General features: G+C 36.8%; 232 protein-coding genes, 1 tRNA gene, 2 pseudogenes, 2 riboswitches and 3 other annotated features. Of the genes and pseudogenes, 56 read left to right on the plus strand and 179 right to left on the minus strand.

Annotated features, from left to right (window positions below; genetic code table 11):
- Positions 1-97: 97 nt before the first annotated feature.
- The 4 genes from efp to J4P91_RS05280 all read right to left on the minus strand — a co-directional run bounded on the left by efp (position 98) and on the right by J4P91_RS05280 (position 2,720).
- Entirely contained in the window at positions 98-655 is a 558-nt protein-coding gene (gene efp, locus J4P91_RS05265; RefSeq protein ID WP_017150871.1) for an elongation factor P, read from the minus strand.
- A 20-nt stretch (positions 656-675) separates the two neighbouring features.
- Positions 676-1,737 carry a Xaa-Pro dipeptidase gene (pepQ, locus tag J4P91_RS05270; RefSeq protein ID WP_207993163.1) on the minus strand — a complete coding sequence of 354 codons (1,062 nt, stop codon included), beginning with the start codon at positions 1,735-1,737 and terminating at the stop codon, positions 676-678.
- Positions 1,738-1,741: 4 nt separating this feature from the next.
- Positions 1,742-2,182: a type II 3-dehydroquinate dehydratase gene (gene aroQ, locus J4P91_RS05275; RefSeq protein ID WP_207993164.1), complete on the minus strand. Its 441-nt coding sequence runs from the start codon at positions 2,180-2,182 to the stop codon at positions 1,742-1,744.
- A gap of 73 nt (positions 2,183-2,255) precedes the next feature.
- Entirely contained in the window at positions 2,256-2,720 is a 465-nt protein-coding gene (locus J4P91_RS05280) for a YqhR family membrane protein (protein WP_207993165.1), read from the minus strand.
- A 243-nt stretch (positions 2,721-2,963) separates the two neighbouring features.
- On the opposite strand from J4P91_RS05280, the gene J4P91_RS05285 reads away from it, so the two are divergent.
- Positions 2,964-3,887 carry a DUF1385 domain-containing protein gene (locus tag J4P91_RS05285; protein ID WP_207993166.1) on the plus strand — a complete coding sequence of 308 codons (924 nt, stop codon included), beginning with the start codon at positions 2,964-2,966 and terminating at the stop codon, positions 3,885-3,887.
- A gap of 78 nt (positions 3,888-3,965) precedes the next feature.
- Positions 3,966-4,367 carry an SA1362 family protein gene (locus tag J4P91_RS05290; RefSeq protein ID WP_207993167.1) on the plus strand — a complete coding sequence of 134 codons (402 nt, stop codon included), beginning with the start codon at positions 3,966-3,968 and terminating at the stop codon, positions 4,365-4,367.
- A 50-nt stretch (positions 4,368-4,417) separates the two neighbouring features.
- On the opposite strand, the gene mntR is transcribed toward J4P91_RS05290, so the two are convergent.
- On the minus strand, positions 4,418-4,846 hold the full coding sequence (gene mntR / locus J4P91_RS05295; RefSeq protein WP_016116280.1) for a transcriptional regulator MntR: 429 nt from the start codon (positions 4,844-4,846) through the stop codon (positions 4,418-4,420).
- Positions 4,847-4,991: 145 nt separating this feature from the next.
- Positions 4,992-6,017, minus strand: a complete 1,026-nt coding sequence (gene splB / locus J4P91_RS05300; RefSeq protein ID WP_017150865.1) for a spore photoproduct lyase — start codon at positions 6,015-6,017, stop codon at positions 4,992-4,994.
- Positions 6,018-6,169: 152 nt separating this feature from the next.
- Between splB and J4P91_RS05305 the strand changes: the two genes are divergently transcribed.
- The 3 genes from J4P91_RS05305 (at position 6,170) to J4P91_RS05315 (ending at position 8,213) form a co-directional block, all read left to right on the plus strand.
- The gene (locus tag J4P91_RS05305) at positions 6,170-6,487 is read left to right on the plus strand and encodes a PadR family transcriptional regulator (protein WP_207993168.1); all 318 of its coding nucleotides are present in this window, start codon (positions 6,170-6,172) and stop codon (positions 6,485-6,487) included.
- 5 nt (positions 6,488-6,492) lie between these two features.
- Complete coding sequence (locus J4P91_RS05310) at positions 6,493-7,164, plus strand: DUF1129 domain-containing protein (protein WP_207993169.1); 672 nt, start codon at positions 6,493-6,495, stop codon at positions 7,162-7,164.
- A 200-nt stretch (positions 7,165-7,364) separates the two neighbouring features.
- Positions 7,365-8,213, plus strand: coding sequence for a hypothetical protein (locus J4P91_RS05315; RefSeq protein WP_207993170.1), 849 nt, complete (start codon positions 7,365-7,367; stop codon positions 8,211-8,213).
- A gap of 28 nt (positions 8,214-8,241) precedes the next feature.
- Here J4P91_RS05315 and J4P91_RS05320 read toward each other — a convergent pair whose 3' ends face one another.
- Entirely contained in the window at positions 8,242-9,078 is an 837-nt protein-coding gene (locus J4P91_RS05320; RefSeq protein ID WP_017150861.1) for a lipoate--protein ligase family protein, read from the minus strand.
- A gap of 170 nt (positions 9,079-9,248) precedes the next feature.
- Between J4P91_RS05320 and J4P91_RS05325 the strand changes: the two genes are divergently transcribed.
- Positions 9,249-9,632, plus strand: a complete 384-nt coding sequence (locus J4P91_RS05325; protein WP_017150860.1) for a rhodanese-like domain-containing protein — start codon at positions 9,249-9,251, stop codon at positions 9,630-9,632.
- 29 nt (positions 9,633-9,661) lie between these two features.
- On the opposite strand, the gene J4P91_RS05330 is transcribed toward J4P91_RS05325, so the two are convergent.
- A complete protein-coding gene (locus J4P91_RS05330) occupies positions 9,662-10,207 on the minus strand; it encodes a hypothetical protein (protein ID WP_034278349.1) in 546 nt (181 codons plus the stop codon).
- A gap of 327 nt (positions 10,208-10,534) precedes the next feature.
- Between J4P91_RS05330 and J4P91_RS05335 the strand changes: the two genes are divergently transcribed.
- The 5 genes from J4P91_RS05335 to J4P91_RS05355 all read left to right on the plus strand — a co-directional run bounded on the left by J4P91_RS05335 (position 10,535) and on the right by J4P91_RS05355 (position 13,188).
- Entirely contained in the window at positions 10,535-11,512 is a 978-nt protein-coding gene (locus J4P91_RS05335; protein ID WP_017150858.1) for a LacI family DNA-binding transcriptional regulator, read from the plus strand.
- 106 nt (positions 11,513-11,618) lie between these two features.
- Positions 11,619-12,194 (plus strand): TetR/AcrR family transcriptional regulator, encoded by a 576-nt coding sequence (locus tag J4P91_RS05340; protein WP_017150857.1) that lies wholly within the window; start codon positions 11,619-11,621, stop codon positions 12,192-12,194.
- A gap of 72 nt (positions 12,195-12,266) precedes the next feature.
- Entirely contained in the window at positions 12,267-12,599 is a 333-nt protein-coding gene (locus J4P91_RS05345; protein ID WP_207993171.1) for a DMT family transporter, read from the plus strand.
- A 1-nt stretch (position 12,600) separates the two neighbouring features.
- Complete coding sequence (locus J4P91_RS05350; protein ID WP_207993172.1) at positions 12,601-12,915, plus strand: DMT family transporter; 315 nt, start codon at positions 12,601-12,603, stop codon at positions 12,913-12,915.
- Positions 12,916-12,930: 15 nt separating this feature from the next.
- The gene (locus J4P91_RS05355; protein ID WP_207993173.1) at positions 12,931-13,188 is read left to right on the plus strand and encodes a DUF3975 family protein; all 258 of its coding nucleotides are present in this window, start codon (positions 12,931-12,933) and stop codon (positions 13,186-13,188) included.
- 16 nt (positions 13,189-13,204) lie between these two features.
- Here the strand turns inward: J4P91_RS05355 and J4P91_RS05360 are convergent, their stop codons facing one another.
- The 7 genes from J4P91_RS05360 to J4P91_RS05390 all read right to left on the minus strand — a co-directional run bounded on the left by J4P91_RS05360 (position 13,205) and on the right by J4P91_RS05390 (position 17,350).
- Positions 13,205-13,408 carry a hypothetical protein gene (locus J4P91_RS05360; protein ID WP_207993174.1) on the minus strand — a complete coding sequence of 68 codons (204 nt, stop codon included), beginning with the start codon at positions 13,406-13,408 and terminating at the stop codon, positions 13,205-13,207.
- Positions 13,409-13,819: 411 nt separating this feature from the next.
- Positions 13,820-13,999 carry a hypothetical protein gene (locus tag J4P91_RS05365; protein WP_207993175.1) on the minus strand — a complete coding sequence of 60 codons (180 nt, stop codon included), beginning with the start codon at positions 13,997-13,999 and terminating at the stop codon, positions 13,820-13,822.
- Positions 14,000-14,015: 16 nt separating this feature from the next.
- Positions 14,016-14,612, minus strand: coding sequence for an ABC-2 transporter permease (locus J4P91_RS05370; RefSeq protein WP_207993176.1), 597 nt, complete (start codon positions 14,610-14,612; stop codon positions 14,016-14,018).
- Positions 14,613-14,800: 188 nt separating this feature from the next.
- The gene (locus J4P91_RS05375; RefSeq protein WP_207993177.1) at positions 14,801-15,433 is read right to left on the minus strand and encodes an ABC-2 transporter permease; all 633 of its coding nucleotides are present in this window, start codon (positions 15,431-15,433) and stop codon (positions 14,801-14,803) included.
- Positions 15,434-15,447: 14 nt separating this feature from the next.
- Entirely contained in the window at positions 15,448-16,116 is a 669-nt protein-coding gene (locus tag J4P91_RS05380) for an ABC-2 transporter permease (protein WP_207993178.1), read from the minus strand.
- Complete coding sequence (locus tag J4P91_RS05385) at positions 16,097-16,969, minus strand: ABC transporter ATP-binding protein (protein ID WP_207993179.1); 873 nt, start codon at positions 16,967-16,969, stop codon at positions 16,097-16,099. Before J4P91_RS05385 ends, J4P91_RS05380 begins: the two co-directional genes overlap by 20 nt.
- A gap of 6 nt (positions 16,970-16,975) precedes the next feature.
- Positions 16,976-17,350 carry a GntR family transcriptional regulator gene (locus J4P91_RS05390; RefSeq protein WP_207993180.1) on the minus strand — a complete coding sequence of 125 codons (375 nt, stop codon included), beginning with the start codon at positions 17,348-17,350 and terminating at the stop codon, positions 16,976-16,978.
- Between the two features lie 1,561 nt (positions 17,351-18,911).
- Between J4P91_RS05390 and J4P91_RS05395 the strand changes: the two genes are divergently transcribed.
- The 4 genes from J4P91_RS05395 to J4P91_RS29555 all read left to right on the plus strand — a co-directional run bounded on the left by J4P91_RS05395 (position 18,912) and on the right by J4P91_RS29555 (position 21,189).
- Complete coding sequence (locus J4P91_RS05395) at positions 18,912-19,196, plus strand: hypothetical protein (protein ID WP_207993181.1); 285 nt, start codon at positions 18,912-18,914, stop codon at positions 19,194-19,196.
- A gap of 62 nt (positions 19,197-19,258) precedes the next feature.
- On the plus strand, positions 19,259-19,738 hold the full coding sequence (locus tag J4P91_RS05400) for a hypothetical protein (protein WP_207993182.1): 480 nt from the start codon (positions 19,259-19,261) through the stop codon (positions 19,736-19,738).
- 46 nt (positions 19,739-19,784) lie between these two features.
- Positions 19,785-20,240, plus strand: a complete 456-nt coding sequence (locus J4P91_RS05405; protein WP_207993183.1) for a hypothetical protein — start codon at positions 19,785-19,787, stop codon at positions 20,238-20,240.
- Positions 20,221-21,189: a dockerin type I domain-containing protein gene (locus tag J4P91_RS29555; protein WP_207993184.1), complete on the plus strand. Its 969-nt coding sequence runs from the start codon at positions 20,221-20,223 to the stop codon at positions 21,187-21,189. The genes J4P91_RS05405 and J4P91_RS29555 overlap by 20 nt, the downstream gene beginning before the upstream one ends.
- A 489-nt stretch (positions 21,190-21,678) precedes the next feature.
- On the opposite strand, the gene J4P91_RS05415 is transcribed toward J4P91_RS29555, so the two are convergent.
- The 5 genes from J4P91_RS05415 to gcvT all read right to left on the minus strand — a co-directional run bounded on the left by J4P91_RS05415 (position 21,679) and on the right by gcvT (position 26,371).
- Entirely contained in the window at positions 21,679-21,870 is a 192-nt protein-coding gene (locus J4P91_RS05415) for a hypothetical protein (RefSeq protein ID WP_017150846.1), read from the minus strand.
- Positions 21,871-21,940: 70 nt separating this feature from the next.
- On the minus strand, positions 21,941-22,165 hold the full coding sequence (locus tag J4P91_RS05420) for a DUF3929 family protein (RefSeq protein WP_026049147.1): 225 nt from the start codon (positions 22,163-22,165) through the stop codon (positions 21,941-21,943).
- Positions 22,166-22,434: 269 nt separating this feature from the next.
- Positions 22,435-23,910 carry an aminomethyl-transferring glycine dehydrogenase subunit 2 gene (gene gcvPB, locus J4P91_RS05425; protein WP_207993185.1) on the minus strand — a complete coding sequence of 492 codons (1,476 nt, stop codon included), beginning with the start codon at positions 23,908-23,910 and terminating at the stop codon, positions 22,435-22,437.
- Positions 23,907-25,250, minus strand: a complete 1,344-nt coding sequence (gene gcvPA / locus J4P91_RS05430; protein WP_207993186.1) for an aminomethyl-transferring glycine dehydrogenase subunit 1 — start codon at positions 25,248-25,250, stop codon at positions 23,907-23,909. The genes gcvPB and gcvPA overlap by 4 nt, the downstream gene beginning before the upstream one ends.
- Before the next feature lie 20 nt (positions 25,251-25,270).
- The gene (gene gcvT, locus J4P91_RS05435; RefSeq protein WP_017150842.1) at positions 25,271-26,371 is read right to left on the minus strand and encodes a glycine cleavage system aminomethyltransferase GcvT; all 1,101 of its coding nucleotides are present in this window, start codon (positions 26,369-26,371) and stop codon (positions 25,271-25,273) included.
- Positions 26,372-26,721: 350 nt separating this feature from the next.
- Between gcvT and J4P91_RS05440 the strand changes: the two genes are divergently transcribed.
- Positions 26,722-28,404, plus strand: a complete 1,683-nt coding sequence (locus J4P91_RS05440) for a DEAD/DEAH box helicase (RefSeq protein WP_017150841.1) — start codon at positions 26,722-26,724, stop codon at positions 28,402-28,404.
- On the plus strand, positions 28,391-29,203 hold the full coding sequence (locus J4P91_RS05445) for a YqhG family protein (protein ID WP_017150840.1): 813 nt from the start codon (positions 28,391-28,393) through the stop codon (positions 29,201-29,203). The genes J4P91_RS05440 and J4P91_RS05445 overlap by 14 nt, the downstream gene beginning before the upstream one ends.
- 13 nt (positions 29,204-29,216) lie before the next feature.
- Here the strand turns inward: J4P91_RS05445 and J4P91_RS05450 are convergent, their stop codons facing one another.
- On the minus strand, positions 29,217-29,363 hold the full coding sequence (locus J4P91_RS05450) for a hypothetical protein (RefSeq protein ID WP_000064866.1): 147 nt from the start codon (positions 29,361-29,363) through the stop codon (positions 29,217-29,219).
- Positions 29,364-29,454: 91 nt separating this feature from the next.
- Complete coding sequence (locus tag J4P91_RS05455) at positions 29,455-29,682, minus strand: hypothetical protein (RefSeq protein ID WP_017150839.1); 228 nt, start codon at positions 29,680-29,682, stop codon at positions 29,455-29,457.
- 85 nt (positions 29,683-29,767) lie between these two features.
- On the opposite strand from J4P91_RS05455, the gene J4P91_RS29560 reads away from it, so the two are divergent.
- A complete protein-coding gene (locus J4P91_RS29560) occupies positions 29,768-29,872 on the plus strand; it encodes a GTP pyrophosphokinase (protein WP_307802523.1) in 105 nt (34 codons plus the stop codon).
- Between the two features lie 54 nt (positions 29,873-29,926).
- Here the strand turns inward: J4P91_RS29560 and J4P91_RS05460 are convergent, their stop codons facing one another.
- Positions 29,927-30,379: a TlpA disulfide reductase family protein gene (locus J4P91_RS05460; RefSeq protein ID WP_207993187.1), complete on the minus strand. Its 453-nt coding sequence runs from the start codon at positions 30,377-30,379 to the stop codon at positions 29,927-29,929.
- A 181-nt stretch (positions 30,380-30,560) separates the two neighbouring features.
- Complete coding sequence (locus J4P91_RS05465) at positions 30,561-31,103, minus strand: peroxiredoxin (protein WP_207993188.1); 543 nt, start codon at positions 31,101-31,103, stop codon at positions 30,561-30,563.
- A 198-nt stretch (positions 31,104-31,301) separates the two neighbouring features.
- Between J4P91_RS05465 and J4P91_RS05470 the strand changes: the two genes are divergently transcribed.
- Complete coding sequence (locus J4P91_RS05470; RefSeq protein ID WP_207993189.1) at positions 31,302-31,934, plus strand: VC0807 family protein; 633 nt, start codon at positions 31,302-31,304, stop codon at positions 31,932-31,934.
- 163 nt (positions 31,935-32,097) lie between these two features.
- Here the strand turns inward: J4P91_RS05470 and J4P91_RS05475 are convergent, their stop codons facing one another.
- The 9 genes and pseudogenes from J4P91_RS05475 to comGA all read right to left on the minus strand — a co-directional run bounded on the left by J4P91_RS05475 (position 32,098) and on the right by comGA (position 36,950).
- Positions 32,098-32,298 carry a YqzE family protein gene (locus tag J4P91_RS05475; RefSeq protein ID WP_207993190.1) on the minus strand — a complete coding sequence of 67 codons (201 nt, stop codon included), beginning with the start codon at positions 32,296-32,298 and terminating at the stop codon, positions 32,098-32,100.
- Between the two features lie 39 nt (positions 32,299-32,337).
- A complete protein-coding gene (locus J4P91_RS05480; protein ID WP_207993191.1) occupies positions 32,338-32,835 on the minus strand; it encodes a shikimate kinase in 498 nt (165 codons plus the stop codon).
- A gap of 168 nt (positions 32,836-33,003) precedes the next feature.
- On the minus strand, positions 33,004-33,378 hold the full coding sequence (comGG, locus tag J4P91_RS05485; protein WP_207993192.1) for a competence type IV pilus minor pilin ComGG: 375 nt from the start codon (positions 33,376-33,378) through the stop codon (positions 33,004-33,006).
- Positions 33,375-33,836, minus strand: a complete 462-nt coding sequence (gene comGF, locus J4P91_RS05490; RefSeq protein WP_207993292.1) for a competence type IV pilus minor pilin ComGF — start codon at positions 33,834-33,836, stop codon at positions 33,375-33,377. Before comGF ends, comGG begins: the two co-directional genes overlap by 4 nt.
- Positions 33,829-34,140: a competence type IV pilus minor pilin ComGE gene (gene comGE, locus J4P91_RS28760; protein ID WP_307802524.1), complete on the minus strand. Its 312-nt coding sequence runs from the start codon at positions 34,138-34,140 to the stop codon at positions 33,829-33,831. The genes comGF and comGE overlap by 8 nt, the downstream gene beginning before the upstream one ends.
- Positions 34,121-34,564: pseudogene (comGD, locus tag J4P91_RS05500) on the minus strand (competence type IV pilus minor pilin ComGD); the annotation flags it as partial. The gene comGE and the pseudogene comGD, both read right to left, overlap by 20 nt.
- Entirely contained in the window at positions 34,561-34,866 is a 306-nt protein-coding gene (comGC, locus tag J4P91_RS05505) for a competence type IV pilus major pilin ComGC (protein ID WP_207993195.1), read from the minus strand. The gene comGC and the pseudogene comGD, both read right to left, overlap by 4 nt.
- Before the next feature lie 13 nt (positions 34,867-34,879).
- Positions 34,880-35,920: a competence type IV pilus assembly protein ComGB gene (comGB, locus tag J4P91_RS05510; RefSeq protein ID WP_026049145.1), complete on the minus strand. Its 1,041-nt coding sequence runs from the start codon at positions 35,918-35,920 to the stop codon at positions 34,880-34,882.
- A complete protein-coding gene (gene comGA / locus J4P91_RS05515; RefSeq protein ID WP_207993196.1) occupies positions 35,907-36,950 on the minus strand; it encodes a competence type IV pilus ATPase ComGA in 1,044 nt (347 codons plus the stop codon). The genes comGB and comGA overlap by 14 nt, the downstream gene beginning before the upstream one ends.
- Positions 36,951-37,155: 205 nt before the next feature.
- Between comGA and J4P91_RS05520 the strand changes: the two genes are divergently transcribed.
- The 3 genes from J4P91_RS05520 to J4P91_RS05530 all read left to right on the plus strand — a co-directional run bounded on the left by J4P91_RS05520 (position 37,156) and on the right by J4P91_RS05530 (position 39,734).
- Positions 37,156-37,851, plus strand: a complete 696-nt coding sequence (locus tag J4P91_RS05520) for a helix-turn-helix transcriptional regulator (RefSeq protein ID WP_207993197.1) — start codon at positions 37,156-37,158, stop codon at positions 37,849-37,851.
- 138 nt (positions 37,852-37,989) lie between these two features.
- The gene (locus tag J4P91_RS05525) at positions 37,990-38,232 is read left to right on the plus strand and encodes a DUF2626 domain-containing protein (RefSeq protein ID WP_000440707.1); all 243 of its coding nucleotides are present in this window, start codon (positions 37,990-37,992) and stop codon (positions 38,230-38,232) included.
- An 86-nt stretch (positions 38,233-38,318) separates the two neighbouring features.
- Positions 38,319-39,734, plus strand: coding sequence for an L-cystine transporter (locus J4P91_RS05530; RefSeq protein WP_279538557.1), 1,416 nt, complete (start codon positions 38,319-38,321; stop codon positions 39,732-39,734).
- 162 nt (positions 39,735-39,896) lie between these two features.
- Here J4P91_RS05530 and J4P91_RS05535 read toward each other — a convergent pair whose 3' ends face one another.
- Together J4P91_RS05535 and J4P91_RS05540 are read right to left on the minus strand one after the other, a co-directional pair.
- Positions 39,897-40,691 (minus strand): endonuclease/exonuclease/phosphatase family protein, encoded by a 795-nt coding sequence (locus J4P91_RS05535; protein ID WP_207993199.1) that lies wholly within the window; start codon positions 40,689-40,691, stop codon positions 39,897-39,899.
- A 528-nt stretch (positions 40,692-41,219) separates the two neighbouring features.
- A complete protein-coding gene (locus tag J4P91_RS05540) occupies positions 41,220-41,435 on the minus strand; it encodes a DUF3912 family protein (RefSeq protein ID WP_017150825.1) in 216 nt (71 codons plus the stop codon).
- A 234-nt stretch (positions 41,436-41,669) separates the two neighbouring features.
- Between J4P91_RS05540 and J4P91_RS05545 the strand changes: the two genes are divergently transcribed.
- Positions 41,670-41,981: a hypothetical protein gene (locus J4P91_RS05545; RefSeq protein WP_017150824.1), complete on the plus strand. Its 312-nt coding sequence runs from the start codon at positions 41,670-41,672 to the stop codon at positions 41,979-41,981.
- 42 nt (positions 41,982-42,023) lie between these two features.
- Here J4P91_RS05545 and J4P91_RS05550 read toward each other — a convergent pair whose 3' ends face one another.
- The 7 genes from J4P91_RS05550 to J4P91_RS05580 all read right to left on the minus strand — a co-directional run bounded on the left by J4P91_RS05550 (position 42,024) and on the right by J4P91_RS05580 (position 50,661).
- Positions 42,024-42,512, minus strand: coding sequence for a hypothetical protein (locus J4P91_RS05550; RefSeq protein WP_017150823.1), 489 nt, complete (start codon positions 42,510-42,512; stop codon positions 42,024-42,026).
- A 13-nt stretch (positions 42,513-42,525) separates the two neighbouring features.
- Positions 42,526-43,503: an HD domain-containing protein gene (locus tag J4P91_RS05555; protein WP_207993200.1), complete on the minus strand. Its 978-nt coding sequence runs from the start codon at positions 43,501-43,503 to the stop codon at positions 42,526-42,528.
- A gap of 3 nt (positions 43,504-43,506) precedes the next feature.
- Entirely contained in the window at positions 43,507-43,884 is a 378-nt protein-coding gene (locus tag J4P91_RS05560) for a nucleoside 2-deoxyribosyltransferase (RefSeq protein WP_207993201.1), read from the minus strand.
- A 114-nt stretch (positions 43,885-43,998) separates the two neighbouring features.
- Positions 43,999-44,301, minus strand: a complete 303-nt coding sequence (locus J4P91_RS05565) for a DUF3966 domain-containing protein (protein WP_243763734.1) — start codon at positions 44,299-44,301, stop codon at positions 43,999-44,001.
- Between the two features lie 49 nt (positions 44,302-44,350).
- The gene (locus tag J4P91_RS05570) at positions 44,351-45,409 is read right to left on the minus strand and encodes an undecaprenyldiphospho-muramoylpentapeptide beta-N-acetylglucosaminyltransferase (RefSeq protein WP_207993202.1); all 1,059 of its coding nucleotides are present in this window, start codon (positions 45,407-45,409) and stop codon (positions 44,351-44,353) included.
- Positions 45,410-45,427: 18 nt separating this feature from the next.
- A complete protein-coding gene (metH, locus tag J4P91_RS05575) occupies positions 45,428-48,829 on the minus strand; it encodes a methionine synthase (RefSeq protein ID WP_207993203.1) in 3,402 nt (1,133 codons plus the stop codon).
- Positions 48,829-50,661: a bifunctional homocysteine S-methyltransferase/methylenetetrahydrofolate reductase gene (locus J4P91_RS05580; protein ID WP_207993204.1), complete on the minus strand. Its 1,833-nt coding sequence runs from the start codon at positions 50,659-50,661 to the stop codon at positions 48,829-48,831. The genes metH and J4P91_RS05580 overlap by 1 nt, the downstream gene beginning before the upstream one ends.
- A gap of 70 nt (positions 50,662-50,731) precedes the next feature.
- Positions 50,732-50,842, minus strand: a riboswitch (SAM riboswitch).
- A 396-nt stretch (positions 50,843-51,238) separates the two neighbouring features.
- Positions 51,239-51,351, plus strand: a riboswitch (SAM riboswitch).
- Positions 51,352-51,421: 70 nt separating this feature from the next.
- Between J4P91_RS05580 and J4P91_RS05585 the strand changes: the two genes are divergently transcribed.
- Together J4P91_RS05585 and metC are read left to right on the plus strand one after the other, a co-directional pair.
- Positions 51,422-52,534 carry a methionine biosynthesis PLP-dependent protein gene (locus J4P91_RS05585; protein WP_207993205.1) on the plus strand — a complete coding sequence of 371 codons (1,113 nt, stop codon included), beginning with the start codon at positions 51,422-51,424 and terminating at the stop codon, positions 52,532-52,534.
- Complete coding sequence (metC, locus tag J4P91_RS05590) at positions 52,531-53,694, plus strand: cystathionine beta-lyase (RefSeq protein ID WP_207993206.1); 1,164 nt, start codon at positions 52,531-52,533, stop codon at positions 53,692-53,694. Before J4P91_RS05585 ends, metC begins: the two co-directional genes overlap by 4 nt.
- Positions 53,695-53,742: 48 nt before the next feature.
- On the opposite strand, the gene J4P91_RS28765 is transcribed toward metC, so the two are convergent.
- The gene (locus tag J4P91_RS28765) at positions 53,743-53,931 is read right to left on the minus strand and encodes a hypothetical protein (protein WP_243763729.1); all 189 of its coding nucleotides are present in this window, start codon (positions 53,929-53,931) and stop codon (positions 53,743-53,745) included.
- A gap of 42 nt (positions 53,932-53,973) precedes the next feature.
- Positions 53,974-54,588, minus strand: a complete 615-nt coding sequence (locus J4P91_RS05595; RefSeq protein WP_243763730.1) for an MBL fold metallo-hydrolase — start codon at positions 54,586-54,588, stop codon at positions 53,974-53,976.
- Between the two features lie 338 nt (positions 54,589-54,926).
- Between J4P91_RS05595 and J4P91_RS05600 the strand changes: the two genes are divergently transcribed.
- Positions 54,927-55,217, plus strand: a complete 291-nt coding sequence (locus J4P91_RS05600; protein WP_000894376.1) for an ArsR/SmtB family transcription factor — start codon at positions 54,927-54,929, stop codon at positions 55,215-55,217.
- Positions 55,218-55,366: 149 nt separating this feature from the next.
- On the opposite strand, the gene J4P91_RS05605 is transcribed toward J4P91_RS05600, so the two are convergent.
- Both J4P91_RS05605 and J4P91_RS05610 read right to left on the minus strand, forming a co-directional pair.
- A complete protein-coding gene (locus J4P91_RS05605; protein ID WP_207993207.1) occupies positions 55,367-56,479 on the minus strand; it encodes a class I SAM-dependent methyltransferase in 1,113 nt (370 codons plus the stop codon).
- An 8-nt stretch (positions 56,480-56,487) separates the two neighbouring features.
- Positions 56,488-57,117 (minus strand): MBL fold metallo-hydrolase, encoded by a 630-nt coding sequence (locus J4P91_RS05610; protein ID WP_207993208.1) that lies wholly within the window; start codon positions 57,115-57,117, stop codon positions 56,488-56,490.
- 169 nt (positions 57,118-57,286) lie between these two features.
- Between J4P91_RS05610 and J4P91_RS05615 the strand changes: the two genes are divergently transcribed.
- The gene (locus J4P91_RS05615; RefSeq protein ID WP_000524848.1) at positions 57,287-57,460 is read left to right on the plus strand and encodes a DUF2759 domain-containing protein; all 174 of its coding nucleotides are present in this window, start codon (positions 57,287-57,289) and stop codon (positions 57,458-57,460) included.
- A 133-nt stretch (positions 57,461-57,593) separates the two neighbouring features.
- Here J4P91_RS05615 and glcK read toward each other — a convergent pair whose 3' ends face one another.
- The 14 genes from glcK to J4P91_RS05685 form a co-directional block, all read right to left on the minus strand.
- Positions 57,594-58,574 carry a glucokinase gene (glcK, locus tag J4P91_RS05620; RefSeq protein WP_207993209.1) on the minus strand — a complete coding sequence of 327 codons (981 nt, stop codon included), beginning with the start codon at positions 58,572-58,574 and terminating at the stop codon, positions 57,594-57,596.
- A 20-nt stretch (positions 58,575-58,594) separates the two neighbouring features.
- Positions 58,595-58,795, minus strand: a complete 201-nt coding sequence (locus tag J4P91_RS05625; RefSeq protein ID WP_016116335.1) for a YqgQ family protein — start codon at positions 58,793-58,795, stop codon at positions 58,595-58,597.
- Positions 58,796-58,896: 101 nt separating this feature from the next.
- Positions 58,897-59,475 carry a 5-formyltetrahydrofolate cyclo-ligase gene (locus J4P91_RS05630; protein WP_207993210.1) on the minus strand — a complete coding sequence of 193 codons (579 nt, stop codon included), beginning with the start codon at positions 59,473-59,475 and terminating at the stop codon, positions 58,897-58,899.
- Positions 59,476-59,639: 164 nt separating this feature from the next.
- Positions 59,640-59,789, minus strand: coding sequence for a 50S ribosomal protein L33 (rpmG, locus tag J4P91_RS05635; protein ID WP_001265618.1), 150 nt, complete (start codon positions 59,787-59,789; stop codon positions 59,640-59,642).
- 70 nt (positions 59,790-59,859) lie between these two features.
- Entirely contained in the window at positions 59,860-62,214 is a 2,355-nt protein-coding gene (locus J4P91_RS05640; RefSeq protein WP_207993211.1) for a sugar phosphate nucleotidyltransferase, read from the minus strand.
- A gap of 414 nt (positions 62,215-62,628) precedes the next feature.
- Positions 62,629-63,285 carry a phosphate signaling complex protein PhoU gene (gene phoU, locus J4P91_RS05645; RefSeq protein ID WP_207993212.1) on the minus strand — a complete coding sequence of 219 codons (657 nt, stop codon included), beginning with the start codon at positions 63,283-63,285 and terminating at the stop codon, positions 62,629-62,631.
- Between the two features lie 325 nt (positions 63,286-63,610).
- Positions 63,611-64,426: a phosphate ABC transporter ATP-binding protein gene (gene pstB / locus J4P91_RS05650; RefSeq protein ID WP_017150807.1), complete on the minus strand. Its 816-nt coding sequence runs from the start codon at positions 64,424-64,426 to the stop codon at positions 63,611-63,613.
- A gap of 21 nt (positions 64,427-64,447) precedes the next feature.
- Complete coding sequence (pstA, locus tag J4P91_RS05655; protein ID WP_207993213.1) at positions 64,448-65,314, minus strand: phosphate ABC transporter permease PstA; 867 nt, start codon at positions 65,312-65,314, stop codon at positions 64,448-64,450.
- A gap of 1 nt (position 65,315) precedes the next feature.
- Positions 65,316-66,266 carry a phosphate ABC transporter permease subunit PstC gene (gene pstC, locus J4P91_RS05660; RefSeq protein ID WP_017150805.1) on the minus strand — a complete coding sequence of 317 codons (951 nt, stop codon included), beginning with the start codon at positions 66,264-66,266 and terminating at the stop codon, positions 65,316-65,318.
- Positions 66,267-66,293: 27 nt separating this feature from the next.
- Positions 66,294-67,211, minus strand: coding sequence for a PstS family phosphate ABC transporter substrate-binding protein (locus J4P91_RS05665; RefSeq protein ID WP_207993214.1), 918 nt, complete (start codon positions 67,209-67,211; stop codon positions 66,294-66,296).
- A gap of 315 nt (positions 67,212-67,526) precedes the next feature.
- Positions 67,527-69,629: a peptidoglycan D,D-transpeptidase FtsI family protein gene (locus J4P91_RS05670; protein WP_207993215.1), complete on the minus strand. Its 2,103-nt coding sequence runs from the start codon at positions 69,627-69,629 to the stop codon at positions 67,527-67,529.
- A gap of 109 nt (positions 69,630-69,738) precedes the next feature.
- On the minus strand, positions 69,739-71,016 hold the full coding sequence (locus tag J4P91_RS05675) for an MFS transporter (protein ID WP_207993216.1): 1,278 nt from the start codon (positions 71,014-71,016) through the stop codon (positions 69,739-69,741).
- 136 nt (positions 71,017-71,152) lie between these two features.
- Positions 71,153-71,764, minus strand: coding sequence for a superoxide dismutase [Mn] (gene sodA / locus J4P91_RS05680; protein WP_017150801.1), 612 nt, complete (start codon positions 71,762-71,764; stop codon positions 71,153-71,155).
- Positions 71,765-71,989: 225 nt separating this feature from the next.
- Positions 71,990-72,063 (minus strand) — tRNA-Ile (locus J4P91_RS05685).
- A 507-nt stretch (positions 72,064-72,570) separates the two neighbouring features.
- Here J4P91_RS05685 and J4P91_RS05690 point away from each other — a divergent pair.
- From J4P91_RS05690 to ispG, 3 genes are all read left to right on the plus strand, one after another.
- Complete coding sequence (locus tag J4P91_RS05690) at positions 72,571-73,338, plus strand: DUF1189 domain-containing protein (RefSeq protein WP_207993217.1); 768 nt, start codon at positions 72,571-72,573, stop codon at positions 73,336-73,338.
- Between the two features lie 64 nt (positions 73,339-73,402).
- Positions 73,403-73,750, plus strand: coding sequence for a hypothetical protein (locus tag J4P91_RS05695; protein ID WP_207993218.1), 348 nt, complete (start codon positions 73,403-73,405; stop codon positions 73,748-73,750).
- Between the two features lie 164 nt (positions 73,751-73,914).
- Complete coding sequence (gene ispG / locus J4P91_RS05700) at positions 73,915-75,012, plus strand: flavodoxin-dependent (E)-4-hydroxy-3-methylbut-2-enyl-diphosphate synthase (protein ID WP_161785268.1); 1,098 nt, start codon at positions 73,915-73,917, stop codon at positions 75,010-75,012.
- A 98-nt stretch (positions 75,013-75,110) separates the two neighbouring features.
- On the opposite strand, the gene J4P91_RS05705 is transcribed toward ispG, so the two are convergent.
- From J4P91_RS05705 to J4P91_RS05720, 4 genes are all read right to left on the minus strand, one after another.
- Positions 75,111-75,524, minus strand: coding sequence for a Fur family transcriptional regulator (locus J4P91_RS05705; RefSeq protein WP_071747162.1), 414 nt, complete (start codon positions 75,522-75,524; stop codon positions 75,111-75,113).
- 13 nt (positions 75,525-75,537) lie between these two features.
- Positions 75,538-76,371: a metal ABC transporter permease gene (locus tag J4P91_RS05710; RefSeq protein WP_017150796.1), complete on the minus strand. Its 834-nt coding sequence runs from the start codon at positions 76,369-76,371 to the stop codon at positions 75,538-75,540.
- Positions 76,371-77,141, minus strand: coding sequence for a metal ABC transporter ATP-binding protein (locus J4P91_RS05715; RefSeq protein WP_207993219.1), 771 nt, complete (start codon positions 77,139-77,141; stop codon positions 76,371-76,373). Before J4P91_RS05715 ends, J4P91_RS05710 begins: the two co-directional genes overlap by 1 nt.
- A 252-nt stretch (positions 77,142-77,393) precedes the next feature.
- The gene (locus tag J4P91_RS05720) at positions 77,394-78,272 is read right to left on the minus strand and encodes a YitT family protein (RefSeq protein ID WP_017150794.1); all 879 of its coding nucleotides are present in this window, start codon (positions 78,270-78,272) and stop codon (positions 77,394-77,396) included.
- Positions 78,273-78,423: 151 nt separating this feature from the next.
- On the opposite strand from J4P91_RS05720, the gene J4P91_RS05725 reads away from it, so the two are divergent.
- On the plus strand, positions 78,424-78,678 hold the full coding sequence (locus J4P91_RS05725; protein ID WP_017150793.1) for a DUF2624 domain-containing protein: 255 nt from the start codon (positions 78,424-78,426) through the stop codon (positions 78,676-78,678).
- A 20-nt stretch (positions 78,679-78,698) separates the two neighbouring features.
- On the opposite strand, the gene J4P91_RS05730 is transcribed toward J4P91_RS05725, so the two are convergent.
- The gene (locus J4P91_RS05730; RefSeq protein WP_207993220.1) at positions 78,699-79,595 is read right to left on the minus strand and encodes a deoxyribonuclease IV; all 897 of its coding nucleotides are present in this window, start codon (positions 79,593-79,595) and stop codon (positions 78,699-78,701) included.
- A gap of 348 nt (positions 79,596-79,943) precedes the next feature.
- The gene (locus J4P91_RS05735) at positions 79,944-81,254 is read right to left on the minus strand and encodes a DEAD/DEAH box helicase (RefSeq protein WP_017150791.1); all 1,311 of its coding nucleotides are present in this window, start codon (positions 81,252-81,254) and stop codon (positions 79,944-79,946) included.
- 181 nt (positions 81,255-81,435) lie between these two features.
- On the opposite strand from J4P91_RS05735, the gene vrrA reads away from it, so the two are divergent.
- Positions 81,436-82,089, plus strand: a complete 654-nt coding sequence (gene vrrA, locus J4P91_RS05740; protein WP_017150790.1) for a VrrA/YqfQ family protein — start codon at positions 81,436-81,438, stop codon at positions 82,087-82,089.
- Between the two features lie 90 nt (positions 82,090-82,179).
- Positions 82,180-83,127 (plus strand): 4-hydroxy-3-methylbut-2-enyl diphosphate reductase, encoded by a 948-nt coding sequence (locus J4P91_RS05745; RefSeq protein ID WP_207993221.1) that lies wholly within the window; start codon positions 82,180-82,182, stop codon positions 83,125-83,127.
- A gap of 372 nt (positions 83,128-83,499) precedes the next feature.
- Here the strand turns inward: J4P91_RS05745 and J4P91_RS05750 are convergent, their stop codons facing one another.
- The 33 genes from J4P91_RS05750 to gpr form a co-directional block, all read right to left on the minus strand.
- Entirely contained in the window at positions 83,500-84,621 is a 1,122-nt protein-coding gene (locus tag J4P91_RS05750) for a Nif3-like dinuclear metal center hexameric protein (protein ID WP_207993222.1), read from the minus strand.
- The gene (locus tag J4P91_RS05755) at positions 84,618-85,325 is read right to left on the minus strand and encodes a tRNA (adenine(22)-N(1))-methyltransferase (protein ID WP_017150787.1); all 708 of its coding nucleotides are present in this window, start codon (positions 85,323-85,325) and stop codon (positions 84,618-84,620) included. Before J4P91_RS05755 ends, J4P91_RS05750 begins: the two co-directional genes overlap by 4 nt.
- Before the next feature lie 163 nt (positions 85,326-85,488).
- Complete coding sequence (gene cccA, locus J4P91_RS05760; protein ID WP_017150786.1) at positions 85,489-85,845, minus strand: cytochrome c550; 357 nt, start codon at positions 85,843-85,845, stop codon at positions 85,489-85,491.
- 384 nt (positions 85,846-86,229) lie between these two features.
- The gene (gene rpoD / locus J4P91_RS05765; protein ID WP_003200669.1) at positions 86,230-87,351 is read right to left on the minus strand and encodes an RNA polymerase sigma factor RpoD; all 1,122 of its coding nucleotides are present in this window, start codon (positions 87,349-87,351) and stop codon (positions 86,230-86,232) included.
- Positions 87,352-87,410: 59 nt separating this feature from the next.
- Positions 87,411-89,207, minus strand: a complete 1,797-nt coding sequence (gene dnaG / locus J4P91_RS05770) for a DNA primase (RefSeq protein ID WP_207993223.1) — start codon at positions 89,205-89,207, stop codon at positions 87,411-87,413.
- Between the two features lie 38 nt (positions 89,208-89,245).
- On the minus strand, positions 89,246-89,704 hold the full coding sequence (locus J4P91_RS05775; protein ID WP_017150784.1) for a YaiI/YqxD family protein: 459 nt from the start codon (positions 89,702-89,704) through the stop codon (positions 89,246-89,248).
- A 404-nt stretch (positions 89,705-90,108) separates the two neighbouring features.
- Positions 90,109-90,921 (minus strand): pyruvate, water dikinase regulatory protein, encoded by an 813-nt coding sequence (locus tag J4P91_RS05780; RefSeq protein ID WP_000368932.1) that lies wholly within the window; start codon positions 90,919-90,921, stop codon positions 90,109-90,111.
- A 29-nt stretch (positions 90,922-90,950) separates the two neighbouring features.
- Positions 90,951-91,583, minus strand: a complete 633-nt coding sequence (gene ccpN, locus J4P91_RS05785) for a transcriptional regulator CcpN (RefSeq protein ID WP_026049141.1) — start codon at positions 91,581-91,583, stop codon at positions 90,951-90,953.
- Positions 91,584-91,690: 107 nt separating this feature from the next.
- Positions 91,691-92,437 (minus strand): DNA repair protein RecO, encoded by a 747-nt coding sequence (recO, locus tag J4P91_RS05790; RefSeq protein ID WP_017150782.1) that lies wholly within the window; start codon positions 92,435-92,437, stop codon positions 91,691-91,693.
- A 33-nt stretch (positions 92,438-92,470) separates the two neighbouring features.
- Positions 92,471-92,614: a YqzL family protein gene (locus J4P91_RS05795; protein ID WP_000883924.1), complete on the minus strand. Its 144-nt coding sequence runs from the start codon at positions 92,612-92,614 to the stop codon at positions 92,471-92,473.
- Positions 92,615-92,723: 109 nt separating this feature from the next.
- A complete protein-coding gene (gene era, locus J4P91_RS05800; RefSeq protein WP_017150781.1) occupies positions 92,724-93,629 on the minus strand; it encodes a GTPase Era in 906 nt (301 codons plus the stop codon).
- Complete coding sequence (locus J4P91_RS05805; protein ID WP_017150780.1) at positions 93,622-94,020, minus strand: cytidine deaminase; 399 nt, start codon at positions 94,018-94,020, stop codon at positions 93,622-93,624. Before J4P91_RS05805 ends, era begins: the two co-directional genes overlap by 8 nt.
- Positions 94,021-94,123: 103 nt before the next feature.
- Entirely contained in the window at positions 94,124-94,477 is a 354-nt protein-coding gene (locus J4P91_RS05810) for a diacylglycerol kinase family protein (protein ID WP_017150779.1), read from the minus strand.
- Entirely contained in the window at positions 94,474-94,944 is a 471-nt protein-coding gene (gene ybeY, locus J4P91_RS05815) for an rRNA maturation RNase YbeY (RefSeq protein ID WP_207993224.1), read from the minus strand. Before ybeY ends, J4P91_RS05810 begins: the two co-directional genes overlap by 4 nt.
- Positions 94,941-97,085: an HD family phosphohydrolase gene (locus tag J4P91_RS05820; protein WP_207993225.1), complete on the minus strand. Its 2,145-nt coding sequence runs from the start codon at positions 97,083-97,085 to the stop codon at positions 94,941-94,943. Before J4P91_RS05820 ends, ybeY begins: the two co-directional genes overlap by 4 nt.
- Before the next feature lie 244 nt (positions 97,086-97,329).
- A complete protein-coding gene (locus J4P91_RS05825) occupies positions 97,330-98,289 on the minus strand; it encodes a PhoH family protein (RefSeq protein WP_017150776.1) in 960 nt (319 codons plus the stop codon).
- A gap of 3 nt (positions 98,290-98,292) precedes the next feature.
- Entirely contained in the window at positions 98,293-99,492 is a 1,200-nt protein-coding gene (gene yqfD, locus J4P91_RS05830; protein ID WP_017150775.1) for a sporulation protein YqfD, read from the minus strand.
- Positions 99,493-99,625: 133 nt separating this feature from the next.
- The gene (gene yqfC, locus J4P91_RS05835; RefSeq protein ID WP_017150774.1) at positions 99,626-99,922 is read right to left on the minus strand and encodes a sporulation protein YqfC; all 297 of its coding nucleotides are present in this window, start codon (positions 99,920-99,922) and stop codon (positions 99,626-99,628) included.
- Positions 99,923-100,028: 106 nt separating this feature from the next.
- Positions 100,029-100,472 carry a GatB/YqeY domain-containing protein gene (locus tag J4P91_RS05840; RefSeq protein ID WP_017150773.1) on the minus strand — a complete coding sequence of 148 codons (444 nt, stop codon included), beginning with the start codon at positions 100,470-100,472 and terminating at the stop codon, positions 100,029-100,031.
- Between the two features lie 15 nt (positions 100,473-100,487).
- Positions 100,488-100,661 (minus strand): 30S ribosomal protein S21, encoded by a 174-nt coding sequence (gene rpsU / locus J4P91_RS05845; protein ID WP_000048061.1) that lies wholly within the window; start codon positions 100,659-100,661, stop codon positions 100,488-100,490.
- Between the two features lie 587 nt (positions 100,662-101,248).
- On the minus strand, positions 101,249-101,914 hold the full coding sequence (deoC, locus tag J4P91_RS05850; protein ID WP_017150772.1) for a deoxyribose-phosphate aldolase: 666 nt from the start codon (positions 101,912-101,914) through the stop codon (positions 101,249-101,251).
- 143 nt (positions 101,915-102,057) lie between these two features.
- On the minus strand, positions 102,058-103,410 hold the full coding sequence (mtaB, locus tag J4P91_RS05855; RefSeq protein WP_017150771.1) for a tRNA (N(6)-L-threonylcarbamoyladenosine(37)-C(2))-methylthiotransferase MtaB: 1,353 nt from the start codon (positions 103,408-103,410) through the stop codon (positions 102,058-102,060).
- A 6-nt stretch (positions 103,411-103,416) separates the two neighbouring features.
- On the minus strand, positions 103,417-104,166 hold the full coding sequence (locus J4P91_RS05860; protein ID WP_017150770.1) for a 16S rRNA (uracil(1498)-N(3))-methyltransferase: 750 nt from the start codon (positions 104,164-104,166) through the stop codon (positions 103,417-103,419).
- A 144-nt stretch (positions 104,167-104,310) separates the two neighbouring features.
- Positions 104,311-105,249 (minus strand): 50S ribosomal protein L11 methyltransferase, encoded by a 939-nt coding sequence (gene prmA, locus J4P91_RS05865; RefSeq protein WP_017150769.1) that lies wholly within the window; start codon positions 105,247-105,249, stop codon positions 104,311-104,313.
- A gap of 28 nt (positions 105,250-105,277) precedes the next feature.
- Positions 105,278-106,390 carry a chaperone protein DnaJ gene (dnaJ, locus tag J4P91_RS05870; RefSeq protein WP_017150768.1) on the minus strand — a complete coding sequence of 371 codons (1,113 nt, stop codon included), beginning with the start codon at positions 106,388-106,390 and terminating at the stop codon, positions 105,278-105,280.
- Between the two features lie 225 nt (positions 106,391-106,615).
- Positions 106,616-108,451 (minus strand): chaperone protein DnaK, encoded by a 1,836-nt coding sequence (dnaK, locus tag J4P91_RS05875; RefSeq protein WP_017150767.1) that lies wholly within the window; start codon positions 108,449-108,451, stop codon positions 106,616-106,618.
- Between the two features lie 26 nt (positions 108,452-108,477).
- Positions 108,478-109,047, minus strand: a complete 570-nt coding sequence (gene grpE, locus J4P91_RS05880; protein ID WP_207993226.1) for a nucleotide exchange factor GrpE — start codon at positions 109,045-109,047, stop codon at positions 108,478-108,480.
- A 110-nt stretch (positions 109,048-109,157) separates the two neighbouring features.
- Positions 109,158-110,189: a heat-inducible transcriptional repressor HrcA gene (gene hrcA / locus J4P91_RS05885; RefSeq protein WP_207993227.1), complete on the minus strand. Its 1,032-nt coding sequence runs from the start codon at positions 110,187-110,189 to the stop codon at positions 109,158-109,160.
- A gap of 133 nt (positions 110,190-110,322) precedes the next feature.
- Entirely contained in the window at positions 110,323-111,462 is a 1,140-nt protein-coding gene (hemW, locus tag J4P91_RS05890) for a radical SAM family heme chaperone HemW (protein ID WP_026049140.1), read from the minus strand.
- 51 nt (positions 111,463-111,513) lie between these two features.
- Positions 111,514-111,888, minus strand: a complete 375-nt coding sequence (locus J4P91_RS05895; protein ID WP_017150764.1) for a winged helix-turn-helix transcriptional regulator — start codon at positions 111,886-111,888, stop codon at positions 111,514-111,516.
- Between the two features lie 144 nt (positions 111,889-112,032).
- A complete protein-coding gene (lepA, locus tag J4P91_RS05900) occupies positions 112,033-113,856 on the minus strand; it encodes an elongation factor 4 (protein ID WP_017150763.1) in 1,824 nt (607 codons plus the stop codon).
- A 199-nt stretch (positions 113,857-114,055) separates the two neighbouring features.
- Positions 114,056-114,409: a DUF3679 domain-containing protein gene (locus tag J4P91_RS05905; RefSeq protein WP_026049139.1), complete on the minus strand. Its 354-nt coding sequence runs from the start codon at positions 114,407-114,409 to the stop codon at positions 114,056-114,058.
- A gap of 19 nt (positions 114,410-114,428) precedes the next feature.
- Positions 114,429-115,532, minus strand: coding sequence for a GPR endopeptidase (gpr, locus tag J4P91_RS05910; RefSeq protein ID WP_017150761.1), 1,104 nt, complete (start codon positions 115,530-115,532; stop codon positions 114,429-114,431).
- A gap of 181 nt (positions 115,533-115,713) precedes the next feature.
- Here gpr and rpsT point away from each other — a divergent pair, with 181 nt between their 5' ends.
- A complete protein-coding gene (gene rpsT, locus J4P91_RS05915; protein WP_017150760.1) occupies positions 115,714-115,971 on the plus strand; it encodes a 30S ribosomal protein S20 in 258 nt (85 codons plus the stop codon).
- 354 nt (positions 115,972-116,325) lie between these two features.
- On the opposite strand, the gene holA is transcribed toward rpsT, so the two are convergent.
- Positions 116,326-117,339 carry a DNA polymerase III subunit delta gene (holA, locus tag J4P91_RS05920; RefSeq protein WP_017150759.1) on the minus strand — a complete coding sequence of 338 codons (1,014 nt, stop codon included), beginning with the start codon at positions 117,337-117,339 and terminating at the stop codon, positions 116,326-116,328.
- Between the two features lie 360 nt (positions 117,340-117,699).
- On the opposite strand from holA, the gene J4P91_RS05925 reads away from it, so the two are divergent.
- Positions 117,700-117,834, plus strand: a complete 135-nt coding sequence (locus tag J4P91_RS05925; RefSeq protein WP_001001652.1) for a YqzM family protein — start codon at positions 117,700-117,702, stop codon at positions 117,832-117,834.
- Positions 117,835-117,866: 32 nt separating this feature from the next.
- On the opposite strand, the gene J4P91_RS05930 is transcribed toward J4P91_RS05925, so the two are convergent.
- The 3 genes from J4P91_RS05930 to J4P91_RS05940 all read right to left on the minus strand — a co-directional run bounded on the left by J4P91_RS05930 (position 117,867) and on the right by J4P91_RS05940 (position 121,577).
- A complete protein-coding gene (locus tag J4P91_RS05930) occupies positions 117,867-120,191 on the minus strand; it encodes a DNA internalization-related competence protein ComEC/Rec2 (protein ID WP_207993228.1) in 2,325 nt (774 codons plus the stop codon).
- A 169-nt stretch (positions 120,192-120,360) separates the two neighbouring features.
- Complete coding sequence (locus tag J4P91_RS05935) at positions 120,361-120,918, minus strand: ComE operon protein 2 (protein WP_207993229.1); 558 nt, start codon at positions 120,916-120,918, stop codon at positions 120,361-120,363.
- Between the two features lie 62 nt (positions 120,919-120,980).
- Positions 120,981-121,577 (minus strand): helix-hairpin-helix domain-containing protein, encoded by a 597-nt coding sequence (locus J4P91_RS05940; protein ID WP_207993230.1) that lies wholly within the window; start codon positions 121,575-121,577, stop codon positions 120,981-120,983.
- A gap of 82 nt (positions 121,578-121,659) precedes the next feature.
- On the opposite strand from J4P91_RS05940, the gene comER reads away from it, so the two are divergent.
- A complete protein-coding gene (gene comER, locus J4P91_RS05945; RefSeq protein ID WP_207993231.1) occupies positions 121,660-122,487 on the plus strand; it encodes a late competence protein ComER in 828 nt (275 codons plus the stop codon).
- Between the two features lie 172 nt (positions 122,488-122,659).
- Here the strand turns inward: comER and J4P91_RS05950 are convergent, their stop codons facing one another.
- The 8 genes from J4P91_RS05950 to J4P91_RS05985 all read right to left on the minus strand — a co-directional run bounded on the left by J4P91_RS05950 (position 122,660) and on the right by J4P91_RS05985 (position 127,828).
- On the minus strand, positions 122,660-123,409 hold the full coding sequence (locus tag J4P91_RS05950) for a methyltransferase domain-containing protein (RefSeq protein ID WP_017150754.1): 750 nt from the start codon (positions 123,407-123,409) through the stop codon (positions 122,660-122,662).
- Positions 123,406-123,762 carry a ribosome silencing factor gene (gene rsfS / locus J4P91_RS05955; protein ID WP_016116389.1) on the minus strand — a complete coding sequence of 119 codons (357 nt, stop codon included), beginning with the start codon at positions 123,760-123,762 and terminating at the stop codon, positions 123,406-123,408. Before rsfS ends, J4P91_RS05950 begins: the two co-directional genes overlap by 4 nt.
- The gene (gene yqeK / locus J4P91_RS05960; protein ID WP_207993232.1) at positions 123,759-124,328 is read right to left on the minus strand and encodes a bis(5'-nucleosyl)-tetraphosphatase (symmetrical) YqeK; all 570 of its coding nucleotides are present in this window, start codon (positions 124,326-124,328) and stop codon (positions 123,759-123,761) included. The genes rsfS and yqeK overlap by 4 nt, the downstream gene beginning before the upstream one ends.
- Positions 124,318-124,887, minus strand: a complete 570-nt coding sequence (locus tag J4P91_RS05965) for a nicotinate-nucleotide adenylyltransferase (RefSeq protein ID WP_207993233.1) — start codon at positions 124,885-124,887, stop codon at positions 124,318-124,320. The genes yqeK and J4P91_RS05965 overlap by 11 nt, the downstream gene beginning before the upstream one ends.
- A 174-nt stretch (positions 124,888-125,061) precedes the next feature.
- Positions 125,062-125,352 carry a ribosome assembly RNA-binding protein YhbY gene (gene yhbY / locus J4P91_RS05970; protein ID WP_017150751.1) on the minus strand — a complete coding sequence of 97 codons (291 nt, stop codon included), beginning with the start codon at positions 125,350-125,352 and terminating at the stop codon, positions 125,062-125,064.
- A 4-nt stretch (positions 125,353-125,356) separates the two neighbouring features.
- Positions 125,357-126,190, minus strand: coding sequence for a shikimate dehydrogenase (gene aroE, locus J4P91_RS05975; RefSeq protein ID WP_017150750.1), 834 nt, complete (start codon positions 126,188-126,190; stop codon positions 125,357-125,359).
- 15 nt (positions 126,191-126,205) lie between these two features.
- Complete coding sequence (gene yqeH / locus J4P91_RS05980) at positions 126,206-127,312, minus strand: ribosome biogenesis GTPase YqeH (protein WP_207993234.1); 1,107 nt, start codon at positions 127,310-127,312, stop codon at positions 126,206-126,208.
- Positions 127,313-127,315: 3 nt separating this feature from the next.
- Positions 127,316-127,828, minus strand: coding sequence for a YqeG family HAD IIIA-type phosphatase (locus J4P91_RS05985; RefSeq protein ID WP_207993235.1), 513 nt, complete (start codon positions 127,826-127,828; stop codon positions 127,316-127,318).
- Positions 127,829-128,071: 243 nt separating this feature from the next.
- Here J4P91_RS05985 and sda point away from each other — a divergent pair, with 243 nt between their 5' ends.
- Positions 128,072-128,227: a sporulation histidine kinase inhibitor Sda gene (gene sda / locus J4P91_RS05990; RefSeq protein WP_026589859.1), complete on the plus strand. Its 156-nt coding sequence runs from the start codon at positions 128,072-128,074 to the stop codon at positions 128,225-128,227.
- Positions 128,228-128,391: 164 nt separating this feature from the next.
- Here the strand turns inward: sda and J4P91_RS05995 are convergent, their stop codons facing one another.
- The 4 genes from J4P91_RS05995 to rpmG (J4P91_RS06010) form a co-directional block, all read right to left on the minus strand.
- Positions 128,392-129,174 carry a phosphatidylserine decarboxylase gene (locus tag J4P91_RS05995; protein WP_207993236.1) on the minus strand — a complete coding sequence of 261 codons (783 nt, stop codon included), beginning with the start codon at positions 129,172-129,174 and terminating at the stop codon, positions 128,392-128,394.
- 307 nt (positions 129,175-129,481) lie between these two features.
- Positions 129,482-130,195 carry an RNA polymerase sporulation sigma factor SigK gene (gene sigK / locus J4P91_RS06000; protein ID WP_207993237.1) on the minus strand — a complete coding sequence of 238 codons (714 nt, stop codon included), beginning with the start codon at positions 130,193-130,195 and terminating at the stop codon, positions 129,482-129,484.
- Between the two features lie 138 nt (positions 130,196-130,333).
- A complete protein-coding gene (locus J4P91_RS06005; protein WP_207993238.1) occupies positions 130,334-130,609 on the minus strand; it encodes a hypothetical protein in 276 nt (91 codons plus the stop codon).
- Positions 130,610-130,713: 104 nt separating this feature from the next.
- Positions 130,714-130,863 carry a 50S ribosomal protein L33 gene (gene rpmG, locus J4P91_RS06010; RefSeq protein ID WP_001265619.1) on the minus strand — a complete coding sequence of 50 codons (150 nt, stop codon included), beginning with the start codon at positions 130,861-130,863 and terminating at the stop codon, positions 130,714-130,716.
- Between the two features lie 357 nt (positions 130,864-131,220).
- On the opposite strand from rpmG (J4P91_RS06010), the gene J4P91_RS06015 reads away from it, so the two are divergent.
- Positions 131,221-131,871 (plus strand): GTP pyrophosphokinase, encoded by a 651-nt coding sequence (locus J4P91_RS06015; RefSeq protein ID WP_207993239.1) that lies wholly within the window; start codon positions 131,221-131,223, stop codon positions 131,869-131,871.
- Positions 131,872-131,900: 29 nt separating this feature from the next.
- On the opposite strand, the gene J4P91_RS06020 is transcribed toward J4P91_RS06015, so the two are convergent.
- A complete protein-coding gene (locus J4P91_RS06020) occupies positions 131,901-132,380 on the minus strand; it encodes a Cif family virulence factor (RefSeq protein ID WP_207993240.1) in 480 nt (159 codons plus the stop codon).
- Between the two features lie 60 nt (positions 132,381-132,440).
- Positions 132,441-133,826 carry an alkaline phosphatase gene (locus J4P91_RS06025; RefSeq protein ID WP_207993241.1) on the minus strand — a complete coding sequence of 462 codons (1,386 nt, stop codon included), beginning with the start codon at positions 133,824-133,826 and terminating at the stop codon, positions 132,441-132,443.
- Between the two features lie 292 nt (positions 133,827-134,118).
- On the opposite strand from J4P91_RS06025, the gene J4P91_RS06030 reads away from it, so the two are divergent.
- Together J4P91_RS06030 and J4P91_RS06035 are read left to right on the plus strand one after the other, a co-directional pair.
- Positions 134,119-134,958: a GNAT family N-acetyltransferase gene (locus J4P91_RS06030; protein WP_207993242.1), complete on the plus strand. Its 840-nt coding sequence runs from the start codon at positions 134,119-134,121 to the stop codon at positions 134,956-134,958.
- A gap of 36 nt (positions 134,959-134,994) precedes the next feature.
- Positions 134,995-135,855 (plus strand): alpha/beta fold hydrolase, encoded by an 861-nt coding sequence (locus tag J4P91_RS06035; RefSeq protein ID WP_374192017.1) that lies wholly within the window; start codon positions 134,995-134,997, stop codon positions 135,853-135,855.
- 41 nt (positions 135,856-135,896) lie between these two features.
- Here the strand turns inward: J4P91_RS06035 and J4P91_RS06040 are convergent, their stop codons facing one another.
- From J4P91_RS06040 to J4P91_RS06050, 3 genes are all read right to left on the minus strand, one after another.
- A complete protein-coding gene (locus tag J4P91_RS06040) occupies positions 135,897-136,397 on the minus strand; it encodes a DoxX family protein (RefSeq protein ID WP_207993244.1) in 501 nt (166 codons plus the stop codon).
- A gap of 265 nt (positions 136,398-136,662) precedes the next feature.
- Positions 136,663-137,196: a delta-aminolevulinic acid dehydratase gene (locus tag J4P91_RS06045; RefSeq protein ID WP_207993245.1), complete on the minus strand. Its 534-nt coding sequence runs from the start codon at positions 137,194-137,196 to the stop codon at positions 136,663-136,665.
- A gap of 13 nt (positions 137,197-137,209) precedes the next feature.
- Entirely contained in the window at positions 137,210-137,785 is a 576-nt protein-coding gene (locus J4P91_RS06050) for a histidine phosphatase family protein (protein WP_207993246.1), read from the minus strand.
- Between the two features lie 317 nt (positions 137,786-138,102).
- Between J4P91_RS06050 and J4P91_RS06055 the strand changes: the two genes are divergently transcribed.
- Complete coding sequence (locus tag J4P91_RS06055) at positions 138,103-138,225, plus strand: DUF4023 domain-containing protein (RefSeq protein WP_000071859.1); 123 nt, start codon at positions 138,103-138,105, stop codon at positions 138,223-138,225.
- Between the two features lie 100 nt (positions 138,226-138,325).
- On the opposite strand, the gene J4P91_RS06060 is transcribed toward J4P91_RS06055, so the two are convergent.
- The gene (locus J4P91_RS06060; RefSeq protein WP_207993247.1) at positions 138,326-139,564 is read right to left on the minus strand and encodes a TolB family protein; all 1,239 of its coding nucleotides are present in this window, start codon (positions 139,562-139,564) and stop codon (positions 138,326-138,328) included.
- Positions 139,565-139,693: 129 nt separating this feature from the next.
- Positions 139,694-139,921, plus strand: a binding site (T-box leader).
- Between the two features lie 52 nt (positions 139,922-139,973).
- Positions 139,974-140,201: a binding site (T-box leader), on the plus strand.
- A 162-nt stretch (positions 140,202-140,363) separates the two neighbouring features.
- Here J4P91_RS06060 and J4P91_RS06065 point away from each other — a divergent pair.
- Positions 140,364-142,118, plus strand: coding sequence for an aromatic amino acid hydroxylase (locus J4P91_RS06065; RefSeq protein WP_207993248.1), 1,755 nt, complete (start codon positions 140,364-140,366; stop codon positions 142,116-142,118).
- A complete protein-coding gene (locus J4P91_RS06070) occupies positions 142,099-142,410 on the plus strand; it encodes a 4a-hydroxytetrahydrobiopterin dehydratase (RefSeq protein ID WP_017150733.1) in 312 nt (103 codons plus the stop codon). Before J4P91_RS06065 ends, J4P91_RS06070 begins: the two co-directional genes overlap by 20 nt.
- Before the next feature lie 17 nt (positions 142,411-142,427).
- On the opposite strand, the gene J4P91_RS06075 is transcribed toward J4P91_RS06070, so the two are convergent.
- Both J4P91_RS06075 and J4P91_RS06080 read right to left on the minus strand, forming a co-directional pair.
- Positions 142,428-143,285 carry a VOC family protein gene (locus J4P91_RS06075; protein ID WP_207993249.1) on the minus strand — a complete coding sequence of 286 codons (858 nt, stop codon included), beginning with the start codon at positions 143,283-143,285 and terminating at the stop codon, positions 142,428-142,430.
- 21 nt (positions 143,286-143,306) lie between these two features.
- On the minus strand, positions 143,307-143,711 hold the full coding sequence (locus J4P91_RS06080; protein WP_207993250.1) for a DoxX family protein: 405 nt from the start codon (positions 143,709-143,711) through the stop codon (positions 143,307-143,309).
- 157 nt (positions 143,712-143,868) lie between these two features.
- Between J4P91_RS06080 and J4P91_RS06085 the strand changes: the two genes are divergently transcribed.
- Positions 143,869-144,414 carry a helix-turn-helix domain-containing protein gene (locus J4P91_RS06085; RefSeq protein ID WP_017150730.1) on the plus strand — a complete coding sequence of 182 codons (546 nt, stop codon included), beginning with the start codon at positions 143,869-143,871 and terminating at the stop codon, positions 144,412-144,414.
- Positions 144,415-144,474: 60 nt separating this feature from the next.
- On the opposite strand, the gene J4P91_RS06090 is transcribed toward J4P91_RS06085, so the two are convergent.
- Positions 144,475-144,852, minus strand: a complete 378-nt coding sequence (locus J4P91_RS06090) for a MaoC family dehydratase (protein WP_017150729.1) — start codon at positions 144,850-144,852, stop codon at positions 144,475-144,477.
- 164 nt (positions 144,853-145,016) lie between these two features.
- On the opposite strand from J4P91_RS06090, the gene J4P91_RS06095 reads away from it, so the two are divergent.
- Entirely contained in the window at positions 145,017-145,199 is a 183-nt protein-coding gene (locus J4P91_RS06095; RefSeq protein ID WP_207993251.1) for a hypothetical protein, read from the plus strand.
- Between the two features lie 79 nt (positions 145,200-145,278).
- Here J4P91_RS06095 and J4P91_RS06100 read toward each other — a convergent pair whose 3' ends face one another.
- On the minus strand, positions 145,279-145,737 hold the full coding sequence (locus J4P91_RS06100; protein WP_207993252.1) for a GNAT family N-acetyltransferase: 459 nt from the start codon (positions 145,735-145,737) through the stop codon (positions 145,279-145,281).
- A 72-nt stretch (positions 145,738-145,809) separates the two neighbouring features.
- Between J4P91_RS06100 and J4P91_RS06105 the strand changes: the two genes are divergently transcribed.
- Complete coding sequence (locus J4P91_RS06105) at positions 145,810-146,577, plus strand: CPBP family intramembrane glutamic endopeptidase (RefSeq protein WP_207993253.1); 768 nt, start codon at positions 145,810-145,812, stop codon at positions 146,575-146,577.
- Between the two features lie 11 nt (positions 146,578-146,588).
- Here J4P91_RS06105 and J4P91_RS06110 read toward each other — a convergent pair whose 3' ends face one another.
- Positions 146,589-147,095 carry a GNAT family N-acetyltransferase gene (locus J4P91_RS06110; protein WP_017150725.1) on the minus strand — a complete coding sequence of 169 codons (507 nt, stop codon included), beginning with the start codon at positions 147,093-147,095 and terminating at the stop codon, positions 146,589-146,591.
- Between the two features lie 4 nt (positions 147,096-147,099).
- Positions 147,100-148,053, minus strand: a complete 954-nt coding sequence (locus J4P91_RS06115; protein WP_051128649.1) for a LacI family DNA-binding transcriptional regulator — start codon at positions 148,051-148,053, stop codon at positions 147,100-147,102.
- A gap of 115 nt (positions 148,054-148,168) precedes the next feature.
- Here J4P91_RS06115 and J4P91_RS06120 point away from each other — a divergent pair, with 115 nt between their 5' ends.
- Complete coding sequence (locus J4P91_RS06120; protein ID WP_207993254.1) at positions 148,169-148,924, plus strand: HAD family hydrolase; 756 nt, start codon at positions 148,169-148,171, stop codon at positions 148,922-148,924.
- A gap of 279 nt (positions 148,925-149,203) precedes the next feature.
- Here J4P91_RS06120 and J4P91_RS06125 read toward each other — a convergent pair whose 3' ends face one another.
- The 6 genes from J4P91_RS06125 to J4P91_RS06150 all read right to left on the minus strand — a co-directional run bounded on the left by J4P91_RS06125 (position 149,204) and on the right by J4P91_RS06150 (position 155,918).
- Positions 149,204-149,437, minus strand: coding sequence for a YrhC family protein (locus J4P91_RS06125; RefSeq protein WP_017150722.1), 234 nt, complete (start codon positions 149,435-149,437; stop codon positions 149,204-149,206).
- A 126-nt stretch (positions 149,438-149,563) separates the two neighbouring features.
- A complete protein-coding gene (gene adhE, locus J4P91_RS06130) occupies positions 149,564-152,167 on the minus strand; it encodes a bifunctional acetaldehyde-CoA/alcohol dehydrogenase (RefSeq protein ID WP_207993255.1) in 2,604 nt (867 codons plus the stop codon).
- A gap of 259 nt (positions 152,168-152,426) precedes the next feature.
- Positions 152,427-153,560, minus strand: coding sequence for a bifunctional cystathionine gamma-lyase/homocysteine desulfhydrase (locus tag J4P91_RS06135; protein ID WP_017150720.1), 1,134 nt, complete (start codon positions 153,558-153,560; stop codon positions 152,427-152,429).
- A gap of 3 nt (positions 153,561-153,563) precedes the next feature.
- Entirely contained in the window at positions 153,564-154,487 is a 924-nt protein-coding gene (locus J4P91_RS06140; protein ID WP_017150719.1) for an O-acetylserine dependent cystathionine beta-synthase, read from the minus strand.
- An 82-nt stretch (positions 154,488-154,569) separates the two neighbouring features.
- Positions 154,570-155,265, minus strand: coding sequence for a 5'-methylthioadenosine/S-adenosylhomocysteine nucleosidase (mtnN, locus tag J4P91_RS06145; protein ID WP_017150718.1), 696 nt, complete (start codon positions 155,263-155,265; stop codon positions 154,570-154,572).
- Between the two features lie 14 nt (positions 155,266-155,279).
- Entirely contained in the window at positions 155,280-155,918 is a 639-nt protein-coding gene (locus J4P91_RS06150; RefSeq protein ID WP_207993256.1) for a class I SAM-dependent methyltransferase, read from the minus strand.
- A gap of 137 nt (positions 155,919-156,055) precedes the next feature.
- Here J4P91_RS06150 and J4P91_RS06155 point away from each other — a divergent pair, with 137 nt between their 5' ends.
- Positions 156,056-156,271, plus strand: a complete 216-nt coding sequence (locus J4P91_RS06155) for a YrzA family protein (RefSeq protein WP_017150716.1) — start codon at positions 156,056-156,058, stop codon at positions 156,269-156,271.
- Positions 156,272-156,309: 38 nt separating this feature from the next.
- On the opposite strand, the gene J4P91_RS06160 is transcribed toward J4P91_RS06155, so the two are convergent.
- The 13 genes from J4P91_RS06160 to J4P91_RS06220 form a co-directional block, all read right to left on the minus strand.
- Complete coding sequence (locus tag J4P91_RS06160) at positions 156,310-156,957, minus strand: YrrS family protein (protein WP_017150715.1); 648 nt, start codon at positions 156,955-156,957, stop codon at positions 156,310-156,312.
- Positions 156,958-157,073: 116 nt separating this feature from the next.
- Entirely contained in the window at positions 157,074-158,828 is a 1,755-nt protein-coding gene (locus tag J4P91_RS06165; RefSeq protein ID WP_207993257.1) for a peptidoglycan D,D-transpeptidase FtsI family protein, read from the minus strand.
- Between the two features lie 405 nt (positions 158,829-159,233).
- The gene (gene greA, locus J4P91_RS06170; protein WP_017150713.1) at positions 159,234-159,710 is read right to left on the minus strand and encodes a transcription elongation factor GreA; all 477 of its coding nucleotides are present in this window, start codon (positions 159,708-159,710) and stop codon (positions 159,234-159,236) included.
- 280 nt (positions 159,711-159,990) lie between these two features.
- A complete protein-coding gene (gene udk, locus J4P91_RS06175) occupies positions 159,991-160,629 on the minus strand; it encodes a uridine kinase (RefSeq protein WP_207993258.1) in 639 nt (212 codons plus the stop codon).
- A gap of 17 nt (positions 160,630-160,646) precedes the next feature.
- A complete protein-coding gene (locus tag J4P91_RS06180) occupies positions 160,647-161,927 on the minus strand; it encodes a peptidase U32 family protein (protein WP_207993259.1) in 1,281 nt (426 codons plus the stop codon).
- 18 nt (positions 161,928-161,945) lie between these two features.
- Positions 161,946-162,875, minus strand: coding sequence for a peptidase U32 family protein (locus tag J4P91_RS06185; RefSeq protein ID WP_017150710.1), 930 nt, complete (start codon positions 162,873-162,875; stop codon positions 161,946-161,948).
- A gap of 7 nt (positions 162,876-162,882) precedes the next feature.
- Positions 162,883-163,524, minus strand: coding sequence for an O-methyltransferase (locus J4P91_RS06190; protein WP_207993260.1), 642 nt, complete (start codon positions 163,522-163,524; stop codon positions 162,883-162,885).
- Between the two features lie 215 nt (positions 163,525-163,739).
- Entirely contained in the window at positions 163,740-164,810 is a 1,071-nt protein-coding gene (gene mltG, locus J4P91_RS06195) for an endolytic transglycosylase MltG (protein WP_207993261.1), read from the minus strand.
- Positions 164,811-165,184: 374 nt separating this feature from the next.
- Positions 165,185-165,469, minus strand: a complete 285-nt coding sequence (locus J4P91_RS06200) for a DUF1292 domain-containing protein (RefSeq protein ID WP_017150707.1) — start codon at positions 165,467-165,469, stop codon at positions 165,185-165,187.
- A 12-nt stretch (positions 165,470-165,481) separates the two neighbouring features.
- Positions 165,482-165,895: a Holliday junction resolvase RuvX gene (ruvX, locus tag J4P91_RS06205; RefSeq protein WP_017150706.1), complete on the minus strand. Its 414-nt coding sequence runs from the start codon at positions 165,893-165,895 to the stop codon at positions 165,482-165,484.
- A gap of 3 nt (positions 165,896-165,898) precedes the next feature.
- On the minus strand, positions 165,899-166,165 hold the full coding sequence (locus J4P91_RS06210) for an IreB family regulatory phosphoprotein (protein ID WP_017150705.1): 267 nt from the start codon (positions 166,163-166,165) through the stop codon (positions 165,899-165,901).
- A gap of 78 nt (positions 166,166-166,243) precedes the next feature.
- The gene (gene alaS / locus J4P91_RS06215) at positions 166,244-168,886 is read right to left on the minus strand and encodes an alanine--tRNA ligase (RefSeq protein WP_207993262.1); all 2,643 of its coding nucleotides are present in this window, start codon (positions 168,884-168,886) and stop codon (positions 166,244-166,246) included.
- Between the two features lie 337 nt (positions 168,887-169,223).
- Positions 169,224-170,282: an AI-2E family transporter gene (locus tag J4P91_RS06220; protein ID WP_207993263.1), complete on the minus strand. Its 1,059-nt coding sequence runs from the start codon at positions 170,280-170,282 to the stop codon at positions 169,224-169,226.
- A 184-nt stretch (positions 170,283-170,466) separates the two neighbouring features.
- Here J4P91_RS06220 and J4P91_RS06225 point away from each other — a divergent pair, with 184 nt between their 5' ends.
- Positions 170,467-170,679, plus strand: a complete 213-nt coding sequence (locus J4P91_RS06225) for a hypothetical protein (RefSeq protein ID WP_207993264.1) — start codon at positions 170,467-170,469, stop codon at positions 170,677-170,679.
- 56 nt (positions 170,680-170,735) lie between these two features.
- Here J4P91_RS06225 and J4P91_RS06230 read toward each other — a convergent pair whose 3' ends face one another.
- The 7 genes from J4P91_RS06230 to cymR form a co-directional block, all read right to left on the minus strand.
- Positions 170,736-170,864 carry a YrzQ family protein gene (locus tag J4P91_RS06230; protein ID WP_017150701.1) on the minus strand — a complete coding sequence of 43 codons (129 nt, stop codon included), beginning with the start codon at positions 170,862-170,864 and terminating at the stop codon, positions 170,736-170,738.
- 18 nt (positions 170,865-170,882) lie between these two features.
- Positions 170,883-171,071, minus strand: a complete 189-nt coding sequence (locus tag J4P91_RS06235; RefSeq protein WP_000490499.1) for a hypothetical protein — start codon at positions 171,069-171,071, stop codon at positions 170,883-170,885.
- Between the two features lie 141 nt (positions 171,072-171,212).
- Complete coding sequence (gene recD2, locus J4P91_RS06240) at positions 171,213-173,549, minus strand: SF1B family DNA helicase RecD2 (RefSeq protein ID WP_207993265.1); 2,337 nt, start codon at positions 173,547-173,549, stop codon at positions 171,213-171,215.
- 103 nt (positions 173,550-173,652) lie between these two features.
- Positions 173,653-174,312 carry a tetratricopeptide repeat protein gene (locus J4P91_RS06245; protein ID WP_207993266.1) on the minus strand — a complete coding sequence of 220 codons (660 nt, stop codon included), beginning with the start codon at positions 174,310-174,312 and terminating at the stop codon, positions 173,653-173,655.
- Positions 174,313-174,424: 112 nt separating this feature from the next.
- Entirely contained in the window at positions 174,425-175,540 is a 1,116-nt protein-coding gene (gene mnmA / locus J4P91_RS06250; protein ID WP_017150698.1) for a tRNA 2-thiouridine(34) synthase MnmA, read from the minus strand.
- Between the two features lie 16 nt (positions 175,541-175,556).
- Positions 175,557-176,702 (minus strand): cysteine desulfurase family protein, encoded by a 1,146-nt coding sequence (locus J4P91_RS06255; RefSeq protein WP_207993267.1) that lies wholly within the window; start codon positions 176,700-176,702, stop codon positions 175,557-175,559.
- Positions 176,703-176,737: 35 nt separating this feature from the next.
- The gene (gene cymR, locus J4P91_RS06260; RefSeq protein WP_000704116.1) at positions 176,738-177,154 is read right to left on the minus strand and encodes a cysteine metabolism transcriptional regulator CymR; all 417 of its coding nucleotides are present in this window, start codon (positions 177,152-177,154) and stop codon (positions 176,738-176,740) included.
- Positions 177,155-177,456: 302 nt separating this feature from the next.
- Between cymR and J4P91_RS06265 the strand changes: the two genes are divergently transcribed.
- Both J4P91_RS06265 and J4P91_RS06270 read left to right on the plus strand, forming a co-directional pair.
- Positions 177,457-178,743 carry a replication-associated recombination protein A gene (locus J4P91_RS06265; RefSeq protein WP_207993268.1) on the plus strand — a complete coding sequence of 429 codons (1,287 nt, stop codon included), beginning with the start codon at positions 177,457-177,459 and terminating at the stop codon, positions 178,741-178,743.
- A gap of 38 nt (positions 178,744-178,781) precedes the next feature.
- Positions 178,782-179,432, plus strand: a complete 651-nt coding sequence (locus J4P91_RS06270; protein ID WP_207993269.1) for an RsfA family transcriptional regulator — start codon at positions 178,782-178,784, stop codon at positions 179,430-179,432.
- A 40-nt stretch (positions 179,433-179,472) separates the two neighbouring features.
- Here J4P91_RS06270 and J4P91_RS06275 read toward each other — a convergent pair whose 3' ends face one another.
- Entirely contained in the window at positions 179,473-179,700 is a 228-nt protein-coding gene (locus J4P91_RS06275) for a putative immunity protein (protein ID WP_207993294.1), read from the minus strand.
- 102 nt (positions 179,701-179,802) lie between these two features.
- On the opposite strand from J4P91_RS06275, the gene J4P91_RS28775 reads away from it, so the two are divergent.
- Positions 179,803-179,997 carry a hypothetical protein gene (locus tag J4P91_RS28775; protein ID WP_374192015.1) on the plus strand — a complete coding sequence of 65 codons (195 nt, stop codon included), beginning with the start codon at positions 179,803-179,805 and terminating at the stop codon, positions 179,995-179,997.
- A gap of 176 nt (positions 179,998-180,173) precedes the next feature.
- Here J4P91_RS28775 and J4P91_RS06285 read toward each other — a convergent pair whose 3' ends face one another.
- The 13 genes from J4P91_RS06285 to J4P91_RS06345 all read right to left on the minus strand — a co-directional run bounded on the left by J4P91_RS06285 (position 180,174) and on the right by J4P91_RS06345 (position 196,029).
- Complete coding sequence (locus J4P91_RS06285; RefSeq protein ID WP_207993271.1) at positions 180,174-180,941, minus strand: tRNA threonylcarbamoyladenosine dehydratase; 768 nt, start codon at positions 180,939-180,941, stop codon at positions 180,174-180,176.
- 283 nt (positions 180,942-181,224) lie between these two features.
- Entirely contained in the window at positions 181,225-183,000 is a 1,776-nt protein-coding gene (gene aspS, locus J4P91_RS06290; protein WP_207993272.1) for an aspartate--tRNA ligase, read from the minus strand.
- A gap of 12 nt (positions 183,001-183,012) precedes the next feature.
- Entirely contained in the window at positions 183,013-184,284 is a 1,272-nt protein-coding gene (hisS, locus tag J4P91_RS06295) for a histidine--tRNA ligase (RefSeq protein WP_207993273.1), read from the minus strand.
- A gap of 69 nt (positions 184,285-184,353) precedes the next feature.
- Positions 184,354-184,584, minus strand: a binding site (T-box leader).
- A gap of 54 nt (positions 184,585-184,638) precedes the next feature.
- Positions 184,639-184,815 (minus strand): hypothetical protein, encoded by a 177-nt coding sequence (locus tag J4P91_RS06300; protein ID WP_003200475.1) that lies wholly within the window; start codon positions 184,813-184,815, stop codon positions 184,639-184,641.
- A gap of 90 nt (positions 184,816-184,905) precedes the next feature.
- A complete protein-coding gene (locus tag J4P91_RS06305; RefSeq protein ID WP_207993274.1) occupies positions 184,906-185,238 on the minus strand; it encodes a YrdB family protein in 333 nt (110 codons plus the stop codon).
- 63 nt (positions 185,239-185,301) lie between these two features.
- Positions 185,302-186,003, minus strand: coding sequence for an alpha/beta fold hydrolase (locus J4P91_RS06310; protein WP_207993275.1), 702 nt, complete (start codon positions 186,001-186,003; stop codon positions 185,302-185,304).
- Positions 186,004-186,143: 140 nt separating this feature from the next.
- Positions 186,144-186,584 carry a D-tyrosyl-tRNA(Tyr) deacylase gene (locus J4P91_RS06315; protein ID WP_207993276.1) on the minus strand — a complete coding sequence of 147 codons (441 nt, stop codon included), beginning with the start codon at positions 186,582-186,584 and terminating at the stop codon, positions 186,144-186,146.
- Between the two features lie 17 nt (positions 186,585-186,601).
- Complete coding sequence (gene relA / locus J4P91_RS06320) at positions 186,602-188,788, minus strand: GTP diphosphokinase (RefSeq protein WP_017150686.1); 2,187 nt, start codon at positions 188,786-188,788, stop codon at positions 186,602-186,604.
- 212 nt (positions 188,789-189,000) lie between these two features.
- Positions 189,001-189,513 carry an adenine phosphoribosyltransferase gene (locus J4P91_RS06325; RefSeq protein WP_207993277.1) on the minus strand — a complete coding sequence of 171 codons (513 nt, stop codon included), beginning with the start codon at positions 189,511-189,513 and terminating at the stop codon, positions 189,001-189,003.
- Positions 189,514-189,560: 47 nt separating this feature from the next.
- Positions 189,561-191,900 carry a single-stranded-DNA-specific exonuclease RecJ gene (gene recJ, locus J4P91_RS06330; RefSeq protein ID WP_207993278.1) on the minus strand — a complete coding sequence of 780 codons (2,340 nt, stop codon included), beginning with the start codon at positions 191,898-191,900 and terminating at the stop codon, positions 189,561-189,563.
- Between the two features lie 122 nt (positions 191,901-192,022).
- A complete protein-coding gene (locus J4P91_RS06335; RefSeq protein WP_207993279.1) occupies positions 192,023-192,916 on the minus strand; it encodes a cation diffusion facilitator family transporter in 894 nt (297 codons plus the stop codon).
- Between the two features lie 205 nt (positions 192,917-193,121).
- The gene (gene secDF / locus J4P91_RS06340) at positions 193,122-195,386 is read right to left on the minus strand and encodes a protein translocase subunit SecDF (protein WP_207993280.1); all 2,265 of its coding nucleotides are present in this window, start codon (positions 195,384-195,386) and stop codon (positions 193,122-193,124) included.
- A gap of 358 nt (positions 195,387-195,744) precedes the next feature.
- Positions 195,745-196,029, minus strand: a complete 285-nt coding sequence (locus tag J4P91_RS06345; protein ID WP_017150681.1) for a post-transcriptional regulator — start codon at positions 196,027-196,029, stop codon at positions 195,745-195,747.
- A 218-nt stretch (positions 196,030-196,247) separates the two neighbouring features.
- Between J4P91_RS06345 and spoVB the strand changes: the two genes are divergently transcribed.
- Entirely contained in the window at positions 196,248-197,807 is a 1,560-nt protein-coding gene (spoVB, locus tag J4P91_RS06350; RefSeq protein ID WP_207993281.1) for a stage V sporulation protein B, read from the plus strand.
- A gap of 40 nt (positions 197,808-197,847) precedes the next feature.
- Here spoVB and J4P91_RS06355 read toward each other — a convergent pair whose 3' ends face one another.
- Positions 197,848-198,492 carry a DUF421 domain-containing protein gene (locus J4P91_RS06355; RefSeq protein ID WP_207993282.1) on the minus strand — a complete coding sequence of 215 codons (645 nt, stop codon included), beginning with the start codon at positions 198,490-198,492 and terminating at the stop codon, positions 197,848-197,850.
- A gap of 114 nt (positions 198,493-198,606) precedes the next feature.
- Between J4P91_RS06355 and J4P91_RS06360 the strand changes: the two genes are divergently transcribed.
- Positions 198,607-198,990, plus strand: coding sequence for a TIGR04086 family membrane protein (locus J4P91_RS06360; RefSeq protein WP_207993283.1), 384 nt, complete (start codon positions 198,607-198,609; stop codon positions 198,988-198,990).
- Positions 198,991-199,023: 33 nt separating this feature from the next.
- Here the strand turns inward: J4P91_RS06360 and yajC are convergent, their stop codons facing one another.
- The 6 genes from yajC to ruvA are packed head-to-tail and all read right to left on the minus strand — an operon-like array spanning position 199,024 to position 203,358.
- Positions 199,024-199,284, minus strand: coding sequence for a preprotein translocase subunit YajC (yajC, locus tag J4P91_RS06365; RefSeq protein ID WP_017150677.1), 261 nt, complete (start codon positions 199,282-199,284; stop codon positions 199,024-199,026).
- Positions 199,285-199,311: 27 nt separating this feature from the next.
- Positions 199,312-200,451 carry a tRNA guanosine(34) transglycosylase Tgt gene (gene tgt, locus J4P91_RS06370; protein ID WP_000125373.1) on the minus strand — a complete coding sequence of 380 codons (1,140 nt, stop codon included), beginning with the start codon at positions 200,449-200,451 and terminating at the stop codon, positions 199,312-199,314.
- A 14-nt stretch (positions 200,452-200,465) separates the two neighbouring features.
- Positions 200,466-201,518 carry a tRNA preQ1(34) S-adenosylmethionine ribosyltransferase-isomerase QueA gene (gene queA / locus J4P91_RS06375; protein ID WP_207993284.1) on the minus strand — a complete coding sequence of 351 codons (1,053 nt, stop codon included), beginning with the start codon at positions 201,516-201,518 and terminating at the stop codon, positions 200,466-200,468.
- A gap of 18 nt (positions 201,519-201,536) precedes the next feature.
- Positions 201,537-201,737 carry a DUF2905 domain-containing protein gene (locus J4P91_RS06380; protein WP_017150675.1) on the minus strand — a complete coding sequence of 67 codons (201 nt, stop codon included), beginning with the start codon at positions 201,735-201,737 and terminating at the stop codon, positions 201,537-201,539.
- A complete protein-coding gene (ruvB, locus tag J4P91_RS06385) occupies positions 201,734-202,735 on the minus strand; it encodes a Holliday junction branch migration DNA helicase RuvB (protein WP_017150674.1) in 1,002 nt (333 codons plus the stop codon). The genes J4P91_RS06380 and ruvB overlap by 4 nt, the downstream gene beginning before the upstream one ends.
- Positions 202,736-202,740: 5 nt before the next feature.
- The gene (gene ruvA / locus J4P91_RS06390) at positions 202,741-203,358 is read right to left on the minus strand and encodes a Holliday junction DNA helicase RuvA (protein ID WP_207993285.1); all 618 of its coding nucleotides are present in this window, start codon (positions 203,356-203,358) and stop codon (positions 202,741-202,743) included.
- A 190-nt stretch (positions 203,359-203,548) separates the two neighbouring features.
- On the opposite strand from ruvA, the gene J4P91_RS06395 reads away from it, so the two are divergent.
- Positions 203,549-204,493, plus strand: a complete 945-nt coding sequence (locus J4P91_RS06395; RefSeq protein WP_207993286.1) for an iron-hydroxamate ABC transporter substrate-binding protein — start codon at positions 203,549-203,551, stop codon at positions 204,491-204,493.
- Between the two features lie 16 nt (positions 204,494-204,509).
- Here the strand turns inward: J4P91_RS06395 and J4P91_RS06400 are convergent, their stop codons facing one another.
- From J4P91_RS06400 to J4P91_RS06410, 3 genes are all read right to left on the minus strand, one after another.
- Positions 204,510-205,043, minus strand: coding sequence for a BofC C-terminal domain-containing protein (locus J4P91_RS06400; protein WP_207993287.1), 534 nt, complete (start codon positions 205,041-205,043; stop codon positions 204,510-204,512).
- Between the two features lie 171 nt (positions 205,044-205,214).
- A complete protein-coding gene (locus J4P91_RS06405) occupies positions 205,215-206,141 on the minus strand; it encodes a DMT family transporter (RefSeq protein WP_207993288.1) in 927 nt (308 codons plus the stop codon).
- 69 nt (positions 206,142-206,210) lie between these two features.
- Positions 206,211-206,531 (minus strand): ArsR/SmtB family transcription factor, encoded by a 321-nt coding sequence (locus J4P91_RS06410; protein WP_207993289.1) that lies wholly within the window; start codon positions 206,529-206,531, stop codon positions 206,211-206,213.
- 533 nt (positions 206,532-207,064) lie between these two features.
- On the opposite strand from J4P91_RS06410, the gene J4P91_RS06415 reads away from it, so the two are divergent.
- Positions 207,065-207,499: a branched-chain amino acid ABC transporter substrate-binding protein gene (locus tag J4P91_RS06415; protein WP_207993290.1), complete on the plus strand. Its 435-nt coding sequence runs from the start codon at positions 207,065-207,067 to the stop codon at positions 207,497-207,499.
- 70 nt (positions 207,500-207,569) lie between these two features.
- On the opposite strand, the gene J4P91_RS06420 is transcribed toward J4P91_RS06415, so the two are convergent.
- Positions 207,570-208,250, minus strand: coding sequence for a YhcN/YlaJ family sporulation lipoprotein (locus tag J4P91_RS06420; protein WP_207993291.1), 681 nt, complete (start codon positions 208,248-208,250; stop codon positions 207,570-207,572).
- Between the two features lie 141 nt (positions 208,251-208,391).
- Positions 208,392-209,404, minus strand: a pseudogene (locus J4P91_RS06425) (SafA/ExsA family spore coat assembly protein); the annotation flags it as partial.

Below are 209,404 nucleotides of genomic sequence, written 5' to 3' on the forward strand. Positions count from 1 at the left end.
ACCTCCATTTAATTCGCATTTAGTATGCGAATTAAGGAGGTGTTTTTTTCATGTCCCATTAATGGGGTTCACTTTATGATCACGAGTGCTTTTTAAACTACGCACGAGAAACGTATTTACCTTCACCTGTATTGATGATAAGCATTTCACCTTCGTTAATGAAGATTGGTACTTGTACAACAAGGCCAGTTTCTAATGTAGCTGGTTTTGTTACGTTAGAAGCTGTATCACCTTTAATACCTGGTTCTGTTTCAACAACTTTTAACTCAACAGTATTTGGAAGCTCAACACCAAGTACTTCACCTTGGTATGTCATAATAGCTACTTCCATGTTTTCTTTTAAGAATTTTAGTTCATACTCGATCTGAGCTTCACTAAGTTCGATTTGCTCATAAGTTCCATTATCCATGAATACGTGAGACTCACCGCTCGCGTATAAATATTGCATACGACGGTTTTCGATATGTGCTTTTTCTACTTTTTCACCAGCACGGAATGTTTTTTCTTGAATAGCACCTGTACGAAGGTTACGTAATTTAGAGCGAACGAACGCAGCACCTTTACCTGGCTTTACGTGTTGGAAATCTATAACTTGCCAAAGGCCGTTGTCCACCGCAATTGTTAAACCTGTACGAAAATCGTTTACTGAAATCATGCAAAAAATCCTCCTGTGTATTACAAAATAATAAGTTCTTTTGGAGACTTCGTGATTACTTCATTACCTTCACTTGTTATAATAATATCGTCCTCAATACGTACACCGCCAACACCCGGAATATAAATACCCGGTTCTACTGTCACAGCCATACCAGGCTCAAGTACCGTTTCAGAGCGGAACGCTAAACCAGGTGCCTCATGAATCTCAAGACCCACCCCATGACCAGTAGAATGCCCGAAATATTCACCGTATCCTTTTTCAGTTATGTAGTCACGTGTTAATGCATCAGCCTCACGACCAGTTAAACCAGCTTTAATGCCGTTTACACCACGAATTTGCGCTTCTAAAACGACATTGTAAATTTCTTTTAATTTATCAGATGGTTCGCCAACTGCAATCGTACGTGTAATATCAGAGCAATATCCTTTATAATAAGCACCGAAGTCTAATGTTACGAAATCTCCTTTTTCTATCACTTTTTCAGATGCCACACCATGCGGCAATGCTGAACGAAGTCCTGAAGCAACGATAATATCAAACGAAGAAGATGTTGCTCCTTGTTTTCTCATGAAAAATTCAAGTTCATTTGACACTTCAATTTCAGATACGCCTGGGCGAATGAATGATAGAATATGTTCAAAGGCAGCATCTGCAATCTGTGCAGCTTCCTTTAATATCTTAATCTCTGAATCCGTCTTAATCAAGCGTAACTTTTCTACAAGCCCAGAAGTTGGAACAAATTCCGCTTCAACGGCTTCTTTATGTGCTGTATAAGAGCTATATGTAAGCGTATCTTGCTCAAACCCAAGCTTTTGAATTCCTAATTCCTTCACTTGTTTCGCAACTTCATCAAGAATTGGTCCTGTATGTTGAACAATTTCATAACCTACAGCTTGCTTACTAGCTTGCTCCACATAGCGGAAATCTGTGATAAATAGAGCACGATCATTAGAAATAAGTACAACACCAGCTGTCCCTGTAAAGTTTGTCATATATCTACGACTATATTCATTCGTTAATAAAATACCATCAATACCAGATTCACCAAATGCACTTCTTAACTTCGTGATCTTTTCCATCAGTTTATGCCTCCCTAAGTTTCTCCAATAATGCAAATAACGCTAACTTATAACCATAAAAACCAAATCCAACAATTTGTCCCGCCGCGACTGCTGCCGTCACAGATTCATGACGAAACGATTCACGCTGATGAATGTTGGAAATATGTACTTCAATCACCGGAATCGAAATGCTCGCAATCGCATCTCGAATCGCATAGCTATAATGCGTAAATGCCCCTGGATTTAGAATGATTCCTTCATATATGTCATCAGCCTCATGAATGATGTCGATAAGAGCACCTTCATGATTCGATTGAAAACATTCTAACTCCGCTCCCAATTTCTCTGCTTCTTGCTTCATCTCTGTTTCAAGTGTCGCTAGCGTTCCTTTCCCATATACATTCACCTCTCGAACGCCAAGGCGATTTAGATTAGGACCGTTAACGAGGAGTAATCTCTTCATACTTGTAAACTCCTTAATATAAAAATGTCTATACAACATTTTAACACAGGAGCCACTTGTTTGAATAGTTCGTCTACTCTCTCCCTTCCCCCAGATTCACATTATTCGCTTCAAACGAAACAGAATATGTGATAAATACACCATATAAAATAAAAATACATATCGTTGTGACAATTGTTTCTTTCGGTAAATGAAGTGCATTCTTAATAACAGGCGCAATAGAACCAAGCCCGAAAAATAAAATAGTCCACCAAAAGAGACCATAAAGTATCCCAGGTAGTACCCCTTCGAATCTTTTGAAAAGGGCCTTATAGAGAAATGCCACTAAAACAGAAAGAAGTCCTACACAGACAACGCCTAATACATTTCCCCAAACTCCTTCTTTCCAATTCCCAAGCGCAAATGGTAAAAGCAAATAGTTCGGTCCAACTTCCGTAAATGAAAAAATATGAAGAAAATACCATATACTCCCCCAAAAAAAACCACCAAATAAACCAATCTGTACAAATTTATTTATTCCTGATTGTTCTTGCTTCACATCAACACCTCCGCTTACTAGTATGTCCGAAACTATTTTGAAGCATGTTTAAATCATGCGAAATTTGTCTATAAAAAGAATAAGAAATGTCTGGCTTCCGTAACAATTTTCCTTGTCAGCAGCTTGTGTTTGTCGATAAAATAAAGGAAACTCGGTGATTGTCAAATCTCACAATGACAGAACCAAGTGTGGCAATTGCCTCTTTTCTACATAAGAGAGAAACAAATACAGGTTGGTGTTAACATGGCAGAGGAGACAAAACAAATATACGGTGGGCAAGCGGTCATAGAAGGAGTTATGTTTGGTGGTAGAGAATATACTGTTACAGCGGTTCGTCGTAAAGATAAATCAATCGAATTTTATCGATTACCACGCGTGCGTAATACAGTATTATCTGCGCTAAAGAAAGTTCCATTTCTACGTGGTATCGCCGCTATCGTTGATGCAAGTGCTAATGGAGCAAAGCATTTAAACTTTGCTTCGGAGCGATTTGATGTTCATCCTGAAGACGATGAGCAGTTTGCAAACAAAAAAGAAGAACAATCAAAGCTAACGATGATATTAGGAGTAGCCGCAGTCGGAGTCTTATCGTTCATATTTGGCAAAATTATTTTCACAGCAGTTCCCGCACTTTTAGCGGAATTGACACGACCAATTTTCCCATCTCATACCGGGCAAATTATTGTCGAAAGCATCATTAAGCTCATCCTATTACTGAGCTATATATATATTGTGTCACTAACTCCGCTCATTAAGCGTGTATTTCAATATCACGGCGCGGAACATAAGGTCATCAACGCTTACGAAAACAATCTTCCGCTGACAGTAGCAAATGTACAAAAACAAACTCGTCTCCATTATCGTTGCGGTAGTAGTTTTATTATATTTACAGTCATTATCGGAATGTTTGTCTACTTTCTTGTTCCAACTGATCCTCTTTGGGTCAGAGTGGTAAATCGAATTTTATTAATCCCAGTTGTTCTAGGTATTTCTTTTGAAGTCTTACAATTTACAAATCGATTACGAGATATTCCGATTTTACGTGCCTTAGGGTACCCAGGGTTATGGCTTCAGCTATTAACAACAAAAGAACCAGAAGATGATCAAGTTGAAGTTGCGATTGCATCCTTTGAAGAATTATTACGTTTAGAAGAAAAACAACAATAATTTTTAAAATGGTACTCAACTCCTTCCCTTGTCGCTAATATACTAATTTTAATATATGTTATTTAGGAGGTGTTCCCTATGAACGGTCGTTCGTTTACGTTCGCTTTATTCGTGCTTATTATTGGGTTAGCAATATTTGGTCTCGTATCATCTGCAATTACAGATCCATACGGTATGGTAAAAAACATTGTCATCATGTTACTTGTTGTTGGTGTGTTTTATTTGTTATATAAAATGTTTACAAGCTCCAGCGGTTCAGCCAATTCGCAAAACTCTTATAAGCGTGCTGCGAAACAATCGAACCGAAAATACGGAAAACAAAATGTAGCACCCCTAAGCAATTCTTTATTAAAACGAAATGCTTCCGATGACAAAGTTAAAAAAGGCAATTCATCATTGTTAAAAAAGAAACGAAAACAGTCTCATTTAACCGTGATTGAAGGTAAAAAAAATAAAAAGAAAGACCGCGCTTCCTTTTAGGAAACGCGGTCTTTTTTTACAAACAAAAAAGGAAACGCATCTCGTTCCCTTTACTTTCCCTGCTCTTCATTTGCTTTTTGAACACCGCGAAGTGTTTCAATTCGAAGTTCATCTTGTTCAAAATATTGTACTAAATCACCAATGCGGTCAATAGCTTCCCAACTTAAATGATGTTCAATTCCTTCTACATCATTATAAATCTTACTTTCATCCACACCAATGATACGCATAAATTGTTCTAGTAACTCATGACGATATACAAGACGCTCCCCGATTTTTTTCCCTTTTGATGTTAATACAAGCCCTCTATATTTTTCATAAATTAGATACTCATCTTTATCTAACTTTTGTACCATTTTCGTTACAGAGGATGGATGTACACTAAGCGCTTCAGCAATATCAGATACGCGGGCATATCCCTTTTCATCAATTAACAAATAAATTTGTTCAATATAATCTTCCATACTAGGGGTAGGCATCGGTTTCCTCCATCCAATTTCATTTTGTGTTTTCCGCACTAAGCAATCAATAAAATGATACACCAGAAAGGATATCATGACAAGGGTGGAAACAAGCCAAAAGACATGAAACATAAAAAGAATCTGCATGTATATACAGATTCTTCTATGTAAAATATTGAATTTCAGCATTCGGAAAATATTCGTGAATATACCCTCGCATTGTTTCCTCTAACCTTACTGCATCATCTTTCTGATATACATATTTTCCAATGCCATATCGTCCCCATTTATATTTTCGTTTCTCTTCATCCATTTCGAGTTTCGTATTCGGATAACGTTGTTTTATTACTTTCTTCGCTGGCTTGGTAAAGCGATGTTGAATCAATTCGAATGATAAATTTGGCAGTGTTAAATCTTTTAACGCATCAGAAAGGCGTTCAAATAATTCACGATACCCCTCTTCCCAACTTTCATGCATATAAATCGGGGCAACAATAAAACCAAGTGGATAATTCGCTCCCGCTACTTTACGTGCAGCTGCAATTCGATCCTCAAATGATGAGGTACCCGGTTCAAAGTTTTTTATGACATAACGAGAATTAACACTGAAGCGAAAACGCGTTTTCCCATTATGTTTTGCATCTAATAAATGGTCAACATGGGAGTATTTAGTCACAAAACGCAGACGACCATATTCATTCTTTCCAATAAATTCAATCGTTTTCTTTAAGGCATGCGTTAAATGATCGATTCCGACGATATCCGACGTACACGCTGCTTCAAACCGTGTAATATCTGGCGCTCGTTCATCCATATATTGTTTCGCTCTCTCAAAGATTTCATCCAAATTCACATATACACGAACATATGGCTTACTACCAAGTGTTGTTTGCAGATAGCAATAATGACAATGTCCCATACAACCTGTCGCAAGCGGAATTGCGTATTCAGCTGATGGCTTAGATGTGTCAAACTTCAGTGTCCTTCTTACTCCAACAACAAGCGTCGCTTTAGCATTCCGGTATTTCTGCAAATCATTCTCTCCAGGTAAATCGCGAATTTGATTATGTGATGTTGTTTCTCGAATTTCTAGACCCATCTCTGTAAATTTCTTATACAACTCTTTTCCAAGTGGATATTGGAGTGCCTGTGGTTCAAAATAAACAAGCTTTGGCATAAATGGCTTCATACGATTACCTCCTTCATTTTAGTATGCGCAAACGCACACTAACAACGCTGTTTAAAGTTTTCCACCTCAGTAACTTGCGTAGCAAGTTACTGAATGTTATAATTCAAACAACAACTACCTTGCACAACAAGTTACTAGAAAGTGGTGAATGAATGCATAGTCAAATGCTAAAGGGTGTACTCGAAGGATGCATCTTATACATCATTTCCCAAGAAGAAGTGTATGGATATGAGCTAAGTACGAAATTAAGTAAACATGGCTTTACATTTGTAAGTGAAGGCAGCATATATCCCCTTTTGCTACGAATGCAAAAAGAAAAACTGATTGCTGGTACATTAAAAGCTTCAAGCCTTGGACCAAAGCGAAAATATTATCACGTAACGGATAAAGGGTTTGAACAGCTAGAAGAATTCAAAGAAAGCTGGGGGATGGTTTCAACGACAGTAAATAATTTATTACAGGGAGAGTGATGAGGATGAAAGCACAAGATATGGTAGAGCTCAATAATAAAAAACGCAAACTTTTAACACCTGAAAACGAAGCTGCTTATGGAGATATGCTAGTATACCTCCGTTTAACTAACGTACCCGAATCTCAATTGGAAGAACTGTTGCTAGAAATATTAGATCATCTTATCGAGGCACAAGCGGAAGAGAAAAATGCTTATGATATTTTTGGAGACAACTTACAATCTTATTGTGATGAGCTCATACTAGCTTTTCCAAAACAAACAAAATTAGAAAAAACGTCCATGATTGGTTTTGCAGTTAGTTTGTTACTTGCTATACAATTCGGGATGGATACCATTGTTTCATTTTTTATTTTACTTTTTGAAAGAACCACTCCATTGACAGGTCCACCGTTTAGTGTTCCTGGAACTACTTTTTTCATTTTAAGTATTATACTAGGCATATTTCTCATTTTATATTTGCTAAAGCGCTATTCCTTTAATCAAACAATGAATTGGAAAAGAAGAATTCTATTTGGGCTCGCATTTTCTATTCCATTTTGCTCAGCAGTATTTATAAATATTTACTTTAAAAAACAACCTTATCTTTCTTATCATTTAACAATTTGGCAAAATGCCCTAATCGCTATTTTCTTTTATATTTTATATAAACTGCTATATAAAAAAGCAAACTTTTAACAGCCTTTCAAAAGGCTGTTTTTCTTCTGTCTAATTTTACAAATTGAAAAATTTCATAAAGAAAATAAGAAAAATGCAAAATAATTAAAGTTAATTGTTGACGTAATGCTTTTATTATCGGTATCATATTTCTTCGTGAGCAATTATTTTTCGTTATACGATTTTTTTATTATTACTGAATTTTTGAGAGGGGAAATTTGATGTCACTTAAGAAGAAAACGCAAGTACGCACCGGCAAAATGGTACGTGAACTAATGTTAGCAGACGAAGATGTAAATGCTTCGCTAATTATGGTATATAGTGAGAACGGTGTAAATGCAGAAATTAAAATCGAGGGCTTAACGCCGAAATGTAACGAAGAATTATTTTTGAGCGGAAACGTAGATTGGAACAAAAGTGTGATTTATAAAATTGTCGATTTCACTGGCAATGCCGAAGTTGGTAAAGTTACATTAACAGCAATGAACAAAAACAATGTTTCATTGCAAATCGAACGCGTTATGTGGAGTAAAGAAAATAAAGAAGCTGCTGAACAGGAAGTAACACCTGTAGAAACTGCTCCAAAAAAAGAAGTAGTGGTAGAAAAGGCACCTAAAGTAGTCACAGCGGCTCCAAAACCCGTTACACGTGTTGAAGAACCTGTTGTTGTAACCCCTAAGCCTACTCCGGCACCAGCACCAAAGCCGGTGCGTTCAGAGACAGTTGTAGCAGCACCTACTCCAACACCTGTAAAAAAAGAAGTACCCACTCCAGTTGCAAAGCAAGAAACGGTTACGGCTATGCCTACCAAACCAAAACAAGCGGCTCCAGCTGAAGCAAATTCTAAACTACAAGAAAATTATGTGAAGCTTGTGAAAAAGACAATTGAAGTATGTCAGGATTACGAGCTTGGCATCGATATAGATGATTCTATTGAAAATTTAAAAGAAGAATTACAAAGCCAAGGTATTAGCGTTACTTTTGATAAAGAAATTATGGATGTTGTAAATCGCCTTCGTTCCTTACAAGAAAAAGGAATTAAAGTAGAAAAAGTACTAAATTTACTATAAAAATAAGGAGATGGCAAATGCCATCTCCTTATTTTTTATAATTCCATTCAGTACTTTCATACTTTTCTTTCGCTAATGTTTGCACTTCCTGAAGCTGTTCTTCTGTTAGTTTATACGGAACTAACTCCACATCTAAACCTTTTTCAAATCCAACTTGGAACGCTTCAATCAACTGTTCAATTGTAAATGTACGGTCTGTTAATTCATTAATTGCGACCGCTTTAGAAGAAAACATACTCTTCATACGTTCTTTCACACGTTCATTTGGAAATAAGAATAAATCATACAGTTCATCTAAGTCGATTTCTAATGGAATGGATCCATGCTGCAGAATAACACCTTTTTGACGCGTTTGAGCGCTCCCAGCAATTTTTCTACCTTCTACAACAATTTCATACCAAGATGGTGCATCAAAGCATACACCTGAACGTGGATTTTTTAAGTTCTCACGATCCGCTTCTGTTTTTGGAACCGCATAGTACGCTTCTAATCCTAGTGCCTTAAAACCTTCCAATAACCCTTGCGAAATTACGCGATACGCTTCTGTAACTGTTTTAGGCATATTCGGATGATCTTCAGAGACAATAACACTGTACGTTAATTCCTTATCGTGCAATACGCCTCTACCACCTGTTTGACGGCGAACAAATCCATATTTCTTCTCATTTACTACATCCATATTGATATCTTTTTCTACACGCTGAAAATACCCCACTGTTAATGTTGGCACTTCCCATTCATAAAAACGAATTGTTGGTGGCATTTTCTTTTCGCTTTGCCAATTTAACAAACATTCATCTAACGCCATATTAAATGCCGGTGAACATTGACCAGAGTTAATATAACACCATTTTTCTTTTCCCATCCTGCACCTCATATAACCAATTATTTTTCACAATCTCTAGTCTAACAAATTCGACAAAATTTGTGAAAGAATACGAAATTTCTTCTTCTCACCGAACGAACCTGTTGCATAAATACATATGGGCATTATAATATTGAAAGTAGGATAAGAAAAAAGGGAGCGATAGAATCGTGTCAACAAATTTAATTATTATACTAGCCGTAGTTCTAGCATTCATCGGCTACTCTGTATGGATGTTTTTCTATCAGAAAAGATTAATTAAAACACTTTCAGAAGAAGAATTTCGCGCTGGCTACCGTAAAGCACAGCTTATCGATATTCGTGAAGCAGATGAATTTAACGCTGGTCATATTTTAGGTGCTCGTAACATTCCATTATCACAAATCCGTATGCGTTACAAAGAGCTACGTAAAGACCAACCTGTCTATTTATACTGCCAAAGTGGATTCCGTACAGGACGTGCAGCTCAATATCTAAAAAAACAAGGTTACAAAGATTTCTACCAACTACAAGGTGGATTTAAATCTTGGACAGGCAAAATTAAAAAGAAATAATATTTTAAAGAACTAGCGTGACTCATCAGCTAGTTCTTTTCTTCCATGTTGTTCGCAATATACAATAAGTTTTGTTTTACTACTTCTTCATTTCTTGATTCTACATTACGGTACAGCAATTGATACTCTAATCCTTTCTCTTTCCATATGAGCGTCGCAAATTCTTCCCCCTGTTCAAACTCATCCCTATTTTTAAAATAGGCAGCTGAACCATTATCCAATTTCATTTTTTCATGAAATCGATTTTGTTCCACAATATAAGGAAAACTATAGGAAAAATTAGCAACTGTTAATTCTACATAATCTTTTCTTCCTTTTTCTTGTTGTTTATATTTTATCGTCAAGACAGCGTTCTTCTTCCCAATTGTTCTTACTTCTCCCTTTACATCACCTATAACATCGTACGGTAAATACGTCGGAGCTTTAAATGATTCCGGAAAATATTTTTTTGCATTCTTTAACGAAACAGGACCAGATACACGATCCACAGCTCCATCCGCATTTCCCACAAATTGTTTTTCTTCTTTCGTCGTTTGTTGGAATGAACATGAGCTAAGCAAAATACTAGAAAACACGAAACAAATGATTCTTTTTTTCAATTTGTTTCCGCCTTTCATACCGCTCTCTCTACGAACAAAGCGTTAATATGTTGTTCATATTCGCTTCACTTGTCCACTCTCCCTTTGAAAACTTTCCTCGTTTATCTCACATATTTTGACATGTAGTATCTTTTCAGACAAAAAAAGACTTTTCACTACTCTTACGCCCTAAAGTAAGGTTACGCGAATAGTGAAAAGCTTTGTTTATAAAATAGATTATGAAAAGCTTTTCAGGTCAAGCATTTTTAAGTAATTTTCCATTCCTGCCCATTTCCCTTTATAATTAAGTGAGAGGTGAAACATATGGCAAATATAAAACAAATTGCGAAAACTGCGGGAGTATCGATAACGACAGTTTCACGCGTATTAAACGATCATCCATATGTGAGCGATGAAAAGCGAAAACGTGTTTTAGACGCTATTGAAGAATTAAATTATGCAAAAAATATAAATGCAGTACATTTAATAAAGGGTAAGACTTTCACAATCGGTGTCATGCTTCCTTTTATCAATTTACCCTACTTCAGTACAATTATTGAAGGGATTGGAAATGAAGCGTTAACTGCGGGCTACCACATTAATCTTTGCCAAACAAACTACGATAGCAAGGAAGAACTTCGAGTTCTAGAAATGATGAAAATGAAACAGTTTGACGGCATGATCATCTGCTCCAGAACAAGCTCTTGGGAACAAATTGAACCATTTGCAAAATTTGCTCCTATTATTTCTTGTGAAAAAATGACGCATCCGCTTATCTCATCCGTGTATGTTGATCATTATGAAGGATTTCGCATTGGTACAGAATATTTACTAAGTAAAGGTCATGAGCGAATTGGCGTTTGTTTAGCAAGACAAAAAAGTGTAAATACAAAGCAGCGTGAAAAGGCTTTTTCTGATGTTTTCCATACTGTCAAAAAAAGACTTCAACCAGATTGGATGTTTTACCAATGCTACACGATGCAAGATGGTGCAAAAGTTTTACACAGCATGTTAAACATGAAAGAGCGTCCAACTGCTATTTTTGCTGCTAATGACCAAGTGGCCGCTGGTTTATTAACAGAAGCAAGGAAAAACGGAATACGTGTTCCAGAAGATTTAGCAATCCTCGGTTTTGATAACCATGAGATTTCGGAAGCATTAGAAATTACAACAATTGAGCACCCCGGACTAACAATGGGGACTCTTGCCTTTTCTTTATTTCATAAACAAATACTTAGTGAACAAATCATAGGGAACTCCGAAGAACTTCCTTTCCGTTTAATTGAACGAAAAACTGTGTAAAGAGTGCCTGCTGCATTTGGCACTCTTTTTCATCATCTGACTTATTGACTTTATTTTGATTATCTATTAAAATTAACCTAACGAACGGTAGGTAGGGGGGTAAAAAATGACCGCAAACCGCATTAAAGCTGTAGCCCTTTCTCATTTCGCACGCTACGGTTATGAAGGGACTTCATTAGCAAATATTGCACAAGAAGTCGGGATTAAAAAACCATCGATTTACGCACACTTTAAGGGAAAAGAAGAACTATATTTCATCTGCTTAGAAGCAGCCCTGCAAAAAGATTTACAAAGCTTTACAAACGATATAAAAGACTTTTCAAAATCGTCTACTGAAGCATTGCTCGTAAATCTGTTAAAAAGTTATGCAAAACGATTTGGTGAAAGTGAGGAGTCAATGTTTTGGTTACGTACTTCTTATTTTCCGCCTGATGCATTTCGCGAACAAATTATTGAAAAAGCGAATGTTCACATTGAAAATATTAGAGAGCTGTTATTTCCTGTATTCAAACAGGCAAATGAACAAGATGAACTGCATAACATTGAAATAAAAGACGCTCTAGAGGCTTATTTATGCTTACTTGATGGTCTGATGGTTGAATTATTATACGCAGGTTTAAATCGCTTTGAGACCCGCTTAAACGCCTCTTGGAAAGTATTTTGGCGCGGCCTTTCAAAATGACGGATTGCTTCCTTTGCAATGCGTCGTTTTTCGGCCCTTTACCTAACGACTGGTAGGAAGGAGAAATGATATATGGCATGGATTTATGTAATTTTAGCTGGCATTATTGAAATTTTTTGGGTAATTGGACTAAAACACGCGGAGGCACCACTCGAGTGGATTGGTGTTGCTCTTATAATCGTAATTAGTTTCGTCCTATTATTTAAAGCTTATAAAGATCTACCTGTTGGAACTGTATATGCGGTCTTTACAGGAATCGGAGCTGGTGGAATCGTTCTTACAGAAATCTTCATTTTCGGAGAACCTTTTTCCATTACAAAAATCTTATTTATCGGTTTAATCTTCTTTGGCGTTATTGGATTAAAACGAGTAACAGGTGAACAAGAAGAGAAGGAGGCTGCATAAAATGGCATGGGTATTTTTAATTATTGCTGGTATTTGTGAAATTGTTGGTGTACTGTTTATGAAAGTAGCCACTGAAAAGAAAGGGTGGACACCAAAGCTTATTTTAATCGCCAACTTTGGCGTCAGCTTCTTCTTCTTATCACTTGCAATGGACTCATTACTGATGGGAACAGCCTACGCGATTTGGACTGGAATCGGAACTGCCGGAAGTGCGCTTCTAGGTATTCTTATATTCCGCGAATCAGCTGATTGGCGTCGCCTCGCTTTCTTAAGCTGCATTTTATGTGGTGCAGTTGGCTTAAAATTAATGAGCTAACGTGAGGTGAATGTCATGTGGAAAGAAAAAGGAAAACAAATTGTGACAGGAATTATGATTGGGATTGTTATTCTATTGCAAATGAGCTTTCATATTATGGAGTGGCTATTTCATAAAGTGATTTCTATTCTTACATTCCTTCCAAACATGGCACTTGAAGTTGTATCCATCGTTTGGTCACTTATTGCATCCGTTACAATTATTATGATTTGGAGTATCGCCAAACTTTGTAGTAAATTATTCAAAACAGACAGTTCTTCAGAAAAGAAGTAACTGTCTGTTTTCATATCTAATGAGTTGTATTATTTTCCCTAAAGAAATTCGAAGTAATGAGGCTTACGATTCCAAGAATCAAAACACTTCCTCCTACGCTCTTATCCATATTCTCAAACACTCCAATATCTGAAATGACATTCAACATGACAAGTCCCCAAAACAATAAAATTAATCCAAGTCCCATGAGTATCCTTCCAGTTAACGTTTTCTTTCTCATTATGCATCCACCTCTACATTTTTTAAAACCGAACGATATCCTCGCTTCTTTTGGACATACTACATAAAGTGAAACTTTAATCAGTGGGGGTTTACTTCATCCCCCACTGATTATTAGTTGAACCAATCGGGCTTTTACAGGCAGTTTATCTCCCACCTAACTTCTTTGCTTCCGCCGAATTTTGAGGTGGAAGTATTACTGCCTGTTAATGCGGGATAAAAAGGAGCTGACGATATGCAACATTCCATACATAAACATATCCTATTATTGTTTTTCTTATTTCTTTTCTTTGTTATAGTTTTCAGTCTAATATTACACGCTCCAAAAGATATGCCAAGCACCGTTTCTGTTTATAAGTTACTTCTGTGTTATTTCTCCTATTGAAGAAGGTGTCTTGTGATGAGACACCTTTTATAATGTGTGTTTTTCTTTTTTCCTAATTATATTTCCGGATGTTACGAAAACTGTTCCAAACAATAGACATGTAAGTACTGAAATGTTTGCAGGGATGAGATGTAATGCTGTTCCGATTCCGGCACCGATGATAAGGAGCAACCCGACTGTTATAAAAAGATTACCAATGATTTTCATCATTATCCCTCCATCTCTATATGTCTCTTTGTTCATATAATTTCGTACAAACAACAATGGAGATGAATAATATACATACTGCACAAATTGATAACAATACGCTAGACTGAAATATCATTTCTTCAATGTTCACTTTAAAGAAAAATTCTCCAATTAATACTGGTACTAGTAATATAATAAATGTAATAAATCTACCTTTTCGATACCCTAATACGAAGTGAATTGGAATTGCAATACTTAAATAAATTATGACAATATCTATACTACTAATCACCATAGATTTTATAAAATCGACTCCCTTCAACCCAAGTTCTATACCAACCATCGAACTTGAAACTACAAGGCTCATTATAAGGATTAAAAATATAAACACATACTTTGATAACACAATTTGTTTTCGGCTCACTGGCAAGCTATTTAATATTTTCTCACTGCTATTTTTCTCATCGTTGTAAAATGTTGTCATCACAGCCAAAATTGGAATAATAATAATGATAGCTGTAAATACACTTCGACTATCTTTACTGATTGCATATAGTAAAAGAGGATACAGTAAATACCAAATTAAAAACTTCCATTGTACAACAAAGTCTTTTAGTATGAGTTGTCTCATAGCAATCTCCCCTTCCTATTTTACAAGTCACGTTCTTTATACAAAGTAGCGAAGACTTGATTTTCTTTGCAGTATAATATCTTTTAAAGCCAATTGTTGCATCATTTTTCACATCTCCCATTGTTACTTCACGCTATCTACATATCAGATGTTTTACGTTAAAGATGTATCTTGCTAAATCTTGTACATTAAAGTTCTTTATCTTTAAATATCGCGATAGAAAAAACCAGTGAGATAAGATAAGCTACACATGCCCCTATACTTAAAACAGTTGCGATTAATACCACATTTGAAGAGCGGAAAAACATTAACATAAGCCTTTCCTCAGCAAATACATTGCACATAAACCCTAGCAAACCTACTAAAGGAAAAAGTATAACCAGACTAAAAATAGTAACAGTTTGCTTGTTTCCTCCATATTTTATAGGCAGAACCATTATTGCATAAAGAATAGAGACAAAAATAGCTATAAAAATTGCATACCATGGAATATTTATATTTTTATCTATCAGGAATTTAGGTAATAAAAAAAAGATAAACGTGATAATTAAACCACACCCAACAAAGAGTACTGTTGAGAGATATTTAGCAATAACAATATCCTTCCTAACAAAAGGTAAACTAACTAATATCTTCTCAGTTCTATTTTTATCTTCAATTGACAAAGAAATGGATATCATTAAAAGACAAGTAGTAAAACAGACAACTGCTAACTGATATGGTTCAATATATCGTTGTAGCATTCCATAAACAGGCAATATTAGATAAACAAGAAAAATTTTCCTTTGCAAGAAAAAATCCTTTAAAATTAACTGTTGCATACATATCCCCCTTTTTATAAATCACGTGTTTCATAAATCTTAATGGTAATAAACATAGAAATGATATATATACTAGCTAATATAATTACGCCAACTATAAACACCCCAATATGTGATGGATTCATAATCCAATCAATGAATGACGCTGCCGTACGATTTTGCCTTTCATCAATAAATATTCCAATAATAACGGCTAGTGTCATCGATCCCCCCGTTAGTATTCCCTGCATTACCTTTGATTTTGTACCGTAGTAACTAGGGAACAAAGTTGCTATGAATACAAACGAAAAGACCACTCCTCTTAATACTACATACCATGGAATTTCAATATATAAATTAGGATGGTATACACCTATATTATCAATTGAAGCTATGCCTCTTATTAACCATACCGCTACCATCGTTGCTATCATCCCTACTGCAATAAATATTACACAAGAAATATACCTAGCAATGATGATATCCCTCCGTCTTACAGGTAAACTATTTAAAACAATTTCACTTTTATTTCTTTCATCCATAGCTATCAGTACCATAGCTGAAGACAGCGTGATTAATAAGCAACTTATAGGGAATACCGTTTCACCATTCGGTTCTAAAGCAAACATCATTATGGGCATAATAATGTTAACTAACCAAGTTACACGAAAAAAGAACACATCCTTATATACGAGCTGAAGCATGAGCTCTCCTCCCCTTCGCCGTATAAACAACAATATCGTCTAACGTTGGTCTCTCCAGCACAACTTCGTTCCCAAACCAATCTTCAATCGCCTGTTTATCCTTCGCCAATCCCTCAAAGCCAAATTTATTTTTACGTAAACCAATGAAGAGTTCTTTTCCTTCTGGATCTAATAAGTCGTTGCTTCCTTTTACAATTACGTGATTTTCTAATATCTCATCCTTCTCACCAGTAAAGACAATTTCTCCTTCGTTTATGAACGTAATATAATCCGCAATGCGCTCTAAGTCTGTTGTGATATGTGTCGAAAATAATACCGATATTTCTTCTTCCATCACAATTTCTTGCAATATATCCAGCAGTTCACTACGGACAACTGGATCTAAACCTGCTGTCGGTTCATCCATAATTATGAGTTCCGCATGATGTGATAGCGCAATCGCAATTGCAAATTTCATTTTCATCCCTTTTGATAACTGCTTAATCTTTTTGTTTTTTGGAACTTGTAATCGGTCCATATATGATTGATATTTTTCTTTATCCCATTTTTTATATAGTGGTGCGATAATTCGCTTCATTTGTTCACAGGTTAACTCTTCATAATAGTAATTTTCATCGTATACAAATCCGATATTTTGCTTAATTTCTTTTTCTGCTTTTTTATTGTCCTTACCAAAAATCGTAATATCCCCACTATTTTTTCTTACTAAGTTCATAATCATTTTAATAGTCGTACTTTTCCCCGCACCATTTGGCCCAACAAGTCCCATAATATATCCCCGCGGCAATGTAAAACTTATATTTTTCACTGAAAAATCTTTATAGTTTTTACAAACATTTTTTAACTCTAGCATGGCACTTTATTCCTCCTTATATAGAAGCATGATCATCTCTTGCAACTCTTCAAGTGAAAGCTGTAGAAGTTTACTTTCATTCACAACTTCCTCGACTTTACTTTCTAACAAACGCAATCTCTGTTCTCGTAAGAGTTCATTATTTTTCCTTGAGATATACGTTCCTTTCCCAGCAACCGTTTCAATATACCCTTCTTTTTCAAGCTCCTCATACGCACGCTTCGTCGTTATCACACTAATTTGTAGTTCTTTCGCTAAACTACGGATAGACGGCAATTGATCTCCACCCTTTAGATCACCAGTTAAAATTAGCTGCCGAAGCTGTTTACTAATTTGTTCATAAATAGGATCTGGTGAAGAATTTGAAATAATAATATTCATCTTTTCCTCCACTGTGTATATACTGTATATACTTTACATATACAGTATATACACATCATCCTATTTTTGGCAAGAAAAAAAGACCAACATTTTCCTGTTAGTCCTGGAGCCTCACTTCTTTAATTTTCAGATCTTCTTTTTGAATACGTTGATAAAATTCATTCTCATACACTGTCTTTATTTCTAAAGGAAAGACCTATTTTTTAACATATAAACCAATGCCCAACAGATTGGTACTCCTAAGTATAAGAGCACTAGTTTACTTTTATCAGGGGAGAATCGGATCATTTTTTGTCGAAAATCACTTAGCGTAGTTTTTCTAAAAAATGCTAGCGGTACCCCTATTAATTCTTTAAATGATTTATAGTGATTTTTCATTATAATCATCCTCCTTATTTTCTTTGTAATCTACGATGTAGAAAAAAAACGCGAGAACTTCCCACCTTTACATTTCCAAATTTCAGTTTCACCTCACACAGATCCTTTATTCTCTACTGAAAAACAACTCTCTTGGTTTTAATTAAACATAATTATAGTAATATTCAGATGACCATATTCTCATCACAAAACAACATAGAATTTTGTCGAATTCACTCATCATAATAGAAAATATATAAACATTTCATAGAAAATTTCCCAAACTCAATTTTACTGCAAGTGGTTGACTGTAATTATAATTTTCCGAATAACGATAATAATCATGATGTTAAATTTTTAGGGAGGGTGATTCGAAAAAGAAACACTAGAAAAAATGAATAATAAGAAGATATATCTATTAAACCGGCTTTATTCGTAACATTTTAAGGATTATTACCAATTATAGCTATATTTTCCGTAAATTAAGAAACGTATGAACTGCACCATTTCATACTGAAGTACTAAATAAGCAAAGTATTGTGAAAGCTTCTCTTCTATCATAAGTGGAAAATTAAGTTACGAGATTAGCAGCTAGAGGTGAGTACTTCAAAATTATCAGCGCGCGAACGAATAGTACAACAAATACATACGATAACGTGATATGTATGCCCAAATTAAGTTTCCGATATCTTTAGCACGCTTAGGATTCACGGGATTTAAAGTATAAACAAAAAGAGTTCGTAACTTCTTTTATGACCCGGCTCTATGTCCATTTTAGTTTATGTAAGCGGAACCAAAAAGAACATCATGATTTGGTAGTATATAAAGTGAAACTTTAATCAGTGGGGGTTTTCTTCATCCCCCACTGATTATTAGTTGAACGAATCGGGCTTTTACGGGCAGTTGATCCCCCACCTAACTTCCTTGCTTTCGCTGAACTTTGAGGTGAGGGTCTTACTGCCCGTTAATGCGGGATAAATCCAAATTAACTTCTCAACATTTGCACAACATCTCTATCCATTCCTTTTTTCATTCCACTTTCAGTAGTATACCGAAATGAAGGGTGGTATACGTGTTAAAGACTCTAGTTGGATTTATAAAGATTGATAGAGATTTATAAAAATAAAATAATAGGTAGGTGGATATTGAGTGTACTACATAAAAAAAACAATTTGCGGTAATCGGTCTTTCTAGCGCTCTCGTTTTGTCACAATTCTCTGGATTATTATCAAGCTCTTCCTTTTCGGAGGTTGCACACGCAGAAGAGAACGGAACAGCAGGGGAAATACTAGCTAACCTTACTCAAGAACAGCATGATGCTCTTACGAAACTACGATCATTAAATGAGACTGGTCTACATTTAACACCAGAGGTAAATGTGGAGAGTACAGACGAAATTTCTGTTATTGTTGAATTTAAACAAAAACCATATCAAGTAGCTGTATTAGAAGCAGCTGCAGAGGGAAAACAGCAAAAACATTTGATGTAAAAATAGAATTTCAAACAGATGTAAGAGGATCAAAGGACGCAAAGAAAAACGGTGTGAAGGCGATGACAAGTCATTCAATTACACTCGAGGGCGGCAGTGAAAAGAAGATCAACTTTGGCATTCTCATTCCAAAAACAGCAGAAAAGGGAATCTATGAAGGGTATGTGGTGTATACAAACAAAGACAATCCATCTGAAACGTATCAAATCCCATTCGGTATTAATTATGTAGAAGATGGATTTGAAAAGTTCACAGTGCTAACAAAGTCACTAACAACGACATCTCAGTCGGCACCAAACCCATTTTCGACTTACGGTATCTATACGTCCTTAAAGTTGAAGTCGAATGTAAAAAGGGTTGATTTCATGCTTGTAGATACCAAAACAAACAAATATGTTGGGTCTCTCGGCTTTAATTCAAACTTAAATGGAAATCCAAGAAGAGTATACTCTTCTTGGATTTGGGACGTATACACCATTTATTGGAGATCCAGACAAACCATTTTCTACCGATCCAAAATATTTAAACTCTTCATTTTCTGATAGTTCAGATTTTATACCACATGGAAATTATAAGGTAAGAGCCATTATGACGACTGAGCAAGGAAAAACTATTACAGCAGAAAATGAAGAATATCTATTTACAGATAATACGGCACCAGAATTTAAGCTTTCTCTTCCACACGGAGTGTACGAGTATGAAGCAGGTCAAAAAACGGTTCCCGTTTCAGGGTCTATTTACGAGAAGAATATTAATGATATGATGGCTGCCGGTTTCAATATTTCGCAAGCTGCGAATAAAGTTATGTATTATTACAACAAACCTAAGCCAGGCCCAACAGATATGGCTTTGAAACCAAACAGTAATATCTCTATTAATCCAGATGGAACGTTTGCAAGTGAAATACCAATGGATGAATCCATCCCGATTCTTCCTGTTCGTTTCTATAGTCATAGTGTATCAACAGCAGGGAATTATCCAAAAATGCCGACAACTTACTTTATAAAAAAAAGGTACACAATATGTGGCGGCTACACCGAATAAGCAAGATATAAAAATGGGTGAAACTGTAACTTATACATTAACAATGAATAATGCTAATAAATTGAAAGAACAAACATTTACATTTGATTATTTAGGAGAATACTTCGACATTACGGGGGTCGCTGTGAATTCAGAGTCTCAGAATAAAGTAACTGTAACCGATAAAGAATTATCAGGAAGCGGGACGCTTAAAAAACATAGCATTCAAGTATCTGCAAAAGATGCTGCTCAAGGTATTGATGGAAATATTTCGGTAGATGTAACAATGAAAGTGAAGGATAACCTATATTATGACGCTGAACTAGACTTAAAAAATCTAACATCATCGTATATCAATACTGAAAACGCAACAACCTATGTTCCAGGTCTATCTGTTGAGTCATATGTGGTCCCAACATTTTCGGAAGTGATTGTGTCATCTCTGGCTGAAGGAATTCCTAAAACAGCGGATTATACAAAAGTAGGTGCATCTGCCACTGTTACAGATAAGAACAATCAACAATATAAAGGAACAGTCGCGAATACTGGTGGCGAAGGCCATCCAATGGCAACTATTTCTAAGCTGCCGGTAACTTCTGAAGAGTTTAAGTATCACCTTCACGTACCTGGTCACTTTGAAGTCAGCAGACCATTTACCGTTTTTAAACAAGACGGAGAAACCATTCGAGGAGAACATGATGCAAAGCTTACTGCAACGTTGGTAGCTGGTGATGTTAACCGAGATCAAGTCATCGATATTATGGATGCAGTATTCATGGAAGAAAATTGGAAAACAAACAAACGCAGTGCGGACATCAACTTTGATGGTACAGTTGATATGAAAGACTTTGCGTTTATAGAAAAGAATTTCTTACTAGTAAATAAAACTGCAACGAACCCTCCAAAACCGAAAGAGAAATATAAAGGGAAGACGTTAGAAAGTATCAAAAAAGAATTAGAAGGTAAGTAATAAAAGGAAGATTAGCTTCATTACTTTAAATTGTAACCCGAATAACGGCCACTAAAAAAAGGGGCTGTTGTTCGGGTTCATTCGTTTTTTTACTATAGAATTAAAAATTGGTATACATAGTTAGGAAATATTTAATCTCCTATTCGCTTAGGAGATTTACATCAATTTCTTAAAGGAATATAGGTTTACCAAGCCAACTACAACATTAGAGTTGCTTCGTCTCTTACAAATTATATAATGAGAGCTCCGTTTTTTCTTAGAGTAGAAAAAACGGAGCTCTTTATCGCGCTATTTGCGGGCAGTAATACCCCACCTCAAGATTCTAAGGGAACTAAAGAAGATAGATGGGAGATGAACTACCCGTAAAAGCCCGATTGGTGAGGGCTAATAATCAGTTGGTGCTTAAGCCCCTCACTGATTAAAGTTTCACTTTATGTAGAAAATTGTTTACTGTGTTTTTTTCGATTTGCTGGCGTGAAACTCCATGTATTACTTCTCAAATCGCTCTAACATTTCATCTCTCATCCCAAAGCTAACAACCGCAATTCCTACATACATAAAAATAAGAAATGCCGGATGTACTGCATTGTACCAGCTGCTATCAACTATTAAATATACCGTTAATGCCACAACAAGCACAAAAGCTAAAACGAACATATAAAAGTGTCTTGTACTACCCATGATAAACTCCTCTCTTCTCACTTCACCATTCAACAGTATATTTTATCGAATAATTTGATATGACTCAAGGTTAACTTTCTTTTATATAATCGAGTTCTACCTTTACAATGTCGTCACAAGCTATTGAAATAATTGTTCCTTGTTTATCAATCGCTGTCACTTCTGCGTTATCCATTACACGATGTGCTACACGCTCTAACATTTTTCCATGATCTCGATAACAAAATTCCTTTATATCTTTAATCGTTTTACCGTTTTCTAAATGATACACCATCCTATAACACTTATAGCCCATTCCCTCACCCCAAATTGTTCGTTTTTTCACATATACTTAAAAATGAGTTACTCTCCTCATTACATCCTCTTAATTTCAATAAAATTCTAACAAAAATACACAATTTTATCAAACCGACTTTTTCAACAAAAAAGCTTAAAAATCACCTTCCTTCCCTACTGTTACATAAAATACAAAAAAATTTTACATTATTTTCATAATCTCTGCACAATTTCTCCACAAAAAAAAAAGAACCCGCGTATAACGAGTTCTTTTCATTTTACATTTACTCAAACTTGTACAGGAGTTGGCTTTTGATAACGTAAAATTGGTTTACGAGCAGCCATTGTTTCGTCTAGACGTTTAATTACCGTTGTATGTGGTGCTTCTTGTACAACTTCTGGATTTTCTTCTGCTTCTTTTGCGATTTGAATCATCTTATCGATGAAACCGTCTAATGTTTCTTTTGACTCTGTTTCTGTTGGCTCAATCATAATACATTCTTCCACATTTAACGGGAAATAAATTGTTGGTGGATGGTAGCCAAAATCAAGCAGACGTTTTGCGATATCTAGCGTACGTACACCAAGTTTCTTTTGACGACGACCTGATAATACAAATTCATGCTTACAATGTCTATCAAATGGAAGGTCATAGAACGGCGCTAATCTTCTCATCATATAGTTTGCATTTAATACAGCATATTCTGTTACTGCACGTAGACCATCTGGACCCATAGAACGAATATACGTATAAGCACGAACGTTAATACCAAAGTTTCCATAGAATGGTTTCACGCGTCCAATTGCTTGTGGACGATCGTAGTTAAAGTGATAACCATTTTCTGTTTTCTCTAAAATTGGTTTTGGTAAAAATGGGATTAAATCTGCTTTGACACCTACTGGACCAGAACCTGGGCCACCGCCGCCATGCGGACCTGTAAATGTTTTATGAAGGTTTAAATGCACAACGTCAAATCCCATATCGCCAGGGCGTGCTTGGCTTAATACTGCATTTAAGTTCGCACCATCATAATACAATTTACCGCCTGCATTATGAACGATTTCTGCCATTTCTAAAATATTTTCTTCAAATAAACCAAGTGTATTTGGATTTGTTAACATAAGCGCGGCTGTTTCTTCATTCACAACACGTTTTAAATCTTCTAAGTCAACAAGACCATTCTCATTTGATTTTACTGTAATTGTTTCAAATCCTGCTACTGTTGCAGATGCTGGGTTTGTTCCGTGCGCGGAGTCAGGAACGATAACTTTGGTACGGTTATGGTCACCGTTTGCTTCATGGTATGCACGGATTAACATTAACCCTGTCCATTCCCCATGTGCACCAGCTGCTGGTTGAAGTGTAACAGTATCCATACCAGTAATCTCGATTAAATGTTCTTGTAAGTCGTACATTAATTCCATTGCACCTTGCACTGTTTTTTCATCTTGAAGTGGATGAATGTGTGCAAAGCCTGGGAAACGTGCCACGTTTTCGTTGATTTTTGGATTGTACTTCATCGTACAAGATCCTAATGGATAGAATCCAGAATCAACGCCGTGATTACGATTTGAAAGTGCTGTGTAATGGCGCATAATATCAAGTTCAGATACTTCTGGAAGCTCAGCATCTTCAGTACGGATATAATCGCTCTCAAACACATCTTCTAATTTTACTTCTTCTACATCTAATTGGGGTAAGCTATATCCTACGCGTCCTTCTCTGCTCACTTCAAAAATAAGTGCTTGGTCTTGGTTCTTCATTGGATAGCCCCCATTTCGTTTACAAGTGTGTCAATTTCTTCTTTTGTACGAAGTTCCGTGACCGCTAGAAGCATATGATTTGTTAATTCTTTATAATCACGGCCTAAGTCGTAACCACCGATAATATTTTTTTGTACTAATGCATCATTTACTTCTTGTACTGGACGTTTGCAATCTACAACAAATTCATTGAAGAATGGTCCAGCAAATGTTACTGTGAATCCTTTTGCTTCAAATTGACGTTTTGCATATTGTGCTTTAGAAATATTTTGACGTGCCATTTCTTTCACACCTTGTCTTCCAAGTGCTGTCATTGCAACAGACGCTGCTAACGCGTTTAATGCTTGGTTTGAACAAATATTGGATGTCGCTTTATCACGACGAATGTGTTGTTCACGAGCCTGCAGTGTTAATACGAAGCCGCGTTTTCCATCTGAATCCACAGTTTGTCCGACAAGACGCCCTGGAATTTTACGCATAAATGCTTTCGTTGTTGCGAAATAACCGCAGTGTGGTCCACCAAATTGTGTTGGGATACCAAATGGTTGTGCATCACCAATCACAATATCAGCACCAAATTTACCTGGTGGTGTTAACGCACCTAATGATAACGGATTTGAAGAAACGATAAATAATGATTTTTGCTGATGAACGATTTTCTCAATATCAGCTAATTTCTCCACTTGCCCAAAGAAGTTTGGATATTGAACGATTACGCAAGCGACTGTATCATCTACTTCACTTTGTAATACATTTAAATCTGTTACACCGTCTTTATGATCAATTTCAACAACTTCAAGATGTTGACCTTTTGCATATGTTTCAAGTACTGCTCTTGATTCCGGATGAACTGCTTTAGAAACAAGAATTTTCTTTTTGCGAGTATGACCAGCTGCTAGCATTGCCGCCTCTGCTAACGCTGTACCTCCGTCATACATAGAGGAGTTTGCTACATCCATTCCTGTTAATTCACAAATCATTGTTTGAAATTCAAAAATCGCTTGTAATTCCCCTTGTGAAATTTCCGGTTGGTATGGAGTATAAGCTGTATAAAATTCTGAACGAGAAAGAACATGATCAACAATTACTGGCGCATAATGATCGTATACACCTGCTCCTAAGAAGGAAGCATAATCTTTTAAATTCGCATTTTTACGAGAAAGTTCAGACAGTTCTTTTAAAAGTTCTGGCTCTGACTTCGCTTGTTTAATCTTTAAATCCCCTTTGAAACGAACACTTTCTGGAATATCGGAAAATAATTCATCAATCGTTTGAACGCCGATCGTTTGTAACATTTCTTTTTTGTCTTCTTCTGTCATTGGAAGATAACGATGCAACATGAAATCTACCCCTCTCCCCGTTACTTTGAACGTTTGTAAAATGGTGTTGGAACGACTACTGCTTTGACGCGTTTATTACGAATCTCAATTTCTACTTCTGTATCAACTGCTGCGTATTTTACATCAACTAATGCTAAACCAATACTTTTCTTTAACGTTGGAGATTGTGTGCCACTTGTAACTTCCCCGATTTTTTCTTCGCCTACATATACAGGATAATGCGTACGAGGAATACCACGCTCAATTACTTCGATGCCGACTAATTTACGAGGTGCACCGTTTTCTTTGTATTCTTTTAGTGTTTCTTTCCCAAAGAAATCTACCTCTTTGTTTGTTTTTACTGCAAAACCAATTCCAGCTTCAATTGGTGTAATATCTTTCGATAATTCTTGCCCATAAAGTGGAAGTGTTGCTTCAAAACGAAGTGTATCACGTGCTCCTAAACCACATGGTTTTAAGCCGTCTTCTGCTCCAACTTCAAGAAGTTTCTCCCAAAGTTTTGCAGCATCTTCACTCTTGCAGTAAATTTCAAATCCGTCTTCACCCGTATAACCAGTGCGTGATACAAGGGCAGGAGTGCCATCTACAAGAACATCGTTTTTAAATTTAAAGAACTTAATTTCTTTTAAATCTTCTGACACAACTTTTTGTAAAATGCCTTCTGCTTTTGGTCCTTGAATTGCAAGCTGTGCAATTTCACTAGAAACATTGACTACTTTCGTATCGCCAATTACATGACTTGCTAACCATTCGTAATCTTTCTCGATATTCGATGCATTGATTACTAATAAGTAGTCTTCTTCGTCACGTTTGTAGATTAACAAATCATCTACAGTACCACCATTTTCGTAACACATTGCTGTATATTGTGCGCCTCCTACCTTTAAGGTAGAAACGTCATTTGTAACAACACGTTGTAAAAATGCTAAACTATCTGCACCTGTGACTTCAACTTCTCCCATGTGAGACACATCAAACAGACCCGCTGCTGTACGAACAGCCTCGTGCTCTTCTTTAATACTTGAAAATTGAACTGGTAATTCCCAACCACCAAAGTCGATTGTTTTCCCACCATACTTCGCGTAAACATCAAATAGCGGTGTACGTTGTAATGTAATCATGTTCTTTCCCCCTTATGCTGTCTATGACAAATCAATAAAAGTTGGCTTCCCGTATCTAAACATTTTTTATTCAGAAAAGATGGGATATACGGAATCTCAATGCATTTTTTTATGAAAGCGTAAATAAAAAAGTACTTTCTTGGATAAAATACGAAAGATTCCATACATTTCACACCATTATCCTAACATTTTTCGATCTATTTCATCAATATTCTAGCATAAAAAATAATTTGGAATTTTTTATTCTTATACTTGCAAAAACGACTTCACCTGAAAATGCTAGAAATTATAGTTTTTGGTGAAGGGTATAACAATAACCGTTTTAGTTTACAGAAGGTGGGAGAGTTTCAATGAATGTCGATATTTCCGTAGATCGGACATGGCAAAATAATTTTTTAAAACGAATTGATGAAGACGGCCCTTGGACAAATTGGGAACTATATGATTTAGCCTATAAAACAGAAAAATCATTGCTTGTCCCTACATTTGATGGTTTACAAGCACCGAAACACTTATCCCATTTCACGCCGCTTCCTCATCAGCTAGAAGTAGCACAAACTGTTATTGAGCAAATGAATGGAAAAGCAATACTAGCAGATGAAGTTGGGCTTGGAAAAACAATTGAAGCGGGTCTTATTTTAAAAGAATATATGGTGCGCGGTCTTGTTAAAAAAGTACTTATACTCGTTCCAGCCTCCCTTGTTTCCCAGTGGGCATATGAACTTAACACAAAGTTTTTTATCCCTGCAGTTGCCCAGAGAAAAAGCTACTCGTGGGAACAAGCTGACGTTATCGTTTCATCCATTGATACAGCAAAGCGTTCACCGCATCGTGATATCGTTTTAAACTTAGAGTATGATCTCATCATTATTGATGAGGCACATAAACTCAAAAATAATAAAACAAAAAACTATGAATTTGCGCAGCGTCTAAAAAAGAAGTTTTGTTTATTACTAACCGCAACACCTGTCCAAAACAAAATCGATGAAATCTTTAATCTTGTTTCCTTATTAAAACCAGGTCATTTAGGGAATCAATCTAACTTCGAAGAATATTATGCTTCCAAAAATCGTTCACCGGAGTCAGATGAAGATTTAAAAGCACTCATTAACAAAGTGATGGTAAGAAATCGGCGAAATGGTACGGGGATCGAATGGCCGAAAAGGCACGTCCGCACAATATTTATTGATTTTAATGAGGAAGAGCAAGCTTTATATGATGCAATTGAAAATTGGAAAGGACAAGACGCTTTTACCTCTGCCTTTTCATCATTAACTTTGAAACGAGAGGTATGTAGTAGCCGTGAAGCGGTTTATTACTCACTCAAAAAGCATGTGGAAAAAAGACAAAAAGAAAATGAGAATTATATACCAGACCCATATATCGATGTTTTAATGAATAAAATCAATCATATTCCTTTTAATTCAAAAGCAAATCAAGCACTAGAACTTATAAAAGAAATTAATGATAAAGTCGTCATCTTTACAGAATACAGAGCAACGCAAATGTATTTACAATGGTTTTTAAAACAACATGGTATTTCATCTGTTCCCTTTCGAGGTGGATTCAAACGCGGAAAAAAAGATTGGATGAAAGAACTCTTCCAAAATCACGCGCAAGTGTTAATCGCAACAGAAGCAGGCGGTGAAGGGATTAACTTACAATTTTGTAGTCATATGATTAACTATGACTTGCCTTGGAATCCGATGCGGCTTGAACAGCGGATTGGACGTATTCATAGGCTTGGTCAAAAAAATGATGTCCATATTTATAACCTAGCAACAAAACATACAGTTGAAGAACATATCTTGAAACTTCTATATGAAAAAATCAATTTATTTGAGCGAGTCATCGGTGAACTTGATGAGATTTTAACAAGAATCAATATGAAAAATATCGATGCGCATATTCAAGAGATTTTCGCAGGGTCAAAGAGCGAAGGAGAAATTCGAATTAAGATGGAAAATTTAACATCTATCATCGACTTTGCGAAGAGAAACGAAGCAGAGGTGCAAGGTTATGCAGCAACATGAAATTCATAATTACTTATGGGGTTTTTTTGAGGCAAACGACTGTGAAATTTCCCAGCGTTCCCCGCATCTACTAGATGTACAATTAACAATTGAGATGGATAAACTATTGATGAATCGCCCTTTTTATTGGCATTACCTTGAGAAAACAGGCGGCATCCCAAATCCCATGCGACTCACTCTCATTACAGATCCAGAGAATGACGAAGAGGAAGGTGAGCTTATTCACTACGGCTCTCCTCGCCTGCATCAAATCTTTCAAACAACAAAAGAACTCGGATCATACATACGTTTATTCGAAGAAGTGAATTCAGGTGGTACAACTCATACACCACTTCATCCATGGCTTGGTGTCAATGTAAAAGTATGTTATCAATGCGATCGAAAGAAAGACATGCTTCATTCCATTGGGATTCATCTTATTTCTGGAACAATGATTACAAACTTTCATGAAACATTAGCAAAAATTCGGCTCACGCCAAAAATACCAGATTTCAGTTTTACACTTACTCCAATTATTAAGCCACAAAGTGGATTACAGCGAATAGAAGATGCATTAAAAAACCTTATCGCAGCAGATGATCATACATGGGCTGAAGAAGCACGTGTACGCTGGAATCATGATTTAGCACTTCTAAATCGCTTTTACGAAGAAAGTGAAGCGCTTCCCGAAAGCTACGAAATAGAAAAGCAAGCCTTACAAGAGCAATACGAACCGCATATTACAATGCAAATTATAAATGGTGGACTCTTTTATGTAACCGCTAATCATTTTTTTCATGAGAAAAGCCCCTTCATATGAGAAGGAGCTTTTCTTATATTTTCCCATTATACTTCCGGCCATCGTTATGTTCTTGTTGCTGCTTTTCTGTCATTCGCTTTTGATATTCTCTGTCTTTTGCACTTACATGGTTTGCATCTGTTGGAAGATTCTTTTTCGAACGTCCTACGCCATTACTCATCTCTTTCACCCCTTATGTTTTTCAAATTCATTCTTATTGTCAGCTAGAGGGGCAATCCTTATACAAAAATAAGAGAAGCTTTTCGCTCCTCTTATTCCTTCACATATTTCTGAAACATATCGTGTAAGCCTTGATTTACGAGATGAGAGATCTGTTCGTCAGATTTATGCGGATAACGATCACGCAACCTGATAGATGCTTTCACCATTAAATTTTCTAATACAGAACGGCCACCTTCACCATAAATAATTTCAGCATATTCTACAAGCCTTCCATCTTCTATTGTTGCTGGATTATGATTGAAGAAAAATTTACTCATTGTCTCCACCTCTCTTTTTTGATAACGTTTACATTTATATAGATTATTTATGTTATTTATTTCACAATATTGTATGCATGTATAGATGATTAGTTTCATTATAAAACAACATGACGATAGGAATAACTTAAGTTTTCGTCAATTTTGTGAACAAACTTTTAAAAATGAAAGCGTTTTAATTATTATATAATAAAAAAGATTACCACGCTAGTGGCAATCTTTTTTATTTCTACTAAACTATGACTTACGCTTCGTTTGCTTCGTTTAGTACACGCTCAAGACGTTTACGAAGCATTGGCATACCGCTTCCACCCGCTTGGAAATGACGAAGCTTACCTTCTTTATCAAATACGTAGTAAGCAGGAACATATTTATTTTCAAATGCATCTGTAATCGCATGTTTGCTATCAACTAAAATTGGTTGAATGATGTCATGGCTTTCTGCCATTTTTTCAATTACTGCTAAGTCTAAATCTTCTTCTGAACGAGGCATATGAACCGCTACAACGTTTAAGCGATCATCATACTCATCACGTAATTCATTTACTTCTGGCATCGCTTCTTTACATAAGTAACAGCTTACAGACCAAAAGTGAATTAATGTCGGCTTATCTCCAATTAAATCTTCACTCGTTACTGCGTCATTTAAAATTTCTGTTGCACCTTCTAATGATGGCATTTGTTCACGTAATTTCATTCTATCTATTCCTCCTACGACTTATAAAGTGAAACTTTAATCAGTGGGGGTTTTCTTCATCCCCACTGATTATCAGCCCGCATCAATCGGGCTTTTACGGGCAGTTGATCTCCCACCTAACTCCTTTGCTCTTGCTGAATTTTGAGGTGGGGGTCTTACTGCCCGCAAATAGCGGGATAAATTATAGAGTTTCTTGTCCTGGTTTCCAGTTCGCTGGGCAAAGTCCGCCTGTTTGCAGTGCTTGAAGAACACGTAATACTTCGTCTACTTCACGTCCAATATTGTTATGGTGTACAACTTGGTACATTAATTCGCCTTCTGGGCTAATGATAAATAATCCACGTAGTGCGATTCCTTCGTCTTCTAATAACACGCCGTATTCGCTTGATACAACATGGTTTGTATCCGCTGCTAATGGGTAACGTAAGTCGCCTAAACCATTTTTTGTACGATCTGTGTTAATCCACGCTAAGTGTGTGTGTACTGTATCTGTAGAAACACCGATTACTTCTGCATCTAAATCTTCGAACTCATCGTAGCGATCAGATAGTGCAATGATTTCTGTTGGACAAACAAAAGTGAAGTCCATTGGATAGAAGTATAATACTGTCCATTTATCATTTTTCATGTTTTTTTCTAAACTAACATTTTTAAATTCTTTATTTGGCATTACTGCATTCATTTCGAAACGTGGTGCTTGTTTCCCTACTAAACGTTTTGTCATATCTATATTCATCCTCCTGAAGCTAATTGAGATTAATTTCTAATTTATAATGATTACAATTTGTATTATATACAAGTTATCAAATTAAAGTCAACACTAAATTAAAATTATTTTAATTTGATTTCAATTATCAATTAATTATGTACAATATTCAGAAATTATATTGTAGAATATACCTATCACTTAAGGAGGCCTACAATGAATCAAAATAAGAAAGCTATATTCGACATTGTCTTTTATCTCATCTTCCCTTTTGTCCTTTGGAAATTTGCAAAAACACATATTGATTCTTATTATGCAATGCTTATTTCCTCCGTACCGGGAATTCTTTATACACTGTACTGCTTTAAAAAAGAAAAGCAGTTCAACATTACAGGGTTCTTTATTCTGATTACTCTCATTGCTAACACGACAGTAGACTTACTATCTGGCTCTGCTGAGCGAATGCTTTGGAATGACGCATATTACCATATCGTACTTGGATGCATTGTCATCTGTACAATCTTTATTAAGAAACCCCTCATGTTATATTTCGCAGCTGATATCGCAGCCTTGCAAGGACATGACCGAGATAAGAGTCGTGCCCTTTACCGCGATAAACGCATATATCCAGCACTGCAGTATTTAACACTATTTTTCGGTCTACAATTCATTTTAAAAAGCTTTTTAAAAATCTATTTCATCTCTGTTTTTGGTGTAGAAGGATATGGTGAAATGAGAGCAATCATGACCGCTGTTGGTTGGGGAATCTCCATATGTATTGGCATAGGATTTGTATGGGTAAATAATAAAATACACGCGGTAACTGAACAGAATGAGTCTACCCAATAAGGTATAAATTATCAAAAAAATAATAAAAATCCCCCGGCGCAACATTACGCCGAGGGATTTTTTATAGGTTGATCTGTCGAATCGATGACAAGTATACACTCATCTCCAAAATTTTACTATACCACTCAGCACCATTACTAGCGGTAAATCATTCCAATTTTTATTAACTTGTTTTCTTTCTTTTCTTCTTTACATTTTGATAAAACAAAGCTGCGCTAAGCGGCATCATACCAAACCATCTGTTTAAAAACGGTGCTTTTTCAGCACGGCGTTGTTCTTTCTTCTGCTTTCGATCCTCTTTGGGAGCATTCATATATGATACAAATTGTTGCGTCACAAAACGCACATAATCATTAGTAGACATATTATCATCACCTCTACTTGATTATTATGTCCACTTTTTTTACACATTAATCTTACAGAGTAGCTCTTCTATAATCTCTCCCACACTTTTATTTGTTGTATCAATATGTATATGGGCTTCTTCATAATATGCCCGGCGCCCCGCAAATTTCTCTACAAACGCTTCTATATTTTCTTTTTGAAATAATGGACGCGTTGTATCTTCACGTAGACGTTCTGCGATAACATACGGATCACAATATAAATACACAACCGTTCCGTTCTCTTTCATCCACTGGCGATTCTCTGCGCGTTCAACGATGCCACCACCAGTTGTAATGATTAAATTACTTGTAGGTAGCGAACGCAGCATTTCACTTTCGTATTCACGGAAACTGCTTTCTCCTTCTTCTGCAAAAATATCGCGAATGACCTTCCCTCGCTTCTCTTCGATTTTCTGATCTGTATCTACAACTGGAATATGAAGTTGCTCACTTAGCAGCTTCCCAATTGTTGTTTTTCCGGCTCCCATAAATCCTGTTATGTAAATGGACTGCATTTTGTTACCTCTTTTCTGTCAATTTGGTCATTGTTTAATTATTTGTATTATAACGAAATATGGGCTGATGTGGTTTATTTTATATACTACTTGCGCAAATTAGTAAAAAAACGTTTTGTCCTTAATTTTGTATCAAGAACAAAACGTAATGGTAATGAAACTTCTTCCTCATCGCTCTTCTACCCAGTTCATAACTCTTTTATTTGTTTTATCGTACTGAAAGTTCACCTTATAGAGACGTTTTTGTTTCGTCATACACTGCAATGTAACAAATACAATTTCATTTTCAAATACATAGTTGCCACTCGCTTCACCATTTTCATATTGAAATGAAAATACATCATTTTGTTCTTTTGCCTGCAAATCTTTCTTTATAGAGGCAACTGCTTGATCAATAATCTCTTCTAACAAAAATTTTTGTTGCGTCTCCTTATATAATCTTTGATCAGATTGCAACATATTTATTTCATATATAAAGAATGAAAACAGTAAGAAAAGAAGAATTAATGTTCCTGGCATCGCAAACCCATCTTGTTTTCTCATGTTTTCAACTCAATAGGTGCGTAACGCGTTGCTACACCGTGGTACATTTTACCGCTTATATCTTGCACATGTATAGTTAATATATTAGGTGTTAAATCATAAGAAACCGAACTTACCTTTTGTAATATAATTTCCATCCCTAGCGTATTTACTTTTCTCACGATATTATTTCCTAACACTTCATACGTTACGTTAGCACCATTACTCATTTGAAAAAGGAGTAGATCTTCTTGATTCTCTAACTCGACACCTTTCCCCATTTGACTCTCCCGAAATTCTAATTGTACTTGCTCCATGAACACATCCCATTCCCAACTATTTATTTGTCTCGAATATGGTTTCTCGATAAATAAACTATGGAGGCGCGGCATAAGGAGAAAGAAAATAGATAAAAACAATAAACATAACAGCATTTCTAGTAACGTAAATCCTGCTTCTCCCTCTCTACTTTTATACATGGCGACATTGTTCCATTCTTTTTTGTTTGACATCTTCCCAAATTGCACAAACCTCTTCTCCTCGCCAATGCGTCTGATATAGAACACCATCTACTGTCTCCTCTTTTTGCTGCTTCGGTCGATTTTGATACATATATAGTGCTGCTTCCTTCTTCAACAATACATGTGCTTTATACCGAAATTGAATATTTTTTCTTTCTTGCATAATTAGGAGTGTTTGCGGAAGCAACAGTGACACAGCCATCATCAATAAACTTAACGATGCGAGCATTTCGAGCATAACCGATCCTTTTTGGCACTTCACGATACGTAAATCTCCCTCTCCCAAGTTGAAATACAATTTCATAGGTGCGCGAGCGATAAGAAAGTAGAATTGTACCACCTTGGTTTATATTTCCATTCGCATTATAGGTCATTGGATTTGGAAAAGTATTTAAATCAATCTTTATATCACGTTCATATTCCCGAATAAAAAGGGAACGTTTGTCACCAGATTCCCAAATGCTATACATATGTTTTTCAGGGCTCCATCGTAACATATGAAGATTCCGGCGGTTTATAGCTAACTGCTGCATATACAATATATCTTGTGAAAATTGTTTTAAAAACTGTTCAACTTTTTGCCTTTCATATAATGGTGCAACGTTAAAATAAGTAACAACACTCAATATCGAAATGATGGATAGAACGAGGAGCATCTCTAAAAATGTAAATCCCTTTTGTTTCACGATTTGCCAACAACGGATACTGTACCATCGTCACTTGAAATACTAATTTGCTCCCCTTTTGGACACGTTGTGGAAGTAATGTACTTGTCTTTCACTAATTCGTTGATGGTTGGTATCTTATTATGTTGTAATTGATAAGCCTGCACTTGCGCTTCGACCGATTTTACGTAAGCATCACAACCTTTTCCTTGTACAGAAGAACGCTGTGAAATAACGTTTGGAATGATTAGTAACAGTAATACGGATATGACAACCATAACCAATAACATTTCTAAAAGTGTAAATCCTTTTTCATTCATCATTTAAACTAACCCCCTAAATAGAATTCATCATTTGAAACATTGGCATAATCATCGCTAAATACATAAGGACAACAATGATTCCGATACATGTAAACAAAAGTGGTTGAATAATGACTAAAATACGGTGAATCTTTCCTTCCATTTTTTCAATCGTTAATTCGCTATAATCTCCTAATTCTGTCGCTAAATTCCCATTCGCTTGTCCATGCGCAACCACGTAAGACAGTTCACGCTCGTAGTAACTGCTTTTCATAATAATAGAATCCAACTGTTCGCCCGCAATTAATAACTCTTCAATCCGAGTCGCTTCACATTGAAAAAATGGATGATGTTTTTGTTCAATCATTAACGTTAAGGCTTCGAGTACCGATAATCCGCCTTGTAATAAGCCGCTTAATTGAACAGAGAAATAATGAGAATTTGTTAAAATAAGAAATGTTTTTATAAGGGGAATCCGAATCATAATATTCATTCTTTGAACTGGGGGAAGTTTTTGTATATAAAACACATATATACATGTTACTAAAACGGTGCAGAGAAAAAATCCTCCGATCATGTACGGAAGTATTCGAATTAAGAGCATAATATGATCGGTAAATGTGACGGAAGAGGAACGCAAGGAACTATATAATGTTTCAAATTGTGGAAGCAAAACGAAATTGAATACAGCAAGTATTCCTATTAGAAAAAGAGATAAAAATATCGGATAGCGGAGTACCTTCATCATATCTTTTTGATGTTTATCTTTTCTATACAGTAGTACACTTCCTTGTTGCAATGCAAAAGAAATATCCCCATGCCGCTGTGCATAAAATAAATAACTTAATATGTCTGGATGAAACATGAGTTGGTGAAAAGCATCGTGAATACTTCGACCATTTTTTAATTCCTCTGCAATATGTTGTAATTGAATTTGCTTTTGAGAAGATAGCTGAAATTGCAAAAACTCTAACGCTTGTAAAAGCGAATAACCCTTTTCTAACAATTCTCCAAGCCTTCTTAATAACAAGACCTGTTCATGTAATCGCCACCCTTTTCGTTCAAACATAAACATCCTCTTCTAAAAAGCCTAAAGCATACCCTTTTCTTATACATGATTGTAATGTTTCATAATGATAAGTTACACGCTCTCCATTTGCTTCACGAATAGCTTGTTTCAATTCATAGCCATATAACAACTCATAAACGCTTGCTTGCCGCACTTGCCTCATTGCTTTACATAACGGTGAACATTTCCCTTTGCAAAATGGACACTTCAATTCAACAAGGCGCTGCGCTGCCACAGCGAGCAATGATTGTTCAATTTCTTGCCGCGTAATCCCATAATCCATCAAACGCAGCACAGCTCCTCTTGCATCGTTTGTATGCAGCGTTGTCATTACTAAATGTCCTGTTAAACTTGCACGCACAGCTACTTTCGCTGTTTCTTCATCACGAATTTCACCGACTAAAATAATATCAGGATCATGGCGCAAAATCGCTTTTAAACCTGTTGTATACGTGATACCTGCTTTTTCGTTAATTTGAATTTGTAATAAACCATCCTTTCGCTTTTCGATTGGATCCTCAAGTGTAACAATTCGACGCGTTTGTCCCTTTTTAGCTACCTCTAACAAAGCGTACATTGTCGTTGTTTTTCCAGATCCTGTCGGCCCAGTAAACACGAGTAATCCATGAGAATGATGTACAAAAGAGAGAAGTGTTTTTGCAGAGCTGGGAAATAAAGAAAGCTGGGAAAGCGGTTGAACCGACGCTTGCAAGTGCAAACGAATGACGAGACTTTCTAAATACACAGTTGGCAGTGTAGAAAGACGCAAGTGCACTTCTTGTCCATCAATTTGTAAATACAATGATCCATTTTGCGGCTTACGTCTTTCCCCTATATCCATAGATGCTAAAAATTTAAAATGCGAAACAAGTCTTTCTCCAAATTCTTTTCCAATACAATGCTTCGTTACTAAATCTTTTCCAATACGCAATTGTATGACTGCATCTTCTTGTCGCGGCACGATATGTAAATCGGATGCCTGTAATGCACATGCTTCTTTCATAATTGTATTAGCAAAATGCTCAACACCATTCATAATTATCCCCTCCTCACTATGTATATACCATGGAGAGATACATAAGAAAAATCGTGACTTTCGCGTTTTCCCTTCCTCAAAAAGGAAAAATATGTTTGTGAAATTATGAACAATTTCTGAATTATTGACCAAAATTACCTATATGCAACTTTATCTGTATTATAATGTTAATATCTTGGATAAAGTGATAAAGGTGGAGATCCTCATGGAACAAGCTTTAAAAATTACAGGTGTACTATCTGATCCAACTCGTTATTATATTTATAAATATATTTCTCAAAAACATAGTTACGTAACTGTACAAGAAATCGCAGATGAATTTAATATCCATCCAAACGTAGCCCGTCTACATTTATCAAAATTAGAAGATGTTAATATGTTGAGATCTGAAACGAAGAAAACGGGAAAAGGCGGAAGACCAAGTAGATTATATGTATTATCTGAAGACTTAATTCAGCTGCAATTCCCATTTCGTGATTATCAATTATTAGCGAAAATCGCTTTTAATTCACTGCTTAGTCTCGGCGTGGCCGGTGAAAAAGCATTATATGAAACAGGCAAACAATTTGGTAAAGAAGTAATGGAACAACATATGCAGCGTTTAAATGTTAATGAAAATTCATTAACATTGGAACACAAAGTTCAAATTGCAAAAGAAGCATTATCAACTGCTGGCCTATCTCCTTCATTTGAATTAAGCACAGATGGCACACAAATTTTCTATGATGTGTACAATTGCCCATTTAAAGAAGTTGCTGTTCATCATCCTGAAGAAATTTGCAATATGCATAGCGATATGATGAAGGGAATTTTTGAAATCCTATTCCCAAACATGGAATTAACACGACATGATAACTTATTAGACGGATGTAAATCTTGCAACTACAAAGTTCATCTATAATTTCTTCATATGAAAATGTGTCAAAAAGAAGTCAATCACATGTGGCTTCTTTTCTTTTTTCGCAAATATTTACAATAGTAAGAAAAATAAACTATAATGAAGAGAGGTTTACTTTTTTTAGAAAAGGAGGGAGATTGCATGGAGCGCATGTTTCGCGTTCTCGGCTTTTGGACTGGAATTTTCTCAGTTATGTTTTACCTAGGGGATATGTACGCAACTGCACTATTATTTTTAGGACAAACAGGATTCTTCGTACTTTTAAGTTATTTAAAATTAACAGAGCGTATGTATATATACGTATTTGGGGCATATTTAACTGTTTTCTTCATTGGATTTACATACTATACAACATTTCTACTTGTCCCTGGAGCTGGGCATTAAAAAGATGGCAAATTGCCATCTTTTTTATTTTTTCTAATTACCTAGTTGACTTATAGGTTTTCTTGAAATATATTTTATATAACAGATTGGAATTAGGGGGAATCAACATGCATACACTGCTAGTCGGAATTAACATTGCGGTCATGCTTATATTAGTCGGCATATTGTATTATATGCAACGCAAGCATGTATCTTTTAATAAACGCGTATTTACTGCTTTAGGGGTCGGAATTACATTTGGTCTTATCTTACAATTTATCTATGAACCTACTTCTAAAGTTATTATTGATTCAAATAACTGGTTTAGCATAATCGGTAGTGGCTATGTAAAACTGCTACAAATGATTGTTATGCCACTAATTTTAGTTTCTATTATCTCAGCATTTACGAAGTTAAAATTAACAAAAAATCTTGGTAAAATTAGCGGACTTATTATCGGAATTTTAATTCTTACAACTGGAATTGCTGCCGCTGTTGGTATCGCTGCAAGCGCAGGGTTTGACGTTCAAGCAACTGGCTTACAACAAGGTGATGCAGAAACAGCTCGCTTAAAATTAGTGGAAGAAAAATTTAGTTCAATTGAACAAACACCCATTCCACAAAAATTATTGGAATTATTACCTACAAATCCATTTCTTGATTTAACTGGTGCACGTCCAACTTCAACAATTTCTGTTGTAATCTTTGCGGCGTTCATTGGAATTGCCTTTATCGGTGTAAAAAGAAAATATCCAGAACAAGCAGAGTTATTTAAGAAAATGCTTGATGCTGTTTATGCAATTGTAATGCGTATGGTAACGTTAATTTTACGCCTGACTCCATACGGCGTATTAGCACTTATGACAAAAACAGTCGCTGGCAGTGATGTGAATGCTATTTTAAAACTCGGTAACTTTGTTTTAGCATCTTACGTAGCACTTATCGTTATGTTTGTTATTCACTTATTATTAATTGCTCTATCCGGTTTAAACCCAATTCAATATTTAAAAAAGGTATTCCCGGTCTTAACATTTGCCTTCACTTCTCGCTCTAGTGCAGGTGCAATGCCATTAAATATTGAAGCACAAAAAGAGAAACTTGGTATTTCAGAAGGAATTGCAAACTTTGCCGCTTCCTTCGGGGTATCTATCGGTCAAAACGGTTGCGCAGGTATTTATCCAGCTATGCTGGCGATGATGGTCGCTCCAACGGTAGGAATTGATCCATTACAACCACAGTTTATTTTAACGTTAATCGCTGTTGTCGCTGTTAGCTCATTCGGTGTTGCCGGTGTAGGCGGCGGAGCAACATTCGCAGCATTAATCGTACTTTCAACAATGAACTTACCAATCGGAATTGTTGCTCTTGTTATCTCAGTTGAGCCATTAATTGATATGGGGCGTACAGCTCTTAATGTCAGTGGATCAATGACAGCAGGTCTTATTTCTAGTAAATGGCTTGGTGAATTAGATCATGAGACGTATAATCAAGAGGATGTTAAAAACGAAGAAGTTGCATCATAAGAAAAATTAAATTGAGACTTCCATTTTAAAAATGCTAAAAAACAAAGGACTCTAACATACTAGTGTTAGAGTCCTTTATTTTTTTCTACCATTAAAAAATAGCATAATATTTAAATTTTTACATTTATCTAACTTACATTACCGGCAGTTCCTTATTAGCAGTTAGTTCTTGCCTAACCCATGATTAGATAGCGTTTTTTTTGTCAGCACAAGCTCTGCAGTAATTGGTAAATGATCCGATGCAAAAGTGTCTATAACTTCCCCAGTACGAATTTTCACATCTTCAGATGTAAAAATATAATCGATGCGACGATTTGGGTTATCTACAGGAATAGTATAGTCCCCATCTTGACCAAGTACAGCAAATACATCTTTATATTGTTCCGTCATCTTCAACATTTCTGCACTTTCAGGTGTAGCATTGAAGTCTCCCACAAAGATGCTCGTTCCTTCTTTTTGCTTTGCTATATCAAGTATCTCTCTAATTTGTAGATTTCTTTGCTCGGCTCTTTTATTGTCAAGGTGTGTATTGTAAAAGTGAACGTGATTTCCTTTCACGTTAATCACAGTTTCCAAAAGACCGCGCTGCTCTGTCGGGTTTACTGGATATAAAATGTTAGTGAGCAGATGATTTTGGGAAGAAAGGATCGGATATTTGCTTAACACGGTCGTTCCATATTGCCGACGATGCTCTCCTCCTTGTAAAGGTTCATAATCAAGATTTGCAGCATATGTATACTTCATTCCTAAATAATTTGCTAACCATTTCGCTTGATCTTCAAAATTACTGCGCTCCGAAAAATGATTATCTACTTCTTGCAAGCCAATAATATCAGCATCTGATTGTTTAATAACCTCTGCAATTCTTTTCAAGTCCAAAATAGCATCTGTACCTTCTCCATGATGAATATTATAAGACATAACTTTAATGTCAGTTTTATTACCTCTTTCGAACATTAGAGGTTCTGCCGCAAGTATTTTACTGTTGTACGAGAACAGAGAAATAATGGACAGCAATAAAAGAACAGGAAAAATAAATGATTTCTTAAACAAATCTAACACCCTCTCAAAATTTTCTATTAAACTACTTTTAAAGAATAAAATACTTTTATTATAAAAATATTGGAATTTTGTAAAATCAATGTAAAAGTGCTTTTGATTTGACAACCTTGAAAAACTCATATGTAAACAAAAACAATATTACCCTTTAATGGAACCTTTTATGATGAATATGATTTTCATATGAAGTTTCCATAACACATCATTATCGTTAGAAACAAAAATAGATTTCATTTTTTATTTCTCTTTACCAAATTAATTATTTTATTATGTAAAAAGAATGAGGATACATGCTCTTATATTGAACATAGTATCCTCCAATGATTATAAGCTATTGATGCATGTCAAAACTTCTTTCTATTATTCAAAACGAACCTTTTCTCGCACAAAATAAAAATTAACGTTTCACTTCACAGCCCGTCCCTTTTACAAATAGCCATTTTGCTCGCACCATTCATGAAATTGCCGCACATCTACGCCTACTAAAACAATATCTTTTAGCTCTACATCGATGTTTTGACCGTCAATCACAATTATAAAATTTGGTTCTTCCTGCTTTTCTTTTTGCTTTATAATGCCAAGTCGATTTCGATATGGCCCATCCTTTACATATGCTTTTTGTCCTGTAATATCAAAATTCAAGATTCTCACCTCTTTTACTGCGCTCAACTTGAAAATACGTTTCCTTTCATTGCACTATTTCTCTATATATATGATGAAACAGTAAAAGAGTCCTTCCTTTATTACAATTATTTTTTGTTTGTATCATTTTTGTGAATTATACGTAAAGATTAGGAGAAAACGCATTTGGAAACGCTTTCTCGGACTTATTTCGTGTTATAATAGAAAAGCAGAACTTCGTAAAGAGGGAGAAAAATGGATATAACAATTATTACAAAAGTAATCGAAGCATTAAAATCATATGGATTTCAAGATGTAACATACTGCGAAGAAACAAAACAGTTCTTATTTCATAATCAAACCGATATCATGAGCGGCTATGCAGAAATCACATACAGCAATCAATTTGAAAAATTTAACGTGCAAATTCATCCAATTGAAACGCACCATCAAGCAGAGTTGCAAGAAGTTGAAAAGCATATTCAATCTTGTATACGAAAAGTTGAGTATTTGAATGCACTTCTTACAGGACAAAAAAAATTAACTGACAAAATTATTATTATGTAAAAAAAGAACGTGAAGCCCTCACGTTCTTTTTCATTTTTACTACTATATACCCATCTTCTCTTTCAATTGTAAACCAGTAACAGACTCTAATACATCCATTGCTTCTCCAATTGTCATATCAAAAATTGTCTTATCTTCTATATACGGAAACTGTTTAAATCGTTTTTCTAACATTTTTACTGCATCCGATGAAAATACTGCACTATCTATCCCAAATTCTGTTTCAAGCAAAACAATCCAATCTAAAATATGAAATCCTAATCCATTTACAAATGAAATGAGCTTTTCTTCAGGTTGCGCAGATAAAAATACGTAACGTTCCATTTCACCAAAAAGTTCCTCACCTAAGATTTCTGCTAATTCCTCATCATGTTCACGATTAACAATCTCTTCATACCCATAATCATCAACAAGTTCTTCTACTTCTTCTCCGTCCATACAAAGTAACTGACTACGTAGTGCATCTTTTTTAAATTCACTTTTCTGTACAACTTCTAAGAAGCTTGTTTCCCATCCTTGTTCTAATTTCATATATATAACTCCTTTATGCCTTCTTTATTTTTAAATATATATTTTTATTGAAGCTCTCTTTCGCTTTTTGATTACACAGCCTTACATGTTCAGATAAACTAGACGCCTTATATATTTTACCATTCCTATAGACAGACGGATCAATTAAGCGTTCCTTCCCACCTAGGTAACAAATATCGTACTCCTGTTCATTCTCTTCTAATAATACATTTGGGTGCAAAGTACTCAATAAATTCGTTACCTCTTCAACCTGACAATTTTTTAATTTTTGGAGCAGTGTCTCATCATCAAGAAGAAAGTCTTCAATATGTATCACATGTTTTTCTAGCGCAATTTGCAGTACATTTGTTAGTACATAATAGCTGTAGGAACCTAATGGATGTAAAAAGAAATCCAGTGTTTCTTTATAATACACCTCAGTAAACCACTCTGCTGCCTCTATGGTACTAAGGCAAATTTGTTGTTCACGAACAATTAATTGCTTTAAAAATGTAAAAACTTCTTGTTTTGAAATCATTCCATATGTATGTAAATCGCGAAGTGTATAATCTATACGATCCGCACATAAAGCTGGTAATGGTTGTTCCAACAGCATCCATTGTTCCCAGTTTTGAAGCATTTTAGAATCATACCCATACTTTTGTAAAATAAGAGGGATATCTGAGTTTTCAATGACTGTATCAAAAATATGTTCATGATAGTCTTCATCTTTTTTATGTAATACACGATCTACAACGTGTGAAAAAGCAGTATGTGACACATCGTGAAGCAATGCTGCAATTTGTTCCGCTTCACCCCCACCCAGCATTTTTACAAGAAGCATAACTCCAATTGAATGCTCATAACGAGTTACATTCCACTCTGGTTTTACAAGAAAGCTCGCTCCAACTTGATGAATTTTCTTCAACCTTTGCATAGCTTTTGTTCGCACAAGTTCTTCTAATACGCCGTCTATTTCAAAATTACCGTATATCGTATCATAAATCTGCATGATCTATGCGTCTCCTTTATTCATGACGTATGAAATAAACTCCTCCAGTTCTCCTTGAAAAATACTCACTTCTGGTAAATGGTAAAACGTTGTTTGCAGCGGGTTGTTTTTATGGTACAAATAAACTTTCTTTTCTAAAGCAATCGCCATACCAAGCTCCGTGTGACTCCCGTTTCCGCCATCTAATAAAAGTAGAAAAACATCAGCCTTTTGTATCGCCTGCTTTTCAGCCTGACCAATCTTCTGTAATTGTTCTCTATTCGTTGCTCTTTCATTTTGAGTCCAATCATATGTATGGCGCCATCCTGCTTCTTGCAATTTATTCGCTACAAATTGAACAAGATGTTTATTTTGAAAACCTGAGGCAATATAGAAATTCATATGAATTAGCTCCTTATTTATAAAAACAGCAGGGAAACTCCTTTTTTAGCGTTCACGATAATATATAGAGGAGGATCTTGCAACAGCTCGCAAAAAAGGCCCCACCTTCAAAACTTACTTTGCGTTTAAGTGGTGGGATGCCTGATGGTCCTCTTTTATTTTTTGTTTTTTATCACTTTCATCGGCTAACATTTCTAACTCGGCTGTTATTTCCGATTTTTGCAAGTTTCGTTCTTGTGAAAATTTCCTTGAAATGTAAACAATAACACTACCAACATACAAAACAAAACATATAATCAGAGCAGTATTTTCATAGAGACTCAGCTCCAACACAGTCACTCCTAATCCATTCGTATTTTCACGCTCAAAGAACTGGAATTCCCCTATTAAATCTCTGTTATTGTAACATAAATACAGCAATTCTTCGAACCTTTCATTCTACTAAAAAAGACATGATTTTTTAAAATCATGCCTCCGTAATATATTTCATAATGGTCTGTACTGCTTCTTTCCCACTATACTTTTTTAATTCTTTTTTATACTTTGCACAATTATGATTTAACTCTTGTATATGCTCCATAAGGGATGTCACTGTTACATTTTCTTCATATAAAACCGATGCATACCCTTGTCTTTCAAACGATTGTGCATTCAAAATTTGATCACCGCGGCTTGAAGCTTTCGGTAATGGAATTAAGATCATAGGCTTTTGCAATGTTAAAAATTCAAAAATTGCATTTGATCCAGCACGTGAGATGACAAAATCCGTTGCTCCTAATACATCTGGTAATTCTCCGTGTACATATTCAAATTGTCTATACCCTTCTATGCTTTGTAACTTCTCATCTAGATTTCCTTTTCCGCATAGGTGAACAACTTGATAATTTTTAAGAAGCTCTGGCAATGCTTCTCGTACTGTTTCATTGATTTTCTTCGCTCCTAGACTACCGCCCATAACCGTGATAACGGGTTTTCTAGCATGGAATCCAAGAAAGTGTAATCCTTTTTCACGATTTCCACGTAGCACTTCTTCCCTCACAGGTGAACCTGTATAAACCACCTTTTCTTTTGGCAAATGCTGCGCAGCTTCTTCAAACGTAACAAATATTTTCGAAGCAAAGCGGAGTGCAATTTTATTCGCTAGCCCTGGCGTCATATCGGACTCATGTAACAAAACTGGAACACGGTTTAGCCATCCACCAACTACTACTGGTACAGATACAAAACCACCTTTTGAAAAAATAACATCCGGTTTTAATTTTCGTATTCGCACATAAGCATCCATTACACCCTTCATAGCCAGAAAAGGATCTTTTATATTTTTCAAATCAAAATAACGGCGCAACTTTCCGCTCGCTATACCATAGTACGGAATTCCTTCGTTCTCTATAATCGTTTTTTCAATCCCTTGATAAGAACCAATATAAGAAATATCCCAGCCCTTTTCTTGCAAATGTGGAATAATTGCTAAATTTGGCGTCACATGCCCCGCCGAACCACCGCCTGTAAAGACTATTCTTTTCATACGCCTCCCCCTTCTACACTATAGTACACTAAAATATCGTGCTTCGGGGTGAGCAAATACCATCGCCGTTACAGATGCTTCCGGCTCCATCATAAATCCTTCTGTTAGTGAGATACCGATTTCCTCTGGCTGAATTAAGCGAAATAGTTTTTCTTGATCAGCAAGTTCTGGACAAGCCGGATAACCAAAAGAAACGCGAATTCCTTGATATTTTGTACGGAAGCGCTCTTCCATCGTCATCTCCGGTGAATCTGGAATTCCAAAGCGATCACGAATTAACATATGTGTTTTCTCAGCGAGTCCCTCTGCTAATTCCAGCGCTAATGATTGAATCGCATGACTGCGCAAATAATCTCCTTTCTCCTTCCACTCATCCGCAATATCACGAACACCTTGCCCCACTGTAACAGATAAAAAGGCAACATAATCCATTTCATCACCGACAGGACGCAAGTAATCCCCTAAAGTACGGTACGGTGCTTTCACTTGTCTTGGGAATGAAAAACGCTCTAATACACGTGTATGATCTTCTGGATCATAAATAATGATAGTTTGTCCATCACTTTGAGCAGGGAAAAATTGATAAACAGCTTTTGGACGCAGCCAAGATTGACCTTCTTGTAATAGTTCATCAATTAAATTGTTTAATTCATGCGCCCGCTTATCTCCTTCCTTAAGCAGTTTTTTCACATTTCCTTTTAAACCAAGATGATGTCCAATTAACATTTGTCTGTTTAAAAATGGTGCAAGATGTGAAACTGGGATATCACGAAGTACGACCCGCTTTGTTGAGTCTGGTATCATAACCTCCGCTGGCGCCAACGGTTCGATTACAGCTGGCAGTTCCGCTTTTTTCTCCTCTTGTTTCACAACAACATGAAGATGACGATTCTTTTTTTCCTGCTTCATTTTTTCTCGTTCTTCTTCTTTTTGTAGTCGATTAATAAGATCAAGTCCTGTCATCGCATCGCTTGCATATAACACGAGTCCATTATAAGAAGGTGAAATACGGTTATCTGTAAACTTTCTTGTCAATGCCGCTCCACCTACAACAATTGGAATATCAATATTTGCTGCTTGCAAATCTTCAGCAGTCGCTACCATTTGTTGCGCCGATTTTACTAATAATCCAGAAAGTCCGATAATATCTGGTTTCTTTTCTTTTACCTCTTGAACAATGCGATCAGAGCGGACATTGATTCCTAAATTGACAATATCATAGCCATTGTTAGATAAAATAATTTCTACAAGATTTTTACCAATATCATGTACATCACCTTTTACAGTTGCTAGTAATACTTTTCCTTTTTTCGCACTATCACTAGATTCCATATAAGGCTCTAAATACGCAACAGCAGATTTCATACTTTCTGCACTTTGTAATACTTCAGCAACGATAAGCTCATTGTTATTAAACAAACGACCTACTTCGTCCATTCCGGTCATAAGCGGACCGTTAATAATATCAAGCGGCTTTCTTTCTTCTGTAAGCGCGAGACTTAAATCTTCCTGTAATCCTTGCTTTGTTCCTTCTACAATATAATTTGCTAACCTTTCATCAAGCGTTAATGTTTCTTGTATGACCACTTCTTTTTTCTTCGCAACCCGGTAAAAGTTCGTAAATTCTTCTAGTGTTTCTTTCGTTGTTTCGAATAATAGTGCATCTGCAAGTTCCTTTTCCTCTTCTGGAATGGATGCATAGCGTTCTAGTTTTTCCGTATTAACAATCGCGTAATCAAGTCCAGCCTTTGTTGCATGATATAAAAAGACAGAGTTTAGCACTTCACGACCAGCCGGCGGCAAACCAAACGATATATTACTTACTCCTAAAATCGTTAAGCACTCTGGCAAAGCTTCTTTAATAAGACGAATTCCTTCTATTGTCGCTTTCGCAGAGCCGATATATTCTTCATCACCAGTTCCTACCGGAAAAACGAGTGCATCGAAAATAATATCCGATGGACGTATACCGTATTTCTTCGTTAATAATTCGTAACTTCTCTTTGCGATTTCTAATTTTCTTTCAGCGCTAACTGCCATGCCATCTTCATCAATCGTCCCAACTACAATTGCGGCACCATATTTGTGGATAAACGGTGTCACTTTCTCAAAACGCTCTTCTCCGTTTTCTAAATTAATAGAGTTAATAACACCCTTTCCTTGTATATAAGTAAGAGCTTTCGCCATTACATTTTCATCCGTTGAATCAATCATAATTGGAACCTTTAATACTTTCGTAACCTCCGCTAAAAAGTTTTCCATATCTTCCACTTCATCACGGTCAGGATCCGCCATACAAATATCAATAATATGAGCATTTTTCTTCACTTGCGCCCTTGCAATTTCAGCAGCCTCTTCAAAGTTCCCTTCTGCTACTAACCGTTTGAATTTGCGTGACCCAATCACATTCGTTCTTTCACCAACAAATAACGGTCTCATAGAATCATCATATTGCAATGCTTCTAAACCACTAATCCCATGACCTTCTCGCTCATGATTCTCACGTGGCCTGAGAGACTCAAGTGAAGCTTTTATCGCTCTTATATGATCAGGCGTCGTCCCGCAGCAACCACCAATAATATTAATCCACCCTTCTGCAGCAAACTGTTTCACCTTTTCTGCAAGTGAAGTTGGTGATTCATGATAATGTCCATCCTCGTCTGGAAGACCAGCATTTGGATAACAAGAAATATAACACTCTGAGAGATCCGATAAAGAACGGATATGTTCGCGCATAAATTCTGGTCCTGTAGCACAGTTTAAGCCGACAGATAATGGTTCCATATGCTCAACTGATAAATAAAATGCCTCGATTGTTTGCCCTGCTAAAGTCGTTCCCATTGGTTCTATCGTTCCTGAAATCATAAGCGGAACCGTATGATTCGCTTCCACAAATGCTTGCTGAATCCCTAAATACGCCGCTTTCACGTTACGCATATCTTGGCTCGTCTCTACAAGCAATACATCAACACCGCCCCGTAATAAGCCCCGTGCTTGTCTAGTATAAGCTTCAATTAGTTCTTCAAATGTTACCCCCCCTGTTACACTGATCGCTTTTGTCGTTGGCCCTATCGCACCTGCTACATATACTTCTTTACCGCTCTCTTTTACCGCTTGTTTTGCTAGAAACGCCGCTCTTTCATTTAACTCCTCATCTAAATGAGACAGCTCATAATCATGCAGTACGATATTCGTAGCACCAAACGTATTTGTTTCGATAATATCCGCACCCGCTTCAATATAAGCTTTATGGATACCTAAAATAACATCTGGCCTTGTTTTTACTAAATATTCATTACACCCCTCGTATTCTTCGCCGCCAAAATCTTCTGCAGTTAAATCCGCCTGCTGAATCATCGTTCCCATCGCGCCATCTAATATTAAAATATCATGTTGTAATCTTTCTTCTATTAGTCTCATCAGTTGATTCCCTCTTTCACTTCTTGCTTTTCTTTCACATACTTAACGAGATTTTCTGTAATTTCATATTTTAAAAATGGTGTAATGAGATAAATACCATTAAAGTATTTCATCGCGGCATCAATTAATTCTTGTGAAATATGAATTCCTTCTTCAATTGCAGACTCCTGTGTTTCATGCCCATCCATTCTCTGTCTTACTTCCTCAGGCAATGTAATGCCTGGCACCTCAAAATGAAGAAAATCAGCATTACGCTTACTTACTAAAGGCATAATTCCAATAAAAATCGGCTGTTCTAAATGCTTTGTCGCCTGGTATACTTCTTCAATTAAGGCTATATCGTAAATTGGCTGTGTTAAGAAATACTCCGCACCAGCTGCAACCTTTCTCTCCATTCGCTTCACCGCTGCTTTTAAATGTCTCACGTGAGGATTAAAAGCTCCTCCAACAGAAAACCTTGTCGCAGGACCGATGGACTTTCCTAAAATGGATCGACCATCATTCATTTCTTTAATCATTTTAATTAATTCAATAGAAGACATATCATATACAGAAGTCGCTCCTGGGAAATCTCCAACTCGAGCTGGATCACCTGTTAAAGCTAATACTTCTTCCATTCCTAAGGCTGATAAACCAAGTAGATGAGATTGCAAACCAATGACATTATGATCACGGCACGTTAAATGCGTCAGTACTGGAATATCATGCTTCGTTAATAATGCCCCCATTGCCATATTTGAAATACGTGGGGATGCTAACGAGTTATCTGCTAATGTAATAGCATCTGCTCCCGCTCTTTTTAACGCCCTTGCCCCTTCAAAAAAGCGCTGTGTATCCAATGTTTTTGGTGGATCTAGCTCAACAACAACTGTCGTTTGCTTCTTTGCTTTCTCCGCGAGCGTAATATGAGTGCGAGAACGTTTTGTTTGTGTATGAATCACTTGCGGTCTGTGCACGATTTGCTTTTCTGTAACAGGCGTTAGGTTGGCGATTCCACGTTTCATCCCTTCGATATGCGCTGGCGTTGTACCACAACACCCCCCAAGTAGCCGAATCCCCTGTTCAATAAACTTCGGTGTCATTGCTTCAAAATAAGCAGGACTCCCTTCATATACGTAGCGCCCTTCCACATAGTTTGGAAGACCTGCATTAGGATAAGCTGACAAATAACCGTTCTTTGGAATCGATATCATCTTGAAAGCTTCCGTCATATGAAGCGGTCCTAGCTGACAGTTTAAGCCGACTATATTTGCACCGTAATCTAAAAGCCGCGTTAATATTTCATTTACATCATTCCCATTTTGAGTTGTGCCAGCTTCATGAAGCGCTAGCTGCGCAATAATTGGAATATCCGTTTGCTTCCTTAGCACTTTCACTGCATGTAGTAATTCAAATTCATCATAAAAAGTTTCAAGTAATAGCCCATCCACATGTTCTTCTATTAATGCCCCAGCTTGCTCAAGCAACATAAATTCCCGTTCCATGTCAGTCGTTGTGACCGCACCGATATGTTTCATCCCACCAATTGTCCCTAAAATAGCATTCTTATCTGTCACAGCTGCTTTCGCCAATTTTACCGCCGCTCTATTAATTTGAACAACCTGATTTTCTAAGCCATATGTACGCAATTTTGCTTCATTTGCACCATACGTATTTGTTTGAATCACATCTGCACCAGCAGCTATATATTGTTTATGGATAGATATAATTAAATCTGGATCTGATAGATTTAATTCTTCAAAACTACTTTGCAAACCATGAGAATGTAATAACGTACCAACTGCTCCATCACCAATAACAATTCCTTTTGATAATAAATCTAGAATTTTCACTTATCTCCCTCTTTTCTATTAATATAAAAATCCCCTCTTCACCTTGAAGAGGGGGACATCATCAATCCTCCTCTTATCATGCAAAACAAATTGTTTTGCAGGTATTAGCACCGTTTCAAACATTTCGTTTGAAGGTTGCCGGGTTTCACAGGGCCTTTCCCTCCACCGCTCTCAATAAGAGTTTGTCTTTATATTTTTTTATGTAATTAAAAGGAAATACGTTCCCCTTTTATATAAATCCAGTTTGATTCTTCAACATATAAGTCGCTGCCACGAAGAACAAAAGGTGACCTACACTCGTTTTCTCTCTTTGTTTTAACTTCGCATGGAGCAAGAAGAGGATGTGACAGCTTCCATGCATAGACGGATGCTCTTCTCACCTAAAAAGAAAGGTTGTATGCCGTTTTTTTAATTTGTATTTATATAGCAAACTTTGTTAATTTTTTCATAAATTTAGCATGAGATAGACTAAAAGTCAATGGAATTAACAGAAAAATAAAAAATATTTAAAATAAAGTTGCAATTCAATCATTTTTTATTGTAAAGTTAAAAACATAATAAAATTTCATACAAATTATTCTTATCTAGAGAGGTAGAGGGACTGGCCCTATGACACCTCAGCAACCATTAACACGTTCGTTAATAAGGTGCTAATTCCAGCAAATTGTGAAAAGATTTGACAGATAAGGAGAAGACTATATTTACATGAAAGCCTTCTTCTTAGAAGGCTTTTTTTATTTTTATCAAGGAGGAATTTCACATGTCAACAATCGAAACAAAACTAGCTCAAATCGGCAATCGAAGCGAAACTACAACAGGAACGGTTAATCCCCCTGTTTACTTTTCAACGGCTTATCGTCATGAAGGAATTGGAAAATCAACAGGTTTTGATTATTCACGAACTGGAAATCCAACACGTGGTCTTTTAGAACACGCAATTGCCGATTTAGAAGAAGGCGAACAAGGCTACGCCTGTAGTTCTGGAATGGCAGCTGTTCTTCTTGTTCTTTCTTTATTCCGCTCTGGAGATGAACTTATCGTATCAGAAGACTTATACGGAGGAACCTATCGTTTATTTTCGGAACATGAGGAAAAATGGAATATTCGATGTAGATACGTAGATACACAATCTATAAAACAAATAGAAAAAGCTATCTCTTCTCAAACAAAAGCTATTTTTATAGAAACACCAACTAATCCATTAATGCAAGTAACAGATATTACAGCTGTAGCAGCCGTCGCAAAAAGACATGGATTACTTTTAATTGTCGATAACACTTTTTACACCCCATACATCCAACAACCGTTAACTGAAGGCGCAGATATTGTGCTTCACAGTGCGACAAAGTATTTAGGTGGTCATAATGATGTCCTAAGTGGCCTAGTCGTTGCAAAAGGCCAGGCACTTTGCGAAGAACTTGCTCACTATCATAACGCTGCTGGTGCTGTATTAAGTCCATTTGATTCATGGTTATTAATTCGCGGTATGAAAACATTGGCTCTTCGTATGAAACAACATGAAGAAAACGCAAAGAAAATCGTTTCTTATTTAAAGGGGGAGGACGGTGTAACCGATGTTTTTTATCCAGGAAGGGGCGGCATGATTTCGTTTCGCCTTCGCGATGAAAAATGGATAAATCCTTTCTTACAATCTTTATCGCTAATTACCTTTGCAGAAAGCCTTGGCGGAGTTGAAAGTTTAATGACGTATCCAGCAACACAAACACATGCAGATATCCCAGAAGAAGTGCGTACAGCACGCGGTGTATGTAATCGTCTCCTTCGTTTCTCCGTCGGCATTGAAAACGGGGAAGACTTAATTCAAGACTTAAAACAAGCAATTAAACATGTGAAAGAAGGTGTAAAAATATGAGTTATTCCTTAGATACACTCTTACTTCATAACCAATATAAACATGACCCACGAACAGGTGCTGTTAACGTTCCCATCTATAATACATCAACATTTCATCAATTTGATGTAGATACATTTGGAAAATACGACTACAGTCGATCCGGTAATCCAACGCGAGAAGCACTAGAAGATATTATTGCTTTACTAGAAGGGGGAACAAAAGGATTTGCCTTTGCATCTGGAATCGCAGCAATTTCCACTGCCTTTCTTCTTTTATCACAAGGCGATCATGTTCTTATTTCTGAAGATGTATATGGAGGGACTTATCGCATTGTAACAGAAGTTCTATCTCGTTATGGGGTTTCACACACATTTGTTGACATGACCAATTTAGAAGAAGTAAAACAAAATATTAGACCGAACACAAAAGTCTTTTACGTTGAAACACCATCCAATCCATTATTAAAGGTAACCGATATTCGCGCTGTTTGCGAATTAGCAAAATCCACCGGTGCACTTACATTTGTTGATAACACATTTTTAACACCGTTATTCCAAAAACCAATTGAACTCGGAGCGGATGTTGTACTTCATAGCGCGACAAAATTTATTGCGGGGCATAGTGATGTTACAGCTGGATTAGCGGTTGTAAAAGATGAGGAACTCGCTAAAAAACTCGGCTTCTTGCAAAATGCATTTGGCGCTATATTAGGACCACAAGATTGTTCTCTCGTTCTTCGCGGCCTGAAAACATTACACGTGCGTCTCGAACACTCAGCAACAAATGCAAATAAAATTGCACATTACTTACAAAAGCACTCAAAAATTCAGAATGTGTATTACCCTGGATTAGAATCACACCTAGGCTATGACATACAACAATCACAAGCACAATCTGCCGGTGCTGTTCTATCTTTCACGCTGCAATCTGAAGATGCGCTGCGACAGTTTTTATCTCAAGTTAAACTTCCTGTATTTGCAGTAAGTCTAGGAGCTGTGGAATCCATCCTTTCCTACCCTGCAAAAATGTCACATGCAGCATTATCACAAGAAGCACGTGATGAAAGAGATATTTCTAATTCATTGCTCCGTTTATCAGTTGGCCTTGAAAATGTAGATGATTTAATTGCCGATTTTGAAAATGCACTTTCTTATGTCGAAGAACCTGTGAATGCATAATGATAATCTTAAATAAAATATAAAAAGAACCTAATTTTTAGGTTCTTTTTATATTTCCATTTGCATCGTGTCATGCGCAAATATAATATCGAGTCCATTTTTCTGAAGATCCATTGCGATTCCACGTAGTTCGTCATGGCCAAGATTATCAACTTCTTCAATATGCGTAATAATTGTTTTCTTTGCTCTTAGTTTTTTCACAACTTCTAAAGTTTCTTCAAACGTCGCTTCTCGCATTCCCTCAATGTACGCACGTTCAAGTAACCGCTTTTTTGTTTTTCAGCTAAATTCAACCATACCCATTGGTAAGATTGCTAAATCTAAATTTCCTATTAAATGTGTCGGTGGTTCCCATTTATATAGCTCATCAGGTGCAATTAGTATTTTCTTTTCATTTTCTTCTAATAGGAATGCATAGACATATTCTTCATGTAAACGGAATGGAGTAACTTTAATATTGTTCTTAATAAAAGAATGCCCATCTTGTAAAACTTGAAGATCTATCCATCCTTGTTGATGCATAAATTGTAAATGATCCCATGAACCTAAAAATTGTTTCATATCCTTAGCCACTTGTTCCGGTAAATAAACTGTTGTTTCCCAAGCTTTCTTTGTTTCAAAAGCCATTGTTTCCCAAATTCTTCTCCCCATCGTATGATCAGGATGCCAATGTGAATAAATTCCCGCTTCCACTCTTTGAATATGAGCTCGCTCTAATTGCAGACGTATTTCCTCTGGTGTGTCAATCAACAAGCTAAGATCATGAATAAACACACTCGGTCCCATTCGGCTATATGGGACACCTTTTTCACGAGCTTCTTTACACACTTTACTATCGCTCCCCGGTCTTGGGATAGGAATAGCTCCACCTGTTCCTAAAAATTCAATCTTCATGTTATCCCTTCTTTCTATCAAAAATTTCTATTCTATATAAAAGTGCAAAAACCTTTTTCTCATTATTTTAAAAATTTTGTATATTTATTTGAAAGAACAAAAAAATCATGATAAAATCGTGTTATAAATGTATCTGTATCTTTAAACATATTGTAATTTTCATCAAAAAATATCTTGTTACAAAACGTACAAATTTTGCAAAGTTATTTACATCACGTTCTCTTTTCTTACAATTTCTTTACTTTAGAACATTTTTTCTGCAACAACTATTTTCTTTTCTTTAGATTTTTGGTATGTATAGTATGGGTATAACAGCTCGCATGGAGGTGGAAAAAAACATGTTAGAAACCTTTCAAAAGGAATTAGAACTATACGAAAATAATGCAGAATTATTGAAAGTTCTTGCTCACCCTGTTCGTTTATGTATCGTAAAAGGTTTAATCGAACGCGGTCCAAGCAATGTTTCGACAATGTACACAGGCTTAAATATGCCACAATCCACAATTTCACAGCATTTAGCGAAATTAAAAAGCGCTAAAATTGTTTCTAGTGAAAGAAAAGGATTAGAGATTTACTACAAAGTAGAAAATGAAACAATCATTCAACTTGTTCGTGTATTACTAGGTTAGGGGTAACCAAAAAGAAAAGAGCGTATTCTATATTTTTTATCTCATATCTTTAATATAAATATATATCATGAGAGAAAATATACAATACTACATATCCTAAAGTCGTATCAAAAAAACAAGACGCAGAATCATTCTGTGTCTTGTTTTTTCTATATAGGTAAATACTGCTTTACATCAAAATGTAACATTCCTTTTTTTTGCATAACAACATCAAAAGCATCGCTCATCCCTCCATGTAAAATCATAGAAAGAATCGCCCTGTTTTGTTTCTGTTTCTCAGAAAAAGGATCGGAATCTTGATGACTAGCAAGCTGTTCTAATATACCTGCCGCAAGCAAAAATTCCCTTTGTTTTGTATGCCACACTGTATGTAAATTGTTCTCTTCTCCTATTTCCTTCAATTCATCCCAATGAATATGTGTTGTTATATCCATTTCACCTGGATACTTCAGAGGGTTTCGAATGAGCCTATGGTTATAATACCCCCTTAGACTCCCTTCATGGCGCGCAGGATGCATCCACTCTGCCTTTGTATATCCATAATCCACCGTGATGAATAAGCCTTCCTTGAGCCACCTTGCAACTTCTTGCACATAGATTTCCATTGCTATTGGCACTTCAAATCGCTGCCCTTCAGAAAGCTGAATATGACGTCTCCGGAGATAACTACTTATTCTTTCTTCTATCGGTCTTAATACTTCTATAAGCTTTTCTTCATCTGTATACGTAATCCGTACTTCATACAAAATGCCATCTCGCTTCTCAAGCACTTTAACAGGAAATGCATCAAACAATTCATTTGAAAAAACAACTCCTGTAAAAGACTCACCTAACTCCTCATAGGATTTATACTGCGAAACATTTTGAAATGACTCAAGTTGACGTTTTTGTAACTTTCTATGGAAAGGACTCACTTCAATAATAGAATACTGTAAATCTGCAAAAGTCTCCGGAGATAACTGCCTCCATTCTTGTAAAACAGCATAGGCAAATCTCCCTGTTCCTCCACCAATTTCACAGATGTTTGGAGGGATTTCTCCATTTTGGGCAAGACGAATAAAAAAACGTGCGAATGTCTTTGCAAATACAGAAGAAATATTGCTACTCGTAAAAAAGTCACCATTCCTTCCAATCTTCTCACGTTCTTTCATATAGTATCCGCACTCCTCATCATATAGTGCAAGGTTCATGTATGTGCTATATGAAATCGAATAATCCTTTTCTTTCTCCATCCATTTTCTTAAAATGAACTCCATCCCCATATAGCTCCTTATTGTAAAAATGGATTATTTTCTTTTTCAAAACCAATATTTGTTTCTGGTCCATGTCCGCATAATACTGCTGTTTCATCTGGCAGTATAAATAATTTTTCTTCAATGCTTCCAATTAATTCTGCAAAACTTCCGCCTGGTAAATCTGTTCGACCAATACTCATTTGGAATAATACATCACCTGAAAATACAGCATTTGCCTCTTTACAGTAATATGAGATACTGCCTGGAGAATGTCCTGGCGTCTCAAACATTTCAAATGTAAAAGATCCAATTGTTAATGTTCCTTCTCCTTCAATAATTTCATCAGCTGGTTTCGCTGTAATGCTTCGATTCATCATAAAGATTTGTGAGCCATTTACAGTGGCATCTCCTAGCCAATCTGCTTCCACTTTATGCACATATACTGGAATACTGAAAGCATCTCGCACTGCGTCAACTGCACCAATATGATCAAAATGAGCATGCGTTAATAAAACTGCTAATGGCTTCAATTGCTCTTCTTGCAAATACGTTACAAGTTTCTCCCCTTCACTACCTGGATCAAAAATAATACATTCTTTTTGATCATTGCTTAAAATGTATGCATTTGTTTGTAATGGCCCTAATGGCATTTGTATCCATTTCATTTTTAAATCTCCTCCAGTTGTTGAACTTACTTTTATGATACAACATTTCTTTCCCTTAGGAAAAGAAACGATGCTGTCTCGACAATCATTTCTAAAACATGTACAATAAAAAAGAAGAAATATTGCAAAAACTCAAACGAAAGAATGAGAGAGCAGAGGGGGATCATATATGGGTCTTGTTATCATTTTTGCGCTAGTCACTCTGTTAGCTGTATTCGCAACTCTTAGAACGTTACGTGAAAAAAATCTACTTGCGGGCGGCTTTGCCATTGCAACCGTACTTGTTTTCGGATGGTTTACAATTATGACTGTCCTTAATAGCGGGTACCCACCTGCTACTTAATTTACTTACCGTTCTATTCTTCATCAAGATTTTGCATAAAAAGAGGAAGGGGTCTCCCTTCCTCTTCTTATTATCATGCAAGTATCAGTAGTCGCACCTTCATTTCGATTCGTCCTCACTGATTACCTTCTTTTTACTTGATAACCTCATATTTATGCTTCTTCACAAGCCAAGCTCCGCCAATTACACCTGCATCATTACCAAGTGTTGCAATCGCGAGCTTCGTGCTCTTAACAGCACGTGAAAATGCATATTGTTCAAAATAGCGCTGAATTGGTTGTAACAATGCATCACCAGCTTTTGATACACCACCGCCAATTACAATCTTTTCTGGATTTAACGTACTAGAAAGGTTTGCTACAGCTAGTCCTAAATAAGAAGCTACTTTTTCTACAACTTGCCCCGCTAAAACATCGCCTTGTCCAAGTGCTTCAAACACATCTTTAGATGTAATACCTCCCTCTTCTTCTAACATAGAGCGAAGTACACTTGGTTCATCTGAATTTTGTAATTTTTGCATAGCGACACGTACGATACCTGTTGCAGATGCTACTGTTTCCAAACATCCAGATTTCCCGCAATTACAAGGAAAGGCATTTTCTGTTACGACTGTAATATGTCCGATTTCACCAGCAGCACCGCTTACACCGTGCACGATCTCACCATTTGCAATTACACCGCCGCCAACACCAGTTCCAAGTGTCATACAAACTAAATCTTTTGCTCCTTCACCAGCACCTTTCCACATTTCGCCAAGCGCTGCTAAGTTTGCATCATTATCAACTACAACAGGTAATCCTGTTTCTACTTCTAATAAATCTTTTAATGGATAATTTTTCCACCCTAAATTAACTGCTTCATAAATCATACCAGAAGCGACATGCACAGGCCCAGGAGCACCCATACCAATACCAATTAACTTACTCTTTAATTCTCCTAGTTCCTCTAACTTTTTATCAATTGCTTTCGCTACATCTAATGTAATATGTTTACCTTGCTCACTTGTATTCGTTGGGATTTCCCACTTATGTAAAATTTCACCGTACACATTAATAAATGCTAATTTAATCGTTGTCCCGCCAAGGTCAACACCAACTAACCACTTTTCTTCCATTTTTGCTAACCTACCTTTATCTAATTCTTGCTCATCTCTTTTTGAATCTCTTGCTTCAATAAAAATAAAGCTGTTTGATAGTCTTTTGGCTCAATCAGCTGTGATTGATTTAATTCACGCAATTCATCTTGCATTAATTGTAAATCAGCGATTCGATCACCTGTGTAAATGATTGTTCCAAATTTTTTTAGCAATTGCTGAATATCATAAATTGATATCATTTCATCACCCTCTATGTCCACTTATTATGGAAATATAATAAGAAAACGTTCACATATTTTATTATAATAAACAAGAAAAAGTCTCGTCAATTTTTATTTGTCTATACAAGTCCATTTTGAACAATTGTTTCTTTTTCTGTAATAATTTTTTGTACATTTTGATCAAATGACTCTGTTGGGATATAACTCACAATTTGAAAACCAAAAGCTAATGATAGCGTTTTCCCTTCATACTGCACAAGATAACGATCATAATAACCACCACCGTATCCAATGCGTTCCCCTCGTCTTGTATATGCAACTCCAGGTACAAAAAGAAGATCAATTTCATTTGCCTCTGCTTCTACTGTTAGCGCAGGAATGGGTTCACGCAAGCTCATATATACTGTTTCTAATTGATCAAAATTTGTAATTTGACGAAAGGTCATCGTTCTTGTCTCTCTATTACACTTTGGCACAACAACTTTTTTACCTTCTCGCCATGCTTGTTCGATAATTACATATGTATTGACTTCATGTTCCATCGAAAGAGTAATCCCAATTGTTTCCGATTCTCTCCACTCTTTTTGTTCATATAAAGAAAACACGATTTGTTCTGATAAAGTTTTGTGCTGTTCTTTCGATAAAGAATTCATTTGTTCTACTATTTTCTTACGTAAACGTACCTTCTCCTCTTTCACACGCTTTTCCCCCTATAAAGTGATCTTTACTTAGTTTAAAATTATAATCGCAAAAATGAATTACGTTCTTGTGAACAGTTTATCATTTTTTTCATGTATCATCACTTTTCAATCAGGGTTATAACCATAGTAAAAAAAGAAACAGTAGGAAATATTCCTACTGCTTACTTTGTTTCACGGTGTAACGTAGACTTCTTGTCACGCTTGCAATACTTTTTAAGCTCAAGGCGCTCCGTGTTGTTACGTTTATTTTTCTTTGAGATATAGTTACGATCTCCGCATTCTGTACATGCTAGAGTAATATTCACACGCATTCTTATTTCCCTCCAGTCACTAATAACTTAAATCAGACTATACTATAATACCACTTTTAAAATAAAAATTCTACACCTTTTGATATTGTCTAATTTTTTCTATAAGAGTTTTCATATTTTCCTTTGCTATTACTGGGTTTCTCGCATGTGAATATACAAGAAATTTTGGATGTTTTGCATCAGAAACAATATAAGACCACTCTTTTTCTGTATATTTAAACTGGATTCCCTCTAATACTTCGACCTCCCTTTTTTCCATATCTTGCAATAACATTCCCATTACTTTTCCTTTCTCTTTCCACGAACAAACAACTTCATCACATAATAAGTAAAGGGGCAGCGATTGCTCTAACATCATCGACAAAGTGTTTCCTTGCCTAGCAATTAGTTCGAATAATTTCCCAATTCGATATAAAATATCTCGCTGCCACCTCATCTGAAACTTACTTTGTTCACCGTACATATAAAAAAGAAGATAGCACTCACCTAATTTTAACGATAATGGATAAACACTTCCTGTCGTCTCAAGTAATAAATCAGGTACAGCGATTTCTTCACAATTTGCACTCTGGTAAATCCTACCATTGTTATCGTATAATTCAAATTTATTTCCTTGTTCATAAAACATAAGGGCCATATGAGCTCTACTTGATTTCATTAACAATTTCACATGTTCTTTTTGCTCGTTAGCATAAATCCATGTAATCGTACAACCAAGTTTTTTTAAGAAGGATATAAGTAAGGGCTGAATCATTTCATCTCTCTTATTAATGAGAAGGTGAAATTTTTGCTTTCGTATCGTTTCGATATCTAAATGCGCTAAAACAGATTCAACATATTTTTCTAAACAAACATGTACCGTTTCATTTCGTCCCATGCCTTTATCATATACGTAATGAAATGCTTCTGACGTATACAAGTGTTCCATTTCTTTTTGCTGTTTATATGATAACCGTATGCCATCCTTACCATATAGTTGCATGACAATTCCTTCTTCTTGTTCAAAGCGAATTAAAACGCCCCCTGTACATCCGAGCTCATGAATTGCATATTGAAAAGCTGAATCGTTCATTTCTTGACATTCCATCGTATACAAGCCAACACCATGAATGGCATGTAGAAATAACTTTTTAAAAACACTAATTTCTACATCTTCATAGCCTCCGACCAATATACGCTCCCCTTTTGAAAAAAGAGAACCATATGCCATTGCAACTTTCACAACAACTTGAGGTGTCATTTCTATATTACTCCTACCTACTACCCTACTTTTTTGTAACCAGCCTGAGTTTTTTTCATTTTCAGTAATTCCTGACGAGTCAATAATAGAATGACTATCAATCACTTTACCCGGCCATAGTTTTCCACTTTGTTGTATCACTGTATTTTTTCCAATCTGGCAATGATCTGCGACCACACTTTTCTCAAATAAAGTAACATCATCTTTAATCATCGTATTTTCTCCAACGGTCGCTTCTACTAACTCACAGCGTTTTCCTACATACGTATGGGCAAGAACAATACTTTTTTGAAGGTGCGTATAATCTGATATAGTGCTGTGCTTACCAATAATTGAATACGGCTCAATTATCACCCCAGTCCCAATGGTCGCTCCTTCTCCGATGAAAGATGGCCCACGCATTTTTGTTCCCTTTTCAATAGTTACTCCTTCTCCCATCCAAACCGTCGGTAGTACTTCCGTATAAGAAATCGGTACCTGTACTTTCTTTGTAAGCAAATCAAACTGAGCCTGCCGATATTGATCTAACGTACCAATATCCAACCAGTATCCTTCCGCTTCATATCCAAAGAGCGCTTTTTTATTTTCTAACAAAGGAAATACATGCTGACTAAAATCAAAAAACTGCGCTGATGAAATATAAGAAAAAATTTCGGGATCCATAATATAAATCCCTGTATTTACAATATTTGAAATCACTTCATTCCAGCTCGGTTTTTCCATATAACGTATAATTTCACGCTCTCTATTCATAACGACTGAACCAAATGACAGTGGGTTTTCCACTTCCTTCACAAACATCGTGACCAACCTATTCTTACACTTATGAAATTCAATTCCTTTCGATAAATTAAAATCCGTCAATGCATCTCCACTAATTACAACAAATGGCTCATCTAAAAACGCTTCTGCTTGTTTAATGCTTCCTGCCGTACCAAGTGGTGGTAAATCTTCAAAATAATGTAAATTTACTCCCCATTTACTTCCATTACCAAAATATCGCCTAATAGCCGTACTCATATATTGAACTGTAATTGCAATCTCATGAATACCATACCGCTTTAGTAACTCAATATTGTATTCCATAACTGGTTTTTCAAGTAATGGTAACATCGGCTTTGAAAGATTACATGTTAACGGTCTAAGACGTCTTCCTTTTCCTCCAGCTAAAATAACCCCCTTCATATACATTCATCCTCCACTTTTATAATGTTGAACGACCTTGTATATCATATGTATGTCACTTATGTAGAAATTAACCATTTCACTGAACCTTAATGGTAAGCGCTTACTTTATAATTTAGTAAGGGAAAATCATAAAGTGAATCTTGAATCAGTCCTCACCCTTCACTGAGTATTCACCTTCACCAATCAGGCTTTTACAGGCCTCCCAAATTTTCTCGTCCCACCTAAGTCTTGAGGTAAGGATTTTACTGCCCTCAATAACAAGACAAACAAATTACACCTATATTGTTTCATTTTTCCATATCACATTATGATACATCTTATCATCATAGATAGAACAAAACAATGAGCTTTTTTTGTCATGTTTTGACTAAAAAAGCAAGTGATATTCCATCACTTGCTAGCTTTTTCCTCTTATTCATTTAATAAATAATGCTTCCCTTTTACTAAATAAAAAACATTCTCGGCAATATTGGTAATGTGATCTGCTACACGTTCAATGTAACGTGCAATAAAAGATAATTGTGTAATTTGCGTAATCGCTTCAGGATCTTCAGGGATAGAGGAAATAAACTCACGAATTGCTCTCCCGTATATTTCATCAACAGAATCATCCATCTCTGCAATTTGTTTTGCAAAAGTTAAATTTTCTTCTTGATATGCTTCTAGCGATAACTTTAACATATTCGCGGCAATCGTAAACATTTGCTCTAGGCTCTGCAAGTTGACAGATATACCTTTTTCTCCAAGCCGAATTGTTGATTTAGCAATATTTACAGCATGATCTGCAATACGTTCTAAATCTGTTGCTGTTTTAATCGAAACAAAAATTCTTCGTAAATCACTCGCAACAGGTTGCTGCTTTGTAATTAACATAAGTGCAAGGTCATTAATTTCTTCTTCTAAATTATCCATGCGGTAATCACCATCAATGACTTCTAGCGCTATCTCTACCTCTCTCTTCCGAAGCCCTTCCATAGAGCGAAAAAGAGCTTCTCTTGCCAATTCTCCAAGTTCAATTACCTTTTGCTGCAGTGTTTGTAAATCATAATGAAATTGCTCCCTTATCACGTTGTTTCCCCCTTTAGCTGTTACATATATGAAAACTCCCGCCACTTAGCTCCTTTGGATCTTGAAGTAGGGGGTTCTCATGTGTCTTCTCTAACAGATGCTTAACACGAGTGGAGTTGACACAGCTGCCTGATAGCACAACCCCTCTATTCCATTGACAAATGCCTTTGAAACTATTTTTTAGTATATTGCACAAATCGTTCAAGAATGCAGTTACTAGCAATTCAGCTCCCCCTCAGCACAGTCCCTGAGGGGGAATTTTCTTACTTGATTTTTAATAAAGTGATAAAAGCCCCTTGCAAAGAGGCCTTTACGCTCAAAAATATTAACCAAATCGTCCTGTAATATAATCTTCTGTTCGTTTATCTGTAGGAGTAGTAAATAATTTGTTTGTATCTGTATATTCAACAACCTCACCACTTAAGAAGAAAGCTGTCTTATCAGAGATACGTGCCGCTTGTTGCATATTATGCGTTACAATTACAATACTAAAATCTTTCTTTAACTCTTGAATTAATTCTTCAACTTTTAATGTAGAGATCGGATCCAATGCTGATGTCGGTTCATCCATTAAGATTACATCCGGCTCAATCGCTAAACAACGCGCGATACATAAACGCTGTTGTTGCCCACCAGACAAACCATATGCATTATCATGTAATCGATCTTTTAATTCATCCCAAATCGCCGCACCACGTAAACTTTTTTCAACAATTTCATCAAGTGTCTTCTTATCACGAATACCATGAATCTTTGGGCCATAAGCAACATTTTCATAGATAGATTTCGGAAATGGATTCGGCTTTTGGAATACCATTCCAACATGCGTACGTAATTCTTCAACAGGATATGACTTATCAAAAATATTTCGATCCCGATATTCAATCACTCCCGTTGTGCGAACAATAGGTACTAGCTCTACCATACGGTTTAACGTTTTTAAATATGTTGATTTCCCGCAACCACTTGGTCCAATAATTGCCGTTACTTCATTCTCATGAATACTCAAATTCACGTCTTTTAATGCATGATCTTCTCCATACCATAAGTTTAAATTCTTTGTATCGAATACAACTTTCTTCGCTGCTGACTCAATTTTCATTTCATTTTTCACCTGTACATTTACTACTGTTGCTACCATTTTGAATTCCCCTTTCATCCACTACTTACGATTTCGTAACCATAAGACAACTGCATTCATAATGAGCAACAATCCTAATAAAACGATCATACCGGCTGCTGCTACATGCTGAAACTCCTCTTGTGGTCTACTCATCCAATTAAAAATTTGAATCGGTAAAACTGTAAATCTATCAAGCATGTTAAATGGAATATAATTAGCAAAAGCAAGCGCCCCAATGACTAATAGCGGTGCCGCCTCCCCAATTGCCCTTGATAAAGCCAAAACACATCCCGTTAAAACTCCTGGCAAGGCAGTTGGCAATACAATCTGATACATCGTCTGCCATTTTGTAGCACCAGCGCCATACGAGGCTTCTAACAGAGAATCTGGCACCATACGAATTGCTTCTTGACTCGACACAACAACAGTCGGTAATACAAGAAGACTCATTGTAAATGCCGCTGTTACTATACTCTCCCCTAACTGAAGACCATAGACAAAAATGGTTAGACCAAGCAATCCAAACACAACAGATGGCACACCCGCTAATGTTTGAATATTTAATTCTACGATTCTTGTAAATATAGATTGCTTTGCATAATGTTCTAAATAAAGAGCTGTACCTACCCCAAATACAAAGGAAACTGGTACTACTATACTCATAAATAAAATTGTCCCTGACAATGCAGCGGCAATACCAGCTTGCTTTGGATTACGCGAAGCAAAGTTCATAAAAAAATCTATTGAAAGATAACTTGCACCTTTTTCAAAGATTTGATAAAGCAATAAAACTAGTATGCAAATAGAAAATAGCATTGTCATATAAGAAATCGATTTATATATTTGATCCTTCCAAAAACGCGACGCCATATTTTCTTTTATTTTCTTTTGATTCAGCATTCGCATCTTATATCGCCTTTCTAAAACGACGCATAATCTGCTGTGAAATCATATTCATCATGAATGTAAACATAAGTAACGTCGCACCTACAGCGTACATACTATAGTATGCAAGCGTTCCATGAGGTGCATCACCCAAGCTTACTTGCACAATATAAGCCGTTAACGTTTGAACGGAATGCGTCGGATCTATCGATACATTTGGGGTTGAACCTCCAGCAATGACAACAATCATTGTTTCACCAATTGCACGTGAAGCCGCTAATAGAATTGCAGCCATAATACCGGTAAACGCAGCTGGAAATACAACCTTTCGCACAGTTTCAAAACGAGTAGCGCCTAGCCCAAGTGAAGCTTCTTTTATACCTTTCGATACAGCTCCCATCGCATCTTCAGAAAGAGAAGCAATTGTAGGAACCATCATAATCCCTATAACAATCCCTGGACTAATCGCATTAAAAAACTGTAAATCTGGAATGATACGTTGCAGGGCTGGTGTAACAATCGTTAAAGCAAAAAAACCATATACAATTGTAGGAATGCCTGCTAGTAGTTCTAAAATGGGCTTTAACACTTTTCTAACAAAGTGTGAAGCATATTCATTTAAAAATATGGCACACCCTAGTCCAATCGGAATAGCTACTATCATAGCGATTGTTGTTACAAGTACGGTCCCACAGACAAGAGGCAATATTCCAAACTTAGGCTCTTCAAAAAATGGTAACCATTCTTTTTCAGTGAAAAAAGAATACATTGGTATTTCACGAAAAAACATAATCGTTTCATTCGCTAGCGTAACAATAATGCCGATTGTCGTTATAATAGATACGCTAGCAATTGCCTTTAATAGTAACGGAACCATTCGATTGATTCGCTGCGTTTTTTTTCTTTTGATTGTATTTCTTTCAATCAAATGTTGCACAGAAAATGTAATTTGATTTTTGTCATTTCGGGCCAAAGATGAAAACCCCTTTCCATCCTGACATTATCTTTTTATTTCTGTTAACATTCGCAGCTGTTCACTATATTTCTTTTGTGGCAACTTAACATATCCGACTTCTTCCGCAAGCTGGCCTGCATGTTGCAACATAAATGTCACATACTCTGCCACACTGCTTTTCTTTCGAATAGAAGCATGATTTACATAAGCAAATAGCGGCCTTGACAATGGCTTATAAACACCAGATTGAATGGTTTCTTTCGTTGGTCGTACACCATTTACTTTTATGGCTTTTACCTTATCCTGATTTGCCATATAGTACGCATATCCCACAAATGCAATTGCATTTTTATCATTCATTACCCCTTGCATAATGACTTGATCGTCTTCAGATAAAGAAACTGTTTTTGCAAGACGTTTATTTTGCAAGACAACACTTTGAAAATAATCATACGTACCGGAATCAACACCTGGCGCATAAAATTGCACCTTTTCATGCGGCCATTTCGGATGAATATGTGACCATCGTTTCGTTTTTCCATTTTCACTCCATAATAGACGCAATTCTTCTATCGTCATATTATCTGCCCATGTATTTTGACGATTCACAATGATTGTGAGGCCATCATAAGCAATTTCAAATGGTGTAAACTGGATGGAGTTTTTTCTCATAAAGTCTTTTTCTACTGGTTTCACCTTGCGTGAAGCATTATTAATATCTACTTCACCTTTTCCAAACCGATGAAATCCTCCTCCTGTCCCAGATATACTAATAGAAATTTTTACACGTGGGTCTTTTTTTGTGTATTCTTCCGCTATCGCTTCCATAATAGGAAAGACGGTTGAGGATCCATCAACTCTCACTTCCCTCACATCATTAGTAGCGGATGTAGTAGACACATACGAAAATATAAAGCATGTCGATATTACTAAAATCTTGATACATTTTCTTGTCCACTTCACGTGTTGCTCCTCCTAGAAGTATCCCGAAGTAACAGGATTACAAATATAAGAATACTGCCGAACTATTAATTCGGTTTTAATAATTTGTAAAAGTTTTGTAAAGTTCAACATAATGTGGAGGAATACGATGTTTCTTTCTCATTTTCACTTCTTTTCTCCAACGTAGATATATGACCGGTCATACTATGAGAGAATCCATTTTTCAACACCCTATTTTGCATATATGATATGCTCGTCCACCATTACTACACTCTATGCATAAAATACAAAAAAAGCACACTATCTTTTGAGATAGTGTGCCAAATTTACATATTTTTATTCTTTTTCCTCTTTTGCATCTTTTGGCGCTTCACCTGTTACTTCTTGTTTTTTCAAATCAAAGTAAGCGTCCATAATTTCGCGACTAATGTACCCATTAATTCCTGTTTTATCATCATGTACCCATGGAACAACAACAGAGAATGCTACCTCTGGGTTATCAAGCGGTGCATAACCTACTAACGTTAAATTATAAACTTGTACACGCTCGCCGTTTGCTTTTTTCCCACTTTCTTTGTCACCGCCATATACAGTTTGAGCCGTTCCTGTTTTTCCGGCCGCTGTATATTTTGCTCCTGTAAAGTATTTCGCACCCGTACCACCAGATTCGTTAAACACTTGTCTAAAGCCTTCTTGAATTCGTTTAATTTGATTCTCCGGCATATCAATGCGGTTTAACACTTTCGGTTCCATTGATTGAATGACTTTTCCAACTTCATCTTGTTTCGCTGTTGGCTGGCGAATCTCCTTTACAACTTGTGGTTGCATACGATAACCGCCGTTTGCAATAGTAGATACATATTGTGCAAGCTGAAGCGGTGTGTAGTTATCATACTGTCCAATTGATAAGTCTAATAAGAAACCAGGTGTATATTCTGAACCTCTCAGTCCTGCTGATTCATTTGGCAAGTCAATACCTGTTTTCACTCCAAGACCGAACTGACCAAAGTAATAACGCATATCGTCAAATGCCTTTTTCTTAATATCTAATGTGCCACCTCGAACATATGGCACTCCTGCAATATTCATCGCCGTCTTAAACATATATACGTTAGAAGACATTTTCAAAGCAGTCAGGTCATTAATGTACCCCATCGTTTTCCAAGAAGATTTGATTGGTGTACCTTTTAATTTTATCGGTTCATCCAATAATGTCGTTCCAGGCGTAATTGCTCCTGTTTGATACCCAGTTAATAATGTTGCACCTTTTACAGTTGAACCCATCGGATACGAACTTGTCATCGTTCCTAATGCAAAGTCTTGCACCTTTGTTTCTCCATTTTCTTCCACAAGTTGTTTTCCAGCCATGGATAACACTTCACCATTTTTCGGATTCATCATCACAACAAACGCACGATCTAAAAGTGGTTCTGAACCTTTGAATTTCATTAAGTTTTTCGAAAGAATTTCTTCGACGCGCTTTTGCAATTCCATATCAATTGTTAAATTTAAATCATTTCCTCGTTGTCCTTTAGACACGTTTATTGTTTCTAAAATATTACCATCTTTATCTGTAACATTTCTTACTTCTGCTTTCGTACCATGAAGTGCATCTTCATATTGCTGTTCAAGATAACTTTTTCCAACACGATCGTTACGGTTATAATCCCTAACAAGGAAATAATCGAGCCGTTCTTTCGGCAATCCTTCATCTGAGCTTGTTACCCCACCAAGTACACTGCGGAACATATCATCATAAGTATATTTACGTTCCCAATCAACTGTTGTATCGATACCCGGTAACAATGCTAAGTTCTCACTAATGATTGCATATTCTTCTGGAGTTACATCTTTTTTTACAATTTGCGGCGTCATTGCATATCCGCCGTCCATTTTACTCTTTATTGCAAGTATTTCTAAATCTTCCGCTGTTAATTGATTTATTTCTGCCTCTGTCACGCGATTACGCTGACGCTCTGCAATTTCTTTATCATCAATTTTTTTCTCTTTTAATTCAGCTCGATCTTTCTTTGTAATTTTTGCTTTCGCTTCCTCTTCATGTAAAGAAAGCCAATAATCTTTTTTATCACGTTCTGTTAATTTATCTGGAGATACTTCAATTAGCTGCGCAAGTTTTTTCGCTGTTTCTAAACGCTCCTCCGAAGTCGACCCCTTCATTCTTGTAAACGTAATCGTACGAACCGGGTTATTATCCACAACAGCTCGACCATACCTATCAAAGATTTTTCCGCGTGGAACCGGATTACTTACTGTTGCGTTTTCTTTTTTTTCAACCTCATTTTTATAATCCTCACCATGTACAATTTGTACCATTCCAAGCTTCACAATGATCGCTGAAAACATTAAAAACACACAAAAAAACAACACGTTAAGCCGAAACGGAACGTGGGTCTTCTTTTTTTTCTTCTTTTTACTCATACGAACCCCCTCTACCAACAGCTATGTAATAGGAAAGGGACACCTTGTTATAGGTGTCCTCACTGCTGTTTTACATGTCTTTTTATTCTAGCATAAAACACGGAAGAAGTTAACCTTCTCGTTCAGTATGATTTTGTGTTGTTTCAGGTGCTGGAATCCTTGTTTTATTTGGATTCTCCTCCCCATATTTGACATTTCTAACAGCAAAATAAATAAGTAAATGTCCAGCTCCGAGAATACATAATAAAACAGGTAAGCTTTTTTCTGGTGAAAAAAATGATACCGCACATAAAAAACTTAAAATGGAACATATTCTCCCGCCGTTCAGCCATAGCTCTCGTACAACGATATACTCCACACGCCACTCTCTCGCCTGCCTTGCTCTTCCAATTACATCATATGTCATAGAACCATATGGAACGAGTAAAATTGGATAGGCAATGGCGATACATGCTGCATAAATGAGTAGTTTTACATATGTAACATGAAAAATAACTAAAAATACAACGACATACAAAATAATTCCACCAAGTAAAATCGCTTTTTTTCTCCATTCCTTTTTTAATATACGCGCAACAAAATAGTAGCATATAAAGGATACAGCTGAATTGACTAAACTATACTTTCCTAGCCCAAATTCACTTCCTGATGCTAAATAGACGTATACAGAAATAACAAAAACGAACGTTCCTTCTCTCAATCCTTGAAAAAAGTGTGCTCGGGTAATCCTTCCCCAGTTTTTATCAATCTTACGTTCTTTCAAAACTTGAACAATTTCATAGCGCCCTTCACATTCTCTTTTTGATAAAAAGAAACTTATGACAACAGCAACTGCAAATAAAGTTAGGGAAAGAAAAAAGATAACCGTATAACCGGTCCACTTCTCCATACGCGAAATCGTATACCCCGCTGCTATTGGCCCAATCATTCCAGAGAAGGATGTTAGCAGGCCGAGAAAACCGTTAAAAAAATCACGTGTTTCAGGCTCAGTAATTTCAAACGTCAACAAATTAAATGCCAGCCAATAAAAACCATATCCAATTCCTAGAAGACCACCAAGTAATAAAATATAATGTGAAGCATGCGTTCCCGCGAGTAAAACAACAATAAAAAAAGTCGCTAATGTTCCTACACCGATTCGCAGTAAAATGGCACGATCTATCCGCTTTGCCAATTTTCCTGCAAAAAGAAATGTTAATGGTTGCAATACAACGCTTGCTAAATTATACAATCCAAGGTTCAAATAGTTTTGCGTTTGTTTCCATAAATAAATGTTAACAAACGTGTTGGACAAAGAAATCGCGAGCGTGTATAATCCCCCCATAACAAGTAACAATACTAAATCACGATTCACCTCGACATCGCCAATTACATGTTTCCACTTCATAGATAACTCTCCTTTACTTCATGTTCTAGTCTTCCAAAGACCGACGCAATTATGTAAAAGAAAGCATACAAAAAAGCTAGGAGAATATTCCCCTAGCTTCTTCAATATCGACTGACATAAAACGGAATAAGCGATATTATTTAGCTTCTTGGTAACGTTTTTCAGCTGCGTTCCAGTCTACAACGTTCCAGAATGCACCGATGTAGTCAGGACGACGGTTTTGGTAATGTAAGTAGTAAGCATGTTCCCAAACGTCTAAACCGATAACTGGAGTTTTACCTTCTGTTAAAGGTGAATCTTGGTTTGGAGTGCTTGTTACTTCTAGCTCACCATTGTTTACTACTAACCAAGCCCAACCAGAACCGAAGCGAGTTGCACCAGCTTTTGCGAATTCTGCTTTGAATGCATCAAAGCTACCGAATTTCGCTTCAATTGCAGCTGCAAGTTCACCTACTGGTTGTCCACCACCGTTTGGAGATAGAATTGTCCAGAAGAAAGTATGGTTCGCATGTCCGCCACCATTGTTACGTACTGCAGTACGAATTGCTTCTGGTACTTCATTTAAGTTTGCAACTAATTCTTCAACACTTTTGTCAGCTAGTTCTGCATGACCTTCTAATGCAGCATTTAAGTTTGTTACGTAAGTGTTGTGGTGTTTTGTATGATGGATGTTCATTGTTTCTTTATCAAAGTGAGGTTCTAAAGCATCATACGCATAAGGTAAATTTGGTAATTCATGTTTTGCCATTGTTACATTCCTCCCATTTTATGTATTGCCAAAATAAATTGGCATACAACTTCATTTTACCCTAATTGCCATAGGGTGAAAACAAATTAAATCACATTTTCTTGCTATCATTAACGTAGCAAAATCCCCATTTCTTTTCAAACAAAATGCTCATACATTTCGTAAAAAAAAGCTTCCTTCTACAAGGAAGCTTCTCGTCTACATGATAAACATGCGAAATGGATATGGACCCTGTAGGACTCGAACCTACGACCGGACGGTTATGAGCCGTCTGCTCTAACCAGCTGAGCTAAGGGTCCAGAATTATGTATACAGCGGTGACTGAAATTCAGATTCATCACCAAGTCTCCACAGAACATTCATAAAAGCTGCAAACTGCGAGACATATTGATTAAGAAAGGTAAGATAAATTTACCATATAAAAAAGAAAAGTGTCAATTGTATTTTTACCTTCCTCCTCTCACTAATGGTTAACTCTCACCAATTCCACTGTTACTGGCAGTTTATCTTTTTTGCTTTCCGTTATATCTTAAAACAATTTTTTACTGCAAGTGAATCATTAACAAAGATTTTTTATCCCGCATTAACGGACAGTAAGCCCCCGATTCGTGAGGGCTAATAATCAGTGGAGGATGAAGAAAACCTCTACTGATTAAAATTTCACTTTATATAGCAAGTCTTCTATACAGTCCAATTATGGAGTATTAACTTTATTTCACGCGATATAGCTTGTGGTTCTCTAGATTCTTACGTTACAATGATTTTATGCATCAACCTATCATACATATAGCAAAGGAAGTGAATATATGTCCATATTTACTCAACTAGTAAAAAGTTTGTATTCGCCAAAAGACATGGCGCTTTTTCGTTTTCAAAAAATGGGAAAAACGATTCTATATATCATGTTATTGTGTTTACTTGCGACGATCCCAAAAACTTTTACATTTGGAAACTTCGTACAAGATGTCGTATCTTCTGTACATCAATCAATTGAAAAAGATCTCCCTGATTTTAAAATTGAGAATGGCGAGCTTCATGCTGACATCAAAGAACCTATTATAAAAGAAGATGGAGATTTTATTTTCGTATTTGACCCTAATGCAACAGATACGAATGCATATACAAATAAACAAGGTGTATTCGTCTTAAAAGATAAAGTCGTATCTATTAATAACAATCAAACACAAAGTCAAGCTTACAGTGACTTCGGCAATGGGACATTTGAGAAAAAAGATATCCAAGGCATTGTATCAGCCGTTGATAATATCTATCCATTCCTCATGTTTGGTGTTGGAATAGCCATTTACTTGTTCCAATTATTTATTTCATTCCTAGGCACAACCATTTTAGCCTTTGTCGGTTCAGCAATGGTTGGTCAACGAAAGGTATCTTACAAACAAGTTTGGACATTAACAGCTTACAGCTATACAATTCCAACCATTTTCTTTATGATTATGAATTTATTAAACATAATTGTGCCAGGAACATTTCTTCTGTACACTGCCATCATTTTAATTGTTCTGTACTTAACAATTAAAGAAATACCAAAACCGAAAGAAAAACACGAACTATAAAAAATGCCATTTTGGCATTTTTTTTTTGGACAAGCATATATTTCCTAACAAAGGAGTGAGAAATATGAAGAGACTTAGTGCATTCTTACTTGTGCTTGTTCTCGGTTACGTGTTTTATTACGATATAAAAATTGGTACTTTACCAATGTTAAGTTCATACAAAAAAACAACAGCTGCCCAAACTGTAAAAAAAGAAAATGTTGAGACAAAAGCAAAAAAAGAAACAGATGCACAGTATAAAGCGATTGAAGTAAAAACAGGAGACACTGTTTTATCCATTACAGAAGCGATTAACAAGAAAAAAGTTCCTTCTATTGAAACGGTAATCGATGATTTTAAACAATTAAATAAAAATACATCTTCTACAAAAATTCAAATCGGAAAATCTTACAAATTCCCGTTATATCAATGAACCATCACTTAATCCTTGTCAATTACATAAAGGCGCTGATACAATAGTAAAAGTGAAACCGAGCATATAGGTTTCTATTGCTTCATATCACATATACTATATTTGATATGAAGGGCAAAATAAGAAACTTCTTTTATAAGGAGAGCGATCTATTCGTGAATGAAATGACTCATCGTACAAAAACACGTCCTGTTAAAGTCGGTAATTTAACAATTGGCGGTAATAATGAATTAATTATACAAAGTATGACAACAACAAAAACGCATGATGTAGAAGCAACTGTTGCTGAAATCAAACGTTTAGAAGAAGCAGGTTGTCAAATTGTCCGCGTTGCTGTTCCAGACGAACGCGCAGCAAATGCTATTGCTGATATTAAAAAACAAATTAACATCCCACTTGTTGCCGATATTCACTTTGATTATCGTCTTGCTTTAAAAGCAATTGAAGGCGGCATTGATAAAGTACGTATCAACCCAGGAAACATCGGGCGCCGTCATAAAGTAGAAGCGGTTGTAAATGCTGCAAAAGAACGCGGTATTCCAATTCGTATTGGTGTAAATGCTGGTTCATTAGAACGTCATATTTTAGAAAAATATGGATACCCTACTGCAGATGGTATGGTTGAAAGTGCACTGCATCATATTAAAATTTTAGAGGACTTAGATTTCCATGATATTATCGTATCAATGAAAGCCTCTGATGTTAACTTAGCAATTGAAGCTTATGAAAAAGCAGCTCGTGCTTTTGATTACCCATTACACTTAGGTATTACAGAATCCGGAACACTATTTGCCGGAACTGTAAAAAGTGCTGCCGGTCTTGGAGCAATCTTAAGTAAAGGTATCGGAAATACACTTCGTATTTCATTAAGTGCTGATCCAGTGGAAGAAGTAAAAGTTGCTCGCGAATTGTTAAAATCATTCGGTCTTGCATCGAACGCTGCGACGCTTATTTCTTGTCCAACATGCGGTCGTATTGAAATTGACCTTATCAGTATTGCAAATGAAGTAGAAGAATACATCTCTACACTGAAAGTACCAATTAAAGTTGCTGTACTTGGCTGCGCTGTAAACGGCCCTGGTGAAGCTCGCGAAGCTGATATCGGTATTGCTGGCGCACGCGGAGAAGGTTTATTATTCCGTAAAGGAAAAGTCGTTCGTAAAGTACCGGAAGAAACAATGGTAGAAGAACTCAAGAAAGAAATTGATGTAATTGCCGCTGAAATGGCTGCAAATCAAGAAAAAGAAAAACAAGAGCAATAATAAAAACGGCTGTCTGGATGTTACCAGGTAGCCGTTTTTATTATATGTTTGTAAGAAAACTAAAATAAAAGCTCGTCAGTTTCGTAACTGACGAGCTCTTACTTTGCACACTTCGGGCAACGCCCATATATTTCAAACTTATGCCCCGTTACCTCATATCCTTTAAAATCTTTATTCATAAAATCCATTGGACAGGAAGTAATTTCTTTTGTACCACCACAATCCAAGCAAATGAAATGATGATGATGTTCCATAATAGAACATGTAAACCGGAAATGTTTTTCTCCATTTAGTTCTGTTTGTTCTAAAACACCAATTTCAGCAAATACCGTTAAATTACGATAGATGGTATCAAAACTTAGCCCTGGGTAATCATCCTTCATATGCTCTAAAACATCTTTTGCAGTTAAATAACGATTATGAGCCGCAAATAAACGTAACATTTCTTCCCTTTTTCCAGTGTGTTTATAGCCTTTTTCTTTCATAAGGCGTAAAGCTTCTGTCAGATTCATAACTATCCCTACTTTATGCAGTTTTTTTCTTCTTCCATAAGATTGCACCGATTAAAATAAGAACCGCTAGCATAACAATTGTACCACCTGGAGCTAAATCAAGCTGATAAGAAGCGAACAGCCCACCTATCACGGAAATTTCACCAAATAAAATGGAAAAGAAAATTGTTTGTTTAAAACCTTTTGCGATGCGGATACTTGCTGCAACTGGTAACGTCATTAAAGATGATACAAGAAGAACCCCAACAACACGCATTGATACCGCAATAACAAGCGCAACTAAAATAATAAAAATAAAGTGAATCCATTTTGCACGAAGTCCTGTTGATACAGCATATTCCTCGTCAAATGATAATAAAAATAACTCTTTATATAATAAAATGATCGTTGCAATAACTACGATTGCTACAATACCAATAAGAATTAAATCTGTGTTCGTTACAGCGCTCACACTACCAAATAAATAACTAAATAAATCCGTATTAAATCCATTGGCAAGCGAAATGAAGATAACTCCAATTCCCATCCCTGCTGAAAGAATAATCGGAATCGCTAATTCTTGATAATGTTTATATACAGTACGTAATTTTTCAATTAATAGCGCTCCACCTATTGAAAAAATCATCCCCATATATAACGGATTTAAAAATCCACCTGTAAAAATTGTTTTTTCCAGCAACAAACTTGCGGCAATCCCTGATAATGTCACATGACTCAATGCATCTGCAATCAGTGACAAACGGCGAATGACAACAAATACACCAATTAATGGAGCCACAAGTCCTATTAAAATACCAGCGTATAAAGAATTACGTAAAAAATCATATTGTAAAAAATCCTGTATCATTATATCCTCCCGTGATGCTCATGATCATGCTCTAAACGATGAACATGATGTCCATATAAAATCGACATTTCCGCATCTTCTAACTCTCGGAATTTCTCAACATTTCCATGGAAATGTAAATGCTGATTTAAACAGGCAACATGCGTCACCTTCTCTGTTATAGCCCCCATATCGTGTGTAACCAGAATCAGTGTAATGCCTAGTTTTTTATTTAAATCTTCTAGTATCTCATAAAAGCTCTCTACACTCTTTATATCAATCCCCACTGTAGGCTCGTCCAAAATCAGTAATTCTGGGTTGCTTACAAGCGCACGTGCGATAAATACACGTTGCTGTTGCCCACCGGAAAGCTCTCCGATGTTACGATTTTGAAATTCACTCATTCCTACATCTGAGATTGCCTTTGTGACCTTTTCTTTATCTTCTTTCTTCAAGAAACGAAATAGACCCTTTTTTGAAACAAGTCCCATTGAAACAACTTCAAAGACAGTCGCTGGAAAACCAGAATTAAAGCTGTTAGCCTTTTGTGAAACATAACCAATTTTATTCCACTCTTTAAATTTCTTACTATCAATATCAAATAACCGAATACTTCCCTTCTTCGGCTTCAACACACCTAATATACACTTTAATAAGGTCGATTTACCAGATCCATTAGGCCCAACCAAACCTAAAAAAGCCCCCTTGGGAACTTGCAAATTAATATCTTCTAACACATTTCGATCTTCATACCGAAATGTCAGCCCTTCTATTTCCAACATATTATTCATAGCATCTCACCTATTTTAATTCAGAATGATTCCGATTTATTTCTATTTGAATTATAGTATAGCTTATTATAGTTGTAAACTAATCTGCCCCAAAATATATTCTTTATTTAAGGCAACCTTATTATTATAACAAAAAGCAGAGAAAATCTCTCTGCTTTTTAAATTCAAAAATCATAACAAAGATAGCTGTCACATTTCTTCTTGCGCCCGGACCGATTGACTCTCTTTCGTTTCTTTTTTGAATACGTATTTTTAATGAATTGCTGATTTAAATTTACCGCCATTTGTCTCTTGCGTGCTCATAATTGTAATAAAGGCATTTTCATCAATTTCATGAACAATTGATTTTAATTTCGTTACCTCAAGGCGTGTAACGACTGCATAAATTACCTCTTTTTCTTTATCTGTATAACCACCCTTAGCAACAAGTTTCGTTGTCCCACGACCAAGGCGGTGTAAAATCGCATTTGATACTTCTTCATATTGATCTGATACAATTAAAACTGCTTTTGTTTCATCTAACCCTTGAATAACTGTATCGATTGTTTTAAAAGCAATATAGTATGTCATTACAGAATACATCGCTTGCTCGACACCGAATACAAATGCTGCCCAAGCAAAAATAAATAGATTTACAAACATAACGAATTCACCGACAGAAAACGGTAATTTCTTTGTTAATAAAATCCCCATAATTTCTGTACCATCTAACGAACCACCATGACGAATAACAAGCCCTACGCCAAGACCTAAAATAAGACCACCAAACACAGTTGCTAAAATAGGCTCTGTCGTAAATGGTTTAATGGTATGTAATGTTGTCTCAATGAACGCTAAAGCTACAATTGCAAAAGCAGAAGATAACATGAAAGTTTTCCCAATTTGTTTATAACCGGAATACATAAACGGGATATTGAGGATGACAACTAAAGTAGAAAAACTTAACCACCAAATGTTAGGTGTAAGGTAATCTAGTATGAGGGAAATACCGATAATACCGCCATCAATAATTTTATTCGGCATTAAAAATAGTTCAATTGCTACCGCCGCACATGTTGCACCAAAGACAATCATAACTAAACGATACAATAGATGGATAATACTTTCTTTTCGATGTTGTTTTTTCTCCATAAGTCCTCCCTATACATTCTCTATGCAATTCTGTTCTTTTATTATAACATACTCTTCTTTTCCTTATAGAAAAAAGCAATTGCTACGCGAATATATACATGCATTCCAGACATATATTTCGATATAAGGACGCCTGAAGGAGGACTGCATCATGAACCTTATCAAACACATTGTAAACAAAAAATTAAATCATATGACAACAAAAGAATTATTGAAATATAGTAAGGAATATGAAGTTCCCATCACAACTGAACAAGCTGAGCAAATCGTCCCTTTACTAAAAGGGAAAAATATCAATATTTATGATACAGGAGAAAGACTAGAACTTTTAAAAAAAATCGCAAAGGTCACTTCCCCATCTACCGCTCAACAAATAAATACGTTATTTCAGAAACTATTAAAATAAGGAGGGGAAATCCCCCCTCCTTATTGTTCTTTAATCTTCTCAAGAAGACCTTCATCAAATGAACCACTCTTTAACATTTCAATTTCAAACTTATATGGTGGTTTTTTATCTTTCTTATCCTCACCCACATATGGTGTTTCAAGAATTTTTGGTACATGTTGTAATTGTGGATGATGCACGATATGATGCAACGCTTTATAACCAATATGGCCAAAACCAATATTGTCATGACGGTCTTTTCCAGCTCCGCGTACATTTTTACTATCGTTAATATGCAACACTTGTAAACGATCAATCCCAACGATCTTATCAAACTCATTTAATACGCCATCAAAATCGTTAACAATGTCATAACCTGCATCATGTGTATGACACGTGTCAAAACAGACAGATAATTTTTCGTTATATGTTACACCATCAATAATTTTTGCGATTTCGTCAAAGCTACGCCCGCACTCCGTTCCTTTTCCAGCCATCGTTTCTAATGCAATATTTACTGTCTGTTCTGGCGTCAATACTTCATTTAACCCTTTAATGATTTGCTGAATACCAGCTTCAGCTCCCGCACCAACGTGAGCACCTGGATGAAGTACAATTTGCTTTGCTACTCCTAACGCTTCTGTTCTTTCAATTTCCATACGAAGGAAATCTACACCTAATTGGAACGTTTCAGGTTTTGTCGTATTACCAACATTAATAATATAAGGTGCATGGACAATAATTTCTTCAATGCCATTAAGCTCCATATGTTTTCGTCCAGCCTCTATATTCAATTCTTCAATTGGTTTTCTTCTCGTATTTTGCGGTGCACCTGTATAAATCATAAACGTTGTCGCGCCATATGAAACAGCCTCTTCACTCGCTGCTAATAACATCTTTTTACCACTCATAGAAACATGAGATCCAATCTTTAACATATAATCACCTCTTCAATATCCAATAGCTATAATGATAGCATAATTTGTAGAAATATGTAGTGAATTGTTTGTTCACAAAAACACTACAAAAAATAATATAAAGTGAAACTTTAATCAGTGGGGGTTTTCTTCATCCCCCACTGATTATTAGTTGAACCAATCGGGCTTTTACAGGCAGTTTATCTCCCACCTAACTTCTTTGCTTCCGCCGAATTTTGAGGTGGGAGTATTACTACCTGTTAATGCGGGATAAAACTTTAATCAAAGGCTCCCTCTCCACCCGCTGAACCTTGAAATAAGGAGCTTATCCCAGCAAACAACTGAATAAAAAAAGATAAGGGAACCCCCTTATCTTTTTTTATTGCTATACTTTTTCTTCACTTTTTCACGTTCAGTTGCAAGCTTTTTCTTATAACCTGGCTTGACCTTTTTCGGTTTTTTAACAACCTTCGTTGCCATAATATCCAGTTCGTTATTCGGTTTCTTACGGCTTTTTCGACGATGACGCTCACCTAAATCCGTCCATTCGTCTCCACGTAAATCTACATGTTTAAATGTAATATTACGTTGTTTTTCTAAGCTATCTAATGCTTCTTCGTTTGCTGGATCATAAATTGTCACTGCGATACCAGAATAACCAGCACGGGCTGTTCTTCCAACGCGATGCACGAAGAAATCTAAATCTGAAGGAAGTTCATAGTTAATTACATGACTGATTCCTTCAATATCAATACCACGTGCTGCTAAGTCAGTCGCAACAATATATTGAAATTCTAAATCACGAATTTGTTTCATCATTTTTTTACGGTCACGTGGAGATAAATCCCCATGGATACGTCCAACTTTTAATCCACGCTCTGTTAATCCATTCGCAACTTCATCTGCCATCTTTTTCGTATTTGTAAAGACGATTGCTAAATATGGCTTAAATTGAAGCAACATATTTTTCACTAATTCAATCTTATTGCGATGTCTAGAAGGTACTAAATAATGCTCAATATTTCCTGCCGCAACTTGTTTCGGATTAATATGAATGTGCTCTGGATTCTCCATATACTTCTTCATAAACGGCTTTAATTTTTGAGGAATCGTTGCAGAGAACACAAGCATTTGCAAGTTTTTAGGCATGCGTGCGGCAATTTTGTCTACGTCTTGAATGAATCCCATATCAAGCATTAAATCTGCCTCATCGACAATAATAGTAGATGCTGTATGAACAAATAGTGCTTGTTCTTCTACTAAATCTTTAATACGTCCTGGTGTTCCAACAACAACATGAGGTTGCTTTTTCAGCTTTTCAATGGAGCGTTGTTTGTCCGTTCCGCCAATTAAACAACGTGCTGTAATCATTTGATCTTCCGCACAAAACTTTGTTAACTTCACAATCTCTTGATAAATTTGTTGTGCTAACTCACGAGTAGGCGCTGTAATGACAAGTTGTACTTCTTCGCGTTTTGCATCAATTCTGTTTAAAGTTGGAAGTAAGTATGCGTGGGTTTTCCCAGAACCTGTTTGGGACTGTCCAATTACACTCACGCCTTTTTTCACAACAGGAAAAATTTTCTGTTGAATTTCTGTCGGCTCCGAAAAGCGTAGTTCACGAACTGCATCTATTAAAAATGGTTGAAAATTATACTGAGTAAATGTTTGTAGTGTCATAAGTTACACCTTCTTTCTAAAATTTCTACTGCGCGCACAAATCAGTCAAGTCTACATTATATCGAAATCTAATAGTAAAATCCATCTTTAGTTTAGGTTTTCAATTCAAAAACTAACCTTATTTCTTTTCATTGCATATTGTATGTGTATATACCTAACTGAAGAAAGGAGGATTTCTCTTATGTATCCGAAATCCCCTATGCAGCAAATGTATACAGGGCAGCAACAACCATACACCCCGTATCCCATTCCTAATTTACCGCCTATGATGCAAAAAAAGAAAGGATTTCTCGCTAAACTATTCCAAAAGCATGATCCGACTCAGCCCTTTATGCAAATGGTCCCCCCCTATCAACAAATGGAAGGACAACCGATGATGTATCAACATCAGCAGCCCTATATGCAACAACCACAATCAATGATGTCACCACAAATGATGCCACCTCAAATGAACGATCCGAATGAAACACGTGGCTCAGCACCGGTGGCACCTAGCACTGGCGGTGGTATCGGTAGCTTCTTTTCCAATTTAATCTCCAATCCTACTGGCATGTTAAATAACATTGAGAAGGTTGCTCAAGTCGCTCAATCTGTCGGCCCTGTCGTCGAACAATACGGTCCCATCGTGCGCAGCATACCAAGCATCGTAAAAATTCTTACTTCCGGAAAAGGTGCCGCTGAAGAATCAACGGAAAAGGTGGAAGTAATTACCACACCACCTCCACCTTCAAAAAAGAAAAAAAAGAAGAAAATAATTTTAGAACCAGTTATTGAAAAGGTGTCACCTAAAGAGGATATTCCACCTATGGCACCAAAACCGAAACTATATGTCTAACAATCCTTTGTTTTCTGTCCACTCCTCCTTTATAATGTAAAAGACTATGTATAAAAAGGATCCCTTGTTTAGAAGGAGAGGATTACTCACATGAAGATTGTTAAAATTTCCCCTCGTGGTTATTGCTACGGTGTTGTTGATGCGATGGTCATCGCACGCAATGCTGCACTAGATAAAACATTACCGAGACCAATTTATATTTTAGGTATGATTGTTCATAACAAACATGTAACAGATGCTTTCGAAGAAGATGGCATTATTACATTAGATGGTCCAAGTCGATTAGAGATTTTAGACAAAATTGATTCTGGTACTGTTATTTTCACAGCACATGGCGTTTCTCCAGAAGTTAAAAAACGCGCGAAAGAAAAAGGGTTAACGACAATTGATGCAACATGTCCAGACGTTACGAAAACACATGACCTCATTGAAGCAAAAAAAGCGGAAGGCTACCATGTGATTTACATCGGTAAAAAGGGACATCCGGAACCAGAAGGCGCCGTTGGTATCGCACCTGATATCGTTCATCTTATTGAAAAAGCGGATGATTTAGAGACACTAGAAATCCCAACAGATAAAATTTTAGTTACAAATCAAACAACAATGAGCCAATGGGACGTTCAGCACCTGATGGAAGACATCCAGAAAAAATTCCCAACAGCTGAATTTCATAAAGAAATTTGTTTAGCAACACAAGTCCGTCAAGAAGCAGTTGCTAAGCAAGCAGATGTGGCTGATTTAACGATTGTTGTTGGTGATCCAAAAAGTAATAACTCAAACCGCTTAGCTCAAGTATCACAAGAGATTGCTGGTACAAAGGCATACCGCGTTGCAGATGTAAGCGAAATTCAATTAGAGTGGCTGCAAGGTATCGAAAACGTTGCTGTTACTGCTGGGGCTTCTACACCAACGCCAATTACAAAAGAAGTAATCGCCTTTTTAGAACAGTACGATCCGATGAACCCAGCAACTTGGGAACGTAAACGAAACGTACCACTTCAAAAAATCTTGCCGCGTGTAAAGGCAAAAAAACAATAATAAAAAATCCGTTGCTAATTAACTAGCAACGGATTTTTTCATTCTATATAAAGTGAAACTTTAATCAGTGGGGTTTTCTTCATCCTCCACTGATTATCAGCCCGCACCAATCGAGCTTTTACGGGCAGTTGATCCCCTCCTAACTTCTTTGCTCTTGCTGAATTTTGAGGTGGGGGTCTTACTGCCCGCAAATAGCGGGATAAATCTATTTTGATCTTTCCACATATAAGTCGCTGCCACGAAGAACAAAAAAGTTACCTACATTCGTTTTCTCTCTTTGTTTTCACTTGGCATGGGGCAGGAAAAGGATCTGACCGCCTCTATACATAGCCGGATGCTCTCTTCCATCTAAAAAGAAAGGTTTATAATTGCTTATACAAAAGTAAAAGGATCTGTATGTAACTGAGAAGCATGAATTTGCACAGCAAATTTTTTCTCATCCACTTTTTGTTGCAATTGCTTTTGCACACCTTGTTTCATTACTTTTTCAACATTATGTCCTGGGTCAACAATATTTAATCCGAGCATCATCGCATCGTGTGCAACATGGTAATACATATCGCCTGTCACATATACATCTGCTCCTTTAAATTTCGCTTGCGTAATATATTTATTCCCATCACCGCCAAGCACTGCTACTTTTCGCACTTTGTCGTTTACATTCCCAACAACTCGTGCTCCTTTTACATCTAATGCCGCTTTCACATGGTCAGCAAACTGACCTAATGTCATTTCTTCTTGCAAATATCCAATCTTTCCAAGCCCTAACGTCTCTCCCTTATTATCAAGTGGATACACATCATAAGCAACTTCCTCATATGGATGAGCTGTTACCATTGCTTTTACGACTTTCCGCTCTAGTGAAGCTGGAATAATCGTTTCAATCCTTACCTCTTCTACACGCTCTAACTGCCCAGTTTCGCCGATATGAGGATTTGTCCCCTCCCCAGGCATAAATGTACCTGTCCCTTCACTATTGAACGTACAATGGCTATAGTTGCCGATATAACCCGCTCCAGCATTCCCGAAAGCTTCGCGAACTTCTTCAGCATGCGTTACAGGCACAAATACAACGATCTTTTTCATTTCTTCCGAGTATGTCGGAACGAGCACTTCTGTATTATGCAATCCTAATGCATCTGCAAGTAAATCATTCACTCCACCTTTTGCTACATCGACATTTGTATGTGCTGCATAAACAGCGATATCGTTTTTGATACAAGTTTCAATAATTCGTCCGTATACTTTATCTGTATGAATTGCTTTTAGTGGATTAAAAATAAGAGGATGATGAGCAATAATCACATTCGCTCCTATTTGAATCGCTTCTTCGACAACCGCTTCTGTAACATCTAGTGCAATCAATACATGCTGGACTGGTTTATTAAGTGCACCAATCTGCAAACCAATCTTATCGCCTTCCATCGCTAGATGCTTCGGATACATACTTTCAAATAAAGAAATCACTTCATAACCATTTGGAATTTTACTCATGATAAAACCTCCTCTATCATTTTCATTTTCTCAACTACTTCAATCCGTTTCGCTTTTGTATCTTCTGATTCTGTCGCACGCTCCAGCTGCTTCAGGATATTTTGAAAGTTTTTTAGTTCATTTTCCCATTTCTCTACAAACGCATTACTTTTTTCTTTCATCAAAAATGGTCCAATAAATAACTCAGCTTGTTTATTTTCATGATAAGGAGTTAATGGGTCACCTTTTTCTCCAACTAAAATCTCATAAATCTTGCCGTCTTCTTTTATAATTTTTTCATGAATCAGCTCCCAACCATTTTCAACAAACCATTCACGAATATGATGCGCAGCAATATTGGGCTGTAAAATTAAACGCGTTACACCATTTAGCTTCTCTTTTCCATTCTCTAAAATATCACGAATTAGCGCTCCACCCATACCAGCAATTGTAATAACATCAACTTCTCCTGGTGTAATCACAGCTAAGCCATTTCCCTTACGAACATCTACCTTTTCTTGCAAGCCACTCTCAGCCACTGTAGCCTGTGCAGAACGGAACGGTCCATCTACCACTTCTCCCGCTACTGCCTTTGTAGCAATATTATTTATAATTGTATAGCACGGTAAATACGCATGGTCAGAACCAATATCTGCAACTGTAGATCCTACCGGAATCTCCCGCACTACTTCTTCTAATCTTTTTGAAAGCTTCACTTCATTCATTTATTCCCATTACTCCTTCTCTTGTCAGTCTGTCTCCATGATAATGAATTTACAGTAGTTGTTGCAAGTAAAGAAACAAAACAATTCTTTTATTTCATCGTATTTTAGAAAGAAAAGAAAAACAAGCCCCTTGCTATAGGCAAAGAACTTGTTTTATCTAGCTTTATTTTTTCTTCGATAACCAATCAGCTACTTTAGAAGCCTGATCTGCTGGAATTAAATTCTTTGGCATATTTCCCTTTCCGTTTACAATTACTTCTTTAATTTCATCTTTGGAAAGTTTTCCGCCAACTTTTTGTAAGTTAGGTCCTACTGCACCTTGCAGCTGATCACCATGACAGCTCGCACAGCTCTGTTTCACAATATCTTCTGGTTTTGATGCCGTTTGCGCTGGTTTTCCCCCATTTTTTGCATCAGCTAGCTCTTTAGATTTATATAACCCCTCAAACGAAAATACAAACATAATAACAATCCCTATTACAGCAATGAGTGCAAACGGAATCAGCGGATTACGTTTCATATTTCTTCTCCCCCCTCTACGCCCCTAATAGTTAGATGATTCAGTTACTTCCATTGTACTTGAAAACGATCTATCAGAAAAGACAAAACTATCAGTTGTTACAAATATTCCATAAATTCAGTTTATTGATTATCTCTCTTTTATCACATATTATTTTGATAAATATCAACGCGTATCATCATATTTTTTGTTTTTCTACATATATTTTTGCATAGAATAAACGAAATTAATCGAAAAATCGAAAAATGAGCATTTGCAAATCAAAAGACAATTCTGTAAAATAAATTACAAGAATTGTAATCGTTACTCGCAGCTAAATTTTAACAAAAATTAACAAAATAAAAAAGTTTACTTCACAAATGTGAAGTAAACTTAAAAAGAACTCTATTCTAAGAAATCTTTTAGACGTTTGCTACGGCTTGGATGTCTTAATTTACGAAGCGCTTTTGCTTCAATTTGACGAATACGCTCTCTCGTTACGCCGAATACTTTCCCAACTTCTTCAAGCGTACGAGTTCGTCCATCATCTAAACCGAAACGAAGACGTAGAACATTTTCTTCACGATCTGTTAGTGTGTCTAACACATCTTCTAATTGTTCTTTTAGCAACTCATACGCTGCATGGTCCGCAGGTGATGTTGCTTCTTGGTCTTCAATAAAATCGCCTAAATGTGAGTCATCCTCTTCACCAATTGGTGTTTCAAGAGAAACTGGCTCCTGTGCAATCTTTAAGATTTCGCGTACTTTTTCTGGAGCAAGATCCATTTCTTCTCCAATCTCTTCTGGAGATGGTTCACGTCCTAAATCTTGTAACAATTGACGCTGTACACGGATTAATTTATTAATTGTTTCAACCATATGAACTGGAATACGAATTGTTCTCGCTTGGTCTGCAATGGCACGTGTAATCGCTTGGCGAATCCACCAAGTTGCATACGTACTGAATTTAAAACCTTTACGATAATCGAACTTTTCAACAGCTTTAATTAGACCCATGTTTCCTTCTTGAATTAAGTCTAAGAAGAGCATACCACGGCCTACATATCGTTTTGCAATACTTACAACAAGACGTAAATTCGCTTCCGCAAGACGGCGCTTCGCTTCTTCATCACCTTCTTCAATGCGTGTTGCAAGTCGAATTTCTTCTTCAGCAGATAGTAGGTCGACACGGCCGATTTCTTTTAAATACATGCGAACAGGGTCATTGATTTTTACACCTGGCGGCACACTTAAATCATTTAAATCGAATTCTTCTTCTGTCTTTGTGATTTGGTGATTATTCGGACCTTCATCGTTGTCGCCAACTAAATCAATTCCTTGCTCACCTAAATATTCATAATATTCATCCATTTGATCGGATTCAATTTCAAATCCATTCATGCGTTCGGCAATCTCTTCATATGTAAGAACGCCACGTTTTTTTCCGAGCTCAGTGAGTTGTTCTTTCACTTGCTCAAGGGTCATATCAGTTTCAATTTGTTTAGAACGAGCTGGTTTATCAGCCATTTGTTCCCCTCCTTACGCGAGATACAAACATTCATTATAATAAAATTTTATACAAAAAGCTATCTTCTTGCTTTCTGATTTTGTAAATATGCTGCATAAAATTTTGCAGCTTCTACTGGATCTGTTTTTTCCATTTGCTTTAATGCAAAAATGGTTTCCATTTTTTTAAGCTTTTGCTTATGGCGACTTAGTGCCTCTAAGTGACCTTGCAATACTTCATCTGTGTATTCTGGATTAATGAATTCATCCGTTGAAATATTGGTGATAATATTTTTCAATTTCTCATCAGAGAGCCAACTCAAGAAATTCCCGACTGAAGGTTCATTTCCCTTTTCATAATATGCGTATAGTTCATATAAAATCCCTTTATGTTCTTCCGTATGAAAATCTTCTATATGAGGTTCGATACGGAAAGCAACTTCTGCACTTTGTAGCATATGGTAAATGAGCTCTCTTTCTGCCCTTTCAAAACCTGAAAATTTCGGTTTTGCCTGAACAATTCGAGGCGGCTTAGAAATTTGCTTCGTTTGTTTTTGCTGTATCTTTTGTTCTTTGCGATATTGGTGCAATTGGCCTAAAAGTGTTTCCATTGAGTAGGCAAATTCTTGCGATAATGATTTTAAATATGACTCTGCTTGCATTGCATCTTGCAATAAAGCTAGCTCTTTTAAAACACTTTTCACATACTCTTCTTTACCAGACTCATCTTGCAAATTTTTCCCTAAACGCAAGTAATTTATTTTGAATCCAACAAAACTTATACTAGCCTTTACGAGATTTTCAAACGCCGCTGTTCCATATTGTTGCACATATTCATCAGGATCAAGCTTATCTGGCAATGAAGTAACCTTGACGTGACAACCAACTTTCAATAACAATTGTCCTGCTTTCATCGTCGCTTCTCGTCCTGCTTTATCACCATCATAGCAAAGAACAACAGTTTCAACATTACGTCGCAGAAGTTTCGCCTGTTCTTCTGTTAGAGCTGTTCCCATCGTCGCAACTGCTTCTTCAATCCCGCTTTTTACAGCAGCTAATACGTCAGCATATCCTTCAAATAGAACAACTTGCCCTCGTTTTCTGATAAACGATCTTGCTTGATGGAAGTTATACAGCAACTTACTTTTGTGAAAAATAGGTGTTTCTGGGCTGTTTAAGTATTTCGGAGTATCATCTCCTAATGCCCTTCCACTAAACGCTGCTACTTTCCCTTGCAGTGTGTGAATCGGAAACATAACCCTTCCGCGAAAACGGTCATGATGACTGCCATCCCTTTCACTCCGTACAAGTAAGCCAGCTTGCTCCATGGTTGATAGCGAAAAACCTCTTTTTTGTAATATTTTTGCTGCTGCATCCCAATCTGGGGATGCATAACCAATTTCAAACTTTGCAATCATCTCTTTTGTAATACCCCGATTTAGCAAATAAGAAAGAGCTTCATTCCCCTCTTCAGTATTTACTAAAAGATGGTGATAGTATTTTTTCAAAAGTTCGTGAGCCTGTAACATAATGACACTGTCATCAGATATGTTCTCTTGTTGTTCTTGTCCCGATGTATAATCTACAACCGAAATATTATTTCTTTCTCCAAGCTTTTGCACAGCTTCTATGAAAGAAAGTCCTTCCATCTTCATGAGAAATGAAAAAACATTTCCTCCTTCTCCACATCCGAAGCAATGAAAAATTTGCTTGTCTGATGAAACAGAAAATGAAGGTGAATTCTCACCATGGAATGGACAAAGCCCAAAATAATTGCGCCCTTGCTTTCTGAGCTGAACATACTCACCAATCACTTCTACAATATCAGATGATATCCGAATCTGTTCAACAACTTCTTCGGGAATTCTGTTCCCCATAACTCCATCTCCGTGTCGTATTTTGTATTCGATACAAATTAAAGGATTCCTTTATAATTCGACAATATTTTTTCTAAATTTGTTAAAAAGCATTGTCGATCATGCATTGAAAATGATTTTGGACCTTTTGTATAGGTCCCTTGTCTGCGTAACTTCGCAGATACATATCTACTATATAAAATTGTATCCATTTGCTCATCAGTCACAAATGTACCTCGTGGAGATAATACATACACTCCTTTTTTTACAAGAAGACCAGCAAGTCCCATATCCTGTGTGATCACGAGATCTGAAGCTTTAGCGTGTTTATAAATATAAAAATCCACCTCATCTTGCTCAGAATCTACATATATCCAATTTCCTTGCTGTTTTCTCGAACGATGGGCGTAGGATGCGACAAACAAAATTTCGACATGAAATTTTGTTCCAACTCGCACAATTTCATCCTTCACAGGACATGCATCTGCATCAACTAGAATCTTACTGATGTTTTGCATATTTCTGTATTCTACATCCCTTCTGTGAATCCTTCCATAATGTGCGTTTTCTTGTCCGGATTTTTGTCGATTTTACGTAAATGTATACCTTTTCCGTAAATCCTATCCCTAGTTTATTCTGAAAAATTAAAGTCTAAACGTAAAATGTACCTTTTAATCACAATTTTTTATTATAATATATTTTCTCTAACTTCGCTACATATCCTTTAAAATTTCATCCAGCTATTTATAGGTAGTAGTACTCCACTTCAAAATCCACGTAGAATCAAAAAATTAGACAAGAGATAAACTGCCCGTACAAGCCCAATTGGCAAAAGCCAATAATTAGTGGAGATGAAAAAACTACTGATTAAAGTTTCACTTTATCTCGAGCGAAAAAAGCACATTCACCTTTGGTAAATGTGCTAAAACATTTTTTGGTTTTGCACTGCATTCACAATAATATTTGCTGTTTCCTCAATCGCCTTATTCGATACATCAATAACTTGACAGTTTATTTTACTTACTACTTTCTCAAAATGATCAATTTCTTCTTTAATACGATTGATGTTCGCATATGTTGCTCCATCACTTAACCCAAGTGATTTTAATCGTTCTTTTCGAATGTGATTTAACTTATCCGGTGTGATTTTTAAACCGAAACATTTTTCTTTTGCAACTTGATATAATTCTTCAGGCGGATCCACTTCTGGTACAAGTGGTACATTCGCAACCTTCAATCGCTTGTTATGAGCTAAATATTGGGAAAGCGGTGTTTTTGAAGTACGAGATACTCCAATCAAAACGATATCCGCTTTTAAAATTCCACGTGCATCTCTACCGTCATCATATTTAACAGCAAACTCAATTGCTTCAATCTTTTTAAAATATTCTTCGTCTAATCTACGGACAACACCAGGTTCATACCTTGGAACTTGTCCTGTAATCTCCTCAATTTGATCGATAAGAGGACCAATAATATCATAGGCCTCTACTCCCTCTTTTGCCGCTTCTGTTAGCATATATTGACGCATTTCTGGTTTCACTAACGTAAAACAAATAAGCGCTTGATTACTCTTTGCAATTGAAATTACTTCTTTTAGTGTTCCTGCATCTTCCACATAGGGTACACGTCTAATATCAGGAGCGAATGGAAACTGTCCCATTGCAGCTCGAACAACTAAATCAGCCGTTTCTCCAACAGAGTCAGATACGACATATACGATTTTATTATCCATTACATTACCTCACTTTAAACAAATTACACTTATTCATTGTTTACTAAATTCACAAACGCACGCGTAATATTTGTTTTTGTAATTCGACCAACAACTTCTAATCCTTGTTTCGTGTCTTTTACAACTGGTACAGCATCAATCTGTCTTTCTATTAATTCCATCGCAACATCGTATAGAGAATCCTCCCTACGACACATTGCAATGTTTGGCATCCTTGTCATGATAATATTAACCGGAAGCGATGTTAAATCCTGCTTTCCTAAGCTTGCACGTAATAAATCTTTACGAGAAACTACCCCAACTAGAAGCGTCGCTTGCTCTACAACAAATAAAGTACCAACATCTTCTAAAAACATGGTACAAATCGCATCGTATACGGAAATATTTTTATCAATTACGACCGGTCTAGATTGATAATCTTGTACCTTAACTTTCTTAACAGCTTCTGATAATAACTGTCCCCCAGTTTTTCCTGTATAAAAATAACCGACACGTGGACGTGCTTCTAAATAACCTGCCATCGTTAAAATCGCTAAGTCAGGTCTTAACGTAGCACGTGTTAAATTTAATTGTGCCGCAATTGATTCCCCTGTAATAGGACCGTGATCTTTTACAATCTGAATGATATGTTCTTGCCGTTTATTCAGTTCTATGATAATCACCACCTTCAATGCACAACGAAAAAAGTTATACTATCTCTTAAATATTATATACTAAATATGCTTTTCGAAAAAGAAAGTATGTAAAAAGGACCTGTATATGGTCCTCGTTATATTTGAAATTTATCAAGTTGTTCAAGAAAACGCCTTGATTTCAAATAGATTCCACAATATTCATCATAATATGTATTTAACACTGTACGCATTTGCCGCTTCGTTCCATCCTTGACAGATACATTGCCAAGGCGAGCTAAATCAAAATGATAAAAGAGACGTAGCAATTTATGAACGGCCTCTCCCACCGGAATACGGTATGGATCTTGCTCTGCATGACGCGAGCACAGAAAACCGCCTTCTCGGACAGAGAAGGCGACAAAATCTGCTTCTTGGTGACAAATGGCACATGTATCGAAGTATGGATGCATCCCGAGTACTGGAAGCATTTTCGTTTGATAAATTAAAGACAACACTTCAGGATCAACACCCTCGCACATGTAGTGCAACGTTTGATATAACATTTCAAATAAATACGGATTATGTTTCTTATCCTCAGTTGCTTTATCAGTCAATTCAACGATAAATGATGCATAAGCAGTTAAGAATATATCTTCACGAATTTCTTTCATAGATGAAATTATTTCACCTTGTTGCAAAGTTCCAAGTCCAGACCCCATTTGAATCAGAAAGTGACCATGTGTCATTAGTTGCGAAATAGATGCTAACCTACTTTTCGGTTTTTTCGCCCCTCTTGCCATTGCACTTACTTTTCCAAGCTCACGGGAGAATATCGTAACAATTTTATTCGTTTCTCCGTAATCTGTTGTCCGGATGACAATTCCCTCAACTTTTTGAAACATGTTCGTCACCATCCAAGGTTTGAACAAAACGGGTCAAGAAATTGGAGAATCTAGATGCGCTAGCTCCTCTTCATGTTGATCCATCTCATCGTTTACGTCTTTTTCCATTTCCTTCAAAAGCAAATACGTCTCAATGCTTCCTGTCTTGGAGAAAAACTTCCAGGTAAAATCTAGCATAAGAATCCACCTTTCTCAGTAAGCGTAGCATATAAACCAATTTCTTTTGTTGTTATTAAAATGACCCATTTTGTCCATTTTCATGTGAGAAAAATTTTCCTAATTTCTATTAATACTCATCTTCACGGAAACCAAGATCGCGAAGCTGTGACATTTTATTACGCCAATCTTTTTGCACTTTTACCCACACTTCTAAGAATACTTTTGAACCAAGAAGTGCTTCAATATCAAAACGAGCTCGCTTCCCAACTTCTTTCAGCATCTTCCCTTGTTTCCCGATAATAATTCCTTTTTGTGATGGGCGTTCTACAATAATTGTTGCATTCACATAGACCGCTCCGCCTTCACGCTTTTGAATCGCATCGATCACAACCGCCACCGAATGTGGCACTTCCTCACGTGTTAAATGAAGCACCTTTTCACGAATCAGTTCTGCAATAATAAATCTCTCCGGATGATCTGTTACTTGGTTATCTGGATAGTATTGCGGTCCTTCTGGTAAATACTTTTTAATCGCTCCAATTAACGCTTCAACATTATTACCTTCTAATGCAGAAATCGGAACAATCTCTGCAAACTCATGCAGCTTACGATATTGATCAATTAATTCCAACAATTTTTCTGGATGAACTTGATCAATTTTATTAATCACTAAAAATACCGGTTGCTTTGTTTCTTGTAGTTTTTCAATAATAAACTCTTCACCACGACCAAAACCTTCAGCTGCATTGACCATAAATAGCACAATGTCAACTTCTTTCAATGTCGTTTGTGCCATTTTCACCATAAAGTCGCCTAGTTTATGCTTCGGCTTATGTATTCCTGGCGTATCAATAAAGATGACTTGTGAATCATTTTCTGTGTATACACCTTGAATTTTATTACGAGTTGTTTGTGGTTTGTCACTCATAATTGCAATTTTTTGACCGATAATACGATTTAAAAATGTAGACTTTCCAACATTCGGTCTTCCAATTATAGAGACAAAACCTGATTTATAACCTTTTCTATTCATGTAAATCCTCCGCTAAAAATGCTCCTGGTAACAATTCTCCGACTGTCGTCTCCTGAATGTCACCATGTAAATTTGATAAGTATACTTTCGTATCCTGTTTACATAATTCTACCATAACTTGACGGCACGCTCCACAAGGAGGTACTGGACGATTCGTATCCGCCACTACCGCAATGGCTACAAATGCTTTATCTCCTTCAGAAATTGCTTTGAATAAAGCTGTTCTTTCTGCACAATTACATAATCCATATGATGCATTTTCAACATTACATCCACGGTATACTTTTCCATCTTCCGTTAATAATGCTGCACCTACTTGGAACTTAGAATATGGTACATACGCCTGTTTACGCGCTTCGATTGCTTCTTGAATTAACTCTTTGCTGTTCATGCTCTCGCATCCTTTCCATTCACAATTGTGAAAAGATAAAATGAAACTTTCATTAACGGCGTTCTTAACGCTACCAAAGCATAACAAAAGCTTTGGAATGCAACTATACCATATAAGGTAAAAAGATAATAGCACCAATTATAACAGCTATAACAGTAAATAATAGTACTGCACCGGCAGCAACATCCTTTGCAATTTTCGCAAATGGTTTAAAATCCTTTGTGACTAAATCAACTGTTTTTTCAACTGCCGTATTGACCATTTCCAAACTCATTACAATTCCAATTGTAATGAGTAATATGAGCCATTCCGTTATCGTTATACGGAAATAAAAGCCGCAGCATATAACAATAACTGCGGCCCAAAAATGAATTTTCATATTTCGTTCGTGACGAAGACAAAAGTATATACCAGCTATAGCATATCCAAAACTATTTATAAGTTTTCCTTTTTTCATCTACCTAATCCAAACGCCTCTAAAATTTCCTTTTGTTTTCCAAACATTTCTTTTTCATCTTCATCTGTCATATGATCATAACCAAGTAAATGCAGGAATCCATGTAACGCTAAAAACCCTAGCTCACGATCAAAGGAATGTCCATATTCTTCAGCCTGTTCTTTCGCTCTTGGAATGGAAATAATAAGATCCCCTAGCATACGTGGTATTTCCACACCAACGATCTCCATCTCTCCTTCTCCCATATCCTCCATTGCAAAAGAAATAACGTCTGTCGGTTGATCTTTATCGCGATAATCACGATTAATTTCTTGAATACGTTCATTATCAACAAATGTAACAGAAAGCTCTGTTCCATCTTCTATGTTCTCCATTCGTGCAGCTTGCTCTAGCAGATCACGAATCATATTCACATATTCTTCTTTCACTTCTTCTGTTTCATCAAAAAAATCTATTAATAAACTCATTCTGTCACCTTTTCTTCCGGCGGTTCCGGATATTTAATACGGGAATGGAAAATACCATTTAACGTTTCACATAAAGTTTTCCCAACAATTTGTAATTCTTTAAATGTCAAATTACATTCACTAAATTGTCCATCCTGCAAACGATCTTTTATAATACTTTGTACTAAATTATTAATTTGCTCTGGTGTTGGATGGTTCATAGAACGCACTGCCGCTTCGACGCTATCCGCAATCCCAACAATTGCAGACTCTTTTGACGTCGCTTTTGATCCTGGATAACGGAACATTTCTTCTGTATATTTCTCTTTATCTTCTTTAATTGCTTTATAGTAAAAATATTTAAGTAATGTCGTTCCATGATGCTGTCCTGCAATATCAATAATTTCTTGCGGAATATGGTGCTCTTCTAACATCTTTACTCCATTTGTCACATGAGCAATAATAATATCTCTACTCATTTCAGGATCTAATTTATCATGAGGGTTTTCAATTCCCATTTGGTTTTCTATAAAGAAATGAGGCTGCAGCGTTTTCCCAATATCGTGATAATACGCACCAACACGCGCTAAAACTCCATTTGCTCCAACAGCCTCACAAGCTGCCTCAGAAAGGTTAGCAACCATAACGCTATGATGATATGTCCCCGGTGCTTCTAGTAAAATTTTACGAAGGAGCGGATGGTTCGGGCTTGAAAGCTCCATAAGCTTCATACTTGATACAATTCCAAGACCACTTTCTAAATATGGTAAAATTCCCATAGCTAAAATGGACGAGATAATACCAGAAGCTGCTGCCATTAATAATTGTGAACCGATTTCAAGTGGTGAAAAATTACCATTTCGTAACAGTAACAGTGCAGCTAATACAACTACATTTAAAACAGAAACAAGTATACCTGCCTGCAAAATCATTGTACGTCGGTTTTTCTCTCTCAAAAAGATGCTAACAGATAAAGAACTTAGTAAAACATAAATACCTACACTATAATTAAGCGTACTCGTTACACCTTCATTAAACATGACACTCCCACATACAGAGAAAATCATACTTGTTAGAAAAACAAATCGATCACCAATCATTAATTTCACTAGTATTGTTCCCATCGCAACTGGAACAACATACGCAATGCCTGCGTATTCCAACTTTTGAAACAAACTAATGATTTTCATCAAAACAACTGTAATCGCTACAATTGTTGTATATGCTAAAATATATGGTTTTTCTTCTCTTTTCAATTTTAAAAACGATTCAAATTGTTTATGCATGAAGAATAAGAGTACACCAATAATGATTGCTAATCCCACAAATGGTTGGAATGTATTTCCGTGTTCAAGAAGTCCAACTAATTTCAACTGATCATATACTTCTCTTGTAATCGTGTCGCCTTCCTTCACAAGAATTTGCCCTTGAAGAATATAAACTGGCGCAACTGCGTCTTCTGCTAATTTTTTTCGATCTTTTGTAGCAGTTGAATCATAGAAATAATTTGCTTCAATTGCATATTCCCCAAGGGCGTTAAGCGCTTCTTTTAAATCGCTATTTACATTAACATTGCGTATTTCATTAACAAATCGCTCTCTTGCATCATTTTCTTCATTCATTTTAATGTGCGTACTCATAATATTATTAATCGCTGTTACCGCAGCATCTCTCGCCAACGTCAATTGATCCGGTTCAGCATTTACAAACTGCAACAACACAGAATCAGATAAGCTTTTTGTTAAATCAGTAGGTAATTTCTTTTTTAGCTTTTCTAATCGTTCCGCAGCAGAAATCTTTTTCTGTTCATCAGGACCGGCAGCCTTCGTCTCAGCTTCCACTTCTTTTATCGCATCAAAGACAGAGTTTACAATATCCACTTTATTTTGCTTATATTCACTTCGATATGTATATTGGTCTTCAACCTTTTGAGCTGCTTCTCTCTTCTTTCTATCCGTCGTTACTTTATCTTCGATTTTGATAGGAGAGTGGATTGTTTGTTTAGAAATAGATAGCATTTTAACATCTAGTTGCTCTGGTTTCACATTGTTCATAAGTGCAAAAAACAGTACCGCTCCTAATAAAACATAAGAAATCCAGCTTAATTTTTTCGAATGTTGTATGTTACGAAACCACCTAGAAATTTCTTGAGATCTTGACATGATTTCAATACCTTCTCCTCTCCAGACATAAAGTGAAACTTTAATCAGTGGGAGTTTTCTTCATCCCTACTAATTATTACCCCTCACCAATCGGGCTTTTATGAGCAGACTTCTAAATTGAGCTGCACATTCACGCGTAAATAAATCTACTTGTCCATCTTTTAATGATAGTAAAAAACAGGCTATTCGCCAACCCTTTCATCTACCTTTATCGTACAAAAAGAAATGACCCTTACAAATAGGATCATTCCATTTTATCATATGCCTCGATAATCCGCTGCACAAGTGGATGTCTTACAACGTCAGATTGGTCTAATTTAACAAATGAAAGCCCTGATACACCTGATAAAACATGTGCAGCAATTGAAAGCCCTGACTTTACACCTTTCGGCAAGTCAACCTGTGATGGATCGCCAGTAACAACCATTTTTGAACTAAAACCTAGGCGAGTTAAAAACATTTTAATTTGAGCACCAGTTGTATTTTGAGCTTCATCTAAAATAACGAAAGAATCATCCAGTGTACGTCCCCTCATATATGCAAGAGGTGCAATTTCAATCGTCCCTCTTTCCATCATACGCTGCGTATATTCTTGCCCAAGAATATCATGAAGAGCATCGTATAAAGGACGTAGATAAGGATCTACCTTTTCTTTTAAATCACCTGGTAAAAAACCTAAGCTTTCCCCTGCTTCTACAGCTGGTCTTGTTAAAATAATCTTTTTTACATACCCTTGTTTTAAGGCTCGCACAGCCATTACCACAGCTAAATACGTCTTTCCTGTACCAGCAGGCCCTATTCCGAATACAATATCATTCTTCTTCAGCGCATGAATATATTGCCTTTGTCCCATCGTCTTCACACGGATGGATTTACCTTTTGCTGTTTTAAAAATTTCCTCTTCGTACAACTCTTCAAAATGAGTTATTTTCCCTTGACGACCAAGCTGAATTGCATATGCAACATCTCGTTCTGAGATTGATACACCTTTACGAATAACAGCAAGTAATTGCTGTAAGATTTTTTCAACAAGCGCCACCGCTTCATCTGTTCCAGATACACGGACAGATTCACCTCGCGTTACGATAGATACAGCAAGTTCTCGTTCAATTACTTTTAAATGTGCATCATTCACTCCAAATAGAGCAATTGCTTCATTATGATTTTCCACTTGTTGATTCATTTCTACTAATTGTTCTGCCATTACTCAGTCTCCTTGAATATCGGATTCAGATATCGGTTGTGGCTCTGCAATATTTTCAATCACTGTATAATGTAATGTTACTCTTAGATGATTCGCCTCAACCTCTTTATGCAAAATCTTATCACTTACAATCATAGCATGTTCATCCAATTTTTTCTTCAGTTCTTTTTCGGCCATTTCTTTCGCTACTTGTATTGCTTGTTTGTCTGTATATTCACGATTCGCTTCTTCCTCTTCACGCACAATTTCCTTTTCATAAGAAATAGGCAATGTAAAACCGAACAGTTTCACATCATGTTTGACATTTTCAGTACGAGACCGCTTATACTTATCATGCTGAAATCCCCATATTTTTATTTTAGCACTTCCAAGACGAAGATAATGCTCATTATATGAATTTCCTGTATACACTTGAAATGTTGTTTTTAAAGGAACTGTCACTTGAGATTCATACCACGTTTCTCCATATACAATTCCTTTAGCAGAAACAATCGTTGGATTATCCTCCTTTCCAAACATCCCCGACACAAGAAGTTGTCCCTTTTGCACATAATCATTTTTCATTACAACTGGTTTTCCAGTTTCCACAAATGTTTTTGTAATTATCGCCTCTTTTTTGGCGACTAAATTTTGTGGTTTTTGCTCTTCCTCTTTCTCTGGCTCATTTTTTTCAACGATTTTAAAATGATATGTTGTCCCCTTCACCTCTAGGCCAGCCCATGTAATTGCATTAATATTATTTGTTAAATGACGTTGAACATCCTCTACACTCGGCATTTGAAATTGCAGTCTTCCTTTTTTAATGCCCATTTTGTCCAATTCTTTCATAAGAATATATTCCGTCTCCGGTTTTGCCCCTGTAATTTCGATTTTCCAAACCATATTTGATAAAGCAATCATACCGAAAAAAAAGATAAGAAACCCGATTAGAAAACCACTATTCTTGAGCAAACGCTTATTCCAAAACGGAAAACCGAAACGCCCAATAAAGTATAGCTTACATTCATTTTTTCGATAAATCGGCCTTAGTTGCTTCACATCACGAAGCAACATGCAAAATACTAATGTATCTTCTGCAATCTTCTTTACATCCCATACAAGCAAATTTCTGCGCACACACTCATTAATGAAGCGTTCTACTCCTCTACCTTCAATTCGAACTTTCACATACCCAAGCCACCGTGTAAACCATTGATTTTTCATCGTTCGCCCCACTACCTTTCTCAAAAAGCACAGGTGTTACGTCACTATTCTAATCGTGCTTTCCTCACCTTTTATCATTCAAATAGCTCGTACGAAACGAAATAAGAAGAAAACTTCATGAACAGAAGTTTCATTATGATTTATCTTTCTTCTCATTTTCTAAAAACGTCACTTGTTCAATAATCCCTTCAAGCAAAAGCTCTTCTGGAAGAATGGTTTTAATAACAAATGATTGCCCTTTTATTAATAATTGACCATGCTTTAATAACAACCGCACTTCTTTATCTGTAAATACTAATAACCCTCGATGATTTTCTATATAAATATGTACTTGCCCGACAAGAGTAATACGAGGTAGATCCATTAGTACATCCACTGGTATGTCTATTTGCTTCGTAAGCCAATTCTTCATTTGTACTAATTTCTTCATCTCCAAGACCTCCTCTCATCCCATATGTATGAAAAAAAGGCTTGTAATATCACGTCCAAACAGAAAAAAGCATAAAAAAACGTCTCATTTCTCATGAGACGCTTTTTTATGCTAATAGCTGTGCAACCAGCTTATTCACTTGTGATCCGTCTGCTTTACCTTTTACTTTTGGCATAACAGCACTCATCACTTTACCCATATCTGCTTTAGAAGCAGCACCAACATCAGCAATAACTTGCTTAATTACGTTCGCAAGCTCTTCTTCTGTTAATTGCTCTGGCAAATACGTGTCTAAAATCTGAATTTCACTTTTCAGTTTATCAACAAGGTCATCACGACCCGCTTTTTTAAATTCAAGGAGGGAGTCCTTACGCTGTTTTACTTCACGAGTTAAAACTGTTAATTCCTCTTCTTCAGTAAGAGTTTGTTGCAGTTTAATTCCTTCATTTTGCAAAGCAGCCTTAACCATACGAATAACGGTTAATTTTTCTTTTTGTTTATTCTTCATCGCTTGTTTCATATCATCGTTTAAACGACCGAGAAGACTCATAACTTACACCCTCTCTTAGAATTTACGCTTTCTTGCCGCTTCAGATTTCTTCTTACGTTTTACACTTGGTTTTTCATAAAACTCGCGCTTTCTTGCTTCAGCAAGTGTACCAGTTTTAGAAACCGATCTTTTAAAACGGCGAAGTGCATCCTCCAAAGACTCGTTTTTACGAACGACTGTTTTTGACATTCTCTTTCCCTCCCTCCGAAACATCACACTTACATACTAACTTCAGCATGCAAAAAGAAACACTTCTTCAGCATGTCTTTTACGATTATAATACATTTTGTCACTTCAGGTCAACTATTTGACAGAATAAAAGAAGAGTAGATGCTCTTCCTTTTTCCAAAATCTATTTAAATTACGTATTGCGACTGATATTTTTTTACTTTTTAAACGAGTAAATTTATAAAAGAATAACAGGCATTTCGCCCCTTCGGTCGAGGAAAAACTCCTCTCTGTCCGGCGCTCCAATGCCCTGCGATTCTGCACGAGCGGTTTCCACCTTTAATCTATCCAGCTCCGCTTTTAAACCTATCTAACTCCAGCGACTAGAACAATCGGCTGTTTCACTCTTTCCTACGAGGTAAAAAACACCTCTACGTCAAGAGTGCAGGCGTCCTCATGTTCTAAACGAGTCGCTTCCGTTTTTATTCTATCCAGCTCCGCCTCCTAGTCCCTCACGTCTAAGAACCTTCCACGCGAGAAGGCAAAGAACGCCTTCTGCGTGAAAGAACCTTAGCCGACGGGACTAAACAGTCGGCTCCGCTTTTAAATTAATAATCAGTTGTTGCCGTTTTTCCGCTTACTAGGGCTACGCCTGCACTTGTACCGATGCGCGTCGCTCCCGCTTCTACCATTGCGTCCATGTCTTGTCCATTACGAACACCACCAGAAGCTTTTACGCCGATTTCTGGTCCGACTGTTTTTCTCATTAATGCTACATCTTCTACTGTTGCTCCACCTGTCGAGAAGCCAGTTGATGTTTTTACAAAGTCTACACCTGCTTTTACAGACAATTCACAAGCACGAACTTTTTCTTCTTCTGTTAATAAACATGTTTCAATAATAATTTTTACAAGCGCTTTTCCTTTTGCAGCTTCTACAACTGCACGAACATCACGCTCTACTAATTCATCATTTTTATCTTTTAAAGCACCAATGTTAATTACCATATCAACTTCTGTTGCACCTTTTGCAATTGCATCTTGCGTTTCAAATGCTTTTGTTTCTGGTGTGTTTGCCCCAAGAGGGAAGCCAATTACTGTACAAACCTTTACATCTGTACCTTTTAGTAATTCAGCTGCTGTTTCAACCCAAGTAGGGTTTACACATACAGAAGCAAAGTTATGTGCTTTTGCTTCTTCACATAATGTAACAATTGCTGCTTTTTTTGTATCTGGTTTCAATAGTGTGTGGTCGATTAATTTTGCATAGTTCATTTTTCATATGCCCCTTTCTTCACTAGCCGGTTGTCTGACAACTGCAACGGTTAGCATTATAGCACGAAATATTACAAGTTCATATCTTAACTTATCCACACAGAAAAAAAGCATGCAAACCTTTTCGTTTGCATGCTTTTTCATTACGCACTTGCTGATTCTTTTTTGATATCATCTTCAAGAACACGAACAAATTGCGCTTCGTTATATGGGTACCCAGCTTTTGTAATCTTCACTTTTACTAGTTTACCGATTAATTCTTCAGATCCTTCAAAAACAACTTTTAAGTAGTTATCTGTATAACCTACATACAATCCTTCGCGATCGCCATCTTTGAAAGGCTCTTCTGGAATAATTTCAAGAACTTCCCCTTCAAATTGAGAAGCATATTCTTTCGCTAACTGATTTGATAATTCAATTAAACGGTGAACACGATCATTTTTTACATCTTCAGGAATTTGATCTTCCATACGCGCCGCAGGTGTTCCTGTCCGTTTTGAATAAGGGAAAACGTGTAGTTCAGAGAAACGATTTTCTTTAATGAAATTGTATGTTTCCATAAACTCTTCTTCCGTTTCTCCAGGGAAACCAACAATTACGTCTGATGTAATTGCAAGACCTGGTAACGCCTCTTTTAAACGATCTAAACGCTCTTGGAAAAATTCCATTGTATATTTACGACGCATACGTTTTAATACAGTGTTAGATCCCGATTGTAGCGGGATATGCAAATGACGCACAACTACTTCAGATTTATCTAATACTTCAATCACTTCATCCGAAATTTGACTTGCTTCAATAGATGAAATACGAAGGCGTTTCAAACCATTTACTTCTGCTTCCATATCACGAAGCAATCCAGCTAAATTGTAGTTTTTCATGTCTTCTCCGTATCCACCTGTATGAATACCAGTTAAAACGATTTCTTTATAACCTGCATCAACTAATTGTTGCGCTTGGTGAATAACTTCTTTTCCATCACGAGAACGCATTAAACCACGTGCCCAAGGAATGATACAGAACGTACAGAAGTTATTGCAACCTTCTTGTATTTTTAAAGATGCACGTGTACGGTCCGTGAAGTACGGTACATCTAATTCTTCATACACACGTGTTTTCATAATGTTACGGACGGCATTGATTGGTTGACGTTCTTTACGGAACTCTTCAATATACCCTAGCATTTTCTCACGATCTTGTGTACCAACAACGATATCCACGCCTGGAATCGCCATAATTTCTGCTGGAGATGTTTGTGCGTAACATCCCGTTACACAGATAACAGCGTCTGGATTTTGACGTACAGCACGTCGAATAACTTGACGACTTTTTTTATCTCCAGTATTTGTTACTGTGCATGTATTGATTACATACACGTCAGCTTTCTTTTCATATTCAGTTCTATCATAACCACCTTGTTTAAACAATTGCCAAATCGCTTCTGTTTCGTAGTGGTTTACTTTACAACCTAACGTATGGAACGCAACAGTTGCCATTGATCATCACCCCATTAATTCAAAATGATAAGAAGCGGCACTTAACGCGTAAAGCGGCGCCGTTTCTGTTCGTAAAATCCTCGGTCCTAAACTACATGGTACAAATTTATGTTCACGAAGCGCAGAAACTTCTTCCTCAGATAAACCACCTTCTGGGCCAAATACAATCAACAGTTTTTGACCACGTTCAAGTGCTGTTAAAGCCTTCGCAAAATTAGCTTTTTCGCCTTGCTTTGCTTCCTCTTCATACGCCACAAGACAAACATCATAATCACTGCTCATCGCAAGCAATTGTTTAAATGATGCCGGAGCATGTACATCTGGAATTTCACTTCTATGCGATTGTTCCGCTGCTTCTTTCACAATTTTTTTCAAACGCTCAACTTTTTTATCTGCTTTTTTCGCATCCCATTTTACGATAGAACGCGATGCTTGAAATGGTAAAAATGCGGCTGCCCCAAGCTCAGTTCCTTTTTGAAAAATTAACTCTAGCTTGTCTCCTTTTGGCAGTCCACTTGCGATCGTCACAAACACTGGCAATTCGCTTGACACCTCTATCCATTCTACAATAGCACTATCCACAAATTCACTGGTAATTTCAGCAATCGTACACATTGCTGTTTTACCGTTAACACAACAATAAATGTGATCACCAGCTGACATGCGCATCACTCTTGCGATATGATGTACATCATCACCTACAATACGAATACTTGCATCATTTACATACTTCTCTTCTACAAAATAACGTTGCATCTCATCACCTTAGTAAAGTTTCGTTCCTTTCGTAAGTCCTCACTTACGAAAAGAACGAAACGTTATCATTTTAATGTAACAAACGGCAAGTCCCTCACTTTTATAGCGAGAGACTCTTCCGTTCGTTAAAACATAAATTATATATTACGCATTTCGTGCAATGATTGCTACCCAATCTTCCATTCTTAATACTTCTTCAATTGTAAATCCAGCTTTTTCTAGCGCTTCAGAAATTACTTTTTCTTTTGCTGCAATAATACCAGATGTAATAAATAGTCCGCCCTGTTTTACAACTCTCGCTGCATCTTCAGGGAATAGAAGAATAATCTCTGCAAGTAAGTTCGCTACAATCAAATCTACTGGGCCTTCAATACCTTCTAATAAACTATTTTGTCCTACAGATACAACATCGTCCGTTTTATTTAAACGAACATTCATCTCTGCACTTTCAACTGCAACTGGATCCAAGTCATATGCCTGAACAGATGCTGCACCTAATTTTGCTGCAGCAATACTTAATACACCAGAACCTGTTCCAACATCAATTACTGTATTACCTGGTTGAACTGTTTTCTCTAACGCTCGAATACACATCGTTGTTGTTGGATGTGTTCCTGTACCAAACGCCATACCTGGATCTAACTCAATAATTTTTTCATCGGGAGAAGAAGGTGTATATTCTTCCCACGTTGGCACAATTGTGAATGTATCAGAAATTTGAACTGGATGATAATATTTTTTCCAAGCAGTAGCCCAGTCTTCCTCATCGACTTCATTAATCGTAATATTTCCTGTACCAATTTCGATGTCGAAAGATGGAAGTACATCAATAGATGATTTTACACTCGCAACGGTTTCATGTAAAGAATCCGTTTGAGGGAAATATGCTTTTATTAACACACCATCTTCTGGATACTCAGCTGGATTAAGCGCATAAATTTCACCATACTGTTGCTCACGCTCTTTTGTCAATTCCGCTGGATCTTCAATCGCTACGCCACTAGCACCTGCTTCGTGTAAAATATGAGAGATTGCTTCTACTGCTTCCTCCGTTGTATGAATACTAATTTCTGACCATTTCACAATTTACCAACTCCATTTTTTATTTCCATTATTCCCCTTTGAAAGCACGTTTAAGCTTTCCGAATAAGCTATCATCTTGATCTTCTTGTCCTGCAAATTCACGCAATAAATCTTTTTGATGTGATGTTAGTTTCGTTGGTACAATAACACGAACAACTACGTATTGATCACCTTGACCATACCCACGTACGTTTGGAGCACCTTTTCCTTTTAAGCGGAATTCCGTTCCAGTTTGTGTACCTGCCGGAATTTTTAGTTTCACTTTTCCATGAACAGTTGGAACTTCCACTTCAGCACCAAGTGCTACTTGCGCGAATGTTAATGGCATTTCACAAACAATATGATCCCCATCACGCTCGAAGAACTCATGATTTCTTACATGAACAACAACATATAAGTCCCCAGCTGGGCCGCCATTCACACCCGCTTCCCCTTTACCAGACACACGGATTTGTTGACCATTATCAATACCTGCTGGAATTTTAACGTTAATTTTTTTACGTTTACGTACTTTTCCAGAGCCATGACATGTTGTACATTTCTCTTTAATCATTTGACCTGTTCCTGAACAATGCTTACACGCTTGACGATTTACAATACGACCAAATGGTGTATTTTGTTCTACGCTCACTTGACCTGTTCCTGAACAATGCTTACATGTTTCTTTTGAAGTTCCTGGTTTTGCCCCACTGCCGTGACATGTGTCACATGGGTCTTCCACTGGAATTTCAACATTTAATTCTTTACCAAAAATTGCTTCTTCAAAGTCTAAAGTAACTTGGTATTGTAAGTCCGCTCCTTGACGCGGTGCATTTGGATCACGGCGTCTGCCGCCACCTCCGCCAAAGAACGAACTAAAGATATCTTCAAATCCGAAGCCACCACCAAAGTCTCCACCGCCGAAGCCGCCAAAACCTTGATTTGGATCAGCATGACCAAACTGATCGTACTGCGCACGTTTTTGATCATCACTTAAAACTTCATATGCTTCTTGTACTTCTTTAAACTTTTCAATTGCGTTTTCTTCTTTACTTACGTCTGGATGATATTTTTTAGCCAAACGACGGTATGCTTTTTTGATTTCATCTTTTGAAGCGCCCTTACTAAGGCCAAGCACCTCATAATAATCTCTTTTATTCATAAATTTGTAACCCCCCGAATCTTTCACATAAACGTAATTTTAACACCGAAAGAAAGTGCTTTGCAACAAAGTTTCCTCACTTACAGTATGCAAAAAGAAAAACGTAAGACCCTCAGATAAAAAACTTAGTTCATACTAAGCCCTCTTCTTATTCGTGAAAAAAGCCAAAGCCAAGGCACGCTTGACTTTGACTTTTTGTCATCTTACTTATTTTGTTTCACTTTATTACTTATCTTCTTTTACTTCTTCAAACTCAGCGTCAACTACATTGTCATTTTTCGCACCAGCGTTACCTTGTGCACCTTCTGCTTGCTGAGCACCAGCAGCTGCTTGAGCTTGCTCATATAATTTTACAGTAAGTTGTTGTACGATTTCTTGAAGTGCATCTTTTTTCGCACGGATTTCATCAAGGTCATTTTTCTCGATTGCCGCTTGTAATGCTTCTTTTGCTTCTGTTGCTTTTGCTACTTCAGCTGCATCTACTTTACCTTCTAAATCTTTTACAACTTTATCCGTTTGGAATACAAGTTGGTCAGCTTCATTACGAAGTTCAACTTCTTCTTTACGTTTTTGGTCAGCATCAGCATTAGCTTCAGCTTCTTGAACCATACGATCTACTTCTTCATCAGAAAGACCTGAAGAAGATTGGATTGTAATTGTTTGTTCTTTGCTCGTTCCTAAGTCTTTCGCACGTACGTTTACGATACCGTTCGCATCAATATCGAATGTTACTTCGATTTGTGGAATACCACGTGGTGCTGGTGGGATATCTGTTAATTGGAAGCGACCTAGTGTTTTGTTGTCAGCTGACATTGGACGCTCACCTTGTAATACGTGAATGTCTACTGCAGGCTGGTTATCAGCAGCAGTTGAGAATACTTGTGACTTACTTGTTGGAATCGTTGTGTTACGCTCGATTAATTTTGTGAATACGCCACCCATAGTTTCAATACCTAAAGAAAGTGGAGTTACATCTAATAATAGAACGCCTTTTACGTCACCAGTAAGTACTCCGCCCTGAACTGCAGCACCTAATGCTACAACTTCATCAGGGTTAACGCCTTTATATGGTTCTTTACCAGTTTCACGTTTAATTGCTTCTTGTACAGCTGGGATACGAGTAGAACCACCAACAAGAATAACTTTATCTAATTCACTTGGAGAAAGACCAGCATCTTTTAATGCACGACGAGTTGGTTCTAATGTTCTTTCAACAAGGTTAGCTGAAAGTTCTTCAAATTTCGCTCTTGTTAAGTTTAATTCTAAGTGTAATGGACCAGCAGCACCAGCACTAATGAATGGTAATGAAATTTGTGTTTGTGTTACACCTGAAAGATCTTTTTTCGCTTTTTCAGCTGCATCTTTCAAACGTTGAAGTGCCATTTTATCTTGGCTTAAGTCAATGTTGTTTTCTTTTTTGAATTCAGCTACTAAATGATCGATGATAACTTGGTCAAAGTCGTCACCACCAAGACGGTTGTCACCAGCAGTTGAAATAACTTCAAATGTTCCATCTGCTAATTCAAGGATAGATACGTCAAATGTACCGCCACCTAAGTCATATACTAGAACTTTTTGTTCTTCGTCTTGTTTTTCTAAACCGTAAGCAAGCGCAGCTGCTGTTGGTTCGTTAATAATACGTTCTACTTCTAAACCAGCAATACGACCAGCGTCTTTTGTTGCTTGGCGCTCAGCATCGTTGAAGTATGCTGGTACTGTGATAACAGCTTTCGTTACTGTTTCACCTAAGTATGCTTCAGCAGAAGCTTTTAAGTTTTGTAAAATGATTGCAGAAATTTCTTGAGGTGTGTAGTTTTTACCTTCAACTTCTACTTTGTAGTCTGTACCCATATGACGTTTAACAGACATGATTGTATTTGGGTTCGTAATTGCTTGACGCTTCGCTACTTCCCCAACTTGACGCTCTTCATTTTTGAAAGCTACAACAGAAGGAGTTGTACGGTTCCCTTCTGGATTTGGAATAACCTTTGGTTCTCCACCTTCCATAACAGCTACACAAGAGTTTGTTGTACCTAAGTCAATACCGATAATTTTACTCATGGCGAAACCTCCTACATTTATGTAAATTATTGATTTACTTTTACCATTGATGGGCGAATCACACGGTCTTTCAGCTTATAACCTTTTTGGAATTCTTCCACAACCGCGTTTGATTCAAATTCGCTGTCTTCTACTTGCATAACAGCTTGATGTTCATGCGGATCAAACTGTTTACCAACAGCTTCAATCACTTCAACACCTTCTTTAGTCAGTGCTTCTAGCAATTGACGATATACCATTTCCATCCCTTGTAATAAGGACTTCATCTGCTCATCGCTTGCTTCCACTTGCATCGCTCTTTCAAAGTTATCAAGAGCTGGCAAAATATCTGACACAAGACTTTGTGATCTATATTTTTCAGCCGCTTGCTTATCTAGTTGAACGCGGCGCTTATAGTTTTCAAAATCAGCTTGTAGACGTAGTGTGCGACCTTCCGTTTCCGTCAATTTCGCTTGCAATTCGTCTACTTTTTCTTGTAAAAGAGCCGCTTCACTTTTTTCTTCTACCACAGTTTCTTCACTGTTTTCCGCTGTAATAGATTCCTCAGTTTGCGTTTCTTTCGCTTCTTCAACTACTTGTTCGTTACGCTCTTCCACAACTTTCACCTCCTTAAAAGACACCAGGGCTCATGTTAAGCATGAGCATCCAAGCATAGTTTTTATGTTACACACCCGCAATGATCATGTTCATTGCTTGAGCGAATGTATTATTTTGATTTATGCACTCCATTTAAACCGTCTGTAAATTGTCTTGTGAACAATTGTAACAAACTAATCACACGAGAATATTGCATTCTCGTCGGCCCTAAAATTGCAATGGTTCCAAGCTGTTCTTCCCCAATGGAATACGTTGCAGAAATTAAGCTACAATCTTCCATAGCAGTCGAAGAATTTTCTCGACCGATTTTCACTTGAATACCTACTTGTTTATTACGCAAAATATCGTAAAACGCTGCTTCATTATCAATCATAGTCAGCAAGGAGCGTACCTTTTGAATATCGTGAAACTCCGGCTGCGAAAGCATATTGGCTTTTCCGCCAAAGTATATCTTTTCCGATAAAGGCACTTGAAATGTACCATCTAATATTTTTATTGCACTATCATAATTGTGGACATAGCCGCGCAGAACTGTCACAATCTCTTTTAAAATTTTATTGTGTAATTCTGCCATCGGTACACCAGATAGCTTGTCATTTAAAATATTAACCATCTTTTCTAAATCTGATAAATCAACAGATTCCGGAACGGTAATCGTTTTGCTTTGTACATGCCCTGTATCCGTTACAATAATCGCGACTGCTGTTTGATAATCCAGCGGAACAATTTGTACATTTTTAAGCTTATTTGTACTCACTTTCGGTCCAAGAACTATCGCCGTATAATTTGTGAGTTCTGATAAAATTTGAGCTGATTGCTGTGCAACCTTTTCTGCTTCAAAAATTCTTTCAGCAAATAAATCCTTAATCTGTACAATCTCCTCATTGGGTAAGTTCTGTGGTGCTAAAAGATGATCTACATAAAATCGATATCCTTTTTCTGAAGGAACTCGTCCAGAAGAACTGTGCGTTTTTTCAATAAATCCTAGTTCCTCTAAATCCGCCATTTCATTTCGAATGGTAGCTGAACTAAACGTAATTTCATCTTTTTTAGCCAACGTCCTTGACCCAACAGGCTGCGCTGATCCAATAAAGTCATTAATAATTGTTTGTAAAATTAAGAGCTGACGTTCCGTAAGCATCTCATCATCACCTCTGTTAGCACTCTTTATCTTTGAGTGCTAAATCTATTAATAACTTACCAAAATTGACATTCAATTGTCAACGGAAACGTCACGAAATAGTGAAACTTTTTCATGTACACGAAACATCTAGTTAATCAACTAAAAACGATTGAAACACTTCATTTCCTAATAACTTCCCTTGCCTTGTTAAACAAACATGACCATCTTTTTCCTCCAGTAATCCATGCTCTTTATTATATAGCAACTGCCTTGCAAAGATTTCATCCATCCCCGTGCCAAATTTCTTTTGGAACTCTAACTTAGAAACTCCTTTTGTTTTTCGAAGCCCTAAAAATAACTCCTCTTCCATCATTTCTTTTTTTGTTACCATATGAACATCTAAATAAGGAAATCCTGTCTCATCGATTTTAGAAAAATACTGTTTAAGCGGGCCCACATTTTGAATCCGCTCACCCTTTACATAACTATGAGCTCCAGCTCCAAAACCATAATATGTTTCATTATTCCAGTATGTGAGATTATGTCTACTTTCATAGCCTTCTTTTGAAAAATTACTAATTTCATACTGATGGTAGCCATACTTTTCCATCTCATCCATTACCATTTCATACATCTTCGCCTCATGATCTTCACCAGGAAGCCTTAATTTCCCTTTGTTCATTAAATTGTAAAAGACAGTTTTCGGTTCAACGATTAAAGAATACGCAGAGAAATGCTGAACACCGAGCGTGAAGGCGATATCTAACGTTTCCTTCACATCTTCAATCGTTTGTCCTGGTAATGCATAAATTAAATCGACATTAATATTCGTAAAACCAACTTCCTGCGCTTCACGAATTGCTACAAACGCATCTTCTCTCGTATGCTTACGTCCAATTTTCTCTAGCAATTCATCACGAAACGTTTGCACACCAAAACTAATTCGGTTAACACCACCTTCTAATAGAAGGTTCAATTTTTCTTTCGGTAAGTCTCCAGGATTTGCTTCAAATGTTAATTCACAGTTTGGAGCAAACGGACGCAAACGACGATTAATAATAGCAAGCAACTTTTCAGTCTGCTCCATATTTAGTGCTGTTGGTGTCCCGCCCCCAACAAAAATTGTTTTCATATTTTCAAACGGTACCTTTTGAATCGTATTTATTATTTCTTTCTCTAAATACTCCAAATATTGATCAACGGGCTGACGTTCAATAAATACTTTATTAAAATCACAATAGTGACAAATATGCTGACAAAACGGAATATGAATATATGCAGCTTGCATCAAACTTTACTCCTACCTTTCTAAAAAGAAAACCTCCGCATTTCGGAGGCTCCTTTACTTCTCTAACCCATTACGAATTTGCTTCATTCGCATTTTTCCCCAATCATACATCATTTCGACGATTGGTAAAAGCGTCATGCCTAAATCCGTCATAAAATACTCTACGCGCGGAGGCACTTCTGGATATACTGTCCGATCGACAATTCCATCTTCCATTAATTCTTTTAGTTGATTTGATAAAACTTTATGAGAAATGTTTGGAAATAGTCGTTGCAACTCACTAAAACGATGTGGCCCTTCTACACCTAGATGCCACAAAATTACAACTTTCCATTTTCCGCTAATAATAGAAAGAGTCAATTCCTTTTCACAATTAAAATTACCATTTTGTATCTTTTCTTGAATATCTTTTCGAATATTTTCAGACATCATTCGTCTCCTAACTCTATATCAATCATCACTTTTCCCCTTGCACAAAAAAGCATCCTTACTATTGTAAAGGAGAGATGGAAAGATGTCTAAAAAAGTATGCTTATACACAAAAAGAAGCCGCATAAACGGCTCCTTTTTTCATTAGTTATCGTCCATTTTCAATACAGCCATGAACGCTTCTTGTGGTACTTCTACAGAACCAACAGATTTCATACGCTTCTTACCTTCTTTTTGTTTTTCAAGAAGTTTACGTTTACGAGAAATGTCACCACCGTAACATTTTGCAAGTACGTTTTTACGCATTGCTTTAATTGTAGAACGTGCTACAACTTTGTTTCCAATTGTCGCTTGAATTGGCACTTCAAACTGTTGTCTCGGAATTAATTCTTTTAATTTTTCTACGATTACTTTACCACGGTCATACGCTGAATCACGGTGTACGATAAATGATAAAGCATCGACTTGTTCAGAATTTAAAAGAATATCCATCTTCACAAGTTTAGATGGTTTATAGCCGATTAACTCGTAGTCAAATGACGCATATCCCTTCGTATTTGATTTTAGTTGATCAAAGAAATCATATACGATTTCAGAAAGTGGGATTTCGTATGTCAACGTAACACGTGTTTCATCTAAATATTGCATATCAATAAACGCACCACGTTTACCTTGGCAAATTTCCATTACAGCTCCAACATAGTCATTCGGAACCATGATTGCAGCTTTTACAAACGGCTCTTCTACACGGTCAATGGACTGCGGATCTGGCATATTAGATGGGTTATCAACAATCAAATCTTCACCGCTTGTTAAATATACTTTATAAATAACACTTGGTGCTGTTGTAATTAAATCAATCTTGAATTCACGTTCGATACGTTCTTGAATGATTTCCATATGAAGTAAACCTAAGAATCCACAGCGGAAACCGAAACCTAATGCTTGAGATGTTTCTGGTTCAAACTCAAGAGCAGAATCATTCAATTCCAATTTTTCTAATGCATCACGTAAATCATTATAACGTGCAGAATCAATTGGGTATAAACCACAGAATACCATTGGGTTTAATTTACGGTAACCTGGTAATGGCTCTGCTGCTGGACGTTTCGCATGTGTAATTGTATCACCAACGCGCGTGTCTCCTACGTTTTTAATAGATGCTGCTAAGAATCCTACATCACCTACTGTCAACTCTTTACGCTGCGTTGTTTTCGGTGTGAATACACCTACCTCCGTTACTTCAAACTCTTTACCAGTTGCCATCATACGTACTTTATCGCCAACTTTTACTGTACCGTTTACAACACGGATATAAGCAATTACACCGCGATATGGGTCGTATAAAGAGTCAAAAATCATACATTGAAGTGGCTCCTCTGGGTCACCTTCTGGAGCTGGTACTTTTTCAACGATTTGTTCTAGAATATCTTCAATACCGATGCCAGCTTTCGCAGAAGCAAGTACAGCTTCTGATGCATCTAAACCGATTACATCTTCTACTTCTTGACGAACACGCTCTGGATCAGCACTTGGCAAGTCGATTTTATTAATAACTGGTAAAATCTCTAAATTATTATCAAGTGCTAAATATACGTTCGCTAACGTCTGCGCTTCAATACCTTGCGCTGCATCAACAACAAGAATCGCACCTTCACAAGCCGCTAAACTACGAGACACTTCGTACGTAAAATCGACGTGTCCTGGTGTGTCGATTAAGTGAAGAATATATTCTTCACCATCTTTTGCTTTATACGTTAATTGAACTGCATTTAATTTAATTGTAATACCACGCTCACGCTCTAAATCCATAGAGTCAAGTAATTGAGCTTTCATTTCGCGCTGTGTTAACGCATTTGTTTTCTCCAAAATACGGTCTGCCAACGTTGACTTTCCGTGGTCAATATGAGCAATGATGGAGAAGTTACGAATTTTGGACTGTCTTTTTGCTCTTTCTTCTTTATTCATCTATGTTCTCAACTCCTAATAGTCTCGCCAATATACACTAGCACTGATTATATCAATAGAGCAGCAAAGATTCAATGAAAACTCGTGCTGCTTATAAGACAAATCTTCCTCTCTTTATCTTATGCGAGTAAATCACGCGGGACAAACCTTTTTGTAACAAAAAAATGGTTGTCTTACAAAGTTATAAGACAACCTCTTTTTATTCTTCCAATTGGTTAAAAATGTCTTTTATTTTCCCAATTACTATATCTGTACTAAACTTAGCGATAGTTCGAGCAAATTCCGCAATTCCCATCCCTAGTCCTTCTACAACATTAAAACTTCTGAGACTTTCTAACTGTTTTTGTTTTTCGCCAGCTGAAAATATACCTTCTAAAATTTCCGGATCAACATTTCCACTTCCAGTTCCCGTCATTCGAGTTACTTGTTCATACGTTGGCTGCCGATAGCCTTTCATGCTTTTTAAGCCATGATTAGCGATTCCAATTCCGATTAACATCAAAAAAAGAAACAGCACAACACAACTCATACACCGAAGCGTAAATCGACTCAACTTAGGCTGTCCCTTCTCATCAATGCGTATATGCACCTGTGTTATCTTGATCAATTTGATGGTGAAGTGCTGCATTTAAACCACTCGCTATTACATTTGCCATATCTTCAATAAATGCATCTACTTCTTTCGGCGTCACCATTAAATTATGACCAAGCGGAGCTAATACTTCATAAATTAATTTTCGCTTTTCTTCATCTTCCAAAGTCCCCACTGCCCCTAAAAACATATTGCGACTTTTTTCATCCGGCATATCTTCCTCTGTTAATTTCTTCTTTTCTCCAAATGTAAAGCCAGCTGGCAATAAAGAACGAGATGGTTTATCTCCTTCTCTCATTTCACGACCAAAATGCTTCAAAATAAAATCAATTGTATCACTCGTAATGGAAACAGCATCTACAACCGTCGGAACACCGATCGCAATCACTGGGATTCCAAGCGTCTCCTTACTTAATTCTTTTCGTTTATTTCCTACACCCGATCCAGGATGAATTCCCGTATCTGAAATCTGTATCGTACTATTTACTCGTTCAATAGACCTTGCGGCAAGTGCATCGATAGCGATCACAAAGTCTGGTTTTGTCTTTTCAATGATGCCATAAATGACATCGCTCGTTTCAATCCCTGTAATCCCCATTACACCTGGACGGATTGCACTAACAGGACGATATCCATCCTCTACACTTTCAGGCTGCAATTTAAAAAGATGACGCGTCACAAGCACATTTTCTACAACAATTGGTCCAAGGGCATCTGGTGTTACATTCCAATTCCCTAGTCCAACGATTAAACAGCTCGCCTCTTTAGTAATTCCAATTTCTTCTAACAAATAAGAAAATTCTTTTGCAAAAATACGCTCTACTTTTTGCTGTAATTCTGTATCTTGCTGACGAATCCCCTGCACTTCAAGCGTTAAATAATTACCAGGCTTTTTACCCATCGCTTCAGAAGCACTTTCTTCGATTATCACTTTCGTAATCGTAATACCTTCTTCTTCACGCTCTTTTACAACAACACCTTGGATTCCTGTTTGTTCTTGCTGACGTTCTTGTAACATTTGATGAGCTTCTACTGCAAGGTCTGTTCTAACACTATATTTACTTAAATCTAATGGTTCTTTCATCGTATCTCCTCCGTAATTCATAGTAAATATAGTTAGATTCCCCAAAATTATATAAGGTCATTCTTTCCTTTACATGAAATTTCATTGATCTCGCTATTGCAATTCTCTTCTCCGTTTGATAGAATATCACTTGTTCTATGTAAGTATCGAGTCACTCGATCGCACCAGGGAGGTGAAAAGTATGGCAAACATCAAATCTGCTATCAAACGCGCTAAACTTAGCGAAGAGCGTCGTGCACATAACGCTTCTATCAAGTCTGACATGCGTTCAGCTGTTAAAACTGTAGAAGCTTTAGTTACTAATAACGATCTTGAAAATGCTAAAGAAGCTTTCAAAACTGCTTCTAAAAAACTTGACAAAGCAGCTCGTAAAGGTCTTATCCACCAAAACGCTGCAGCTCGTCAAAAATCTCGCTTAGCGAAAAAAGTAAACGCGTAAGGCGTTTAAAAAACGATCCATTCGGGTCGTTTTTTTATATACAAAAAAGTTCACGCGGCAAATGGCATGAACTTTTTTAGTTTATCCAGCTATAGCGGCTAGAATCGCAGGCCATTTCACCCTCTCTATCGAAGCAAAAAGCGCTTCTCGGTCGAGCCCTCCAATGACCTGCGATTCTGAACGTGCTACCTCTTCTTTTATTTTACCCCGCTATTCGCGGGCAGTAAGACCCCCGCCTCAAAATTCAGCAAAAGCAAAGAAGTTAGGTGGGGGCGGGCTGCCCATAAAAGCCCGATTGGTGAGGGCTAATAATCAGCGGGAGATGAAGAACCCCCCACTGATTAAAGTTTCACTTTATCCAATATGATTTAAACGCATTAAGAAAAACTCTAAGACGAGTTTCTTATCCATTTTCCCTGTTTTCATACTATAATCGGCTTCAGCTAATTCTAAAATGACTTTTTTCAATTCTTCAAACGAGAAAAATTTCGTTTGATTCATCGCCAACTTTACTCGGTATGGATGAACACCAATATGCGAAGCAATTTGATTTTGCCCATATCCACGTTGCTGTAATTCTTTCACTTGGTGCAGTAAACGAAATTGACTCACTAATAACGCTAATAATTTAATTGGCTCCTCTTGCTGCGTAAATAATCCGTCTAAAATTTGCATAGCTCCAGCAATATCTTTTTTCACTACCTTTTCTGTTAACGCAAACACATTTTGTTCAACCGATTTTGGCACAAGCTCCGCCACAAGCCCTGTTGTGATTTCTCCACCCATCCCAACATAAAGGGTTAACTTGTCCATTTCCTTCGCTAACATCGTTACATTGCTCCCTACAAGCTCTAACAGCAAGCTAACAGCTGCTTCCTCGATATGTACATGCACTTCATCCGCACGAGCCACAACCCATTTACGAACGTCCTGTACTTGCATCGCATTGGCTTCTACTACATCTGCTGTTTTCTTTAATAATTTTGTAATTTTCTTTCGCTCATCTAGTTTTTCATAAGGGGCTACAAATACAATAATCGAAAATGGAGATGGCTCTGCAATATATTCCTCTAAAATCTTTATATTTTGTTCTATTTTTTCTTTTTGCGACGTTAAAAATAATGGGGATTTAATTAGCAATATTTTACGATCCCCAAAAAAAGGAAGCGTACGCGCATCTTCTATTACATCTTCTAAATACGCTTCTTCTAAGTCATACGTTACAACATTAAACTCACGATCTTCCTCAGCTAACGCTTCCGTTGTTATAAGCTTTATTGTTTCATTTATAAAATACGCTTCCGTTCCATATATTAAATAAAGTGGTGCAAACTGCTTCTTTTTAATCTTCTTATGTATATCACTCATACTTTTTCCTACTCCCTAACTTGGCAATATATCTCTATACTAATGCGCTATCTTTTGTTTTACAAGTACAAAGGAACAGGCTTAAGTAACCTATTCCTTTATCTATATAAAACGCCACGCAATAAGTCCCGGGATTCTTATTGGTGTGCGGTAACCACTTTACTGTTATTATTCGCAACTGCTGGATAAGTATAATTGTTAACTGTTAGCATGCTTGGAAATCAAATTTCCACCTTCTACTCGCATAAGATTTATCTCCTACTTCTACACAAATATCCTCTATTTATCTTCATATGGAAATTGTAGATTTTTTTCTGACAATATCTTATACTAAAATGGAATGTTGGGGAGGGATTCTAAATGAATGAGTTTGAGCAAAACGTTCAAAGTAAACGCAATGACGCTATTGATTCAGGGGTAGGTTTTATCGTCTCATTTGGTTTTTTCGCAACACTTTTCATTATTGCAACAATTATTAAATTTATCGGTTCTTAAAGGCCGCTGCATGCGGCCTTTCTTTTTTTACTTCATCTTTTCTGTGCTTCATCATATGTCAGTTTACTTCGAAACGTTCCCCTTTCACCTTCAAAATCATAGAAAACGGCTCCTTGTTTGTCAGTTCGCCATATTTCAATTTCAAGTTCCAACAAACGCTCTAGCACTTGCTGATGCGGATGCCCATATCGATTATGCTCTCCAGCTGAAATGATTGCCTTCTTAGGCTGAATGAGGTGCAAAAAGGAAGATGAAGACGATGTCTTACTACCATGATGCCCAGCCTTTAAAATATCCGCACGTAACTCCGGATACCGTTCTACAATACGCCTCTCCCCTTCCTCTTCTAAATCCCCCGTAAACAGCCACTTAAGTCCCCCAAACTTCGCCCAAAGTACAATAGAGGCATCGTTATCAGCCTTTTCTTTCCCTTCCGGGGATAACACAACAAATTCTGCTCCATCTATCTTCCATCCATCTCCTTCTCCAACCACGTTTGTCCGTATATGCTTTCCCTTTGCCATTTTCCTCAATTCTTTTTCCAATACCGCGTCTTCCTGCTTCCTTCCAAATACGATTTCTTCTACAGTAATAGACGATAATATTTCTTTTGCCGCCCCCATATGATCTGTATCACCATGCGTCACAATCAACTTATCAATTTTCCGAATCCCTTCTTTTTGTAAAAACGGAAGAAGAATATCGTGTCCAACAGAAAACTCATGTTTTTTCTTTTGCCACGTTTCCTTTTTTACAGGAATTGTCCCCCCTGTATCAATGAGATAGATCCCCTTGTCATATGGAAGACGAATCAAGATTGCATCCCCTTGTCCAACATCAATAAAAGTCACACTTCCACTAGCACGGAAATAGGGTGAAACATAATGACAAATACATATAAAGAGGAAAAACCCGGTGGCTATGAACAAAATACATTTTTTGACCGTTTTTTCCCACACAACAAATATACCAATGATACTAAAACAATATAAAACCACAAGGAATAGAGGTGTTTGCCCAAAAACAAGGCGAAGAAACGGGAGGTTTTCACAATACTGAAGAATTTCATTAGAAAACATTAAACATACTGATAATCCATGTGCCAGCCATGTCGACACAAAAGGAACAAATAACATACAAAGAAAAATAACGATACTACATGGTAACACAATACAAGATAGAAACGGAACATATATAAGATTGAGGAAAATGCTATATGGAGAAAAATAGCCGAAGTGATATAACAAAATAGGAGTACTAGCAAGTTGTGAAATAATAGAAAGATAGATTGTATTTTGAATCAGACTATTATTACGCTGTAACAGACGATTTGCCGACAGCAATAGTGCAAAACTACCAACAAACGAAAATTGAAATCCAATATCAAAAGCCATATAAGGATCATATAAAAGCATGAATATAGCTGTCATACTAAGCGCATCTAAACTTGAAATACGAACAGAATGCATAAGTGCTAGCAATAACATAACACCTGTTACAGAAGCTCTTATGACAGATGGAGACGCTCCTGCTAAAAGCATATAAAGCGGAATACAAACAACAAGACATATCGTTGTCATTTCCCTCGTCAGTCCGATCCTGAGTAAAATAAAATAGCCAATTGCCATTAACAATACAATATGAGATCCAGAAATCGCCAATAGATGGATAAGACCAAATTGTTGATATCGTTCTTCTACTTCAAATGTCATCAGTTGCCGATCTCCAAACAACAGTGCATTCATAAATGCTCCAGATTGCCCGGGAAACATTTCTGTGACTATCGACACTGCGTTTTGGCGTATTAAAAAGATCCATTGTGTAAATGTCAAAGATTTTTGAATACAATTTGAAATCTCTTTCGCTTCAAATAAGAAATGAATCTTTTGCTTATGTAAGTAGTCACGATAATCAAATCCATGAAAGTTCCGTGCTTCTGGCGGCACTTTCATTTTCCCTTTAAATGTACAGCTCATACCCGCATATAATTTCTGCAACTGTCCTTTTTGCTCAGCTGAGTGAATTTTGTAAAACAATTGCAACGTATCCCTCTCATTGACTTCTATTTGAAAAGAAAGCTGATCGCCATTTATAAGAGGTGTTGTTTGAATTATACCTTTTGTCACTTCAAAGTTTAATCCTTTTGAAGGTTGATTTTTCCATTCAACATATGAAGTATAGAAGAAACTCCCGGAACATGTCAGTATACAAAAAACGAGGACTTGGCGCGAAGTACGATATATACAAAATAAAATATAACAACCAAATAAACTAACAAATAATAACTGAAACGAGGAACAGGCGATTGCAATCCCCATAACAAACGAGATTGCAATATAGCCCCACTGTCCACGCAACTCATACTCCCCCTTATCGTGAATATTCAAAAAGTCCGGTACAGATAGCTGTCACATTTCTTCATTACGTCGTCAGTCCGACACTCATATAGATTCATCTACACTCCGCACTTTCCTGGCCGTGCCTCGAACTGCTCGCCACTCTTTATCCTTCTTTTTGAACACACACTTATAGCATCTCTTTTGCTTTAGCGAATACTTGTTGTAATTCATTCATTGTTAAATCATCTTTTTCTAAAGATGAAAACAGCTCTTTTAATTGTAAATGACGCTCTTGTTGCTCTATCGATGTAATATCATATTCGAGCGGAACATGTTTCACTGTTACATTTGCTTGCTCAAATAATTCTACAGCGTACGGGTGATTTTTATAATCTTGTGCGTAATAAACAGCTGTAATACCACTTTGAATAATGGCTTTACAACATTGTAAACAAGGAAAGTGCGTAACATAAATCTCTGCATCCTCTGTTTTCGCACCAAATTTAGCACATTGCAACAGCGCGTTCATTTCCGCATGAATTGTGCGAACACAATGATTATCAATCACATAGCATCCATCGTCTATACAATGAACACCACCTTTAATTGAACCGTTATATCCACCCGCGATAATTCGCTTATCACGAACAATTGTCGCTCCTACCGCAAGCCTTGTACACGTGCTACGCAGCGATAATAAATGGCTTTGCGTCATAAAATATTGATCCCAAGAAATTCGTTCCATATCTTCACCTACTTTTTCATCTACTTGTAGTGTAGCGAAAGAAGAAAAAGTTCGTCAATCCTTTACGGAATAATTATTTTATCTTTTATTTTTTCAAGCGATTTCTCTCCAATACCATCTACCTCCAATAAATCTTCTATCTTTTGAAACGGCCCATGTTCTTCTCGATATTTCATAATATTTTCTGCTTTTCGAGGTCCAATTCCCGTTATTTTCTCGAGTTGCTCTTTTGGTGCAACATTAATTTGAATTTTCCCCTCCTGCCCTGAAGGTAGATTAGCTGCCTGCACTTGCTCTCCTTTTTTCGGGACATAGAGTAGCATTTGATCTTGCATAAGCTGCGCTAAGTTCACTTTTGCCATATCAGCTTCAGGTAAAAAACCACCTGCTTTTTCAACCCCATCTTTTACGCGTGCGCCCATCTCCATCTCATATACACCTTCATGATGCACAGCTCCTTTTATATCAATCATGATTGTTTTTTTCTGTTCTTTTGATTCTGCTACTTTTAATTTATCTTTGCTTTCTTCACTCTTCACATTTGTATCAATTTTCGTGGTCGGTTGCATGGCCTGTTGCTTCGTCTGCCACATAAAGAGTATAAATACAACTCCAACAGCCCCTAATAAAGCGAGCCACTTCTTTTGAAAATTCTGCATGATTTTAATACCTCCAATTCATAAATTCACAACATAGTTCATATTGTTTAGGAGAAAGATGTTACGAAGGAGGGATGAAACATTGAACATAGGAATTATAGGGACAGGAAACATGGGGAATATACTAATCGATGCATTTTTAGAGACCCGTGCTGTCAAACCTTCGTGCCTTACTATTATTAATCGTACACCTGCCAAAGCACATCATATAAAAGAGAAGTATCCTTCTGTTCATATAGCAAAGACAGTGCAAGAGGTAATTGGACGCTCTCAGCTTATTTTTATTTGTGTTAAACCTGTAGACATCCATCCAATATTAAAAAAACATGCCGCTCACTTTACTGATGAAAAATGTTTAATTTCTATTACAAGCCCCATATCAGCAACTCAATTAGAAACGGTTGTATCTTGTCACGTCGTACGTATTATTCCGAGCATCACAAACCGAGCATTCTCTGGCGCCTCACTATTTACATTTGGAAAAAACTGTTCGAAAGAATGGGAACAAAAGTTACTTCGTTTGTTTAAAAATATTTCCACACCTATTGTGATCGGGGAAGATATTACACGAGTTTCATCTGACATCGCAAGCTGCGGACCTGCATTCTTCAGCTACTTACTACAATGTTTCATTAATGCTGCTGTAGATAAAACAAATATTACTCATGAAGAAGCAACTACTTTAGCAAGTGAAATGATTATCGGGATGGGAAAACTATTAGAAAAAGAAATTTTCACATTACCAACTCTGCAAGAGAAAGTATGTGTAAAAGGCGGTGTTACAGGAGAGGGCATTCAGATTTTAGAGGATCACGTCGGAGATATGTTCCATAAATTATTCGAGCGAACACATGAGAAATATGATGAAGATCTAGAAGGCGTTGAACAACAATTTAATAAGCACACGTAAATAATACGCCACAATGGTACAAAATCCTCTTAAAACTCCTTATCTTTTTCTCATACTATTTTTTATCAAACTCTTATTTTTATATTTTATAAGTATTACTTTTCTACTTTCCTATAAATAAAATACCGTTTTCTAAACAAAACAAAAGCAACCTAATCGGTTGCTTTTGTTTTTATCCATTCTTTTTTGCCATAAAAAAGATACGTTCCGTTTGTTCAGTTACTTCCATTCGTTCAAAATCACCCGTCACACGAAGCACTGTAAAGCCCGCTTCTTCAAGCCATTTTGTTACTAATTCAACTGAATAGGCACGTTGCACGTGACATTCATCAAAGCGATGATATACACCTTCCTCTGGATCCTGTACAAAGAATGACAAGTCATGCTCTACACTATCTGATTCTTCTCCAGGGAAGCAGTTCCAAATGAGAGCTATCTCGTCTCCATTAACTGTGTACGTCTCATTTTGAAATACATGATGAATTTTATATAAAGAGTGTACATCAAATAAGAACAGACCATCTTGACGCAAATGGTGGGACACTCGTCTGAACGTTTCTTGTATCCCCTTTTCTTCCAGTACATAATTCAATGAATCACAAAAGATTGTTACACAATCAAATTCACCTGGAACGTCTAATTCCCTCATATCCTGTTGATAAAAAGGAATAAAATACCCTTCTCCCCCTAGCTTTTGCTGAGCAACCGTTAGCATTTCTTCTGAAAGATCGACGCCAATCATGTCATAACCTTTTCGCACAAGCGGAAGTGTTACATTCCCAGTCCCGCACGCTACATCAAGAATCTTCGCCTCTTTCATGCCTGCCTGCTGTAAGCTTTCCTCTGTGAATTCTACCCATTTATCATACGGGACATCATTCATAAGTTCATCATACAACAATGCAAATTGCTCATATCTCATTGGCTTAACTCTTCTGTGATATCTTCACGTGGCACGTCACCCCATAGACGCTCTAAATTATAATGATCACGCTCATCTTTATGGAATACATGCGCAACTACATCACCAAGGTCCACTAGAACCCAGCGCGCTTCATCGAAGCCTTCCATACGTTGTACGTCGATTTGGAATTCATGCGCTTTCGCTTTAATTTCACGTGCAATTGCTTGTACTTGCTTATCAGAATTCCCGTGACAAATAATAAAATAATCTGCAATTGGTGAAATACCTTGCATATTTAATACCACCATATCTTCTGCTCTTTTATCATCAGCTGCTTTTGCCGCTAATACTAATAACTCTTTGTCTTTCATTCAGTAATTTCCTCCTTCAGGACTGCGTTATATGTTTGAAATGTTAATGGATAGATCGTTTGATTCTTTTCCATTAAAAATTGAATCGTACGTTTTAATGCAAATAATAAAGCTTTATTTATATCTTCCTGTGCTAATTTCCGCGCTTCTTCCACACCTGGAAATTTGCGGCCAGGTTCAATATAATCTGCTACATAAATAACTTTATCAAGCATTGTCATCTCTTCATGACCGCTTGTATGATATGTAATAGCTTGCAGAATTTCAGTGTCAGTAATGCCGACTTCTTTTTCTACTAAGTATGCCCCAACTGGTGCATGCCATAACTCTTTGTTATAGTGAAGTAAATCTTTTGGCAACTCTTCCTGTTTAATAATGTCTTCCATTTCTTGAATCGATCTACATTTTGCATAATCATGAAATATAGCAGCCATTTCTGCTTTTTTCTCATCCACGCCATATAGTTTAGCAAGTTCAATTGCCGTTTCCATCACACCAATTGTATGTATATAACGTTTTTCATGCATTTGTTGTTTTACAATTTCAAGTGCTTCCTCACGATTCATACAACCCATTCCTCTCGATATATACCTGTACTTGTTCTGGAAGCAAATATTTACAAGTTTTCTTCTCCTCATACCTCTTTCGTAATAAGGAGGAAGAAACAGCAAATTCCGGAATTTCTACTGTTATGATTTCATAAGGTGTATGTAATGTATAACCCGGCCTTGCAACTCCAACAAAAGTTACAAGCTGAAGTAATTTCTCAATGTTATACCATTTGGGTAAATACTCCACCATATCCCCGCCAACGATAAAATGAAACTGCGCGTCCGGATGCTTCTTTGTTAATTGTAACATAGTGTCGTATGTATAGGATGGACCTTCTCTTTGTAGCTCTTCTAAACAAACCGAGAAATACTCCTCTTTCCCAATTGCTAACTCTAACATGTTCAATCGATTTTCCACACTTGTAATATTGCGATCTTGTTTATGAGGTGGAATTTGATTCGGCAAAAACCATATTTCATCAAGCCCGAGTGCATCATACACCTCATTTGCAATCAACAAATGTCCATAATGAGGCGGATCAAACGTGCCGCCAATGATTCCGATCTTTTTCAAACAAAACGCCCCCTTTAGTTCACAAGCAGTAATCTTTCCGAAACAATATATGGAAAAATTACTGCCCGTAAAAACTCAATTGGTCTAAACCCTATTAGCAAGAACGAATCCCGAACATAGCGGACGTAAGCTATGGAAACGCCCTATATATATCCTGAGCACAGTAAGCTGCTATTATGGAAGTTTGATTTGTTTATTTTCTCTTGATTCTTTATATAAAACAATTGTGCTTCCAATTACTTGGACGATTTCTGCTCTCGCACCTTTAGCCAATTCTTCTGCAACTTCACGACGATCAAATTCACAGTTTTGTAGTACACTCACTTTAAATAACTCACGCGCTTCTAATGCATCTGCGATTTGTTTTACCATATTTTCATTTACGCCGCCTTTTCCAACTTGAAAAATCGGTGTTAAGTGATGTGCCTTTGCACGTAAAAATCTTTTTTGTTTTCCTGTTAACATATAGTTAGCCTCCAAGCTTTCTCATTACTAATTGTTTCATTCTTTCGATATTTGGCATATGTCCTGTCCACATTTCAAATGCAAGTGCTCCTTGATAAACAAACATATCTATTCCATTTTGCACAATGGCTCCTTTCGCTTTCGCATCTCGCAGAAGCTTTGTCTCAAATGGATTATAAATAATGTCCGAAACAATCGTTCCGTGTTTCAAAGATTGAATTTGCATCGGTGTACTTTGGACATGTGGATGCATTCCTATCGTTGTTGTATGAATGATAATATCATAATTTCCTTGTTCCTCTGTTGCTTGCTCTAATGAAAGAGCATGCGATGTAATCTTCGCTTGACATCCAGCGATAAGCTGATTTGCCTTTTCTACTGTTCGGTTGGCAATATCAATTACTTTTACACCTGCGTCTGCAAGTGAAAAGTAAATAGCGCGGCATGCTCCGCCTGCACCAAGTAATAAAATACGCTTTTGATAAAGCGGATCTTTACTAATCGATTGCAATGAACGAACATAACCAATTCCGTCTGTATTATAACCGATCAGCTTTCCCTCTCTATGAACGACCGTATTCACCGCACCAATTTGCTTTGCTAACGGATCAATTCCATCCAAGTATTTCATAATTGAAACTTTGTGAGGAGTCGTGACATTAAATCCCGATACTCCTAATGCCTTCAAGCCTTTCACCGCTTCCCCTAGCGTCTCTTCTTCTACAAGAAACGCATGATAATGAGCATCTATATTTAAGTCCTCAAATGCGTCGTTATGCATAAGTGGTGACAATGAATGTCCTATTGGATTTCCGATTACACCATATAACTGTTTCATAAATTCCTCTCCATATTAAATTAAAGATTTACGTAATGAAACACTAACTCCTTTTGGTACATGAGCCACAATCTTTGCCCCAGGCTCATTTACAGTAACCCATCCTAATCCAGAGAATACAACATCTGTTTTTGGCTCACGAATATTAAATTCGTATTTCACAAGCCCAGGCATATTTTCTAGTTCTTCTGGAGTTGGTGGATTTAATAATTCTCCAGCATGTTTTTCATACAATTCATCTGCTTTTTCAAGTTTTGTACGATGAATTGGTAAACGGTTTGATAAATGACAAGTGAACGCACGGCGACCACCACTAATATAATCAAATCGTGCTAATCCACCGAAGAATAATGTTTGTTCCTCGTTTAATTGGAATACCATCGGCTTGATTTCCTTTGTTGGTGTAATAAGCTTCAAGCTTTGCTTTCCAACGTAATGTGCCATTTGGTGGTGATTAATAATACCCGGTGTATCATATAAAGAAGATGTTTCATCTAATGGAATATCAATTAAATCAAGTGTTGTTCCTGGGAAATGAGATGTTGTAATTACATTCTCAGTTTCTTCACTAAATTCTTTAATCATGCGATTAATAAACGTGGATTTTCCAACATTCGTACACCCTACAACGTATACATCCTTACCACCGCGGTATTGTTCAATCGCCTCAGCAAGTTCACGGATACCTTGTCCTTTTGCTGCACTAATTAAAAAGACATCTTCTGGTTTTAATCCAAGTTGCTTTGCACTATAACGCATCCAATGTTTTACTTTATCATGCTTTACTGACTTTGGAATTAAATCCGATTTATTTCCAACAAGCAATACTTTGTTATTCCCTACAAAACGATGTAAGCCTGGTAACCAGCTACCATTGAAGTCAAAAATATCTACAATCTTGACAACAAGTGCATCTGATTGTCCAATTCCATTTAAAATACGCAAGAAATCATCATCTGTTAAAGACACATCTTGAATTTCATTATAGTTCTTTAAACGGAAACAACGTTGACAGATCACTTGTTCTTTCTCTAAAGATGAAGCTGGCGCATACCCGACTTCATTTTTATGCTCTGTTTGAATTTCTACACCGCAACCAATACATTTAATTGTTTCAGTCAAACTTTATTCCTCCCAGTTAATTAAACCTTTTTTCTTCATATTCCTCATAAGTCTGCGTTCAATCTTTCGATTAAATCGCGTTACTAGCCCGTCTGTTTGTGCTACTGGTACAACTAAAATCGTATGAAGACCAACACGATTTCCGCCTAGTACGTCCGTTAGCAATTGATCTCCAATTACTACTACTTCATCAGGTCTTAAATTCATTTTTTGCATGGCACGTTTAAACGCACGAACCAATGGTTTACGTGCACTATGAATAAACGGAATTCCAAGTGGATCTGCAAAGTCCTTTACTCGTTGCTCATTATTATTAGAAACGACCGTTACTTGAATGCCATGCTCTTTCATTTTTAAAAACCATTGTTCAAGCTTAGGTGTTGCATTAGGACGATCCCATTCAATTAAAGTGTTATCTAAGTCAGTGATAATACCTTTTATCCCGCGTTTTATTAAATCTTCTGGTTGAACATGATATACGTTTTTTACGTATTCATTTGGTAAAAATAATTTCAATTTCTTTCACCTCTTTGAGGAGTTTTCATAAAATTTTTCGACAACATTTTTCGATAAATAGATTGTGGATAACATTGTACACATTTTCCACATTAACTTTTCAGTTAATTCGCAATTTATTAACATTTCATACACATCTTATCCACGGTGATATGTGGATAACCAGTCGTTTGTGACTGTCATAATTTTTTGATACAGTAGATGCAACAAAGAACCTATCCTTATTATCGGAGGTGACTCACCTTGAAAATGAAACATATGGAACAGTTATCTACTGAGTTACTCACTGAGTCTTATTATAAAGCAAAAGAACTAAAATTAAATCCTGACTTCATTTTACTTATAAAACAAGAAATCATCCGGCGATCATTAGAGGACAAGCTTGCCAAATCGTCTTGAGTACATATAGATTACTGCTTCACCTGTAAAAAGAGCCATCCTCAAGATGGCTCTTTTATAAAATGAAACTTCCATCCTTGGGAACTTTTCACCTAGCACATAAGCCCATCTAACTTCTTGGTGCCCTCACAAGTTTGTGATAAAACTTTTACCGCCCGCTACCATCAAGATAAGCGAGTTGCAATTTTTTCACCAACGCAAAGTTCTTGGCCACTCGTTAGCGTTGAAACAACTTCAACCATTCCTTTTTCAAACAGTAAAACGACTGTTGAACCAAATGTAAAGTATGCCATCTCTTCACCTTTTTGAACAGTGTTTCTTTCATGAAGAAGTTCAATACTATTTACAAACATAGCTCCTACTTTTACAAGCGCCATATGTTGTCCTTCACTATCAACTTCTGTAACAGAACGATAATTCTTTGACAACGGCTCTTTTCCATATTTCATTCCTGCTGCGTTTACTGGATATGATTTTCTTCCAAGTACAAATCGCTCTGTCACAGTACCAGATAGCGGGCTATGAATACGATGATAATGACTTGGACTTAAATAAATAACCATATATGTACCGCCGGCATAACGCCTTGCTCGCTCTTCATTACCTAGCATATCCACAATCGAATAGCGCTTGCCTTTAATATCAAATGTTTTCGTTTCTTCAATAGGGCCATGATCAGCAAATACCCCATCAACAGGACTAACAATACTTGATGCCGCTGCATCTATTTCTCGTTTTCCTTCTTTCAACTTACGTGTAAATAATTCATGCAGCGTTCGATATTCCTTTAAATCCTTTTCCATCTCATCCTGATTCAATTGAAACGCTTTTGCATAAGACGAAAGAATAATGGAACTTAAGCGAGACTGTGCAAATTTACGTAATATATAAGAAGTAAAACGCCCGTTTGTAAGTTCGATCATGAGTCGATATAATGTACGTCGCAAACCGCGAAACCTCCTAATAAGTCTTAATGAACAATTAAGTTTAGCTTTCCCTTCTTTTCTTTCTATATCATACAGTGAAACTTCTGAAAGTGTTTTTTATGTTCACTTATTATAAACCAAGCCGATCGTACAAAAAGAAAGAATAGGTACCATTTCATTCTTAAATTCGTTAGCACCTTCTAATATTACAGATAGAACCCGTCATTTTCAACAGTGAACGTATATTTCTTCTTAGAGTTTCTTGTTTTATTCCCTTTTCATCAAAAGAAAAATGGCTGCGTTTGAACCGCAGCCATTTCACTCATCTTTATGCTTTTCCCTTCTTCTCCTTCTCCGCTCGCACAAATTCATGAAACATTTTCATCAGTGCCCGCTTCTCAATCCGGGAAACGTAACTTCTTGAAATCCCTAGTGCTTTCGCAATTTCCCGCTGCGTTTTTTCCTTATCAAGGCCAAGTCCAAACCTTTTTACAATCACTTCTTTCTCTCGTTCATCTAAAATATCGATATACTCCTTAATTTTTTCTAATTCCATGCTAAGCTGAATCATATCAATTACATCTTCAGATTCAGATTTCAAAATATCAATAAGTGATATTTCATTACCTTCTTTGTCCTGTCCAATCGGGTCATGAAGTGAAACGTCTTTTTTTGTTTTCTTCAGTACACGCAAATGCATTAAAATTTCATTTTCAATACAACGAGCTGCATATGTCGCAAGCTTCGTCCCTTTCCCTGCTGAATAACTCTCAATTGCCTTGATGAGCCCAATTGTTCCGATAGAAATTAAATCTTCCGCATCTTCACCTGTGTTTTCAAATTTCTTAACAATATGAGCCACAAGCCGTAAATTATGTTCAATTAAAAGATTTCTCGCGTGAGCATCACCCTGCTCCATCAGCTCTAAGTACTTTTTTTCATCATCTGATGACAATGGCTGTGGAAACGCATTGTTTTTAACATAAGAAACAAATACAAACACTTCGCGAACCATGTATCCAATTGCGGCGAATAGACTCAAACCCTTCACCTCCGCCAAAATAGTGGTCTTTACTATATGTATGTGGGCGTGGGGGTGTTTGTGTCTGTACCCATTTAAGAATGAAGATGCATAAAAAAATTCTTGTGGCATAACCACAAGAATTTCTTAAAACTTGTCCTATTTACTCCAAATTACCTCTCCTGTATGCGCATCAATATAGCGGATTTCTCGTCTCATGAAAGAAACAATATGATACGCTTCACCACTCTCAGTTGTCGTTTGTTTATAAATCAGTTCATATTTCGGTGTATCTGTATCATGATTTTCATGCCACTGTAATTCAACACGAAGAGCACTTCTATATGTTTGTAACGCCTGCTCTTTTCGTATTCTTGCACTTGTTTCATAAGTAAGTAACTCTTTTATTACACTTTGAGATATCCCACTATACATTGTAACGTCTCCTGTTTCTGTATCGATATTAATCCTAACCAATGAGCCCTCAACTGGAATGCCATTTATATATACATAAAAACAGCTAGATTTCTCTAGCTGCTTTACTTCGTTTCACGATGTAATGTTACTCGCTTTAATCGTGGACAGTATTTTTTTAGTTCAATACGTTCCGGATTATTTCGCTTATTCTTTTTCGTAATATAATTACGATCACCGCATTCTGTACAAGCTAATGTAATGTTTACACGCATATGTAGGCCTCCTTTTCTTTAAAGATCGCAACTAAAACGTAATGATTACGTTTTATACTATAAATGCTATTATTTGTTTTGTCAATTCGCCTTTTTAACAATCATTCTAAAAAGACAAAAAACTGAAACAATTAGTTCATACGAAATTCACATCAATCCATTACTATTAGAATTGTACATAATCAATTTACTAACAATCCAATTTATTGATATATGAAAACTACTTAGAAAGGAGTTAAAAATAATGAAAGCAAAATACCGTTTTATGATCTCATCATTTGCAGCATGCGCTTATATGATTTGGTATTTAGTATAATAAGCAACCTTATTTGCAAATATGAAAAGGTGTGTATATAAATGAAATATAATCAATCAACCGTTAACTATTGGAAAGCATTTGTATTACCTTATACATTCGCTTTAGAAGAGTTAAAAACAAAATTCGAAATTATGAACCGGGAAGCTCAATTTTTAGAGGACTATAACCCGTTTGAACATATAAAAACAAGATTGAAACAGCCTGAAAGCATCGTTAAAAAACTCGAGCGCAAAAATTTGGCACCAACGATTGAAAACGCGCAAACACATTTGCAAGATATTATCGGCATCCGAATTACATGCTGCTTCGTTGAAGATATTTACCACTTGAAACAAGTCATTGAAAATCGTGAAGATATGGAAATTGTAGAAGTAAAAGACTACATCGCTAACCCAAAGCAAAACGGATATAAAAGTTTGCATATGATTATTAAGTATCCACTAGCTTTAAATTCTGGTACAAAAGAAGTATTTGCGGAAATTCAATTGCGCACACTCGCTATGGACTTCTGGGCAAGTTTAGAGCATAAACTCTACTATAAATATGAAGGGAATATCCCCGATTATTTAAAAGATGAACTCCATGATGCTGCCATGAAAGCTGAAGAGCTTGATAATAAAATGGCAACCATTCGTCAAGATATTGATGAGATTGAAGCATGTTCCAACCAAATTTTACTACCATTATGAAAAAGGTTCTCCTCGTGCGAGAACCTTTTTTATTTCTTTTCTATCGTACGGACTTCTTCAATTTTCCAATGTACATCTTCTTTTCCTAGTGCATACCGTACCTTTTTCTGAAGGGAGCTTCCACTATCTATTTCTTTTTCTTCCGTTTCAACAATGACAAAATCACCTTTAGAACTTTTCACTTGAACACGATTCAATTCAATTTTCTTATTTTCTCTTTGAAATGCAGCTTCCTTTTGTGTTCGTAAATCTTCAGCACCAACAATTTTGCTCGAAAACAAAGCCATATGTTGATCGAAGTTCTTTTCGTTTGTCGTTTGAACAAACGCCTCAATCACACTTCGAACTTCTTTTTCATCTTCCGGTGTTACAAATTTCTTTGCTTCCTGTTTCACCGTGACGTCTTTCTTCTCTACCTCTTTTTTCTGCGTTTCTTGTTGAGATTGGCATCCTATTAATAATAATCCCATTGTAATAAAAACCCCTATTTTCTTAGTAAAATTTTTCATCCTATGTTCCTCCCCTAAAAAGAAAAAAAGCGAGGCGAAATGCCTCGCTTCCCTTCACAATTAGCGTCTACCTTTATTCGGGTCACCACCACCAACAATATCGAAGACACGTTTTGCTAAGTTTGTATTTTCTTGAACGCCAGAGAATAGATATTTACCTGGTCCGAATGCATATACGTTCACATCTTCACCAGTATGTCCGCCTGTTGTCCAGCCTGTAAATGAACGTTTATTGAAGATTTCTTCAATCGCATTATCAATTTTCGTTACATCTTTTGATGGAGCAATATCATTCACAGATTTAATTTCTTCTGGTGTTAATTGTAAATCAATATATTTTTTCAAAGTTTCTTCTACATTTGCACCTTTTGCGATTTCATTTGCCATAAAGTCTGGTGTGCGTTTTGCTGCTTTAATTGCATTTGCATTAAAGTTATATTCACCGTTTACACCTAGAGAGAATCCACCAGTAGAATGGTCCGCTGTTGCGACAACTAATGTATGCTTATCTTTTTTCGCGAATTCAATCGCTGCTTTATATGCTTTCTCGAAGTCTTCCATTTCACTCATAGCACCAACAACGTCATTATCATGTCCAGCCCAGTCAATTTGACTACCTTCTACCATTAAGAAGAAACCTTTATCGTTTTTATTTAAACGATTAATCGCTGCATTTGTCATTTCCTCTAATGAAGGTGTTTTTTCATTACGATCAATCATTTTATCTAAACCACCTGGTGCAAATAAACCAAGAATTTGATCATTTTTATCATTTAATAATTGCTCACGATCTGTTACATAGCTGTAACCAGACTTCTTGAACTCTTCTGTAAGATTGCGATCTTTTCTTACAAAGTTATTCATACCACCACCGAGAAGAACATCTACTTTATGTTTTCCATTAACTTTCTCATCAAAGTAATCATTTGCAATTGCATCCATATTTTTACGACTAATATCATGTGCACCGAAAGCCGCTGGCGTTGCATGTGTAATTTCAGAAGTCGCAACTAAACCTGTTGATTTCCCTTGTTCTTTTGCTTGTTCGAGCACTGTTTTTACTTCTGTCTTATCATTATCCACCGAAATTGCTGCATTATATGTTTTCACACCTGCTGCCATCGCTGTTGCCGCTGATGCAGAATCTGTAATATTTTGATGCTCATCTTCTGGATATGTTTTTTGGGCTCCTACAAGATGTTTATCAAATTCTGTTGAATCCATTTCAAACGATTTTGGATTATCTTTCATATAACGATGAGCAGTCATATACGAAGGTCCCATGCCATCCCCAATTAAAACAATTACATTCTTAATTTTTGGATCACTTGCTTTTCCGTCCGCTTTAATTACATCCGAACGTGTCACTCCCCACGTTACGACTGAAGTAAGTGCTAACGATGTCACAACCGCAAATGGCCATGCTTTCTTCATAAACTTTTTCACTTTTTATGTCCCCCTAATAGGTTATTAAGTTCCCAATACCCAATTTAACGGAAGACTATTAAGGACAAGTTAGTTATATGTAAACATTTTGTTAAGTTATGTAAATTTTCATTATAATTTGTATATCTTTGTCTTATATTATCAAGCTTTATCACCTTTATAAAACCGAAAGAATCTCGTGTGGATTTTTCAAAACTTTACATTATTGCTTTACATTCTCTCTATTTATAACTGAATATTTATTGTTTCATGATAAAATATTTCTACTAGATTAGAAATGTGGTGATTCAATATGCAAATACAAAAACTAAATGACTCTAGTATTTCACAGCTCATTTCTCTTTGCGAGACTGTTGGATGGTTACAGCCTAAATTATTTATGCGAAAACAATTTGAAATGTACCTGTCAATTGGAAGTTTATTTGGCTATACACATAATGAAAAACTGATTGCTACTGGCGGGGTATTCCCTTCCGAATCTGGATTTTCTTCTATCGGTATGCTAATGGCCCATCCCAATTTTCAAAAACAAGGACTTGGCCGCACTTTACTCGATGTTTGTGTAAAGCAAGCACCGTCTTCTCTTCCTGTTATGCTCATTGCAACAGATGCTGGTATGCCCTTGTACCAAACATACGGCTTTACGACAATTACAACAATCCATCGCTTTGAAAAATTTGTAACGAATCCATCTATGAATCCCTCTCATTTTAAGCAAATTGCACAGCATGATCTACACTCTCTCATTAAGCTTGATCAAATCGTAACAGGAGCACATCGTCCAAGGCTCTATTCAATATTACTAAATAGAGCAACACTCGCATTTAAAATTGAAAGAAACCATAGAATAGAATCTTTTGCACTATGTATACAAAAAGGAGATACACTCTGCATTACCCCTCTTATTGCAAAGCATGAAGAAGATGCAATCCAATTATTACAATCAATTTGTACGAGCTGGAACGGAACAATACGTATAGATGTTCCACATCCACAATTTACATTCCGAACACACTTGGAATCAAAAGAGTTTCAAGAAACACTTCTTTCACCTCTTATGATAAAAAACGGGAAACATCTCCCTGGAAATCGCGACCATTTATTTGCTATGATGGATGCAGCGCTATGTTAGAAAGGAGACACCTTCTTGAAGCAACTGAAGTCTTATATGGTTAGTTGCCTTGCTCTTACATTATTAGTGGGTTGTAATGCGACAGAAAAACCAGCTGAAGCAGTAAAACAAGTAAAAAATACAATTGAAACAAAACTAACAACAGATGAAAAAATGGTCGAAATAGATGGACAAACCATTTACTTTAAACAAATTGGTCAAAAGAAACCACCTTTACTTATGCTTCATGGGTTTGGCGGATCATCCGATGGCTTTCGTGATATTTATTCAGAACTAGCGAAAGACCATACGATTATCGCTATTGATATTTTAGGCTTTGGTCATTCTTCCAAGCCGATGGATTTTCACTACTCTTTTCCAAATCATGCCAATCTTTATTATAAGTTAATGAAAAAACTAGGCTATGATACATTTGCAGTACTTGGCCACTCTATGGGGGGAGAAATTTCTCTTAATTTAACATACCTATATCCAGCTGCAGTTACCCATCTCATTTTAACGGACGCGACTGGGGCTATATCATTAACGAACAGAAATGCTTCACCTAAACCACAGTTATCTAATGATTTACATACTGTTTCTTCTATTACAGATTATGATGAAAGCAAAGTGAAATTTAAGCGCGATGATACAGAACATTATAATCAAATGAAAATGTGGCCTAGACGCCTTCGTATTAATGCTAGTGAAATTAAACTTCCGACTTTAATTATTTGGGGCAGAAATGATAGTAGTGTGTCATGGAAAGAAGGCGAATCTTATCATCAGTTTTTAAAAAATAGCACATTTCATATTATAGAAAAAGGTTATCACGCACCATTTCGCCAAGAACCGAAAGAATTTATGGGCTATGTAAAAGAATTCTTTGAAAAAAATCCAATCCAAACAACAAAGTAACAAAAACGGGTATCTCACCTTTGAGATACCCGTTTCATATATTAAGCAGCTTGCTTTTGTCTCTTTTGATTTTTTGATCTTAATAATTTTGGTACAATCCAGCCATCAATTCCAATTTTTCCAGCATTCATACCAGCAACCAGAACGAACATAGACAAAATAACCATTTGTGGATTTACACCTATAGACCCACTAAACATATAGGAAAAGTTCATTACAAGGCCAAAAAAGACAGCTGTTTTCGTTAAACAACCTACAATTAAACCTATTCCAACTAGGATTTCTCCCCATGTTACAAGTGTGTTAAACATATCAACATTCGGAATTGCAAAATCTTGTAGAAATGATGCCCACCAAGATTGCACAGCTGGTTGCGCCCCTTTTGACTTTTCAATGGCTCCCTGTAAATAACCTGTCGCATCAAATCCTTTTCCCTGTAGTTTACCGATTCCAGCCATCAGCCATGTGTATCCCAGATAAACACGGATAACTGCTAGTACAAAAGAAACTGCTTTGTTTTCTCTTAAAAATTGAATAACCATATATTCCTCCTAAAGTTGTAATTAAGTTAGTTACAGGTAATATAATAACATTAGTTACTTATTTTTCAAACATTAATTATGAATAATTTGTGACGTTTTCATAGATTGTTAAAAACTAATATTTGTATAGTTACTTTTATTTCCCTGTAAAAACTTGAAAACATCATACCATAATTGATAAATATTTTCATTAAAGTTTTGTGAAAAAATTATGTGATAAATGTGAAACGTGCTTATCCTATATTCGGATAAACACGTTATTTCTTCACTTATATAATTGAAATGTTCGAGTCTCACCGTCTAATAATTTCGCATCTTGAAATGCATCATCTATTGTTTTTTGCTGGTTAATAATCCCGTAAAATAAACGTATTGTAAACATAAGTGCCGCATTTCCATCTACATAATCTGTTGAACCAACGTATGTTTTTGCACCGCTATCTAAAAATGCCTTCGCAAGTTTTGGGTCTCCTAAAGTACAGCCACTATTGATAATATATTTATTATGCAATCTTGCATATTGGTTAATTTCAGTTACACCAAAGTTCCCTCTCGGCTCATCTTCTTCATATACATCTTTACCTAATTCCCCCATTACAAATTCATCTTCATCACCATGAAAGCAAAAAATAATATACTCTATATCTTTATACAAAATTTCCCCTGAAAGAACATCCATCAAATCGCGCGGTCTGCCAATCCAATATGTAATAACTCTTGCTCCAAAATACTCAAGCGTCGCTCGAAGCGATTGTGCCTCTAAATCAGAATTATCACCAACTACTAATGCAATATTCAAATGAAAGCCTCCTTCATAAGTTCATTTCATATACACCTGTTTCTTCTAAGAAGTCTTCTCTTGTTAGTATTTGTTTTTGTAGATATTGTCTATATGCTGTGATTGTTCCATCATGTGAGACAATGCAGACTCTTTCTGCCTTTAATGTATAACACCAATTAATGAACTCATCCACTCTAGTTTGAAATCCCTTCTCTGAAATCGTATTGATTCCCTCGTTCCATAACATAATGTTTATACTTTCTCTTAAAGAAAAATTAGGAAATACATCTTGAATAACCTTTTTACTTAATAATCGATCACACGGTAATGTTCTTGCTTCTTCACGATAAGGAAAAATACGTGGAGAAATATAAGGATGTATTATTTTGCGACAAACTACTTGTGAGCTCCATATTGCGGCAGTTTGTAATGTTCGAAGCGTGGGGCTTGCGATTAATATATCGCTTTCTTGTAGTGGTAAACTGCTTTGAAGTAACAACGCTTGTTTTTCGCCTTCTTTTGTCAAAGGTGGATTTTCTAATTGCAAGCTCATCGGTAAATCTTTTGTATGTTTCCCTTCACCATGTCTTATGAAAATAAGTTTCATATTTTTATTCCTTTCCATAAAGTGAAACTTTAATTAGTGGGGGTTTTCTCCATCCCCCACTGATTATCAGCCCGCACCAATCGGGCTTTTACGGGCAGTTTATCTTCCACCTAACTTCTTTGCTTTCGCAGAGTTATTAGGTGGGAGTATTACTGCCCGTTAATGCGGGATAAAAAATGAAATAGATCATTTTTTTATTTCCATACCCTTTGGTCTTCCATATCCTTTTCTAAATTCCTTCCCGTGTCAACTCATGATTTCCCTTCCAAATGGTTATAGTAACAGAGATAAAACGAAACTCTGAGGAGGATATATCAATGAGCAACTCAAACGATTTTTTAGACACAATACACGAGAAACAAGCAAAAGACGAACAAAATAGAAAGCACCAAGGTAAAGGAAATCCTGGGAAAAAGAAACCAAATAAAACGCACAAATAACCGTTAAACATTATAAAGTAAAACTTCTATCAGCGAAGATCTTACTGCCCGCAAATAGCGGGATAAACAGAAAGAGCCACCTAAATTTCAGGTGGCTCTTTCAATCTTCTTTTACAGAAATAACATCTTCCCAATTCCATTTCTCATAATACCACGGAGGTACATCTATATTTTCAATCCATTTCTTCGCTCTTGATCCATCCCCATTCGCCGACCACATATCTGCCTTTTTACGATCAGAACGTATCCATGTCAGCTGATTCTCTCGTTTTACATAAAGCGGATTGTAATCTCCATATTTTGGGGAAGGAGTTGTGATTTGACGCTGTCGATTTGATTGAATATTTACTTGGTATAAAGAAGGCAATGACCTTTTTTCTTGCTCGTTTGACCATTCCATTTCCTTCGCTCTTGAAAGTGTAATAAGTTCATTATCCTGCCATGTAAAATCCCAATCGACATATCCTTTTGGAGTGAATTTTTCTTGCTGGAGGGCAGGTACTTCTTTTATTTTCAAATGTTTATTTTCTAACGCAAATCTCCCACTTCCCTCAATATATGCTAATATATTTTTCGTTGGAGCCCACCCAAACCATTTGCTATTTAAGAGCATTTCATCTACTCTTTCAAAACGACTTCCATCTGCCTTTAGAAAACATAGTGTATTACTATCCGCTGACCACGAAGCAGTTGGAACAGCTAAAAATGCAATCCATTTTTGATTTGGCGACCACTTAAATCTACTGGCAACATAAGCTAAAAAATCATCATGCTGACTTGGTAATGAATATAGATGCTTCATTTTATGCGGATTCATTCCAGCATCCTTTTGCACTTCGTATAACTGCGCTCCTGTCCAACCCGTCGGAAGCAACTGCGCCTCAGATGAAACAAGAAATTTCTTTCCATCTGGATACCATGCATAGTCTCCTACACCTGATGATACATTTTCAAATTTCGCATTCTTTTTTTCTGCATCAAATATATTTAACGTGCCTGTAAATTCAAATGCAATTGTGTTTTCTATCGGTGACCATTGGTAATTAATTGCTTCTGCATGAAACGGAACAACCTTTTTTCCATCCGCAATCCGGTACAATTCAAGCTGATTTTGTTCCTCCCCCTTTACATATGCAATCCATTTTCCATCGTGTGACCATTTTGGCTTTGTTATGTACTCTCCTTTTGTTATTTGTTTTTCTTTCCTATCAATTTTTATCCAGAGATCATGGTTACGAATAAATGCGACTTGTATATCTTTTGTTTCAGCTTGAACAGTAGGCACAGCTTCACATAAACGGTAAACACAAACAATCAAAACAATTATTTTTTTCCACATCTGTTCCTATCCTCCTATAGATAATTCTCACTTATCGTTCCCCTTATCTAATATTTAAATAAAATTATTGTTGACAACTTTTCAAATATAGTTTTATAATACAGAACATAGTTTAGTTGAACGAATTATATATCGGCTTTGAAGGAATCCTAGTAGCGACTTATATCCCTGAATCAGAGAACTGATGGTTGGTGCGAATCAGTACATATACAAGCGTGAATTACAATTCTGGAGCTTCTTTCCCGTAGTGCGAGTATGCATGAAGAGGAAGACGGATCTTTCCGTTATCTTAAAGTGAGTGGTAAACAATTTTTTGTTTACAAGTAGGGTGGTACCGCGATTTCTATCGTCCCTATCGGATTTTCCGATAGGGACTTTTTTGCGTCCTCCCCTTTTAAACAAATTTATATATTACGCGTTGAAAGAATCGCAGTAGTAACTTATATCCCTGTCTCAGAGAGCTGATGGTTGGTGCGAATCAGTGCATATACAAGTGCGAATTACAATTCTGGAGCTTCTTTTTCGTAGTGCTATTTATGCATGAAGGAAAAGACGGATCTTTCCGTTATCAGTAACTGAGAAGTAAGCATATTTTTGCTTACAAATAGGGTGGTACCGCGATTTTTTCGCCCCTATCGGACTTTCCGATAGGGGCTTTTTCTATTTCTCACAAAAACAAATGTTAAATAATTCCGAATCTTATGATAAAATTTTATAAACGCTTACAATATTTTGAAGGGGGTGATATACGAAAAAGTAACCGCAACAATTTTTACAGATAAAAAAGGAGGATGTATTAATGACAAAGAAAACAGAAATTCCATCACATTTAAAACCATTTGTATCCACGCAGCATTACGATCAGTACACACCGGTTAATCACGCTGTGTGGCGTTACATTATGAGACAAAACCATAACTTTTTAAAAGATGTTGCTCATCCAGCCTACGTTAACGGACTACAATCATCTGGTATTAATATAGATGCAATTCCAAAGGTTGAAGAAATGAATGAGTGTTTAGCACCAAGTGGTTGGGGCGCAGTAACGATTGACGGTCTTATTCCTGGCGTAGCGTTCTTTGATTTCCAAGGTCACGGATTATTACCAATTGCAACAGATATTCGTAAAGTGGAAAACATCGAGTATACACCGGCTCCTGATATCGTTCATGAAGCTGCTGGTCACGCACCGATTTTATTTGATCCTACATACGCAAAGTATGTAAAACGTTTCGGACAAATTGGAGCAAAAGCTTTCTCAACAAAAGAAGAACATGATGCCTTTGAAGCTGTACGCACGCTAACAATCGTGAAAGAAAGTCCAACTTCTACACCTGAAGAAGTTGCAGCTGCTGAAAACGAAGTAATTGAAAAACAAAAGCTTGTTTCCGGCTTATCAGAGGCAGAACAAATTTCTCGTCTCTTCTGGTGGACGGTCGAGTACGGATTAATTGGAGATATGGACAACCCTAAAATCTACGGAGCTGGCCTACTTTCTTCTGTTGGTGAAAGTAAGCATTGCTTAACAGACGCTGTAGAAAAAGTTCCATTCTCAATTGAAGCTTGTACAAAAACGACCTATGACGTTACAAAAATGCAACCTCAGCTATTTGTATGCGAGTCATTTGAAGAACTAACAGAAGCACTAGAGAGTTTCTCTGAAACAATGGCTTTCAAGACAGGTGGTGCAGAAGGATTAGAAAAAGCAATTCGTTCTGAAAATAATGCAACTGCTGAATTAAGTAGTGGATTACAAATTACAGGTACATTTGCAGAGACAATTCAAAATGATGCTGGTGAAGTGATTTACATGAAAACAAATACACCGACTGCATTAGCACTAAATAATAAACAATTATCAGATCATTCTACATCTGTACATCAAGATGGATTTGGCACACCAGTTGGTTTATTAGAAGGCAATGTCTCACTTGAGGATTGTACAGATACGGAGTTACAATCATTAGGCGTTATCATCGGTAACCGTGCGGAACTATCCTTTGCAAGCGGTGTTCATGTAAAAGGAATCGTAACGGATATTATGAAAAACGATGGGAAGATCGCTCTTATTTCATTTACGGATTGCACAGTTGTTTGGAACGACCGTTTATTATTTGATGCTTCATGGGGTTCGTTTGATATGGCAGTTGGTTCAAAAATCACTTCTGTATTTCCTGGTGCAGCAGATGCAGCTGCATTCTTCCCTACGGATGAAGAAGTAGAAGAAACACCCGCACCACTTACATTAACTGAGCTGGATCGTATGTATCAAACCGTTCGTGATATTCGAAATGAAGGTACATTACATGAAGCAAATGTAGAGCAGCTAATAGCGATTCAACAAATCTTGAACAAATTCTATGAAAAAGAATGGTTGCTTCGCCTTGAAATTTTAGAATTACTTTTAGAACATAACAAAGGACATGAAACATCCGCTGCATTATTACAAGAGCTGATTACTTTTGAAAATGAATCTGTACAACGTTTAATTAACAATGGCCTTGCCTTACTTCCAATAAAGGATGTGAAAAAGCATGCAACGACTAACAGATGAAGAAGTACAAGAGGAATTAATGAAGCTGGATAAATGGACAGTGAAAGATGAAAAATGGATTGAAAGAAAATATATGTTTTCCGACTACTTAAAAGGTGTCGAATTTGTCTCTGAAGCCGCCAAACTATCAGAAGAACACAATCACCATCCATTTATCCTTATCCAGTATAAAGCAGTCATTATTACTTTGTCATCCTGGAATGCAAAAGGTTTAACAAAACTTGATTTTGAGCTCGCGAGACAGTTTAATGAACTCTTTTTACAAAATGAAAAAGCGATTATAAGAAAATAAAAAAGAGAAGCCTTTCTTTAGGCTTCTCCTTTTACAATTAAATGAATACAATGACCAAATGGATCCTCTACTTGCAATATTCCATCTTTATACGTAGCAATAGCGCCAATATATTTTAAGCTTTCACACACTTGCTCTTTTTGTCTTTCATCTGCTAGTACAATCGTGAAATATTTCAAGCCAATGGAATTTGGTATTTGCTGCGGCACACCTTCACCTTGCCATGTGTTCAAACCAATATGGTGATGATATCCTCCTGCTGAAACAAATAATGCACCGTTACGAGCTGGAATTGTTACTTCAAACCCAAGTCCATCAACGTAAAAGCGTCTCGCCTCTTCTAAATCTGCTACATGAAAATGAACATGCCCCATTACTGTACCATTTGGGAATCCACTCCATGTACTTCCTTGTTCTAATAATCCTTCTCCATCTAATGGGTTACTAACAAATGGAAGCTCGCCCTTTTCATCACGCCACACTTCTCTTTGACGATCGTGATAAATTTCAATTCCATTTCCATCTGGATCAGATAAATAAATTGCTTCACTAAAATAGTGATCTGACCCGCCATGTAACGGATATACTTTCTGCACAAGATGAAGAAGAATATTTGCTAAATCTTGTCTACTTGGTAATAAGATTGCGTAGTGATATAAACCCGTGCGGCTTCTTTGTTTTGGAAGAGCGTTCTCTTTCTCTTCTATTATAAGAAGCGGTTCATTATCTTCATTACCAAGCGTAACAATCGTTGCCTCTTCTTTAATCACTTTCATTCGTAGTACATCTGTGTAAAACGCCAGCGACGCCTTTACATTCGATACATGTAGATATACAACACCAAGTGCCGTGTTGGGATGAAGTTGAAAGCTCATATTGTTATACCCCCATTGAAATTAGTCTTTTTTAAACACAGTTGCTTTTAAGAAATTATCTACAAAACCGTCAGCTTTCGCAACAAATAAGTAAAGACCCATCGCTAATAATGCAAGCTCTAATTCGTAACCGGGATTCTTTCCATCTCCTAATAAACCAGCAGACCATTTCACTTTCACAATCGCTCCAACTAAAATAAGTGCGAATAATAATCCAACATATCTTACACCTAAACCGACAATTAATAATAGGCCACCGACTAATTCTACTGTTGCTACACCGTATGCAAGAGCACCTGGTAAGCCGATACTTGTAAACCACCCTGCAATATTATCAATGCCTGATTGAAACTTTGTCAAACCATGCATAAAAAATGTTACTCCTAATACAATACGAATAATTAAATTACCAATGTGTTGATTCATTTCTTTCTCTCCTTTATAGTTTTGTTATATAGAACTTTTATTTACATTACAAAACATACAATAATTTTTTTTATTCGTCAATTCATTTTTCTTGAGAAAAAATGAAAAATATTTGCTATGATACAAATAGTTGTCTACAAAAAGGAGCTTGATTCGTATGAATATCGGTTCTGCAATACGTGAAATTCGTCAACGCAGAGGCATAACGATCGCTCAAATTTGTGAGGGAACAGGGCTTTCTAAAGGTTTTATGAGTCAGGTCGAGAATAATAAAACTTCTCCATCTATCTCAACTTTAGAAACAATTTCTAATTTTTTAAATGTCCCTCTTCCTTACTTATTACTTGAGCAGAAAGATCGCATGAAAATTGTTAAAAAAGAAGAACGAAAATACAGTGTGTACGGAAAGGATGAACAGAAGATTGAACATGTCGCTGAACAAGGCGGCCTTCGTTTATCTTTGGTAGAAATCCCTATCGGTTTCCCAAAAGAAAACAAACCGAACGCTCATGAAGGAGAAGAATGTCATCTTGTTTTACGTGGGAAATTGGAAGTACAACATGGAGAAGATATCGCAATTGTCGAAGAAGGAGATTCTTTTTCCTGGAGCGCATGCGTGCCACATATTGTACGTAATATAGGCGATGAGGCTGCACTATTACTTATCTCCAGTCATGCTGAAAATCGAAAACGTGTATATTAAAAAGCATTGCAAACAATCCCAAAAGCCTGTTTTCAAAAATGAAAAACAGGCTTTTTTGTACTATTCTCGTATAATTCCACGGCTTGATCCTATCAATACTTCTTTTCCTTTTTGATTACGATACACCGATTCTATAGATACCTTTTTATATCCCTCCATTTGTTCAACACTTGTAAAAGTTAAATCACAAGTAATTGTATCTCCTGTAAAAACAGGTCTAATAAACTCACTTACCAACTCTCTTGCTATGTAATGCAAATCTCCACCAATTTTCGTTCCTATACTTGCAGTCAATAAACCATGAACCATTAAACGTCTTTGCTCATCATATTCCATATGGTGTCTTCCTTTATCCCCTGTAAGGCCTGCAAATTCGAGAACTTCTTCTTCTGTAAATGTTCTTTCATACTGAAATGTATCGCCTACTTTTAGATTCATTTTAATCCCCCTTTTAAATTTCTGAATTTTCTTTATTATATTACCATAAAATGAACAGTAATTCATTTTAATTACTAAAAGTACCACTACCTATTGGTAATGATTAGCATTTAGATGTTATCATTTCATATATATTATCTTTGATTAGATTGGAGGTCTTAACAATGACATTTGGATTAGTAGGTGGCATATTATTAGCAGTTTTATTACTCTTCTATTCCACATTAGAAATTTGGCTTACTCCTAATAATGGCTCCTTCTTTAAAGGTTTCAAAAAGAAACTGCTGTTTATGCTTCCCTTGTTTACTCTCTCATTCGCAATTCACTATTTCTTTTTTGTACAGTAAAATATTGTATCGGTCTAAACGAAAAAGGATTGCTATCGCCTAGCAATCCTTTTTACATTCTTTCTACTATCTAACAGAGTTATCGATGTCCCTCTTTTTTTGCTTCATTGTAACCGTAATAAGCACATGTCCCATTTCTTGATAACTCTCGCACTTCAAATCCGCAACTACGATAAAAATCAAAATTATTAGCAGACGTATGAGCGAACCAATCCCCATGGGGTAATTTCTGCATACAAAGAGAAACAAGTTTTTTCCCTAAACCTTTCCCTCTATATTCACACTTCACTACTAAATCCATAATATTTGCAGCCATTACCTGATCAGAAATAACACGAACCATCGCAATCATTTCTTCATCATCCCAAATCGTAAAAGCCCATGTTGAATTCTCAAATGCTATCGTAAATTTTTCTATTTGCCAAGATGGAATGCTATTGTTACTCCAGCCTGCATCTTCAAATAGACTTTTAATTGCATAAGCTGGTACACCAGTCGTTCCTTCTCGAATAATAAGTCCATTATGATAAATATACATCCCATTCCCCCTTTTATTGTTATATACTATTCTTTAAGAATTAAATATTACCTTTTTTAAAAGGAGAAAAAGATGGAGAAATTTCAATTACTCATTTCTTTTACGATTCTCATGATTACTATGCAGACCAATAGTATACTACTGTTTAGTTTTTGGATTATTACATTGCTTCTACTACTTAAAAAGAAAGCCTATCATCACTTTATATGGATTACTCTATTATTCGGCATTGGCTTTTCCCTCTATTTATTTACAATGAATCACATTTCCTTTCCTTCAAGAGAACTAACAATTATTGCGAAACGTCTTTGCCTACTTCTTGTTTTTGTACCATTTCTCATAGATGCTCTTGCACGCAAACAGCAAATATCTCTAAATTGGCATCAACCAAGATGGGACAATACCTTATATATGCCTTTTATTTGGAGTGGACCTCATCAAGTGAAAATCCATATATTTCTCATCATCGCAATCTCCATTAATATCATCACTTTTATACCTTTTCTACTGCAAAAAGACCTGTCTTACATACAGCATATTATATTATTTTCCATATTGTTTTCTATTATCAATGGCGTATTAGAAGAATGTATTTGGCGAGGTATCTTACTACATCAGTTTACAAAACAGATTGGTGAAAAATGGGCTATTTTACTTACAAGCATCGGTTTTGGTTTGCAACATTACTCCTTAGGTTTTTCTTGGAGTGTTTCCACTGCTTTCATTTTAGCTGGTATATTTTATGGTGGAATAGTTGTGAAATCAAATAGCATCATTCCAGCTATTATATGGCATATAGTTTTAAATATGTTAATGACATTTAGTGGTCTTATATTTTAAAAGAGCAGGAGTTATCCTGCTCTTTTAATCGCATATACAAGAACATCTATCCCATGAAATGATGCCGTTTTTTCATAACTCATTCCTGTTTTTCTAGCAACGAAAATAGATGCAGGATGATCTGGATTAATAAGAGAAATAAGCTTATTTAGTCTTAACCCTTGAAAACCATAATCGCGAAAAGCTGTTGCTGCTTCCTTTGCGTATCCTTTTCCCCAATACTCTGGAAGTAACCAATAACCGATTTCAATTTCTTCCTTCCCGTCTACTTGCTGCCTTACAAGCCCTGCATGTCCAATTGATATACCTGTATCCTTTTCGATCATTAGAAATAATCCTAAACCATTCTTATAACCCGGAAAGACCCAGCTTTCCAAACTTTTTTTACACTGCGTATATGTTTTTGGCGTTCCGTTCCCAATGTAGCGCATCACTTTCTCATTTCCCCATAAGGAAGCATAGAAATCTAAGTCGTCCATTGTATATTTTCGAAATTGTAAACGATCTGTATGGAACATACTCCTACTCCTTTCTTGTAGATTCTCTCCCTATAATTGAAATAGGCAATTGTATACGTTGGACATGCTCTCCTCGTAATTGTTTATGCAATAATACGATAGAATTCTTTGCCATACTTTTGATGGAGGTATTAATCGTTGTTATATTAGGGTGCATTATCATGGAGATTTCTTGGTTATCAAATCCCATAACACCAAAATCTTGTGGGATACGAATTCTTAATCGCTGCGCTTCCATAATGATTCCAGCAGCTATCTCATCGCTACCTGTAAAAATTGCATCAGGAGCATTTTTCATGGATTGAATGATATGTATAATATTTTTTCCATCCTTCAGTCCACAGCAATTTGAAAATATCCATTCTTGCTGCAACTGTAGGCCATGCTCCTTTAAAGCTCTTTTATATCCTTGGTATCTCTGCCTCTGCGCTTTACTTTTTAATGTATCGTAACAAAATCCTATACGTGTATATCCATTTTCAAAAAGGTGCTTCGTTCCTATATAACCTGCTAACTCTTCATCAAATTGAACTGTGGATACGAGTTCTGTTTCTACATGTTCATTACAAATAATAATTGCTCCTGAAGAGACCGCACGTTCTATTTCCTCTATTGGCAAAGAAAGTGTAGTAAAAATAATCCCATCTAACTTCTTCGTCCTAATATATTGTAAAAATTCTCTTTCTCTCTCAATTTCATAATTTGATTGTAATATCACGACATCATAACAATCTATTTTTAAAATACCACTTAACTCTTGGATTAACTGACTAAAGAAGGGGTGATGTAAATTTGGTACGACTACACCAATTAAATTTGTTTGCAGACGACGTAAATCTTTCGCCGTTGCCACAGGTACATAATTTTTTTCATCAATAATCGCTTGCACTTTCGCCCTTAATTCTGGACGTACATACGGATGATGATTGATCACACGGGAAACGGTTGCTTTAGACACTCCAGCTAATTTCGCGATATCTTCAATTGTAGAAATCTTAACTCCCCCCTTGACCTGTAATGCATTTCAGAATGTACAGTATATGGTAACTATTATAAACGAGGTGACATGAAATATGGGAAAAATTAAAATTTCAGGAAAAATTATCGAAACAAAGGCAATTGCCTTTGATAAAGATGGTACATTATTTCAAGCAATTCCATTTTGGCAGGAAATTGATAGACTACGAAAATATAAATTTTTACAAGTTGTTGGCAAAGAATATGAGCCGCATTGGGAAAAAGCAGTTGGATTTGTTCCTCCTAACCAAGTTGATTTTAAAGGTCTATTAGCGGTTGCCTCTGAAGAAGAGGAGATGATTGTTGTCGCGAGCCTTTTATATCAAATCAAAAAATATCCATGGCATCGTTGCAAAGAACTCGCAGCTGCCATATTTGAAGAAAGCAATGAACAATTATCCATTGAACAAGCTTTTCATCCTATTCGAGGGGTAACCGAATGCATTATTTCTTTGCAAAAGGAAGGAATATACACAGGTATTCTCACCTCAGATAATAAAGTGAGAACAAAAAAGTGTATCGATTTACTTAACCTACCACCACTTCATTTTCTCCTTACTCCAGAAGATGTAGAAAACGGAAAGCCTCATCCAGAAATGATTACAAAAGTATGTGAACGGCTTGCTATTAAGCCAAATGAGCTCGTAATGGTTGGAGATACTATAGTAGACGTAAAAATGGCCAAAGATGCTGGAAGTATTGCTGTCGGTATTGCTAATCATGAGCATGCAATAGAAGAATTAACACCGTATGCGAATTTTATCATTTCAGATTACAGTGATATACAAGTTTTAACGAAAAAAAAGCAGTAGACAAAGACTTGTCTACTGCATCCATATCATAACTAGTATAAAGAAAACTACAACTGAGGGGGGTGTAGGATTTTCAGTTATATACTAGATATTTATCTTGTTCTAACAACGGACAAGAACTTCCCGTTCAAAAATGACCTTGCATTAGAACTTAGTTCTATTACATTTTAATTGATAAAGATTATCATTGTCAATATAAAACGTATACATTTTCTACAAAATTTTACTTATATAAAAAACGCTACAAAAAGATACTCTCTTTTCGTAGCGTTTCATCTATCAATTTGATTCATATTCGTTCTCCTCTAACTTGTCACGCAGCGCTTTGACACGCTTGAAAAAGAAAAATGACATCCCTAAAAATAAAACAATAACACTCATCATCGCAAAGGTTTGTACAGTTTCTCTTCCTCCATTTGGGATCAATAAACCAATCATTAAAAATGTGGCTAGTGCAAGAAGAACTTGGCCGAAGCGAATATAATCTGCTATTTTCTGTTGTAATTCTTTCATACTTCTACCACTCCTCCCTCTCACTCTATCATATTCTAATCGTATCTGAGGCAAGTAAATATAACCAATGAGGGAGAAGTTTTCTAAAGGAAAAAGAGCCTCTACTAAACGGCTCTTTTAAATTTTCTATACACCTTTATAAGCTTGCTTATACACTTCTTTCAGCTCTGAAATAAGCGGTAATTTCGGATTCGCTGTTGTACACTGATCTTCAAATGCTCTTTCTGCTAATGTACCAACAACCTCTTCAAATATTTCTTGTTCCACACCTTGTCCAGCGATGCTCATGTTAATATTTAATTCTTTTCCAAGAGCAATAATTGCTTGTACTAATGATTCCACACTTTCTTCAATTGTTCCCCCTGGGAGTCCAAGCATTCTCGCAATATGCGCGTAACGTTCATCAGCAACAAAGTGCTCATATTTGGGGAACAATGCATGTTTTCTTGGTTTAATCGCATTATAGCGAATGACATGAGGCATTAAGATTGCATTTGCACGCCCGTGCGGAATATGGAATTCCGGACCAATTTTGTGCGCCAAACTATGATTAATACCAAGAAATGCATTGGCAAATGCCATTCCAGCAATCGCAGAAGCGTTATGCATTTTCTCACGTGCCTCTTCATCATTTCCATCTTTATATGCTCTCGGTAAATATTTGAATACGAGGTCAATTGCTTTTAATGCTAAACCATCTGTATAATCATTTGACATAATAGACACGTATGCCTCAATTGCATGCGTTAACACGTCCATTCCAGTATCTGCTGTTACATGCGGCGGTACTGTCATTACAAATTGCGGATCAACAATCGCTACATCTGGCGTTAATTCATAATCAGCTAGCGGGTATTTTATATTGTTCTTTTTATCTGTAATAACCGCAAATGGTGTCACTTCTGATCCTGTTCCTGATGTTGTTGGAATTGCAACAAACTGAGCTTTGTTCCCTAGTTTCGGATATTTACATGTCCGTTTTCTTATATCTAGAAACTTTTGCTTTATTCCAAAGAATGTTGTTTCTGGATGCTCATAGAAAAGCCACATTCCTTTCGCTGCATCCATCGCTGATCCACCGCCAAGTGCAATAATCACATCCGGCTGGAAACTTTTCATCATTTCAGCACCTTTAAAAACCGTTTCATCAGATGGATCTGGCTCTACTTCAAAGAACACTTCCACCTTTACATCATTTGTATGTCTACGTAAATAGTGCGTTACTGTATCCACATAACCATGCTCAACCATTCCAGAATCCGTTACAATAAATGCTCGTGAAATATTCGGCATATTTGCTAAATATCCTGTCGCATGTTTTTCAAAATAGATTTTGGGTGGTAGTTTGAACCACTGCATACTCTTTTTTCTACTTGCAAGTCTTTTTATATTTAATAGATGTGTTGCCGTTACGTTTTGAGAAACAGAGTTCTTTCCATATGAACCGCATCCAAGTGTGAGTGATGGGATAAATGCATTATATATATCACCAATTCCACCTTGTGATGACGGAGCATTTACGATAAGACGACAAGCTTTCATACGTAAACCAAATTGTTTTTGTACTTCTTTATTTGTCGAATGGATAACTGCTGAATGTCCTAAACCACCAAGGTCTAACATTCCTTCACAATATGTAAAGCCTTCTTCAAGTGAATTTGCTTTTACACAAGCTAATACCGGACTTAATTTTTCACGAGATAGTGGATAATCAGCACCTACGCCTTTAATTTCAGCAACCAGCATTTTTGTATCTTCTGGTACAGTAATTCCCACTAATGCAGCAATATAATAAGCCGATTTCCCAACAATATCACTATTTACTGCACATGTATTTTCATTAATAACAAGTTTCTCTAATTTTCTTCGTTCTTCTTCTGTTACAAAATAACAATTATTCGCTATCATTTCTTCTTTCACGTCATTGTAAATTTCTTTGTCTACAATGATTGCTTGTTCAGAAGCACAAATCATACCGTTATCAAATGTTTTGGATAAAATCAAATCATTTACAGCACGTCTTACATGTGCTGATTTTTCTATATAACAAGGCACATTTCCCGGCCCTACGCCTAAGGCTGGTTTACCGGTAGAATACGCTGATTTCACCATTCCTGCGCCTCCAGTTGCCAGAACGAGCGCGACACCTTCATGATTCATTAATTTCTTTGTCGCCTCAACAGAAGGTTTCTCAATCCATTGAATACAGCCATCTGGCGCACCTGCCTTCACTGCCGCATCATATAACGTTTTAGCCGCTGCAATCGAACAATTTTGTGCAGAAGGATGAAATGCGAAAATAATTGGATTTCTTGTTTTCATTGCGATTAACGCTTTAAACATCGTTGTCGAAGTTGGATTCGTTACTGGTGTTACTCCAGCAACTACACCGACTGGTTCTGCAATTTCTATAATTTCTTCATGAGGATCCTCATGAATGATTCCTACTGTTTTATCTTTTTTCATACTGTGCCAAATATATTCAGTGGCAAAAATATTTTTGATGCACTTATCTTCATATACACCACGCCCTGTTTCCTCAACAGCCATTTTTGCAAGTGGCATATGTTGGTCTACACCCGCAAGTGCCATTTCATGTACAATGTTGTCAATTTGCTCTTGTGTAAAATCCTCTAATGCTCGTAAAGCTTCTTGACCGTTCTTCACCAACGTATCAATCATCTCTGTTACTTCTTGCATTTCATTTACAAATTTCTCTTTGAATACCATGTAAATCCCTCCTATTCTGCTATTTGGTCTTAAAAAGTCCCTTAGGGTCTAAATAAGTCCCTATTAGCGTAAAAAAATAGAGTTACTTTTCCTACATGAATCTCATTGATTGTGAAATATTTCACAAGTTTATGTGTGAATCGTCATTTCCTGCTTTTACTATACACGAAATATTTTTATTTGTGTGTGTCTAATTTGTGAAAACATTCACAAATTAATTTTAAGGAAAGCACCGCTTTATTTAGCAGTGCTTTTTCCATTATGATAACGCTTGTGCTAAATCTTCAATTAAGTCTTCTCCGTCTTCAATACCGACAGAAATACGAATTAATGTATCTGTAATTCCTAACTCTTTACGACGGTCCGCTGGGATAGATGCATGTGTCATTTGAGCTGGAATTGAAATTAAGCTTTCTACAGCTCCTAAACTTTCAGCAAGTATAAAGTACTGCACCTTCTCAAGTACTTGATTTAGCGTTTCTTCACTATCCACATCGAATGAGATAATCGCACCATATCCATTTGCTTGTTCTGTTGCTAATGCATGATTTGGATGCGTTTCAAGACCTGGATAGTACACTTTGTTTACTTTTGGATGATTGTTTAAAAACTCAGCAATCGCACGCGCATTTGCTTCATTTTCTTCCATGCGTATTCCTAATGTTCTTAAACCACGTAATAATAAAAAGCTGTCTTGTGGTCCAAGGATACCACCTGTTGAGTTTTGAATGAAATGAAGTTCTTCTGCTAGCTCTGCACTATTTACAACAACTAACCCAGCGACAACATCACTGTGTCCACCTAAATATTTCGTTGCGCTATGAAGTACAATATCTGCTCCTAAAGAAATTGGCGACTGCCAGTACGGCGTCATAAATGTATTATCAATAATTGTTAGTAAACCTTTTTCTTTTGCAAATGTAGAAATTTGCTTAATATCTGTAATTTTTAATAGTGGATTTGTTGGTGTTTCTACATAAATTGCTTTCGTATTTGGACGAACTGCTTCGGCTACTATTTCTAAGTTTGTCGTATCTACAAATGTATGTTCAATACCGAAACGATTTAATACTTTCGTTATCACACGATACGTTCCACCATATACATCATCTGTTAATATGACATGGTCCCCTTTTGAGAATAACATAATAATTGCTGTAATAGCAGCCATTCCTGAACCAAAAGCAAATCCTGCATGACCGTTTTCTAGCACTGCAATCATTTCTTCTAATGCTGCACGCGTTGGATTTCCTGTACGTGAATACTCATATCCTTTATGTTTACCAACTGCCTCTTGTTTGTACGTACTTGTTTGATAAATTGGTACATTTACAGACCCAGTTGAAGGTTCTCCTATGCGAATACCATGAATTAATTTTGTTTTTGCTCTCATTTTTTATTCCCATCCTTTGTATATATCTTTACTTAAATAACGCTCACTACTATCTGGAAAAATCGTTACGATGTTTGTACCTGGTTTTGCTTTTTCTGCCTCTATCAAACTCGCATGAAATGCCGCTCCTGAAGAACTACCAACAAGAAGTCCTTCCTTCTGCGCTAACTCTTTCACACGCAGAAATGCATTTCGATCCGAAATTGTATGAATTTCATCGAAATAAGATGGTTTTAAAAATGGTGGAATAAATTCCAGACCAATTCCTTCTGTTTCATGCGAACCAGCTTCACCACCATTTAAAATAGATCCTTCCGGTTCTACAATTACCGTTTTAATTCCACGATTTTGCTCTTTTAAATAGGACGCAGTTCCCATAAATGTACCACCAGTACCTGCACCTGCTACAAATATGTTAATCTCTCCATCCAATGCTTCCCATAGTTCAGGGCCTAATGTTTTAAAATAAGCACGCGGATTTGCTTCATTTGCGAATTGACTTGGAGAGTATGAGTTTGGAATTTCTTTTACTAATTCTTTTGCCTTCGCAATTGCACCAGTCATCCCTTGTTCAGTTGGTGTATGCACAACCGTTGCACCGAGTGCCTTCATTAGCTCTTGTTTTTCAATACTGAATTTTTCTGGAACACAAACAATTACATGTAAATCATGCTCTAGTGCGGCGAGTGCCAGTCCAATGCCAGTATTCCCTGCCGTTGGTTCAATAATCGTTCCCCCTGGCGTTACAAGCCCTTTTGCTAGTGCATCTTCAATCAATTCTCTTCCTAAGCGATCCTTCACACTTCCACCTGGATTATAAAATTCAAGCTTTGCAAATAAACGAACGCCCTCTGGAAGTGAAAAACGAGTAATTTCTACAATCGGTGTATGACCGATTAATTCATGAATCCCGCGATACACCTTCATCGTGTTCTCCTCCTTATTTGCCAATAAAGAAAAGGCAACTGTATGTATCTTCTTTATATAAAACAGTTGCCTTTTTGTTACATTACTTTAACTCTTCTAACACTTTTACAATGAAGTTTGTAGAATGAAGAGCTGCTTGATCTAAAAATTGATCAAATGAAACGTTTGATTCTTTACCAGCAATATCAGAAAGTGCACGAATAATTACAAATGGAACTTTATATTGATGGCAAACTTGCGCAACCGCTGCTGCTTCCATTTCTACTGCGTAAAGGTTTTCGAATTTATCACGGATTGCTGCAACACGGTTTGGATCACTCATAAATGAATCACCTGTTGCAATCATCCCTTTAACAACTTGAATATCCTCTTCTGCCTTCATACATTTCTCAGCTAACGCAACTAGTTCTTCATCAGCTTTAAATCCCGGTGGCATCCCTGGCACTTGACCATATTCATAATCAAATGCAGTTACATCCACATCATGATGGCGAACTTCTGTTGAGATAACAACATCACCAACATTTAAAGATTGGTGGAACCCACCAGCTGAACCTGTATTAATTACTTTTTCAGGTTGATATCTTTCTAATAAAATTGTCGTTGACATAGCTGCATTTACTTTACCAATACCAGACTTTAACAAGATTACTTCATGTCCCGCTAATGTCCCTTTCGTAAATTCACAGCCTGCTACGGTTTCTGTTTCTGCCTGTTCTAATTTGTCACGTAAAATACGTACTTCTTCTTCCATTGCTCCAATTACAGCAATTCTCAATCTAATCCCTCTTTCTATTGCTTAGTTGCCTCCATTACCCAAACGAAATGATTTAATCTCGTGAATGTTACATGGAAGCCATTGTTTTCAAAAATAGATTGCATGATTGGAATACGTGTGTAGTATTCAGTTTGCAAATCGTTTGCTAACTGATGAAACCCTCTTTGTTTTGCAGTTTCAACAGTTTTATCATACGCTTCTTGATCTGCAAATATCGTATCAGCAAACACTATTTTACCACCTTTATTAAGCAATTGACTATATTTCGCAATTGCTACATCTTTTTCTTCATCTGTTAGATGATGAAACGCATAGGTGCTTACAATTGTATCAATAGAATTGGGAACATCAAAAGAAAGAAAATCTCCTTCTGTAATTGAAAATTCTTCTGGTAACTTCTGCTTTGCGATAGTACGCATTTCACGTGACGGCTCTATGCCGTAAACAGTGCGACCAGCAAGTAATAATTTATTTGTTAAATTGCCAGTACCAACACCAAATTCTAATACATTTCCAAATGATTTGTTTACTACATCCTCTAAAATCTCCTCATAACGAGCGAAAACTTCTTTATATTGTATATCTTCGCCTTGTACGAATGAATCGTACGTATGAGCCCATTCATCAAATAAACCGTTAAATTCTGTACCCATATAAAATTCCCCTTTTTCTTATCGGTTTTATCAGTATGATATGCTTTCTTTACGAAAATGTCAATTAAAACGGAAATGGTATTTCCTTCTTTTCTTTGTTACACTTAACTTGATTATATAGAGAGGAGCGGTTTTTTGTGTCATTTACCTTTGAAATGCTGGAGGATAAAGTAGAATTTTTTGAAGCATCAAACTTAATTTCTTTAGAAAAGAAAATTAACGAACAAATTGACAATAACAAAGCACTTATGTTAGAAGTTCATCATATTTCTCATCAAATGGTTATGGATCCCGAAAGCAAAAGACCTTATTACAGTGCAGTTGTTCATTTCAAATTAAAAAAATTACGCTAACTAAAAAAGAGAAAGGTTCTTAAGAACCTTTCTCTTTTTTAGTTTAGAGTTTGAACAAGTACTGGTTTCCAGCCCTCATTTTCTACCCAATCAATATTTACATAATATTTTTTACCAGTTTGTTTATCTTGGACATTACCGTACGCTTTTTGCTGACCGTTATTTCCAATGCGGTGAATGATTAATTGTTCCACTGGAACTTCAATTGCAGAGGAAATGGCTTGCTTCATTTCATTCCAATCTGCTGTACCTGTTTTAAATGTCATTGCTGGTGTTGCACCTTGCGTTGTACCAATTGGCTTCCAAGAAGGCTTTGTGTACGCATCTGTTGCGTTTGACTGTGTTTTTTCAGCTGGAACCTTTTCATTTGCTTTTGCTTTTGCTTCTTCCTCAGCTTTTTGTTTCTCTTCTTCAGCCTTTTGCTTCTCTTCTTCCTCTTTCTTCTTCTCCTCTTCTATTTTTGCTTGTTCTTCTTCATCTTTCTTTTTCTCAGTTTTATTATCTTTCGTTGTTTGCTGAGATACTTTCTTTTCTGGAGAAGACGCTTGTTCTGTTGTATCAGAAGTAAAGAATACTTGGTATGCTACAACAAGTACGGCTAACAACACGATAGCAATCGCAATATTTAAAACACCGTTTTGACGACGTTTTTGTTGTTTCTTTTGAAATCTAGATCCTCCTGCCATTCTTCAAACCTCCATGCAGTTTTTCCTACTTGCTATTGTAACATTAAATCTAAAAAGGTTGAACAACTACAGTGATATTTTCACGAAATGAAAACATTTGATAATAAATTGCAAGATTACCTTCTGCTTCCCAATTGGGCAATCTCTTCTACAAATTCTTTAAAAATCGGTGTTACAATATTTTCTTTATTATTCGTTTCTAAATCAACAACTACTAACGCATATCTTGGGTTTTCGTACGGGAAATAACCCGCAAACCAACGATTTACACGATCTCCTTTTCCTGTTTGTGCCGTCCCAGATTTTCCAGCAACAGATAGGGGTAATGATTGAAAAGAAGCTCCTGTTCCTTTCTCCATCGTTACTACTTTTCTTAATAAGGATTGCACTTGTTTCACTGCACTATAAGAGAGTTGCCTTCCCTCCAGTTTATGATCTTCAAAATAAAAAAATCTTGTTCCATTTTTATACTGTATTTCTTTTACAGCTTTTACTTCTTTCTTCTCTCCATTTCTTGCAATCGTCGCCATCATATTTGCAACAGCTAAAGGGGATATTCTTACATCCTTTTGTCCAATTGCCGTTTGGACGATTGCTTTGTGACTCACCTTATTTTCTTCGCCATTCCAAACAGTTGCTTTTTTCTCTTCTATCAATTGTTTAAACCTAGGCGTATGAAACACTTGCCCTTTCCATCCTACCGTCTCACTCGCTCCTAGTGCCTCTAAATACGTTTCCATTACATTCTTATCCTTTTGCATCAATTCATTACCAAGCACCGCAAATGTCCTGTTACAACTTCTAGCAAAGCTCTCTGTAAAACTTAACTTTCCCATCATAACCTGGGGAGGATTTTCGCCATACGGGTCTGTATCACAATTAAACTTACGATGCGATTGAATCATATCATTATCAATTGCTGCAACCGCAATAACTGTTTTAAAGACAGAACCAGGAAAATGCGGCGTTAGCATTTGGTTTTCCATTCTTTGTTTATATGTGTTTCGATTGTTCATCTGTAAGGACGGTTTACTCACCATTGCTACAATTTCACTCGTCTTTACATCAAGTAATACTAATCCACCCTTTTTGAGCCCATGTTTCTGCACGAGCTCTTCTGCTTTTTGTTGCAACGATTTTTCTATCGTTGTTTGAATCGTAACGGGATAAAAGGGATTTCCAGGAGATGTATATTTCGCACGTTTTCCAAAAATCGGTTCTCCCTGCCTGTCTACTTGATACAGCACTTTCGTTTCACCATCAGTCATTAAAAATTCATCAAACGATTGCTGTAATCCAGAAATACCAATAGGTGTTTGGCTAGATAATTGATTTAGTTTCTCATATCGTTTTTTAAATTCCTTTTCGTTTTCCCCGACTACACCGATAAGATGCTCTGCTTCAGATGGTTGCTTCATTCTTACTTCAGTTGCCAACATACCTAACATATCAGTGCGGTTCACCTTTTCCATTTGTTCTTTTGTTAATTGAAACGGCCGATCACCTCTTTGAAATATAAATGGCTTGTTTCTACCTTTCATTTGCATTTTCATGGCTTGCCCTGGCACACCAATAATATGCGCTACTTTCTCTAACATGTCATTTTTTATTTGCAAAAATGGAAAAATAACTAAAACTGGGTATCTTTTTTCTCCAAGGTCTTCTCCATTCCGAGCGATAAAACGTCCCCTACCATCATCCACTGTGACTGCTTGTGTACGCTGGGCGACACTTTTTTCAATTAAATTTATATGCCTATTTGTAAATGATTCCGTAGCTATAAGTTGTATTTGTGCTAACCTACCAAGTAATAAAAGCATAATACATGTAAAACATAGTAAGGTGATGATAATTCTCCGCTTCATTTTCATAAAAACACCTCGTCTTTTCAGTTTAGACGAAGTGTTGTTCCTTTTATACAAAACGAAATATTATCGAAGCGTATATTATGTAATTATTTTTATTTATTGACCGGCTGGTGTACATATTTTGCAAAAATTGATTTCTAAGTTTCTACATTTAAATCTGAAAAATCTCTTCACATTTCAAAATATAGAAATTCCTCAATCATGATATCAGAATTAAAACTCTTACACTGTTGTATTTTGCCGAACAAAGACAAAATTCCATTAAGGATAGTTTTCATTCTCGCTCATCAATCAAACAAAACTATAACGGTTTTACCACATCTGTTCACTCAGAATCTTGAGAGTAAAGAGATAATAAAAGGGAAAGACCAATAAAAAAGGTTCACTCATATGAGTGAACCTTTTTTATTATTTTACAGAGATAATTTCTACTTGCATTTCTCCGCCTGGTGTCTGGATTGCTACTTTTTCACCAATTTGCTTACCTAATAAGCTTTTTGCGATTGGAGAATCGTTAGAAATTCTTCCTTCAAATGGATCCGCTTCTGCGCTACCAACGATTGTATAAGCTTCTTCATCTCCATCTGGTAATTCTTTAAATGTTACTGTTTTACCTAATGTTACAACTGTAGACTCTTCGCCATTGTCTTCAATGATTACCGCGTTACGAATCATATTTTCTAATTGTGTAATACGTCCTTCTACGAATGCTTGTTCATCTTTCGCTGCATCGTACTCCGAGTTCTCAGAAAGATCACCGAAGCTACGCGCGATTTTAATACGTTCTACAACTTCTTTACGTCTTACTGTTTTTAATTGCTCAAGTTCGTTTTCTAATTTTTGTTTACCCTCTTGCGTCATAGGGTATGTTTTTTCTGTTGCCATGTTTTCCACTCCTTTTATATACCAATCCCCCGAAAAAAAGAGGAGTTCAATATGAAAACTCCTCCGCTTTATCTTTGTAGCGGAGGTTTCTAGTACACATGCACTAGCGGAGTTGTCACATACAACCCCGTGTCTTCCAATTCTTCCCTATATAAAAAATATATGTATGGAAAGTTGATATAAATATGCCCTCACCTATTCATAGATGAGGTTGGATGTTTCATTGTATTCGATAGGAAGGGAAAAAATCCCTTCCTATCGTATATCTTTTACTATGCTATTACAAATTCACTTTTTCTTCAAGAATTGTTGCAATTTTTGTAACCATAATATCAATTGCAACATGATTTTGTCCACCTTCTGGGATAATAATATCCGCAAATTTCTTAGAAGGCTCAATAAATTGATTATGCATCGGGCGTACAACATTTACATATTGGTCAATAACGGAATCCATTGTACGACCGCGCTCTTTAATATCACGTTGCATGCGACGTAAAATACGAAGGTCCGCGTCCGTATCAACAAACACTTTAATATCCATTAACTCGCAAAGACGTGGGTCTTCTAAGATTAGAATCCCTTCTAAAATAATTACATCTTTCGGTTCTACTGGAATAATTTCTTCTGAGCGCGTATGCAATGTGTAATCATATACAGGTTTCTCGACCTCCTTATATGCAAGCAACTGATGTAAATGCTCAATTAGTAAGTCATTATCAAATGCTAACGGATGATCGTAATTTGTTTTTAAACGCTCGTCCATTGGCAAATGGCTTTGATCTTTATAATAATAATCTTGCTCCAAAATTAAAATGGAATGACCTTGAAATTGATCAAAAATTGCTTTTGTTACACTTGTTTTACCTGATCCTGAACCACCAGCAATTCCAATTACAACAGGCTTATTCGTCCCCATTCAACTACCACTCTTTCTTATTGATGTATGCTTTTGCGCATCATATTATTCACATACACTGGTTGATCCACTTTGAATTTCACGATTTGCAACGGATGTCTCGCTGCATCTAATTCGTTTCCATCCTCATCCCAAATTTTCTCCACCGTTTGTGTAAAGTTTTCTATTTCTGGTCCAAAGAACTCAACTTCATGTCCTGGTTTGAAGTAGTTACGTTGTTCGATTGTGACAATGCCTGTTTCTTCATTATAATCTAACACTAAACCAGCAAAATCATACGTTGTTTTCTTACTATGATTTCCATACATTTGTTCTTGATATCCTGGAACTCCTTCAAAGAATGCAGGAGCTGTATCACGATTTGCACATTTATCAAGCTCGTCTAACCATTCTTGTTTAAACTCAAAGTTATCAGGATCCGCACAATACGCATCAATTACTTTGCGGTATACAGTTGCTACTGTTGCTACGTAATGGATAGATTTCATGCGTCCTTCAACCTTCAAGCTGTCAATTCCAATTTCAATCATTTTCGGAATCGAAAGGATCAAGTTTAAGTCTTTTGGACTCATTGCAAAGTGTGCATCGCCTTCTTGGAATAAAGGAAGTTCTTCTGCTTCTTTATGTTGTGATACTGTTTGAACTAAGTCATAATCCCAACGACAAGACTGACAACAACCACCACGGTTTGAGTCACGTGCTGTCATATGGTTACTTAATGTACATCTTCCAGAGTATGCAATACACATTGCCCCATGGACGAACGCTTCAATTTCAATATCAACGTTTTCTTTAATTTCCTTCATTTCTTCATAGCCGACTTCACGGGCTAATACAAGACGATGTAAACCTTCTTCTTTCCAATACTGCGCTGCTTTCCAGTTAGATAGAGACTGCTGTGTACTTAAATGTACTTCAACAGAAGGTGCTACACGTTTACACGTCTCAATAATAAGCGGGTCTGCAACAATAATACCTGTTACACCAGCTTTTTCAATCCCTCTTAAATAATCTTCTAATCCATCCATGTTTTCGTTATGTGCAAAAATATTTGTTGTTACATATATTTTCGCACCATATTTCTTTGCAAATTCTACGCCTTCTGCCATTTCTTCTAGCGTAAAGTTCCCTGCATTTGAACGAAGGCCGAATTCTTGTCCACCTAAATATACAGCATCTGCACCGTAATGAATAGCTACTTTTAATTTCTCTAAATTACCTGCAGGGATTAACAGTTCAGGTTTTTTCACAATAACGCGTTTTCCATCGATTACTCGTGAAATTTCTTGTAAAGTCATATCCTACACCCTCCTCGTTTAGTAAACCGTTTCTTTAAAGAAAAATCCTGTATCTAACGGACGATTTACTGGTTGTATTTCTTCTATCTCTTTATATAAATCGTCTTTCACGTCATAATACGCATCGCGATCTTCTGCACATAAATCAATAGCTTTACGATATTTCTTTGTCACTTCAATAATGTATTCAGAGCTTTTTAACACACCGTCAATTTTCAAGCTATCAATTTCAGCATCGATCAGTTCATCTAACTCATCAATGAAACAAATATCATTTGGGCTCATAATATGGGTACCATTTTCATCCTCATAAATTGGATATTTGTTATTACGCTCTGGATCATGTAAGAACATATTCTCTTCATGCTTTTTCTTCTCAATCTCCAGATTACGATCTTGATACTCAAAGTAGTTTCCTACTAATGAACGTTTTGATTGGAACATACATGTCATACCGTGAATTTGTACTTCTACTTCAACTTCAGCGTTTTCTTTTAATTCAACAACTTCATCTAAGCTCAATTCACGTGCAAGCACAGCACGTTTTGCGCCTTTTCGGCCCCAATAGTTACATGTGAACCAGTTTGTTGCTGTTGTTTCTGTATTCCAGTGCATTTGCATGTTTGGTGCTACTTCACGTACAGTCATTAATACTGCTGGATCTCCAAAGACAACTGCATCTACATGTACTTCTTGCAGGAATGCAACGTAGTCTTTTAATTCTTCTACTTTGTCATTATGGAACATAGCGTTCATCGCTACGTATACTTTCATACCATTTTCATGCGCAATGTTCACAGCTTGTTTCACATCATCACGTGAGAATTCCCCTGCTAAACGTAAACCAAACTTTTGTTCACCGATCATTACTGCACTTGCCCCTGCCTTTGCAAGAGGTTCAATATCCACCACCGCTCTTGGCGTTACTAACAATTCAGGTTTTTTCATACCTTTGTCACCCTCTCTTTTTACTCACGGCTACTCCGTCACCAATTGGGAAAATGGTTGTATCATATCCTTCATGGTTCATAAGCCATTCATTGTACGTCTTAATGCGACGAATCAAACCACGCGTACGTCTATTTTCGATTTTCTCTTTCGTCGTTACAAGTCCGTGATACATAACATTATCTGAAATAATGACACCACCCGGATTTAATAACGGTTCATATAAGTCAAAAAAGCGACGATATTGTCCTTTGGCAGCATCAATAAAAATAACATCAAATGTTCCATGTTCTTTCACTTGTTCGCCTGTTTCTAATGCATCACCATAAATAACGGAAATACGTTCTTTTACAGGAGAACGCTCTATATATTCAAGTGCTTTTTCATATCGATCGCTATTGCGTTCTACTGTCACAATTCTTGAATTTGGAATTGCTTGCATCATACGAATACTAGAATAACCAATTGCTGTTCCAAGCTCTAATATGCTTGTCGGTTCAATTAAACGTAAAAATTGCAACATAAATTCCATTCCAAGGCGATCCATAATTGGCACATGATTTTCGCTTGCATACTGTTCCATTTCCAGAATCAGTTCATCTTTTGGATCAATAAATGATAATAGGTACTCGTTAACTGCATCCTCCATAAATGGTCCTCCTTATTTACATGGAGAAGTGCCTCTATGACGTGTCAGTCTTTGTCTTTTCACACATAGAATGCAATAAAAATACAAGCCAGCTTCCCCCTTAGCTTGTACGTCCCGTTTTGATATTAAAAACGATTCTTCTGCCAGTTTTTAACCCGATATATTTTACCACAAAAAAGAGGGATATGCGACCCTTTTCGCTCTCCCTCCTATTTTCATTTCTTTTGTGTAATATATTTTTGTTTTAATGCATTATGTTCTTCTAACGTTTTCGCATAATACACTTCACCGCTTGGTGCTGCTAGGAAATAGTAATAATCTGTTTTGGAAGGTTCTAATGCTGCTTGCACAGAGTGTTTCCCAGAATTTGCAATCGGTCCAACAGGTAATCCTTTTACAACATACGTATTATAAGGCGAATTTACTTTTAAATCCTCATATAACACACGTTGTTTATGCTTTCCAAGTGCATATAATACTGTCGGATCTGTTTGCAACGGCATCCCTTTCGCTAAACGATTATAGAACACGCTGGATATTTTTTGACGATCTGTAAACCCAGTCGCCTCTTCCTCAATTAAAGAAGATAATGTTAGCAACTGATGGACGTCCAGTTGTTTTTCTTTCATTGTCGCCTCATTTTGAACAATGAGCGCATTTGTTTTCTCAAGCATCGGCGTTACAATTTCCTCCAAAGTTGTATCTTTTTTATAGAAAGAGTACGTCGCTGGATATAAATAGCCTTCTAATGGATATTTAATATTGCCATCGAAAATTTTATTTGTTAGTAATACCGGATACTTTTGCTGCATCTTTTGAATAAATGCCTTATCGTTTAATTGACGCACTACATCATCTTTATTCCATTTCAGTTCTTTCGCAATGATATCGGCAATTTCAACAACTTGCGAACCTTCTTTAATCGTCAGTTTATAAGCAACTGGGCGATGTACTTTACCTGATGACATTTGTTCCATTACATCATCCACATTCATTGACGAATTTAATAAATATGTACCTGCTTGCAATTGTTTCGATTTAGCTTTTGCATAGAAGCTAAATACTGTACCGTTTTTAATAGCGCCTTTTTCTTCTAAAATTTCTCCGATTTTACTTGTAGATGAACCTTTTGGAATCTCTACTTCAATCTCTTTTTTATTCCCGCTATCAACTGGCTGTAACGCAGATGAAATGTACGCATAGACTGACCCGCATACTACGAGTAGCGCAATAACTGCAATTAGGAAACCACGTCTACGCTTCTTCTTTACTTGATTCTCTATCAAAATTCTTCCTCCTTATTCCATTGTAGACCATATGTACTTCCTCTATACAATGCCCTACAAACCCAAAGCAAAACTCATTCATTTGCAGATAGTTTTTTTATTTTATCCCGCATTAACGGATAGTAAGCCCCCCACCTCAAGATTCAGAGAAAAACGAGGAAGATAGGTGGGGGATAACTGCACGTAAAAGCCCGATTGGTTCAACTAACCATCAGTGTGGGATGCAGAAACCCCCCACTAATGGAAGTTTCACTTTATATAATCCGTCTCATTATACTATAAATAATTATGTAGTTTCGACAAAAAATCTGTCATTTTGCACAAGAATACAAAAAAAGATGGACTGCATGTACAGCCCATCTTTTTCACCTAAATTACTCTTCGTCCTCTTCTTCTTCAGCAAGCGTGTTAAACATTTCTTGTACCATTTCCCACTCTTCTTCAGATTCGATTGGAAGTAATGTTCCACCTGACTCTTCTTCGTTTTGCTCATATGCCATTGCATCATAAATTTGGTCGCCATCTTCGTCAACTTCACCGATTGGAGAGAAGACTACATAAGATTTTTTGCCAAATTTTTCAGCATCAAAAGTGAAAATAATTTCACATAAATGTTCGTTTCCTTTTTCGTCTACAATTGTAATTTGATTTTCTTCCATTTTGGTCACCTCTTATTTACTATCTAAATATCCTTGTAAAATCACGACTGCAGCCATCTTATCGATAACTTGCTTTCGCTTCTTTCGACTTACATCAGCCGAAATGAGAAGACGTTCGGCTGCCATTGTTGACAGACGCTCGTCCCACAGTATAACTTCTAGTTGCAGAAGTTCTCGTAAGCTCTCTGCATATTGCTGACACGCTTCGCCACGTGGACCAATCGTACCATTCATGTTCTTCGGCAATCCTACTACTATTTTGTCCACATTGTACTGTTTTACTAACTCAGAAACCCGATCAAAACCAAAAATTTCTCGTTCTTCATTGATTTTAATCGTTTCTAAGCCTTGTGCTGTCCAGCCCATTTCGTCGCTAATCGCAACGCCGACTGTTTTTGTACCAACATCTAAACCTAATATCCGCATAAACTACTCCTCACGATGTTGTTTCAAATAAGACTTCACAAGCTCTTCAATCAGTTCATCACGTTCTAGCTTACGGATAATGTTTCGTGCATCTTTATGACGAGGTATGTATGCTGGGTCTCCACTTAATAAATAACCGACAATTTGGTTAATCGGATTATAGCCTTTTTCTTGAAGTGCATCATACACAGTTAAAAGTACATCATTTACATGGACACTCTGTTTTTCATCTTGAAAGTTAAACTTCATTGTTTTATCAAAACCGTCCATTTTAAGCACCTCACTTATAAGTAGTAAGTATAGGGAGAAGAATTTCTCCTCTCCCTACTATTGTACACTACTCTCTCTTTATTTTGAAACAGATTTAACATACTCTTCTACAAATGCTAAAGCTTCATCCACTTGTGCTGGGTTTTTACCGCCTGCTTGAGCCATGTCAGGACGGCCACCACCGCCACCACCGCAGCGAGAAGCAACTTCTTTCACAAGCTTACCTGCATGGTATCCTTGGCTGATTAAATCTTTCGTTACACCTGCTAGAATATTCACTTTATCATCGTTTACAGCTGCTAATACAACAACCGCAGACTCAAGTTTATTCTTTAGGTCATCCATCATTGTACGTAAGTTATTCATATCTGCAACATTTACTTTTGTTGCTAATACATTCACTCCATCAATTGTAACAACCGAATCTGTTAAGTTGCCAGCTTCAATGTTGCTTAATTTAGCAGCAAGAGATTCGTTCTCTTTTTGAAGTTGTTTCACTTCAGCAAATAGACCGTCTACTCTTGTTAAAATATCTTTTGGATTTGTTTTCATTTTACCCGCAGCTTCTTTTAATAAACCTACTTGATCATTCATTAATTCGTATGCCGATTTTCCAGTTACTGCCTCAATGCGGCGTGTTCCTGCTCCGATACCAGACTCAGCAACAATTTTGAAAATACCGATAGATGCTGTGTTATCAACGTGACAACCACCACAAAGTTCTAAGCTGTAATCGCCTACTTGAACAACACGTACAACATCTCCGTATTTTTCACCGAATAATGCCATTGCACCCATTTCTTTTGCTTCTTCAATTGCTTTTTGAGAAATCTCAACATCAATACTTTCCCAAATTTTTTCGTTTACAATACGCTCAATTTTTTCTAATTCGTCAGCTTGTACTTGACCAAAGTGAGAGAAGTCAAAGCGTAGACGTTCTGATGTTACAAGAGAACCAGCTTGGTTAACATGTGTTCCAAGTACATCTTTTAATGCTTGGTGTAAAATGTGCGTTGCTGTATGGTTTTTCACAACACTGCTCCGGTTTTTCGTATCAATAACAGCTTTTACAGCTGCTTCTTTCGTTAATGTACCTTCTTCTACAACCACTTTGTGTAAGTTTTGACCATTTGGTGCTTTTTGAACGTCTTTTACAAGAACTTTCACACCGTCAGCAAGAAGGTAACCGCGGTCTGCAATTTGTCCACCGCTCTCAGCGTAGAATGGTGTTACATCAAGCATTAATTGTCCTTCTTCTCCTGCTTGTAAGCTATCTGTGTACTCACCATTCTTCACAAGTGCAACAACATTACTTTCTGTCGCAACTGTACCATAGCCAACAAATTCACTCGCTACTTTAACTTCTCCAAGTACACCGCCTTGAACTTGCATAGAATCAACGTCTTGACGAGCAGCGCGTGCGCGTTCACGTTGTTTTTCCATCTCTGCTTCAAAACCAGCATGATCAACTGTCATACCAGCTTCTTCTGCATATTCTTCTGTCAATTCAATTGGGAAGCCGTATGTGTCATATAGACGGAACGCATCCACACCAGAAATAACAGTTGTTTTCTCTTCTTTCGCTTTTGTAATCACTTCCGCTAAAATTGCTTCGCCATCATGAAGTGTTTCATGGAAACGCTCTTCTTCATTTTTCACAACACGTGCGATGAAGTCTTTCTTTTCAAGAACTTCTGGATAGAAGTCTTTCATTACTTCTCCAACAACTGGTACTAATTCATACATGAATGGACGGTTAATGTTTAATTTCTTCGCATAACGAACAGCGCGGCGTAATAAACGACGTAATACATAACCACGGCCTTCGTTAGAAGGAAGAGCTCCATCACCAACAGCAAATGTTACAGTACGAATATGGTCAGCGATTACTTTAAATGCCATATCTTTCTCCACATCGCCATCACGATACTTCTCACCAGAGATTGATTCTGTTGCACCAATCATTGGCATGAATAGGTCTGTATCAAAGTTTGTAGGCACATCTTGAACGATAGATGTCATACGTTCTAGACCCATCCCTGTATCGATGTTTTTCTTAGGAAGTGGCGTATATGAGCCATCTGGATTATGGTTAAATTGAGAGAATACAAGGTTCCACACTTCTAAGTAACGCTCATTTTCGCCGCCTGGATATAATTCTGGGTCGCTAAAATCGTTACCGTAAGCTTCACCGCGGTCATAGAATATTTCTGTATTCGGTCCACTTGGTCCTTCACCAATATCCCAGAAGTTTTCTTCTAAACGAATGATACGCTCTTTCGGAACACCCATTTTCTCATTCCAAATTGTAAATGCTTCTTCATCTTCTGGATGAATTGTTACAGATAATAACTCTTTATCGAATCCAATCCACTTGTCGCTTGTCAAGAACTCCCAAGCCCATGTAATTGCTTCTTCTTTAAAGTAGTCACCAATTGAGAAGTTTCCTAACATTTCAAAGAATGTATGGTGACGAGCTGTTTTCCCAACGTTCTCAATATCATTTGTACGAATTGATTTTTGTGCATTCGTAATACGCGGGTTTTGCGGGATTACGCGGCCATCAAAGTATTTCTTTAATGTCGCTACACCACTATTGATCCATAAAAGAGATGGATCCTCATGTGGAACTAATGATGCACTTGGTTCAATTGCATGCCCTTTTTCCTGGAAAAAGTCTAAAAACATTTGACGAATTTGTGCGCCTGTTAATTGTTTCATCATATTTTCCTCCTTAAATATAAAAAACTCCCGTCCCTATAAAAGGGACGAGAGTTAACTCGCGATACCACCCTAATTATGAACCGGTCTACATATCGGTTCATCACCTCATGGCGCCGTAACGTGGCAAGACGGCAGGGATTAGCTGCTCTCAGGATTAGCGTTCTGTCACCCTTCATTTAAAGCCTCTTTCAGCCGATGGAAGCTTCTCTCTGGAAATGGGCTGTAACATACTCGTTCCGTCATCAATTTCAAATCTTATATATTACATTGTACTCTATAAACTTATATGAGTTTATACTATATGCCAAAATTGTAGCGAATCCGTTTCCATTTGTCAATGTTTCCAGAGTGGCTTTATATGAACAACTACTGTTCGAATCACTGCTAAAATAGGCACCGATATTAAAAGACCTACAATTCCACCTACTTCCCCTCCAACAAGTAATGCAAGCATAATAACAACCGGGTGCATACGTAGCGATTTCCCAACGATGTACGGAGATAAAATGTTACTTTCAACAAATTGTAAAATGGCAAGTGCAATACTCGCTTTAATAAAAAGATTTGTGGATATCGTCGCTGCAATCATCAATGTCGGAATCGCTCCTAAAATAGGGCCAAAGTACGGGATTATATCAGTAACTCCAACAATGATGCCTAGTAATAGCGGATACTTCATACCGATAAACCAAAATGACAGAGCGGACACTCCCCCTAAAACTAAACAAACAAATAGTTGCCCTCGAATATAACTTCCAAGTGACTTATCAATCTCCTTCGCTAATACTTGCCCTGTACTACGCCATTTACTCGGAACAAGCTTCCAAAAAATATCATAAAACTCTCCATAGTCTTTTAATATGTAAAATACAATGAACGGAATTAAGAAAATGATGAGCAATGAATCCAGTACACCACGCGCTGTACTCATCACTTTATTTAAAAGTGCTTGTATCTTCATTTCAATGCCGACAAAAATTTGCTTTACTTTCTCATGAATAAACGATGGGAAATTGTCCGTCTGTTCTGTCACACCATCCATCCACGAATCATACATTTTCATAAACTGAGGGAATTGCTTATTGATTTCTTGCAGCTGCGCAATAACAACCGGTGTCCCTTTATAGACCCCATATCCGAGACCACCAAAAAAGAGAATATAAATAAGCAAAATAGCAAGTGTACGTGGCATCCCTTCTTTATGTAATTTTTCAATTAAGGGATGCAGTAAATACGCAATGAAACAAGCAATAAAAAATGGGGTAACTGCTACTTTAAAAACAAATATAATCGGCGCCCATAATGGTTTGATTTTTAAGAAGACGAACAAACACAGAAACACTAATAACAATAACCCTAATCGATAGATCCAAATAATTTTAAGATTCTTCAAACGAAAAACCTCCTCTACCCTTATTTTGAAAAGAAATAGAGAAGGTTATGTGTAAAACTTTTAAAAAAATTACTGGACTAAAATATTTTCATGCAGACCATACTGTTTTAAAAAAACTTACATATATTTAACATCATACGGACAAGCATGTAAGCCAGCTCGCACATAAGTGAGGAGGAATAAAATGGTTGGGTTCATGTTAATTCTTTCAGCGTTTTTCATGATACTAGAATGGATCTGTATCGGGTTTGGTATTTGGAAAGGATTCTTCATTCGTTCTTCGCGAAAAGAACGTGCGAAACAGCTGTGGTATTACGGAATTCTCGGAATCGGATGTTATGGACTTTCTTATCTTTTTTCTGAGATTGGACTTTTTTATCTATATACAAGCACATAAAAAACTCCCTAATAATAAGGGAGTTTTTACATTTTAACAACACTTTATAGAAACGATTATAAATAGGACCTCATCATTTTACGCGCTCTTTTCATATTGCGCTTTGAAAACATATCTTGTTTACGTGCATATTGATAAGCCGCAGCTCCAATACCTAATGCGATTAATGAATTGCGTACGTTCAAAGTAAATCCCCCTTTTGATTATCCGATGGTTCGTTCATTCTCATCAAATAAATCATCAAGAGAACTAAGCGAGCCATCTTCTTCTACTTGATGCGTATGGATTTTCCCCTTTGAAACCGATAATTCAATGTAACAATTCCAGCAATAAAATTGGTTGACACCTATTTTTCCAATGTCTTTCCCTTTGCAATTTGGACAACTGAACATATGGCTTTCATCTCCTTACAGTCTCCCAGATTCTATTCGCCATTATGTCCAAACTGCATTCATTTATACATACTAGAACTGCCTTACACTTTCAAAATAACGTTATACGCGTTGAAAGGTTCACTATATAATCTCACCTTGCTACATAAAATCATACGGTGAAATGTTTTCCACATCCATCTCCTGGCCATCAATCGTAACCATTTGCACTTCTCCTTGCGACTCCTGCAGGCGACCAGCTAACGTCGTTTGCCGCATTGAATCATCAAGACGATTCACACCCGATTGAAAAGCGGCTTCTTCCCCGCAAATAATTAAAAACTTTTTACTTCTCGTAATACCTGTATAAATTAAATTACGGCGAAGCATGCGGTAATAGCTCTTTACAATCGGCATAATTACAATCGGGAATTCACTTCCCTGTGACTTATGAATCGAGCAGCAATACGCATGTGTAATTTGATTTAAATCCGGCTTTATATACGTTACTTCAATCCCATCAAATGAAACAACAACCATATCCTGTTTCTCCACATTTTCCTTTGCATAAAATACAGAAACAATTTCTCCAATATCGCCATTAAACACTTGGCTTTCTGGTTGGTTTACGAGTTGCAGCACTTTATCACCTGTTCGATACACAACATCACCGTAGGCAATTTCTCTACTCTTTTCTTTTTTGGGATTAAACACTTCTTGGAGTGCCTCATTTAACACATTAATCCCTGCCGGACCGCGATACATAGGCGCTAACACTTGTACATCTCTTGCGCTAAACCCTTTCGTTTTTGCGTTTTCACATACTTGCTTTACAACCTCAACAATTTGAGCGCCTGAACAACCAATAAACGAACGGTCTTTTTTATTTTGTGCTAAGTCTGGTGGCAACGTACCTTTTTTTATCGCATGGGCAAGTTGAATAACGGATGACCCTTCTGCCTGACGATAAATTTCTGTTAGCTTCACTGTCGGAATAGCGCCAGCATCTAATAAATCTTTCAATACTTGTCCAGGTCCTACAGACGGCAATTGATCTTCATCACCTACAACAATAACTTGAATGTTTGTTGGTAACGATTTAAACAATTGATTCGCTAGCCAAATATCAACCATTGAAAACTCATCGATAATAAGTAATTTCCCTTGTACAGGATCTGTTTCATTCCGCTGGAAAGATCCTTCTGGCGTCCAGCCAAGTAAACGATGAATTGTACAAGCAGGAAGCCCTGTTGACTCACTCATTCGCTTCGCAGCGCGACCTGTCGGAGCTGTTAATAGAATCGGAAACGGATTATCGTCACTATAATCTTTCGGATTTAATGATAAACCATGCAATGAAGCATACATTTCGACGATTCCTTTAATAACGGTTGTCTTCCCTGTACCAGGTCCACCGGTTAATAGCATCATCGGTTTATGAAGCGCAGTTTGAATCGCCTCTTGCTGAAGCGGCGCATACTGTACTTTCAATTGCTCTTCAATTTTCCCTAATGTTAATAGCACTTCTGCTTCAGGGAATGAAGGCGTCTCTTCTTGATTCATCAAACGACGAATCGATTTAACAACACCCTTTTCAGAATAAAATAATGAAGCTAAATAAACGCGCTCTTCTTCGATAATGACTTTCCCTTCACCTTGCATCATTTCAACGCATTGCAAAATATCTTCTTCCGTCACAGCGCCCTCTTGATTATTTAAAAGCGACACGGTTTCTCGAACAAGCTGCCCCTTTTCCATATAAACATGCCCCTCTTGCAGCGAAACGTTTTCTAGCGTATAGAAACATCCGGCCCGCACACGGTCATTATGATTCCCTGATATCCCAAGCGCCCTTCCTATATCATCCGCTCTTCCAAACCCAATACCATCTACTTCCTCAATAAGCTGATAAGGATTGTTTCGAATGACTTCTAGCGTCATTTCTTTATACTGCTGATAAATCTTAATCGAGAGCTTCGTCCCAAAACCATAACCATTTAAAAAGCTCATGACTTTTTCAAGACCTTGGTGTTCAATAATTGTGTCATAAATTTCTTGCGCTTTCTGCTTGTTTACAACACCTTCTAATGCAGCAGGATCATCCATAATTTTAGAAATCGCATGTTCCCCGAGATGATCAACAATCTTTTCTGCTGTTCTCTTCCCGATTCCTTTAAATAAATCACTTGCTAAATATTGCACCATACCTGTTTTTGTTTGGGGCAGTTCTTTTTTAAATGTTTCAACTAAATATTGCTTTCCATACTTTGGGTGGTCTTTAAAATGCCCTGTTAATGTAAATACTTCATCTTCATGCATACGGGGAAAGTGACCATTTATCATCACTTTTTTTTCGTCATATGTTTCATTTGTTTCAATGATTTTCATACTGACAACGGAATAGAGGTTTTCTTCGTTGTGGAAAATGGTATGAAGAACTTGTGCTTTTATAAATTTTTGCTCTTCCTCAAACAAATCCATTGCATGTTGATTTCCCATCGTTCCTCTCCTTTCCGGTTTTTCTCACTCTAACGAGCAGTACAGCCCCCACCTCTCTACTGAATATTAGATGGAGGGTAACTGCGCGTTAAAGCATAAATTTTTATTCACCTTCTTGCTCTAATAAACGAATGCCATTCCCTGCTAAAAAGTGATCTGGTTGAATTTCAGTCGCCTTCTTAAATAAAGCAAGTGCTTTCTCATTATTTTCCTCAAATACGTACGCAACACCTAAATTATAGTACGCATCTGCATGTTCTTCATCCATTTGTAAAACCTTTTCAAAATAAGGTTTCGCTTCCTGAATATGTTCTAATCGTGCAAAACATAATCCGCATTGGAATACAGCTTCTACATCTGCCCTATCTAATTCAGTTGCTCTTTGTAAAAATGGTAGTGCAAGACGATCATTTCCAAGCTGTACATACGTAATCCCAAGCATAAATGTCACATCAGCTGATTGTAATCCAGCTTGCATTGCTTGCTCAAATGCAGCTTTTGCTTCTGTAAATTGCTCTTGGCCATAATATATGCTTCCAAGACCATAATAGGCGGTAGCTGATTTTTCATCTAGTTCTAATGCGCGTTTATAAAATAAAATCGCACGCTCGCTATCGCCTAACACATCTAATAAATTCGCGAAGTTAATGTATCCAAGTGCATCTTTCGGATTTTCTTCAATTGCCTCTGTAAAATTTTTAGCTGCTTCTTCCCAGTTTCCTTCTTGCATATATTGAATGCCTGCTTCAAGCTTATTTGACATGTTCTTCACCTCTACAACAAATTATAACAAAGAATCTATTTTCCGAGCGAACAAAAATTCGCTCTTTTAAAAAAGAAACCTCTGACCGCTAATCGGCAGAGGCTCCTCATTTTTATCCTAAATAATCTAATTTCTTACCACTACGATATACTTCATCAATTGTAGCACCGCCTAAGCATTCGTCTCCATCATAGAAAACAACTGCTTGTCCTGGTGTAATTGCACGAATTGGTTCATCACAAAGAATACGAACCGTATTCTCATCAACAATTTGAACCGTTACACCGTTATCTTCTTGACGATAACGGAATTTCGCTGTGCACTTAAATTCTTTTTCTTTCGCTTTGTTGCTTACCCAGCCTACATTTGTAGCAATAACTTCATCACCGTATAACAGCTCATTGTGGAATCCTTGATCAACATATAAAATGTTTTCTTTTAAGTTTTTCCCAACGGCAAACCATGGGTCACCATTACCACCAATGCCAAGGCCATGACGTTGTCCAATTGTATAGTACATTAAACCGTCATGTTTCCCTTTTACTTCACCAGATAATGTTTGCATCACACCTGGTTGAGCTGGTAAGTAGTTACTTAAGAAATCTTTAAAGTTACGCTCTCCGATAAAGCAAATACCTGTGCTATCTTTTTTCGTCGCTGTTGCTAAGCCAGCTTCTTTTGCCATTTCACGAATTTGCGGTTTCTTTAGCTCACCAAGTGGGAACATCGTTTTTGATAATTGCTCTTGGCTTAGTTGATTTAAGAAATATGTTTGATCCTTATTATCATCAACACCACGTAGCATTTTATATTCGCCATCGATATAAGCAACACGTGCATAATGACCTGTCGCTACATAATCCGCACCAAGTGCAATCGCATGCTCTAAAAAGGCTTTAAACTTGATTTCTTTATTACACATTACATCTGGGTTTGGTGTACGACCAGCTCGGTACTCGTCTAAAAAGTACGTAAATACTTTATCCCAATATTGTTTTTCAAAGTTTACTGCATAATATGGGATACCGATTTGGTTGCACACTTCGATTACATCATTGTAATCTTCCGTTGCTGTACAAACACCGTTCTCGTCTGTATCATCCCAGTTTTTCATAAAAATCCCGATTACATCATAACCTTGCTCTTTTAATAGAAGAGCTGCTACAGATGAATCGACGCCACCGGACATCCCGATGACAACGCGTGTTTCGTGAGGTAGTTTGTTCATCTTGTCACCTCCCATGCTAGTTTTGTGTTAATCGCTTCACGATTCTCACAGTTTCGTACGCCGCTTTTTCCACTTGTTCTTTCGTATTCCCAAGACCAAAGCTAAAACGTACGGATGAACGTATTTGATCGGAGTCTTTTCCAAACATCGCCACTAATACATGTGATGGATCAATAGAGCCAGCTGTGCATGCAGAACCACTCGATACTGCAATGCCTGCTAAGTCTAGATTTACAAGAAACGGCTCAATATCCATTCCTGTAAAACTTACATTAAATACATGCGGTAAGCGATGTTCTAAGTTTCCGTTTACCTCGAAAGTAATGTCTTCTTTTTTAAAGACAGATACCATTATATCTTTAAATTCTTCATGTTGGGCATTTTTTTGCTCACGTGTTTCTTCAGCAAGCATAATAGCGTGCTGAAGTCCAGCAATACTAGGCACATTTTCAGTACCTGCACGGCGTTTTCGCTCCTGCTCTCCGCCCGTTAATAACGGTTCAAATTTCAATTGCGTGCTAGCATATAAAAAACCAACACCCTTTGGACCATTAATTTTATGAGCAGAAATTGATAATAAATCAATACCTAATTCTTTCACATCAATTGCCGTTAAACCATAGGCTTGTACAGCATCCGTGTGGAAATACGCTTGGTGTTCTTTTAACAGTGCTCCAATTTCTGCAATCGGTTGAACCGTACCAACTTCGTTATTTCCAAACATAACAGATACGAGAATCGTTTCATCTGTTAACGCCTCTTTCACATCAGAAACTCGAACACGGCCCGTTTTATCAACAGGTAAATACGTCACTTCGAAGCCTTCTCGCTCTAGCACTTCACATGTATGCAAAATAGCGTGATGTTCAATTTGCGTCGTAATAATATGATTTCCTTTATTACGGTTTGCACGTGCCACACCTAAAAGCGCTAAATTATCAGCCTCCGTACCACCGCTTGTAAAAATAATTTCATTTGGATTTGCATTGATGCTGCGTGCACAAACACGTCTTGCTTCATCTACCACATGACGTGTTTGGCGTCCATAAAAATGAATACTAGACGGATTACCAAATATTTCTGTCATATATGGAATCATCTTTTCGACCACTTCTGGGTGGGCCGGAGATGTCGCAGCATGATCTAAGTAAATGCGTTCCATAAGATCTCCTTCTTTCCAAATCGTTTCACAAGGAATTAAATGTAAAACATATAACCCCCATGATTTTCTTCCTCATAGCGTACTAAATCTTCTAAAGTTGTACTATCTAATACTTCTTGTACTGCATCACGAACACGCATCCATAACTGGCGTTGCGCTGGTTCTTCCTCTTCTATCATTTCAACAACGCTAATCGGACCTTCTAACACACGGATTACATCGCCAGCTGTAATGTTAGCTGGTTGGTCAGATAATACGTAACCACCATATGCACCACGCGTACTTTTTACAAGACGAGCGTTACGAAGTGGAGAGATTAATTGCTCTAAGTAATGTTCAGATAGATCATGTGCCTGCGCAATTGATTTTAAAGAAATCGGACCCTCACCAAACTTTTTCGCAAGATCAATCATAATTGTTAAGCCGTAACGGCCTTTCGTTGAAATTTTCATCTATTTCGCACCTCTTTTCAAAATTTCACTTCTATTAGTTAAATCTTTATTCGTAAGAAGAACACAATGTAAAAATCAAAATCCTATGAAATTATAGCATAATATAGTATTATAAGAAATTTCAACTTGTGTATCAAAATGATAACATAAATTCGTATTGAAAAACTCGGAAATTATTACAATTAAAAGAAAATTGAAAATACTATCTCGGATTCTTTATAATTGCACAGCATCATATTTCAATTTTCCATCCAAAAGATGTTACCATAGAATGAGATTATATATTAAGGGAGACGGTTACAATGAAACAACCACTCGCACACCGAATGCGTCCGACAAACATTAAAGAAATAATTGGGCAAGAGCATTTAGTTGGTGAAGGGAAAATTTTATGGCGAATGGTCCAGGCGAACCATTTCCAATCGATGATTTTGTACGGTCCACCCGGAACTGGAAAAACATCGATCGCTAGTGCAATTGCTGGCAGTACAGGAACGCCCTTTCGCCTATTAAATGCTGTTACTCATAATAAAAAGGATATGGAAGTTGTCGTGCAAGAAGCAAAAATGCACCGCCACCTTGTTTTAATTTTAGATGAGGTCCATCGCTTAGATAAAGCAAAACAAGACTTCCTTTTACCACATTTAGAGAGCGGACTTCTTACATTAATTGGAGCAACAACGAGCAATCCATTCCATGCGATTAACTCTGCTATTCGGAGCCGATGCCAAATCTTTGAACTACACGCACTAACAGAAGATGATATTTTAATTGGCTTAAAACGAGCGCTTGAAGATAAAGAAAAAGGTTTAGGTGAATATCATGTAACTGTTACAGATGAAGCACTGCGTCACTTTGCAAATGCCTCTGGTGGAGATATGCGCTCTGCTTATAATGCGCTTGAACTTGCTGTTTTATCTAGCTTTACAACAGACGATCAAACCGCTGAAATCACATTAGAAATTGCAGAAGAATGTTTACAGAAAAAAAGCTTTGTTCATGATAAGGGCGGAGATGCTCATTATGACGTCCTATCTGCTTTTCAAAAGTCAGTGCGCGGAAGTGATGTGAATGCTGCACTTCATTATTTAGCGCGCCTTATTGAAGCTGGCGATTTGCAAAGTATCGGAAGAAGACTGCTCATTATGGCATATGAAGATATTGGACTTGCTAGCCCGCAAGCTGGACCGCGTACACTCGCTGCGATTGAATCGGCTGAACGCGTCGGGTTTCCAGAAGCTCGCATTCCGCTTGCCAATGCAGTTATTGAGCTTTGCCTTTCTCCAAAGTCGAATTCAGCATACAAGGCGCTTGATGCAGCACTTCACGACTTACGAAACGGGCAAACAGGTGATGTACCAAGTTATTTAAAAGATAGTCACTATAAAGGTGCTGAAGCACTGGGTAGAGGCATCGGATACTTGTATCCACACGATTATCCAAACGGTTGGGTACAGCAGCAATACTTACCAGACAAAATAAAAAACAAACAATATTATAAACCGAAAACGACTGGGAAATTTGAGCAGGCACTTTCAACTGTATATGAAAGATTGCAAAGTTCGCATAAAAGTAAACCAAAGGGGTAATCTAAGCGAAAACGACATGATTACGGGAGGTTTCGCTTATGAAAACACGCCAAGATGCATGGACAGGAGAAGACGATCTCCTTTTAGCAGAAACCGTTTTACGACATATTCGCCAAGGAAGCACACAACTAAAAGCGTTTGATGAAGTTGGAGACAAATTAAACCGTACTTCGGCCGCTTGTGGATTCCGCTGGAACGCTGAAGTTAGACAAAATTATGAAGATGCTGTACAACTTGCTAAGAAGCAAAGAAAAGCGTTAAAGCGTTCTGAAGCAAATGTAGAAAAAAAGCAACTATTACAACCAAAACAAAAAAAGAAAATCATAATTGATGCTGAATTTTCCGAAGAACTTGCTGCTAATAAACATTCTCTTACAATGCAAGATGTAATCTCATTCTTGCAAAACTTAGGAAGCAATAATCCTCACTTAGAAAAGATACAAATTGAAAATGAAGACTTGCATACAAAGCTTGCCTCCTTTCAAAAAACAAATGACGAACTAGAAGTCAAACTAGCAGCTTTAACGAAAAAACAACAAGCAATCGAAGAAGATTATGCAATGCTTGTTAGAATTATGGACCGCGCTCGAAAACTTGTGCTAGTAGATGAACAAGAAGATCAAATTGCCCCTATCTTTAAAACAGATCCGAATGGGAACTTAGATATTATTTATACGGCTGAAAATTGAAATAGAGACGAGAGTAAAAAGACCACTCTCGTCTCTATTTTTATTTTGACCACTTAAACAAGTCTAGTAAATGTTCATGCTGCCAATTTCGTTCATGAGCAACAGCATCAGTATCAAAGTTAGTAGCATATTCAACTGCTTTAGCAGCATAAGTTGATGCATGAATCGCATGCCCAAATACATGAGCAGCGGCCACTGCTTGTCCAGCTGCCCTTGCTGCATTATTTTCAGTTTCCTCTTTCGCAACTTCCATCACTTCTTCTTTCATTTTCAAATGCTCCACAATCACTTGATATACTTAGTAATACCTATTTTCATTTCTGGCTCGTTTAATAGTGGACAGTGGTGTTACTTTAATAAAGATGGATCTATGGCTAAAGGTTGGAAAAATGTCAATGGAAATTGGTATTACTTCAATGAACATGGATACATGGCTACTGGGTGGTTAAAAGAAAATAACAATTGGTATTATCTAAATGAAAATGGATCTATGACTACTGGTGATAAGTTCATTGATGAGAATCGGTATCATTTTGCAGATAATGGAATCCTGATTGGTGGCTAAATATTTCAAAAAAAGTAAGAATTATATTCTTACTCTTTTTTCATAAAATAAAAAACTCAAATATTACTAAATAAACTTATCCTCCTCTTACTAGTACGTTTTTGTAATGTTCCCCTTTTTCAACAACCTCAAAAAAAGTGTATACCTCATAAAAGGTATACACTTTTTTCTATCCTTTATTCTTGACCTACACGCTTTACTTCTACACTCTTTATACGTTCACGTACAACGTGGCTTGCCATAATCAAGCCGGCCACAGATGGTACGAACGCATTTGAGGAAGGTGGTAATTTCGCTTTACGAATTTTTGCGTTTTCGTCTGGAACGATTTCTTTACGAACCTCTTCGCGAATTACGATTGGGTTTTCGTCAGAGAATACCACTTTCACACCTTTTTTAATACCTTCTTTACGAAGCTTCGTACGAATCACTTTCGCAATTGGATCTGTATGTGTTTTTGAAATATCCGCAATACGGAAACGAGTTGGGTCCATTTTGTTTGCTGCACCCATACTTGAGATGATTTTAATTTTGCGTCGTAAGCATTGTTTAATTAAATGAATCTTGAACGTAATTGTATCTGATGCATCAACTACGAAGTCTAAACCATGTTTAAAGAACTCTTCGTATGTCTCATCTGTATAGAACATTTCTAATCCAATGACTTCACAGTCTGGATTAATATCGGCAATACGCTCTTTCATTAATTCTACTTTTGAACGTCCTACAGTAGAAAGTAATGCATGGATTTGACGGTTAACGTTTGTAATATCAACAACGTCTTTATCAACTAATACAAGACGTCCTACACCAGAACGTGCTAACGCTTCTGCTGCAAACGAACCTACACCGCCGATCCCTAAAATACCTACCGTACTATTTTTTAATATTTCAAGACCTTCTTTTCCGAAGGCTAATTCATTACGTGAAAATTGATGTAACATTCAGCTCTACACCCCTATTACAAAAATGGTCTACCATGTATTCTAGCGTTTTTCCGACTATTTGTATAGAAAAAGTTATACAAATCCTAAAAATACTTGTTTCAAAAAAGAATATAGAGATCCGAGTTGTTTGAGAGGCAGAAGCCTGGAGGATACGAAGTATAGATGGACTACACAAGTAACCAGACTAGCGAAGAAATCTGGTTGCTATCTTCACCGGATTTTTTGAACGTCCTCTAAAAAAATCCTAGATGGCTTTAGTATAACCATCTAGGACTCCTTCTTACTTCTCTTCTTTTATATTTAATTGCAAGTTAAGCTCTTCAAGCTGCGCTCCTGCAACTGGGCTTGGCGCATCTGTTAATAAGCAGCTTGCGCTTGCTGTTTTCGGGAATGCAATTGTATCGCGAAGGTTTGTACGACCTGCAAGTAACATTACAAGACGGTCTAAACCTAGTGCAATCCCGCCATGTGGTGGTGTACCATATTCGAATGCTTCCAATAAGAAACCGAATTGTTCTTGCGCTTCTTCTTGTGAGAATCCAAGTGCTTTGAACATTTTTTCTTGTACATCACGCTCGTAAATACGAAGTGATCCACCACCAAGCTCATAACCGTTTAATACAAGGTCATATGCTTGCGCACGCGCTTTTTCTGGTGCTGTTTCTAATAGCTCAACATCTTCACGGAATGGCATTGTGAATGGGTGATGAGCTGCGAAGTAACGATCTGCATCTTCATCGTACTCAAGAAGTGGCCAGTCAGTTACCCATAGGAAATTAAATTTGCTTTCGTCAATTAACTCAAGCTCTTTACCTAAACGTAAACGAAGTGCGCCTAAGCTATCTGCAACAACGCTCTTCTTATCAGCAACGAATAGTAATAAATCACCAGCATTCGCTTCTAATGTACGCATTAGTACGTTTGCATCTTCTTCACCAAAGAATTTCGCAATTGGTCCTTTTAAGCCATCTTCTTCAACTTTTAACCAAGCTAAACCTTTTGCACCGTATACTTTTACAAATTCAGTTAATGCATCGATATCTTTACGAGAATATTTGCTCGCTGCACCTTTTGCATTAAGTGCTTTTACTTGTCCACCGCTTTCTACAGCGCTTGTGAACACTTTAAAGCCGCAACCTGCTGCGAATTCAGATAGGTCAGTAAGCTCCATCGCGAAGCGTGTATCCGGTTTATCAGAACCATAGCGAGCCATTGCATCAGCATATGTCATACGAGGGAATGGCGCGTTAACCTCTACACCTTTTGCATCTTTCATAACTTTCGTCATCATGCGTTCCATCATTTCTAGAATTTCTTCTTGCGTTAAGAATGATGCCTCGATATCAATTTGTGTGAATTCTGGTTGGCGATCCGCACGTAAATCTTCATCACGGAAACAACGAGCTACTTGATAATAACGTTCAAATCCGCCGACCATAAGAAGCTGTTTAAATAGCTGCGGAGATTGAGGTAATGCATAAAATTCACCTTCATGCACACGGCTTGGTACTAAATAGTCACGTGCTCCTTCTGGTGTACTCTTTGTTAAGATTGGTGTTTCAACTTCTAAGAACTCTTCTGAATCTAAGAAGTTACGAATTGTTTTTGTTACGTCGTGACGCATTTTGAATGTGTTATACATAACAGAGCGACGTAAATCTAAATAACGATATTTTAAACGAACATCTTCTGATGCATCTGTATCATCTGCGATAATAATTGGCGTTGTTTTTGCTGCATTTAGTACATTTACTTTCGTTGCTTGTACTTCAATGCGTCCTGTTGCCATGTTTTCATTGATTGCACCAGCGCCGCGTTCTACAACTGTCCCTTCTACGTGCAGTACGTATTCGCTACGAATTGTTTCTGCTACTTCTAGTGCTTCTTTAGATGTTTCTGGGTTAAATACAACTTGTACGATACCTGTGCGGTCACGTAAGTCGATGAAAATTAATCCACCTAAGTCACGGCGCTTTTGTACCCAACCTTTTAATTGAACTGTTTGTCCAACTGCTTCTACTGTTACTTTTCCACATGCATGTGTTCTTTCAGCCACTATAAGTTCCCCCTATATTAATTTTTCTGCTACATATGAAGCAAATACATCTAATGCTACTTCTTCTTGCTCACCTGTTGCCATATCTTTTAAGTTAATGATGCCTTTATCTAACTCATCTTCTCCTAATACAGCTACATATTTCGCATTTAGACGATCTGCTGATTTAAATTGCGCTTTCATTTTGCGATCTAAATAATCTTTTTCAACTGATAACCCAACCTTACGAAGATCAAATGCAACTTTTGCAGCGTGATCTTTCGCTTTGTCTCCAAGTGCTACAACATAGCAATCAATGTTATGTTCAATTGGCAATTCGATATTTTCAGCTTTTAGCGCCATAATTAAACGCTCGATACTCATTGCAAAACCGATACCAGGCATTTCTGGACCACCGATTTCTTGTACAAGACCGTTATAGCGACCACCACCGCTTAATGTCGTGATTGCACCGAAACCGTCTGCTTCACTCATAATTTCAAATACAGTGTGCTGATAGTAATCTAAACCACGTACTAGATTTGGATCTTTTTCAAATGGAACACCCATCATTGTTAATAGCTCTTGTACTTTTTCATAGTACGCTGTTGATTCTTCGTTTAAGTATTCTGTAATAGATGGTGCTGTGCTCATTAATTCATGATTACGATCCTTCTTACAGTCTAAAATGCGAAGTGGATTTTTTTCTAAACGAGATTGGCAATCAGAACAGAACTCACCGATGCGAGGTTCAAAGTGAGCGATTAGCGCCTCACGGTGCGCTTGACGGCTCGCTGGATCACCTAAACTATTTAGAACAACTTTAATATTTTTTAAGCCCATGCCGCGGTAGAATTCTACAGCAAGCGCAATTACTTCTGCATCGATTGCTGGGTCATTACTACCGATTGCTTCGATACCGAATTGTACGAATTGACGATAGCGACCTGCTTGTGGTCTTTCATAACGGAACATTTGACCAATGTAATATAATTTCGTTGGCTGCGTTGCATCACCGTACATTTTGTTTTCAACGTAAGAACGTACAACAGGAGCTGTTCCTTCTGGACGAAGTGTTAAGCTACGCTCGCCACGATCTTGGAATGAGTACATTTCTTTTTGAACGATATCTGTTGTATCACCAACACCACGTAAAAATAATTCTGTGTGCTCGAAAATTGGTGTACGAATTTCTTTATAGTTGTAACGACGGCAAATTTCGCGTGCTTGCCCTTCGATATACTGCCATAACTCAACACTACCTGGAAGAATATCTTGCGTTCCGCGTGGGATTTGAATAGACATATTCAGTTCCTCCTCAAATTGTTTTAATCTTATTAAAAATAAAAAAACTCCCGCCTCTACTGATTATCCAGTAGGGACGAGAGTATTATACCCGTGGTGCCACCCTAATTGAAGCACGTATGCTTCCACTTTTTTAATAACGCTTAAACTTGCGTTCACCTCTACTAAGCATCGATGCCGTTCAAGTTGAAACCTACAGAGTGTCATTCGATCAGTCATCATGTAGAAATGTTTTCAGCCTAGGACATTTCTTCTCTTTTCATGTGTATCTCATCTACTCTTCTCTATCATCGGTTCTCTTCATATGTAAATATAAAATTACTATACGTTTGTTCAGGGCGATTGTCAAGTGTCCTAGGAGCGTTCAATCTGCTTCTTTAAGCGTTTTACATCTTGTAATGAAATGCCAAATTCAGAAGCGAGTTCCATAGAAGTATTATTTTGTTCTCTTGCAATAAACTCATGAAAATTCACGTTAAACAATTGATTTGCCCCATTCGTAACAGAGTGTCCTTTTTCATTCATGCGCATACGTGTATCCCTCACAATCAATATGGATGTTTTTTACTTCTATTGTTCCATATTGATAAAGTGATTATACACAAAGGCGAAAATAGCACACTACTGTCCCCATGCATACATCAAAATGCGGTTGATTATAATTACAATCAATAATATAGTCGCTAACGTCACATACTTTAAATGATATAGTGCTACAACACCGAGTCCAAAAATGATAATTTCCAACAATAGATGTAGTGCACCTTGTAATTGCCACGTCGCTGCGGGCGCTCCAAATAATCCCCATATAATAGCTACAATAACAGGAAGTACACTAGCAAGTATAACCTTGATAACAGGTCCTTTTCCCATTTGAAATCCCCAATACCCTATAATCCCAAGAATACATAACTCTAATACACAACGTAAAGCTAAATTTAATTCTTGAAACATACTGTATCAGCTCCCTATGTCAGCTCCCCTTCCTCCATAGAGAAATGAATGTATTGTATCTTTTTATTTTTCAAATCCCTTATCACATCGATTTAATATATCTACCAATTCTTCTGGATTTGTTTGCATAACCCAATGCCCACCCGTTCCAACTGTAAAAACATTCCACTCTTTTTCTCTTGCTATTTGAGCTGATTTTTGAAAGATAGGCGTCATCGGCCAATTCTCTGGATGGTCTAAAATTTCCACATATGTATGTGGTATCGTACTAACTTGAGGATTTTTCATTTCAACTGCTTGCGTAAAAGACAATAAAGGCATCGCCGACTTTCTTGGATCTGTTGCATTTCTCGGAAGAACTCTCCATCCCTCTCCATGCAGTTTTACTTCTTCTATAAAATGTGTAGCCATTTCCGGCCCCGAAATATCCATAACAGAATCACCATCATTTGGAAGCATTGCATCTACATACACAAGATTTTTAATCGATTCAGGAATCACTTCTCCTACTCCTGTTATTACCATACCAGAATAGCTATGACCTACTAAAATTACTTCTTGTAACTGCTCATATTGAATCACATTCACAACATCCTGAATATATGTTTTCAGACCTATGCTAGGATTTGCAAGATGCGTTCTTTCTCCAAGTCCTGTTAATGTCGGCATATATACTTCATGACCTTCTTTTCTTAAATGTGTAGCGACTTCCTTCCAAACATATCCTCCATCCCATGCTCCGTGAACGAGTACAAATGTTGCCATAATATGTTCCTCCTCATACATTCCCCTATGCTAATTTTGTTATTTCCATAACAATCATATTACAAATTAACAAAATATACCTTTATAAGAACTTATATACAAAAAAAGAGAGGGGCATATCCCCCTCTCTTCTGCCATCATTATTTACTTTCCAAAATTAAGGTCACCGGACCATCATTAATTAAAGAAACATCCATCATTGCTCCGAATTGTCCCGTTTCTACGTGTAAGCCTTGTTTACGAAGTTCTTCATTGAAGAAATCATACAAGTTCTCTGCATAGTCTGGTTTCGCAGCGTCCATAAAGTTTGGGCGTCTCCCTTTACGACAATCTCCGTACAATGTAAATTGTGAAATAGAAAGAACTTGTCCCTTCATATCTAGTACAGAATGGTTCATCTTCCCGTTCTCATCTTCAAAAATACGTAAATTTGCAATCTTTTCAGCAATATATGTTGCATCTTTTTCTGTATCTTCGTGAGTAATACCAACTAGCAATGTTAAACCGAACGGAATTTGTCCTACCATTTCACCATCTACTGTAACAGACGCTTCCTTTGATCGTTGCAAGACAACTCTCATACCGAATACACTCCTTATTAATGCATCATGCGGCGTACCGCATAAATTTCTGGAACTTGTTTAATACGCTCTACGACTTTTTTCAAATGGTGTAAATTACGAATGGAAATAGACATATTGATTGTCGCCATTTTATTGCGGTCACTTCTACCCGAAACAGCTGAAATATATGTTTTCGTTTCTGTAACAGCTTGCAGAACTTCATTCAATAAGCCGCGACGATCATATCCAGAAATTTCGATATCAACATTGTATTCAATTTCTTTTTCTGGACTACCTTCCCACTCTACTTCAAGTAAACGTTCTTGCGCTTCTTCTGTATGCACATTGACGCAATCACGACGATGAATTGATACACCGCGCCCTTTCGTAATGTATCCGATAATATCATCACCTGGCACTGGGTTACAGCATTTCGATAAACGTATTAATAAATTATCAGCCCCGCTTACTTTTACACCTGAATCCCATTTCCGAATTTTCATCGGCTTACGAACTTCTTTCACTTCAACAATATCTTGTTCTTCTTCACGCTGTTTGCGGAACTTGTCCGTTAGACGCGTTACAATTTGTGCAGCCGTAATACCGTTATACCCAACTGCCGCAAACATATCTTCTTCGTTCGCAAAGTTATATTTCTCAGCCACTCGTTTTAAATTGTCAGGTGCTAATACTTCTTTCATCTCATACTCTAAGCCACGCACCTCTTTTTCAACAAGCTCGCGACCTTTTTCGATATTCTCGTCACGGCGTTGCTTTTTGAAAAATTGACGGATTTTATTTTTCGCATGTGAGGTTTGGGCAAGTTTCACCCAGTCCTGACTTGGTCCATACGAATGTTTAGACGTTAGAATTTCAATGATATCACCTGTTTTTAACTTATAATCAAGTGTCACCATTTTACCATTTACTTTTGCACCAATTGTTTTATTCCCGATTTCTGAATGGACACGGTAAGCAAAATCAATTGGAACAGAACCTAGTGGTAATTCCATGACATCGCCTTTTGGTGTAAAGACGAATACCATATCAGAGAACAGATCAATTTTTAATGACTCCATAAATTCTTCCGCATTAGAAGCTTCATTTTGCCATTCTAATATTTGACGGAACCATGTTAATTTCTTCTCAAGGGTACCTGTTGCTTCTGCAGCTTTCCCCTCTTTATATGCCCAGTGCGCGGCAATCCCGTACTCCGCAATTTCATGCATTTCTTTCGTACGAATTTGCACTTCAAGCGGGTCACCTTTTGGACCTATCACAGTTGTATGCAGAGATTGATATAGATTCGCTTTCGGCATGGCAATATAATCTTTAAAACGACCTGGCATCGGTTTCCAACATGTATGGATAATACCAAGCACCGCATAACAATCTTTAATACTATTTACAACAACGCGCACAGCTAACAAATCATAAATTTCATTAAATTGTTTATTCTGAAGTGCCATTTTACGATAAATACTATAAATATGTTTTGGGCGTCCTGAAATATCAGGTTGAATCGCTACTTCTTTCAGTTTGTCACGAATACCCGTCATTACTTCATCCAAATATTCTTCACGCTCTGCACGTTTCCGCTTCATTAAGTTAACAATGCGATAGTATTGTTGCGGATTTAAATAGCGAAGCGCTGTATCCTCTAGCTCCCATTTAATAGTATTAATTCCGAGTCTATGAGCTAAAGGTGCAAAAATTTCTAACGTTTCATTTGCAATACGACGCTGCTTTTCTTGCGGCAAATGCTTCAGCGTACGCATGTTATGAAGACGATCAGCTAATTTGATTAAAATAACACGAATATCTTGGGCCATTGCGATAAACATTTTACGATGGTTCTCTGCTTGCTGTTGTTCATGAGATTTGTATTTAATTTTCCCAAGCTTTGTAACCCCATCAACAAGCATTGCAATTTCTTTATTAAATTCCCGTTCAATATCCTCTAATGTAACCTCGGTATCTTCTACTACATCATGCAAAAAACCTGCCGACACTGTAGATGGATCCATGTGTAAATCAACTAAAATACCTGCGACTTGAATCGGATGAATAATATATGGTTCGCCCGATTTTCTATATTGCTCCCTATGTGCATCACGTGCATATTCATAGGCACGTGCCACTAGTTCAATATCATCGTCCGCTAAATATTGTCCTGCTTTCTCGAGTACCTGTTCAGCTGTTAGTACTTGCTCATTTGCCATCGAATCACCTTTTATTGAAAATTGACTTTTCCCTTATCATTAGAATAAATTTTATTCTATCATTATAACCTAATGATTGTGAATTGTGAAAAGGAAAAGATTTTACAGATATTTCACCATACTTTTTTGTACAATTATACAAAAGTACCCGCTCCTCTCCAAGAGATTCACGGGTACTTTTTTCTATCGCCGTAGTTTTACCTATATAATAATTAGTATTTTTCTAACACTAATACATCATAACCGTCTAACATTTTACGGCCATCTAAGTAAGTAAGTTCTACTAAGAATGCAATCCCTGCTACAATTCCGCCAAGTTCTTCAACTAGCTTAATTGTCGCTTCAATTGTTCCACCTGTAGCTAATAAGTCATCTGTAATTAATACACGTTGACCTGGTTTAATCGCATCTTTATGGATTGTTAAAACATCTTTTCCATACTCTTTACCGTAGTCTACTTTAATTACTTCACGAGGTAATTTTCCCAATTTACGAACTGGTGCAAACCCTACTTCTAGCGCGTAAGAAACTGGGCAACCGATAATAAAACCACGTGCTTCTGGTCCTACTACAAGATCGATGTCTCTTTCTTTCGCATAAGCAACGATTTCATCTGTTGCTGCTTTGTATGCTTTCCCATCGTTCATTAAAGGGGTAATGTCTTTAAACACGATACCTTCTTTCGGATAATCCGATACAATTGCGATATGTTGCTTGAAATCCATATTTCTGAATCCTCCTCAGATATAAAAGGTCTGTAAATACAAGGCCTTTACCCTAACTGTTCTACTTCTTTATGATTACGAATCGTTTCAAACCATGTATATAGTTGTTGATATGTGCTATAAACCAATTCTTTTTCTAATTGCAAGTGGTTCATTTTCTCACGATATGTGTTCGATTCAATTAAATCACGCTTTTTCATTTCGTCTGCCATAAAAATGACACCGTCTTTTATTGTAACAAATTCTAACTCAAAAAACACCTGTGTCATGAAATTTACTGTATCTTTTGACCAACCTTTATGACGGCATAGTTGTTCTCCATGTTGTCTTAAAGAAAATGGTGCTTTTTGATGTAAAAAGGAATAGTACCATTTAAAATGTTCTCTTGTTGGAACCGTACTAAATAAATGATTATTCTCTTGGTAAAACAGCGTATAAATTCGCGCTGGGAATCCCGCCTTAAATAAACCGCGTAATTCATCTGTTGACTTTGGTAAATCTAACAAAACAATATAACGACTATCTAGGTCAATCACTTCTGAAGCATGCATAAGTTGTTCTTTATATTCTTCTAGAGAAAATTTATTTAATACCTCTTCAGAAAAATACACCATTGTTATTTTTTCTAGCGAAAGTTCTGCTAAGTTCGATTCCACATTACGCATGCTACGCCAATCAAATAATTGCCATGCATCTACCGCAATATCTTGAATCATCAGTTGCGGTTTTTTGAAATTATTCCATTCATTAATTGATGCCTCACCAACAACAGAAACGTGAGCAACTGGCGAAATTTCTTTCGCATAGGCTCCAAATCCAAATCCAATCGTATCTAACGTCGCCTGTCCATCACGAAGTGCCATTTTTAAATGAGAACCATCAGATCCAATCGCACGAATACTTTCTAACTCCGCATCCCTAATTGCGATACGTGGCTTCGGATTTCCAACACCAAATGGCGCTAGCTTTTGCATTTCTTCAATTGCCGAAAGCGTCACATCCTCCACTTTGCAAATCGCATCAACTGTTGTAATCGGAGTAAAATCTTCAGGCGTTAAAATCGTATCTGCTTGTTCATTTAAACGGCGGCGCAGTTCATCCACATCATTCATATGAAGCGTCATTCCTGCCGCCATTGGATGCCCACCAAAGTGAGGTAACAATTCCCTACAATCTGATAAATTTGCAAACAAATCAAATCCTGCAATACTACGAGCAGACCCTTTTGCTGTTTGTTTTTCAGGATCAATACACAACACGATTGTTGGTCGATAAAAACGCTCTACTAGTTTAGAAGCAACAATTCCTATTACACCTGGATTCCATCCTTCTTTCGCAAGTACTAACACTTTATTGTCCTCTGGCGGGTAGTTGTTTTCCACCTCTGCAATCGCTTCTTCTGTAATTTGCTTTACAATATCTTTTCGAAGCTTGTTCAGCTCATCAATTTCTTCAGCAAGCTCTTTCGCTTCTTCTGGATCCTCTGATAAAAGAAGGTGAACTGCCGGAGCCGCATCTTCTAAACGACCAATTGCATTAATACGCGGTGCAATTGAGAAGCCAATGCTTTCTTCCGTAATCTCGCTTTGTGAAACATTTGCTACTTTAAATAATGCTTTTAAACCAACATTTTTCGTCATTCGCATTTGTTTCAATCCGCGCTGTACGAGCAATCTATTCTCACCATGAAGAGACACTAAATCGGCTACCGTACCAATCACTGCAATTTCTAATAAATGCTCCGGTACACGTCCAAGTAGTGCATGCGCTACTTTAAATGCAACCCCAACGCCCGCTAAATAATGAAACGGATAGACGCCGCCTTCTAACTTCGGATGAATAATCGCAAGTGCTTCTGGAAGTTCTGGTGGCGGCTCATGGTGATCTGTAATAATAAGATCCATACCAAGCTCTTTTGCTATCTGCGCCTCATGAACTGCTGCGATACCTGTATCAACAGTAATAATAAGAGAAAATCCCGCACGATGTGCCCAGCGAAATGCCTCTTCATTCGGTCCATATCCTTCAGTAAATCGGTTTGGAATATAGAACTCAACATCTGCACCTAGTTCTTGAAGAGCAAGAAATAAAACGGTTGTACTACTTACACCGTCCGCATCATAGTCCCCGAATATTAAAATTTGCTCTCCATTTTGAATGGCTTGCCCTACACGTTCTACTGTACGGTCCATTCCCTCAAGTAAAAATGGATCGTGAAATTCTTGCCCTTCTGTATTTAAAAAATCCACAATCTTATCTTCTGTATCTAAACCTCTACCGAGGAATAACGAAGTAACAAGCGGTGATAATTGCAATTTGCTTGCTAACTCACCTACTTGTTCCTCATTAAATGACTTTTCTTTCCAACGCGTCTTCGGTTGTAACACGAAATCACCCCTTAACCTGTCCATTATACAAGACAGATTAAGGGGTGACAATATCATGCAAATTACGATTTAATATCTCTATAATTAAATAAATATCTATTTAATTATAGAAGAAAACTATATTAATCCGGAGAATACGGATTAATATGCACAAAAACATTTTGTACGTTATCTTGCTGCATCAACACCTCTTTTACATGCTTCCCAATGCGATGTCCCTCTTCTACTGTGATATATGGATCAACAGACACTTTAATATCAACAATGACATAATGACCATGTTCTCTCGCATATAGGGAACCAATTTTTTTAACACCCTCTACCTGAAGAACGGATTCTCTTAACGGAATGACATCTTCTTCATGGAGGACATGATCAAGTGTGGTATGAATTGATTCTCCGCCAATGCTCCAGGCCATCTTCACAACAAGAAGTGAAACAAACAATCCCGCAACCGGATCGGCATACACAAGCCACTCTAAACCTAGTTTATTTCCGATTATTGCTGCACAAATCCCGATTAAAGCTGCAATTGAAGAGAATACATCTGAACGGTGCTCATATGCATTTGCAATAATTGCATCACTGTTTACCCGTTTCCCTAATCGATACTTATACCGAAACATTCCTTCTTTCACCACGATAGAAAGAATAACCGCATAAATCGTAATTCCCTTTGGTGGTTCAAGCTCTTGTGTAAAAGCCTTTATAGAAGAAATCGCAATTTCAATCCCTACAATAAATAGCAAAACTGCGACAATAATCGCTGAAATCGATTCCGCTTTTCCATGTCCATAAGGATGATCCTCATCGGGCGGTTGCTTTGCTGCACGTAACCCGAAAAACACAGCTAATGAGCCAATCACATCAGAACCTGAATGAACCGCATCTGCCAAAAGCGCCTTACTGTTCCCAATATATCCAATTACCGCCTTTATAACCGCTAATACAATATTACCAACGATTCCAACAATGGCACCAAACTCCGCCTGTTTAAAACGTTCATCTTTTTCCATAAATGAAATCCCTTCTTTTCTCAAACTACCTTTTTATTGTAATGAAAATAATGGAAGAAGTGTCACTCCCCTCCAGTTTCCCACAATTCGCTCTACTAACCTTTAGCAAAAGTCGCTAAAGGAAGTGTCACTTTATTGTATCCGCAAACGAAAAAAGAGATGCCTCTAAAGAGGCATCATCTTTTTATATGTTTTGTTCTAATTTTTATACTTGTGGTTCAGACACTTCATTTTCTACTTTCTTCGTACCTTTTCCTTTTTTCAATCGGCGATTTTCAAGCATTAGCCAGATTTGAGAAGCAACGAAGATAGAAGAGTACGTACCTACAACTAGTCCAACTGTTAATGCAATTGAGAAGTTTCGCAGTGATTCACTACCGAAGATAAGCAGTGCAATAACAGGGAATAATACAGTTAGAACTGTGTTAATTGAGCGACCAATTGTTTGGCGAATACTTGAGTTTACAATTTCTTCTAAATCTTTCAAGTCGCGAATTCGTTTTTTCTGTTTGTATAGCTCACGGTTTCGGTCAAATGTAACAATCGAGTCATTAATCGAATAACCAATGATTGTTAATACCGCCGCAATAAACGTTAAATCTACTTCCAATTGGAAGATACTGAACACAACAATCATAACGAATGCATCATGTAACAATGCGATTACAGCAGATAACGCATATGTGAAACGGAAACGAATACTTACATATAAAACGATAACCGCTGAGGCAATCATAACTGCGATAAATGCATTTCGTGCAATCTCTTTCCCGATTGTTGGAGAAACTGTACTTATATTTGGATCTGTCCCATATTTATCGTGGAAGAATGTTTTTGCTTTCGAAATTTCATCTTTTGATAAAACGCCTAACGTACGAACAGCAAATCCTTTATTGTCATCTCCAGTTGGTACAATATCTTCTTCTTTTACATCAATTTTTAGCTCTTGTAAATCTTTGTGCACTTGTGAAACACTAATGGCTTGTTTAGATTGCAAGTCAATACGTGTACCACTTTCAAAATCAATTCCAAGATTCAGCTTGAAAATCGGTAATATAATCGCTCCAGCGATTACAACCACAATCGAGAATAAGAAGAACTTATGCCCAATATTCACAAAGTTAATACGATCAAATCTAGTTGGTGCATGCTCTACACCTTTTGACAACGGAAGAATTTCTTTCTGTTTCACACCAAAGTAAGACATTTTCTTATCGAAGTAACGGCTTTTTACAAGTAATCCAAGTAAGAAACGAGTACCGAATACGTTCGTAATAAAACCGACTAAAATACTGACAATTAAACTTGTCGCAAATCCTTTTACAGAGCTATTACCATAAACGAATAACACACCAGCCGCTGCAATTGTTGTAATGTTCGCATCTAAAATCGTTGCTAACGAACGGTGATTACCCGCGCGATATGCAGACATCATGGACTTACCAATTCGTAATTCTTCCTTCAGTCGCTCGTACGTAATAATATTCGCGTCGACCGCGATACCAACCCCGAGCACTAACGCCGCAATCCCCGGTAACGTAAGGACTGCATGCATCCAGTTAAAGACAAGCAATGTTACGAAAATATATAAACCTAACATGATAACTGCTACAAGTCCTGGCAAGCGGTAGAATACAAGCATAAATAAGAAGATTATAGCAATACCGATTACACTAGCGAAAATCGTTTGCTCTAATGCTTGTTGACCAAATTTTGCTCCAACAGATGTTGAATACATTTCTTTTAAATCAACAGGAAGCGCACCAGCGTTTAATAAGTCTGAAAGCTGCTTCGCACTTTCAACTGTAAAGTTTCCTCCAACGATGGATACTTCCGCTTGGTTAAATACTTGGTTTACTGTTGCTGCTGATAAAAATTTCGGATTAGGTTTTGCAGATTCTGCTTTATAAGAATCTTTACCTTCTTCAAAATCAAGCCAAATCACCATTAAATTTGTTGGTGGCGGCATTTTAGATATTTTTTCAGTTACTTCGCGGAATTTTTCAGCACTTTTTAATGTAAGTCCAACGCTTGGTCGACCTTGATCATCAAACGTTTGCTTCGCTCCCCCGCCTTTTAAATCTGTTCCGTCCATGAGAAGGTTATCATTCACATCACGGAATGTTAATTTCGCTTGAGTAGATAAAATTTCACGTGCTTTTTGCTGATCTTTTACTCCAGCAAGCTGTACACGAATTCGATCTTCTCCTTCAATTTGAATGTTCGGCTCACTTACACCGAGAACATTCACACGATTTTCAAGAGCACCTACTGTACTTACAAGTGCGTCTCGATCAATTTTATCACCCTTTTTCGCTGGCTTTACTTCATATAAAATTTCAAAGCCACCACGAAGGTCTAGTCCAAGACTAATTCCTTTTGTTATGTTCTTGCCCGTCGCACCAATAATTCCACCGATTAGTAAAACGATGAGAAAGAACGCGACGATTCTAGTACTACGCTTTGCCATATGTACCTTCTTTCTGCTACTAAAACCATAAACAAATCATATCATTCATTTACGCTAGACAATTTCCTGTAACAATCATTTCTGTTTATTCACAGGCATTCCTCTACATTTATGCGTTTGTCTAGTTAGTAGGCTTCCTTTCTGTGAATTTTTAGCATTTTGTTACTAGTATGCTACTAGTCATATAGGTAAAACCTCAGTTCTACGTCTTAGACGCACAAACACCCTATATCTTACTACAAATTAGTATGACTTCTGCTTTCTACCTCCTTTACTTAAAATCTCTGACATATAACATTCCTCTTTATCAATACCTATCATTATACTGCAAAAGGAAGAACAAACCAATTACAGCCGGTTATTTATTTTCATATTCTTCAAATGACCAAAGTGGTTCTTGATATGCTTCTACTGTTAAGTATGTCATGTACTCATTTGCTGTTAATGTTAGCACATCATTCACAAGCTCATACAATCTAACGTCACTCGCTACCTTTTTCCACTTTTTGCTTTTTAAACATTTCCAAATATCCTCGGTCGTCACTCGGTCATAGCCAATCATTTGAAATTCTTCTACTTTGCTTTCTAAAACGACTTGTAACTGTCCGCGGTAAGCTTCTACCAAATCTTCTTTTTCAATCATACATCACATCTCCTTTTTATTTCAGCACGAAAAGTCGTTTTTCATCCCGCTCTAATGGACAGCAATAACTGCCTTTAAGAGTTTTCATCGCTCTGCCCTTTCCCCTAAAAGTTTTTCTTTATAAGCGCCTCTTCTTAAATGCTTGTCATTCTTGTCTCATACGTGCATATAAATTATTGTAAATCATTCCACTGATTTTGAGAAGGTAGGAGAAGACCATGACGAGACAAAGCTTTTTACGAGGTGCATTTATTTTAATGCTAGCTGGTTTTATTACAAAAATTCTCGGGTTCATAAATCGAATTGTAATGGCACGTATTTTAGGAGAAGAAGGCGTAGGTCTTTATATGATGGCTGTCCCCACCTTTATTTTAGCAATTACGTTAACACAAATCGGGCTTCCTGTTGCCATTGCAAAATTCGTCGCAGAGGCGGAAGCAGTAAATGACAAACAAAAAGTAAAGAAAATATTAACAGTATCATTAGCTGTTACATCTGTTATTAGTATTATCTTAACAATCGCAATCATGCTTCTAACCCCTATTTTAGCTGAAACATTACTAACGGATAAAAGAACGTACTATCCACTAATGGCCATTTTACCTGTCGTTCCTGTTATTGCGGTTTCATCTGTTTTACGTGGTTATTTCCAAGGAAAACAAAATATGAAACCGAGTGCATATGCACAAGTGTTAGAACAAGTTGTCCGCATTACCATTATTGCCATATGTATTCGTCTATTTTTACCTTACGGTGTTGAATACGCCGCTGCAGGCGCAATGCTATCAGCTGTTCTTGGGGAAGTCGCTTCTTTATTATTTTTACTCACTTTATTCCAGCGTGAAAAACATCTTTCCATACGAACTGGTTTTCTAAGCACTGTCAAAGAAAGTAAACACACTTTTCATTCACTTATGGAAATCGCACTTCCAACTACAGGGAGTCGCTTAATTGGATCGGTCTCTTATTTTTTTGAACCAATTGTCGTTATGCAAAGCTTAGCGATAGCTGGTGTCGCTGCCTCAGTTGCTACGCAGCAATACGGCATATTAAATGGCTATGCGTTTCCGCTCTTATCACTACCAGCCTTTATTACATATGCGCTTTCTACAGCACTCGTACCATCCATTAGTGAAGCAATGGCAAAAAAACAGCATCAATTAGTGGAACATCGCTTGCAACAAGCACTTCGTATTTCTTTAATTACTGGAGGCTGGTCAGTCGTTATTCTTTATGTATTTGCCTCACCTGTTTTAACTCTCATGTACGGTTCAGATAGTGCAACTGCATTCATTCAATTACTTGCACCTTGCTTTTTATTTCACTACTTCCAAAGTCCTCTTACATCTGTTTTACAAGCTTTAAACTTAGCACGTGCCGCGATGATGAACACATTTATCGGAGCCATTGTAAAACTGCTCGTTATTTTCGCATTAGCTTCACGTCCGGAATTTCAAATGATGGGGGTTGCACTTGCAATCGCCGCTAATATTGTGACTGTAACGTTCCTTCACTACGCCACAGTCTTAAAAAAAATTACGTTCACGATTTATATAAGAGATTATATTTTCGGTGGAATTGCGATTGCCGTTGCAGGAGCTTTTGGATTCTATCTTCATAAGTATATCGTTTTTTCACATTCACTTGGGATGCAAACATTATGGGAAATCACCTTAACCACTATCCTTTATACACTGCTTCTTCTCATTTTCAAACTCATTCGTAAAGACGAATTACGACGTCTCCCGATCATCAGAAAACTATCATTTTTGAAATAACCATACAAATAAGAAGCTTACTTTTTTAACGGTAAGCTTCTTACTTATCTTTTAAATCCACAAAAAACTCTCCATTTTGAAAGCTACAATATAAAATTTCCGTTACATCTTTATACCCTATGTTTTTTAATTTTCCCACGAGCCATTCATCTGTTTGGTCAATCATCTGTAAATGTGAATGTTGAATTTCTCCATCAATAATAAGAGGAAATGAAAAAACTAACGTATTATCCTTATTTTGTTTATGAAATACAGAAAGTTTTCCTGAAGCTTCTAAAATAGCATATTCGACATCACGGATATCACCAATTCCTCCTTCTCTTAACTGCATTAATAAATCGTCCATGTTATAACGTTGCTTTCGCATTTGTTTCTCATCAATTTTCCCCTTCCGAACAATAATGGCTGGTTCACCATCGATTAAATGTCGTATCCTTCCACTTTTGAGAGAAGCATATGCTAATACAATCTGGATCACTACAATTACTACCATAGGAACAATTTGATCCCACATAGGACGATCAGCATCTATAATCCCTAATACAGCAAGTTCTCCTAACATAATGAAGACAACTAAGTCTAAGATACTTAGTTCTCCGATTTCGCGCTTTCCCATAACACGAAAAATAATTAGCATAATAAAATACAGTAACACTGTTCGTAGAGCAATTCCCCATAGTTCCATCTTTAATCCCCTTTCTACACATTTCTTCTAAGGTGTAGTTTAACCAGTAAAAAAGAAACTAGTCTAACTTACAAGAAATGAAAATATGTTTGTATTAAAAAGGAGGAATGTCCCATGGATGGAACAAAAAAATTATCTACGGCAATCGGCTTTGGCATTATCACTTTATTAATACTTGCCTCTGTTACAAGCATGGTGATTGCGCTTTTATTAAAATTCACAAACATTAATGAAGGAACATTAGCAATCACTCTTTTCATATTTGCGATTCTCTCTACTCTCATCTCTGGTTTTGTCGCTGGTAAAAAGGCACAAGGAAGAGGATGGTTAGTCGGCTTCACAACCGGACTCACCTTTACAATTCTTGTTTTTCTCGTTAGCTACTTAGGCTTCTCACACGCTCTCTCCAACTCACAGCTTCTCTATCAACTTGCGTTAATGGGGGCAAGTACAATTGGTGGTATATTCGGCGTTAACATGACGAAACGCTCGAATTAAAAAAGCCCTGCTATTAAGCTGGGCTTTTGACTATTACTTCTTCACAACTTCACGAATCGCATTGCGATCGAATGTTAAGTGTGAACCACCAGATTTAATTACAATCGTAGTGTCATCTACTGATTCAATTGTACCGTGTAAGCCACCGATTGTTACGATAGCGTCACCTTTTTGTAATTCACTTTGCATTTGAGCTACTGCCTTTTGACGCTTTTGCTGTGGGCGAATTAATAAGAAATAGAAAATCGCAAACATCGCAACAATCATGACAATATTCATCATACCTGGATTCATCTTTTGTTCCTCCTTTTAAATTATGTATTAGAAGTTTTTAGCATTCGGTTTATTAAAGCCATATTGTTCAAAGAACTCTTCACGGAAATCACCAAGACGGTCTTCACGAATGGCTTGTCTCACCTGCTCCATTAAGTTTAACAGAAAATGAAGGTTGTGATAAGACGTTAAACGAATTCCGAACGTTTCATCACATTTCATTAAGTGACGAATGTACGCACGAGAATAATTTTTACATGTGTAGCAATCACAATTTGGATCAAGCGGACCGAAGTCTCTTGCAAACTTCGCGTTTTTCACAACGAGGCGCCCTTGACTTGTCATACACGTACCATTTCGAGCAATACGAGTTGGAAGTACACAGTCAAACATATCAATACCACGAATTGCACCATCAATTAATGAGTCAGGGGATCCTACTCCCATTAAATAACGTGGTTTATTATCTGGAAGAAGCGGTGTTGTAAACTCAAGCACACGGTTCATAATATCCTTCGGTTCCCCAACTGATAACCCACCTACTGCATAACCAGGGAAGTCCATCGAAACAAGGTCTTTCGCACTTTGACGACGAAGCTCTTCAAACTCTCCACCCTGTACAATACCAAATAACCCTTGATCTTGTGGGCGCTCGTGTGCTTTTAAGCAACGCTCTGCCCATCGGCTTGTACGTTCCACAGATTTTTTCATATATTCAAAAGTAGCTGGGAAAGGAGGACACTCATCAAATGCCATCATAATATCTGAACCTAATGCATTTTGAATTTCCATCGCTTTCTCTGGTGATAAAAATAACTTGTCTCCATTTAAGTGATTACGGAAATGAACGCCCTCTTCCTCAATGCGACGGAAGTCACTTAAACTAAATACTTGGAAACCACCAGAATCCGTTAAAATTGCACGATCCCAGTTCATAAATTTATGTAAACCGCCTGCTTCACGTACAATTTCGTGACCTGGACGAAGCCATAAATGATACGTATTACTTAAAATAATGCCTGAATCCATTGCTTTTAGCTCTTCTGGTGACATTGTTTTAACTGTAGCAAGTGTACCAACTGGCATAAATGTCGGTGTATCAAATGAACCGTGCGGTGTATGGACGCGACCTAAACGGGCACCCGTTTGTTTACATGTTTTAATAAATTCATAACGAATTGCTGTCATAGATTTACTCCTTTTTATTTGTTTCTTACTTTAGCATGAGACGCAACGAACATCGCATCACCGAAGCTAAAGAAACGATACTTTTCTTTTACTGCTTCATTGTAAGCCTGAAGGACATTTTCTCTATTTGCAAATGCACTTACAAGCATAATTAATGTTGACTTTGGCAAATGGAAGTTTGTAATTAAACCATCAATTGCTTTAAATTCATAGCCAGGATACATAAAAATATCCGTCCATCCAGAAGCCGCACATAGTTTGCCATCGTGATCTGTAGCAATCGTTTCTAACGTACGCGTTGACGTTGTACCAACTGTAATAATACGACCACCGTTCTCTTTCACACGATTTAACAACTCTGCCGTTTCTTCTGACATATGATAATACTCCGCATGCATATGATGTTCTTCAATTGTATCCGCAGAAACTGGTCTAAATGTACCAAGGCCAACATGAAGTGTAATAAACGCTAATTGAACACCTTTTTGTTTTAATTTTTCTAATAGCTCTTCTGTAAAATGCAGCCCCGCTGTTGGTGCCGCTGCAGAACCGATTTCCTTCGCATATACCGTTTGATAACGATCGCGATTTTCTAGCGTTTCTTTAATATATGGAGGAAGCGGCATTTCTCCAAGTTCATCTAAAATTTCATAAAAGATACCATCATACGAAAACTCAAGCTGACGACCACCTTGATCAGCCGTTCCGATGCAAGTTGCTTTTAGCTTTCCTTCACCAAAAGAAATGACAGTTCCTTCTTTTACACGTTTAGCTGGTTTTACAAGCGTTTCCCACTTATCTCCATCTTCTTGTTTTAAAAGAAGCACTTCAATATGTGCACCTGTGTCTTCTTTCACACCATGCAAACGAGCAGGCATAACTTTCGTTTCATTTAAAACTAAACAATCACCCTCATGTAAATAAGAAAGAATGTCAGTAAAATGCTTATGCTCGATATCACCTGTTTCACGGTCTAACACCATTAATCTTGATGTTTCACGCTCTTCAAGCGGCGTTTGTGCAATGAGTTCTTCTGGTAAATGAAAATCAAACAGATTAATATCCATAACTGTATCCACCTATTTCTATTTAAATCGATTTATTATATACATAATAAAAGATAATACAATACTTAACACAATACATGTAATGATCGGAAAATAAAAGGTAACGTTTCCTTTTTTCACAAAAATATCGCCTGGAAGTCTCCCTATGAACTTCCAAGCTAATCCAACGACAATGAGAAGAATACCAGCTGTAATAAGCAGCTTTGGCATATCCGTCATATTTGTGGCATCTCCATTCCAAAATGTTCATAAGCAAGTGGCGTTACGATTCTTCCCCTCGGCGTTCGTTGTAAAAACCCAATTTGGAGTAAATATGGTTCATACACATCTTCAATCGTATGAGACTCTTCTCCAATTGTCGCCGAAACTGTTTCTAATCCAACTGGACCTCCACGGAACTTTTCAATAATTCCAAGCAGTAACTTATGGTCAATATGATCAAGACCTAGTTTATCTACTTGTAAGAGTTCTAATGCCATTTGTGTAATTTCCATCGCAATCGTTCCATCGCCTCGAACTTGTGCGAAGTCACGTACACGTCTTAGTAAACGGTTTGCGATACGCGGCGTACCGCGTGCACGCCTTGCGATTTCTAAAGCTGCCAAAGAATCTATTTCAACTTCAAAGACTTCCGCTGTACGTTCAACAATTGCCGAAAGTTGGTCTACTGTATAATACTCTAATCGTGATAATACACCAAAACGGTCACGAAGCGGCGCTGATAACGCACCTGCGCGCGTTGTTGCACCAACTAGTGTAAATGGGGGTAAATCAAGACGTACAGAACGCGCCGTTGGACCTTTACCGATGACGATATCAAGACAGAAATCCTCCATTGCCGGGTATAATACTTCTTCAATTGATCGGTGCAGACGATGAATTTCATCAATAAATAATACATCACCAGGTTGAAGCGCCGTTAACACTGCCGCTAAATCCCCTGGACGCTCGATTGCTGGACCTGACGTTGTTCGAATATTAACACCCATTTCATTAGCGATAATATTCGCAAGCGTCGTTTTACCAAGTCCTGGCGGCCCATATAATAGTACGTGATCCAATGTCTCCTCACGCATTTTCGCCGCCTCAATAAACACTTCTAAATTATGCTTTGCCTTATCTTGGCCAATATACTGACGGAGCGTCTGTGGCCGTAACGAATATTCTAAGTCCGCATCTTCATGTGCCGATTCTCCTGAGAGGAGACGTTCGTCCATTCTACTCACCTCTTACCATTTAGTAAAAGACTAAGTGCCTTTTTAATATATTGATCCGTCGTAAGTGATTCTTTTAATAACTCCGGTACAACGCGATTTACTTCTCTTTCTGCATAGCCAAGTGCACGAAGTGCTTCAAGCGCTTCATCAAGCTCAGTTGATGAACCTTTCTTCTCGTCGAAACGTTCTACATCTGAGAATAAATCAACAAATGCATCTGGTACAACATCTGCTAATTTCCCTTTTAAATCCAAAATCATTTGGCGTGCTGTTTTCTTGCCGACACCTGGGAATTTCACTAAGAATTTTTCATCCTCATGTTCAATCGCTTGAACAACCTGTCCTGTTTGACCAGAAGCTAAAATGGCAAGTGCACCTTTTGGTCCGATGCCTGATACACCTAAAAGTTTTGTAAATAATAAACGCTCTTCACGTGTCTTAAATCCGTAAAGCGCCATAATATCTTCTCTCACATAATGATATGTATATACACGAATTTCTTGCTTACTTCTTTGGAATACATACGGATTTGGCGTAAAAATTTGATAGCCAATTCCATTATGATCAAGAACGACATATTCTGGTCCTACATATTCCACGTAACCTGTAACATATTCAAACAAAATACGATCTCTCCCTCTCAAATCATGTATTCCATTTTAACATACTTAACGTTAGAAAAGCGAGACTGCCCCAACAAATGTTCTCCGTTTCATTTTTCCATTTTTTATATATTGACATAACAATATAAAGCAAATTAATATTACAAAGTCGATAATGATTATCAATATTAATTAAAGGGGTTACATCAAAATGAAACGCAATTTATCTATTCTATTTACTCTCATTCTTGTTGTTCTTGCTATTGTTGGTTGCTCCGCTAAAAAAGAAGACACACAAGCAAAAGAACAACCGAAGACAAAAGTTGTAAAACACGCTAAAGGAGAAATCGAGATTCCAACAAATCCAAAGAAAATCGTTGATTTATCTGGATCATCTGAAGAACTATTACTTCTTGGTCATAAACCTGTTGGTACAGCTAACACGTATAAAGATAAAATTCAAGATCATTTGCAAGAAAAACTAAAAGGTGTAAAAGCAGTTGGTTGGTACTGGGCACCTAAAGTTGATTTAGAAGCGGTTACTGCTTTAAAACCAGATTTAATCATTTTAAACAACCGTCAATTGAAAATTTATGATCAATTAGCAAAAGTTGCACCAACAGTTGTCTTAGAAACAAACTTAGAAAACTGGCGCGGTAAATTTAAAGAAGTCGGCAAGCTATTTAACGAAGAGAAAAAAGCAGATAAATGGATTGCAGACTACGATAAAAAAGCAGCTTCCTTATCTAAAAAAATTAAAGAGAAAACAAAAGATGAAAACTTCATGTTCCTTGCTGTAACACCGCAAAACTTCCGTGTATACGGCAGCTTCGGATATGGTGATATTATCTTTAACGACTTAAAACTTCCTGCAACGAAAGGTACAGATTTAAAACAAACGATGGCACAAGTATCATTAGAAGGTCTTGTTGCATTCCAGCCTGATCAAATGTTTGTTGTAAACTTTGGCGGCGAAGCAGATAAAGTGTTTGATGACTACAAAAACAGTGCTGTTTGGAAAGATAACAAAGCTGTAAAAAATAATCATGTTTACGAAGTAAGCAATGAAGTCTTTAACACAAAAGCATTCAATCCAATCGGAAAAGATATGCTAATTGATGAAATTGCAAAACAAATTTTAGATAAGAACAAGTAAGAAAAACAGCAGCAGCTCATCCTGAGCTGCTGCTGTTTTTCTTATTTTGCACTGCATACTGCTTCATTTTCTCAATCGTCTTCACAAAACGCTCTTTTGACTTAATACGAATACCACGTTTCAGCTCTGCCCGTTCATAACTTTCTAGCTTTTTCATATCAATTTGAAAAAATGAATGAATCGCATTATCACTTTTTGGCACACCATTAAAAATTTGCAGTATCCCCTCATTGGAAACACCAAAATACCCACTCGTTTTAAGTAGTGGTGAAATATCATCTACCTTTTTTTGCAATACAATTTGTGTATCATCACGGTCGACAAGTTGCCATTCTTTATACTGCTGAAGAAACTGTTCTAAGTTTGCTACTTTTTCAGTAAAAATTTCCTCACTTACTTCTCCATCTAAATACATACGCTCTAATAGAATCGTAACTTGAGGTTCTTTTTGCGTGACCTCTGGTACAGGAGCCGCAGCAATCACACTTGATTCATGATATAAACAAAACATAGCGATTACGACTTGAACTGCAACCATCATGAATTTCATTTCCGCTCACCTCTTCTAAGCAAAATAAAACTTCTATTTGTAGTTTTTCCCGAAGTAGAAGTTTTATCCATAGGAAGAGTAGATATCATTTATTGAGAATTATAGAATATGCAAACTCTCGAACAAATCGCCATCTTGTACACTAAATAGTATCAGAGGAAATTTCTGATATCACAAATTCCTTTGATCATGTAGAGACATGTTTTTATTTTTACTCGTTTGAACCGTCGCAATATAAACCCCTGCTAGCACAATTACCATTCCAAGTAACTGTTGCCATGTAATTGTTGCTTTGTATAAAACAACTGCAATTAAAGTTGCAACTATAGGTGTAATATTTAAATACATACTTGCTTTACTTGCTCCAATTTCTTCTACACCTTTATTAAATACTATATAGCCAATTAGCGTTCCACACACGACCATATACAACATCTCAAGCCATCCTTGTATAGAGAGCGCCGGAACTTTCTCCCATCCTCCCTCAAAAACAGAAAGACCTGCTAGAAAAACAGCTCCTATTACAGTCATACCCATAGTCGTCAACAAAGGCGAAACACCTTTCATCACTGCCTTTCCAGTTAAGCTGTATAACACTCCACAAGCTAATGCAGCTATAAACAATAGATCTCCTTTATTAAACGACAAAGATATAAGTGTATGTAATGAGCCTTTCGTAATAACAATAATGACACCTATAAGAGATAAGATTAAACTTATTGCTATTTTCACACTCCATGTTTCTTTAAAAAACAAAATCGCTCCCATTGTAACAAACACTGGCATTGTGGCAATAATTAATGAGCCGTTCATCGTAGAAGTATAATGAAGTCCCATAAAGAAAAATGCATTATATCCAAAAATACCAGTTAAGGATACAAATAATAAACCTTTCCAGTTTCTACTTAACACGCTCATATTCCACTCAGATTTAACTAGAACAATCGCCACTAAAATAACTCCAGCTAATGCAAAACGAATTGTCGCTGCAACGAGCGGAGGAATTTCTGTAATAACATGCTCTGCCGTTGCAAAAGAGCCACCCCAAAACAAAGGAACGAGTAACATTAATACATACATACGGTTTTTACTGTTCACCTTTATTGCTCCTTTCCACCAAAAACAAGTTCAAATGTTTAAACTTGTAAACTTAAAGACTAAAAAAAATTAGTAGTTTGATTCTACTGCTACAATCAAATCCTTAATTTGCTTTAAAAATTCTCGTACACTTATAGCATAAAATATCTCTTTTCCATTTCGATCAGCTGTAATTAATTCCGCCTGTTTTAAAATTTTTAAATGATGAGAAACAGCAGGCCTTGAAATGCCCATTCTATCTGTTATTTGAGTTACATTCAGACTTTTATTTTCAAGTAACATCATAATAATTTGTTGACGATTTATATCTCCCAAAGCCTGAAATATAGGTGTTGTTAATTTAAATTTCTCCAAAACAACCTCTGTATTTTTACATTCAAAATGTTTCATATTCTTTTCATCCTTACCATTTCATATAGTCACTATATTGTGTAATATATTACCATTTATATTTTAATCTTATTGAAGGGATTTGTAAATAAATTAATCTAATGTTCTGATATTTAAACCCACAAAAAAGTGAAGTTGGGCGACAATTCTCTTATGCCTAACTTCACTTAACCTTTATATAATAAGAAAGACGCCTGTCATGCAGGCGTCTTGATGCGTTTACGGCGAGAGACCAGGCGGCCACATCCGCGTGTTTAGCACTTAAGCATATCTCTCGTCTTACGTAAATTAGCTCATCGCTTTGCTAATATAACATTAATATAACAAGAAAGCAAGGTACTCATAGAAATATTTTATTACCTTTTTACACCAGTATTTATTCCTACAGCCACTTTTCTGAATTCAAACTAGAAAGGTGGCTTTTATTTATTATGTATTCCACCACAAAAGCAAATTATAAATTGATTAATGTAATATATATGTTACAATTAATGTGGATATAATGAAAAATCTGGTAAACAGGGGTGAGTCTATTGAAAAAAATAAAAGACGAACGTTTAATCCTCCAAAATTTGAAAAACATTCGAATCGCATTTCTCTTTCAAACACTTGGTACGATAGGTATTTTAGGATATATTGGCTTTAATGAAGGCATAGATCAAATTACACAATCTCCATTATGGTTATTATTGATGCTAACGAGTATACTTCTCACCTATTTACAAATGGGAATCTCTATTGATGCAGAAGAAAATGAAAAAGGAATGAAAACAACTCCTTATTATAAACTTGTTTTACGCTCTGCTATCGTAGGAATCATTTTTGCTATGATTTATGTTATTTTCGGTCCTGAAAAACCGATATGGGAAGCCATTCTTATGGGAAGTATTCTCTTCTTATGCTTTTTAGCTTCTTATTCTGTTAGTTACTTTATCAAGAAAAAACGGATGCAGGATATGGAGGAATAATCTTCTTCACCGCCGCTTTATTATTTACGAAAATAAAAAGGGAAAGGCATAGACCTTTCCCTTTTTTTCGTTATCGTACTGTACCAGTAAGACCAGCACGAATGTCTCGGAATAGGTCTGTTATATCACGATTTAAATCGTTTGTAACTGTTCCATTACGCAGACGTGTATTCATTGCATCAACACGATCAAACATGTCATTTTTAACGGTTACATAGACATTACGGTTTCTTACGTCTTGAGCAACCGCTTGACGAATTTCATTTGTCATTGCTGTTTCATTTGTTACTGCGCCACGTGGTTTTACCGCAATTACTACGTCATCTCCGCGTACAACAGTAGAAACACGCTCTACATTATTCATACGCTTAACACGATTTGTAATTCTTTCTGCTGTTCTACCATCGTTGTTAATGTATGAATTATTCATTGTAATGTTGCGAGTTGGATAAGGATTTGCAATTTGACCATGGTAATTTACATCACGGTAATAATTATATCCAACATCATCACGACGGTCGTAAACATTATTATTCATTCGGTTACCATTACGATATGTTACATAATCAGTATATCGATCGGTACGCGTCACATTATTTCTATATGGACGTATATCATCATACGATGTACGCTCATAATTGTAAGTTGCATTACGATCATCCATCGCATTATTATTATCAGGTGTACCACATGCAGCTAACGCACTGGTAACTAACAAAGAAGCGGCAATAATTTTAATCTTTTTACTCAATATAAAAACCCCCCTTGTTAGGTTGAACTTCTCTCTCGAAAAGCTCCCTCTTATAATGAGTAACAAAGGAGGTTTTTACACTTGTTAATATTTCACTAGGAATTTTCTAACACTACCTCGTTATCGTTAGCACAACTCTTTCTATTCCTCATCTTCTGCAAGTGGTTCTCCAAAAATTCCTGGCGGATCTTGCTGATAATTCACCGCACCCGGCTGCGGTGCATATGCAACTTGGGCTGTTGGATAATATGGCCCACCTGGCTGTGGACTATATAGATTTCTTTCCTCACCACATCCACAATCTTCTTCTGCTGGCATCATTGGCGGAATGTTATTATCTGTAGGTGGTTGATATGGCATTGAAGTATGTTGCATTGGCATTTGGTGCGGTACCATTGGTACACCTTGTGTATACGGCATTTGATAATACGGATTTTGCTGTTGTTGATATGGCATTTGATAATATGGATATTGTTGTGGCATCATTGGCAATGGTTGATTATTATTCAGCATCGGCATCATATTTGGCATTTGGTTATTATCCATCATCGGCATCATATTCGGCATTTGGTTATTATCCATCATTGGCATCATATTCGGCATTTGGTTATTATCCATCATCGGCATCATATTCGGCATTTGGTTATTATCCATCATCGGCATTATATTTGGCATTTGGTTATTATCCATCATCGGCATCATATTCGGCATTTGATCATTATCCATCATTGGCATTATATTCGGCATTTGATCATTATCCATCATTGGCATCATATTCGGCATTTGGTTATTATTCATCATCGGCATTATATTTGGCATTTGGTTATTATCCATCATCGGCATCATATTCGGCATTTGATCATTATCCATCATTGGCATTATATTCGGCATTTGGTTATTATCCATCATTGGCATTATATTCGGCATTTGGTTATTATCCATCATTGGCATCATATTCGGCATTTGGTTATTATCCATCATCGGCATTATATTTGGCATTTGGTTATTATCCATCATTGGCATTATATTTGGCATTTGGTTATTATCCATCATTGGCATCATATTCGGCATTTGATCATTATCCATCATTGGCATTATATTTGGCATTTGGTTATTATCCATCATTGGCATCATATTCGGCATTTGATCATTAT

It is taken from the genome of Bacillus sp. XF8 (genome assembly GCF_017498755.1).
In the GTDB taxonomy this organism is placed as follows: domain Bacteria; phylum Bacillota; class Bacilli; order Bacillales; family Bacillaceae_G; genus Bacillus_A; species Bacillus_A bingmayongensis.

Excerpts from the sequence above, each read along its gene's own strand:
- yqfC (WP_017150774.1), bottom strand. The coding sequence starts at position 99,922 with ATGAAGAAATTAGTACAAATGAAGAATTGGCTTACGAAGCAAATAGAC.
- lepA (WP_017150763.1), bottom strand. The coding sequence starts at position 113,856 with ATGAATAAAGAAGAAAGAGCAAAAAGACAGTCCAAAATTCGTAACTTC.
- J4P91_RS06285 (WP_207993271.1), bottom strand. The coding sequence starts at position 180,941 with ATGTTACATCAATTTTCACGTAATGAATTAGCCTTCGGAAAAGAAGGT.
- J4P91_RS05690 (WP_207993217.1), top strand. The coding sequence starts at position 72,571 with ATGTCCATATTTACTCAACTAGTAAAAAGTTTGTATTCGCCAAAAGAC.
- J4P91_RS05895 (WP_017150764.1), bottom strand. The coding sequence starts at position 111,888 with ATGTCTGAAAATATTCGAAAAGATATTCAAGAAAAGATACAAAATGGT.
- J4P91_RS06185 (WP_017150710.1), bottom strand. The coding sequence starts at position 162,875 with ATGAAAAAACCTGAATTGTTAGTAACGCCAAGAGCGGTGGTGGATATT.
- J4P91_RS06050 (WP_207993246.1), bottom strand. The coding sequence starts at position 137,785 with ATGAAACTTATTTTCATAAGACATGGTGAAGGGAAACATACAAAAGAT.
- J4P91_RS05340 (WP_017150857.1), top strand. The coding sequence starts at position 11,619 with ATGACCGCAAACCGCATTAAAGCTGTAGCCCTTTCTCATTTCGCACGC.
- J4P91_RS05465 (WP_207993188.1), bottom strand. The coding sequence starts at position 31,103 with ATGACAAAACGTTTAGTAGGGAAACAAGCACCACGTTTCGAAATGAAT.
- J4P91_RS05670 (WP_207993215.1), bottom strand. The coding sequence starts at position 69,629 with ATGAGTAAAAAGAAGAAAAAAAAGAAGACCCACGTTCCGTTTCGGCTT.
- J4P91_RS06225 (WP_207993264.1), top strand. The coding sequence starts at position 170,467 with ATGGTTGGGTTCATGTTAATTCTTTCAGCGTTTTTCATGATACTAGAA.
- J4P91_RS05705 (WP_071747162.1), bottom strand. The coding sequence starts at position 75,524 with ATGAATCTGACAGAAGCTTTACGCCTTATGAAAGAAAAAGGCTATAAA.
- relA (WP_017150686.1), bottom strand. The coding sequence starts at position 188,788 with ATGGCAAATGAGCAAGTACTAACAGCTGAACAGGTACTCGAGAAAGCA.
- J4P91_RS28775 (WP_374192015.1), top strand. The coding sequence starts at position 179,803 with ATGGCTAAAGGTTGGAAAAATGTCAATGGAAATTGGTATTACTTCAAT.
- J4P91_RS06355 (WP_207993282.1), bottom strand. The coding sequence starts at position 198,492 with ATGGAACTATGGGGAATTGCTCTACGAACAGTGTTACTGTATTTTATT.
- J4P91_RS05460 (WP_207993187.1), bottom strand. The coding sequence starts at position 30,379 with ATGAAATTACGTGAACAAATGCCATCATTAGAAGGTGCAACAGAAATT.
- J4P91_RS06275 (WP_207993294.1), bottom strand. The coding sequence starts at position 179,700 with ATGAAAGAAGAAGTGATGGAAGTTGCGAAAGAGGAAACTGAAAATAAT.
- J4P91_RS06345 (WP_017150681.1), bottom strand. The coding sequence starts at position 196,029 with ATGATTGAAAAAGAAGATTTGGTAGAAGCTTACCGCGGACAGTTACAA.
- hrcA (WP_207993227.1), bottom strand. The coding sequence starts at position 110,189 with ATGCTTACGGAACGTCAGCTCTTAATTTTACAAACAATTATTAATGAC.
- pepQ (WP_207993163.1), bottom strand. The coding sequence starts at position 1,737 with ATGGAAAAGATCACGAAGTTAAGAAGTGCATTTGGTGAATCTGGTATT.
- secDF (WP_207993280.1), bottom strand. The coding sequence starts at position 195,386 with ATGGCAAAGCGTAGTACTAGAATCGTCGCGTTCTTTCTCATCGTTTTA.
- J4P91_RS05370 (WP_207993176.1), bottom strand. The coding sequence starts at position 14,612 with ATGAGACAACTCATACTAAAAGACTTTGTTGTACAATGGAAGTTTTTA.
- dnaJ (WP_017150768.1), bottom strand. The coding sequence starts at position 106,390 with ATGAATAAAAGAGATTATTATGAGGTGCTTGGCCTTAGTAAGGGCGCT.
- ruvX (WP_017150706.1), bottom strand. The coding sequence starts at position 165,895 with ATGCGGATATTAGGTTTAGATGTTGGTACAAAAACAGTCGGCGTTGCG.
- J4P91_RS05405 (WP_207993183.1), top strand. The coding sequence starts at position 19,785 with ATGACGACTGAGCAAGGAAAAACTATTACAGCAGAAAATGAAGAATAT.
- J4P91_RS06085 (WP_017150730.1), top strand. The coding sequence starts at position 143,869 with ATGAATATCGGTTCTGCAATACGTGAAATTCGTCAACGCAGAGGCATA.
- metH (WP_207993203.1), bottom strand. The coding sequence starts at position 48,829 with ATGAGACTAATAGAAGAAAGATTACAACATGATATTTTAATATTAGAT.
- yhbY (WP_017150751.1), bottom strand. The coding sequence starts at position 125,352 with ATGTTAACAGGAAAACAAAAAAGATTTTTACGTGCAAAGGCACATCAC.
- J4P91_RS05750 (WP_207993222.1), bottom strand. The coding sequence starts at position 84,621 with ATGAGTAAAATTCCAAATGGTTATGAAGTGATTTCTTTATTTGAAAGT.
- J4P91_RS05825 (WP_017150776.1), bottom strand. The coding sequence starts at position 98,289 with ATGGCAGAACAATTAGTAGAAATGAATCAACAAGTGGAAAATCATAAT.
- J4P91_RS06110 (WP_017150725.1), bottom strand. The coding sequence starts at position 147,095 with ATGTTCCATACAGATCGTTTACAATTTCGAAAATATACAATGGACGAC.
- J4P91_RS05810 (WP_017150779.1), bottom strand. The coding sequence starts at position 94,477 with ATGAAAAAAGGAAAACTTATAAATAGTTTTGGATATGCTATAGCTGGT.
- mnmA (WP_017150698.1), bottom strand. The coding sequence starts at position 175,540 with ATGAACAAACTACCTCACGAAACACGCGTTGTCATCGGGATGTCCGGT.
- J4P91_RS06080 (WP_207993250.1), bottom strand. The coding sequence starts at position 143,711 with ATGAATCAACACATTGGTAATTTAATTATTCGTATTGTATTAGGAGTA.
- J4P91_RS05380 (WP_207993178.1), bottom strand. The coding sequence starts at position 16,116 with ATGCTTCAGCTCGTATATAAGGATGTGTTCTTTTTTCGTGTAACTTGG.
- J4P91_RS06150 (WP_207993256.1), bottom strand. The coding sequence starts at position 155,918 with ATGGGTACAGAATTTAACGGTTTATTTGATGAATGGGCTCATACGTAC.
- J4P91_RS05795 (WP_000883924.1), bottom strand. The coding sequence starts at position 92,614 with ATGCTAGATTTTACCTGGAAGTTTTTCTCCAAGACAGGAAGCATTGAG.
- J4P91_RS05625 (WP_016116335.1), bottom strand. The coding sequence starts at position 58,795 with ATGATATCAATTTATGATATTCAGCAATTGCTAAAAAAATTTGGAACA.
- rpsT (WP_017150760.1), top strand. The coding sequence starts at position 115,714 with ATGGCAAACATCAAATCTGCTATCAAACGCGCTAAACTTAGCGAAGAG.
- spoVB (WP_207993281.1), top strand. The coding sequence starts at position 196,248 with ATGACGAGACAAAGCTTTTTACGAGGTGCATTTATTTTAATGCTAGCT.
- J4P91_RS05455 (WP_017150839.1), bottom strand. The coding sequence starts at position 29,682 with ATGAGTAAATTTTTCTTCAATCATAATCCAGCAACAATAGAAGATGGA.
- J4P91_RS05695 (WP_207993218.1), top strand. The coding sequence starts at position 73,403 with ATGAAGAGACTTAGTGCATTCTTACTTGTGCTTGTTCTCGGTTACGTG.
- J4P91_RS06165 (WP_207993257.1), bottom strand. The coding sequence starts at position 158,828 with ATGAAAATGAAGCGGAGAATTATCATCACCTTACTATGTTTTACATGT.
- J4P91_RS05535 (WP_207993199.1), bottom strand. The coding sequence starts at position 40,691 with ATGTTCGAAAGAGGTAATAAAACTGACATTAAAGTTATGTCTTATAAT.
- J4P91_RS06125 (WP_017150722.1), bottom strand. The coding sequence starts at position 149,437 with ATGAAAGAATTACAACAGAAAATAGCAGATTATATTCGCTTCGGCCAA.
- comGB (WP_026049145.1), bottom strand. The coding sequence starts at position 35,920 with ATGTTTATGTTTGAACGAAAAGGGTGGCGATTACATGAACAGGTCTTG.
- J4P91_RS06060 (WP_207993247.1), bottom strand. The coding sequence starts at position 139,564 with ATGTGGAAAAAAATAATTGTTTTGATTGTTTGTGTTTACCGTTTATGT.
- J4P91_RS06305 (WP_207993274.1), bottom strand. The coding sequence starts at position 185,238 with ATGTTTCAAGAATTAAATTTAGCTTTACGTTGTGTATTAGAGTTATGT.
- rsfS (WP_016116389.1), bottom strand. The coding sequence starts at position 123,762 with ATGAAAGACAAAGAGTTATTAGTATTAGCGGCAAAAGCAGCTGATGAT.
- J4P91_RS05560 (WP_207993201.1), bottom strand. The coding sequence starts at position 43,884 with ATGAATTTCTATATTGCCTCAGGTTTTCAAAATAAACATCTTGTTCAA.
- vrrA (WP_017150790.1), top strand. The coding sequence starts at position 81,436 with ATGTATCCGAAATCCCCTATGCAGCAAATGTATACAGGGCAGCAACAA.
- J4P91_RS06065 (WP_207993248.1), top strand. The coding sequence starts at position 140,364 with ATGACAAAGAAAACAGAAATTCCATCACATTTAAAACCATTTGTATCC.
- pstB (WP_017150807.1), bottom strand. The coding sequence starts at position 64,426 with ATGGTAGCAACAGTAGTAAATGTACAGGTGAAAAATGAAATGAAAATT.
- J4P91_RS05440 (WP_017150841.1), top strand. The coding sequence starts at position 26,722 with ATGAATGTCGATATTTCCGTAGATCGGACATGGCAAAATAATTTTTTA.
- J4P91_RS06030 (WP_207993242.1), top strand. The coding sequence starts at position 134,119 with ATGCAAATACAAAAACTAAATGACTCTAGTATTTCACAGCTCATTTCT.
- J4P91_RS05520 (WP_207993197.1), top strand. The coding sequence starts at position 37,156 with ATGGAACAAGCTTTAAAAATTACAGGTGTACTATCTGATCCAACTCGT.
- recO (WP_017150782.1), bottom strand. The coding sequence starts at position 92,437 with ATGTTTCAAAAAGTTGAGGGAATTGTCATCCGGACAACAGATTACGGA.
- comGC (WP_207993195.1), bottom strand. The coding sequence starts at position 34,866 with ATGATGAATGAAAAAGGATTTACACTTTTAGAAATGTTATTGGTTATG.
- J4P91_RS05755 (WP_017150787.1), bottom strand. The coding sequence starts at position 85,325 with ATGAATGAAGTGAAGCTTTCAAAAAGATTAGAAGAAGTAGTGCGGGAG.
- J4P91_RS05480 (WP_207993191.1), bottom strand. The coding sequence starts at position 32,835 with ATGCAGTCCATTTACATAACAGGATTTATGGGAGCCGGAAAAACAACA.
- yqfD (WP_017150775.1), bottom strand. The coding sequence starts at position 99,492 with ATGAAAAATCAATGGTTTACACGGTGGCTTGGGTATGTGAAAGTTCGA.
- J4P91_RS05730 (WP_207993220.1), bottom strand. The coding sequence starts at position 79,595 with ATGTTAAAGATTGGATCTCATGTTTCTATGAGTGGTAAAAAGATGTTA.
- udk (WP_207993258.1), bottom strand. The coding sequence starts at position 160,629 with ATGGGGACGAATAAGCCTGTTGTAATTGGAATTGCTGGTGGTTCAGGA.
- hisS (WP_207993273.1), bottom strand. The coding sequence starts at position 184,284 with ATGTCTATTCAAATCCCACGCGGAACGCAAGATATTCTTCCAGGTAGT.
- pstA (WP_207993213.1), bottom strand. The coding sequence starts at position 65,314 with ATGCGAATGCTGAATCAAAAGAAAATAAAAGAAAATATGGCGTCGCGT.
- J4P91_RS05470 (WP_207993189.1), top strand. The coding sequence starts at position 31,302 with ATGAATCAAAATAAGAAAGCTATATTCGACATTGTCTTTTATCTCATC.
- J4P91_RS05555 (WP_207993200.1), bottom strand. The coding sequence starts at position 43,503 with ATGCAGATTTATGATACGATATACGGTAATTTTGAAATAGACGGCGTA.
- rpmG (WP_001265618.1), bottom strand. The coding sequence starts at position 59,789 with ATGCGTGTGAATATTACTCTAGCATGTACAGAATGCGGAGATCGTAAC.
- J4P91_RS05335 (WP_017150858.1), top strand. The coding sequence starts at position 10,535 with ATGGCAAATATAAAACAAATTGCGAAAACTGCGGGAGTATCGATAACG.
- comGG (WP_207993192.1), bottom strand. The coding sequence starts at position 33,378 with ATGAGAAAACAAGATGGGTTTGCGATGCCAGGAACATTAATTCTTCTT.
- dnaK (WP_017150767.1), bottom strand. The coding sequence starts at position 108,451 with ATGAGTAAAATTATCGGTATTGACTTAGGTACAACAAACTCTTGTGTA.
- J4P91_RS05345 (WP_207993171.1), top strand. The coding sequence starts at position 12,267 with ATGGCATGGATTTATGTAATTTTAGCTGGCATTATTGAAATTTTTTGG.
- J4P91_RS06325 (WP_207993277.1), bottom strand. The coding sequence starts at position 189,513 with ATGGATTTCAAGCAACATATCGCAATTGTATCGGATTATCCGAAAGAA.
- ruvB (WP_017150674.1), bottom strand. The coding sequence starts at position 202,735 with ATGGACGAACGTCTCCTCTCAGGAGAATCGGCACATGAAGATGCGGAC.
- gcvPB (WP_207993185.1), bottom strand. The coding sequence starts at position 23,910 with ATGAAGAACCAAGACCAAGCACTTATTTTTGAAGTGAGCAGAGAAGGA.
- J4P91_RS05840 (WP_017150773.1), bottom strand. The coding sequence starts at position 100,472 with ATGAGTCTTCTCGGTCGTTTAAACGATGATATGAAACAAGCGATGAAG.
- J4P91_RS06265 (WP_207993268.1), top strand. The coding sequence starts at position 177,457 with ATGAAACAACCACTCGCACACCGAATGCGTCCGACAAACATTAAAGAA.
- J4P91_RS05400 (WP_207993182.1), top strand. The coding sequence starts at position 19,259 with ATGACAAGTCATTCAATTACACTCGAGGGCGGCAGTGAAAAGAAGATC.
- J4P91_RS05305 (WP_207993168.1), top strand. The coding sequence starts at position 6,170 with ATGCATAGTCAAATGCTAAAGGGTGTACTCGAAGGATGCATCTTATAC.
- J4P91_RS06160 (WP_017150715.1), bottom strand. The coding sequence starts at position 156,957 with ATGGCAGGAGGATCTAGATTTCAAAAGAAACAACAAAAACGTCGTCAA.
- J4P91_RS05605 (WP_207993207.1), bottom strand. The coding sequence starts at position 56,479 with ATGGGGATGGAGTTCATTTTAAGAAAATGGATGGAGAAAGAAAAGGAT.
- J4P91_RS05570 (WP_207993202.1), bottom strand. The coding sequence starts at position 45,409 with ATGAAAAGAATAGTCTTTACAGGCGGTGGTTCGGCGGGGCATGTGACG.
- J4P91_RS05290 (WP_207993167.1), top strand. The coding sequence starts at position 3,966 with ATGAACGGTCGTTCGTTTACGTTCGCTTTATTCGTGCTTATTATTGGG.
- J4P91_RS06235 (WP_000490499.1), bottom strand. The coding sequence starts at position 171,071 with ATGTTCAGTTGTCCAAATTGCAAAGGGAAAGACATTGGAAAAATAGGT.
- J4P91_RS29560 (WP_307802523.1), top strand. The coding sequence starts at position 29,768 with ATGATTAGTTTCATTATAAAACAACATGACGATAGGAATAACTTAAGT.
- J4P91_RS05950 (WP_017150754.1), bottom strand. The coding sequence starts at position 123,409 with ATGAGATATGAGCAATTTGCATTGTTGTATGATGAACTTATGAATGAT.
- J4P91_RS05595 (WP_243763730.1), bottom strand. The coding sequence starts at position 54,588 with ATGAAGATTGAATTTTTAGGAACAGGTGGAGCTATTCCTATCCCAAGA.
- J4P91_RS06120 (WP_207993254.1), top strand. The coding sequence starts at position 148,169 with ATGGGAAAAATTAAAATTTCAGGAAAAATTATCGAAACAAAGGCAATT.
- J4P91_RS05420 (WP_026049147.1), bottom strand. The coding sequence starts at position 22,165 with ATGGGCTATAAGTGTTATAGGATGGTGTATCATTTAGAAAACGGTAAA.
- J4P91_RS05820 (WP_207993225.1), bottom strand. The coding sequence starts at position 97,085 with ATGTCAAGATCTCAAGAAATTTCTAGGTGGTTTCGTAACATACAACAT.
- metC (WP_207993206.1), top strand. The coding sequence starts at position 52,531 with ATGAGTTATTCCTTAGATACACTCTTACTTCATAACCAATATAAACAT.
- J4P91_RS06055 (WP_000071859.1), top strand. The coding sequence starts at position 138,103 with ATGAGCAACTCAAACGATTTTTTAGACACAATACACGAGAAACAAGCA.
- J4P91_RS05585 (WP_207993205.1), top strand. The coding sequence starts at position 51,422 with ATGTCAACAATCGAAACAAAACTAGCTCAAATCGGCAATCGAAGCGAA.
- J4P91_RS05375 (WP_207993177.1), bottom strand. The coding sequence starts at position 15,433 with ATGCAACAGTTAATTTTAAAGGATTTTTTCTTGCAAAGGAAAATTTTT.
- recD2 (WP_207993265.1), bottom strand. The coding sequence starts at position 173,549 with ATGGGAAATCAACATGCAATGGATTTGTTTGAGGAAGAGCAAAAATTT.
- J4P91_RS06015 (WP_207993239.1), top strand. The coding sequence starts at position 131,221 with ATGAAATATAATCAATCAACCGTTAACTATTGGAAAGCATTTGTATTA.
- comGF (WP_207993292.1), bottom strand. The coding sequence starts at position 33,836 with ATGTATAAAAGTAGAGAGGGAGAAGCAGGATTTACGTTACTAGAAATG.
- gcvPA (WP_207993186.1), bottom strand. The coding sequence starts at position 25,250 with ATGTTGCATCGTTATCTTCCAATGACAGAAGAAGACAAAAAAGAAATG.
- comGA (WP_207993196.1), bottom strand. The coding sequence starts at position 36,950 with ATGAATGGTGTTGAGCATTTTGCTAATACAATTATGAAAGAAGCATGT.
- J4P91_RS06255 (WP_207993267.1), bottom strand. The coding sequence starts at position 176,702 with ATGGAACGCATTTACTTAGATCATGCTGCGACATCTCCGGCCCACCCA.
- J4P91_RS05445 (WP_017150840.1), top strand. The coding sequence starts at position 28,391 with ATGCAGCAACATGAAATTCATAATTACTTATGGGGTTTTTTTGAGGCA.
- J4P91_RS05615 (WP_000524848.1), top strand. The coding sequence starts at position 57,287 with ATGGGTCTTGTTATCATTTTTGCGCTAGTCACTCTGTTAGCTGTATTC.
- holA (WP_017150759.1), bottom strand. The coding sequence starts at position 117,339 with ATGAGTGATATACATAAGAAGATTAAAAAGAAGCAGTTTGCACCACTT.
- J4P91_RS05745 (WP_207993221.1), top strand. The coding sequence starts at position 82,180 with ATGAAGATTGTTAAAATTTCCCCTCGTGGTTATTGCTACGGTGTTGTT.
- J4P91_RS06100 (WP_207993252.1), bottom strand. The coding sequence starts at position 145,737 with ATGTATATTTATCATAATGGACTTATTATTCGAGAAGGAACGACTGGT.
- J4P91_RS05925 (WP_001001652.1), top strand. The coding sequence starts at position 117,700 with ATGAATGAGTTTGAGCAAAACGTTCAAAGTAAACGCAATGACGCTATT.
- cymR (WP_000704116.1), bottom strand. The coding sequence starts at position 177,154 with ATGAAAATTTCAACGAAAGGCCGTTACGGCTTAACAATTATGATTGAT.
- J4P91_RS05725 (WP_017150793.1), top strand. The coding sequence starts at position 78,424 with ATGAACCTTATCAAACACATTGTAAACAAAAAATTAAATCATATGACA.
- dnaG (WP_207993223.1), bottom strand. The coding sequence starts at position 89,207 with ATGGGGAACAGAATTCCCGAAGAAGTTGTTGAACAGATTCGGATATCA.
- J4P91_RS06105 (WP_207993253.1), top strand. The coding sequence starts at position 145,810 with ATGGAGAAATTTCAATTACTCATTTCTTTTACGATTCTCATGATTACT.
- J4P91_RS05415 (WP_017150846.1), bottom strand. The coding sequence starts at position 21,870 with ATGGGTAGTACAAGACACTTTTATATGTTCGTTTTAGCTTTTGTGCTT.
- J4P91_RS06070 (WP_017150733.1), top strand. The coding sequence starts at position 142,099 with ATGCAACGACTAACAGATGAAGAAGTACAAGAGGAATTAATGAAGCTG.
- J4P91_RS06020 (WP_207993240.1), bottom strand. The coding sequence starts at position 132,380 with ATGAAAAATTTTACTAAGAAAATAGGGGTTTTTATTACAATGGGATTA.
- J4P91_RS05550 (WP_017150823.1), bottom strand. The coding sequence starts at position 42,512 with ATGAAATTAGAACAAGGATGGGAAACAAGCTTCTTAGAAGTTGTACAG.
- J4P91_RS05320 (WP_017150861.1), bottom strand. The coding sequence starts at position 9,078 with ATGGGAAAAGAAAAATGGTGTTATATTAACTCTGGTCAATGTTCACCG.
- J4P91_RS05385 (WP_207993179.1), bottom strand. The coding sequence starts at position 16,969 with ATGCTAGAGTTAAAAAATGTTTGTAAAAACTATAAAGATTTTTCAGTG.
- J4P91_RS06210 (WP_017150705.1), bottom strand. The coding sequence starts at position 166,165 with ATGGACGGTTTTGATAAAACAATGAAGTTTAACTTTCAAGATGAAAAA.
- J4P91_RS05735 (WP_017150791.1), bottom strand. The coding sequence starts at position 81,254 with ATGACACTACAAACATTTACTCAGTATAATTTTCAACCATTTTTAATA.
- mtaB (WP_017150771.1), bottom strand. The coding sequence starts at position 103,410 with ATGGCAACTGTTGCGTTCCATACGTTAGGTTGTAAAGTAAACCACTAC.
- aroE (WP_017150750.1), bottom strand. The coding sequence starts at position 126,190 with ATGAAACAGTTATATGGTGTAATCGGAAATCCAATAGGACATTCATTG.
- deoC (WP_017150772.1), bottom strand. The coding sequence starts at position 101,914 with ATGAACTATGCAAAATTAATCGACCACACACTATTGAAACCAGATACA.
- yqeK (WP_207993232.1), bottom strand. The coding sequence starts at position 124,328 with ATGAATCGTGAGGAAGCACTTGAAATTGTAAAACAACAAATGCATGAA.
- J4P91_RS06380 (WP_017150675.1), bottom strand. The coding sequence starts at position 201,737 with ATGACGGATATGCCAAAGCTGCTTATTACAGCTGGTATTCTTCTCATT.
- rpoD (WP_003200669.1), bottom strand. The coding sequence starts at position 87,351 with ATGGCTGATAAACCAGCTCGTTCTAAACAAATTGAAACTGATATGACC.
- sodA (WP_017150801.1), bottom strand. The coding sequence starts at position 71,764 with ATGGCAAAACATGAATTACCAAATTTACCTTATGCGTATGATGCTTTA.
- rpsU (WP_000048061.1), bottom strand. The coding sequence starts at position 100,661 with ATGTCAAAAACAGTCGTTCGTAAAAACGAGTCTTTGGAGGATGCACTT.
- J4P91_RS05720 (WP_017150794.1), bottom strand. The coding sequence starts at position 78,272 with ATGGAGAAAAAACAACATCGAAAAGAAAGTATTATCCATCTATTGTAT.
- alaS (WP_207993262.1), bottom strand. The coding sequence starts at position 168,886 with ATGAAACAATTAACAGGCGCACAAATTCGTCAAATGTTTTTAGACTTT.
- adhE (WP_207993255.1), bottom strand. The coding sequence starts at position 152,167 with ATGGTATTCAAAGAGAAATTTGTAAATGAAATGCAAGAAGTAACAGAG.
- J4P91_RS06310 (WP_207993275.1), bottom strand. The coding sequence starts at position 186,003 with ATGGCAACATTTGTACTCGTTCACGGAGCATGGGATGGAGGATATGTT.
- cccA (WP_017150786.1), bottom strand. The coding sequence starts at position 85,845 with ATGAAACGTAATCCGCTGATTCCGTTTGCACTCATTGCTGTAATAGGG.
- J4P91_RS05310 (WP_207993169.1), top strand. The coding sequence starts at position 6,493 with ATGAAAGCACAAGATATGGTAGAGCTCAATAATAAAAAACGCAAACTT.
- J4P91_RS06270 (WP_207993269.1), top strand. The coding sequence starts at position 178,782 with ATGAAAACACGCCAAGATGCATGGACAGGAGAAGACGATCTCCTTTTA.
- ispG (WP_161785268.1), top strand. The coding sequence starts at position 73,915 with ATGACTCATCGTACAAAAACACGTCCTGTTAAAGTCGGTAATTTAACA.
- ybeY (WP_207993224.1), bottom strand. The coding sequence starts at position 94,944 with ATGAGTTTATTAATAGATTTTTTTGATGAAACAGAAGAAGTGAAAGAA.
- yajC (WP_017150677.1), bottom strand. The coding sequence starts at position 199,284 with ATGAATCCAGGTATGATGAATATTGTCATGATTGTTGCGATGTTTGCG.
- J4P91_RS05525 (WP_000440707.1), top strand. The coding sequence starts at position 37,990 with ATGGAGCGCATGTTTCGCGTTCTCGGCTTTTGGACTGGAATTTTCTCA.
- J4P91_RS05675 (WP_207993216.1), bottom strand. The coding sequence starts at position 71,016 with ATGAAGTGGAAACATGTAATTGGCGATGTCGAGGTGAATCGTGATTTA.
- J4P91_RS06005 (WP_207993238.1), bottom strand. The coding sequence starts at position 130,609 with ATGTATAGTGGGATATCTCAAAGTGTAATAAAAGAGTTACTTACTTAT.
- J4P91_RS05355 (WP_207993173.1), top strand. The coding sequence starts at position 12,931 with ATGTGGAAAGAAAAAGGAAAACAAATTGTGACAGGAATTATGATTGGG.
- J4P91_RS06040 (WP_207993244.1), bottom strand. The coding sequence starts at position 136,397 with ATGGTTATTCAATTTTTAAGAGAAAACAAAGCAGTTTCTTTTGTACTA.
- J4P91_RS06300 (WP_003200475.1), bottom strand. The coding sequence starts at position 184,815 with ATGCGCATGAATGAAAAAGGACACTCTGTTACGAATGGGGCAAATCAA.
- splB (WP_017150865.1), bottom strand. The coding sequence starts at position 6,017 with ATGAAGCCATTTATGCCAAAGCTTGTTTATTTTGAACCACAGGCACTC.
- J4P91_RS05475 (WP_207993190.1), bottom strand. The coding sequence starts at position 32,298 with ATGTCTACTAATGATTATGTGCGTTTTGTGACGCAACAATTTGTATCA.
- J4P91_RS05315 (WP_207993170.1), top strand. The coding sequence starts at position 7,365 with ATGTCACTTAAGAAGAAAACGCAAGTACGCACCGGCAAAATGGTACGT.
- mntR (WP_016116280.1), bottom strand. The coding sequence starts at position 4,846 with ATGCCTACCCCTAGTATGGAAGATTATATTGAACAAATTTATTTGTTA.
- J4P91_RS05710 (WP_017150796.1), bottom strand. The coding sequence starts at position 76,371 with ATGATACAGGATTTTTTACAATATGATTTTTTACGTAATTCTTTATAC.
- J4P91_RS05935 (WP_207993229.1), bottom strand. The coding sequence starts at position 120,918 with ATGGAACGAATTTCTTGGGATCAATATTTTATGACGCAAAGCCATTTA.
- J4P91_RS05365 (WP_207993175.1), bottom strand. The coding sequence starts at position 13,999 with ATGAAAATCATTGGTAATCTTTTTATAACAGTCGGGTTGCTCCTTATC.
- greA (WP_017150713.1), bottom strand. The coding sequence starts at position 159,710 with ATGGCAACAGAAAAAACATACCCTATGACGCAAGAGGGTAAACAAAAA.
- tgt (WP_000125373.1), bottom strand. The coding sequence starts at position 200,451 with ATGACAGCAATTCGTTATGAATTTATTAAAACATGTAAACAAACGGGT.
- J4P91_RS05715 (WP_207993219.1), bottom strand. The coding sequence starts at position 77,141 with ATGAATAATATGTTGGAAATAGAAGGGCTGACATTTCGGTATGAAGAT.
- J4P91_RS05350 (WP_207993172.1), top strand. The coding sequence starts at position 12,601 with ATGGCATGGGTATTTTTAATTATTGCTGGTATTTGTGAAATTGTTGGT.
- J4P91_RS06245 (WP_207993266.1), bottom strand. The coding sequence starts at position 174,312 with ATGTCAAATAAGCTTGAAGCAGGCATTCAATATATGCAAGAAGGAAAC.
- J4P91_RS06335 (WP_207993279.1), bottom strand. The coding sequence starts at position 192,916 with ATGGAAAAAGATGAACGTTTTAAACAGGCGGAGTTTGGTGCCATTGTT.
- J4P91_RS05450 (WP_000064866.1), bottom strand. The coding sequence starts at position 29,363 with ATGAGTAATGGCGTAGGACGTTCGAAAAAGAATCTTCCAACAGATGCA.
- J4P91_RS05860 (WP_017150770.1), bottom strand. The coding sequence starts at position 104,166 with ATGCAACGTTATTTTGTAGAAGAGAAGTATGTAAATGATGCAAGTATT.
- J4P91_RS06075 (WP_207993249.1), bottom strand. The coding sequence starts at position 143,285 with ATGAGCTTTCAACTTCATCCCAACACGGCACTTGGTGTTGTATATCTA.
- glcK (WP_207993209.1), bottom strand. The coding sequence starts at position 58,574 with ATGGAAGAAAAGTGGTTAGTTGGTGTTGACCTTGGCGGGACAACGATT.
- J4P91_RS05390 (WP_207993180.1), bottom strand. The coding sequence starts at position 17,350 with ATGAATATTATTATTTCAAATTCTTCACCAGATCCTATTTATGAACAA.
- J4P91_RS06135 (WP_017150720.1), bottom strand. The coding sequence starts at position 153,560 with ATGAGAGCAAAAACAAAATTAATTCATGGTATTCGCATAGGAGAACCT.
- J4P91_RS06035 (WP_374192017.1), top strand. The coding sequence starts at position 134,995 with ATGGTTAGTTGCCTTGCTCTTACATTATTAGTGGGTTGTAATGCGACA.
- gcvT (WP_017150842.1), bottom strand. The coding sequence starts at position 26,371 with ATGATTACATTACAACGTACACCGCTATTTGATGTTTACGCGAAGTAT.
- J4P91_RS28765 (WP_243763729.1), bottom strand. The coding sequence starts at position 53,931 with ATGCGAGAAGCGACGTTTGAAGAAACTTTAGAAGTTGTGAAAAAACTA.
- J4P91_RS05940 (WP_207993230.1), bottom strand. The coding sequence starts at position 121,577 with ATGCAGAATTTTCAAAAGAAGTGGCTCGCTTTATTAGGGGCTGTTGGA.
- J4P91_RS05780 (WP_000368932.1), bottom strand. The coding sequence starts at position 90,921 with ATGGATAATAAAATCGTATATGTCGTATCTGACTCTGTTGGAGAAACG.
- J4P91_RS06395 (WP_207993286.1), top strand. The coding sequence starts at position 203,549 with ATGAAACGCAATTTATCTATTCTATTTACTCTCATTCTTGTTGTTCTT.
- J4P91_RS06140 (WP_017150719.1), bottom strand. The coding sequence starts at position 154,487 with ATGAAGGTGTATCGCGGGATTCATGAATTAATCGGTCATACACCGATT.
- J4P91_RS06400 (WP_207993287.1), bottom strand. The coding sequence starts at position 205,043 with ATGAAATTCATGATGGTTGCAGTTCAAGTCGTAATCGCTATGTTTTGT.
- J4P91_RS05805 (WP_017150780.1), bottom strand. The coding sequence starts at position 94,020 with ATGAACAGCAAAGAGTTAATTCAAGAAGCAATCGAAGCGCGTAAACAG.
- J4P91_RS05610 (WP_207993208.1), bottom strand. The coding sequence starts at position 57,117 with ATGAAATGGATACAAATGCCATTAGGGCCATTACAAACAAATGCATAC.
- J4P91_RS05545 (WP_017150824.1), top strand. The coding sequence starts at position 41,670 with ATGGATATAACAATTATTACAAAAGTAATCGAAGCATTAAAATCATAT.
- J4P91_RS06360 (WP_207993283.1), top strand. The coding sequence starts at position 198,607 with ATGGATGGAACAAAAAAATTATCTACGGCAATCGGCTTTGGCATTATC.
- J4P91_RS06180 (WP_207993259.1), bottom strand. The coding sequence starts at position 161,927 with ATGACTTTACAAGAAATTTCACGAGTAATCGATGGAAAACGCGTTATT.
- queA (WP_207993284.1), bottom strand. The coding sequence starts at position 201,518 with ATGGATATTAATCTGTTTGATTTTCATTTACCAGAAGAACTCATTGCA.
- J4P91_RS05775 (WP_017150784.1), bottom strand. The coding sequence starts at position 89,704 with ATGCAAAACATCAGTAAGATTCTAGTTGATGCAGATGCATGTCCTGTG.
- J4P91_RS05640 (WP_207993211.1), bottom strand. The coding sequence starts at position 62,214 with ATGAAGGGGGTTATTTTAGCTGGAGGAAAAGGAAGACGTCTTAGACCG.
- J4P91_RS06200 (WP_017150707.1), bottom strand. The coding sequence starts at position 165,469 with ATGGAAGAAAATCAAATTACAATTGTAGACGAAAAAGGAAACGAACAT.
- J4P91_RS05285 (WP_207993166.1), top strand. The coding sequence starts at position 2,964 with ATGGCAGAGGAGACAAAACAAATATACGGTGGGCAAGCGGTCATAGAA.
- J4P91_RS05360 (WP_207993174.1), bottom strand. The coding sequence starts at position 13,408 with ATGAGAAAGAAAACGTTAACTGGAAGGATACTCATGGGACTTGGATTA.
- rpmG (WP_001265619.1), bottom strand. The coding sequence starts at position 130,863 with ATGCGTGTAAACATTACATTAGCTTGTACAGAATGCGGTGATCGTAAT.
- J4P91_RS06410 (WP_207993289.1), bottom strand. The coding sequence starts at position 206,531 with ATGAAACATTTTGAATGTAAAAATACAGAGGTTGTTTTGGAGAAATTT.
- aroQ (WP_207993164.1), bottom strand. The coding sequence starts at position 2,182 with ATGAAGAGATTACTCCTCGTTAACGGTCCTAATCTAAATCGCCTTGGC.
- J4P91_RS06095 (WP_207993251.1), top strand. The coding sequence starts at position 145,017 with ATGACATTTGGATTAGTAGGTGGCATATTATTAGCAGTTTTATTACTC.
- era (WP_017150781.1), bottom strand. The coding sequence starts at position 93,629 with ATGAATAGAAAAGGTTATAAATCAGGTTTTGTCTCTATAATTGGAAGA.
- J4P91_RS06315 (WP_207993276.1), bottom strand. The coding sequence starts at position 186,584 with ATGAGAGTTGTCTTGCAACGATCAAAGGAAGCGTCTGTTACAGTAGAT.
- efp (WP_017150871.1), bottom strand. The coding sequence starts at position 655 with ATGATTTCAGTAAACGATTTTCGTACAGGTTTAACAATTGCGGTGGAC.
- gpr (WP_017150761.1), bottom strand. The coding sequence starts at position 115,532 with ATGAAAGAACCATTAGATTTAAGTAAATATAGTGTTAGAACAGACCTT.
- J4P91_RS05600 (WP_000894376.1), top strand. The coding sequence starts at position 54,927 with ATGTTAGAAACCTTTCAAAAGGAATTAGAACTATACGAAAATAATGCA.
- J4P91_RS06090 (WP_017150729.1), bottom strand. The coding sequence starts at position 144,852 with ATGAATCTAAAAGTAGGCGATACATTTCAGTATGAAAGAACATTTACA.
- J4P91_RS06190 (WP_207993260.1), bottom strand. The coding sequence starts at position 163,524 with ATGGAGGATGCAGTTAACGAGTACCTATTATCATTTATTGATCCAAAA.